Genomic DNA, 180937 nt, shown 5'->3' on the forward strand with positions numbered 1-180937 from the left:
CGACTGCTGGACTGTGTTCAGCAACTGCTTCGATTCTGAAACCGATAATCCGATATCGCTTCGGGCATCACCTGACTTCTGTAATGTCATCAGTTCTTCCGTTCGACTTATGCCTGATTCATCGGTTATAACTATCTGGAGCATCAGCTGCATCGTTGCCTCCTGCGGTGGTGAGTGGTTATCTCCCGGTTACTGGTTATTCATCTGATTTCGAAGTTTATAGTATGTGGATACACCAAGCCCTGCGTGATCACAGGCGACTCTGAGCCTGACGCCTCTGCTCCTGAGTGCGTCAATTTCCTGAATTTTTTTGATATCGGCGCAGGGACGTCCGGTTTTTTCTCCCCGGACTTTTTTCGCCGCAATACCGTCGGCCTGCCTTTCCTTCAGTAAGGCTCGTTCAAACTGACTAAATGCCGACATCATGTGCAACTGCAGTTCCTGCATCGGATTGTTTGTGCCGGCGCAGAACGTCAGCTGCTCCTTCAGAAAAATAAGAGTAACGCCCTGGTTGCGAAGCCGTGTTGTCACAGCGCACATATCTGCCATATTTCTGCAAAGGCGGTCGATGGAATGGACCAGAAGCGTATCACCAGCACGTAATTGCCCAAGGAGCTCCTGTAATCCCGGTCGGTTTGTATCTTTGGCGCTGGCATGTTCAACACAAATTTTATCAGGCTGAAAGCCCGCCTTTGACAATGCCTCTTCCTGTCGGGCTGTGTTTTGATCGGCTGAGCTCACCCTGATGTAGGCATATTGCACGCAATACCTCCGAAAAGTCCTTAAACATCATAGATATTTAAAGAATAATCTATAAACACCTCATTTAGGAGGTTTATAGACATTTTCCAAGGGATCTGTGAGGCATGTTGAAAACGTATACCTTTATAGACATCAGTCAGCGTCGGTGGCCCAACCAGATCACTTCAGGTTCCAGTGCTGGAGACGCCAGCTCGAGTTTGCTCAGCTGCTTATTAATTTTGTTGCGGTTGAACCGAACTGCATCCAGATCATCAATAAAAGCCCGGATATCACCGACCGTTGTTGCATCATCCGCATTAACGATGGCCTCCAGAAACGCCAGCGTCTTATCGGCTTCATCCACAGCCGTCGCTCCAGGCATGCCATGACCACTCATACAAAATGGTGTTCTCAGCGCTGAGTCCTCATGAATAGCCTCTACACGAATGTCATGAAGCCAGTGCTCAAAGAAGTTGTATTCGTAGGTAAAGCGATCGCCGACATCAAAACTAAAATTATCAATCACGATCCGGAACGGGTTATCTGGAAAGCCAATGCCACCGTCGTAAGAGATACCGTAATCTTTGCCGTAAATATGAAACTGATGGAGGTAGTCATCGCCCCAGCCCTGCACGATCTGGAAAATGAAGTGAAGCGCGGCCAGCGACGTATCAGCAGCGATTCTTAGCCGACGCCAGACCATGGGACTGACTCCAAGAACAGCGATTTTGATAACGTAGATCTTCATAGCTGGGGAACGGGTATTGTTATGAAATGGTATTGGTTATTCTAGCCATTGCAGGCGAACTATTCGATGACTGCCCCACACTTTTCCATGCTCTCCTATATGCTATGCATGTACTGCGTACAAAATGGATAACACCAGGGAGAAGTAAATATCTGTGAGCACTGAATCGTTGACGAGAAAATCCGGCCATCTGGCATGGTGTGCCATGGTCGCCCTTCAGCTGGCAAAACGTGACGGCCAGGTCAGCTCTGAATCCCAGGAAAATCTGTTTCTGACTCGCTGGCTGGCCACCGCGCTTAAACAGCACCGATTTCCCCGCGATGTGGCCCCAGATATTGAATGGTTGCTAAAACAGGGGCGGACTCTGGGAGCCAGAGCAAAGATGCTTCACAAACTTGATTACCTATGGCGTTCCTGCACCGGCGAGCTGTTGGAGCAGAATGATTTGTTCCGATTGACGTACGCGCTCGAAACGGCAAAGGAGATGCACTGGATATACCAGCTACTCACTGACAAGGAATGGAGCGGGCGCCATGCGGTGCCAATGAATGTCAGTGTTAACGCAATTTACCTTTCTCGTTCTTCTCTCGATACGGCTTTTGATGATGGTGGAAAACAAATCACACCACTTATGGCCAGAGCTACCGGTAGCGTGGCTAATCTGAATAAACTGCTGGATCGGTGCGGTTGGCAGACCGAAGCATGTTCGAAAAATGCTGAACCTTCCCTTTTTCAGCTCATGGCCTCTGCGCTATTGAAAGGCGGTCAATAATACTTATTGTGTAACACAAGTGAATTACATATGTAGTTCTATGGTGTTTTATTTTACTGTCGGTAAATAAGCATATCACTTGCCTTTCATCTTCCTATTTCCGGTGTGCATCCAGCAAATCTGATCAGCCTGGGGACGATGTATCCGCCAGTAGAACACACAGGTAATCCCCGCTAAGCGCACCCTTGCAATAAAACCATATTTAGACTAAATTTAAACTCCATTCGTAAAATGAGAATATATCATGAGAGTCGAAACTATCAGTTATGTGAAAAAAAACGCTGCAACGCTTGATCTGGCAGAGCCGATCCTGGTTACTCAGAATGGCGTTCCTGCATATGTGATTGAATCATACGATGTTCAGCAGGAGCGTGAAAACGCAATTGCGTTACTTAAGCTGCTCACCCTCTCTGAGAAGGATAAAACTGACGGCAACGTCTACTCAAGGGGCCAGCTGCTGGAAGGGTTGTAATATGAGCTTTGTATTTCAATACACTCATACCGTAAAAATTTGTATCGACGATATAGCCAGCTATTTACGTCGTACAGAAGCGGAACCCAAAGAGGTGATCACCGCCATTATTGAGCAATTCGAAAAACGAGTGAGTGATTTTCCTCTTGGGTGTCAGGTCTGCCCGGAATTGCTGAAAATAGGATGTGCTAAATACCGTGAATGCAATACGGCAGATGGCTATCGTGTCCTGTATTCGGTCGAAGATAAAACCATTACCGCTCATGCGGTTTTGTCGCAAAAGCAGGATATCCAGCAGCTGCTATTTAAGCGACTGATAAGCTTTTAAGTGAAAGTGGAATACAAGCGTATTACATATGTAATTCTTTTGTGTTCTATTTCACTGTCAGCAAGTGCGCATATTGGGTCATGTATTCAATGTGGTTATTAGTATCACATAAGGTAATGCTCACGCTCAATGAACGTACCGATAATACTGTCATGCATTTCTGCCGATTTTGAGTATCCGAGAGTCTTGCGGTTCAGTCGTTTCAACCGATTACGAATATTCAGGTTTTCACGCTCAATCCGCTGCGTGTAAAGCTTGCCACTGATGTGTTTTTCATCCGGCAACATGTCATAAGCACTGAGGTTGTCGGTGCACCAAAAGACGACATTGAAACCTGACAGCAACCCCAATAATTGGCGAAATGTCTTTTTGCTCCGACGACCAAAAACATGAGCAATAATACGTTTGAAGCGAGGCTCCCAGGCAGGCTTTGTCGCATTAGTGACATGAAGTTGGCCAAAGTTGCGTTGTCGGTTATTTAGGCAGCCAGCAAATAGAATTGTTCCGCGAGTGACAATCCCTCACTTTGCGGATGTTGATATTGCCCTTTTCGTATCATGTTGCTCAGTTCGATGCCGGCCAGGATCGTTTGTGCCCGCCGAAACGATTTGAATCCCAGCATCGGTCGACTCCGACGTTTGATATTTCGGTGATCTTGCTCAATCAGGTTGTTCAGGTACTTACTTTGCCTGACGGTAATCGCTTCCTCATCGGGTTTGTCGGCGTTGAGCGTGGCCAAAGCTGCGGTGTTAGCCCCACTTTTATCGATAGTGACAACCTCGGGTTCGCCGTGATGGCGAATAGCCTTGCGAAAGAAGCGTAATGCGGCTGCAGAGTCCCGTTTGGCGGTCAGCAAAAAGTCGATGGTGTGACCTGCTGTATCGACCGCCCGATACAGATACTTCCACTGGCCTTTGATTTTGATGTAGGTTTCATCCATGCGCCACCGCCGACCTACTGTGTGCTTGTGTCGGCGAAAAACCTTATCTAACAACGGTACCAAGCGGATAACCCAACGATGCAGAGTGGAGTGGTCAACAAGAATACCGCGCTCTGCCATCATCTCTTCGAGGTTACGCAGGCTCAGGGCATAAGCGAGATACCAGCGAACACACTGAGCGATAACATCAGTGGGGTAATGCAGGCGACGGAAGGCTTTTCGGATGAGAGACATGGGCAGGCAACATCGTAAAAAAACAGCATGTTACCTGACGACGCCTTAATGCGACAGAACCCTCTTGGACGTATTGCGTCAGTGTGTCGATCCCGCGGCGCATATCGACGGGTTTGACGGCCAGGAACAGGTGTTCAGGCTTGAGCATAGTTGAGGGCCTTGAAGATATCACCCAGTTGAGCGGGTTGGCAGGCCACTCTGCAGCCCCCGGGGAGGTAAAGCATGACCGGGTCGGTCAACGAATCAATCGGTAAAGGTCGTGCTATCTGAACCGGGAGGACGGAGGGCAGTCCGGGAGAGGGATTATATTTATTTTTTGTTTGGGAAGGCCAGTGCTTGAAGGTCCCCTCACTGATCCCCTGAGATTGACAGTACTGACGGCGAGTCAGCCCGCTGGCCCGCCATGCCTCAAGGTGGTGTATTTTACACTCAGGGGTATAGTGTTTAGGCATTTTACTTCTCCGTCTGATGAACATAACGGCATGTTACCTGGACGAAAATTAATTGGAATGTGAGTTCACCGTACTATTACCATTGAGCGTTGCTCAGGGGTTCCAGACCCAGATCGTCCAGGATAAGCACCTGCGTTTTTTTGCAGGTGTTTCAGGTGCTTCAGCCAGCTACCGTCTACCCGGCCCTGCGCCAGCATTTCCAGTAACCTACCGGTACGCCAGTACTGAACGCTGTGTTTCTGGCGACAGGCCTGTTCACCCAGGGCATTGGCGACCCAGCTTTTCCCGCACCCCGTCGGGCCGGTGATCAGGATGTTTTTCCAATGGGTGATGTAATGACCGTTCAGCAGCTCCCGCATCTGTTCGGCTCTCAGCCCCCTCGATACCGGGTAGTGCAGCCCCTCCGGCGCTGCCTGGTATTTCAGGTTCGCACTCTTCCTCAGACGGGCTACCCGACCGTTCTCCCTGTTCAGCAGTTCGTCATCTGCCAGCAGGATCAGCCGTTCCTCGAACGACAACTCGCCGTAGGTCTGCGGGGTTTCTCGCTGGCGGATCAGGCTCCCTGCCATAGCAGGGAGCTTCAGCGGGGTCAGTTTATTTAACAGGTTATCGCTCATGCCGTTTGTTCCTCTGTTTGTCAGTTAGTGGTAGTAGCCTGGACCGCGCAGGTTTTCATGCTCCAGCGAGGCCGGAGAGTGTTGTTCGCTCTGACTCGATAACGGGAGATCTTGGTTCTCGCGATTGTGGCGCAGCAGGTTGTCGATGAAGCGTCTGTCCGGTGTTTTGTAATGCCAGGCGACGCAACTGGCTTTTTCCAGCCTCTCTTTTCCGTATTTTTTCTGCAGTGCGGTCAGTCCGAGCACCGCACGGTAGGCCAGTTCCGGATGGGCTTTGGCTTTCAGCATGGCGTCAACCACTCTGCCGGTGAACGGGCCGATGCGACATCCCATCTCGACCAGACGTTCTGGCGTCCATGTCCCGTGACCCAGGTGCCGAGCCGGCATGTGCAGCGGATTGGTGGAGTGCTTATATTCATGGAGGCTGCGCGGCTCTGGTTGCCGTACCCTTTCATTGGCCGGTTATTCATGTCCGCCAGTAGCTCACGAAGACGGGTATTCAGCGCCCTGAGCGTGTAGAAGGTTTCATTGCGGATGCGGGCAAGCAGCCATCTTTCGACGATGAGAACGCCGTTTTCTGCTTTCGATTTATCTTTCGGCTTATAGGGGCGAGCCGGGATGATAACTGTGCCGTAGTGCTCCGCCAACGCCTGGTAACTGTCATTGATGATGGGTTCATAGCGATCGGCCTTTTTCACCGCGCTTTTGAGGTTATCGGGGACCAGCAGCTTCGGTACACCGCCCAGGAAGGTCAGACAGCGGCTGTTGGCGTTCAGCCAGGACTGAACCGCCCCGGGGATCCTGGAGACTAAACTAGTCGTTAAAAGGAAACTCAAATGTCATCAAATCGTTATTCACCTGAATTACGCGAACGGGCAGTGAGATTGGTTTTGGATCACCGCGGCGAGTATTCGACGGAGCTTGACGCTGTCAGAGCGATTGCCCCGAAAATCGGTTGTCATGCTGACACTTTGCGCGCCTGGATGCGTCAGCATGAACAACATACCCCTTCACCAACAACGGCTCTAACAACCAATGAACGCCTGCGCCTAAAAGAGTTAGAGCGCGAGAACCGTGAACTGCGCCGCAGCAACGATATCTTGCGTCAGGCTTCAGCGTATTTTGCCCAGGCGGAGCTCGTATATGGACGCCTCCTTTTTGCCAAGTGATTTTTTTGTTTTGATGCAGAAGGTGAAGATCGCAGTCGTATATTCGGGCTGTTTGTGCGTTTATTTGACTATACGCTGCCCATAATGGAATCTGCTTGTTGGCTCCCAAACGACCGCTCAGTCTTAATTCAATAAATTCTGACTATCGAGCTCCACGGGTTTTGCCAACACCGGTCTGACCTGTCTACGCCATCACGTCAATAAATCACCTGTAGCAATCAGGAAAGGAACACATCAAATATTTTCTGTCAGCCCGGGAGTAACTGGTTGGTCAGTTGTTCCCGATAATTATTGTCGAAGCTACGACCGCCACTGGAAGAAATAATGCCGTTTCTGGAAAATCTAAGCGATGAACATGGGATCGAGCCGATATGTCATGAACTGGACATAGCCCCGTCAACGTATTACTGGCATCAACAACGTCGGCAACATCCTGAGCATCGCAGTCACCGGGACAAGAGTGATGGTCAGCTTATGCCGGAAATACAGCGTGTTTTTGAAGAAAACTACCGTGTTTACGGGTACCGTAAAGTCTGGCAACAGTTAAAACGCGAAGGGTTCCACGTGGCCAGATGTACAGTGGTGCGCCTGATGAAAAAGCTGAAAATAAAGGGGGTAATACGTGGCAAAGGTGTTAAGACGACGCGCAGCAACAAAGCCACTGAGACCCCACGCGATTTGGTAAACCGTCAATTCGTGGCGGAACGCCCGAACCAGCTGTGGGTAGCAGATTTTACCTACGTCAGCACCTGGCAGGGCTTCGCGTATGTGGCGTTCATTATCGATGTGTTTGCCGGGGTTATCGTAGGTTGGCGAACCTCATCAACGATGGAAACGACCTTCGTGCTGGATGCGCTGGAGCAGGCTCTATGGTTCAGACGGCCTTCGGGCACCATCCATCACAGTGATAAAGGTTCCCAGTATGTGTCGCTGGCGTACACGCAACGGCTGAAAGATGCTGAGTTGTTGGCGTCGACGGGCAGTACGGGTGATTCTTACGACAACGCGCTGGCTGAAAGCGTTAACGGTCTGTACAAGGCTGAAGTGATCCACCGAAAAAGTTGGAAAACGCGTCAGGATGTAGAGCTGGCGACGCTGGAATGGGTGGACTGGTTTAACAATCGCAGACTGTTGGAACGCCTGGGCCATATCCCGCCGATGGAAGCAGAAAAAGGCTACTATGCTTCACATGCTGGCAAAGATCTGGCCGCGTGAACAACGGGTTCAAAAACTCTCCAAGAAAACCGGGGCGGTTCAGTGTGGCCATATACAGAGCTTACGCCTAGCCTACAATCCCTTAAAATCAATTTGTAACAATGTCAAAAAACGGACACGGTACTTTTTCAACGACTACACTAGTAAAAGTTATTTGATCGTGTGTGATCTCTTGATGTTGTGTTGCTTACGAACAGCGTTCTCCCTTCGATCCCACTAACGGACTTTGTATGAAGATTGAAATTCTTAAACAGGCCGTTATGGATTCACGAGACGGCATCACCATCTCTGACAATGTCATAGACGACAATCCTTTGATTTTTGTAAATCCGGCTTTTGAGCGGATGACCGGCTACTCCTTCGAAGAAATTACCAACATCAACTGTCGATACCTACAAAATAACGATCGGGAACAGCCAGAGCTGGAAATTGTGCACAGCGCCATTAAAAAAGGCGAGTACTGCCTTGTAACCTTGCGAAACTACCGCAAGGATGGAACTATGTTTTGGAATGAGTTAAGCATATCGCCAATTCATGATGAGAGTGGGGCTGTAACCAATTTTATCGGGATCCAAAAAGACGTAACACCAAGAATGATAATACAGCAACAGCTTCGCGATGAGCATCGGTCCCTCGAGGAAATGAAAATACATTTCGAGCAACTCTCCATAAAGGATGGACTCACCGGAATTTATAATCGTCGCTTTTTTGATACGCAGTTCGACATTCAATGTAAAATTGCCAACCGTAATAGTGACTCATTGACTATCGTCATGATTGATGTCGATCACTTCAAATCATTCAATGATATTTATGGACATCAGGCTGGCGATGAAGCGCTAATACGTGTCGCTGATTGCTTGAATAAGTCCTTCAAGCGGGGGTCTGATTTTGTATCCAGGTATGGCGGCGAAGAATTTGTCATTCTCTCCAGTGGTATGACGAAAGACCAGGCAACGCTGTATGTACAGACGCTATGCCAACTCGTGCGAGATTTGAGAATACCGCACTCCGCTTCCAGCACAGGATACTTGACTATAAGCATCGGTTTTTCAGTTCATACATTTGGCCTACTGACCCCGTCTAATGTACTACTGACACATGCCGATAACGCTCTCTACGTAGCTAAAGCCCGGGGCAAAGATCAGTTTTTCTGTCTTTAGGTTCAACGATCTGGATAATTGTAAGGGTTGTACGCCGGAATCCCAGAAAATTCTGGGTCATGTATTCAATGTGGTTATTAGTATCACATAAGGTAATGCTCACGCTCAATGAACGTACCGATAATACTGTCATGCATTTCTGCCGATTTTGAGTATCCGAGAGTCTTGCGGTTCAGTCGTTTCAACCGATTACGAATATTCAGGTTTTCACGCTCAATCCGCTGCGTGTAAAGCTTGCCACTGATGTGTTTTTCATCCGGCAACATGTCATAAGCACTGAAGTTGTCGGTACACCAAAAGACGACATTGAAACCTAACAGCAACCCCAATAATTGGCGAAATGTCTTTTTGCTCCGACGACCAAAAACATGAGCAATAATACGTTTGAAGCGAGGCTCCCAGGCATACCAAAGCCAGCGTTGCTGCTTTTTGTTGCCGATAAACGACCACATCTCGTCCACTTCGCAAATGAGTTGAATTTGCAGGTTATCCAGTGGCAGCGTTGTTACATTCCGCGGCGAGAGTTTTTTAAAGTGCGCACAACGGTATTGATGCTGATATGTAACGCCCGTGCAGTGTCACGAATACCGGCATTGTTCATAGCAAGATCGACAATTTGATCTTTCATACCGGGGTGGCATGCACGGTACTCGTATTCTAGTTGAAAGCTCCGGCGGCAGGCCTGACAGCGGTAGCGCTGATGCCCGGAGCGTCCTGGTCCGTGCTTTTTAACAGAGTGCGCCTGCTCACAAAATGGGCATTTCACATCAACCTTAGCCATCAAACCCTCTCAGATAAATGCGAAGATGTTACCTGATGATCTCCGCATTGAATACATGACCGTTAATATTGAGTATGACAGAGAGGAAACGGTTTATATCATCCGGCATTTCACCGAAGATAATAAAGAACTACACAGCGAATGGAATCCATTCAGATTTTATAAAGGTGAATACGGATTAAAACCGCTGTCTGAGGAAATGAATTCTTGAGCTAAAAGCGTTCTACCAAGAATAATACGAAGCACCATAAATAAGGAATTAAACGATGTAAATCAAAGCTGAACAGTTTGTTACCAATGGGGGCAGAAGAGTGCTTACCGATGACGGCCAGCAGGGTATGGGCAGTAAAACAGGGGTAGGCTCCACAACTGAAAGAAAGCAGGGCGCAGTAGCAGCAGCGATTTACGCCAACTGCCCTGCTCTAGACAGCAAACAGCTCGATGAGATCATAGAGGGGTCAGTTTGGATATAGAGAATTATTGTACTATAAGGGCTTCCCCGGCATGTCAACACCGGTTTTTTCGGTTCCTGTCTGCTCGTCATTAAAATTAAAGGGGAGAGACTGCGGTACTATAAACGGTCATGAGGAATCGTAATCGATTCGGACCCTGATGAAAGACGCTCGTGAGATTCTTGTTCGTTTAACGGATACGTATATCCTGTACAATAGTCAGATATATCTCACGGGGTCTAACCCTTTATCATCAACGAGTTGCAGTTAAGATGGTTAATCAGTTTCGTGCTTTAGCTCACTGAGTACAACCTGAAATCATCACCATAATGTAGTGATGCCCAGCACAGTCTTGCATTTTTAGCCGCTATGGCCACAACGGCACGCCAGTATCCTCTGCGCTCAACTAGCGAGCAAACCCAACGACTGAATGAGTCTGTCTTTTTCTCGGCGCCAATCAGAACTGAACGAGCGCCCTGGACCAACAGCGTTCGTAGATACGAATCGCCCGCCTTCGTTATCCTGCCAAGCTTTGATTTTCCGCCGCTACTATATTGCGATGGCGTTAGTCCCAGCCAAGCTGCCAGTTGTCGTCCATTTTTAAAATCGTGTGCATTACCGATACTGGCGACCAGAGCACAGGCTGTTGTGGGGCCAATCCCTTTCAGTTCCATCAGTCGTTGGCTGCGGTGATCCGCTTTTGCCATGCGGGACAGGATCCGGTCATATTCAGTAACGTTATTTTGTAAACGTCGCTGGTACCGCACCTTCCGCTTAACGCGATGAAACATCATGCTTGTCTTTGGAATTCACCGAAGATCAGAGGCAATATGGCAAAGACGAACCATCGCACTCCCGACGAATGGCGTGAACTGCTCGACGCACAACAACGCTCCGGTCTCAACCAAACTCAATTCTGTAAACGCCATCAAATCTCACGCAGCGCTTTTTTCAATGCCAAGGATCGCCTCGTTGCGCAAGCCAAGTCGCCGCCGCCCGCATTTATCGCTGTCTCTCCGCTCAAACAGGGTTCTTTGCCGATAACGCCGCCTGTCGAACCCACTCCCGCTGTTGCCGAACCTGAGCTACCTCCGGTTGAGTGCGATTCTATCAAACTGACGCTCGCACACTGCTCACTGCAATTTCCCCTCAGCCTTTCTCCATTTTGGCTGGCGACCTTACTGCGGGAACTCACGCCATGAAGATGTTTGTCGATGCCACGCAGATTTATCTTCACCGCCTTCCCGTGGACTTTCGCAAAAGCATCAACGGGCTCACGCTACTGGTTGAACAGCACATGGCGTTATCGCCTTTTAGTGGAGCCCTGTTTGTCTTCTGCAATCGACGGCACGACAAAATAAAGGCGCTGTACTGGGACACCACCGGTTTTTGTCTGTGGTATAAACGCCTTGAACAGGCGCACTTCAAATGGCCTTCCCGGTTGAGTGGCGATACGTTGACGTTGGATGAACAACAATGGCACTGGCTGTTAGAGGGGATAGACATCACAAAAATACAGCGGCATCCCCCTCTGCATTACACCTCGTTGAGTTAATAAAAAAGTACAACTACCGGTTAAATAACAATGTATTAAGGGGCAGTAAAGGGTATAATTCATACCATGAAAACACTGCCCGATACCCTGCCAAACTCGCCTAATGAACTCCAGCAAATACTGCAGGAGCGGGAAGCTTTTTGGCAGGCGCAGGTAGCCCAGTGGCAAGCACAAGCAGCCCAATGGCAGGAAAAATCGAGCCTGTGGCAAGCGCAATACCAAAGCATGGTCGAACAGTGGCTGCTGGCCCGTTACAAACTCTATGCGGCCAGTAGCGAAGACTACCCAGGTCAGGGAGCGTTGTTTAACGAAGCTGAGCAGACCGATGACCTTGCCACCCAGACGCCACCTCACGCCGAGGAAGAAGATAACGCTCAGGCTGACCCCGTCACACCCGAACGCAAAAGCCGTCGTCCACGGTTACCGCCTGGCCTTCCCCGGGAGGAGGTGCTTCACGACCTGCCAGACGAAGAAAAGACCTGTGCCTGCTGTGGTCATGCCCTGCATCGCATGGGCGAGGAATGCAGCGAGCAACTGGAGTTTATCCCGGCCAGCATCAAGGTCATGCGCCATGTTCGCCCTAAATACAGTTGCCGCCAATGTGAGCAGCAGGGGACCGAGGTCAACATCCTGATTGTGCCTGTACCTGCAACCTTATTACCCCGCAGCATCGCCACGCCCAGCCTGCTGGCCCAGATAATCAACAGCAAGTTCCAGTTCAGCCTGCCGCTCTATCGCCAGGAGCAATGGTTCGCCCAGTTGGGTATCGAGCTGAGCCGCCAGACCATGAGCAGTTGGATGTTGAAATGTGCAGAACGGCTGGCCCCGCTGGTTGAGTTGCTTCATCAACATTTACTTGAGCGTGAGGTAATCTGGAGCGATGACACCACGCTCAAGGTGGTGGAGGTGAAAAAGGATAAATGTTACATGTGGGTCTACGGCTGCGGCGGTGATAGCCCGGAGCCCGGTCTGCCGCCCGCTATCGTACTGTATGACTATCAGGATGGTCACGGCGCTGCCGGCCCTGTCGGGTTCCTCAACGGATATGAAGGTTACCTGCAGGCCGATGGTTATGCCGGTTACACGAATACCGACGCGACAGTTGTCGGTTGCATGGCGCATGCGCGCCGCAAGTTCATGGAGGCGAAAGTGGCCCAGCCGAAAGGAAAAGTTGGCCGTGCTGACTGGGCGCTGACGCATATCCAGAAACTTTACCGCCTTGAGCGAGAGCTGAAGGGGCAGCCGGCCGATGTCATTGCGGCCCGCCGCCAGCAGGAGGCCATCCCACTGCTGGACGAGTTCAAAGGCTGGCTGGATAAAACAAGGCCGCAGGTTCCGGAGAAACACTTGTTGGGCACGGCCGTGGTCTACAGTCTGAATCAATGGTCAAAGCTGGTGCGTTATGTGGAGCACGGGCAGTTGAGCATAGACAACAACAGGGCTGAGCGGGCCATCAAGCCGTTTGTCATTGGGAGAAAAAATTGGATGCTGTCGAATACGCGCAGCGGTGCGCGGTCGAGCGCCATCCTTTATAGCCTGGTTGAAACGGCGAAAGCCAATGGTCTTGTGCCCTTTGACTACCTGATGCAGGTGTTTACCAAACTGCCCACCCTCACCGCCGACGGTGATCTCGAGTCCCTCCTTCCCTGGAACATCACCCTACCTTAAACAACCACACAGGTCACTGTGTGGTTCTAGCGACGCTTACGTTGGAACACCGTGATGAGTATGACTCTGAGCCGGATGCCATTCGTGCCATCTCGTCAAAAATCGGATGCCATTACGACACCCTGCGAGCCTGGTTGCGTCAGCATAAAAATGATGTCCGTGGGGGTATCAGCCCCGTCAGCACTGATGATGGTGGACTGAGTACCCATGAGCGCCAGCGTTTAAAAGAACTGGAACGTGAGAACCGGGAGCTACGCCGCAGCAATGATATATTGCGCCAGGCCTCAGCTTATTTTGCTCAGGCGGAGCTCGTATATGGACGCCTCCTTTTTGCCAAGTGATTTTTTTGTTTTGATGCAGAAGGTGAAGATCGCAGTCGTATATTCGGGCTGTTTGTGCGTTTATTTGACTATACGCTGCCCATAATGGAATCTGCTTGTTGGCTCCCAAACGACCGCTCAGTCTTAATTCAATAAATTCTGACTATCGAGCTCCACGGGTTTTGCCAACACCGGTCTGACCTGTCTACGCCATCACGTCAATAAATCACCTGTAGCAATCAGGAAAGGAACACATCAAATATTTTCTGTCAGCCCGGGAGTAACTGGTTGGTCAGTTGTTCCCGATAATTATTGTCGAAGCTACGCTCGTGGGCTATGACGGCCCAGGCAATGCGTGCATTTCGGTTTGCCATAGCCACTACGGCACATTCATATGCTTTCTGGTCAGCCAACCCGTAATAGTTTTGTCCTGCTTGCTCGCATCGGGAGAACGGCATACTACAGATACAACTGCTCTGGCTCCATGAACAAACAGCTGGCGCAAATAACTGTTTCCGCGCTTGCTGGTCCCCAACAACACAGATTTCCCTCCTGTTGAATGCTGTCGGGGCACCAACCCCAACCAGGCGGCCAGTTGTCGCCCTGTTCTGAACTGAGTGGCCTTACCAACGTAGGCATCCAGTGCTGAAGCTGTGATTGGGCCAATACCTGGAATTGTTTGCAAGCGGCGTGCAATATCAGACTGGCGGGCATGCATTTCAATCTGATGAGTGACTTCGTTGATATGTTGTTCCAGTTGTCTGAGATGTTCCCATTGTTGACTAATGCAAGTAATGAGAAATGCGGGTGAAATTTTTCGGAGATCTTCAATCATAGCGGGGATCATACTGAATAGCGCCCTACGCCCTGTGGGTGCAGGTAATCCAAACTCGGTGAGTAATCCCCTGAACTGATTGATGGTTGCCGTTCTTTGGCCTATCAGCATTTCACGAACTCTGTGAAGACTCAGTACAGCTTGCTGCTCGACTGTTTTGACGGGAACAAAATTCATATCAGGACGCAGTGCAGCTTCGCAGATTGCCCGTGCGTCATTACGATCATTTTTGTTGGATTTGACAAATGGCTTGACGAACTGCGGAGATATCAGACGAGCCTCATGGCCCAGTGATGTACAAAGCCGTCCCCAGTAGTGGGCACTTGCACAAGCCTCCATTGCGACGATTACCGGTTCACTGCGGTATAAATACTCGGCAAGTTTCAGGCGTGACAGCTTAGTCACTTTCATCTGTTTACCTTTGTCATCAACTGCATGTAGATGAAATACGTTCTTAGCCAGGTCGATACCAATCAGGGTTATATTGCTCATAGCTATCTCCTTCATTTTACGGTTGCCGACTATGCTATATTCCTCCGTTATACGCTGAATCCTCGTTAAGGGGGAGGCGTCCATTCCATTGACCGCCACTGGAAAAAATAATGCCACTGATGCAGCGTCTGAGTGGTACACACGGGGTCGGGCCGGTATGTCGCGAACTGAATATTGCCCCGTCGACCTATTACTGGCATCAGCAACGCCGGCTGCATCCTGAAAAATGTAGCCAACGAGAAAAGTGTGATGCTCAAATCAGCCTGGAGATAAAACGCGTTTACAAAGAAAATTACAGTGTCTATGGTGCACGAAAAGTCTGGCGTCAGTTACTTCGCGAGGGCTTTAGCGTTGCCCGGTGTACTGTTGAACGCCTGATGAAAACAATCGGTCTTCGGGGTGTACTCCGCGGCAAAGTCATCAGGACCACAATCAGTCGCAAAACAGCGGCAGCAGCGGATCTGGTCAACCGCCAGTTCGTCGCTGAACGTCCCAATCAGCTTTGGTGTGCAGATTTTACGTACGTCAGCACCTGGCAGGGCTTCGCCTATGTGGCGTTCATTATTGATGTGTTCGCAGGCACGATCGTTGGCTGGCGGGTCTCATCGTCGATGGAAGCAAGGTTCGTGCTAGATGCTCTGGAACAGGCGCTGTGGGCACGTCGCCCCTCAGGTACAATCCATCACTCGGACAAGGGCTCCCAATACGTGTCACTGGCGTACACCCAACGGCTGCAGGAGGCGGAGCTGTTGGCGTCGACAGGCAGCACTGGCGACTCTTATGATAATGCACTGGCCGAGAGTATCAATGGGCTTTACAAAGCGGGATACACCGTAAGAGCTGGAAAAACCACGCAGAAGTGGAGCTTGCGACACTGGCGTGGGTGGACTGGTTTAACAATCGAAGGTTACTTGAACGGCTAGGACACATACCGCCGATAGAAGCCGAAAAAGCCTATTATGCTTCCAGAACAAATAATGATCTGGCAGCCTGAGCTTCTGGATTTAACTCTCTCCAAGAAAACCGGTGCGGTTCAGTTATTCCAGTACCAGCGATCCTTTCTGGCTTTCCCGCTCAGGTAGCGTTTATGCAGATACTGATCGAACTCATTCAGCATGATGTTCGACAGCAACGGAGATATTACGCCCCCCTGCGGGACGCCTTCACTGGCCGCCCGAAAGAGACCGATATCGATATGTCCCGCCTTGATAGTTTTCCACAGCAGAGCCATGAAACGTGCGTCGCTGATCCTGCTGCGTACGGCCTTCATCAGCAGTCGATGATGTACGGTGTCGAAATAACTGGACAAGTCACCTTCAATTACCCAGCGGCCCCGTGTTTCCCCGCAGTCGGTGAGTTGTAATTTCACCGTGCGGAGCGCGTGGTGGACACTGCGTTCTGGCCGGAAACCATAAGAGAGCGTATGAAAATCACTCTCCCATATCGGCTCCATCGCCATCAGCATTGCCCGCTGAACAATACGATCCCGCAACGCGGGGATCCCCAGCGGTCGCAGTTTGCCGTTGCTTTTAGGGATGTATACCCGTCTGGCTGGCAAAGGTTGATAGTGACCAGAGAGAAGTTCATCCCTGAGTATTTGTAGCTCAGCAGCCAGTCTGGGCTGCAGCGTTGCTTTGTTCACACTATCAACGCCGGGGGTATGTGCCCCCTTTGATGAGAGCGTGATCCGCGCCGCTTCAGCCAGCCATTCTGGTTGTGTTATCAGACGCAGCAGCCGTTCAATTCGTCGGGCCGGATCGGCCGCTGCCCATGTGGCAAGCTTGCGTTGCATTTCGCTGATTATCAAAGGTCTTCACCTCATTAGGTCAGTTAATTTACGTCACAAACACATGTAAACTGCTTCCCTTCGCCATGTGATGGGCTTTCCCCATCGCGGACTACTACGGAAGCTCCGCCAGCCAGCGCGTCATCGGGGCCATGCCCCCTTAACATCCGTCGTTGACCTTCCCCGGTTCACCTGCCTGGACTCAGACATACTGAGGAGGCTGCCCGTCGCACTCTTTATCCTTGCTTGCCGCAAGTTGGCAGAAGTCAGCAACGCGAGCGTGATAGGCGCTGCTGTCCCGGTGTTTCGCCTACATGTCAAAACACCTTTGACCGACACTGCATATCTATCAATGTCGGTTCCTTCTGCACGGCCTGTCAGATCACGTAGGCCGTGGTGACGTTTTCAACCCACAGAGACGGATTAACGGGTTCATGTTCTTCAGCCTTTCAGTACTCAACCTTGAGGATCATCTTGGCTTAGTGATCTCGCCTCAATCCCCGTTGTCAGCGGGTTACATCACCCTGCAGGCATGCCGCAGGTCACTGCCGCTCAGGTTCTCCGCCGTCACACCCGGCGGGATTGTTGGGCTCCTCATCATGAGTTACCGGTTCAATATTCCAGACAGACTCGTGGTTCATTTGAGCATCCATGCCCGCCCTGAACTCCGGGCACACTATAAGTCACATCACCGCACCAGGCCTGATTAGGCTCGGTAACAGCAAACTGGCGATCCCGATAATTAGGGATCTCAATGTGTTCCTTAGACGCCTTCTTATAACGATGGTCAGGTTGCTGACAGCTGATAATATTGAGCGCTTTCATCAGCTTTGTTGCCCGCCAGGCCAACGGCACCGGGGTGAAGACGTTGCTTTACTGGAGAAACGGAATTCGGTGTATGAAGCGGCAAAAATGCGAACTCCTCATCGGTGGTCAGGGCAGACAAGAAACTGGAGTTGGCAGGATGAAGTGTGGCTGAATCCAGAGCGAGAAACCCTCGCTGCGTGATCTAACAGAGGCGACAACTACCTTGACACGCACCGAGTTTGACGCTCAGTGGAACGAAAACTCACGTTAGCGAGAAAGGTCGTCTGGGAATGGGGCTACCTGCAAGGTTACGCAATGTTTTAATTTAAAATAAAGGGGCTGCAACGCCCCTTTATTATGTCAGATGTATTTGACAGATTAAGTGGTGTGACGTATACTTTACTTATTGAAGTATAAGGGGCAAGGAATGATAACTGTATTAAGTACAGAAACATTTGATAACTGGATCGACGCCCTGAAAGATATAAGGGCAAAAACAAAGATACAGGCACGAATTCGCAGACTAAAAAATGGTAACTCTGGCGATATAGAGCCAGTTGGGGAAGGGTTTTCAGAAATGCGGATTCATGAAGGTAAAGGCTACAGAGTTTATCTAAAAAATCACGGAAAAATCATTGTTGTTTTGTTGTGTGGGGGCGATAAAAGTACACAGCAAAAAGATATAGCCAGAGCAAAAGCCATTTACAAAGAGATTGAGGGGGAACTATGAAACTGAAAGAATACGATATTGCAGAACACTTAAACAGTGAAGAAGAGATGCAATTGTATCTTAATGAAATTTTAGAAGATGGTGATCCGGCGCTGGTACTCTCTGCGCTGGGTGATATTGCCAGAGCCAGAAATATGAGCCAGTTATCAAGGGAAGTAGGGATGTCAAGAGAGGGGCTTTATCATGCCTTGTCAGGAGAAGGAAATCCCACATTCAGCTCCATGCTTAAAATCACAAAAGCGTTAGGTTTAAAACTACACTTCACAGGCGCATAATCGCCCCTTTTTTTATGCCCTGCAAAGGGCATGGAGGCGCAACGCGCCGGAAACCCCCGCAGCGAAGCGAGGACTCAGACAGTATTACGGCCTTAGCCGTAATAATTCCCCGCCCTGCCAGACTGTTTTTCCCTTCCCAAAAATTCAACGCCATGTCGTAGCCGGATTGTCGGAGACGAAAGAACGTTACCACGATGATTTGCCCGTTTGCGGAATTCGGCTAGGGGGATTATCGTAAACGTCGCTGGTACCGCACCTTCCGCTTAACGCGATGAAACATCATGCTTGTCTTTGGAATTCACCGAAGATCAGAGGCAATATGGCAAAGACGAACCATCGCACTCCCGACGAATGGCGTGAACTGCTCGACGCACAACAACGCTCCGGTCTCAACCAAACTCAATTCTGTAAACGCCATCAAATCTCACGCAGCGCTTTTTTCAATGCCAAGGATCGCCTCGTTGCGCAAGCCAAGTCGCCGCCGCCCGCATTTATCGCTGTCTCTCCGCTCAAACAGGGTTCTTTGCCGATAACGCCGCCTGTCGAACCCACTCCCGCTGTTGCCGAACCTGAGCTACCTCCGGTTGAGTGCGATTCTATCAAACTGACGCTCGCACACTGCTCACTGCAATTTCCCCTCAGCCTTTCTCCATTTTGGCTGGCGACCTTACTGCGGGAACTCACGCCATGAAGATGTTTGTCGATGCCACGCAGATTTATCTTCACCGCCTTCCCGTGGACTTTCGCAAAAGCATCAACGGGCTCACGCTACTGGTTGAACAGCACATGGCGTTATCGCCTTTTAGTGGAGCCCTGTTTGTCTTCTGCAATCGACGGCACGACAAAATAAAGGCGCTGTACTGGGACACCACCGGTTTTTGTCTGTGGTATAAACGCCTTGAACAGGCGCACTTCAAATGGCCTTCCCGGTTGAGTGGCGATACGTTGACGTTGGATGAACAACAATGGCACTGGCTGTTAGAGGGGATAGACATCACAAAAATACAGCGGCATCCCCCTCTGCATTACACCTCGTTGAGTTAATAAAAAAGTACAACTACCGGTTAAATAACAATGTATTAAGGGGCAGTAAAGGGTATAATTCATACCATGAAAACACTGCCCGATACCCTGCCAAACTCGCCTAATGAACTCCAGCAAATACTGCAGGAGCGGGAAGCTTTTTGGCAGGCGCAGGTAGCCCAGTGGCAAGCACAAGCAGCCCAATGGCAGGAAAAATCGAGCCTGTGGCAAGCGCAATACCAAAGCATGGTCGAACAGTGGCTGCTGGCCCGTTACAAACTCTATGCGGCCAGTAGCGAAGACTACCCAGGTCAGGGAGCGTTGTTTAACGAAGCTGAGCAGACCGATGACCTTGCCACCCAGACGCCACCTCACGCCGAGGAAGAAGATAACGCTCAGGCTGACCCCGTCACACCCGAACGCAAAAGCCGTCGTCCACGGTTACCGCCTGGCCTTCCCCGGGAGGAGGTGCTTCACGACCTGCCAGACGAAGAAAAGACCTGTGCCTGCTGTGGTCATGCCCTGCATCGCATGGGCGAGGAATGCAGCGAGCAACTGGAGTTTATCCCGGCCAGCATCAAGGTCATGCGCCATGTTCGCCCTAAATACAGTTGCCGCCAATGTGAGCAGCAGGGGACCGAGGTCAACATCCTGATTGTGCCTGTACCTGCAACCTTATTACCCCGCAGCATCGCCACGCCCAGCCTGCTGGCCCAGATAATCAACAGCAAGTTCCAGTTCAGCCTGCCGCTCTATCGCCAGGAGCAATGGTTCGCCCAGTTGGGTATCGAGCTGAGCCGCCAGACCATGAGCAGTTGGATGTTGAAATGTGCAGAACGGCTGGCCCCGCTGGTTGAGTTGCTTCATCAACATTTACTTGAGCGTGAGGTAATCTGGAGCGATGACACCACGCTCAAGGTGGTGGAGGTGAAAAAGGATAAATGTTACATGTGGGTCTACGGCTGCGGCGGTGATAGCCCGGAGCCCGGTCTGCCGCCCGCTATCGTACTGTATGACTATCAGGATGGTCACGGCGCTGCCGGCCCTGTCGGGTTCCTCAACGGATATGAAGGTTACCTGCAGGCCGATGGTTATGCCGGTTACACGAATACCGACGCGACAGTTGTCGGTTGCATGGCGCATGCGCGCCGCAAGTTCATGGAGGCGAAAGTGGCCCAGCCGAAAGGAAAAGTTGGCCGTGCTGACTGGGCGCTGACGCATATCCAGAAACTTTACCGCCTTGAGCGAGAGCTGAAGGGGCAGCCGGCCGATGTCATTGCGGCCCGCCGCCAGCAGGAGGCCATCCCACTGCTGGACGAGTTCAAAGGCTGGCTGGATAAAACAAGGCCGCAGGTTCCGGAGAAACACTTGTTGGGCACGGCCGTGGTCTACAGTCTGAATCAATGGTCAAAGCTGGTGCGTTATGTGGAGCACGGGCAGTTGAGCATAGACAACAACAGGGCTGAGCGGGCCATCAAGCCGTTTGTCATTGGGAGAAAAAATTGGATGCTGTCGAATACGCGCAGCGGTGCGCGGTCGAGCGCCATCCTTTATAGCCTGGTTGAAACGGCGAAAGCCAATGGTCTTGTGCCCTTTGACTACCTGATGCAGGTGTTTACCAAACTGCCCACCCTCACCGCCGACGGTGATCTCGAGTCCCTCCTTCCCTGGAACATCACCCTACCTTAAACAACCACACAGGTCACTGTGTGGTTCTAGCGACGCTTACGGATTATCTTCTGCTACTTGTGATTATAGTATCGGTGTCTAGCTGGCTAAGCGTAAGCAACTGTCTTACCACCAGGCAGCTATATAAAAGTGGTGCTGAAGACAGTTGCTTACGCCTACCCTGTATGGCTCACCAGGACAGGGGGGGTATCAGGATCTCTTATGATCCGCACCGGCGTTGCCGGGCTTCAGCGGTTTTACATCGGGGAATATGTTACTACCATGGGGTTTTTGGGTGAGTAGACCCGCCGGTTACCCGGTCGGGCCCCTCCTCAGAACCGGACGTGCGGAACTACCGCATCCGGCTCCCGACAGATCAGTGTCCCCACACATATTCAGCCAGAATGGAACATTGAACGGGTTTTCCATAACGATGGATATCCCAGCATTTTCAGAATCAGACCCAGCTTTTCCCATGTCATGGGATGGTGCCCACCCTTGCGGTTGAACCATCTGTAGATGATCCGCTTGCTCTGGTAGATGAACTGTCCCACTCGCCTTTTATTATCTGAGATGCCGTGATAGTTGATCCATCCGCGAACAACCCGGATAACGACGTTCAGGGTCTGCCTCCTGTTTGCGCTGAGGTTCTTCCAGAGAAAGTCCCTCAACCCTTTCAGTTTGACCGCGAAGCGATCTTTCCGGCTGGTAAATTTCAGCCGCCAGTATCCTTTGCGCGTCTTTCCCCAGTAGGAGAGCATGAAAAACCGTGGGGCACGTTATGATATTGTTCCCTGATAGCATGAGCGAATTATGGTATCGGAAAGGTCAGTGGGTAATTAAATTAAATCATTGACCTCTATGTCCTGACAAACGGCTTCAGCGGGGTGTTTAGAGACATATAACCCGGGTTTAATCCACCCTATTAACAAGAGGAACTCTGTATGGGGTATATCACGACCAAACCAGATGCCATGATAATGGCCAAACATTATTTATCCCTATCCCCGAAACCGCCCCAGGAACTCACCCGGTTGCACGGTGTTGCTGAGGTTTTAAAGTACATTTTTTCATTTGGTCTCATTGATGCCGGTAATGACCGTTATCAGGCGTGCCGGCAGACGCTGTTCGCCGGACTGAGCCGGCTTCCTACAGCACAGGAAGTGAGTGACTTTAATTCACCGTACAATAACAATAATGCCTCACTGAAGATTGAATTTAGTGTCCCAGTCGGCATGGGCGAGTCTGAGACAATTACGGCAACGCTCATACATGATCCTGATAACGTTAATCAGGATATTTTGACAGTGGTCGCTCCCAACAAACGCCCTGTGACGGTAGCACTGCCCGCAACAGGAAAACATATTTCTCAGCACTTGCAGACGCTTGTTGAGGCTCACCTGAAAAACCCCAGACCTGGGGTGTTGTGTAATCTTGAGGGGGTAGACCTCCAGGGGGCAGACCTGCGTAAGACAACACTTCTGATGAATCTGCAGGGCGTCAGTTTTACCGGTGCACAGCTGGATGAATCGGTGGTAAGGCAAATTGCTAACGCCATCAGAGAGGGACAGGCTGACCCGACAGCTCTTCAGGGGGCTAACCTGCGCAGTGTTGATCTGAACAATGTGAACCTGCTCGATGTTATACTTCCGGATAACCTGCAGGGCGTCAGTTTTAAAGGCGCACTGCTGGATGGCACAGCAGTGGCGCATATCGTTCAGGCTCTCAGAGAGGGACAGGCTGACCTGACGGCTCTTCAGGGGGCTAACCTGACGCAGGTAAATTTAGCGGAAGTTAACCTGCAAGGGGCAAACCTGAGTGGAGCAATACTTCCGAGGGACCTACGTGATGTCAGTTTTTCCGGCGCACTGCTGGATGGCCCAGCGGTGGCGCAGATTGCTCAGGCTATCAGAGAGGGACTGGCTGACCCGACGGCACTTAGAGGGGCTAACCTGACGGGGGTAAATTTAGTGGGAGTTAACCTGCAAGGGGTAGACCTGCGCTGGGTAGCACTTCCGGATAACCTTCGCGGTGCCAGTTTTGTCGGCGCAGTTCTGGATGGCACTGAGGTAGCGCATATTGCTCAGGCTATCAGAGAGGAACGGGCTGACCCGACGACACTGGCGGGGACTAACCTGCGTGGTGTTGACCTGAGCGATGTGAACCTGCGCGGTGTTATCCTTCCGAGGGACCTACGTGACGTCAGTTTTACCGGCGCAGTTCTGGATGGCCCTGCGGTGGCGCAGATTGTTCAGGCTATCAGAGAGGGACGGGCTGACCCGACGGCACTTCTGGCTATTAACCTGATGGGGGTAAATTTAGCGGGAGTTAACCTGCAAGGGGTAGACCTGCCTTGGTTAACACTTTTGCATCCCATTACGGGGCAGCCTATCACAAAGAAACAGGATTCACTTTCTGGCGAGCTATCCCATCGAGCAAGGTCATAACTGTTAGTGCCGATGTAAAATGACCCACTTTGGGTAAAAATGGCAGCTTTGGCGCTGCCTATGTTGACATTGGCGTTCCGCGTGGAGATTGCCGTTATTTTACATTTGTTGAACGTTTTTCAAGCATGAACTCAGGTAAGGGTCACGTGGCAGAGGACTTCATAGACAAGTGATGGACATCCATAACTAACACTCAGCTGAAACGACGGATAAACCGAGGTTATTGTATGACGAATATCAGTGTCACCGGGAACAGCCGGGCGGGCGGATTGCCTCCGGGGCTGGATTCCCTTCCGGATGGAACTGCCATTTCCCTGTTGCAGAAAGGGCTTGAACAGGGCATCAATGAGAATAACGAGGCATTACTGCATGCCGCCATAATCGGGTTCCGGGACACTTTCCCGGGTTCTGTCGCATTAAGGCGTCGTCAGGTAACATGCTGTTTTTTTTTACGATGTTGCCTGCCCATGTCTCTCATCCGAAAAGCCTTCCGTCGCCTGCATTACCCCACTGATGTTATCGCTCAGTGTGTTCGCTGGTATCTCGCTTATGCCCTGAGCCTGCGTAACCTCGAAGAGATGATGGCAGAGCGCGGTATTCTTGTTGACCACTCCACTCTGCATCGTTGGGTTATCCGCTTGGTACCGTTGTTAGATAAGGTTTTTCGCCGACACAAGCACACAGTAGGTCGGCGGTGGCGCATGGATGAAACCTACATCAAAATCAAAGGCCAGTGGAAGTATCTGTATCGGGCGGTCGATACAGCAGGTCACACCATCGACTTTTTGCTGACCGCCAAACGGGACTCTGCAGCCGCATTACGCTTCTTTCGCAAGGCTATTCGCCATCACGGCGAACCCGAGGTTGTCACTATCGATAAAAGTGGGGCTAACACCGCAGCTTTGGCCACGCTCAACGCCGACAAACCCGATGAGGAAGCGATTACCGTCAGGCAAAGTAAGTACCTGAACAACCTGATTGAGCAAGATCACCGAAATATCAAACGTCGGAGTCGACCGATGCTGGGATTCAAATCGTTTCGGCGGGCACAAACGATCCTGGCCGGCATCGAACTGAGCAACATGATACGAAAAGGGCAATATCAACATCCGCAAAGTGAGGGATTGTCACTCGCGGAACAATTCTATTTGCTGGCTGCCTAAATAACCGACAACGCAACTTTGGCCAACTTCATGTCACTAATGCGACAAAGCCAGAAATAATCAATACGGCCTTCGGCTGACGTTTACCCGTCAATGGTGATCCGGTGGTATTACCTCTGACGTAAGCCCACAGGGAACATTTACAGGCTTTTTGCATCATCTTTGCACTTTTTTACAATAATTCCTCAGAGTTGGCAGACTTGAGGTGATACCTGCCTTCTTATGTAAAATATGATTAATATATTTATGCGTTCATCATGATCTCGTCATGATGTAGAGGTAGGAAGGGTTCTAGGATGAATTATGTGAAAAGAGAGAAGAAATTGGATACCCATGGACACTAAAGACAATACAACATCTGTTGTGTCAAAAAAGGTTTTAAGGGTGCTCAATGGGTTACTTAATGGGTGTGAGTTTGTCATCGATTCGGAACGCCTCCTGGTGGTAGTTGGAGCCGATTCGGGCCCTAACCCATTAGAACCTTTCACCGAGTTGCCTGATGATACACTCTTCATACCCCAAAATGAAGACGGTATAAATTTTGAAATCATCTTCAGTCTGAATGATGAGCACGCAGTGCAACTGCGGGAGCTTAGGGGAGAAGAGTCAACACTACGTAATATATCCCTTAACTGTCGGGTACAGGTTGGTGATGTCATTTTTGCTCTGTGTCAACAAGGTGATATATGGGAATCTGATGTATTACGGTACCCGATTCAAAATCCAATAAGTGATACTACAAAGACTTTTGAAGAAAAAAAACATAACGTTTTTATTAGTATTATGGTTGTAGCTGTTCTTCTGATGGTGTCATTCGCATTTTATTGGTTCTATGACAATATCGATAACCATATAAGACGACTAAACAAAGTGTTGGTGAATAATAATAATGAACTCCGGCTGACACAAGGCAGTGATAAGATTATGTATGTCTTTGCTGAGGACCAGCGTAAAGCAATATGGGTAAATCAGGCTATTGAGCGTGGTGATCATACAAGCGCAGTTAAGGTTATTTACCCGGAAAAAGAGACTGAGCGTATCTATGTATGGCTGAATGATCACATGCCTAAGCTCAAATATTTTCGTTTACAACTCGATAATGCATTAATCCCAAGACTATTGGTCAGCCAACAGCGCTCGCAATTAGCCGTAGGACAAATAGCTGAAATTCGCACTCAACTCATGAGGCTTATGCCCTACGCAAAAAATGTAGAGGTTGTTGAAATTAATGATAATGATTTGATTAATCAGGCTGAGGAAGAGTTGGGTACAATAGGTCTAAAGTTCAAACGTAACAAAGCAAATGACTATATAAGTTATTCAGTAGGAGGGGAGTTAAATGACAGTGAGTTAATCAGACTACAAAGTTTTGTCGATAATTTTTACCATCAGTGGGGGACGGAGTTTATTCGGTTTAACATTGCATTAGAGGATAATTATCTTAAAGACAAATCATTTAGCTATGGTGATTATAATTACGTTAAATCAGGGCCGGGACAGTGGCTTTTTAAAAATTAAGAAAAAAGGAGTAATTTATGAGTTATATTGGATATATTGATAATGTTAAGGAAAAATTTGATGCGGGTGTTCTGGATCTGAGCACTCAAGTCGATAAAGCGCTTGATGATTTATCAAAAAACCCATCAGACCCAGCGCTTTTGGCTGCATATCAAAGTAAACTTTCGGAATATACTTTGTATCGTAATGCTCAGTCAAATATTGTCAAAGCATACAAAGATTTGGATTCATCAATTGTCCAGAACTTCCGTTAACTGATGCTACTTTAATTAAAAAGGAGGGGAGATGACACCGGTAAACTCAATTCAGTCTGTACAGAAAATTATTGAAAGTTATCAGAATGCCTCAGAACGGGATAATTCAGTCGTTTCGTTAGAAGACCGGATAATTCAGTCTTTTGCGGATAAAGCTGTACAGACTGAAAACACTAAAAATATTACGCAACAGCAAATTACCAACTCATCACCCGAAAAATTAATTGAGTTGCAGGAAGTCGTTGCTAATTACAATATTGAAGTTTCACTCATTAGCACCATTGCCAGAAAATCGGTTGGTGCTGTAGAAACATTACTACGTTCATGAAATATTTTTGGTATTTGTTAATAATCCTGCTGCTAAGCGGTTGTAAGCAGCAGGATTTACTCCATAATCTTGATCAGCAACAAGCTAATGAAGTGCTGGCTGTGCTTCAAAGGCATAACATATATGCTGAGAAGAATGATCTTGGTAAATCAGGCTATACAGTGACAGTTGAGAAAAAAGATTTTCCAGCTGCTGTTGATTGGCTTAAAATTTATCACCTACCAGCTCGTCCAGATATTGAAGTGTCTCAAATGTTTCCTGCTGACTCCCTTGTATCCTCTCCTAGGGCAGAAAAGGCGAGGCTGTATTCAGCAATAGAACAAAGACTGGAACAGTCATTACGAACCATGGAAGGGATCTTGTCCGCCAGAGTACATGTTAGCTATGATATTGAGTCTGGTGAAAGTGGCAGGCCCCTTCAACCTGTTCACCTCTCTGTTCTGGCCGTCTATGATAGAGGTATTAATCCGGAACATAAAGTTAATGATATCAAGCGCTTTTTAGTGAATAGTTTTTCCAATATGGAATATGACCATATATCGGTTGTTTTGTCCAAGCGTAGTGAAATACAGCAGCAGACGCCAAGTGCACAAGTTCAAAAAAATAACATAGGTACGGATAAAGTAGTTATTATTATTTTTTTGGCAGTTTTATCAATTGGTTTAATAGTTTTCTGGTTCATACTCAGACGTAGCAAATTATTTACTGATTTTAAGCAATATCTAATCACTAAAAAAGAGGGTTAAAATAGCAATGGCAGGAAGTCTGAATGAAATCCTCTATGATCCACTTTCATATCTGCATTCACAGAGGTTGAAATTAAATTTCTCATTAATTTCAACACCTCTTTGCCGCTCTATTGTTAATGATATGATTTTTGATATTTTTCATCTTACTGTGCCTAATATTCAAGTTAACACTCAGAGTAGATTCTGGATACACCATTGGTATAATATTCCTCAGATAGCCTATCTAATTGGCTGTCATGCAAGCCGTGAGGAACTCATGTGGCGGGGGCGAATATTAAATATCCCACTATGGGCAAAGGATTATTTGAAAATCGCATCATCATACGCGCCTAAATTTTCATCACCACCAGGCGAACCTTTTACGCACTCCCTTATTCTGAACGCCGGCTATTCTGGCCTGATATCCTATATTGAAGGATTGCCAGAGCCTCTCAGACAGCGGATCCCATTATTATTTCCAGATTGTATTGATGGCGTAAACTCACAATTTACGGTTAATCCATTTATTCTAAGGGTGATTTCCCATTATGTTGAAAAAAATAAAGTTACATTATCCTGTGAAGTCTGTTGAAGGTGTTCTTGTTAAACAAGAACAGATGGATCTGAATAAAGATATTGAAACGATAAAAAAACAAACAGTGCAGAAAGCCAAAAACATAATTCAACATACCAGACAAGATGTAGAGCAACTTGCTCAACAAGGCTATATGGATGGATACCAGAATGGAATGTTAACCGCCATAGCCCAAACAGCATTATATATTGGTAGCTGTAATGAGCTTTTTAACGAGAAACGTAATGAATTGATTGAAGATGTCAGAAATATTTTATCGGCAGCTGTAGCTCAACCTGAAATATTGCTTTCCGTCGTTGATGAGTGGGTAAAATCTTTGCCACTTTCAGATAATATGATACATATATACGTTCCTGAAATAACGATGGGTATAGAACCTCGATTAAAAGAGGCATTAGCCTCTTTGTGGTCTGGGCAGATAAATATAACTTATCATACAGATAAAAAATATGTCATGTCTTGTGGGCAACAAGTGGCTGAATTTTCACCTGATATTTTTGTAGAACAAGTTGCAGAGTCTTTGATGGATAAATTTAATTTAATACCATCTGAGTTTCAGAAAGTATCGGAAGATGCACTTGAATCACTTATCGGATACTGCGGAGAAATGCGTACCGGGCTGGCATTAAAGTAAATCAGATATTGATTGTGTATTATGTGGGCCACAATTAAATTTAACTGCTTTTTTCCTTTTAATAATAACTGGGATCATACAGCAAAATCTGTGATCGCTGAGTCCATTTAACAAGAGTAAGTGTTTTTTTGGTAAAGCCAAAATCAAGAATAAATATTTCCTCGCTGTATTCCTTATTTAATTATCTGGTGTATTGATTAGCTGCATACAATCAAGTCAAAACGTTGCTCCGCTTGGTAATGCCTACAATGAGTAGAATATGTATTTTTCAAAGTCATTTCGGTAATGTGCTCTTTAACGCCGGTTTTTCTGGCCTCATAAGTATAAGTGAGCAGAAATACCCGATGGTATTCACGGTATCGAAAGCGGTCACGACCTTTAGGATTTTGTCTGTAACGGTAAACCAGGGCTGACTGATAAAGGGGGCAATGAACGGCGATAGTGGTCACGGACGTACCTTAAAAATCCGTATTTCCCATGAGCTTTCAACTAATTGGAAGCATTACCGTATCCATATAAGCTATTTAGCATAAAATATAATTTAAATTCTGTTGGTGAAAATTTAAATAAATTAATATTTGTGGGTGGGGTGATGATTATGTTAATGCCAATCGGTTAATGATGGCATATTTTTAATAACAAATTTTATTTATTATGTTTCATCTGATATGTACTTTCGTTAAATAAGAAAACAACTTAATAGTGTCATGACGATATTCATCTAAATATTACTAATATAATTAGTTTCATCATAATTTCATCATTTGATATTTGTATTTTTTTCTTATAATAAAAAGACAAATTCAGTTTTCAGTGTATTTAAAATTTAGTGTTATTTTATTTACTGAATAGGACAGTATCATAATGAGAAAGTTAAAAATAATTGTGGCGGATCAACATCCGTTAATGGTAAAAGGTATCCTTGAGTTTATACAATGCTACCCTGAATTATATATTGAAGCCTACGGTTACACTGACCTGTCACAAGCCGTGACACAGTGCAATGTACAAAATGCCGATATCTTTATTCTTGGTGATTTTTCTAATTTTCTTGGTGGTCCAGAACTCGTGCATTGGGTAAATTCCAAAAAAGTAACAGGGTACATCATTTCATATATTGAAAATATATCTACCATGGATATTGATTCATTCATTTCAGCAGGCGCGAAGGGGGGGGTTTCGAAAAGCAGTCATCCAGCCACTCTTAATCGAGCTATAGATGCAGTAAGTAATAATTTTCTCTACTTTGATAATCCACTTATTGAATACAAGAAATTGGGAAAAAGGTATGTGTCACAGCAACAACTTACTGCCAGAGAAAAGCAAGTCCTGCAACTTATCGCAGATGGTATGACAAACAAAGAAATGGCCAGACAATTAATAATCAGTAACAAAACTATTGAAAGTCACAGACTCAATCTTATGAAAAAATTGAATGTACATAATGGAATAGAGTTGCTAAAAGCAGCCCTACGGATGGGGGTCTGTACTATTTAAGTAACTCAATTTAGACTCCCCCTCCGGACTATGTTCCGGATGGGGGATTATTGCGGATCGCTTCTAACTTGTTTAATTGGTCATAAATGACATGTATTTTCTTGGCATAAATCAGTCTTTTTTGCTGATTGTCTTTGGCAAACCCAGCATTATAGGTACCAAGACAATGCCAGTTCATGCCACATTTTTGGAAATGTTCACTTAAAATCGATGAACCTACTTTTATGTTTAAACAGGGATCTTCCAGAAGTTCCTTTTCGTTTTGAATGACCCCTTTACTGATGAGTGATGGAATATGCATTTGGTTCACCTGCATGATCCCATAATCGCGACTGACTACTTTACCTTCCGAATTTCGGTTGACACCAATAGCCTTGGTATTCAGATTACTTTCAACAATCCCTATAGATCTCAGTAATAGGGGGTCAATACTAAAATAAGAACCGGCTTCAGTGAAGCATAGCTTGTTTGCCAACGCTGTTTTAGACGTGACAAGTGTGATAAAAAGAATTAATGAAAATGACAGTGTTTTTTTTACAATAAAAGTAAAAGACATATTGGTCACTTATGCGGCCTCTTCCTGTTTATTGTGTTCATCAATCAGTGCCTGGAAACCTGAAAGCCTTGGGTCCTGGCTCCAAATGTTAGACCAAACGTTATTCTCAAGACGAAGTTGTTGCCAGTAATTTTCCAGTTCTACTCTCCCATACACTATCAATACCAGTGGTAGCAAACTTCCCCTCATTTTATTGAGGTCTGCTTGCTGCAGGAAACTGACGATTTCTGACTTCACTTCGCTACCGTATAAAATATACTGTGTATAAATATTATTGACGGCAAGATAACCCAGATTTTGTTCTGGTCTGATTTTGCTTAAATAAACCTCTGCCTTATCACGCTCACCTTTAAGGGCCATAAATAAAGCCATCATCCCTTGTAATACTGGATGGCTGACTGTGTTCTGCACCATCAATTGGTGCGCAAGTGTAATAGCATCATCAATAGTCGATGAATAATATGTGATCCATAACATAAGTATTCTTGCACCAATCCGATTTGGATCGAGATCAATACAGTGCTTTATGTATTCCAATGCCTTCTTGGTATTACCCGTTAAAAAATAAAACAATGAATGGTAGTAGTATACGTCCGGAGAGTCCGGCATTAATAAATGTGCCTGTTTAAATAACACACTTGCCACTGAACTTTCTCCTTTCAGACCACTTAACAGCCCTAAGATGGCCAGAGCCTGAGAATTACCCGGGTCAATCTCAATTGCTTTATCTATCGCCTTCATCGCGGTATCGATGGACAGTTGTTGATCGTACAAACCAAGTTGTGCAAGCGAGATATAACACTCAGCTAAACAGCAATAGGGCAAAGCATGTTGCGGCTGTGTACTAACGCACTCCTCAAAGATAGTAAGCGCCGCCTGAAGGCTCACTGGCGTGAAATGATACATTTCACGACGACCACTCAAACAGGAAACTGCCGTGTCAAGAGAACTCATATGATGCAATTCTCCATTTTTTAATTGAAAATTAGGTATCTTTTCAATCAACATGCTCACCATTTTAGTCAGCAAAAGAGAGACATGCATGGTAGGGTCAAATTCCAAGCTTTGATGCTCTACCAGCTTATGATCTTTGGCGTGGACTAATTCAATGAACAGCTTCCAGCCACTTCCGTGTGAAACCACTTTCCCAGTGAAATAATATTCAGGCTGCATCTGATTCATAAGGTTAGTAATCGCATAAAAATCATTGCATTCTTGTGTGGCTGCCGCTGGCAATATATCAAGACCAAAACATGCGTACTTGGATAATCCCTGAATCAAGCCATGGTGTAATAAACTGTCATCCATTAATGGAGCCATTTTAAAAGGGAAAATGGCTATGGTGGTAGATGACTTTGCCTGATCACGTAGGGACTGCACTACGGCTACCTGAGCTTTAAAGCGATAGCCTTTGCCATAAACCGTTCCAATATAACCACATTGCTTCCCTCCGCGCAGGAGTTTCCTCAGTGCATAGATGCAACGTGTTAATGATTCATCACTGGCAATATTTTGGGTCCATACCTTCTCAAATATTTGCTCTTTAGTGACAATCTTACCTCCTGCCTCTAGCAACAGTATAAATACTTCAAGTTCTTTTGGCGGAATATGGATTTCTCTATTATGGTGCAACAGAACGCCATCACTCCGCAGAACGAAATCGTCAAAGATATACTGTCGAAATGCATTTTTTTCACCAAAAGTCGGCATGCTCTTATTCCTCACGATCCGTATAACAACGAAGATGTGCTATTCTGCAGTAACTTTAAAACTACTTCATAATTAGCGTGGAACTATCAAAAATGGCTCATTGCAAAAAAAATACCAGATTTAAATAGTGCGTATTACATTAAATAAATGTTAATAAAGTTGAGTGGTAATTAATAATTGACCTGGATCAATGTCTGCTTATATTCTTTATATGGTAAGAAGCTATCATGTTAATTCCAACATAGTCTATTAGATGTACAAATAATTATTTTTATTTTCATGAAATTTAATAAAGTACACAGGTGGAAACACATCCTTCCTCAAAATCGCATATTATGAGTGAATGTGTTTAAATTTATGTTTTTTATTTTGTTTGAAATGTTATAAATGCAAATGGTTACCATGTAGGGAGCCAATACTAATTGTATATTTTAAAAATCATTGCGTTATCGAATGTCATTAAATTAATTATTTTCTTTAATTAATTTAGAGTAAATATTTATATGGATGTTATCAATATAAATATTTACTCGCATGTCTAGCATGAGCATTACTTTTCATTAAGTCAAAAAAAACGTTAAAAGGTAGCGTTTCACAACACACTTTATATCGAAACAGCTGTAGATCATGATAAAAATGACTCACATAAAATCATTTTACCCCTCTAGTTATCATTTATCCTAACAGGTTTACTTCACCTATTAAGTTTCTAAAGCAGGAAAATATTCAGCATAGGTTTCTCCTTTTTGAGGGGGGCTTACCAGCTCGCTATGAAGTGAAATACTGAATTTGGTCACTTGAATGAAATCCGGGAAATCACTGAACACTGGCTGAATGAATATAACAGTGAGCGGCCCCATGAATCCTTGAGTAACCTGAGGCCGAAAGAGTACCAGTTGATGGCTGAAAGCCCGGAAATGCCAAAAAGTACGCGGAACTAAAACGGGTGTGCTTTACTCTTTCCATAGCGTTTCCATGATGGCGTCCTGGACTTTTGTATATGTCTCTTCTCCACTATCACAAAATATTTTGTAATTACGAAGAGGAATTATACTAGGTGACTTGGATTCTGAATTTTCGGGGGTTGGGGCGTCGATTAATTCTGTACCCTCCTCATCCATATCTTTCTTCACTAACTTTTCAAGATCGTCGCCAAGGAATGTTTCATCATCTAATTTTTGTTTTTCCTGTGTGCGTTGATTTGGACCCATTGAGGTTGGTTGCTCACGAGTCATTTCACTCAAATCAACAGTTGGCTCAACAAGGTTATTCTTAGCGTTAAGTGATTCTGCATTATCACCAAAATGTATTGGGGGGGGGCTTATTATCTCAGGTGATTTTGGTCTTGCTACCTGTATATTTTCTTCTGGAGTCGTGGCATTAGCTTGACTTTCCGATTTCGGAGTCGCTGTTGTCTTTTCGAAAGAATTTGCATGATCAATAAAGGACTGCTCAGAATCAGAATCAGAGTCATATATACGCTCGCGGTCACGTTCAATAGCTGCACGCTCATAAGTAGCCATTACTTTATATTTATCAGCTTCTTTGATAATACGTATCCCTCGGCAATGGTTTTTTTTGAAGGCTTCGTCATTTGGTCGTTCGGTATCGATTGTTTCCCTCATTGAGGTGGTGTTGCTCAATTTTGTCCCGCTCATTTTTGCATCTATTAAGATTGCCCCGTTCATATTAGCGCCTTGCAGATTTGCAGATCGTAAATCGGCCCGGACCATGTTCGCACTAACCAGTTGAGTACCCGGCATTTCTGCATTAAATAAGTTCGCATCATCAAAAGAACTGTCTATAAGAAGTGTGTTGTTCAGTTGGGCATTTGTCAGATTTGCATGGTTGAAACGGGCCCCATTCATGCTTAAATTTCTCATGTCTGCGTTGGTTAAGTTGCTGCCACTGAATGAGGCACCGTTCAGTTTTACATTTCTAAATATGGCCTCCGTCATATTTAGGTTATTTAAACGGTTGTGGGAAAGATCAACGTCAGAAAATGATGAATGACTTAGGTTTACATTAGACAGTGTTGTGCCGATGAAACGGGTCTTATTTGTATAATGGGAATCACTAAGATCCGCATTATTAAAATTCGCCCCCGATAAATTGGTATTAGAAAAAGTGGTACCATAAAATTCTGTTTTTAATGCAGCCGTAGCTTGGACCTTTTTTAATGCAGCCGTAGCTTGGACCTTTTTTAATGCAGCCGTAGCTTGGACCTTTTTTAATGCAGCCATGGCCTGATCTTCTTTTAATGCAATCGTGTCCAGGTCCTCGGGTTGATATGGGTCGCAGGATAAATCTGCACAAGATAAGTCTGAGTTATCCATAGACGTATCATACATACATATTCCTCTCATTTTTGCATTATTCAATATTACTGAGTCCATATCTACCGTGTGGCAATGGGCAGAGGTAAGGGTGGCGCGGGTTAAATCGGTTTTTATTAGTTTAGTCTTTGAGATGTTGGTATTTTGTAAATTCGAGTCCGCCATGTTGACTTTATTAAATCCACAGTGACGTATCACAGTGTAACTAAGGTTGACACGCATCATATGAGTGGAATCGAATTGAGAATTGTCCAAGAAGGCATCGTGTAACTGAGCATCTGAAAAGTCGGCACCCCGAATGTTGTTACAGTTTAAAATCCAGGTATTTCCCATTGTTGCACCCCTGAACGTTACACCGTTCAGATTACAATTTATAAATTCGGAATTTTGCAGGTTGGCGTTAGTAAAATCTATTCCTGTTAGATTTAAGTTTTCGAATCGCATGCTACTAAAGTCTTGATTTGAAAGGTTGAGACCTGTGTAGTCAACATCAGAGGTGCTGCCCTTTTCCAAAGACTCTACTATTGCAGCATGCGATAATTTTGAACCATTAATCTCCTCGTTTTCAAGGGTAAACTCCACCGAAGGGGTTGCTGCAGTTAACACCCCCGCAAAAGGGGTTTCAGTGGCTAACGCCTCAGCAGGAGATACTAAAGAATTAGGTGACCGTTGCTCATCGTACATGACCTTCAATTTGTATTGACCAGACGTTTCTCTTCGCAACTCAGCAATAAATATTTCCCCTGTTATGTCATTGGTAATTTTATACGTTAGTGAGGGAGTTGTTGGTTCTTCTGCCTCAAAACTTTTTATCGTTTTGAGTGAAGGGGACTCATTTATATGATATGAGTCTTGCTGGAGGAGTTGCAGACGTCTTTCGCCATAATCAATACGACCTGCTGTAATAATATAAATAATCATTTCGCCGAATGTACGTAACCTGTTAATTTTACTGGTTAGCGGGGTTAATTTATCTTCGTTTTTTACTACTAATTTACTCGCACATAATAATTTGTCTTGAGGTCTTATATTATAATTATATGTACCCATGATATATACCTCTTTTATTAATTTAAAAAAATCAGATAACGCACCCATTGAAAATCCAATCTACACCGACATTAACTAATATTTTCCCATGCGGGGGAAACAAGACTCAAGCTTGCCGTTGTAACCAGATACTTGAGATGGTGTTCCACTATAGCACCCAGATGTGGGGTCTTTACGGGCGGCCATTTTGACAAATTGTGCATAGTATCTGATCATAATGTCTCTGTTGCTCCGAGCTATCTTTATACTGATTAAATCAATATCACGCACCTGTCTCTGCTAATATCAAATTTCAACTTTCTACGAGGCAGGGGCCGATGGATGAAGTTGAATACTTTATGAGGCTGGTAACGTTGTGCTTGATTGTCCAGTTTGTTCATTCGCCTTGAATGTTTAAAATGGGCAGCATAGGAGAGTGTTAAATTTCAGTTAAAAAATCGTAAGCTGTGCAGTGGCAACAAGAAAACCCATATGGAATAGTTGATGAGAACAGAATGAGTTTGGTAACACCTTCGTAACTGATTAAGTGGTTCTGTCGCATTAAGGCGTCGTCAGGTAACATGCTGTTTTTTTACGATGTTGCCTGCCCATGTCTCTCATCCGAAAAGCCTTCCGTCGCCTGCATTACCCCACTGATGTTATCGCTCAGTGTGTTCGCTGGTATCTCGCTTATGCCCTGAGCCTGCGTAACCTCGAAGAGATGATGGCAGAGCGCGGTATTCTTGTTGACCACTCCACTCTGCATCGTTGGGTTATCCGCTTGGTACCGTTGTTAGATAAGGTTTTTCGCCGACACAAGCACACAGTAGGTCGGCGGTGGCGCATGGATGAAACCTACATCAAAATCAAAGGCCAGTGGAAGTATCTGTATCGGGCGGTCGATACAGCAGGTCACACCATCGACTTTTTGCTGACCGCCAAACGGGACTCTGCAGCCGCATTACGCTTCTTTCGCAAGGCTATTCGCCATCACGGCGAACCCGAGGTTGTCACTATCGATAAAAGTGGGGCTAACACCGCAGCTTTGGCCACGCTCAACGCCGACAAACCCGATGAGGAAGCGATTACCGTCAGGCAAAGTAAGTACCTGAACAACCTGATTGAGCAAGATCACCGAAATATCAAACGTCGGAGTCGACCGATGCTGGGATTCAAATCGTTTCGGCGGGCACAAACGATCCTGGCCGGCATCGAACTGAGCAACATGATACGAAAAGGGCAATATCAACATCCGCAAAGTGAGGGATTGTCACTCGCGGAACAATTCTATTTGCTGGCTGCCTAAATAACCGACAACGCAACTTTGGCCAACTTCATGTCACTAATGCGACAAAGCCCATTCGCCTCCCTCCCGAAGAGCAAATGTGCGACTGCTGCAACCAGCCGATGCACGTGATGAGGGAAGAAGTGCGTGAAGAGCTGGAGCTGATACCCGCGCACGTCCGGGTGACCCGCTATATCCGCGAAAAATACGGTTGCCGCTGCTGCGAACAGCACGGTACGGTGGGTAGCGTGAAAGTGGCGCCGCCGGTGCTGGCGCTGTTCCCAAAAAGTTACGCCACGCCGTCACTGGTCGCACAAATCATCATCAACAAGTTCCAGTTCGCCCTGCCGCTGTACCGGCAGGAGACGCTGTTCGCCGGCCTCGATATCCCGCTGAGCCGGCAGACGCAGAGTCAGTGGCTGCTAAAGTTGGCCGAGCGGCTGAAACCGCTGCGAGCGCTGATGCAGGCCGCACTGCTGTCGCAGGAAGTTATTTTCGCGGATGAAACGCCGTTGAACGTACTGAGTCAGGAAAATGGCCAGAGTTACATGTGGCTGTACGGTACCGGCCGCGATGTACGCAATGCGGAAGATACCACGCCGCACCTGGTGCTCTATGATTATCAGGACTCGCGCAGCGGTCGCTGCGCGGCGGAGTTCCTGAGGGGATACCGCGGCTATCTGCAGGTTGACGGCTACGCGGGCTACCACAGCACGGAGGCGACGCTGGTCGGGTGCATGGCGCATGCTCGTCGCAAGTTCGAAGAAGCGCAGGGGGCCCAGCTGAACGCGAAGGTGGGCAAGGCAGTGTGGGCGCTGTCGCATATCCAGAAGCTGTACCGGATAGAGAAAGCCTGTCAGGGCAAGCCGCCGGAGGAAGTTTACCGACGACGGCAGGGCGAATCGAAGCCGCTGATGGAGGAGTTCGCCCGCTGGCTGGCGAAAACCGAGGTGCTGCCGAAGGGTTATCTGGGCAAGGCGATCGGTTACTGCCAGAAGCAGTGGCCAAAGCTGATGCGCTACCTGGAAGACGGACGTCTGGGCATCGACAATAACCGAGCAGAGCGTGCGGTCAAGCCGTTCGTCATCGGGCGCAAGAACTGGCTCTTTACCCATACGGAAGCGGGCGCGCACGCCAGCGCGCTGCTGTACAGCCTGGTGGAAAGCGCGCGAATCAACGGGTTGAACCCGTATGACTATCTTCATGCTGTGCTGACGGAGCTAAAATCGCCGGAGGAGAAGATCGACTGGGACGCGCTCCTGCCCTGGAAAATCACCCTACCTTAAACCCCGCAGTTGATCACTGTGGGGATTTAACGACGCTTACGATTAACAAAGCCGTCTTCCTTGCTCTGGGCATTAATACAGAAGGCCAGAAAGAACTGCTGGGCATGTGGCTGGCAGAAAATGAAGGGGCGAAGTTCTGGCTCAGTGTGCTGACAGAGCTTAAAAACCGGGGGCTTCAGGATATCCTGATTGCCTGCGTGGACGGACTGAAGGGCTTCCCGGATGCGATAAACAGCGTGTATCCGCAGACTCACATCCAGCTGTGCATCATTCATATGGTGCGCAACAGCCTGAAATACGTCTCGTGGAAGGATTACAAAGCCGTCACCGGCGGGCTGAAAACGGTATATCAGGCTCCGACAGAAGAGGCGGCGCTGATGGCACTGGATAACTTCGCGGTTGCCTGGGACGACAAATACCCGCAAATCAGCAAAAGCTGGCGTGCACACTGGGAAAATCTCAATACGTTCTTCGGCTATCCACCCGATATCCGCAAGGCCATCTACACAACGAATGCCATCGAGTCACTAAACAGCGTGATCCGCGCAGCCATCAAGAAGCGCAAGGTGTTCCCGACAGACGACTCGGTACGAAAAGTTATTTATCTGGCGATCAAGGATGCGTCGAAAAAATGGAGTATGCCGATCCAGAACTGGCGGCTGGCGATGAGCCGTTTTATTATCGAGTTCGGTGACCGCCTGAGCGATCACCTTTAATACGGTGGCAGTTACACAGAATTATTTACAGGGTCTTATTTAAACGACAACTACCAGTCAGCAAATTTCTGGTTTAATAAAATTAAAACCGACACCAGTGAAGACTCTCATAATAAACGCCAAGAAATATTTATTCCTCATACTGAGGCTCAATGGTTTTTTGATTCATGGTATGCAACATCTTCTGCCATAGTTTATAAAGAAAGTCGTGATAAATACTATCTAAATGAAGCCATTCAATTTATGAACAGATCTCTTTCACAAATCACTAATAAAGGTATGACAGGCGCGGATGGAAAACCTTTACCAGCCATGGCTTTACCGGAAAGTATCAATTTCTTGCATTATTCCGGAAAAGTGCAACCCGCTCCGAGCCCTATTATTCCATTGAACTGTTCCAAAGCATCTATGACGCTCATGTTCAATCATCTGGGTACAGTGCTACAGGATAAAGTTAACACATTATAATATAATTACTCCCCCCAACCAGCAAGTCTCAAACCCTCTATGTTGAGGAGGGTTTCGCTTTATCTATGCTTTATATAATTTATTTTTTAACGAGGAATAATATGAGCAGTGCTGTGATTATGATCATAATCTATTTATCAGGGGGGTTAATGACCTCTATTTTTATTTACTTTATCTCACAGGAACAGCGCTACTATAGAATACTGGGCTCTGTATTAACTGGCTTAACATGGTCCTTGAGTCTGATACCTGCACTTTTATTTTCCATACTTTGAACCGTTGTTATTTATCTGATTAGGGTAAGTATTCCGGGTAATGTCTCCAATTGGTTAAACTTGATGTATAATGTTCACTGGTGAGGTTTTCTCATGTCCAGCGTTAATGTTCATTGTCCTCGTTGTCAGTCCACTCAGGTTTACCGCCATGGTCAGACCCTAAAGACCATGACAGATTTCGTTGTCGTGACTGCCATCGCGTATTTCTGCTCACTTACACCTACGAAGCCTGTAAGCCGGGTGTCAAGGAGCAGATCAACGAAATGGCTTTCAACGGTCCCGGAGTTCATGATACCGCAAGGACGCTGAAAATCGGCATTAACACTGTCATTCGCACGTTAAAAAACTCGCCCCACGACGAATAACACCCTCTCAGGTCGCTCATGCTGACGTGACGCTTATCGGCAAACTCGACGAACAATGGAGTTTTGTCGGCAACAAAGCTCATCAGCATTGGTAGTGGTACGCGTACAATACCAAATCAGGTGGAATACTGGCCTATACGTTCGGTCCGCGTACTGATAAAACCTTCCGTAAACTGCTGGTTCTGCTTGTCCCCCTTTAATATCGAGATGATAACCCGCTATGCCAGAGAAATACCGAAGGCTAAACATCCGACTGGAAAAATATTCACTTAGCGTATTGAACGCAATAACCTGACATTAATAACCCGTATTAAACGTCTGGTCCGAAAAACAATCTACTTCGCAAGTTCGATTGAGTTGTATGAAAAAGTCATTGGTGCATTCGTTGAAAAATATATGTTCTACTAATTGGAGTCATTACCGTTTTCCGCCGGTCACCCTGATATCTTTCATTGTAGTTAAATTAACACTCAGCACCTACCACTTTATTATTTATTACTGGACTTAAGAAATCCCACCATTAAAACCTTATGATTTTTTATTAAAATTAATGTATAAATGGTTTATATTAATGTGAAATTTTATATTATGGGAAATGAAACATAAAAAAGCCAAAACAATCAAGGTAATATATATCCTGATAAAAAGTAATATATCAGGTAAATATTTAAAACTCACCCTATCTGTTCTCAAATTTCATCTATACCATTACTAACCCAATGTCAAAATTTTCATTCCGCCCCTACTTACTTATCTCATTAGTAATAATGATAACACGCGACTCTTAAGTTTAAGACTTATCTTAATCAATATTTTACATATGTTGTTGCATTTTTCTATGCTGGATATTGCACCATCTGTTCTTCGAAAACTTTTTTCCTGCACTTGGAAATGGTAAAGTCATGACCATAATTGATCGTATAGATCTGTTGTCGGGGAACTTGCAGTACAAGCCACCGAGTCAGCCCAGTGACACAGGAGATTATTAGCAATGTTTTTGGGAATGTTTCAACTTAATGATAATGATAATGATAATGATAAAGCTAGATTTGACCACTTACTGATGGTTGCAAAAGTTCTACCTAAAAAAGCCCTTCCCGAACTGCTCCGAGCGATTGTACAACCGGAACAAAATGACTTTATTTTGACGGTGAATCAAGAGGATGTGCAAGCTCGTAGAGATGAAAGTTTTTTCTTTTTTGATGGTATCCAGCAGAAAATAGATATCGAACGAATGCAACAGCAAGAAAAAAACAAAAATGATTATCCACTCTCTTTAGCAACAGATATGGTACTTCCTTGGACCTGGAGTCTGAGGCGGTATATTGATAACCAGTCAACATTGAAAAATCAAAAAACTGAATCGTGGACATATGATCACCTAAATCATGATGTAACCCTTTGGTTACCGTGGGAGATTGGTTTTGTTAAAAGCAGAGATAACGCTATAACGGACAACATTGTATCCAAAAAGCGAGTTTTAATACCTGACCGCGTTTATGACATGTCTTTTCTCTTCGAAACTATAAAATCTGATGGTATTTACTGGTATGTCAATGGCAAAAAAGAGGAGAAAGTCAGTTCCTACCGCAGTGCTGCCTTTTTTGAAATTGGACGACTTATAGAACAATCATAAGAGAAGCACGGCTCCTTACGGAATATAAACAGCGTGTTCATGAAGTAAGTAAAAATACATAAAAATCAAGCTCATCAGGATGTTGCTCAATAGTAAGATGGCACTGTTCGATGAGCGCAATTATACCTGCGATGTCACCAGTGGCACGTATCGTTAATGGTTTAATCAGCACACCATTATCATTGAATGAAGAACGGAGTTCAGCTTTTGGGGTATATATCGCGTTGGCAGCTGATGAGGCGTGCCAGTGAGCACTCCATTCACGCTGTGATAGTAAAAAATTCTGCCAACCCATCGTTTTTAGTGTTTCAATAAAATAAGTAAAGCGAAACAACAAACTTTGAGCTGCAAGATCACCCATGCTAGAGCGATAAATGAACTCAATTTTACGGTGTAAATTAGCACTAAAACCGTACTTTTTTCCTTGTGCCAATAGCCAGGTTATATCGGAAACAATCGTTTTTGAAAACAAGTGACGTTTTTGTGCGAAGTGAAGCCATTGCATGATGAAAAGATGTCGCTCTAGGTCGGATAATGCTTTGCCCGGCTTTGTCGCATTAGTGACATGAAGTTGGCCAAAGTTGCGTTGTCGGTTATTTAGGCAGCCAGCAAATAGAATTGTTCCGCGAGTGACAATCCCTCACTTTGCGGATGTTGATATTGCCCTTTTCGTATCATGTTGCTCAGTTCGATGCCGGCCAGGATCGTTTGTGCCCGCCGAAACGATTTGAATCCCAGCATCGGTCGACTCCGACGTTTGATATTTCGGTGATCTTGCTCAATCAGGTTGTTCAGGTACTTACTTTGCCTGACGGTAATCGCTTCCTCATCGGGTTTGTCGGCGTTGAGCGTGGCCAAAGCTGCGGTGTTAGCCCCACTTTTATCGATAGTGACAACCTCGGGTTCGCCGTGATGGCGAATAGCCTTGCGAAAGAAGCGTAATGCGGCTGCAGAGTCCCGTTTGGCGGTCAGCAAAAAGTCGATGGTGTGACCTGCTGTATCGACCGCCCGATACAGATACTTCCACTGGCCTTTGATTTTGATGTAGGTTTCATCCATGCGCCACCGCCGACCTACTGTGTGCTTGTGTCGGCGAAAAACCTTATCTAACAACGGTACCAAGCGGATAACCCAACGATGCAGAGTGGAGTGGTCAACAAGAATACCGCGCTCTGCCATCATCTCTTCGAGGTTACGCAGGCTCAGGGCATAAGCGAGATACCAGCGAACACACTGAGCGATAACATCAGTGGGGTAATGCAGGCGACGGAAGGCTTTTCGGATGAGAGACATGGGCAGGCAACATCGTAAAAAAACAGCATGTTACCTGACGACGCCTTAATGCGACAGAACCATTAAAATTGTGTAATTGCCTGTTTTTGGTATGTTCACTCCAGTAACGGAGACAGGCAAATTATGGACGAAAAGAAACTCAAGGCCTTCGCGGCTGAACTGGCTAAAGGCCTTAAAACCGAAGCCGACCTCAATGCATTTTCCCGCATGCTGACGAAGTTAACCGTCGAAACGGCGCTCAATGCCGAGCTGACTGACCATCTGGGGCATGAGAAAAATGCCCCGAAAGCAGGCTCGAATACCCGCAACGGCTATTCATCCAAAACGTTGTTGTTCGACGACGGTGAAATCGAACTGAACACGCCTCGCGACCGAGAAAACACCTTCAGGTCTTCCGCAACTTGGGTGGTTCAGATCATGCAAGGGAACTCATCACTCGCCGTCTCAGCAGCTCGAACCCGGCACGACCATACATTTGGCGTTTCAACATCTTCAGTCGGTTTACATGCCCCTCAACGACCCCGTTACTCCATCTGCAACAGATAGCTTCAACTATTGCGGCTGCATCAGATTCCATTCCTGCAGCAACCCGTTGGAGGTCAATCAGTCCGCTTTTGCTTACATTGATGAACCACGGGTTTAACAGTGTTTTATTTTTCGTTTTCAGCATTCTGTAGAAGTCGAGTGCCAGCTGCTGTGCCGTTTTCAACTGAGGCTCTTTTTCGCACATCAACCTGATGAACCGTGATGCGTAGTTTTCTTCCCCTTTGATTATTCTCCAGGGCATCAGCCAGCGGCTGACCCTTGAGGCTGAGGGACGACGGACTGAAGCCGAAATCGGATCTGACACACCTTTACGCCATCTGGCAATGGCATCTCTGACCGTTGTCTCACTGCCGGCGAAGCCCATCGCGGCCATTTCACGCCATATTAGGCTGGCGTTATGGTTGCCATTTTCACGTTGTTGTTCGTAAGCGTCGTTGGAACCACACCTATTTTTGGGTTCTGTCGCATTAAGGCGTCGTCAGGTAACATGCTGTTTTTTTACGATGTTGCCTGCCCATGTCTCTCATCCGAAAAGCCTTCCGTCGCCTGCATTACCCCACTGATGTTATCGCTCAGTGTGTTCGCTGGTATCTCGCTTATGCCCTGAGCCTGCGTAACCTCGAAGAGATGATGGCAGAGCGCGGTATTCTTGTTGACCACTCCACTCTGCATCGTTGGGTTATCCGCTTGGTACCGTTGTTAGATAAGGTTTTTCGCCGACACAAGCACACAGTAGGTCGGCGGTGGCGCATGGATGAAACCTACATCAAAATCAAAGGCCAGTGGAAGTATCTGTATCGGGCGGTCGATACAGCAGGTCACACCATCGACTTTTTGCTGACCGCCAAACGGGACTCTGCAGCCGCATTACGCTTCTTTCGCAAGGCTATTCGCCATCACGGCGAACCCGAGGTTGTCACTATCGATAAAAGTGGGGCTAACACCGCAGCTTTGGCCACGCTCAACGCCGACAAACCCGATGAGGAAGCGATTACCGTCAGGCAAAGTAAGTACCTGAACAACCTGATTGAGCAAGATCACCGAAATATCAAACGTCGGAGTCGACCGATGCTGGGATTCAAATCGTTTCGGCGGGCACAAACGATCCTGGCCGGCATCGAACTGAGCAACATGATACGAAAAGGGCAATATCAACATCCGCAAAGTGAGGGATTGTCACTCGCGGAACAATTCTATTTGCTGGCTGCCTAAATAACCGACAACGCAACTTTGGCCAACTTCATGTCACTAATGCGACAAAGCCATTTTAATTACAGTCTCGACAGACTGCTATTTCGGCACACTGATGCCGCATAATTGGGGCGTCAGTGTGCCAATAGATTCAGTCAATCAACTCAACCCGAATAAGCGTGCAATCACTACTTGGAACTTCAATGTCAAAACCATCACTGCCTCTAACCCAAACCATAGCCTCACCATCATCCCCATCTTCACTGGGTTTATTGGTCAATAATTCATACTCTTCATTATCAATCATCACCAATACTTTGGTTTGCAGAGACTGCACACTCTGATTGCTTACCTGTCGGTTAGACGTGATTAGAGATTCCTGAGGCTCAGTCGGCTGGGTGTTGGCCTCATTATGACTACCGTCAATAGCAATTACAGTTTGCTCTATACCAATAATCTGTGGGTTAGCCGTGATGTCGGGCTCCTGAGGCTCCGTCGGCTGAGAATTTGAAGTGGGAATGCCACTCTCTGCCGGTATTTGGCTTGAATTTAGTGCATTGTCATTCAGGGGTTCGGTCAGCTTGATTTTCCCTTTAGCAATATCCAACCATTTCTGGGCTTCAGGACGCCCCAATCCACCTTGATTTTCAGCTTGGGCAATAAGTTGTGCAGCAGATTCGGGACTAATCTTGTACAACTCTGAAAGAATATTGAGAGTCTCAACATAGGTGACAATATTTTTGTTATAAAGCTCAACGACAGATCCAGGCATTTCCAGCAGTTTCAGATGTTTTGAGACAAAGGGCGATTTCTTTCCGATACTCTCGGCAATATCAACAACTTTCATCCCTGCTTGACGCAAATCATCAAATGCTTTAGCCAGTTCCAAGGCAGTTAGGTCGTTTCGGGCCACGTTCTCAACTAACTGACCAATAATACGATCATGGGTAGTCAGGCCCTTAGCTAACGAACGGTCGACAAATGCTCTTACTGGCTCATTATTAAGCTTACATGCTCGCCATCTTCTCTCACCAATATAGATACAGTATCTGCCATCTTCATCAGCAGGGAATAGGGTGATCGCTTGCTTTTGTTTGCCGCCTTTTAGCGTCTTGGCCAGGGCCTCTATCTCTTCAGGGTCAAAATAGGTCCGAACCTGTGGGTTTGAGTAGATTTTGCTGGTATCCATCCAAACGACTTCTTCCACATCTTTCTTGGGGCGAATTAGTGAACCCAGCGCAGGTGTCTTATTGTTATCTGCTCGAGCAGCGGCGGCGAATTTATTCTTGCTCATCATCATTCTCCTGATGTTCAATCCTACTCATAATCTCCTGGGCAAGATCGGTAAATTGCATCGTAGGTTCCGAAGCCGGTGCGTAATCCAAAATAGATTGTGCTAATAACTGTGCCTCACTGATCTTTGGCGAAGTCCCAATAATGGGCTTCATCAGTAAATCGCCATATTGCTCATCCAAAGATGATAAATAAGCATCTTGAATATTCAGCAATTTATGTTTGGTTCTATTCACGAAAGTGGCTTTGTTAATCACTACGCCCAATAATCGCAAATCGTGGTCGAACTGACTGATGGTATTATTGGCAGTGGTAATTTGTAGGCGAATGCCTTTCTTCGCGAAACGAGCGAGTTCTGTTGGGATAACCAACCAATCAGATGACCGGTGTGCTGCTGCCAGCAGATTACCAAAGGAAGGTAAGGTATCGATAATGATGATATCAAAACAATCCTTAACCTCCTGAATTCGTTTATGAAAGATATCAACCACTGATAGATTATCACTTTGAATCTGGGCCAAATCTAAACTGGAACCAATCAAATACAAGTTATTGCTAATGCGCAGAGGTCTGAATGTCTTATCTGGCGTAAACATATTCCAGACATGCGACACCCCTGGTACAAATATCTCCGCATCGATCTCTGGTTCAATTTCCAAAGGAAATGTTTCATCTTCACGGAAAAATTGCTCAGTAAGGTTTGCTTGAGGGTCCATATCGATGGTCAACACCTTATAGCCTTGTTTAGCGTAGGCTGCTGCCACATAAGCCGCTATCGTCGTCTTACCTACCCCCCCCTTCTGGGCACTAATAGCAATGACCTTTTTGCGCGGTTTATAAATACCATCTGGTTCAGAAAAAATTTGACCGGCTTGAATATCAAATTCATTTTCAATCTTGCCAATCAACTCTTCCGGCATAACACGGAAATTAGAGCTTCCTTCTGGTGCAATATAAGATTTCAACGTCCGCAATGGGATACCAAGACGATCTGCAATCGTATCCCAAGTAACTTTACCGGCCTTTAACTTCACTTTTCTAAGCAAAAAAGCTTGTGGGGTCATTCTAGGCGACATTTTTAATCCTTTCATTAAAAGGTCCACACAGAACTGACATTGTGCCGAATGCCAAGCATAGCCATTGACACAACTTTATTAAAAGGCTTCAGTTCGCGCTGTTGGGTCAGTTGATTAATACGGGTTTTGATTTTCTCTTTACTGATCTCACCAAAAAAATACAAAGATCTTTATTTTTCATAGCCGGTACTCGCACATGCTCAATCTTTTTAACTTGGGAATATTGCAGAGCAAGTGCTAGAATACTATTCTGATTCATCGGGCATTCCTTCTCTAGTTATCTCGATGCGAAGTGGAGGCTGTGACTCTTGCCGGGGTAAAGCCTCCCAAGTTACTGTGTTCTTATCGTGTACTTTATTTTTACATAGTACACACAAAGGGCACATATCATCAAGACCTAATCAGCGTAATTCCCCCTTTTTTGAGAATATCATCACAAAATTTGGTCATGTATTCAATGTGGTTATTAGTATCACATAAGGTAATGCTCACGCTCAATGAACGTACCGATAATACTGTCATGCATTTCTGCCGATTTTGAGTATCCGAGAGTCTTGCGGTTCAGTCGTTTCAACCGATTACGAATATTCAGGTTTTCACGCTCAATCCGCTGCGTGTAAAGCTTGCCACTGATGTGTTTTTCATCCGGCAACATGTCATAAGCACTGAAGTTGTCGGTACACCAAAAGACGACATTGAAACCTAACAGCAACCCCAATAATTGGCGAAATGTCTTTTTGCTCCGACGACCAAAAACATGAGCAATAATACGTTTGAAGCGAGGCTCCCAGGCATACCAAAGCCAGCGTTGCTGCTTTTTGTTGCCGATAAACGACCACATCTCGTCCACTTCGCAAATGAGTTGAATTTGCAGGTTATCCAGTGGCAGCGTTGTTACATTCCGCGGCGAGAGTTTTTTAAAGTGCGCACAACGGTATTGATGCTGATATGTAACGCCCGTGCAGTGTCACGAATACCGGCATTGTTCATAGCAAGATCGACAATTTGATCTTTCATACCGGGGTGGCATGCACGGTACTCGTATTCTAGTTGAAAGCTCCGGCGGCAGGCCTGACAGCGGTAGCGCTGATGCCCGGAGCGTCCTGGTCCGTGCTTTTTAACAGAGTGCGCCTGCTCACAAAATGGGCATTTCACATCAACCTTAGCCATCAAACCCTCTCAGATAAATGCGAAGATGTTACCTGATGATCTCCGCATTGAATACATGACCCACTGGCGCCACTGGCTGCATTGATGCGTCTGGAACTGCTGAAAAGAACGGTGTTACATGCCGATGAAACACCCTTGCTGATACTGGATGCGAAGCAGGGGGGCAAAGCGCGTAAAGGTTACTTGTGGGCCTATGTCAGCGGTGAGAAAACCGGGCCTGTCATCGTCTGCTTCGACAGCCAACCCGGTCGGGCAGCGAAATATCCGCAAGCGTACCTGAGCGGCTGGAACGGTAGCCTGGTGAGCGACGGCTACGCCGCCTATCATCCCCTGAACAAGGGTGGCGATGTGGTTAACGTGGCCTGTTGGGCGCATGTGCGGCGGGGCTTTGCGGACCTGTTCAAAGCGAATCAGGATCCGCGTGCAGAAACAGCCTTGAAGATGATTGGCCAGCTTTATAAGTTGGAAAAGAGTATCCGACACCGACCGGTCGATAAAATTCGGCAGTGGCGACAACGGTACTCGAAGCCCAGACTGGAGGTATTGTGGGTCTGGCTGACGTGCCAGGTTAAAGCCTGTGCGCCGGGTTCGGCGTTATATAAAGCTATCCAATATGCGCTGAATCACAAAATTGCACTTTGCCGGTTCGTGGAAGATGGCGAATTACCGCTGGACAACAACCGGTGCGAGCGCGCCATCAGGCCAGTGGTGATGGGGCGGTCGAACGGGCTGTTTGCGGGGTCATTGGCGGCGGGTCAACGCGCAGCAAACATCATGAGCTTGCTGGAGACCGCACGGCTGAACGGTCTTGAGCCGTACGCGTGGTTGAAATCGGTGCTGACGCGTTTACCGGAATGGCCGGAAGAGCACCTGCACGAACTGTTACCCTTCCCCGAAAATACCTTCACGGACTAACCGATTCTGGGTCATGCAGAACCAACCTCTTATGTCAATGTGAGTTCACCGTAGTATTACCACACAAGCGGCGCTTATTCACCAACTCAACCCCGCTGTCCGGGGCTGGGCGAATTATCACCGCCATGCCGTTGCGAAGGCCACCTTTACCAAGGTCGATAGCCAGATTTGGAAAGCACTATGGCAATGGACGGTTCGGCGCTGGATCAAGGAACGATATTTCCATGTTGTCGGTGCGCGGCATTGGGTGTTGGCCAAGCAAAGCGCGGCAGGGGGTTTTCATCCGATTAGAGCCTTAGCCTTTGCTCTGATCTCAGCAAGTTTTTCAGGCGATACAGTGCCTTTTTTTGTTACTTTTCGCGCTCTCCAGTCGACACAGGTAACTTGATCGGCAAGAGCAACACTTTCGCGGCTACTCGATAGTTCTACCTCAAATGGATAGCCTTTAGCTTTAGTGGTACACGGAACGCAAAGCAGCAACCCTACGGGATTATTGTAAGAAAAAGGGCTAAGGACGACCGCAGGGCGATGACCTCCCTGTTCGTGACCTTCTACGGGGTCAAAATCCAGCCAGATCAGATCCCCGGAGTTTGGTACGTAACGTGAAACCATTTAGATCAATTCCTTTCCAACAGGCGAACCAAAATCTATTTTTCCGTGAACGTTATCTGGTGTGATACCTGATAACAGTACATCCAGTGAATACTCTTTAGATTTCAATGGAACTAAAACAATTTGGCCAGCTTCATCAATTTTCAAATCGAGTTTATCTTCAACATTAAGTGCTGCTGCTTGCATTACGCTGGCTGGTATCCTGATCGATGGGCTATTGCCCCATTTTTTTAGCGTTACTGTTGTCATTAACATTTCCTCCCTTACATTTGTAGATACATTGTAGAGGATAAACAATGTATCTACAAGCCCCCTTCCTTGTATGTAATAGCTACGTGATGGTTAGCTACTATCACATGAAGCGGAGTGAGTCAGTCCCCTTCCCAAAGGTCATAACCTTGATTAGTAGCTGATGACCCTCCGCTTCCCTTTCACGCCAGCATTGATCTTGAACGGTTACCAAGAGCACGACTCTGCATGTACAAGGCGAATAGGCGTGATGGTCAGGTGAAAGGAGAACAGCAATGTACCAACTAGGAATCGATGTCAGCAAAGCATCACTGGATATTTGTTTACTTCTTGATGGTGTCCGCGGACGGATAAAAACCAAAAAATTAAAGAATGACTATCGTGCTGTGAATTCAATTATTTCATGGCTTCAACAGCAAAATTGCAAGCCTGAAGATGTACAGACCATCATGGAAGCCACTGGAGTCTACCATGAACTTCTGGCTACAGGATTACACCTAGCCGGGGTACCCCTTCCGCTCTGCATAGCCATGCTGACTTATAGCGGATGATGTTTATGAGTTAAGCCCTTTTAACCCCGTTAGCGCGGCGTAGCCGCGATGTATCGGGGCTTAGTGCTGACAGCTTGCTGGAAGCGCTTAGGGGGCTGTACGTCAAAACTAAAGCGATCTTTTTCTTGACTCAACACGGTAGCTGCTAGACAGAGTTTTTAGCTTACTTTCAACAGTGATGTAGGTAAGGGCGAAAAGCGCCTTTTCGCTGTATTGCGTCCCGTTGACGCCATGCCTCCGGGCAAAGACCGGAGGTGCTACTTAAAGTCTGTTGGGGAGCATAGCGACCATGCCGAACCGGCGCGGCCGTCTGGCCGCTGCAAGAGCGGTCATTATTAGTTTTCCCCGTTATCCACAGATCTTATCCAGCGAATAAATAGATCTTTAATGAAATTAAGTAGGTCGAAGACCTGATTGTTTTGCAGCTAACTATTGGTTGATTGCAGATAATCACATTTACCTATTTGCAGGTAAATGTGCATAAAAGATAACGGTGCGTGTCAAGGTAGTTGTCGCCTCTGTTAGATCACGCAGCGAGGGTTTCTCGCTCCGGATTCAGCCACACTTCATCCTGCCAACTCCAGTTTCTTGTCTGCCCTGACCACCGATGCGGAGTTCGCATTTTTGCCGCTTCATACACCGATTTCCGTTTCTCCAGTAAAGCAACGTCTTCACCCCGGTGCCGTTGGCCTGGCGTTACATACCTGATACCCCTGTGGCGGTGCTCTTCGTTGTACCAACTGACGAACCCTTCCACCCAGGCTCGCGCATCTTCCAGTGTCGCGAACCCTTTCTCCGGCCACGAAGGCACGTATTTCAGCGTTCTGAACAGCGACTCCCCATACGCGTTATCGTTGCTCACCCGCGGCCGGCTGTGCGAGGCCGTTATCTTGTAAGCGTCGTTAAATCCCCACAGTGATCAACTGCGGGGTTTAAGGTAGGGTGATTTTCCAGGGCAGGAGCGCGTCCCAGTCGATCTTCTCCTCCGGCGATTTTAGCTCCGTCAGCACAGCATGAAGATAGTCATACGGGTTCAACCCGTTGATTCGCGCGCTTTCCACCAGGCTGTACAGCAGCGCGCTGGCGTGCGCGCCCGCTTCCGTATGGGTAGCTTCACGTTGGTGGAGTAAAGACGCTGTCTGGCGTTAAAGAATGCACTGCGGGTGATGGCATGCAGGCGGCAGAACGCAGTCTGGTTAAGGCCGGAGCGTCGCTGCTCCTCGATGATGACGCGCCATTCCTCAGTTGTACGGTAAACCCCCATAGAAATTCCTCTTCGTATGATCGAAGTGGAAATGATGGCGGTTCAGAGATCGCAAAAATAGGTGTGGTTCCAACGACGCTTACTCTTAAACAGCATCTCACGAGCTCGCGCACATCTGACAGATGAAACAAGATGGCATTGAACTCCCTGCTTATGTAACCACCATGCGATGTTGCGGTGATAATCAGCTGTAGGTTCAAAGGCCGCGATAATATCATCATGGGGTGAAGCGGTGAGCGCAAGCAGTCGATTGAACCCTTCCAGTGTATTTTCGATACGCAGGTAAGATGTTCGTCCATCCGGGTGCCGGATTTTTGCATCGTGATGTTTTTTAGCGATATCTAGGGCAATCAGAGTCCCCGATACACCGATGTTACTAACAAAAGTGTTCATTGATTTTCTCCACTTGTGACAGACACAGACATTACAAGTTGTAGAAAATAGCTGACTTAAACGCTAGCTGGATGCACTCAATAGGTATCATGGTTCTGAATTTGCAGGGAAAATGCTGGACAAGTGGGTGTATGAAAGAGGGATCAGGATCGACTTCTCACGCCCGGGAACACCGACGGACAACGCTACGGTGGGGGTCCTTTAATGGCAGATTGCGGCAGGAATGTTTGAACGAGAACTGGTTCATGTCTCTGGAGGATGCACGGTGCAAAATCGAGGGCTGGCGGATACACTATAACCAGAGCCGTCCCCATTCTGCCCTGGGCTGGATGACTCCTTCTGAATTTGCCGAGAAATCTGCCGGTTGCCAGAATATGCAGCCAGAATGAAGCCGGTTATTCCTGATTATGAATGGATCACATACGGGGAGCGGGTCACCACAGTCGAACTTAAACCATAAGTATATAGGGAGGGTGTACACTTCCGTGGGTTTATCCGTTTATTGTACTGGATAAGTGGATCTGTTTAACGTACATCTTTCATCATGACCACTTATAGTATCGGAATATTATCTTTGATTAGTTCTCTGGTGTTCTCGTAATTGCTATGACTTTACTTTCTTTGAAGTCTATCATGAGCAATAAGAAGCATCTGATACATACTCAAATCCTCATTCCCTGTTTGTTTCATAATTTGCTGAAATTCAACAAATAATTGAGATTCTAGCTCTTTTGAACTCAAATATTCCGGATGTTCACTAAAAAAGTCTTTTGTTTGCTTTATCGCCAATTGTTCGCTGTTATTATCGTTTGAATTCGTTTGATTAGCGCCTAAGGTGTTGCATCCACAAAGTATGCAAACCATTAGTATACATACAAATTTCTTTATCGGTTTCGTTCCAGTCTTAATCATGGGTAACCTACACATCGTTCAGGAGTACACTGTTTGCTGTTAAATTTTTATTAGCAGCAATGCCAGTATTGTTTCTGCATAAACATGTCTAACGAGTGATAGCCGTTATTGAGACAATAGCATAATATTTCAGATACTGTTTAAATATTCAATATCTAAACGAGCTATTTAGGGGGATCTTTTTTATATAGAGCAGAGTATCATCGTAACTATTATTGAATTTTTACTATAAAAGTACCAAAAATTTACTTTTGTACTCTTATGATATTCGCAAACTTGTGTTTTAAAGCAAAATTTAATATTGCAGTGAGTATAAATTCATGTTCAGTTATGTGATCTCGAGCCGCTCTGGCTTTAGCCTGAACACTGAGGTTTGCTGATAACCAAAATGATTTTTTACTCGGGTTGTTCTTTCTGGGAACGTGAACGTAATCAGAGGCTCCTTGCAGTGTATGATCGATAAATTCTTTCACGGCCTCGTCATACAGTTCACCAATACTTATGGAACGAGAGCGTGCCATAAGCTTGGCTGATTCATGAATTTCAGCAGGGATTGTTGCTCGGCGAAGAATGCGGCCATTACGAATTGATATAAGAGAATGAGTCGTTAAATTTTTCATCAAAATCACCTAGTTGATGGCGATCTAAAGTAATCTAAAAATGATTGTATATTGATGATGGCTTATCTGCAACGTTCCGTGAAGGGTGGAGATAACATGCAATGCAGTGCAGTGTTTTCGCTTAATTTGCTAGAGCGGTAACGACTGATCTTTGAAAAACGGGAGTGTTAGAAATTTTCTGTCACTCCAGTAAAATATCTCAAAAAGGAGTGACTAATGATTCAGCCTTTCGAGTTCGACTCCCATCTGGCTGGATACCCTCCACTATAAAATACGAGAGGATGGAGGTTATGTTACGGCACAAGCGCTCAACCTTGAGGGTAAAAATGTGACTCTGTAATTATATCTAACTGAAAAATAAGGGTACACTTCGAACTGTCGATACTGACTGACCTGCAAAATCATGGCCTGAAATATATCCTGATCGCGTGCGTGGATGGACTGATGCCCTTTTCAACGCCAGTGCTTCTGGTCGTTATATCACTGGCGCTGACATCATAGGGCCATTTGTTGCGCATCGCACGCTGCGCGGTCATTCGGGGTGACATCGACCAGCCGATAACGATCCGCGACCCCAGGTCAATCACCACCGCCAGATACAACTAGCCTTCGTCCGTACGTCCGTAAGTATGTGATATTGCCAACCCACTTCTGGTTCGGGCCACTGGCGTAAAAATCCTGCTTCAATAGGTTATCTGAGACCGGTAGCCCGTGTGGGCGATAGCTGAGCAGACTGAACCTGCTTTTTGCCCGAACTCCTTGGTGGCGCAGGCTAGCCCCGACAGTTTTTAGATTATACGGTACATCCTGTTCACGGATCTCATCAGCCAGACGGGGGCGCCGTAGCGTTGTTTTGCCTAGCTGAAAACATCATAAACAGCCCTGTCGCAGAGCTGGCGGAATTACTGACGTTAATTTATCACCGCACAACAGGTAAGCCACGCATACCAGGGGGTCAGTTTGGATATCGAAAATGACAAATAGAATATCCGCTCGTAATAATAAATAACCCCGATAACCCCGATAACCCCAAAATTATTGTGCGATGGAGTTACTGGGGATATAATAATTAAATCAGGGCGCAACAGGGCAAAAGGATGGATAGCAGAAAATTAATTGCAGAAGTCAAGGCAGACGGTTGGGAACTGGTCAGGGTTAACGGTAGCCATCACCATTTCACGCACCCTACTAAAAAAGGGCTGGTGACGATACCGCATCCCAAAAAGGACTTACCCATAAAAACGGTTAAGAGCATCAGGACACAAGCAGGAATTTAACTCCTGCTTTCTCGAAGAGGCTTAAATTATGTTTTACCCAATTGCGATTGAAGCAGGCGACGAACAGCACGCATACGGCGTAACTGTCCCAGATTTACCGGGCTGTTTCTCAGCAGGAGATACGATGGACGAAGCGATTTTAAACGCTAAAGAAGCCATAACCGGCCACATTGAATTATTGGTAGAAATGGGCGGGGATATCCCCGCAGTTTCACCACTCGGTGTGTTGTCGAAAGATCCAGAGTATGCCGGCTATACGTGGGCGGTTGTTGATATCGACGTGACTCGCTTACTGGGCGGCTCAGAGAAAATTAACGTAACGTTGCCGAAATCGTTGATTGACCGTATTGATCGATGTGTAGCAACTAATCCAGAATTTAAAACCCGGTCAGGGTTTCTCGCTCAGGTAGCGTTAGAGCGTATCGCTAAGCATTAAACCCCACATGAAGCCCGCTTATTGCGCTGAGGAATCCCCAGTAATGGGCGGGTAAAAAAAGACAGGCATAGAGTTTTGTGATCTACTGATTTGTGCAACCAATTCAATGAGATCACCTCTATGCCTGCTCGCCAAGTGTGTCAGAATTTTTCCCTGATGCATTAGCACCCTTTCACAAATACCGACAAAATGCTTTGCTGGATGCCACCATTGCGTTAATCGTAAACGTCGCTGGTACCGCACCTTCCGCTTAACGCGATGAAACATCATGCTTGTCTTTGGAATTCACCGAAGATCAGAGGCAATATGGCAAAGACGAACCATCGCACTCCCGACGAATGGCGTGAACTGCTCGACGCACAACAACGCTCCGGTCTCAACCAAACTCAATTCTGTAAACGCCATCAAATCTCACGCAGCGCTTTTTTCAATGCCAAGGATCGCCTCGTTGCGCAAGCCAAGTCGCCGCCGCCCGCATTTATCGCTGTCTCTCCGCTCAAACAGGGTTCTTTGCCGATAACGCCGCCTGTCGAACCCACTCCCGCTGTTGCCGAACCTGAGCTACCTCCGGTTGAGTGCGATTCTATCAAACTGACGCTCGCACACTGCTCACTGCAATTTCCCCTCAGCCTTTCTCCATTTTGGCTGGCGACCTTACTGCGGGAACTCACGCCATGAAGATGTTTGTCGATGCCACGCAGATTTATCTTCACCGCCTTCCCGTGGACTTTCGCAAAAGCATCAACGGGCTCACGCTACTGGTTGAACAGCACATGGCGTTATCGCCTTTTAGTGGAGCCCTGTTTGTCTTCTGCAATCGACGGCACGACAAAATAAAGGCGCTGTACTGGGACACCACCGGTTTTTGTCTGTGGTATAAACGCCTTGAACAGGCGCACTTCAAATGGCCTTCCCGGTTGAGTGGCGATACGTTGACGTTGGATGAACAACAATGGCACTGGCTGTTAGAGGGGATAGACATCACAAAAATACAGCGGCATCCCCCTCTGCATTACACCTCGTTGAGTTAATAAAAAAGTACAACTACCGGTTAAATAACAATGTATTAAGGGGCAGTAAAGGGTATAATTCATACCATGAAAACACTGCCCGATACCCTGCCAAACGGTTCTGTCGCATTAAGGCGTCGTCAGGTAACATGCTGTTTTTTTACGATGTTGCCTGCCCATGTCTCTCATCCGAAAAGCCTTCCGTCGCCTGCATTACCCCACTGATGTTATCGCTCAGTGTGTTCGCTGGTATCTCGCTTATGCCCTGAGCCTGCGTAACCTCGAAGAGATGATGGCAGAGCGCGGTATTCTTGTTGACCACTCCACTCTGCATCGTTGGGTTATCCGCTTGGTACCGTTGTTAGATAAGGTTTTTCGCCGACACAAGCACACAGTAGGTCGGCGGTGGCGCATGGATGAAACCTACATCAAAATCAAAGGCCAGTGGAAGTATCTGTATCGGGCGGTCGATACAGCAGGTCACACCATCGACTTTTTGCTGACCGCCAAACGGGACTCTGCAGCCGCATTACGCTTCTTTCGCAAGGCTATTCGCCATCACGGCGAACCCGAGGTTGTCACTATCGATAAAAGTGGGGCTAACACCGCAGCTTTGGCCACGCTCAACGCCGACAAACCCGATGAGGAAGCGATTACCGTCAGGCAAAGTAAGTACCTGAACAACCTGATTGAGCAAGATCACCGAAATATCAAACGTCGGAGTCGACCGATGCTGGGATTCAAATCGTTTCGGCGGGCACAAACGATCCTGGCCGGCATCGAACTGAGCAACATGATACGAAAAGGGCAATATCAACATCCGCAAAGTGAGGGATTGTCACTCGCGGAACAATTCTATTTGCTGGCTGCCTAAATAACCGACAACGCAACTTTGGCCAACTTCATGTCACTAATGCGACAAAGCCCGTGTTTTGTATAAGGATTCGACACCCATATCAAAACCGGTAACTCTCAACCTTTCAAGGTCCAGTGTCAGATCAAGTCGCGACTAATACACCTTATCAGATGCCGATCAAGCTCTCCGCAGGAATGCCAAACAGGCGATGCAATTTCCTGATCATGGGCAATGTCAGGCTGCGTTTACCATTCAAGACTTCATAGACGCGATTCACTCGACCAATCGCGGGTTCTAAATCTTTGGCAGTGAGTCCCATCTGCTCCATACGGAATTTTATTGCTTCAACTGCATCTGGCGGCGAAATCGGATAGTGCTGTTGTTCGTAGGCCTCGATCAGCATCACCATCACTTCCATATAGTCGAACTCAGGCGTTCCAATTTCAGGTTGAGAGTCAAAAAGCGGTTCTATCGCCTTTAAGGCATCTTTGTAATCTTGTTCTGTTCGAATTGGTTTAATGTTCATATTTGTTCACTCCGGTTCTATCGTATTAACGTCGATTGCATCATATTGTTTATGTGTTCCGATGAATTTCACATACACCCAACCAGCCGCATAAAAAATAGAAACCACTAACCGGTAATCATTCCCCTTTATATTAAATACCACCCGATTATTCTTCAGTATGCTTGCATTTCGATACTGGGCCTTAATATCAGCTGGAGTTTTCCAGTTGGCTTTTTTAGCCTCGTCGAACCAGGCTTTTAACGGCTGTTCGGCTTTAGGAAACTCCCCCCAAAATTCTTTCAGTGCTGCAATAGAGATTATTTTCATACAAGTATTTTAGTCCCAAAATGGGACATTAGCAATAAAAATCCCACCACGTGTGCAGAGACAATAAAGTTTGTCGGTTCTGTCGCATTAAGGCCTCGTCCGGTAACATGCTCTTTTTTTTACGATATTGCCTGCCCATGTCTCTAATCCGAAAAGCCTTCCGTCGGCTGCATTACCCCACTGATGTTATCGCTCAGTGTGTTCGTTGGTATCTCGCTTATGCCCTCAGCCTACGTAATCTCGAGGAGATGATGGTAGAGCGTGGCGTTATTGTTGACCATTCCACGTTACACCGCTGGGTTATCCGTCTGGTGCCCTTGCTGGACAAGGTATTTCGACGACATAAACACTCAGTAGGTCGTCGGTGGCGCATGGATGAAACCTACATCAAAGTCAAAGGTCAGTGGAAATATCTCTCTTTTAATCTGACTTATATTGACAACATTCACAAACAGGCCATAACAAATACGTAAATAGTTTCTCTCATTATTCTCTATATTTACGAGATTGCGGTTGCTATTGATGTGTTTTATTCAGTTTCCCAAAAGAAGATTAATGATTTGTATAGCCCCTCGACGTGATTAAGACTGTTCTGATAGGTTATCCGTAATGAAAATAACAGGTAAAATAGGGCATGGAAATAACGCACAACCACTAACCCGATTTATTAACATATATTAACATTTATTTAATGTGACTCTCGATATTTATTTTATCTTTTATATCATGAGCTATTTTTGATAGTTACCGGTTCATTACTGTGTAATTTACATAGTAATACCTCATTAGCCGATTTATTTAATTTCCCGCGTTCGACAGGGATAGCCGTCCGCCATTTTTGGCAGACGACGGTATGACATCAGTTTATTACGCCGTGCGGGCGGCAGAAGCCTTTATGGCACAGACAGACCCGCCACGCCGATACCCTGAGGGAACGTTGCGTCAGGCCGGTGACAGGATTCATTCACATTATTGGAACAGACCTTATGACAAAACACACGGCTTTCGCCGGAATAAACTGCACCGCTCCCCGGCGCAAACTCAACCCGGTCTCCCTGATGGTGCTGCTGGCGCTGTCATCCGTCAGTTATTCGGCCCTGGCTGGCACCTGTAACCCCTCACTGGATACGTGCGATGGCACGGATGTGTGGGATTTATCCGTGAATGGGGCACCGACGCAGGTAATGTCCTTCACTGACTACAGTGTTTTTAACGCCGATGTTTCGACACCGTTGACGAATGACATTAGTTTCTATGGCCACAGTACCTTCAATGCCATTGCGCCGATAGTCAATGAAACCTCACTGTACTTCTATGAATATGCTGTTATGAATGCCTTGGTGGCTGATGCAATCAGTGATGATATCAACTACCTTGTTGACAATGGCGCAGGATTTTTTGGTTCGAGTACCCTGAACGCTATGGTCAGCAATGCTATCTCCGGAGGGGTTATTTCTTTCCATGAGACTACCATCCTTAATGCCACAGCCAGCGATGCTATTTCGGGAGGAGAGCAACAGTTCAGTAGAGATAGTGTGTTAAACGCGTCCGCCGACCAGGCTATCTCTGGGGGAACACAAACGTTTAGTGGCGGTTCCGTGTTAAACGCAGAGGCTAGCAATGCCATCGTCGGTGGGATGCAATTATTTGCCGAGGCTTCCCAGGGACACCCTGAAGAAGCCCCTGTCCTTAATGCATCCGCCAGTCGTGCCATCAATGGCGGAACACAGCTTTTTTACGGTAACTATGCTTCCTCAGACTCAGACGAATCAAAGGGTGCCGAGCTTAATGCAACCGCCAGCGAAGCTATCTTCGGCGGGGTTCAAGAGTTTTACAATAACTCCGTCCTTAATGCCACTGTCAGCGGTGCCATTGCGGGTGGGGAGCAAACGTTCAACGGAAACTCTACCCTTGCGGCTGTTAGCGGCGCCATTGCGGGCGGTACACAGAACTTCAATAACAGATACGGCTTTACCGCCAGTGTGGCCAACGCCATCGTCGGCGGGGTGCAGAACTTCACCACGGCAGCGGGTCTCACCGCCAACGTGGCTGACGCGATTGCCGGCGGCACACAAAACTTCACCGGCGAATCCGTCCTTAACGCCACCGTCAGCGGCGCCATCGCCGGCGGCATCCAGAACTTCAATAACTCAGGCGGCTTTACCGCCAGTGTGGCCAACGCCATCGTCGGCGGAGAACAAAACTTTACCTCTGCAGCCGGCCTCACCGCCTCAGTGACTGACGCGATTACCGGTGGCACGCAAAACTTCACCGGCAACGCCGCCCTTAACGCCACTGCCAGTGGCGCCATCGCCGGGGGGACTCAAAATTTCTATGACAATAGCAGTCTTTCCTTGGAAAGCCATGGCATCACCGGAGGTACCCAAACATTTAACGATAATACGTTATTAATAGTCGGCCGTGGCATTAGAGGAGAAATCAACATCAGTGGCGGGACTCAGGTCTTTAACAACAACAGTCAACTGTTCATTCGGACGGATAATGCCCTCGCCGGCTCCCACGTTGTGCTGAATGATGCATCACAGATGGTGATGGATGACCATATTGCCTGGGTCAGCAGTCTGGCCGGCAACGGCGGGCAGGTCGCCGGAGGTCCTGCAGGTGGCGCGCTGACCATCAACGGCACCCACGGGGAAGACACCACCTTCGCGGGTCGGTTACTCAACAATGGCGGCTCCCTGAATCTGGTTAAAGATGGAACGTCACGCCAGACCCTGACCGGCGTCGGCTCCACCGTCAATGAGGTGGATGTGCGTGGCGGCACCCTGGCCTTTGCCCAGAACGGCACCTTTACCACCACCGGCAATTACACCACCCACACCGGGGCCACCACCGCCATCGGCGTGGACAATGCCACCCTGACCGTGGGCGGCGCCTTCACCCAACAGGCCGGCAGTACGCTGGACATCACCGTGGGCGGCGCACCGGACATTACCGCAGACACCGCGTCGCTGAACGGGAACCTGGTCATCAACGGTTTTGCTGACGGCCCGGCACCGGTCAAGGCCAGCGTCGCCACCACCACAACCTATAATCTCATCCATACCGCCAACGGCATTAGCGGGAACTTTGACAACAACCCGCTCACCCCAACCGGGCTGGATTACCTGCTCCACGACGGCTATCTCAGCAACAACGACCACGATTATGATATGCGCTTCCGTCTGGCCTGGACCGACGGTTTGCCGCGTCAGGCCACCGGCAGTTTTACGGTGAATGCCGGCACGGCCTTTGATATTGACTCGGCGCTGACTGACCAGAGCGTACCAACCGGCGGCTTTGCCAGTGGCTGGGATGGCAAGAGCCTGACCAAGGCCGGTGATGGCCTGCTGGTGTTGTCCGCCCTGAACCAGTATACCGGCAGCACCACCGTCAATGGCGGCACCCTGCGCACCGACATGGCTGACAGCCTGCTCAGCAGCAGTGAGGTCACCGTCAATGGCGGGGTCCTGGATTTGAACGGCATTGACCAGCGGGTGCAACAGTTGAACCTGAACAACAGCGGGACGCTGACCTTGGGCAACGTGAACGGCAGTGCCGTGAAGGCGGCGGCGACTGACTTTACCACCCTGACAGTGACCGGGGATTACCAGGGCAACAATGGCCTGCTGAACCTTAACACCCAACTGGGGGACGACAGCTCCCTGAGTGACAAACTGGTGGTGGAAGGCAACACCGCCGGCACCACCCGGGTGCAGGTCAACAACGCTGGCGGCAGCGGCGCCCAGACTCTCAATGGCATTGAAGTGATTCAGGTTAAGGGCCAGTCGGACGGCGTGTTTACCCAGGCCGGGCGTATTGTGGCCGGGGCCTATGATTACTTCCTGGGCCGCGGGGCCGGGACTGAGGCTAATAACTGGGTGCTGAACAGCAGCCTGTCACCGGACCCGGTCGACCCGGTCAACCCTGACGACCCGGTCAATCCGGTGGTACCGATAGAGCGACCGGAAGCCAGCGGCTATATCGCCAACCTGGCGGCGGCCAATACCTTGTTTGCCACCCGCCTGCACGACCGGTTGGGGGAAACCCAGTATATCGATGCCCTGACCGGGGAGCAGAAGGTGACCAGCCTGTGGCTGCGTAACGAAGGCGGGCATAACCGTTTCCGTGACAGCCGTGACCAACTGGGCACCCAGAGCAACCGCTATGTGATGCAACTGGGCGGGGATATCGCGCAGTGGACGACGGACCAGAGCCGCTTTCACCTCGGGGTGATGGGCGGGTACGGCAACAGCCAGAGCAAAACCGATTCGCGGGTGACCGGTTACCGGGCGGATGCGTCGGTGGACGGCTACAGCCTGGGGATGTACGGTACCTGGCAGGCGAATGACGCCGACCAGACGGGCCTGTATGTCGATGGCTGGGCGCAATACAGCTGGTTTGACAACAGCGTGAGCGGTCAGGGTCTGGCGAGTGAGCATTACCAATCCAAAGGGGTGACCGCCTCGGTGGAAAGTGGCTACACCCTGAAGGTGGGTGAGAATGCGGCCAAGAATGCGAAGGTCTTTATCCAGCCACAGGCGCAGGTGACCTGGATGGGCGTGAAAGCCGATGAACATAAAGAAGCCAATGGCACGAATGTGTCGGGCAAAGGCGATGGCAATATCCAGACGCGTCTGGGGGTGAAAGCCTTTATGAACGGGTCCAGTGCCCAGGACAAAGGCAAAGACCGGGTATTCCAGCCGTTTATCGAGGCGAACTGGGTGCACAACACCGAAGACTTCGGCACACAGATGGACGGCGTGACGGTGACGCAGGCCGGTGCGGGCAACATTGCCGAGCTGAAAACCGGGGTTGAAGGTCAGTTGAACAAACGGGTGAACCTGTGGGGCAATGTGAGCCAGCAAATTGGCGACAAAGGCTACAGTGACACGGCGGTGATGTTGGGCGTAAAGGTTAACTTCTGACAAACCGTTATCCCCACCGGTAAGGGACCTTCGGGTCTCTTGCCGGACATAACCCTAATTTGACTATATTGATATAGTGGCTCAGAAACCAAACCTCATATTCACTCAACAGGTCATCGATATGTCAACAATATGTTTTGATAACGGCTAATTAGCTGTTCTACTTAGGGCAATAATACAGTGAAAAAAAATAATCAGTCATCAGTCATTAGATTTGCGGGTGGTTCTGTTTTACATACTGAGATCAGCGATATTGCATTTCCTCTCTCTATTTCAATTCTTAGTAATGATGGTTATCTCACCCGGGGCCTCTCTGAGGTGATAAAAGACTCTCTGGAGAGTTTAAAAACCGCGTTCCGATTTGATACCAAATGGCGCCATAATAATGATAGAAGTATTCTATTTATTGATATCGCACAGGTAGAGAACCTGACTAAGTTAAGCGCAGGAATGATAAGCGTCAATTACACGGATCTGTTTATCATTATTCCCCATAAAGATTATAGCTTTCATCAAGCGTTATTCTCTGATAAAAAAGAAAATAATATCACCTATCTGTTTTTAGATGAGACAATATCAGTCTTTAAAAGAGTAATAATGGATGAGTTAGCGAAAATAATTGTTAATAAAACAAAAAAAAGAGATGTAACTAAAATAACACTGTCCGAACATACTTTGATTACACAGCTTTCAAAACAGGAATCTGTATTTATTCATTACTTTAAACGCGGCATATCAAACAGTAACATTGCTAAAATTCTAAATAAAAGTGAAAAAACCATCAGTGGTCAAAAACACTCTGCGATGAAAAAAATAGGGGCAAGAACCAACGTTGAGCTATTTCGTAAGGTGTGCTGGGGGGCGCGTATTCACCCAGAGTAAAAGATACTGCGGCAAACTAAATGTATCAGAAACTATTTCGTTAGCGCTGACATTGATAAGCCAGGAGGTATTTTAAAAAGCAACGCGACTCGGTACTGACTTTTTTCTGATGGCGACCGAGTAGAAATCTCTTATTTTAATTACGATATTTTCAGTAACAATACCCAGATATTGACCCGATAGTAATCACACATGACTTAATGTATACCCTCTGTGTACGTTAAATAATAAGGAACATAAAGATGAGAATAAAACTAAAGATTGGCCGAAAGATTTTCACCATTAATAATTCAGACGTAATGAAAATTCTAGACCAAAATAGAGAGGATGCAATCAAAGTAGGGCGGAGCGACAAGTTTAAGGATTTATTCAGAGAAGTGAAGAGAAATCAATCCTTGTCCTTTATTTATGATGTACTACGCAAGAACAATGAATTAATTGATAAAAATCCACAAAACATTGAGTTAACCACTTTGATTTTATTCAGACGGTTAAAATCCCTTACCATCAATGGAAAACAAAAGTTATTTAAGGAGGAGTATAGTATTGATAACAAACAACTAAAATTATCAGTTGGTAAAAAAATCATTAAAACGTTGAAGGTAGGAGAACAAAAAGAAAATAAAGAAGAGGAATATAGTGTGTTAACGGTAGATGACATCAATCCGCGCGCTAATATTTGGAGCCGATTATGGTTGAAAGCAAATGAATATGTGCATCACTGGAATGCACAGCGTAGAACCGCCAATGCTCTGGAAAATTTGAATACAGACCAATTAAAGGATATCGGGCTGAATCGAGATGATATCAAACGGGATTATAGCCGCCCATTTTGGCGTTGAATGCCCCCCATAACAATGAAGCTAAAGGAGGGGAAAGTAGAGTGATGGGCGTGGGGGCAGAGACTGGGACAGGGGATAATTTCCCTTACCCACCGTCATTCAGGCGGTTTTCGCGCGCTTGACAATACGTTCAGGATACGCTCAACGCATCGTAGCACAAAGGCACCGCTTTGTAATAGTACGGTGAACTTACATTCCAATTGATTTTCGTCTGGGTAGCATGCTGCTATATTGTAATAGTACGGTCAGGGCAAGATCGCAGTTTTTAATGAACTAAATGCCCCCCGTGGGATCATACCGTTATCTTAATAATCAGAGAGATAATGCCAATGTGTTTCATTGACCACTTTTCAACGCTGGATGACCCTCGTCGCAATATCAACGTGAAATACGATTTCCTCGATATCATATTCCGTAATAGTACGGTGAACTCACATTGACGTAAGGTAATACGTAATACGTAATACGTAATACTACGGTGAACTCACATTGACGTAAGAGGTTGGTTCTGCATGGCACAGAACCGGTTAGTCGGTGAAGGTGTTTTCTGCGAAGGGTAACAGTTCGTGCAGGCGCTCTTCCGGCCATTCCGGTAAACGCGTCAGCACCGATTTCAACCACGCGTACGGCTCAAGACCGTTCAGCCGCGCGGTTTCCAGCAGACTCATGATGTTGGCTGCGCGTTGACCCGCCGCCAATGACCCCGCAAACAGCCCGTTCGACCGCCCCATCACCACTGGCCTGATGGCGCGCTCACACCGGTTGTTGTCCAGCGGTAATTCGCCATCATCCACGAACCGGCAAAGTGCGATTTTGTGATTCAGCGCATATTGGATAGCTTTATATAACGCCGAACCCGGCGCACAAGCTTTAACCGGCTTTGTCGCATTAGTGACATGAAGTTGGCCAAAGTTGCGTTGTCGGTTATTTAGGCAGCCAGCAAATAGAATTGTTCCGCGAGTGACAATCCCTCACTTTGCGGATGTTGATATTGCCCTTTTCGTATCATGTTGCTCAGTTCGATGCCGGCCAGGATCGTTTGTGCCCGCCGAAACGATTTGAATCCCAGCATCGGTCGACTCCGACGTTTGATATTTCGGTGATCTTGCTCAATCAGGTTGTTCAGGTACTTACTTTGCCTGACGGTAATCGCTTCCTCATCGGGTTTGTCGGCGTTGAGCGTGGCCAAAGCTGCGGTGTTAGCCCCACTTTTATCGATAGTGACAACCTCGGGTTCGCCGTGATGGCGAATAGCCTTGCGAAAGAAGCGTAATGCGGCTGCAGAGTCCCGTTTGGCGGTCAGCAAAAAGTCGATGGTGTGACCTGCTGTATCGACCGCCCGATACAGATACTTCCACTGGCCTTTGATTTTGATGTAGGTTTCATCCATGCGCCACCGCCGACCTACTGTGTGCTTGTGTCGGCGAAAAACCTTATCTAACAACGGTACCAAGCGGATAACCCAACGATGCAGAGTGGAGTGGTCAACAAGAATACCGCGCTCTGCCATCATCTCTTCGAGGTTACGCAGGCTCAGGGCATAAGCGAGATACCAGCGAACACACTGAGCGATAACATCAGTGGGGTAATGCAGGCGACGGAAGGCTTTTCGGATGAGAGACATGGGCAGGCAACATCGTAAAAAAACAGCATGTTACCTGACGACGCCTTAATGCGACAGAACCCTATTGGCGTCAGGTCGTCATCACCCTGTTGCGGAAAAGCTACGCCAGGCTCGATTTACCTGCCGCTGGCTATCAACACATTCGGGATTACCGGGAATGGTGTCAGTTTCTTGAGGCGCTATATCAGCCATATCCCGTCACGCCATTTTAAGATGGTCAGGTATTACGGTTTTCTGGCCAACCGCAAACGGGGTGAGTTATTGCCTAAGGTCTATGCTGCCTTGGGGATTGAAATGAAGAAAAAACCGCAGAAACCGGGCTTTGCGTCACTGATGAAACAATTTACCAATGTGGATCCTTACCAGTGCGTGTTGTGTGGTAGTCGGATGGTTTTTAACAGTGCGGAAGCCGGTATCTGGGCAGAAGAGTTGTTGGCACGACGCAGGCAGGAGTTCAAAACAGAGCGATGGTTGCGGCAGGCGGCATAGGGAAGATCTGCCTGAAATTTGGTTCGGGCATCAAAAGAACTACATCTTCTTCGGTAGCGATCATAGTGGTGAGCACGGCACCCTGCTGTACGGTCTGATAGGAACGTGCAAACTCAATGGAATAGACCCGGAGGCTTATCTGCGTCATGTCTTGAGTGTACTGCCGGAGTGGTCTTGTAATAAAGTGGCCGAACTTCTGCCATGGAATGTGGATCTCACCTCTAATTAATCGTCAATACTGCGCTGCCTTTACGCTTACGCTTACGTATTACAGTATTACGCCAGCTTTATAAGTTGGAAAAGAGTATCCGACACCGACCGGTCGATAAAATTCGGCAGTGGCGACAACGGTACTCGAAACCCAGACTGGAGGTATTGTGGGTCTGACTGGCGTGCCAGGTTAAAGCCTGTGCGCCGGGTTCGGCGTTACGCAAGGCTATTAAGTATGCGCTGAATCACAAAATTGCACTTTGCCGGTTCGTGGAAGATGGCGAATTACCGCTGGACAACAACCGATGTGAGAGGGCCATTCGTCCGGTGGTGATGGGGCGTTCGAACGGGCTGTTTGCCGGGTCATTGGCGGCGGGTCAACGTGCAGCAAACATCATGAGCTTGCTGGAGACCGCACGGCTGAACGGTCTTGAGCCGTACGCGTGGTTGAAATCGGTGCTGACGCGTTTACCGGAATGGCCGGAAGAGCACCTGCACGAACTGTTACCCTTCCCCGAAAATACCTTCACGGATTAACCAATTCTGTGTCATGCAGAACCAACCTCTTACGTCAATGTGAGTTCACCGTACTATTACGGTTTAGATGCCATACATTGGACTTTATTTTAGTCAGTCACCGCTGCTCAGATGGGATTCGCTGATGGTCTTTTATCTGGATTACGCGCTAAAGTACTGGTGTAAGGTAAGGAACCGATGAAGGTGTATTACACAATCGTCGCATATAGGATGGGATATTCGCGAAGGAAGAATGTCGGCATCGTCGGGGGGGTAACTACTTTTTGAGAACTATTTGTCCTGCATATGGCCGTCGTGGATTCCGACAGGCTTTTGGGGTCGGATCTCCTCTGTTAAATGCCAGCACAAACATTCTTATCAAGAGGTGAGACTACTTTAAGTAACTCAATACACAGATGATTCATCCTCAATGCTTTTTACCGATATGCCTAATCGCCCCATCCGGGATAGTAATGTGGTACGTTTTAGTCCCAGCTTAATAGCTGCCCCTTTCGGGCCGGCGACTACACCATTGGTTTCTCGTAATACTCGAATAATCCGCGCCCGCTCTGATTCTGAATACTCAGGTTTTTCACTTTCAGCGAATAAGGTTTTAGACATAGCCGACTTGACTACCGGTTTGGCTGCTTCTAATGGCGATAAATGATATTCCAGTTCTTGCAACTGTAAATTCAACGTAGTGCCGCTACTGAGGATCACTGCCCGTTCAATTACATTTTGCAACTCACGAATATTTCCCGGCCAAGGTAATCGACTGAGTAAACGCAAGGTTTCACCCGGGATAGTATCAATGGTGCGGTTCATCCGTTTGGCAATTTTTTGTGTAAAAAATTTGGCCAATAAGGGAATATCGTCAGGCCGTTCACGCAAGGGCGGGATCATAATCGGAAAAACATTCAGCCGATAATAGAGGTCGCTGCGGTATTCGCGACTGGCCATCATTGATTTTAAATCCCGGTTGGTAGCTGCAATCAGCCGCACATCAACCGGGATAATTTTACTGCCACCGAGGCGCTCAATCTCCCGTTCTTGTAATACCCGTAATAATTTAGGTTGCAACTCAAGGGGAATGTCTCCTACCTCATCAAGGAATAATGTGCCTCCATCAGCCATTTCAAAACGGCCAATACGCTGTGACGATGCTCCCGTATAAGCGCCTTTTTCATGACCAAAGAGATCACTTTCCAATAAACCCGCGGGTATAGCAGCGCAGCTCATCTTCACCATGGATTTATTCTTGCGGTGACTCAAGCGATGAATAGCGCGTGCAATCACCTCTTTGCCAGTGCCAGTTTCGCCGAGAATTAAAACGGTGCAATCACTGGATGCCACCATTTTAACCTGTTCCAGTACGGCGTTAATTGCCGGGCTGTGACCAATGATTTCATCAAACTCTTGATGATGTGTGATCAGATCGGTCAGATAGAGATTTTCATTAACCAGTGAATTTTTCAGGCGAGTGATTTCGATATAAGCGAGTGCATTATCAACCGCGATAGAAATTCGGGCTGCTATTTGCTCCAGTAGCTTTAGCTGGCTGTCAGTAAAAATATCACCCTGACACTGTGCCAGTGTTAATACGCCCAGTATTTTATGTCCAGAAATTAACGGCAACAAGTAAACCGCCTGCAAACCATCATCCACGATATTGGCCAGTTGTTTATCATCCGCAGCCAGCAAGGGAATATCGACCAGATCCACCCGTAATAACGTTTTGCTGTGTAAAACCTGCTGAGCCAAGGTACCGGTCATGTCCATCCATACCTGCTGATGCTGCACTGGCTTTCCAGCCTGATAGTGGCTAGAAAAGACATTTAGCTTATGTTTATCCACATGAGTACCACATATGGCTAAGCTGATGTAGTCAATGTGGAAAAAACGGTGTATTTCTTTCGAAACTTGTTCTGCTAAAACGTCCAGCTTCAGTTTAGAAATAACCGTATTAGTGACATCCACTAATATCCGATGGTGATCCCGTTCTAAGCGCAGTTGTTCACACTCAGCAGATATCCTGTTTATTTCAGTCATATTCTCTACCGCGATGGCAACCGCCTGCGCCAGCATGGTTAAAAATATTATCGCCTGCTCATCAAATTCACTGTCATCGGTTTTAATAAACTCAAGACAACCTGACCAACACTCATCGTGGCCCAAAGAAAAATGACAACCAGACTGTAATCCGCGATAAGGCATTAAATCACTGACGGCAGCAAATTCACGCAGCATGCGACTGCGGTCAGTTTGTACAGCACACTTTTGCTGCCAGGCTAAACCGCCGGGGCCGTCAGCCAAATGAATATTTTGCAACCTGATCACAGCATCAGTGACATCGTCATAGGTGTAGAGTGTAATTTGATTATAAAGCGGATTGAGTAGTAATAAATTGACGCGCTGAAAGTGCACCACAGAAAAGGAGAGTTTCCTGAGTTCGTTGACTAACTCAGTGATATTGCGCAGCACAGCTATTTTCTTGGTTACCTGAAACAGCCTATCTTGCCAGATAGGCGCCAGGGTGGCTTGAGGCATTTTTTTCGCACTATCCATACAGATTGCTCTTAAGCCTGACAATGAGAGGAGGGTTCATCGCCCTGGGTATTTTTATTTATCGCGCCTATTCTGCTGATAGTCATGACGATTAAGGCGCCAGCATTGTGCCAAATTCGAACAAGTTTTGATGCAGCTTAAATGCCAGCGCCAGGTTATGGTGCAAATGCCCGCCTCGGGATTTTGCCAGATAATAATGCAAGTAATCACGATACATCGGATGCGCGCAATTATTAATAATTGCGCTGGCGCGCTGCATCGGCGATAGCCCGCGTAAATCAGCCACACCCTGTTCAGTCACGATAACTTTTACGCTGTGCTCACTGTGATCAACATGGGTACACATCGGCACAATCGTGGAGACTTTGCCCCCTTTGACAATAGACGGGGCCATAAAAATGGATAGATAAGCATTGCGTTCAAAATCGGCGCTGCCACCAATGCCGTTAACCAGCTCGGTACCGCAAACGTGCGTCGAGTTGGCATGGCCATAAATATCAAACTCCAGCCCCACATTCAGGGCAATCACCCCTAAGCGCCGAATGATTTCCGGGTGGTTTGAGATCTCTTGCGGTCGCAGGACAATGCGGTTGGTGAAGAAATCCATATTGTCATAGATTCTTTTTAAGGATGCAGGCGACACCGTCAAACCCGAGGCGCTGACCCCCAGAATTTTTTCCTCTTCTAATAGCGGGACAATCGCGTCCTGCAACACCTCTGAATACATCATAAACGGAGGAATGCGAGGGTTTGCTCCCAGGCGCTTCATTACCGCATTATTGATGTTACCAACGCCACTTTGTAGCGGCAGAAATTCCGGCGGAATACGACCCAATTTGAGTTCACTGAGCAGAAAGTTGACCACGTTATCCGCGATTTGCTCACACAAGGGATTTTCACGGTCAAGGCTGTTACCTGCATCCGGTAACTCAGTTTCTACCACCGCAATGATCTTGCGCGGATCGACCTGCACATAGGGTTGACCCACTTTAGCCAGCGAATGATATATTGGTAAGGCACTGCGCCGGGGTGGGGCATCCAGTGTAATGATATCGGCCAGTTCAGCCACCCGTGGGCTGTGATAATGATTGAGCTCAATGATGATTTTCTTGGCTTTATGCAAAAAAGTCGGCGCATTACCAATGCCGCTGGTGAGGTAAACTTTGCCATCTGCAGTAATTGCTGAGGCCTCAATCACCGCAACATCGATGTCACCAAAGAAACCATAGTTGACCATCTGAGCGACTTCACTCAGATGCAAATCAACGAAACTGACTGTCCCCTGATTGATTTTTTCACGCAACACCGGGGCGGTTTGATAAGGTGCACGCCATGAAAGGGCATCGGCACTGGCCAATTCATCATCCGCTATAGCACTGATGGAGGCCCCGGTCAGTAAGCGAATTTGAAATTCTTTTTGTTGCTGATGATGCGCGATGGCTCGCCTGGCGATGGCCGCAGGTAGCGCCTTCGGTGCCCCTGCGGGGGTGAAGCCACTGAAGACCACCATATTCCTATGCTCAATATATTCGGCGGCTTCATCCGCGTTCATTAGACTAAATAACCCTTTCATAGAGAAATCCTTCGATTGAGAGCGGCTAATGCCCGAGAAAATTGGGTTTACGTTTCTCCATGAAAGCGTTTATACCTTCACAATAGTCCTCACTGTCATAGACCGCGCGCCGCATGCCCTGGATACGCTCAAACTCATCAGAATTCATGGTGTGAGCTTCACCTAATACGCGAATTTCTTCTTTGATAACGGCAATGGCCAGCGGGGCTTTTTCGGCAATAGTATGGGCTAGTCTCAGTGTGAACTCCTCCAGTTCATCAGGAGCAACCACATGGTTAAGGATGCCAACCGCCAGTGCACGCTCAGCTGTAATCGGGTTTGCTGTAAAAATCAACTCTTTGACAATGTGGAAACCGGCATCGCGGATCAGATTGTGGATACCCACCAAATTGTAAGGTACCCCTAAATTCACCGGTGTCATTGAAAAGGTGGACGTATTGCAGGCAACAATAATATCTGAACTCATGATCATTTCGAAAGCGCCCCCCCAGACACTCCCCTCGACCATTGAAATAATCGGCTTAGGATATTTTTGTATCGTGCGGGTAACTTGACGTAACGGATCATCGTAGGAAAGCGGATCACGCCGCCCGGTAGGCAGTTCGTGGATATCATGTCCAGCGGAAAATACTTTTGAACCCTCTGGCGCACGCAAAATAATGCAGCGGATATCAGTGTGATTGAGGTCATGCAGCGCTTGCAATAAATCATCAATAAATACCTTGCTTAAGGCATTGAGTTTGCGCGTGTGGTTAAACTCAATAATGCCAACCTGATTGGCAATCAGCACGTTCACATACTGATAAGACATAATCGTTCCCTTTAATTTAAAATTTTTTGTGTCATAAACTCGGTGACACTATTAACCGCAGCCCGTGGCGAGAGTTGGTTTTGGTGCAACAGTTGCTCAATATGCTGATAGTACTGGCACAGATCTTGCCGCGAGAGCACTAGCCTTAACGCATTACTCTCAATCTGATGGTGCACCCAGTCGATATTCTGCTGCTGACGTAAACGGGCCAGTTGCCCACTGTGGCTCATCACTGACCAAAAACGCAGTAGCGTTTGCCAGACTTCGCCAATACCGCGTTTCTCGAGGGCGCTACAGCTGAGAACGCAAGGTTGCCAGTCGGGATATTTACGCCGAATGATATGCAGGGCGCTGTGGTACATATGTCGGGCAATGTCGACATTGGCATGGTTATCGCCGTCATCTTTGTTGATAACAATAAGATCAGCCATCTCCATGATGCCTTTTTTGATACCTTGCAGGTCATCGCCGGCACCGGCAATCTGCAACGAGAGAAAACAGTCCACCATCTGCGCCACTTCGGTTTCGGATTGCCCCACACCGACGGTTTCAACGATAACCACGTCATAACCGGCCGCTTCACACAGTAAAATCAGTTCACGGGTACATTGGCTAATACCACCAAGGTATCCCCCCGAGGGGACCGGACGGATAAACGCCTGCTCAGCGCGCGACAAATTCAGCATGCGGGTTTTATCCCCCAAAATGCTGCCACCGCTGATGGGGCTACTAGGATCTATGGCAATCACCGCCACCTTATGCCCCTGCGCCAATAGCTCCTCCCCCAACGCTTCCAGAAAGGTGCTTTTGCCTGCGCCGGGCGTACCCGTTATTCCCAGCCGTTTAGCCTGACCGGTATAGGGCATAATACTGTCGATCAAGCGAGCGCTAAGCTCTTGATGACGAGGAAGCTGGCTTTCCACCAGGGTCATGGCCTGCGCCAGAACCGTTCGTTCGCCCTGACGCAAGCGGTGGAAGTAATCGTCCAGGTTGCCTGCATTAATCATGCTGATTACTGATCAATTGCAAAACATCACGCACACTGGCTAGCATCGGCGTTCCCGGCCCATAGATAGCGGCCACACCGCGCTCGCGCAAGAAGGCATAGTCTTGTGGCGGGATAACACCACCCGCCACCACACAGATATCCGCACGCCCGTATTGGTGTAAAACATCAACTAACTCAGGAATCAAGGTTTTATGGCCCGCCGCCAGTGATGAGGCACCGATAACATGCACATCATTTTCCACCGCCAGCCGGGCGATTTCCTGCGGGGTACAAAACATCGGGCTAAGATCAACATCAAAACCCAGATCAGAGTAGGCACTGGCAATCACTTTGGCCCCGCGGTCATGGCCATCCTGACCCATTTTGGCAATCAGAATTCTGGGGCGGCGTCCGTTTTCCTCAAGAAAATATTGGGTTTGCGCCAGTATCTGGTCGAACTCCTGCGCGTCTTTTTCACTCTGATGATAACTGCGCGCAATGACACCAGTGACACATTCACTTGGCACCAGATAGCGGTTAAACTCCACTTCCATTGCATCGGAAATTTCGCCGAGCGTCGCCCGCAGTCGGGCAGCCTGCACCGCAGCTTCCAGTAAGTTTTCATGATGACCAGCCGCATGGCGCAGTTGTTCCAATGCCTGCTGTACGGCCTGGTTATCCCGCTCGGCGCGGATACGTTTTAGTTGGGCAATTTGTTCATCGCGCACTTTAACGTTGTCAATTTCCAGCACCTCAGTGTCAGCTTCGGTCGCTAATTTGTATTTGTTTACCCCGACAATCACGCGTTTGCCTTGATCAATAAGGGATTGCTGATCCGCCGATGCTTCTTCAATCATGCGTTTGGGTAGCCCTACCTCAATGGCTTTGGCCATGCCGCCGACATCATCAATCTGTTGGATAATGGTGCGGGCTTGCTTGACCATTTGGTCAGTGAGTGACTCGACAAAATAGGAGCCCGCCAACGGGTCAACAGTTCGGCAAATGGCAGACTCTTCCTGAATGATAATCTGTGTATTTCGCGCAATGCGCGCCGAGAAATCAGTTGGCAGGCCGAGGGCCTCGTCAAAGGCATTGGTATGTAGCGATTGAGTGCCGCCGAGGGTTGCGCCGAGAGCTTCGATAGTAGTGCGGATAATATTATTGTAGGGATCTTGCTCAGTCAGGCTCCAGCCGGAGGTTTGGCAGTGAGTGCGCAGGGCCAGTGATTTGGGATCAGTGGCCCCAAACTGACTTACCGCCTCACTCCACAGATAACGGGCGGCACGCAACATGGCAATGTTCATAAACAAGTCCATGCCAATGCCAAAAAAGAAGGAGAGGCGCGGAGCAAAATCATCGATATTTAAACCGGCACTCAAAGCCGCTTTGATGTATTCAATACCATCCGCGATAGTAAAGGCCACTTGCTGCACACAGTTCGCACCCGCTTCTCCCATATGATAGCCACTAATACTGATGGTGTTAAAACGCGGCATATGTTGCGAACTCCAGGCGATGATGTCTGAAATAATGCGCATAGAGGGCTTGGGCGGGTAAATATAGGTATTGCGGCATAGATATTCTTTCAGAATATCATTCTGAATGGTGCCGGTGAGCAGCGCAGGAGCGACACCTTGCTCTTCAGCGGCAACAATGTAAAACGCCATAATCGGCAATACCGCGCCATTCATGGTCATCGAGACTGACATTTTATCCAGCGGAATTTGGTCGAACAGGACTTTCATATCTTCGACTGTATCAATCGCCACACCCGCTTTCCCTACATCACCGGAAACGCGCGGATTATCCGAGTCATAACCACGATGGGTTGCCAGATCAAAGGCCACAGAAAGCCCTTTTTGTCCCGCGGCCAGGTTTCGACGATAAAAAGTATTTGACTCTTTGGCGGTTGAAAAACCGGCATATTGGCGAATGGTCCAGGGCTGGGCAGCATACATGGTGGCCCGTGGCCCCCTGACGTAAGGTGCGATGCCAGGGAGTGACCCTGTCACTTCCAGTCCATCCAAATCACTGGCGGTATACAGCGGTTTTATCGCAATCCCTTCAGGGGTGCTACTGACGATATCGTCAATATTTTTACCTTGCCGACTGAGTTCTTTATTAGCGAGTTTTTCCCACTCACGGATATTGACCATTTATCTTGCTCCGGTAATTCTCCTTTTAACTACAGGAGATTACAGTAGAATTTTTTTCAGCTCATGCCATGCCGTCTGCGCATTGGCGTTATACTCCCGGCCCATGAACCGGGAGTAAATAAAATAATCAACCTTGCTATAAGATAAGCGAATGAACACCACACAGTAAGCAACGTTATTTTTGCACTTCCTTACTTTCTAATAAAATTAAGGAAAAATTTGATACTACCTTTAGCGGTGTAATCAGCAATTTTTATTTATAAGTGCATATATTAAATGTAATAAAATATAATCTTGAAGATGTTGATATCATTGAAACGTTTTTCAAAATACCGTCAATCATCTTTGATGATAGATATTCCGCCTCCATTATGGTCTCACCATTCGGGTTTATAAGTCACGGAGTAAGGGCACTCTTCTACAGAAGAATACATATCATTCATAAATTGTTGCATCATAAACTGTATTACAGTGCTATCAACAGGAAGGGTGGCAGACGCCTTATCAAGTGGTGACACAGTCAATTCTTCATTCTGAGCTAATTTTATGTAGTTTAATGGGGTAGAAGAAATCTCATTAATTGTCATATCAACCTCCTGAAACATCATTATCAAACTGCTCCCCACCACAGACTATTTTTTCATAAATTAATATTTTCGCCATAAATTACTAACAATTAGCTTACATGCATTGCTCATTTATATATATTAATGGGGATATCATAAAATAAAAAACCATGCATGCTGATATAATTGGTTTAAAACATAAAAAATACAATCAGGTTATTACCTGATATACAGTCTTATACTTACCTTACTCATTCAATCATAAATTAAAAAAAACATGAAGTTAACTACGGAAATAAGTTGAGAATATTCGGTGATTTTAGACCATTGTGTTCCCAGTGTGGGGAAATAGTCGCTGAGCGTTATCTGCAATACGGCTTTAAGAAGCTATTTCAGGTGCTGCGCAGGCAGGGTCATCGCTGGAATCATCAGTGCGTTCACCGGATTTATTGTCTACTGAAATTAAATTTTCGTCGTAAGGGAAAACGACGTCTGCCGGTACGAAATCCGGTACCACTGGCGACGCCTGGGCAGTTGAATCAGAACGCGTCAATCGATTTTATGCATGATACGCTGGCATGATCTAGGACGTTCAATGTTGTGGATGACTTTAACCAAGAAGCTCTAGCCATTGAAATTGATCTGAATATTCCGGCACAAAGGGTCGTACGGGTTTTGGACAGGTTCGTGGCAAATAAGGCACTGTTACATGTAGCGACCTGCGTTTATAAATGGTCGAACCTGCATTTATCGCACTTTTTCAACCCACATTAGTTGCAACCAACAGAAGCACCAAACCCACAATAGCTGCAAATGAGCCTGCATTTATCCGAACCAACCTGCATTCCATTTTTGCCAATCCACATTAGCTGCAAATCAAAAAACTCATCTGCAGTTGTAGGCAACATTGGCAGAGGAAAATCGGTAAAAATTAAATAGGTAACCCCGCCGCCAGCCCCGTGTTTTACGAGTAACGGGCAGATGAATGTGCGGGGGATTGAGCTGGCTAACGTAGGTATGCAGACCTATTTCGATATCGAGTTTTTGGGCCCATTTCAGCATGGGTATTATATTGGTGACACAACCAAAGAATTTATCGGGCAATGTGCTGCCATTCGCAGTTGGACAGAATGTGCTATTGCTCAGCGATCCATGAGAGCCTGTACGAAAAGTGGCGTAGCTGCACTGCAGCCCCGCTCACATCGTCAGTGAAATCTATTGATATAGATGACTCGTTCTAAAAGTTGTATTTAACCCCTAACATCGCCGCAGTATCGCTGTAGCCTTTGTTGCCAATTTGCCCCACAGATTGACTTGTTTATTAATCTGACCTTCGATACCCATCTTCAACTCGGCAATATTGGCTGCGCCTTCTTGTTTCACGGTGATACCGTCCATATTGGTGCCGAAATCCCGGGTGTTATGTATCCAGTTGGCTTCAATAAACGGCTGGAATTCACGGTCTTTACCTTTATCTTGCTCAGCATAACCGCTCATAAAGGCTTTCACGCCCAGGCGGGTCTGGATATTTCCCTCACCGTCGCCAGAAATATTCGTGCCATTGGCTTCAGTATGGTCATCAGCTTTCACCCCCATCCAAGCCACCTGTGCTTTTGGTTGGATAAAGTACTGGGCATTTTTAGCCGTATTTTCACCGATTTTAAAGGTGTAGCCACTTTCTACAGAGGCTGTCACCCCTTGGGATTTGTACTCTTCTGTCACTAAATCCTGACCGTTAACGGTGTTATTAAACCAGCTGTATTGCGCCCAGCTGTCCACATACCAACCCGACTTATCGGCATCATTCGCATACCAAGTCCCATACACGCCGGTACTGTACCCGTCTACAGACGCACGGGCACTGTAACCTGATAAGCGAGATTCGGTTTTACTTTTGCTGTTACCGTAACCGGCCATTATCCCCAGATGAAAACGGTCTATCTCGTTATGACTCCACTGCGCAATGTCGCCACCCAGTTGCAGGACATAACGGTTAGATTGCGTCCCCAGTTGGTCCTGGGAATCACGTGACCGGTTATGGCCACCCTCGTTACGCAACCACAGGCTGGTGACTTTCTTTTCATCGGTCAGTGCATCGATATACTGGGTTTCACCCCAGGGCTTACGCATTAAAATGAACTTGTGTTAAATCAGTATACTCAGAATATAAATTGCTAAATTTAGTTGAGAGTATTTTGATGAAAGGACTAATTCAGTCATTTGCCGATTTCCCTGATCCCCGGCGTCAGGGGCGAATACAGCATCGATTTATCGATGTGTTAATCATCGCTGTCAGTGCCGTTATCGCCGGGGCAGACTCCTGGACGGATATCGCCAGCTATGGACGGTCCAAAGACGACTGGCTACGGACGTTTCTCAGATTAGAGGCCGGTATTCCTTCCCATGATACTTTTCGCCGCGTGTTCACCCTTCTTGACCCGGAAACCTTCGAACAATGCTTCTATGAATGGGTCCGTGGATTCTTTTTGGCTCTGGACCGGGAAGTTATCGCGATTGATGGAAAAACCGTGCGGCGGTCATTTAATAAAGCAATAAAACAAGGCCCTTTACATATTGTCAGCGCTTTTGCTACCGAACAGGGTATCAGCCTCGGGCAGTTGGCTGTGGATGGAAAGTCTAATGAAATCACGGCAATTCCTGAACTTTTGAGCCGATTGTCATTGAAAGGCAATATCGTCACTCTGGATGCAATGGGATGCCAGCGGGGCATAGCACAAAACATCCTCGACCAGCAGGCAGATTATATATTGGCCCTTAAAGGTAACCAGAGCAAAAAGCATAAGGCAGTGGTGGCATTCTGCCACACAGAGTGCCTGAGCTATCCCTCTTCAATTAAACCCACCTATGACGCTTTCGATGACCGCCATGGGCGTACGGTACGGCGTCGTGGCTGGGTTATTCCTGTTACAGACAGATTGAGTGACTTACACGACTGGCCCGGAGTGCAGAATGTTGTGATGGTAGAAACTATCCGCAGTGTTCAATATGTCAAAGGGGTAACGTCTGATTTACGTTATTATTTAAGCAGTTGTGCTGATGCGCCTGAAATACAAATAGCGGCAGTGAGAAAACATTGGGCGATTGAAAATAGCCTGCACTGGGTACTGGATGTGACGTTCAGAGAAGATGATTCACGCATACGCGAGCAGGTGTCGACGCGAATGTTTGCGCAGTTGCGTAAGATGGCGCTGAATATCGTGAAACGGGATAAAAGCAGCAAGATAAGTCTTCGTGCACGTCGTAAAAGTGCAGGATGGGATAATAGCTATATGGAGGCATTATTATTTAATAACCACCCATAAAAAATTGGTTTAATTAACGACAAGTTTAATGCGTAAGCCCTGGCACCTAAAGGGGTTTTAACCCGCAGTACTGTTAATCGCTACCTCTCCGGCTGGCATCTGGATCAACCCCGGTTACATCGCCCACCACCGGCCGTCCGCTTCCAGGCTGAATACAGCAATGACTGCTGGCAGTTTGATATGTCGCCGTCCGATCTGAAGCACATTGATGTACCAGAATGGATCGATCCAGAAAAGGGCGAACCCACCCTGATGCTGTTCAGCGTTGTTGATGACCGCAGTGGCGTCGCCTACCAGGAGTACCACTGTGTCTATGGTGAGGATGCCGGGTCGGCTCTGCGCTTTCTCTATGCCGCAATGGCACCTAAACCTGATCCCGGGCTCCCGCTACAGGGAAGGCCTAAAATGCTTTACCTCGACAACGGCCCGGTGGCCAAAAGCCGGGTTTTCCAGGACGTCATGCTATCGCTGGGCGTGGACTGGTTGACTCATCTGCCCGCAGGGAAAGATGGTGAACGGGTGACGGCTCGCTCGAAAGGTAAGGTGGAGCGTCCTTTTCGAACCGTCAAAGAAGCACACGAAACGTTGTACCATTTCCACAAACCGGAAACCGAACAGCAGGCCAATGAGTGGCTGTTGCGCTATCTGCTTCACTACAATGACCAGCCACACCGTTCACAGCCGCATTCACGTCTGGAAGACTGGCTGACCCGCCTCCCTCCGGAGGGGATCCGTGAAATGTGCAGCTGGGAGCATTTCTGCCGCTTTGCCCGGGAGCCTGAGCGCCGCAAGGTGGGCATTGATGCCAGAATAACGGTGGAGGGAACGGCTTATGAAGTCGATCCTGATCTGGCGGGGGAGAGCGTGCTGTTGCTGTGGGGGTTGTTTGATAACGAACTGCATGTTGACTTTGAAGGCGAACGAACTGGCCCATATTACCCGATATCCGGCCCGATCCCCCTGAACCGATACCGCGCCTTCAGAAAAGGGGCTATCAGCCAGAAGGCTGAGCGGATCAGGAACCTGGCACAACAGCTCAGTCTGCCCATCGCTGCGCTGACGGGCGAGAATATCGCATTAATTTCTCAACCCGTCCCTCACGATATCCCCAGACAGTCATTTCCGGCGGCGGTTGAAGACAGCTATGTCAGCATCATTGCGGCCAAACTGGCGATTGCCGGAGAACTGGCCACACCCCTGGCAAAGCTGCAACTGGCGGACAGGCAGTTTATCGACCAGTTACTGGGGGAAACGCTCATACGTCGGATAGTGCTGGACCGCGTACGGGAGTATTTTCGTAAACAAAAAAAGGAAGGCGATCATGCGAGTTGAGGTCATGCAATATTACGGTCTGACAAATCCACTGGCTCAGGCCGGATACTACGAGACTGAAACCCATAAACAGCTGACGAAAGATATCAGGGCAGCCGTTCTGGAAGGACGACTGATTGCCCTTTGTGGTGTTGTCGGTTGCGGGAAAACAGTGACGCTACGACGACTTCAGCAAATTTTACGGGAAGAAAACCGCGTCACCGTTGCCAAATCGCTGTCGGTGGAGAAAAGCAGCATCAAACTGGCCACGCTGATTTCTGCATTGTTTTACGATCTGGTGCAGGATAAGGCGGTCCAGATCCCGAAACAAGGCGAGCGGCGTGAGCGTGAATTACAGGAACTGGTGAAAAAAGGAAAAAGACCGGTTGCGTTATTTGTGGATGAAGCCCATGACCTCAACGGCCATACGCTTATCGGGCTGAAGCGTCTGATGGAGGTGGTGGAAGACGGCGGTGGCAGGTTATCAGTGATTCTGGCTGGTCATCCGAAACTGCGCAACGATCTGCGCAGGCCAACAATGGAGGAAATCGGTTACCGCACAGAAATTTTTACCCTTGACGGCATTGCCGGCAGTCAGCGGGAATATATTCAGTGGCTGCTTACGGTCTGTTCAGCACAGGAGGAGGGTGACACGCCCATTCTGACGGAAGAAGCCATCGACCTTCTGGCGACAAAACTACGCACGCCATTGCAGGTACAACAACATATTACCCTGGCCCTTGAAGCGGGCTATCTTACCGGAGAACGCCCCATCACTGCCGAGCTTGTTGACAGCATACTGTCACGTAAACTTGATGACCTGGAGCCAACACTCACGCGTCATGGCTATCGTCTGAAAGATATGGTCGAGCAGTTTGATGCCAAACCGGCAGAAATCAGGGCGCTGTTCAATCACCAGTTGGACCCGACGCGTACAGCCGAACTGCGGGATCGTATTCTGGCAGCGGGTTTACCTATTTAATCCTTTATTTTCAGCGTCAGGAGCCTCCTGTTATGGAGGCTGTAGCTCCGTTTTTTCATTTTCAGCTAATGTGGGTCGGAGAAAATGAAATGCAGGTCGGTGCAAATAAATGCAGGTTCATTTGCAGGTATTGTGGGTTTGGGACCCACGCTGGTTGCAGCTAATGTGGGCTGAGAATTAGGGGTAAATGCAGGTTTGTGAATTTATAAACGCAGGTCGCTACAGCTAGTGACCCCTTTGGGGGTACGGATGTTTTCTTGGACTGTTTTATCATCAGACACCGAGTTGTTGTCGGTACATTGCCGGGCTAACTGCACCCAACGACAGTTTAATTCGCCTTTCGTTATACCACCGGATATAAGCATCTACATACCGCATAAAGTTTTCCTGCGTCACACCGGACCACTCCCGACCATAAAACATTTCGATTTTCAGTCGGCCGAAGAACCCTTCACAGGCCGCATTATCCGGTGAGTATCCCTTGCGCGACATTGAGCGGATAAGACCTGCGGCATCCACCCGTGCCAGCGGTAATGACCACCTCTGTCACTGTGGATCACGGGACGTTCATCTCCACTTAACGTGTCGATTGCACCTTCCAGCATCGTATTGGCAAGATCCGCATCCGGACGTGTACCGAGCGACCAGCTCACTATTTTTCCGGCGAAGCAGTCCACCACCGGCGATAGCCAGACCTTACCGGCCGGTAACTGGAACTCCGTGATATCTGTTAGCCATTTTTGATTAGGCTGCGCAACCTTAAAATCTCGGGCAAGAAGATTGTCGGGAGCAGGACCGATTTCCCCACAGTACGAGCTATAGCGACGCCGGCAGGAGCGGATGACTACAAGCTGTTCTTCCACCATCAGTCTGCGCACAACCTTTTCTGATAGTCTCATACCTTCGTGCCTGAGCATGGCATGCAAACGGCGATAGCCATAACAGCGATAGTTGCTGTTAAAGATATCTGTCATTACCGGACGTACTGTTGCGTATTTATCTTCTGTGAGCAATGCGGCACGATGATAAAAATAGTGAACCGCCCCGGTTTTCTTGGAGAGTTTTTGAACCCGTTGTTCACGCGGCCAGATCTTTGCCAGCATGTGAAGCATAGTAGCCTTTTTCTGCTTCCATCGGCGGGATATGGCCCAGGCGTTCCAACAGTCTGCGATTGTTAAACCAGTCCACCCATTCCAGCGTCGCCAGCTCTACATCCTGACGCGTTTTCCAACTTTTTCGGTGGATCACTTCAGCCTTGTACAGACCGTTAACGCTTTCAGCCAGCGCGTTGTCGTAAGAATCACCCGTACTGCCCGTCGACGCCAACAACTCAGCATCTTTCAGCCGTTGCGTGTACGCCAGCGACACATACTGGGAACCTTTATCACTGTGATGGATGGTGCCCGAAGGCCGTCTGAACCATAGAGCCTGCTCCAGCGCATCCAGCACGAAGGTCGTTTCCATCGTTGATGAGGTTCGCCAACCTACGATAACCCCGGCAAACACATCGATAATGAACGCCACATACGCGAAGCCCTGCCAGGTGCTGACGTAGGTAAAATCTGCTACCCACAGCTGGTTCGGGCGTTCCGCCACGAATTGACGGTTTACCAAATCGCGTGGGGTCTCAGTGGCTTTGTTGCTGCGCGTCGTCTTAACACCTATGCCACGTATTACCCCCTTTATTTTCAGCTTTTTCATCAGGCGCACCACTGTACATCTGGCCACGTGGAACCCTTCGCGTTTTAACTGTTGCCAGACTTTACGGTACCCGTAAACACGGTAGTTTTCTTCAAAAACACGCTGTATTTCCGGCATAAGCTGACCATCACTCTTGTCCCGGTGACTGCGATGCTCAGGATGTTGCCGACGTTGTTGATGCCAGTAATACGTTGACGGGGCTATGTCCAGTTCATGACATATCGGCTCGATCCCATGTTCATCGCTTAGATTTTCCAGAAACGGCATTATTTCTTCCAGTGGCGGTCAATGGAATGGACGCCTCCCCCTTAACGAGGATTCAGCGTATAACGGAGGAATATAGCATAGTCGGCAACCGTAAAATGAAGGAGATAGCTATGAGCAATATAACCCTGATTGGTATCGACCTGGCTAAGAACGTATTTCATCTACATGCAGTTGATGACAAAGGTAAACAGATGAAAGTGACTAAGCTGTCACGCCTGAAACTTGCCGAGTATTTATACCGCAGTGAACCGGTAATCGTCGCAATGGAGGCTTGTGCAAGTGCCCACTACTGGGGACGGCTTTGTACATCACTGGGCCATGAGGCTCGTCTGATATCTCCGCAGTTCGTCAAGCCATTTGTCAAATCCAACAAAAATGATCGTAATGACGCACGGGCAATCTGCGAAGCTGCACTGCGTCCTGATATGAATTTTGTTCCCGTCAAAACAGTCGAGCAGCAAGCTGTACTGAGTCTTCACAGAGTTCGTGAAATGCTGATAGGCCAAAGAACGGCAACCATCAATCAGTTCAGGGGATTACTCACCGAGTTTGGATTACCTGCACCCACAGGGCGTAGGGCGCTATTCAGTATGATCCCCGCTATGATTGAAGATCTCCGAAAAATTTCACCCGCATTTCTCATTACTTGCATTAGTCAACAATGGGAACATCTCAGACAACTGGAACAACATATCAACGAAGTCACTCATCAGATTGAAATGCATGCCCGCCAGTCTGATATTGCACGCCGCTTGCAAACAATTCCAGGTATTGGCCCAATCACAGCTTCAGCACTGGATGCCTACGTTGGTAAGGCCACTCAGTTCAGAACAGGGCGACAACTGGCCGCCTGGTTGGGGTTGGTGCCCCGACAGCATTCAACAGGAGGGAAATCTGTGTTGTTGGGGACCAGCAAGCGCGGAAACAGTTATTTGCGCCAGCTGTTTGTTCATGGAGCCAGAGCAGTTGTATCTGTAGTATGCCGTTCTCCCGATGCGAGCAAGCAGGACAAAACTATTACGGGTTGGCTGACCAGAAAGCATATGAATGTAGCCGTAGTGGCTATGGCAAACCGAAATGCACGCATTGCCTGGGCCGTCATAGCCCACGAGCGTAGCTTCGACAATAATTATCGGGAACAACTGACCAACCAGTTACTCCCGGGCTGACAGAAAATATTTGATGTGTTCCTTTCCTGATTGCTACAGGTGATTTATTGACGTGATGGCGTAGACAGGTCAGACCGGTGTTGGCAAAACCCGTGGAGCTCGATAGTCAGAATTTATTGAATTAAGACTGAGCGGTCGTTTGGGAGCCAACAAGCAGATTCCATTATGGGCAGCGTATAGTCAAATAAACGCACAAACAGCCCGAATATACGACTGCGATCTTCACCTTCTGCATCAAAACAAAAAAATCACTTGGCAAAAAGGAGGCGTCCATATACGAGCTCCGCCTGGGCAAAATACGCTGAAGCCTGACGCAAGATATCGTTGCTGCGGCGCAGTTCACGGTTCTCGCGCTCTAACTCTTTTAGGCGCAGGCGTTCATTGGTTGTTAGAGCCGTTGTTGGTGAAGGGGTATGTTGTTCATGCTGACGCATCCAGGCGCGCAAAGTGTCAGCATGACAACCGATTTTCGGGGCAATCGCTCTGACAGCGTCAAGCTCCGTCGAATACTCGCCGCGGTGATCCAAAACCAATCTCACTGCCCGTTCGCGTAATTCAGGTGAATAACGATTTGATGACATTTGAGTCTCCTTTTAACGACTAGTTTAGTCTCCAGGATCCCCGGGGCGGTTCAGTACCTGATGTGCTTCAATTTTGAGATGCTGTTCGTAGATATCTAGACGCTCGGTAGAGATATAATTACGCATTGTCCTTTCCTTATGCCATGCAACGACATCAGCCTTTAATTGAGTTGACGAGTCGGTCAGTTTATGGCGTAATAAGCCACATCAAGGCGGAGCCGCCTCTTACAGAGGTCTCACGCGACAATAGTTGTTTGGAAAAGCCATCCCTCGGGGTGGCTTTTCTCGTTTCAGAACGTCAACACTCCCCTCGCTCCACGGGCGGCAGACGCCTGGCTGCACGAATTTCATCAATAGCATCCAGAAAGTCCTCCACCCTCTGTAAAAAAAACAGTTCGCGGTGAACGGCAAGCATCACCGGTAACTCGCGTGTAGCGACCTCGGCGAAGAGTGCGAACAGCAGCGATGTGCCGTGAGAAATATGCGTGAGCTCGCTGAGCTGCTTTGCGCGTATTTCAAGGAGTGGGACGCCGTCACGCATGATCCGCTGCAGATCGTCTTCACTGCGGATGCACAACAGACGGCACCATGCACGGTTTTCTGCCAGCGTCTGTGCGCCGTCAAACCAGTAGTCGGCAAGTCCGGCGTTCATCATGTGCGCCAGGTCTCTGTCCATCAGCGCAACCAGGCCGCTGCTCTGCATAAAGTTGCGGATCAAATCGCCAAAAGAGGCGGTCAGAAATTCCCTGACAAAATCGCTTTTTGACTTTCCTGCGGTTTTCGCTTGCTCGGTAAGCTCTATATCGATGTCAATCGGCACATTTCGTACAGTTAGCGTCCTTGTGACGCCTTTTTCCTCATTTTCATTTCTACTGCTCAATTCTGCATCCCCTGACGAATTTATGATGTTATAAATAACAATGCATTCATAATATGCATTCGTAATGCACATGGCAATATATTTTATTTATATTTTAATGTGGTGCTAAATTGATAATTTTTGACCACGTTGTTATTTCCCGGACGGGAAGATCCGATAAGTGGCAGAAGCGGATCTTACCTCCGTGACGGGTTATTTTTTGCGCAGCATCTATATACAGTGTCTATCCATGTCATATATTTACTATATATGGTGTTTATTGACCGTGGGGGGCTATCCGATAGCGGCGCTTTGGGGGCTGTTGACGGCGCGGTGGGTGTGATAAGGTTCCGAAAAAGGAAAATAGGGAAAAAGTCGGAACAGAGAAAACGGCGGGTTAGGTAATTGCTAGTAGTGACTGTTCTTAGGGTGATTTTTTATGTAGTGATAATTAAATAAGTTATTTTAATAAAATTTATTATTATTTTGCCATTTATTAAATATGAAATAATCAATCACACTGACTGTCCAGTGTATTCACTGACGTTAATGACCCATGGAGAAAAAGATGTTTGCGTCTATTACGGGTAAAGAGGGATTTGGGTATCAGTTTGAAAAGATCCGCACCCCCGGGAAGACCATCTCATCGCTTACGCATACTCATTGTGTACCTCCGGTTCAGATAGCACGGTCGGTAGCGCTTGAGGCGTTGACTAACCCTCTCAGCTTGGTAATGTACAATAATTTCCGATCTCCAAGCTGCCTCCTATCAGCATCTGCGCTATGCGCTAAGATAAACTATAAAATTGTAAAAATTTACGTTGTAAAACTGTTAATCATGTTTCAGATACCATCAAATATCCACGGCCACGCAGGGTCTTAAACCACGGTAGATTATCTTTGCGGTCTGGTAACTTACGCCGTAGATTTGAAATGTGCATATCAATGGCGCGGTCAAATGGTGTCAGCCGTTTCCCCAGCACTTCCTGACTAAGATGCTCGCGCGATACCATCTGACCAAGATGTTGGGCTAACAGGTAGAGTAAAGTGAATTCAGTTCCTGTCAGTTCCAAAGACTGCCCTTCAAAGCTGGCCTCCTGCCGCCCCGGATTCAATTGTAGGCAATCAACTTTCAGTGTTGGCGCTCCCTGATCGACATTTTGTTGTTCACTCCAGTTGGAGCGACGTAAGATGGCACGGATACGGGCAACCAGCTCACGGTCATTAAACGGTTTTGCCAGATAATCATCAGCACCCAACTCCAGGCCCAGTACCCTGTCCAGCTCACTGCCACGGGCAGTCAGCATAATGACGGGAGTTAGATAGTTTTGACGCAACTCTTTCAGAGTTTCGATTCCGTTTTTACTCGGCATCATAATATCAAGTAATAACAAATCGATAGAACCGTCCAACAAGTTTAATGCTTGTTCTCCATTATAAGCAGTAACAACATTAAAACCTTCTATTTCCAGCAACTCTTTCAACAGTGACGTCAATTCGCGGTCATCATCAACTAATAGGATTTTATGCATAGCTATTTCTCCTCTTAATACAAAATACGTTATCAATTGCTGGTTGCTGGTATTCCATGACCTTAGGAAACCGCGTGAAACGTTATTCGTATTTATGTTGCTATACATACTGTAGGTGTAGTCATACTACGTGTCTACTTGTAGTGACGCGCAATAAATGCTCCTGTTCAAACCCATCATCATGCAACAATAAAATTGCAGGAAGAGAACTTGGAAGCTCTCGAAGTATTAAATTGTAAAATGGCGCCTGAATCGATCACGGTAGCGCAAATGAATATAAATTCACCAATCCGCTAGCCAACGCGCGTTGAGCAGGCGTGCCGACAGTTGGCTGAACCTGAAACAGCTGCAGAAAACGCAGGTGCTTATCCTGGACGATATGGGTCTGGAACCGCTGACTAACGCACAATGTAACGATCTGCTGGAAATAGTACGGACAAAGCAACACCATCGCGGTGAACCAGTTCCCGGTAGATAAGAGACAAAGGCTGATGGGACCCCGACAACGGCAGACGCCATCCTGGACAGGCTGATGCATAACGGCCACAGACTGGTACTGCAGGGTGAATTGATGAGGTTTATTTAAACCCAGAGAAAGAGGTCGCCTAAATTCAAAATGTAAGCGACAACTACCTTGATACTTACCGAGAAACACTGTTCGAACTTCGATGCCAATCCGTGATCGCTCAGAGTGAAATACGCATTTAAGCGGGATACTTACAGCATTGGTCTGATTTACATCAATAAATACCACAAAAGGCTGAATTTTATCGCCGAGTAAACCGGGAACGGAAGCAAATTGCCAGGAGAAAGCAGGGTGATATCTATTTCCTGCGGGGTTATTACCTAATAACCCCGCAGGAATCTATAAGGATAAGATAAATAAAAAAACAGCCTAAAATACGGTATTCACCTGATTGTCGGAGGTAAATCATTATTGCAATATATGTCTTGAGTATCGGCTCTTGCTGGGACGATATACTGCTTATGATGCTGTGAGTTGTAACTTTCTGACATTTTCCTATAAATATCTGTCAGGTTTTCTCGGTCAGCCACAACAGAGGGCTGACCGGGATTTTTTTATTCGAAACACAATTTGACTTGTTGTGTGTTCATAGACGATTATGAAATGGTGGCCTATGAATAGACTGTAACCCAGGCTTATCAACAGTGTTGTTGTTCCTGAAATCTGTTTGAGGAGGCAGGGAATGAGTATTTCTGCTAAAAGTGTGAAATTCGATAAATACAATATGTGGGTTACGCTGAGCGATGCCCGCACATTGGGCGTACCACTAACATGGTTCCCCAAACTTATGCATGCAAGCCCTGAAGCTCGCACTCACTTTAAGCTTAGCGCCCGAGGCATTCATTGGGACGAACTGAATGAAGATATTTCAGTGGAAAGTCTTTTGGCCGGTAGTAGGATGGTAACTTCCCCCCCCACCTTCGCTCACTGTTAACTAATGAGCGAAATTTTATATAACGTTTTTATTTTTCCCGTAAATTCAATTGTGGAATATTGAAAATCCGTAGTCTGGATGAAAAATTAACTCTTTTATTAGAGTGATAAATACATATTAACACATGGCAGAACTTGCATAACCTGCCTATCGAGGTGTCTCTATGTCACACATTGATTTAAGCCTCCCTCATCTGGCTCGCAGAATTGATAATAAATACCAATCAACTCAAAATGGGCCTATCAACAGTAGTCAAACTCAAAAAACCGTTGAAGCATTTCTGGCAAACCCAACAAGTGCCACAGCAAGTATAGGCAACAGCCTGGGGGAACAAATTATATCAAAAATGGCCAAAAATCCAAACCTGATAGACACAACGCCGTCTACATTCACTCTTAGGTTGAACGGGGTAAAATATCGTATTTACAACCTCACCGACGAGTCGCAAATGAAACGCTTTCAATCCGGGGAGTCTATAGATTTTATCAACTCTAAAGGGGAGAATAAATCATTTAAATTTGAATCTCGGGATAACGCATCACAAGATGCGATATTTACCTGCCCTGCAACCTTATTCACACCTAATTTTCTCCATTTTCTTTCAGAAACTGCCCACAAATATGTATCCCAAAGTTCTTCTCCCCAAGGCCAAGAGCTCGGCCGTTTTGACAAATTATTATTGTCTGAAGGGTGGGATTATAAGAATGAAACACTTGTGGGTAACTTTAAAGAATTACTTTCAAATTTTAAACAGATTTGTTCAAATCTAACTCCCCCTTCCGTTGATTCTGTACAATCAAATTCAGCTACTACCCAACACAGCAGTTCCACTCACGATATACACGGTAAGTAAGTAAGCCTAAGTAAACTGCCACACATCATACAGTGTGGTTCTCTATCTGTTGAAGTTAAAAACAGCTAACGCCATTGCAAACGGAATGTGTTTATATCAACGCTATAACTCAGATTATTAATGAGAATGCAATAAACATCTGTTCAGTTCGCGACAACTTCTTCGATTTTCGTCACTCGGTCAGTGAGCTACAGGAGATAGAAACGCAGGCTCGTTATATCGAAGATAACCTGATACTGTTGAACTGTCGGCATATCTCTGGCTGGATAGCGAAAAATTTCTGCTAAATTATCGTCATCCAAAAATGTTACAATAGAATGACTAGCGCGATAAACGGCTTTCTCGCATTAATGAAAATGAAGAGAAGACGAAAAACAGAAGGTCCCAGTTTCTTCGGCGGCCAACAAATAAAATTGTTGTGCTGGTGACAATCCATCACCAGCACGGCGATGAAGTTGTCCTTTGCGTATCATCTAGACCAGTTCGATATCTGCCACCACGGTCTGTGCCCTCCGAAAGAATTTGAATCCCAGTATCCGTCGTATCTGACGTTTGATATTTTGGTTATCTGCCCCATTCCCAGTCGAAAGGCAACAAAGTGACCCACTGGCCAGACCCGGATAAAATCACCGTTCTGGCCCTACTGGAGCTCCCGTTGCATGCAGCGAAAACATCTGACTCAGAAAGAACGGTTCTACATCGAAAAACGACGGGGGGGGGACGGGGTGGTTCTGTCGCATTAAGGCGTCGTCAGGTAACATGCTGTTTTTTTACGATGTTGCCTGCCCATGTCTCTCATCCGAAAAGCCTTCCGTCGCCTGCATTACCCCACTGATGTTATCGCTCAGTGTGTTCGCTGGTATCTCGCTTATGCCCTGAGCCTGCGTAACCTCGAAGAGATGATGGCAGAGCGCGGTATTCTTGTTGACCACTCCACTCTGCATCGTTGGGTTATCCGCTTGGTACCGTTGTTAGATAAGGTTTTTCGCCGACACAAGCACACAGTAGGTCGGCGGTGGCGCATGGATGAAACCTACATCAAAATCAAAGGCCAGTGGAAGTATCTGTATCGGGCGGTCGATACAGCAGGTCACACCATCGACTTTTTGCTGACCGCCAAACGGGACTCTGCAGCCGCATTACGCTTCTTTCGCAAGGCTATTCGCCATCACGGCGAACCCGAGGTTGTCACTATCGATAAAAGTGGGGCTAACACCGCAGCTTTGGCCACGCTCAACGCCGACAAACCCGATGAGGAAGCGATTACCGTCAGGCAAAGTAAGTACCTGAACAACCTGATTGAGCAAGATCACCGAAATATCAAACGTCGGAGTCGACCGATGCTGGGATTCAAATCGTTTCGGCGGGCACAAACGATCCTGGCCGGCATCGAACTGAGCAACATGATACGAAAAGGGCAATATCAACATCCGCAAAGTGAGGGATTGTCACTCGCGGAACAATTCTATTTGCTGGCTGCCTAAATAACCGACAACGCAACTTTGGCCAACTTCATGTCACTAATGCGACAAAGCCGCCAGGATGCGTTGAGGGTCTCTTGGACGTATTGCGTCAGTGTGTCGATCCCGCGGCGCATATCGACGGGTTTGACGGCCAGGAACAGGTGTTCAGGCTTGAGCATAGTTGAGGGCCTTGAAGATATCACCCAGTTGAGCGGGTTGGCAGGCCACTCTGCAGCCCCCGGGGAGGTAAAGCATGACCGGGTCGGTCAACGAATCAATCGGTAAAGGTCGTGCTATCTGAACCGGGAGGACGGAGGGCAGTCCGGGAGAGGGATTATATTTATTTTTTGTTTGGGAAGGCCAGTGCTTGAAGGTCCCCTCACTGATCCCCTGAGATTGACAGTACTGACGGCGAGTCAGCCCGCTGGCCCGCCATGCCTCAAGGTGGTGTATTTTACACTCAGGGGTATAGTGTTTAGGCATTTTACTTCTCCGTCTGATGAACATAACGGCATGTTACCTGGACGAAAATTAATTGGAATGTGAGTTCACCGTAGTATTACTGCGCTGGAAGACCAGCTCGCCCTGGTTTTGCAAGGCCTCTGCTGTGTCACCATAAAATTGAATGTCACCGGTACCATTCACCACCGTCTGACCGGTCAATAGACCGCTTACGCCGTTCACCAATAAAACCCCGTCATCATTAACGGTGGTGTTGTTGACGGTACCGCCGCGGACCTCCATCAGTCCACCACTATTGATGGTGGTGCCGTTGGCAACACTACGACTACCAACGACATCCATCTGTCCACCACTATTGATGATGGTGTCGTTTTCGTCTCCGAAATCTTTGATATCTTTCCATCCTGCGGCTCCTGATACGACAGCGCAAACCGTCAGGAATATGATATCGAGGAAATCGTATTTCACGTTGATATTGCGACGAGGGTCATCCAGCGTTGAAAAGTGGTCAATGAAACACATTGGCATTATCTCTCTGATTATTAAGATAATGGTATGATCCCACGGGGGGCATTTAGTTCATTAAAAACTGCGATCTTGTCCTGACCGTACTATTACCATCGACCAGTTGAACTCACAGGTGAAATCTGACGGGTGTAATCATGCAGTGAGTTCTACAGATTTCACGTAGCGTCACCGGTCAAAAATGAGGGAAGGGGCTTTAATTTGTAGTTTTTGCTATTTGTAGTTAAAATATGGATCATAGGGAACTAGACTCAGCATAATGGATTACGGGCGGGATTTATTTTAACCCTTAGCGCGTATTGTTTTTATGAATAATTTTCATTTAACATAATCATGATTATGCGCACCAAGGTTGTAAGTCCCATTTGATAATGTCACTTTTTAGCTAGTTTATAATGTCACCCAGATACGGCGCATTTTCCACCTTTCTGGGAGATCTCTTCTGATGCTGGTAACCATGTCCAATAAAGAACTTCACCGCTTGCCGGTGATCCAGGCCGTTGTTGAAAAGCGCCTGCGTCGCCGTGATGCCGCCTCTCAGTTGGATCTCACAGAACGTCAGGTACAACGTCTGATGAACCGCTTCAGGGAATCCGGTGCTGCCGGGCTGACGAACAGCCGTCGCGGTTTGCCCGGAACTCATCGCATTGATATTGCACTGCGCCATCGGATACTGACGCTGCTACGTGAAAATTACGTCGGTTTCGGGCCCACACTTGCCGCAGAAAAGCTTCAGGAGCGCCATGGGATTTCCGTTTCTGTCGAGACGTTGCGCTGCTGGATGACTGCCGACGGTCTCTGGGTGCCGCATGCCCATCGGCGACCGCGAGTTTATCAGCCCCGTTATCGACGCGACTGTTTGGGTGAACTCATTCAAATCGACGGTTCACACCACGACTGGTTTGAAGGACGTGCCTCCAAGTGCTGCCTGTTGGTTTACATCGATGATGCCACCGGTCGCCTGATGCATCTGCGATTTTGTCAGAGCGAATCAGCCTTCGACTACATGCTGGCAACGCGCGAGTACGTGGATAAACACGGCAAGCCGGTGGCGTTTTATAGCGACAAGCATGCTGTGTTCAGAGTCAGCCAGGCTGAGACTCGTCGGACCGGCATGACTCAGTTCGGACGTGCGTTGCATGATCTCAATATTGAACTGATATGTGCTAACAGCAGCCAGGCTAAGGGGCGCGTCGAGCGTGCCAACCTGACGCTGCAGGATCGGCTGATTAAGGAGATGCGGCTGGAAAACATCAGTGGCATTGACGCGGCCAATGCGTGGCTGGACGTTTTTATTCGCGACTTTAATCGTCGATTCGCCAGACCCGCAACCTACCCGAAAGACCTCCATCGACCTGTCAGCGAGAACCGCTCAGAGCTGGATGATATTTTTGCCTGGCAGACGCTGCGTACGCTCTCAAAATCGTTGACCTTTCAATATGATAAGATGCTTTATCTTGTTGAACCCTCGGGGGAAAATGCGCATATTGCGGGTGAGAAAATCCTGGCTTTTGACTATCCGGACGGCACGCTGGCGTTCCGCTATGGCAACAGAACGCTGAAGTATCAGGTATTCGACAAGCTGGCCTGTATCGATCAGGGCCGCATTGTGGACAACAAGCGACTGGGGGCAGTTCTGAAATTAGCGCAGGAAAAGCAGGACGAACTCGAGACAGCGGGGAAAAGAAATCGCAGCCAACATATGCCTAAAAGGCGTGCTCAGGTTCAGGAACAACTGAGGGCAATGAACCCGGTACTTGCCGACCCGCCCCTGTTCAAACCCAGTCTGAAAAGATGACCTGACTGCCCTTTTCTCTTCAGAATTTGGATAAAAAGTGACATTCAAAAATGGGAAATCAGGGTGACATTTTAAACTGGGATAGACAAAGGTTGTAGTAGCTCAATAGTAGTGTCCGCCTGTAGCTCAATTCACGTGACCGCGATATGGTGAGTCTCACGGAGTCGTTTTTCATCAGTAAAAACTACCGGAGATTGCCATGTGCGCAGAAAGCTCAGGAATGTTTACCTTGAAAGAGATCAACCGCGTCAAAATTATCCAGGATGTCATCGAGCGCCGGATGACCACGCACCGCGCAGCTGAACACCTTGGGATCAGCGACAGACAATGCCGCCGGCTTCTGGTGCGTTACCGTGAAGAAGGTCCGCTCGGTATGGCCAACCGGCGACGTGGCATGCGGGGTAACCGGCAACTTATGCCCGGGCTTGCCGATCAGGCTCTGGAACTTATCAGAACGCGCTATGCCGATTTCGGTCCGACACTCGCGCAGGAAAAACTCGCAGAGCTCCACGGTCTGATCCTCGGTAAAGAGACCGTGAGGCGCATTATGACGCGTGCGGGTCTCTGGGTTCCCCGTAAACAACGGGCAGCCAGGATCCATCAACCCCGTTACCGGCGCCCGTGTACTGGTGAGCTGATACAAATAGATGGCTGCGATCATGAGTGGTTCGAAGATCGTGGCCCGGCCTGTACCGCTCTGGTCTATGTTGATGATGCAACCAGCAAAATTATGGAGCTTCTGTTCGTCCAATCAGAGTCCACGTTCTCTTATTTTGAAGCCACGCGACGCTACATCGACAAACACGGTATGAACCGCCCCGGGGATCCTGGAGACTAAACTAGTCGTTAAAAGGAAACTCAAATGTCATCAAATCGTTATTCACCTGAATTACGCGAACGGGCAGTGAGATTGGTTTTGGATCACCGCGGCGAGTATTCGACGGAGCTTGACGCTGTCAGAGCGATTGCCCCGAAAATCGGTTGTCATGCTGACACTTTGCGCGCCTGGATGCGTCAGCATGAACAACATACCCCTTCACCAACAACGGCTCTAACAACCAATGAACGCCTGCGCCTAAAAGAGTTAGAGCGCGAGAACCGTGAACTGCGCCGCAGCAACGATATCTTGCGTCAGGCTTCAGCGTATTTTGCCCAGGCGGAGCTCGTATATGGACGCCTCCTTTTTGCCAAGTGATTTTTTTGTTTTGATGCAGAAGGTGAAGATCGCAGTCGTATATTCGGGCTGTTTGTGCGTTTATTTGACTATACGCTGCCCATAATGGAATCTGCTTGTTGGCTCCCAAACGACCGCTCAGTCTTAATTCAATAAATTCTGACTATCGAGCTCCACGGGTTTTGCCAACACCGGTCTGACCTGTCTACGCCATCACGTCAATAAATCACCTGTAGCAATCAGGAAAGGAACACATCAAATATTTTCTGTCAGCCCGGGAGTAACTGGTTGGTCAGTTGTTCCCGATAATTATTGTCGAAGCTACGCTCGTGGGCTATGACGGCCCAGGCAATGCGTGCATTTCGGTTTGCCATAGCCACTACGGCTACATTCATATGCTTTCTGGTCAGCCAACCCGTAATAGTTTTGTCCTGCTTGCTCGCATCGGGAGAACGGCATACTACAGATACAACTGCTCTGGCTCCATGAACAAACAGCTGGCGCAAATAACTGTTTCCGCGCTTGCTGGTCCCCAACAACACAGATTTCCCTCCTGTTGAATGCTGTCGGGGCACCAACCCCAACCAGGCGGCCAGTTGTCGCCCTGTTCTGAACTGAGTGGCCTTACCAACGTAGGCATCCAGTGCTGAAGCTGTGATTGGGCCAATACCTGGAATTGTTTGCAAGCGGCGTGCAATATCAGACTGGCGGGCATGCATTTCAATCTGATGAGTGACTTCGTTGATATGTTGTTCCAGTTGTCTGAGATGTTCCCATTGTTGACTAATGCAAGTAATGAGAAATGCGGGTGAAATTTTTCGGAGATCTTCAATCATAGCGGGGATCATACTGAATAGCGCCCTACGCCCTGTGGGTGCAGGTAATCCAAACTCGGTGAGTAATCCCCTGAACTGATTGATGGTTGCCGTTCTTTGGCCTATCAGCATTTCACGAACTCTGTGAAGACTCAGTACAGCTTGCTGCTCGACTGTTTTGACGGGAACAAAATTCATATCAGGACGCAGTGCAGCTTCGCAGATTGCCCGTGCGTCATTACGATCATTTTTGTTGGATTTGACAAATGGCTTGACGAACTGCGGAGATATCAGACGAGCCTCATGGCCCAGTGATGTACAAAGCCGTCCCCAGTAGTGGGCACTTGCACAAGCCTCCATTGCGACGATTACCGGTTCACTGCGGTATAAATACTCGGCAAGTTTCAGGCGTGACAGCTTAGTCACTTTCATCTGTTTACCTTTGTCATCAACTGCATGTAGATGAAATACGTTCTTAGCCAGGTCGATACCAATCAGGGTTATATTGCTCATAGCTATCTCCTTCATTTTACGGTTGCCGACTATGCTATATTCCTCCGTTATACGCTGAATCCTCGTTAAGGGGGAGGCGTCCATTCCATTGACCGCCACTGGAAGAAATAATGCCGTTTCTGGAAAATCTAAGCGATGAACATGGGATCGAGCCGATATGTCATGAACTGGACATAGCCCCGTCAACGTATTACTGGCATCAACAACGTCGGCAACATCCTGAGCATCGCAGTCACCGGGACAAGAGTGATGGTCAGCTTATGCCGGAAATACAGCGTGTTTTTGAAGAAAACTACCGTGTTTACGGGTACCGTAAAGTCTGGCAACAGTTAAAACGCGAAGGGTTCCACGTGGCCAGATGTACAGTGGTGCGCCTGATGAAAAAGCTGAAAATAAAGGGGGTAATACGTGGCATAGGTGTTAAGACGACGCGCAGCAACAAAGCCACTGAGACCCCACGCGATTTGGTAAACCGTCAATTCGTGGCGGAACGCCCGAACCAGCTGTGGGTAGCAGATTTTACCTACGTCAGCACCTGGCAGGGCTTCGCGTATGTGGCGTTCATTATCGATGTGTTTGCCGGGGTTATCGTAGGTTGGCGAACCTCATCAACGATGGAAACGACCTTCGTGCTGGATGCGCTGGAGCAGGCTCTATGGTTCAGACGGCCTTCGGGCACCATCCATCACAGTGATAAAGGTTCCCAGTATGTGTCGCTGGCGTACACGCAACGGCTGAAAGATGCTGAGTTGTTGGCGTCGACGGGCAGTACGGGTGATTCTTACGACAACGCGCTGGCTGAAAGCGTTAACGGTCTGTACAAGGCTGAAGTGATCCACCGAAAAAGTTGGAAAACGCGTCAGGATGTAGAGCTGGCGACGCTGGAATGGGTGGACTGGTTTAACAATCGCAGACTGTTGGAACGCCTGGGCCATATCCCGCCGATGGAAGCAGAAAAAGGCTACTATGCTTCACATGCTGGCAAAGATCTGGCCGCGTGAACAACGGGTTCAAAAACTCTCCAAGAAAACCGGGGCGGTTCAGAGACCAAGAACCAGATACAATGGACGTGCAATATAAAAGGACTTAATGAAGGCGGATTTTAGCCTGACATTCTTGCAAAATATGTGGCTGTTAGATTCAATTGATCGCTGCAACACCCATGTTAAACGGAGGATTATTGAATGAAACGTACAAGACTATTTGGTAAATGAAAAAAATTTCGATTTCTCAATCCTTCCTCACTATCCTCACTTAGTTTGAAAGTTCATGTGCTGAACTCCCCCTTCTGGTAACATTAGGACTCATTGAGTACCGATTAAGATCCTTTTGGTTTTTGCGTTAAAGCCCCAAATTATCCAAGATTAGATAGTGACAAAGATATGCGCTATAATTATGCGCATAATCTTTGGCTGGAGTCGGTGATGAGAACGAGTACTGTTGGTAAAAAACGTAATACAAACGTGTATTTAAACGCTGATTTAATTGAGCAGGCCAAAGCGCTTGACCTGAATTTGTCGGCAACGTTGAATCAGGCACTTGAGTTGGCTGTTAAGGAACATCAACGGGACCGCTGGCTGGCTGACAATCGTGCGGGTCTTGAGGCACTAAATGGTTTTGTGGACGAAAATGGGTTGTTCTCTGACGACAATGAATTTGGGGTATTGTAATGGCGCAATTTTTTGTCTACAAAAACACGGCCAGAAATAATCAAACATATCCCTACTTTATTGATATTCAATCTGATTTTCTAAACTATCTCAGTACCCGACTGGTCATTCCTTTGGCCCGTAAGCAACGAACAAACTCACAAGTGAAGGTGTTGTCACCTGTATTGACAGTAGATCAGGCAGACTATGTGGTCATGACAAGTTTACTGACCACGACAGATGCTAAAAACCTCAGTTCAGATTCTCTGATTATAGATGCACACCATTTACGTGACGAACTGGTGGCAGCGATTGATTTCTTGATCCTAGGGATTTAAGGTCACCTTCACATTAATTCCTGTCTTTCTGTTCCTTTGGGATCCTTTTCGGTTTTTGAGGTAAAGCCCCGAATCCTCCCCAAGTTATCCACCGTTTCTGTGGATAAGGCTATATCTTGTGTTTTTAACATATAATTAATACACTATAGTGTGCCAAAGGCACAGGGTCACGGCATGATGGGCGTCTGTTGTGACCCTTTTTTTGTTTTCTTTACTCGGTATTTAATCCATTATAGAAAAATAACCGAATGATCCCAGATCCGATCAGGGAATTATTGCGCTCGGCTGCTCGTGACTTTTACGGCACAATGGTGATGACACCTGGCAATATCGAGGGCACGTTGTCACATGACGGGTCATCAACCCGACGATCGCGGAGATTGAAAACGTGAGCCTTTATACCCCTTGATACGGAAAACTTTTCGCGTAGCGCGATCGGCAACTATTTTGACTGGCAGGGCGAGGCCGAACTGCGCAACATGGCGCTCCGGGCCAATCTTGGCACGCCGGCATACCTGTTAGCCCCAGAAGTGGCGGTGCTGCTCGGGTATTTTGCCGACCTGCATCAGCGGTTATTGATGGAGACGCTGTGGAATACTGGGGCCCGTATTAATGAAGCCCTGTCCATCACCCCAGCTGACATTGAACTGGAGGGTGGCCGTCCTTTTATTGTGCTGCGAACACTCAAGCAGCGCCGGCGTAAACCGGGCCGGCCCACAAAAGTGGAGCAAGTTCAGGGATTTGATCGGGCTATTCCGTTATCGGACCAGACCTATACGCTGCGCTTGCGGGAATACCTGGCCACCTTCAAACCCAAACGGCATGAACCGTTGTGGCCGATCACCGATGACACGGCACGTAACTGGCTCACCCGCGCGGTGGATAATGCCCAACGTGACAGGATTGAACCGCCCCGGTTTTCTTGGAGAGTTTTTGAACCCGTTGTTCACGCGGCCAGATCTTTGCCAGCATGTGAAGCATAGTAGCCTTTTTCTGCTTCCATCGGCGGGATATGGCCCAGGCGTTCCAACAGTCTGCGATTGTTAAACCAGTCCACCCATTCCAGCGTCGCCAGCTCTACATCCTGACGCGTTTTCCAACTTTTTCGGTGGATCACTTCAGCCTTGTACAGACCGTTAACGCTTTCAGCCAGCGCGTTGTCGTAAGAATCACCCGTACTGCCCGTCGACGCCAACAACTCAGCATCTTTCAGCCGTTGCGTGTACGCCAGCGACACATACTGGGAACCTTTATCACTGTGATGGATGGTGCCCGAAGGCCGTCTGAACCATAGAGCCTGCTCCAGCGCATCCAGCACGAAGGTCGTTTCCATCGTTGATGAGGTTCGCCAACCTACGATAACCCCGGCAAACACATCGATAATGAACGCCACATACGCGAAGCCCTGCCAGGTGCTGACGTAGGTAAAATCTGCTACCCACAGCTGGTTCGGGCGTTCCGCCACGAATTGACGGTTTACCAAATCGCGTGGGGTCTCAGTGGCTTTGTTGCTGCGCGTCGTCTTAACACCTATGCCACGTATTACCCCCTTTATTTTCAGCTTTTTCATCAGGCGCACCACTGTACATCTGGCCACGTGGAACCCTTCGCGTTTTAACTGTTGCCAGACTTTACGGTACCCGTAAACACGGTAGTTTTCTTCAAAAACACGCTGTATTTCCGGCATAAGCTGACCATCACTCTTGTCCCGGTGACTGCGATGCTCAGGATGTTGCCGACGTTGTTGATGCCAGTAATACGTTGACGGGGCTATGTCCAGTTCATGACATATCGGCTCGATCCCATGTTCATCGCTTAGATTTTCCAGAAACGGCATTATTTCTTCCAGTGGCGGTCAATGGAATGGACGCCTCCCCCTTAACGAGGATTCAGCGTATAACGGAGGAATATAGCATAGTCGGCAACCGTAAAATGAAGGAGATAGCTATGAGCAATATAACCCTGATTGGTATCGACCTGGCTAAGAACGTATTTCATCTACATGCAGTTGATGACAAAGGTAAACAGATGAAAGTGACTAAGCTGTCACGCCTGAAACTTGCCGAGTATTTATACCGCAGTGAACCGGTAATCGTCGCAATGGAGGCTTGTGCAAGTGCCCACTACTGGGGACGGCTTTGTACATCACTGGGCCATGAGGCTCGTCTGATATCTCCGCAGTTCGTCAAGCCATTTGTCAAATCCAACAAAAATGATCGTAATGACGCACGGGCAATCTGCGAAGCTGCACTGCGTCCTGATATGAATTTTGTTCCCGTCAAAACAGTCGAGCAGCAAGCTGTACTGAGTCTTCACAGAGTTCGTGAAATGCTGATAGGCCAAAGAACGGCAACCATCAATCAGTTCAGGGGATTACTCACCGAGTTTGGATTACCTGCACCCACAGGGCGTAGGGCGCTATTCAGTATGATCCCCGCGGCTTTGTCGCATTAGTGACATGAAGTTGGCCAAAGTTGCGTTGTCGGTTATTTAGGCAGCCAGCAAATAGAATTGTTCCGCGAGTGACAATCCCTCACTTTGCGGATGTTGATATTGCCCTTTTCGTATCATGTTGCTCAGTTCGATGCCGGCCAGGATCGTTTGTGCCCGCCGAAACGATTTGAATCCCAGCATCGGTCGACTCCGACGTTTGATATTTCGGTGATCTTGCTCAATCAGGTTGTTCAGGTACTTACTTTGCCTGACGGTAATCGCTTCCTCATCGGGTTTGTCGGCGTTGAGCGTGGCCAAAGCTGCGGTGTTAGCCCCACTTTTATCGATAGTGACAACCTCGGGTTCGCCGTGATGGCGAATAGCCTTGCGAAAGAAGCGTAATGCGGCTGCAGAGTCCCGTTTGGCGGTCAGCAAAAAGTCGATGGTGTGACCTGCTGTATCGACCGCCCGATACAGATACTTCCACTGGCCTTTGATTTTGATGTAGGTTTCATCCATGCGCCACCGCCGACCTACTGTGTGCTTGTGTCGGCGAAAAACCTTATCTAACAACGGTACCAAGCGGATAACCCAACGATGCAGAGTGGAGTGGTCAACAAGAATACCGCGCTCTGCCATCATCTCTTCGAGGTTACGCAGGCTCAGGGCATAAGCGAGATACCAGCGAACACACTGAGCGATAACATCAGTGGGGTAATGCAGGCGACGGAAGGCTTTTCGGATGAGAGACATGGGCAGGCAACATCGTAAAAAAACAGCATGTTACCTGACGACGCCTTAATGCGACAGAACCATCCTGGCACGAAGGGGCCGCCTTCGTCTTTGCCAACAAACCGAAAACGCGCATCAAGGTGCTGCGCTGGGATAAGCACGGGGTCTGGCTCTGTGCCCGGCGCCTGCACCAGGGGCACTTCATCTGGCCCCGAGCAAACGACATCGCGTGGTCTTTGACCCCAGACCAGTTTGAATGGCTGATCACGGGGATTGACTGGCAAAAAATGCACGGTCACGACCTGTCTCGCTGGGTGCCCCCGCCAGAAAATAAATCGGGCTCGTCTCAGTAAAATAAAACACCTTACCCACTGATAATAAATGGATATCCATGCTGTTGCGGGTATAATGGACAGCATGGATATCTCCGCTCTCTCGACCACAAATGACATCGACCAACTTCGCACTCTGGCTTTTACCATGGTGCAGTCACTCATGGCTCGAGATGCACTTATCCAGGAAAAAGAGCACCGTATCCGGTTGCTTGAAGAAGCATTGATGTTGGCGCGTCAACAGCGCTTCGGACGAAAAGGTGAAGCCCTCTCTGGGCTACAGCGTTCACTCTTTGAAGAAGACACTGACGCCGATATTGCCGCCGCTCAAACCCAGTTGGACGCTCTATTACCCAAAGACCGGTCAGATGAGGCTGAAAAGCGTTCAACGCCCGTCCGCAAACCGCTGGCAGAACACCTCCCTCGTGTTGAGCAAGTGATGGCTCCCACATCAGACCACTGCCCTGATTGTGGGCATACGCTGCGCTTCATGCGTGATGAAATCAGCGAGCGGTTAGATTATATTCCGGCCCGCTTTGTCGTTAATCGTTATATCCGTCCCCAATACAGTTGCGATGGCTGCCAAACCGTGGTCTCTGCTTCCCTGCCTGCGACTCTCATCCCCAAAGGGCTGCCTGAGGTCGGATTGGTCACACAGGTTGTGGTCAGCAAATACCGGGATTACCAACCGCTCTATCGTCAACACCCCATCTTTACCCGCAGTGGTGTGGACATCCCTGTCAGTACGCTGGCCGGTTGGGTCGGTACTGCGGGTGTTGCACTGGAGCCACTGGTTGCATTGATGCGTCTGGAATTGCTGAAAAGAACGGTGTTACATGCCGATGAAACTCCGCTGCTGATACTGGATGCCAAACAGGGGGGCAAAGCCCGCAAAGGTTATCTGTGGGCCTACGTCAGTGGGGAAAAGACGGGACCCGCCATCGTCTGCTTCGACAGCCAACCCGGGCGAGCAGCGAAATATCCACAAGCGTACCTGAGCGGCTGGCGTGGTAATCTGGTGAGCGACGGCTACGCCGCCTATCATCCCCTGAACAATGGGGGTGAAGTCGTCAACGTGGCCTGCTGGGCGCATGTGCGGCGGGGCTTTGCGGACCTGTTCAAAGCGAATCAGGATCCGCGTGCAGAAACAGCCTTGAAGATGATTGGCCAGCTTTATAAGTTGGAAAAGAGTATCCGACACCGACCGGTCGATAAAATTCGGCAGTGGCGACAACGGTACTCGAAGCCCAGGCTGGAGGCCTTGTGGGTCTGGCTGGCGTGCCAGGTTAAAGCTTGTGCGCCGGGTTCGGCGTTATATAAAGCTATCCAATATGCGCTGAATCACAAAATCGCACTTTGCCGGTTCGTGGATGATGGCGAATTACCGCTGGACAACAACCGGTGTGAGCGCGCCATCAGGCCAGTGGTGATGGGGCGGTCGAACGGGCTGTTTGCGGGGTCATTGGCGGCGGGTCAACGCGCAGCCAACATCATGAGTCTGCTGGAAACCGCGCGGCTGAACGGTCTTGAGCCGTACGCGTGGTTGAAATCGGTGCTGACGCGTTTACCGGAATGGCCGGAAGAGCGCCTGCACGAACTGTTACCCTTCGCAGAAAACACCTTCACCGACTAACCGGTTCTGTGCCATGCAGAACCAACCTCTTACGTCAATGTGAGTTCACCGTACTATTACGATTCAGTGAGTTAACGTTAAAGTCTATTTCCGTCATCACAGCTCAAGTTCGGCAATCAGCGTATCGAGATCTATCGTCTTCCCGTCGCCCTGAAATCGGTAATGTCCGTTTAGCAGGATGTGCTGCCAGGCAACCGATGATATCCGGGTGAGCAGTTCCACTGCTTTGGTGTTGCCACTGGCTTCGTGCTTTGTCAGCAATCGGTAAGCGTCGTTAAATCCCCACAGTGATCAACTGCGGGGTTTAAGGTAGGGTGATTTTCCAGGGCAGGAGCGCGTCCCAGTCGAGCTTCTCCTCCGGCGATTTTAGCTCCGTCAGCACAGCATGAAGATAGTCATACGGGTTCAACCCGTTGATTCGCGCGCTTTCCACCAGGCTGTACAGCAGCGCGCTGGCGTGCGCGCCCGCTTCCGTATGGGTAAAGAGCCAGTTCTTGCGCCCGATGACGAACGGCTTGACCGCACGCTCTGCTCGGTTATTGTCGATGCCCAGACGTCCGTCTTCCAGGTAGCGCATCAGCTTTGGCCACTGCTTCTGGCAGTAACCGATCGCCTTGCCCAGATAACCCTTCGGCAGCACCTCGGTTTTCGCCAGCCAGCGGGCGAACTCCTCCATCAGCGGCTTCGATTCGCCCTGCCGTCGTCGGTAAACTTCCTCCGGCGGCTTGCCCTGACAGGCTTTCTCTATCCGGTACAGCTTCTGGATATGCGACAGCGCCCACACTGCCTTGCCCACCTTCGCGTTCGGCTGGGCCCCCTGCGCTTCTTCGAACTTGCGACGAGCATGCGCCATGCACCCGACCAGCGTCGCCTCCGTGCTGTGGTAGCCCGCGTAGCCGTCAACCTGCAGATAGCCGCGGTATCCCCTCAGGAACTCCGCCGCGCAGCGACCGCTGCGCGAGTCCTGATAATCATAGTTTTGAGCGCTATATCTCGCTTCGCTTTAGCATTCATCATATCCAGACCTCCGGCTATAGTTAGGGAGGGGCGGTTCAATGTTCCTGACGCATTGAGAGACGTCGTGTTTTCTTCCATTCCCGGTAACAGCGGCAGAAGTGGGATCACCACGGGTGACATTTAGTTCATTGAAAACTGCGATCTTGCCCCGCCCTACATACGGCACTAAGTTGAAGTTTGTATATGAAAGTCTATAATAGAGAGCCCCTGCGGCCTATCCAGCGATACGCCCGTAAAATCGATACCCTCCAGATCGTTCGAAAATCTGCTCCCGTCAAGAGCCGTTACTTCAGCATGATGGTTTCGGATGGCGTGTGCAATGAAGTCCACCTGCTGCCTATCCAGGAATACCCCCGTGAAATCGATGCCCTTCAGGTCTTCCGGCAGTCTGGCCCCGTAAAGAGCCATTGCTCCAACCTGACCGTTTCGGATGGCGCGTGTAATGGAGTCCACCTGCTGCCTATCCAGCAATACGCCCGTAAAATCGATGCCCTTCAGGTCTTCCGGCAGTCTGGCCCCGTCAAGAGCCGTTACTTCAGCATCACTGTTTCGGATGGCGTGTGCAATGAAGTCCACCTGCTGCCTATCCAGCGATACGCCCGTAAAATCGATGCCCTTCAGGTCTTCCGGCAGTCTGGCCCCGTAAAGAGCTGTTGCTCCAACCTGACCGTTTCGGATGGCGAGTGTAATGGCGAGCACCTGCTGCCTATCCAGCAATACGCCCGTAAAATCGATGTCCTTCAGGTCTTCCGGCAGTCTGACCCCGTAAAGAGCCGTTACTTCAGCATCACTGTTTCGGATGGCGTGTGTAATGGAGTCCACCTGCTGCCTATCCAGCGATACGCCCGTAAAATCGATGCCCTTCAGGTCTTCCGGCAGTCTGGCCCCGTAAAGAGCCGTTACTTCAGCATGATGGTTTCGGATGGCGTGTGCAATGAAGTCCACCTGCTGCCTATCCAGCAATACGAACTCAAAATCGATGTCCTTCAGGTCTTCCGGCAATCTGGCCCCGTAAAGAGCCATTGCTCTAACCTGACCGTTTCGAATGGCGAGTGTAATGGCGAGCACCTGCTGCGTATCCAGCAATACGCCCGTGAAATCGATGCCCGCCAGGTTTTCCGGCAGTCTGGCCCCGTCAAGAGCCGTTACTTCAGCATGATGGTTTCGGATGGCGTGTGCAATGAAGTCCACCTGCGGCCTATCCAGGAATACCCCCGTGAAATCGATGCCCTTCAGGTCTTCCGGAAGTCTGGCCCCGTAAAGAGCCATTGCTCCAACCTGACCGTTTCGGATGGCGCGTGTAATGGAGTCCACCTGCTGCCTATCCAGCAATACGCCCGTAAAATCGATGTCCTTCAGGTCTTCCGGCAGTCTGGCCCCGTCAAGAGCCGTTACTTCAGCATCACTGTTTCGGATGGCGTGTGTAATGGAGTCCACCTGCTGCCTATCCAGCGATACGCCCGTAAAATCGATGCCCTTCAGGTCTTCCGGCAGTCTGGCCCCGTAAAGAGCTGTTGCTCCAACCTGACCGTTTCGGATGGCGAGTGTAATGGCGAGCACCTGCTGCCTATCCAGGAATACCCCCGTAAAATTGATGTCCGCCAGGTTTGGCGGCAGTCTGGCCCCGTAAAAAAGAGCCATTGCTCCAACCTGACCGTCTCGGATGGCGCATGTAATGGATCGCACCTGTTCCGTATCCAGCGTGGCTTGTTGTTCCGGTGTCAACCAAGGCTCTGACCACCCTTTCAGAACAGACAGGGACTCTGAAGTCTCCTGTACATCCGGATAACACAGCTCACCATCCCGAGAGAACAGCACCGGGTGGGAATCCTCAGACAGTTTAAACTGCTGCCGGGTCTCCTGTGGCAGGTTTTCGTACAGGATTTTCAGCGTTGTGCCGCCCTCCTCTCCCCCCATCAGTTCTGCCACCCCATCTTGGGGGCAGGCTGCCATCACCACAAACGGCAGCGACAGATGGCGCAGTAATTCCGGCGTATTCGCGGCATTCAGGAACTCCACCCTCCCAGTCAAAAAAACGTCGCTGGTATCCGGACAAATCGCCATTTCTTCCCCGGTCAGGATGATAAGCCCCTCAGGAACGGTGTTTCGCGCCAGCAGACGGGCCAGGGTGTCCGCTGTCAGGGTTTCCAGTTCAGTATAACCACACTCAGGAGCCAGTCCGGTATCTTGCAGTATCCGGGCAAGCGTCAGGGCTGCGCAGTCGTATGCCTTAGCGTTCAGCCTGACGTTACTACGGGAAAACACACTAATGACACCCAGGGCAGCCGCATCCCGTCGGTTATCTGCAGTATCGCTCAGGCCAAAAAAATCCTTGAAGCGCTCCCAGAGGGATAACGTCGGGAAAGTGTCCCGGAACCCGATTATGGCGGCATGCAGTAATGCCTCATTATTCTTATTGATGCCCTGTTCAAGCCCTTTCTGCAACAGGGAAATGGCAGTTCCATCCGGAAGGGAATCCAGCCCCGGAGGCAATCCGCCCGCCCGGCTGTTCCCGGTGACACTGATATTCGTCATACAATAACCTCGGTTTATCCGTCGTTTCAGCTGAGTGTTAGTTATAGATGTCCATCACCTGTCTATGAAGTCCTCAGCCACGTCAAAGCAGCATCACTGCCACGTGACCCTTACCTGAGTCCAGGCTTGAAAAACGTGAACGTCTTTAACATTCCACTTAGGCATATTGAGGAATAACTATTTGGGAAATGGTTTGTGGTGGTTCCGTGACCATCCCCAGTAATTTTCCCACAGAGACAGGCTCAGCACCTGTCCGGGCGACCATTGTTTCATTGAGGATAGGATGTGATTCTTTGAATAAATCGTCACCCAAAACCAATCTCAGCCCCATACGGTGTGGCGCCACAATGTATTTCATATCAGTATCCGCTTCTGCTGTACCATAGCCATGAAGAAACAACTCATGAAGGTTATTGTAGGGATACTGCTTAAAAGCCTGCTGGGCCACCTCACCCCTAAATTCTGTACTCCCCTTACGATTGCTCAGGCGTAAAGGGAGTTCTTGACCATCACAATGGAATATTGCATCAAACAAACGTGGTTTGTCGGGTACCGGCCGAATTTCGGTGAAGTTCTCCTTACAGAAACGCGGATCGTACAAGTGCATCTGTAAATACACTCGAGAAGTTCCTTCTTCCTCCAGTGATCCTACTGGGGATTCAATATCAGAAATACACTGTATTTGCCCCTGCACATAACCTTCAGTCCCGATGCTAAGGGCATTAAATTTCGCCATATCTTGCTTAACTCCCCATACCGCCTGAGCCAGTAAGAAGGGTTTATGCTTTTCAGCGGATTCAGTTATAGGGCCAGACTCAAAAATCGGAGCATTCCCAATCAGCAGAGAATACTCCCAGCAGCCCGCCTTCTCTGGTGATTGGGACACTGTTGCACCGAATTCATTGGCATGCTCGGCATTAGCAAACGAAGACAGTCTTTGAAATCGTTCCAGTTGATACAGAGGATCGGTTCCAGATTGAGCATTAGTTATCGACTCGAACAGTGACTTGATAGCTTTACGGTCATTACCCAGACAAAAGAAGTCGCAGAATTTTGCCCATAACCCGCCTCCTTGAGTAGCATACGCTTCCCTGGCGGAATTCGCCTTCAGTACCTGATTAAGACGATTTTCATCCATATTAACGGATCTTGTACCAACATTGAGTTGCATGTTGACTGTTGCCATAACGACCTCCTAAGCGAAACCTACACTATTGTTAATCTATACATTAACGCATACATCAAAGTTATTTCTTTCAAAAATAGCTTATAGGGGACCAGGGTGAGTAGACGGCTCTGTCGCATTAGCGTAGAGAAGTTAGCAAAAGTGGCGCTGCCGGTTATTTAGGCAGCCAACAGATAAAATTGTTCCGCAGGTGACAATCCCTCACTTTGCGGATGTTGATATTGCCCTTTACGTATCATGTGGATCAATTCGATGCCAGCTAGGGGCGTCTGTGCCCGCCGGAACAATTTGAATCCCAGCATCAGGTGTATCCGACGTTTAATATTTCGGTGATCCTGCTCAATCCATCAAAATCAGCAAACCGTTATCCAGTCGAGCTGCGTGAACGCGCTATAAGAATGCTTCTGGAGCAGCGCAGTGAATACAAATCTGAACACGCAGCTTTCAATTCCATTGCCCCTAAAATTGGGTGTAACCCCGACACGTTAAGGGCCTGGGTGCGTCAACATGAGCGTGGTTCTGGTGCCAGTGCCGGTGAGAACAGTCTTACGACCAGTGAGCGTCAGCGTTTAAAAGAGCTGGAGCGTGAGGTTCGTGAACTCCGTCGCAGCAACGATATTCTGCGTCAGACGTCAGGCCAACGGCACCGGGGTGAAGACGTTGCTTTACTGGAGAAACGGAAATCGGTGTATGAAGCGGCAAAAATGCGAACTCCGCATCGCTGGTCAGGGCAGACAAGAAACTGGAGTTGGCAGGATGAAGTGTGGCTGAATCCGGAGCGAGAAACCCTCGCTGCATGATCTAATAGAGGCGACAACTACTTTGACACGCACCGATCTCAGGTAACTCTTTGGGGATGATAGACGTAGGCAGGGGGCAGAGACGACAGTCTGACAGCCATCGCAAAGCTCTTGTGCGAAAGATGGGTACCGAAGCCCAGAGTTGTCCACCCTTATCCTTTACAACGCTTCTACGCCAAACTCCCGAGGTAAGAGCCGGATGCGTTAGCTGCGCACGTCCGGATCTATACGGGGGGCGGAGGGTAACCTCCGTCCTACCGCGACCGAAAAAATGGGGTGGTAACCTGATTGATCAACTGGATAAGGCTCGGTTAATTTGAGTATTTAAGGAGATAAAATGTCACTCAATGTGGGAAATGGATATTTCTCTGCACATATTAGTGCCGAAAGATTGTCCGCCATACGGAATAATACCCTCCCTCCGGAAATGAGCTTATGGGAGAAAATCAAAGATTTCTTCTTTTCCACGCATCAGAAAGAGGCTCTGGCATGCATCTATAAACTTTACCATTATCGAGATAGAGGGCAGGAGATAACGCCAAATGAAGTTCGGGATACTTTTAACAAACTCAAGGAGTTGGCCTCCCCAGGATGGAAAGGTAATTTCAGTCTCAGCAGTAATGGTAGCTATGATATATGTAATATCAAAGGAAAAAATGGCGAAGCAGTTCTGTCGTTAATAATAACACCTGATGCAATAATAGACTATGAAACAATATGGTCAGTGTGGGAAAATGACCTCCTCCCAGTAGGGGAGGAACGCCGTAATATTGCGGTGAAAAGAATGCGTAAATGTTTGATAAATAACACATATAATCTTAATTTGAGCTGGTTAAGGCTCACTTCCTTACCGGAGTTTTTGCCAAGGAATATTACGACACTGAATGTCGACCATAATCGACTGACCTACTTGCCGGCGCTGCCGCAAATGCTGATGGATCTGCAGGCTTGCGATAACCAGTTGACCTATCTACCAGCACTGCCGGCAACTATGATTTACCTTCATGCCAGCAATAACCAATTGACCTACCTGCCAGCACTACCGAGAGCGATGACTTTTCTGAATGTCGACAATAACCGACTGACCTACTTGCCGGCACTGCCGCAAATGCTGACGGATCTGCATGCTTGCCATAACCAGTTGACCTATCTACCAGCACCGCCAGAAACGATGATTTACCTTCATGCCAGCAATAACCAACTGACCTGCCTGCCACCATTGTCGGGTGTGATTACTTTTCTGAATGTCGACAATAACCGACTGACCAGTCTACCAGAGCTGACAGTGACTCTGAATTTTTTGGGGGCCAACCATAACCAACTGACCTGCCTGCCAGCACTACCGAGAGCGATGACTTTCCTGAGTGTTCACAATAACCGGCTAACTCATTTGCCAGCACTGCCGGAACCGATGATTTTTCTTGATGCCAGCAATAACCTCCTGACCCATCTGCCGCAGTCTGATTTGGCTTTGGCAGAAACAGTAAATATTCATATTGAAGGCAATCCTCTTCCACAATATATCCTCCAGCGTTTTAATGATCTCAATTACAGCCATAATAGTATGAATGAGCAGGAGTCTAACGACTCGCAGACCCCAATCCCAGATGTTCAAGAAACAGTGCCTTTGCATAAGTCTGTCCCAGACTGGCTGACACTGACTGCGGAACAAAAAAACAGCATGACAGAAAAATGGACTGCGTTGGCAACGGAAGATAACGCCGACGCTTTCAGTCAGTTTCTGAGCCGTCTTGGAGATGCTCAAAGCGCCGCAACTCGCCCGGAATTTAAGGCATCTGTGGCTGCCTGGTTGACCAGGCTGGCGGATGACGACAGCCTGAGGGAAAAAACATTTTCCGTGGCGATGGGCGCAACGACCAGCTGTGACGACAGGATCACGCTTACATATAATCAGATGCAGAATGTGGCACTGTTACATGATGTTGAAAATGGGCACTTTGACACAAAACTGCCAGAACTGATTTCTGCGGGCCGCGAAATGTTTCGTCTGGAGCAACTTGAGCAGATTGCCCAGAACAAAGTAAAAACACTCGCTATGGATGGCAAAAACGTTGATGAGGTTGAGGTTTATCTGGCATTCCAGAATCAACTGCACAAGCCTCTCGAGTTGTCGACCACGACGGAAAACATGCTCTTTTTAGGCATTTCAGGCGTAACGAACAATGATATCCAGGCCGCTGAAATGACAGTAAAAAGAGCAGAAAATAGCCAGTTCAAGGATTGGTTGGCACAATGGAAACCGTGGCATAAAGTGCTGGAGCGTATAGAGCGAGACACTTGGGAGGATGCCATGAATGAGCGATTACAGGCTTATGAAAATAAGTACGCAGAGCGGGTTAGTGCTGAGCTGGCAGGCCTTAACATGAGCTACGACCCCGATGCAGAACGCATAATTGGGTTGAAGATTATGAATGATATGGACAAGAGTTTTTATAATTCTGTGACCGATAAAGTCCTGACTGACAGGGCGCTCGCGAGTATTCTGAACGAAAAGTGGGAAATTGAGCCTATATAGGAGATTGTGGTGCGACACGAGTCTGTTCCTGTGATTGTTTCAGCCAATATGTGCAGTAATCAGTGCGGAGAAACCTGCTGTCTCACCAGCAGTTTCCTACCCGACTCTGCGCTGTGATAAGGCGTGATCTTTCAGTGGGTAAAAATCTCCCCGGCAACTGTCGTTTCAGCCGGTAGCAGTCAAAGCAAACAAAGCGGCTTTGTCGCATTAGTGACATGAAGTTGGCCAAAGTTGCGTTGTCGGTTATTTAGGCAGCCAGCAAATAGAATTGTTCCGCGAGTGACAATCCCTCACTTTGCGGATGTTGATATTGCCCTTTTCGTATCATGTTGCTCAGTTCGATGCCGGCCAGGATCGTTTGTGCCCGCCGAAACGATTTGAATCCCAGCATCGGTCGACTCCGACGTTTGATATTTCGGTGATCTTGCTCAATCAGGTTGTTCAGGTACTTACTTTGCCTGACGGTAATCGCTTCCTCATCGGGTTTGTCGGCGTTGAGCGTGGCCAAAGCTGCGGTGTTAGCCCCACTTTTATCGATAGTGACAACCTCGGGTTCGCCGTGATGGCGAATAGCCTTGCGAAAGAAGCGTAATGCGGCTGCAGAGTCCCGTTTGGCGGTCAGCAAAAAGTCGATGGTGTGACCTGCTGTATCGACCGCCCGATACAGATACTTCCACTGGCCTTTGATTTTGATGTAGGTTTCATCCATGCGCCACCGCCGACCTACTGTGTGCTTGTGTCGGCGAAAAACCTTATCTAACAACGGTACCAAGCGGATAACCCAACGATGCAGAGTGGAGTGGTCAACAAGAATACCGCGCTCTGCCATCATCTCTTCGAGGTTACGCAGGCTCAGGGCATAAGCGAGATACCAGCGAACACACTGAGCGATAACATCAGTGGGGTAATGCAGGCGACGGAAGGCTTTTCGGATGAGAGACATGGGCAGGCAACATCGTAAAAAAACAGCATGTTACCTGACGACGCCTTAATGCGACAGAACCCTATAGTGACGCCGGATAGATTTAAGCCAGCCCATCATAAATCAAAATCAGTGTTGCAAAAATGGTCGGGACCATAGATTCAGGCGCAGCTATCATGAATAACGTGGCATTCATCGGTATTGGTGAATGGGGAACAGGGCGTTTTAGCTTACTCTCCCCCTATTTTTGCCACAGCACCCTATATTTCCCGTTAATCCCGCGAGATTATTCAAATTAACAACATGACCACTTTAAATTAGCTATTTCACCTCACGGTATTTTCTATTCCATTACACCCTCATCAAAACACACGTATATATTCAGTGCCTCATCATAATTCCATCAGGAACAATAAGCCGCCGCACGGCATTCTGAGGCCAATACAGTTATTGCTGGCAAAAATCCCCTCAACACGCGTCAAAACAGGATAGCCACGACGCCCCGGACGATGCACGCAAACTCTCTGTTTTGCCTTCGGGGCGCGATGCGTGAGCAGCCGAGCCCTCTATTGTTGATCCCCGGTGTTATTCAGACTTCACCGCCTCTGACAGGTTTTTATTATGACCCCACATGCTTCCCCGCGCGCTGCGCGCTTTCGCATCAATCCCATGGCCTGGCTGACCATTGTCACGCAGGTTGCTTTCCCGCTGGCGGTGGTCTTTACACCGTCAATGGTCATTGCCGGCAGTGAGAAGCCGGTTCAGGCGCCGGATATGCCGCACACCGCTTCGGTGTTTTCTGCCGACCAGGCTCCCGCCGCTTCGGACTCGGCACTGGCGCGCTACGCCCAGACCGGTGCCGCCGCGCTGGCCAGTGGGGATGTCGCCAAATCCGGTGAACGCCTGCTGCGCTCAGCCGCCAACAACGAATTTAACAGCGCAGCCCAGCAGTGGCTGAGTCAGTTCGGTACTGCCCGCGTTCAGTTGAACGTCAATGATGACTTCCACCTTGATGGCAGTGCCCTTGATGTGCTGGTGCCCCTTTATGACAATCAGACCTCCCTGTTGTTTACCCAGTTGGGTGCCCGAAATAAAGACAGCCGCAATACCGTCAACATCGGGGCGGGGGTGCGCACCTTCCACAATAACTGGATGTATGGGGTCAATACCTTCTTTGACAACGACCTGACCGGCAAGAACCGCCGGGTGGGGGTCGGGGCCGAAGCCTGGACCGATTACCTGAAGGTCTCGGCCAATAGCTATTTTGGCACCACCGACTGGCATCAGTCGCGGGATTTTGCCGATTACAATGAACGCCCGGCCGATGGCTACGATATTCGGGCGGAGGCCTATCTGCCTGCGTATCCGCAGCTGGGCGGCAAGCTGATGTATGAACAATACCGCGGCGAAGAAGTGGCGCTGTTTGGCAAAGACGAACGGCAGAAGAACCCGTCAGCGGTGACGGCTGGTCTCAGTTACACCCCGGTTCCGCTGCTGACCGTGGGGGCAGAACACCGTGCCGGTAATGGCGGTCACCATGACAGCCGTATCAACCTGCAGTTGACCTACCGTCCGGGCGTCTCCTGGCAGTCCCATCTTGACCCGTCAGCGGTGGCCGGTAGCCGTACCCTGGCCGGCAGTCGTCATGACCTGGTGGAGCGTAACAACCATATTGTGCTGGATTATCAGAAGCAGGAACTGGTGCGGGTGACCCTGCCGGGGCAGGTCAGTGCCGAGGCAGGCTCAACGGCGACGGTCACCGCACAGGTGAGCAGTAAATATGGGCTGTCGCGAATTGAGTGGGACAGTGCGAGTCTGGTGGCGGCGGGTGGGGCGCTGACGACGGTGTCGCCACAGGCAGTGGCCATCACGCTGCCGGCCTATGCACCTGCCAACAGCAATACCAACAGCAGCAATATTCACACCGTAGGGGCTATCGCGTATGACCGTCAGGGCAATGTGTCGTCACGGGCGACGATGCAGGTGACCGTGATACCGGGCACGGTCATTGCACCGCAGTTGACGGTGACCACGGACAACGCGCCGGCCAACGGCATCTCCACCAATGGGGTGCAGGCGACCGTAACGGATGCGAACGGGAGTCCGGTGGCCGGTGAGGCCGTGACGTTCAGTGCGGGCAACGGGGCCACCATTACCACCGTGATTGGCACCACCGGCGCAGACGGTAAAGCCACGGCGACATTGACCAACACCACAGCAGGCACCGCCACCGTGACGTCCAGCCTGAGCAACGGGGGCAGCGCAACAGTGAACACCACCTTTGTGGCGGTGCCGACATTACCGTTTACGGATATCGCCGTCAACGGAGCGACATTCACGGTTGATGCGGGGTTCCCGAGTACCGGCTTTACCGGGGCAGAATTTACGTTAAATGCTACCGGACAGGCGAGTGACTACACCTGGAGCAGCGACAGTAGCTGGGCCACGGTGGACAGCACCGGTAAGGTGAGCTTTACGCAAAAAGGCACTGCTACCCCCGTGACCATCACCGCCACACCGAAGTCAGGCGGCGACCCGCTGAGTTATACCTTCAGGGTAACTGACTGGTTTATCAACAATGGCGACACAGGAATGACCTGGAGTGACTCTGCCGCCTGGTGTACGGCACAGGGGGCAACGCAGCCAGCAGTGGCCGGGTTAACGCTGGGTTATGACACCCGCGGTGTCAGCTCATTGTGGTCGGAATGGGGCGACATGGATAACTACGGTGGTTCCGGTTTCAGCAGCTACGGCTATTGGACGTCTGAGGCCAATGGTGATGGCTACCACTACGTCGTCGACCTGGACGATGGCCTCGTCGACAGACTCAACGACCGCTTCAGCACCTATGTTGCGTGTCGGCAGGGTCTTTAGCTTTTAGTTTTTAGGCTTTAACCTTGGGGTTGTTGGTGTTAATTGTGTTTTTATGGGCATTCAAGATGGACAGTATTGTCAAGCTGCCCATCAAGGGCGCAGAGACTGGGGTAGCGGCTATCAGATAAATTGTCGCCAATACTTTCTGCGATTTTAAAACCCTGACCGCCGACAACGGCTCTGAATTCGCCCACCGCAACCAGTGCGACAGATACTGTGCCACCCGGACCTGTCGCTGTGACGCGCTCAGGTGGCGGGTCTGCTCATAAAGCCGGCGCAGTTTCTGCAGCATGTTGTTCACGGCACGGGGGGCGGGGTCACCGCCCTCCTTGTCATTCAGCCAGAACCCCATCCAGTCCGTTCCCCTGGCGATACGCCCGATGAACGTTTTTCCCGGATGCTTTATGAACCCGTGGCACGTGAGGAACTGGTTTAACACTTTTACGGCCCGACGCAGGTGATGCCGCATAATTGGGGGCGTCAGTGTACCAATAGATTCAGTCAATCAACTCAACCCGAATAAGTGTGCAATCACTACTTGGAACTTCAATGTCAAAACCATCACTGCCTCTAACCCAAACCATAGCCTCACCATCATCCCCATCTTCACTGGGTTTATTGGTCAATAATTCATACTCTTCATTATCAATCATCACCAATACTTTGGTTTGCAGAGGCTGCACATTCTGATTGCTTACCAGTCGGTTAGACGTGATTAGAGATTCCTGAGGCTCAGTCGGCTGGGTGTTGGCTTCATTATGACTACCGTCAATAGCAATTACAGTTTGCTCTATACCAATAATCTGTGGGGTAGCCGTGATGACGGGCTCCTGAGGCTCCGTCGGCTGAGAATTTGAAGTGGGAATGCCACTCTCTGTCGGTATTTGGCTCTGGTTTTCAGGTGACTTTAGTGCATTGTCATTCAGGGGTTCGGTCAGCTTGATTTTCCCTTTAGCAATATCCAACCATTTCTGGGCTTCAGGACGCCCCAATCCACCTTGATCTTCAGCTTGGGCAATAAGTTGTTCAGCAGATTCGGGACTAATCTTGTACAATTCTGAAAGAATATTGAGAGTCTCAACATAGGTGACAATATTTTTGTTATAAAGCTCAACGACAGCTTCAGGCATTTCCAGCAGTTTCAGATGTTTTGAGACAAAGGGCGATTTTTTTCCGATACTCTCGGCAATATCAACAACTTTCATACCTGCTTGACGCAAATCATCAAATGCTTTAGCCAGTTCCAAGGCAGTTAGATCGTTTCGGGCCACGTTCTCAACTAACTGACCAATAATACGATCATGGGTAGTCAAGCCCTTAGCTAACGAACGGTCGACAAATGCTCTTACTGGCTCATTATTAAGCTTACATGCTCGCCATCTTCTCTCACCAATATAGATACAATATCTGCCATCTTCATCAGCAGGGAATACGGTGATCGCTTGCTTTTGTTTGCCGCCTTTTAGCGTCTTGGCCAGGGCCTCTATCTCTTCAGGGTCAAAATAGGTCCGAACCTGTGGATTTGAGTAGATTTTGCTGGTATCCATCCAAACGACTTCTTCCACATCTTTCTTGGGGCGAATCAGTGAACCCAGCGCAGGGGTCTTATTGTTATCTGCTCGAGCAGCGGCGGCGAATTTATTCTTGCTCATCATCATTCTCCTGATGTTCAATCCTGGTCATAATCTCTTGGGCAAGATCGGTAAATTGCATCGCAGGTTCCGAAGCCGGTGCGTAATCCAAAATAGATTGTGCTAATAACTGTGCCTCACTGATCTTTGGTGAAGTCCCAATAATGGGCTTCATCAGTAAATCGCCATATTGCTCATCCAAAGATGATAAATAAGCATCTTGAATATTCAGCAATTTATGTTTGGTTCTATTCACGAAAGTGGCCTTGTTAATCACTACCCCCAATAATCGTAAGTCGTGGTCGAACTGACTGATGGTATTATTGGCAGTGGTAATTTGTAGGCGAATGCCTTTCTTAGCGAAACGAGCGAGTTCTGTTGGGATAACCAACCAATCAGATGACCGGTGTGCTGCTGCCAACAGATTACCAAAGGAAGGTAAGGTATCGATAATGATGATATCAAAACAATCCTTAACCTCCTGAATTCGTTTATGAAATATATCGACCACTGATAGATTATCACTTTGAGTCTGGGCCAAATCTAAACTGGAACCAATCAAATACAAGTTATTGCTAATGCGCAGAGGTCTGAATGTCTTATCTGGCGTAAACATATTCCAGACATGCGATACCCCTGGTACAAATATCTCCGCATCGATCTCTGGTTCAATTTCCAAAGGAAACGTTTCATCTTCACGGAAAAATTGCTCAGTAAGGTTTGCCTGAGGGTCCATATCGATGGCCAATACCTTATAGCCTTGTTTAGCGTAGGCAGCTGCTACATAAGCCGCTATAGTGGTCTTACCTACCCCACCTTTCTGGGCAGAAATTGCAATGACCTTTTTACGCGGTTTATAAGTATCATCTGGCTCAGCAAAAATTTGACCGACTTGAATATCAAATTCATTTTCAATCTTGGCAATCAACTCTTCCGGCATAACACGGAAATTAGAGCTTCCTTCAGGCGCAATATAAGATTTCAAAGTCCTCAGCGGAATACCAAGACGATCTGCAATCGTATCCCAAGTAACTTTACCGGCCTTTAACTTCACTTTTCTAAGTAAAAATGCTTGTGGGGTCATTCTAGGCGACATTTTTAATCCTTTCATTAAAAGGCCCTCACAGAACTGCCATTGTGCCGAATGCCAAGCATGGCCATAGACACAGATTTATTAAAAGGCTTCAGTTCGCGCTGTTGGGTCAGCTGATTAATACGGGCTTTGATTTTCTCTTTATTGATCTCGCCAAAAAAAACACAAAGATCTTTATTTTTCATGGCAGGTACTCGTACATGCTCACTTTTTTTAACTTGGGAATATCGCAGAGCAAGTGCTAGAATACTGTTCTGGTTCATCGGGCATTCCTTCTCTCGTTATCTCGATGCGAAGTGGAGGCTGTGACTCTTGCCGGGGTACAGCCTCCAAACCGCTGTGTTCTTTTCGTGTGCTTGATTCACGCATAGTACACGCAAAGGACACGCACCATCAAGACCTAATCAAAATAATTCCCTCTTTTTTGAGAAATTCATCACAAAAATGCCTAGCACGTTACTAACCTTAATCCAATGAAATCAGGTGTTCACCTAATTGCAATGATATATCAATACTGAAATAGTTAGTAAAACATGCATTTTACGTTGAGAAAGAGAGGAAAGTTAATCATGTGTCTTTCGAGTGTTAATGTACAAGATCTCGGTGCTGCTTTGGCAGCATCAAAGAAAGTAATAATTTATTGAATCCAAAGACATTTCTACAAAAATTGGTTAACTTGATAACATTTGGTGGTGTTACGAGGGCTAATATAGAGGAGTTCACTAGCTTCAGAACTGCTATTTTAAATGCAATTAAACTCGTATCAGGCGATAAGCAACAACAATTAAGTTGCCTGGAGCGAATAGATTTTGAATGGGGGGGGATATAGTATTTGTATTACTCCAGGAGTTTTAGATACCACCGAATGCAGTATTACTAGTAATAAGGAAGAGTTACCGTTAATCCCGTTAAAGTCTGAAGCGCAGGTAAATTTTAAGGCTTTTTTGGCTTACATTTGTACTCCGGCCCACGATATTCCCACTAAGTCTTTGGAGAAAGGAACGGATTCTACAATCCGTAAGCTACAGGATGATTGTATCAATGCGTTGGGAATAAATCCGATCTATATACCCGAATCTGAACGAACACCTTTTGACAACAACGAATTATCGTCTGCTGACGTAGTTCTTTTGAATGAACCAACAGAACCCGTAACGGAGGCTTATAGTCAATGCTACTTTTCAGAAAATAATGAGGTTCTGTTTGGATCTCATTGTTCGTTATCATTTGAATCATTTGGAAAAGCCTGTAACGAATGGCAAGAAGAGGCTAATAGGAAAAATAAAACCATCATCACTCCAATCGGGTTACTGCATAGACCTGGTATCTTAAGTGAAGATCATGAAGTCCTTTTGGTATGCCGTCCAAACCAAAGACCACGAATTTATGACAGTAATCATTCTGGCTCATACAAAAACGTGGAGGTAATATTTACCGGAAGACAGGGGCGTTTGGATATCAAAAACTGCTGGAGGTACGTACTTCAGGAAGCAACGTATATGATAAGTCAGCTAAATATAGGTGTTCCGCCGGAAAAACTTCGAAGCTACACAGAGTAATGGGATAAATATTTTTGTATTTATTTAGACGTTTATATGATTACCTAAAATCGTGTGATTAATAAATCAGTATTCATGACTCTGGGTATTAATATCTAAGGGTAGAAAGAGCTTATGGGTATGTGAATAGACGCAACTAAAGTGCAAAGTTTTGACTTAATTTTCTAGTTCAAAACCGCCCCGGTTCAATAATATTGCTGGAATTATTGTGCATCAAGTTTCGCTTACTGATCTGGGGTATTATACTGGAAAAATTGGTAGGAGTACCCTCCTCTGACCGTATTTTTGCTAACATCAAACACTAGATGCGGTATAAAAATGGGCATTGAAACGCAAAATGCATACTTATCCACAGATATGGTGGATAAGTTCGGTATAAATATGTGAATTACACTTTCCTACATAAGGATAATTGTAGTGGTCAATAAAAATTGGCCCCGACTTTAGAGTTTTTCCAGAACAATCGTTCTGATTCATTCGGCGTCAAACCACCATTATATTGATGAGGTCTGAGCTAGCTGCAATATCCCATTATGTAATTCGTTATCGCTGTGCTGGCTTCGCTAAAATTAGCGTATCCATTATCCGGCACCCACTCCGTTTTCAGACTTCTAAAAAAATGTTCCATCGGGCTGTTGACGCTCCTATGTCAAGAGCTGACGATTTGCATGCGCGAAGTCTGATATCTCCACAGTAACTGTCTGAAACTTCTGCTGATATAGTGGCCGCCTTGGTCCGAGTGATACAGTAAATTAGCAGGCTTTCCTCGTGCTTCCCAGGCCATGGACGGCGCTTTCGCGGTCAGGGCCGAATCCGGGGAAAACGATATCGCCCAGCCAATCAAGCCTTTTTTAGGCTTTGTCGCATTAGTGACATGAAGTTGGCCAAAGTTGCGTTGTCGGTTATTTAGGCAGCCAGCAAATAGAATTGTTCCGCGAGTGACAATCCCTCACTTTGCGGATGTTGATATTGCCCTTTTCGTATCATGTTGCTCAGTTCGATGCCGGCCAGGATCGTTTGTGCCCGCCGAAACGATTTGAATCCCAGCATCGGTCGACTCCGACGTTTGATATTTCGGTGATCTTGCTCAATCAGGTTGTTCAGGTACTTACTTTGCCTGACGGTAATCGCTTCCTCATCGGGTTTGTCGGCGTTGAGCGTGGCCAAAGCTGCGGTGTTAGCCCCACTTTTATCGATAGTGACAACCTCGGGTTCGCCGTGATGGCGAATAGCCTTGCGAAAGAAGCGTAATGCGGCTGCAGAGTCCCGTTTGGCGGTCAGCAAAAAGTCGATGGTGTGACCTGCTGTATCGACCGCCCGATACAGATACTTCCACTGGCCTTTGATTTTGATGTAGGTTTCATCCATGCGCCACCGCCGACCTACTGTGTGCTTGTGTCGGCGAAAAACCTTATCTAACAACGGTACCAAGCGGATAACCCAACGATGCAGAGTGGAGTGGTCAACAAGAATACCGCGCTCTGCCATCATCTCTTCGAGGTTACGCAGGCTCAGGGCATAAGCGAGATACCAGCGAACACACTGAGCGATAACATCAGTGGGGTAATGCAGGCGACGGAAGGCTTTTCGGATGAGAGACATGGGCAGGCAACATCGTAAAAAAACAGCATGTTACCTGACGACGCCTTAATGCGACAGAACCCAATATCATGGTACGTCCCACAGATTTTCATGTTCTCCGGAATGAGCGGATATTGATATCTTCAGATCACGATATGCTATATTTATGTGTTTTCTTCTTAAAAAAAAGCTTTAGATTATCATGCCAATCACTAATGGAAACGAGGCACTTCGTACCTTTCAAAAGGTCTCTGCCTCTGCAGAACTACTCACACAAGTAACGTCTGATACCTCGGCAAAAAAGAAATGGAGCCAGATGGATGGTGGGGAAAAATTATTGCATGTTATTACATTAGGTTTTTACTCTCCAAAGTTCAACACCGAGCAAATACAAGAGGCAAGGTCTCTAATGGATCCGCTCAAGCAGATAACGGAAACATCGTGGCAAGCTGTTTACAATGACGGTTCGGCAATATATCTATCAAAAAAGGATGATGAGTCGGTGTCAGCAACGACGTGGAACCTTACTCAAAATAAACCTTTTAGTAATCAGAATGCTATTTTTTCTGGGGAAGACGCCCGTACGATCCTGGCTAGTCTTCAAAGCAAGGAACCATCGGTTAAATTAGATAAAGCATGGGTATCGGAACAGGGTCATACCTGTTATATGCCTTCGTGTGACACACTACCCTGTTATCTCTCTCTGTCAGTTGCAGCGGGAAGGTGTAAGGGGAATAATCGAATAATGTTTGATCAGATTACCCATAATGCTATGCGTTTACAACAACGTCTCGGGGCAAGTATTCAAGATGAATTCATGCTTGTAGCTGAAAAAGCGCTGGTATTACCAACAACTCCTTACACGAGCCCAAATATTCAGCGTTCACATCCTGTTGAGAGTTTTTGGTGCGATATCCCCAGAAATCTTATTGCTGGTGAGGGTATTATTGATCAAGTGGTTATTGAGGGGGTTCAATTGAAACCGGACGCTCGACGAGTATTGAATGATGCAATTTGTGACAACCAAGATCACATGCCAACGGAGAAACAACGTGAAGAAATAATGTGTATACAGGGAGATATATCTGACGGATTCCGTGCTGCATTATGTTCAAGTACAGCAATAACTACGCTGTCTGCAGCACTCGCACAAAGTCTGATGCTGGACGCTCGTGCTCTCATGCCTGGCATGAATACGATACAAGATGATCTGGCTCACTGTATGGAGTTGGGTGGTAAAAGAACAAAAGGCCGACGGGTTGAAGTATCCACACAAGATATAGCCGCTGGAAGCTATAAAGGGACAACGACTTATACTGAACCTGCAATTAAATTTAATGCTGATATACGAGATAATCCTAAAGATTTTGGAGTGGCTGTAACCCGGGCGGAAATCGTGATAGATAGTGATGTCATCCTCCCTGAAAAAGATGGACTGGATTATATTGACTGTCCCGTGACATACAGCGGAGACGTTTATTGGTTCAATCATAATAGCTAGGGGTAAGGATTCGTGTTAAATATTGTGCAAAAGTAGACCAAGGGATCGGGGAATTATGGTGTAAAAGTGCACCACCCTGATTATTGATAGACTCTCCGTTTTTACGGAGATTTCCTTGATGGTTAGGAAACTCAATCGCATCTTTCAAGAACGCCTGACCATGGATCGTGGCGATTTAGATCCCCGAATGACGTGGGCCTAAGCTATTTAATGTGTAAAAATGGCAGTTTCGCCGGATTTTTAATCTAAAACTCAAATTTCAGGCACACTGATCCAAAGATGGCGTCCGAAGCCATCGTTTCTGCTCCATTTTATGCAGCCTCTCCGACAGTAATTCTGTTGTGTGAAACCCCGTCTGCGCGCCGGCAAAACGCAGACGGTCACCGCACAGGATACATTGGTACGGATCCGTGCCCAGGAAACCCTTCATCAGTACCGCGAATCCCGGCTTCTCTGGTTTTTTACGCGCCTCCATCTTCAGGGCCTCATACACTTTTGGCAGCAGCAGGCCCCGCTTGCGGTTGGATAAAAAACCGTAGTAGCGCACCATTTTAAAATGACGCGCCGGAATGTGGCTGATATAGCGCCCGATCATCTCTTCCTGCGTCAGCGTTTGGCGTTTGTATTGCTGCGTACGATGATCGTGGTAATGATGGACCACAGCACCGCCGCTGTAGTGTCGCAGCTGAGAGGCGGCTACCGGCGGACGCTTCAGATAACGCCCCAGGTATTTGACGCTGTGCCAGGCCCCCCGGGTTTTCTTCGCGAAGTGGACTTTCCAGTAACGCCCGTACTGGGCCTTCAGATAGCGTCGCCACTGAGTTTCATCGCGAATGTGGCCCAGCCCCGGCAGGCTGCCGGGTTTGATACGGTCGTAGCTTTCGCGCAGCAGACCAATAACCGCCCCGCGCCAGATTTTCTCCACTTCCTTCTTCTTAAAAAACAGGGCGCGCCATACGTCATTTTTGACATCGAGGCCACCCCGGGTCACGGAGACATGGATGTGGGGATGCTGATTGAGCTGGCGGCCATAGGTGTGCAGGGCGCAGAAAATGCCGACCTCGATACCCTGTTTGCGGGCCCAGCGGAGCATGGCGCGGGTGGCACAGCTAAACAGGTCATTGAGCAGGGGCCAGCTATTGTTGAAAAAAGGCCAGAGCAGGTGGGGCATAGTAAAAGTGATGTGTTGCCAGACGCAGTCGGGCAGGATGTGTTGCTGCTCGGCAATCCACTGCTCGGTTGCTTTCATTCCGCATGAACTGCAGGCTTTAGACTTGCAGCTCTGACAGAAAAAACGTGAGTGGGTGCAGTCCGGCGAGGCACAGCAGTAGCGTCGAACGCCCATGGCACAGGTGCCGCAGGCGAGCATGCGCTCGACGGAGAGTTGGGTCCAATCAGTGAGAGTGTCACCGTGTTTGTCGAGAAAGCGGTTCCAGCCCTCGTCGTGTTGGAAGAGCAGTTTCGCCGGACGGGGAATATACATGCGGCGGTAATTTACCCTGTGATATTGCGGGTGAAATAAAAGAGAGGACACTCACACTGCCCGCAGTCGCAGTCGCAGTCGCAGTCGTGTTCGTCCGGTCTGTCAGCCCAGTTGGCCCAGTGGGAGCGAAGCTACAAAATGCGACATCTGACTTTTTTGAGCTGGATCTGAGTAAAAATCACTTACCTGTGAAATGGTTGCTGTAGCGATTACCCACTGATGATTCAGGGAGTTAGAATTTTGTCACAGGATCAACCATTTGATGAAAGGGATATTTGGAGTTTGCTTGCTGACGAGCTTTCTTTACTCCCTGGCATGACCGATGCCGGTCGCTTAGGGTTTGCCATTCAATTGAAATTCCGACAAACATATGGCCATTACCCTGAATCAATAAGCGAACTCCCCTCAGGTATTGTGCGCGTTATTGCTGAACAGATTGGATGTACTTCTGTACCCTTCGAAAATTACCCTCTTCAGGGACGACAGGCCCAGCGTCACCGACAAAATATTCGTCGCTATTTGGGTGTCAGACTCCCCAATAAAAACGATATAGCGCAGCTTACTGCCTGGTTAACCGAATTTATCCTTCCATTAAACCCGCAAGCTCTACATGGCAGTGAGCTTGTTTCTGACTGGTGTCAGGAGCAGAAGATTGAACGTCCCGCAGCCGATCACCTGGATCGGGTTATTCGTTCAGCTGTGCACCAGTTCGAAACAGAACAGCAAAACATCATATTCACCCGACTTTCACTCGACAGTAAGGTTGCCATCAACCATTTACTGTCGGCCGAAGAACCCGGTACCGACAGAGTAACTGAAGTCACGTTCAGTAGACTCAAAGCCGACCCGGGAAGAGCCAGTCTGGAGAATGTCCTTTCCGTCATCGCCCAGCTAAAATGCCTTGATAGCATTGCGCTACAGCCGGGTATTTTTCAGGGAATATCTCCTAAATTCATCGTGCAGTTTCAACAACGGTGTGCCAGTGAATCGATCAGGGAGCTTCGTCGCCACCCTTCGGCGATCCGTTACAGTATGGTGGCCATGTTTTGCTGGCGTCGCCGCCAACAGTTGACCGATGCATTGATTGAAATGTTGATGATACTGATCCATAACCTCGGTACCCGGGCTGAAAAAAAAGTCGATAAAAAGCAGTTCGCAGCGTTTAAAAAAGTCAGGGGTAAGGCGCGTCTGCTGTTTTGCATGGCCGAAGCCACTGTTGACCAGCCGGACGGTGTCATAAAAGAGGTTGTCTATCCTGTCGTTTCTCAGAAAATGCTGCAAAATCTGGTCGATGAATTCAAAACACTGGGGGTAAATACCGAACAGGAAGTCCATGAATCCATGCGTTCTTCTTACGGTAGCCACTATCGACGCATGTTGATGCCGGTGCTGGACAGGCTTGAATTTCAGTCTGGTAATGCGCTGTATCGACCCGTTATTGATGCCATTCAGATCATTAAAGAAAACAGAGCCAGCAATCAGTATTTCTACGCTGTGGGCGATGTACCCGTTGACGGTATTATTCAGAAAAAATGGCGGGATATTGTCATCGAACAGAGCAAATCAGGCGAAGAACGAATCAATCGCATCAACTATGAAATTTGCGTTTTACGGGCTTTACGTAAGAGTCTGCGTAACAAAGAAATTTGGGTAACAGGCGCGGACCGTTATCGTGATCCAGCAGAGGATCTCCCCGAGGACTTTGCCACTAACCGGGCCTATTATTATTCCTTGTTGCAGGCTCCTGCCGATGCGACAACCTTTATTACTCAAATCAAAGACAGGATGCGCCATTGGCTCGGCACCCTAAATAATGGCCTGCCAGATAACCCCAAACTTCGCATCAGGGGGCAGGGAAAAAATCGTATCCACCTGACGCCACTGGACAAACAGAGTGAGCCCCCCAACACAGCTGCGCTGAAGCAGGAGATTGGCCATCGGTGGGCCGATCTGGAGTTAATAGACATACTCAAGGAAGTCGATTTACGGGAACATTTCTCGTCGTTATTTCGCACATGGCTAGGGGTAAGGATTCGTGCGTAAATGTGTAAGAACGCTCTACAGGCCACGCCTGTTCTGGCTTTGCATGTTTATATAAATTTTAAACTAAACTATGATGTTGGTTTTGCTGTCCCAATTAAACCCTTCAATAAAAACACTCCTGATAGCCCAGTAAACAAGGGGTTGAAGCTAATAAATACTGGTCAATTTAAAGAGTACTTTAAATGGTACAACCACCGTTAGCTGCCTAAATATTTGTCTTGTTACCTGTTTACGCACGAATCCTTACCCCTAGCCAATTACGGGTTATGCGACAAGGTGGCGCGGAACACCTTCATAGATGGAACGCCACACGCTTACCAGTAGGCAATGTTACATCAATGCTTAATTCTCCTCCCAAGGCAGCCACATAGCGCTTCAGCGTCGAGAGTCGTGGATCATGGTCGGCATTCTCAATACGTGCAATAGAGGGCTGTTGAACCCCCATAACAGTCGCCAGTTCTGTCTGTGACATATCCAACTCATCCCGTAGCTGACTGAGAGCCAGTTTAATGCTTGCACGTTCAACCCGTTCTTCAACCCGAGCCTGCATTTCAGGACTTTCCTTTGCTAACAATTCTCTGTAAGTACCCATGATTATTTCTCCAAATTGTCCAGGTGGTGGCGATACTCGATATCAGCCAGCCGGATCATGTCTTTATAAAAGCGTTTCTCATTAACCCCAGTTTTGTCACCAGCACATAAAACGATTGCACGGCGCTTTGGGTCGAATGCAAAAAAGGCTCTAATTGGGTCGCCTGCATGTTGAATCCGCAGCTCCTTCATATTGGGGAAATCTGACCCGTATAGCGTATCGACGTAGGGCCTGCCAAGATTGGGACCAAATTTCTCTAATACGCCCATTGCCTCATAAACCGATTCCCTGAGTGCTTCATCTTGAACGAGAAACCAACCGTCGAAACACTCTGTCGTAATGACTTCCCACATACTGGCCTCATAGCTAATTCGTTATAATTAATAATATAACTTATTCGTTATATTATCAACTTTTACTGTAACCATACTCGATGGTTAGGAATCTATGGTCACTCCCGTTTTTGCAATACCGATCCTGAAGATATTGTTGGCTTGCCTGAATCTATCCGGCGTCTGAATGGGTTTTATGCCCGCGCCCTGATGAGTTACGCGCCTGATGAACCTTATAAATTGAGCGACATGCTAGCTGTCATTCCTAACCACAGGTTTTTCATCAGGCCGATAGACCGTTCATATCATCAATGGTCAATATTCGCAAAACCAGATAAGTCACTGTTCAAACATGTAAATACAGCTGATAATTACGCTTCAAAAGACTGCTGTCGGGCCGTCAGCGCCCATGAAATTCTGGCCAGTTTATTTGCCAGAGCGCAGGTCACAATGAAATTATTTTTCCGTAGCAATAATTCTCTGACCCAGTCGGCAAGCTTGCCCGACCGATGTTCCAGTGTTCGCAGGAATACTCTGGCGCACTGTACCAGCAATGCCCGTAGCTTTTTATTACCCCGTTTGCTGATACCCAGCAGGGTGGTTCGTCCCCCGGTACTGTACTGACGTGGCACCAGACCCGTTGAAGCTGCAAAATCCCGGCTGCTACCGTATTGTTTTCCGTCGCCCAGTTGAGTGGAAAGTAGACTTGCGGTCAGAGGGCCGACACAGGGAATGGTCAGTAAGCGCTGGCCTGTACTATCTGCGTCAAGAGATACCTTCAGTTGAGTTTCCAGATCTTTAATTTGTTCAAGGAGATAACCATAATGCTCACGCAGCTTCTGCAGTAATCTTGCAAGGTAGGGCGGAAATTTGTTTGTCTCCAGAATTTCTGCAAAATTTGTTATCAACGCAGGGCCTTTTGGGGCGCTGACACCAAACTCCCGTAAAAAAGCATGCATCTGATTGGAGGTTTTCACCTTATCCCTAACAAGCGATTCTCTTACCCGATGCAAGGCGTGCATTGCCTGCTGAGACTCCGTTCTGGGTTGAACAAACCGCATTGATGGCCGGGATGCTGCTTCACAGATAGCCTCCGCATCAACGAAGTCATTTTTATTCGTTTTGACGAACGGACGAACAAATTGGGGTGATATGAGCTTTGGTGTATGCCCCAGTTCAGATAGTTTGCGGACCATGAAATGGGCACCACCACAGGCTTCCATCACGATGGTCGTTGCAGGGCATGTTGCCAGAAATTCAAACATTTTTTGTCTGGTAAACTTTTTACGGAAAACAGCTTTTCCGTGGCGATCCTGACAGTGGATGTGGAAAGAGTTTTTACCCAGGTCGATACCAATGAGCGTAATATTTTCCATGACGGTTCTCCGGATGAATACCTGTTCTCAGCATAGTGCTTGAAAGGAGGGAGTGACCATCTCATTAGTTGGATCCCTTCTTTTCCCTTAGGTCAGAGGCAAAAGAGGGTGATAGGGCATGAGTTTCGTCAGCTCAGGCAGCGCGACGTTGACGATTGGTTAAAATAACCCCCATTTTGATGCCCAATCCAAATTTCAGGCAGATCTTCCCTATGCCGCCTGCCGCAACCATCGCTCTGTTTTGAACTCCTGCCTACGTCGTGCCAACAACTCTTCTGCCCGGATAGTCCGTGAAGGTGTTTTTGAACCGCCCCGGTTTTCTTGGAGAGTTTTTGAACCCGTTGTTCACGCGGCCAGATCTTTGCCAGCATGTGAAGCATAGTAGCCTTTTTCTGCTTCCATCGGCGGGATATGGCCCAGGCGTTCCAACAGTCTGCGATTGTTAAACCAGTCCACCCATTCCAGCGTCGCCAGCTCTACATCCTGACGCGTTTTCCAACTTTTTCGGTGGATCACTTCAGCCTTGTACAGACCGTTAACGCTTTCAGCCAGCGCGTTGTCGTAAGAATCACCCGTACTGCCCGTCGACGCCAACAACTCAGCATCTTTCAGCCGTTGCGTGTACGCCAGCGACACATACTGGGAACCTTTATCACTGTGATGGATGGTGCCCGAAGGCCGTCTGAACCATAGAGCCTGCTCCAGCGCATCCAGCACGAAGGTCGTTTCCATCGTTGATGAGGTTCGCCAACCTACGATAACCCCGGCAAACACATCGATAATGAACGCCACATACGCGAAGCCCTGCCAGGTGCTGACGTAGGTAAAATCTGCTACCCACAGCTGGTTCGGGCGTTCCGCCACGAATTGACGGTTTACCAAATCGCGTGGGGTCTCAGTGGCTTTGTTGCTGCGCGTCGTCTTAACACCTTTGCCACGTATTACCCCCCTTTATTTTCAGCTTTTTCATCAGGCGCACCACTGTACATCTGGCCACGTGGAACCCTTCGCGTTTTAACTGTTGCCAGACTTTACGGTACCCGTAAACACGGTAGTTTTCTTCAAAAACACGCTGTATTTCCGGCATAAGCTGACCATCACTCTTGTCCCGGTGACTGCGATGCTCAGGATGTTGCCGACGTTGTTTATTCTTATCGCCTGTGTTGACGGGCTGAAGGGCTTTCCGGATGCCATTAATGCGGTCTATCCGGACGCACAAATCCAGTTGTGCATCGTGCATATGGTGCGCAACAGCCTGCGGTTCGTCGCCTGGAAAGACTATAAGGCGGTCACGCGCGATCTGAAGCTGGTTTATCGGGCGGCGACAGAAGAGGCCGCGCTGCGGGCGCTGGATGGTAATAGTACGGTGAACTCACATTGACGTAAGAGGTTGGTTCTGCATGACACAGAATCGGTTAGTCCGTGAAGGTGTTTTCTGCGAAGGGTAACAGTTCGTACAGCCGTTCTTCCGGCCATTCCGGTAAACGCGTCAGCACCGATTTCAACCACGCGTACGGCTCCAGACCGTTCAGCCGCGCGGTTTCCAGCAGACTCATGATGTTGGCTGCGCGTTGACCCGCCGCCAATGACCCCGCAAACAGCCCGTTCGACCGCCCCATCACCACTGGCCTGATGGCGCGCTCACACCGGTTGTTGTCCAGCGGTAATTCGCCATCATCCACGAACCGGCAAAGTGCGATTTTGTGATTCAGCGCATATTGGATAGCTTTATATAACGCCGAACCCGGCGCACAAGCTTTAACCTGGCACGCCAGCCAGACCCACAAGGCCTCCAGCCTGGGCTTCGAGTACCGTTGTCGCCACTGCCGAATTTTATCGACCGGTCGGTGTCGGATACTCTTTTCCAACTTATAAAGCTGGCCAATCATCTTCAAGGCTGTTTCTGCACGCGGATCCTGATTCGCTTTGAACAGGTCCGCAAAGCCCCGCCGCACATGCGCCCAGCAGGCCACGTTGACGACTTCACCCCCATTGTTCAGGGGATGATAGGCGGCGTAGCCGTCGCTCACCAGATTACCACGCCAGCCGCTCAGGTACGCTTGTGGATATTTCGCTGCTCGCCCGGGTTGGCTGTCGAAGCAGACGATGGCGGGTCCCGTCTTTTCCCCACTGACGTAGGCCCACAGATAACCTTTGCGGGCTTTGCCCCCCTGTTTGGCATCCAGTATCAGCAGCGGAGTTTCATCGGCATGTAACACCGTTCTTTTCAGCAATTCCAGACGCATCAATGCAACCAGTGGCTCCAGTGCAACACCCGCAGTACCGACCCAACCGGCCAGCGTACTGACAGGGATGTCCACACCACTGCGGGTAAAGATGGGGTGTTGACGATAGAGCGGTTGGTAATCCCGGTATTTGCTGACCACAACCTGTGTGACCAATCCGACCTCAGGTAGCCCTTTGGGGATGAGAGTCGCAGGCAGGGAAGCAGAGACCACAGTCTGACAACCATCACAGCTGTATTGGGGGCGGATATAACGATTAACGACAAAGCGGGCCGGAATATAATCTAACCGCTCGCTGATTTCATCACGCATGAAGCGCAGCGTATGCCCACAATCAGGGCAGTGGTCTGATGTGGGAGCCATCACTTTCTCAACATGAGGGAGGTGTTCTGCCAGCGGTTTGCGGACGGGCGTTGAACGCTTTTCAGCCTCATCTGACCGGTCTTTGGGTAATAGAGCGTCCAACTGGGTTTGAGCGGCGGCAATATCGGCGTCAGTGTCTTCTTCAAAGAGTGAACGCTGTAGCCCAGAGAGGGCTTCACCTTTTCGTCCGAAGCGCTGTTGACGCGCCAACATCAATGCTTCTTCAAGCAACCGGATACGGTGCTCTTTTTCCTGGATAAGTGCATCTCGAGCCATGAGTGACTGCACCATGGTAAAAGCCAGAGTGCGAAGTTGGTCGATGTCATTTGTGGTCGAGAGAGCGGAGATATCCATGCTGTCCATTATACCCGCAACAGCATGGATATCCATTTATTATCAGTGGGTAAGGTGTTTTATTTTACTGAGACGAGCCCGATTTATTTTCTGGCGGGTGCACCCAGCGAGACAGGTCGTGACCGTGCATTTTTTGCCAGTCAATCCCCGTGATCAGCCATTCAAACTGGTCTGGGGTCAAAGACCACGCGATGTCGTTTGCTCGGGGCCAGATGAAGTGCCCCTGGTGCAGGCGCCGGGCACAGAGCCAGACCCCGTGCTTATCCCAGCGGAGCACCTTGATGCGCGTTTTCGGTTTGTTGGCAAAGACGAAGGCGGCCCCCTCGTGCCAGGATGCGTTGAGGGTCTCTTGGACGTATTGCGTCAGTGTGTCGATCCCGCGGCGCATATCGACGGGTTTGACGGCCAGGAACAGGTGTTCAGGCTTGAGCATAGTTGAGGGCCTTGAAGACATCACCCAGTTGAGCGGGTTGGCAGGCCACTCTGCAGCCCCCGGGGAGGTAAAGCATGACCGGGTCGGTCAACGAATCAATCGGTAAAGGTCGTGCTATCTGAACCGGGAGGACGGAGGGCAGTCCGGGAGAGGGATTATATTTATTTTTTGTTTGGGAAGGCCAGTGCTTGAAGGTCCCCTCACTGATCCCCTGAGATTGACAGTACTGACGGCGAGTCAGCCCGCTGGCCCGCCATGCCTCAAGGTGGTGTATTTTACACTCAGGGGTATAGTGTTTAGGCATTTTACTTCTCCGTCTGATGAACATAACGGCATGTTACCTGGACGAAAATTAATTGGAATGTGAGTTCACCGTACTATTACGCTGGATGCGTTTGGAGAAGCATGGGATCAGCGTTATCCGCAGATAAGCCGCAGCTGGCAGGCCAACTGGCATAACCTGGCGACCTTCTTCGCGTATCCGGTGGAGATCCGTAAAGCGATCTACACCACCAACGCCATCGAGTCGCTGAACAGCGTGATCAGGCATGCCATCAAGAAGCGAAAAGTGTTCCCGACCGATGAGTCGGTGAAAAAGGTGGTGTGGCTGGCCATCCAGTCAGCGTCACAAAAATGGACGATGCCACTGCAGGACTGGCGAATGGCCATGAGCCGTTTTATTATCGAGTTCGGTGATCGACTTGACGGTCACTTCTGAGAAAAGGCGTTTACACAGAATCGTAAACAGGCTCCATTGAATACATGACCGGCAAGAGACCCGAAGGTCCCTTGCCGGGGGGGACGGTTCGTCAGAAGTTAACCTTCACGCCCAACATCACCGCCGTGTCACTGTAGCCTTTGTCGCCAATTTGCTGGCTCACATTGCCCCACAGGTTCACCCGTTTGTTCAACTGACCTTCAACCCCGGTTTTCAGCTCGGCAATGTTGCCCGCACCGGCCTGCGTCACCGTCACGCCGTCCATCTGTGTGCCGAAGTCTTCGGTGTTGTGCACCCAGTTCGCCTCGATAAACGGCTGGAATACCCGGTCTTTGCCTTTGTCCTGGGCACTGGACCCGTTCATAAAGGCTTTCACCCCCAGACGCGTCTGGATATTGCCATCGCCTTTGCCCGACACCTGCGTGCCATTGGCTTCTTTATGTTCATCGGCTTTCACGCCCATCCAGGTCACCTGCGCCTGTGGCTGGATAAAGACCTTCGCATTCTTGGCCGCATTCTCACCCACCTTCAGGGTGTAGCCACTTTCCACCGAGGCGGTCACCCCTTTAGATTGGTAATGCTCACTCGCCAGACCCTGACCGCTCACGCTGTTGTCAAACCAGCTGTATTGCGCCCAGCCATCGACATACAGGCCCGTCTGGTCGGCGTCATTCGCCTGCCAGGTACCGTACATCCCCAGGCTGTAGCCGTCCACCGACGCATCCGCCCGGTAACCGGTCACCCGCGAATCGGTTTTGCTCTGGCTGTTGCCGTACCCGCCCATCACCCCGAGGTGAAAGCGGCTCTGGTCCGTCGTCCACTGCGCGATATCCCCGCCCAGTTGCATCACATAGCGGTTGCTCTGGGTGCCCAGTTGGTCACGGCTGTCACGGAAACGGTTATGCCCGCCTTCGTTACGCAGCCACAGGCTGGTGACCTTCTGCTCCCCGGTCAGGGCATCAATGTATTGGGTTTCCCCCAACCGGTCGTGCAGGCGGGTGGCAAACAGGGTATTGGCCGCCGCCAGGTTGGCGATATAGCCGCTGGCTTCCGGCCGCTCTATCGGCACCACCGGATTGACCGGGTCGTCAGGGTTGACGGGGTCTACCGGGTCTACCGGGTCTACCGGGTCGGGTGGTGTCGGGTCTACCGGGTCCGGTGACAGGCTGCTACTCAGCACCCAGTTATTGGTCTGAGCACCGGCACCGCGACCGAGGAAGTAATCATAGGCCCCAGCCACAATACGCCCAACTTGGGTAAATACCCCCTCAGAAGTACCCGCCACTGTGATTAACTCAATACCGTTAAGGGTCTGACCGCCACCACCCAGCGTGTTGTTCACCTGAACACGGGTGGTCCCGGAAGTGTTCCCCTCAACAACCAACTGGTCGGTCACGGAGTTATCCTCCCCCAGGACGGTATTCATCTGGAGGAGTCCGTTGTTGCCAATGTAATCACCAGTGAGGGTCAGGATATTGCCACCGCTGCCGCCGAAGTTAACCACCCCGGCATGATTGAGTGACGCGAGGGTTTGACGGTAACCATCAAGGTCCAGTGTTCCCCCCGCCTCAGTGAGGTAATGCGAGGCGGTGCTGAATACCTGGTCGCCCCCCGCTTTGAGGGTCCCGCCCTTAACGGTGGTGTCGCCGGTGTAGCTATAGGTGCGGTCGGCAGACAACAGCAGGGTATGCGGGCTGTTTTGCGTCAGGCTGCCAGTCCCCCCCAGATTGAAATCCAGGGTATAATCGGCACTGCGCTGGAAGACCAGCTCACTCTGGTTTTGCAAGGCCTCTGTTGTGTCACCATGAAAATGAATGTCACCGGTACCATTCACCACCGTCTGGCCGGTCAATACGCCGCCTATTTCAACCATTAAAACGCCACCACTATTAATAGTGGTGTTGTTGGCAATCCCGCCATTATCGACAGTCTGGCTCCCACCATAAATGGTGGTGCCGTTGGCGGTGCCACCGGAACGGACCTTCTGCCATCCCATAGTAAGGGTGGTGCTGTTGGCGATGCCTCCATTATTGACATGCTGAGTTCCATTCTGAAAAAACGCGCGGTTGGCGGTACCACCACTATTGACAATCTGCTCTCCTTCATAGACGTAGGTGCCGTTGGCGGTACCGCCATCATTGACATTCTGAGTCCCACCATCACTAATGGTGGTGCCGTTGGCGGTACCGCCATCATTGACAATCTGCTCTCCACCACTGATGGTGGTGCCGTTGGTGGTTCCTCCAGCCTCGACAGTCTGCCCCCCATAATTAATGATAGTGTCGTTGGCCGTGCCGCCAGTATGAACCCGCTGATTTTCGCCCTCATTCAAGACTTCTCCCTCCACCACGACCCCCTCTCCGGAAACATCCTCTGTGTATGCAAATACCGACGGGGCAACGGAAAAGCTGCAGGCAAGAACGATGAGGGCCGACAGTGGGGTGCGGGAAAATAGCGGGTGGTCGCCATCAGGGCGGCGCTTATACCGCTCGGGTGTAGAAATTGTCATACATCATTCTCCAGTAAAAAATAATCTATGCCGTAGTCAGGCGTGTCTCCTGTGGAAACGGGCATAATGGGGCTGTTCGAACCATAAAGACGGTTGCCGTCATCACGGTATAAAAGGGCAGGACGCAAAGCGGCTGATGGAGGCATCTGCTCACCGGTAAAATCAGGGGCAACCGTCTCTTTCCTGCCTGATAGTGAAGGTGTTCTTCGCTCTGCGGATAAATAAAGGAAATCGTTTATGTTGAGTATTAATATATAAAAATACGCAGTAACGAACCCGGAACTATCAAAAATAGCTCATGGCATAAAAGATAAAATAAACATCGGCAGGTGTATTAAATAAATGTTAATAAATTGAGACGGTGGCCGTGTATTATTTTTACACGCTATTTCACTGAGTCTTTTAATGACGAATAACCTATCAGAACCTTCTCAATCACGTCGAGGGGGTATACAAATCATTAATCTTCTTTTGGGAAACTGAATAAAGTGTATCAATAGCAACAGTAATCTCATTAATATAACGAATAATGAAAAAAACTATTTACGTATTTGTTATTACCTGTCTGTATATGTTGTCAATATAACTATATTGAAAGAGAGAAATACGGGTCATGTATTCAATGTGGTTATTAGTATCACATAAGGTAATGCTCACGCTCAATGAACGTACCGATAATACTGTCATGCATTTCTGCCGATTTTGAGTATCCGAGAGTCTTGCGGTTCAGTCGTTTCAACCGATTACGAATATTCAGGTTTTCACGCTCAATCCGCTGCGTGTAAAGCTTGCCACTGATGTGTTTTTCATCCGGCAACATGTCATAAGCACTGAAGTTGTCGGTGCACCAAAAGACGACATTGAAACCTAACAGCAACCCCAATAATTGGCGAAATGTCTTTTTGCTCCGACGACCAAAAACATGAGCAATAATACGTTTGAAGCGAGGCTCCCAGGCATACCAAAGCCAGCGTTGCTGCTTTTTGTTGCCGATAAACGACCACATCTCGTCCACTTCGCAAATGAGTTGAATTTGCAGGTTATCCAGTGGCAGCGTTGTTACATTCCGCGGCGAGAGTTTTTTAAAGTGCGCACAACGGTATTGATGCTGATATGTAACGTAAACGTCGCTGGTACCGCACCTTCCGCTTAACGCGATGAAACATCATGCTTGTCTTTGGAATTCACCGAAGATCAGAGGCAATATGGCAAAGACGAACCATCGCACTCCCGACGAATGGCGTGAACTGCTCGACGCACAACAACGCTCCGGTCTCAACCAAACTCAATTCTGTAAACGCCATCAAATCTCACGCAGCGCTTTTTTCAATGCCAAGGATCGCCTCGTTGCGCAAGCCAAGTCGCCGCCGCCCGCATTTATCGCTGTCTCTCCGCTCAAACAGGGTTCTTTGCCGATAACGCCGCCTGTCGAACCCACTCCCGCTGTTGCCGAACCTGAGCTACCTCCGGTTGAGTGCGATTCTATCAAACTGACGCTCGCACACTGCTCACTGCAATTTCCCCTCAGCCTTTCTCCATTTTGGCTGGCGACCTTACTGCGGGAACTCACGCCATGAAGATGTTTGTCGATGCCACGCAGATTTATCTTCACCGCCTTCCCGTGGACTTTCGCAAAAGCATCAACGGGCTCACGCTACTGGTTGAACAGCACATGGCGTTATCGCCTTTTAGTGGAGCCCTGTTTGTCTTCTGCAATCGACGGCACGACAAAATAAAGGCGCTGTACTGGGACACCACCGGTTTTTGTCTGTGGTATAAACGCCTTGAACAGGCGCACTTCAAATGGCCTTCCCGGTTGAGTGGCGATACGTTGACGTTGGATGAACAACAATGGCACTGGCTGTTAGAGGGGATAGACATCACAAAAATACAGCGGCATCCCCCTCTGCATTACACCTCGTTGAGTTAATAAAAAAGTACAACTACCGGTTAAATAACAATGTATTAAGGGGCAGTAAAGGGTATAATTCATACCATGAAAACACTGCCCGATACCCTGCCAAACTCGCCTAATGAACTCCAGCAAATACTGCAGGAGCGGGAAGCTTTTTGGCAGGCGCAGGTAGCCCAGTGGCAAGCACAAGCAGCCCAATGGCAGGAAAAATCGAGCCTGTGGCAAGCGCAATACCAAAGCATGGTCGAACAGTGGCTGCTGGCCCGTTACAAACTCTATGCGGCCAGTAGCGAAGACTACCCAGGTCAGGGAGCGTTGTTTAACGAAGCTGAGCAGACCGATGACCTTGCCACCCAGACGCCACCTCACGCCGAGGAAGAAGATAACGCTCAGGCTGACCCCGTCACACCCGAACGCAAAAGCCGTCGTCCACGGTTACCGCCTGGCCTTCCCCGGGAGGAGGTGCTTCACGACCTGCCAGACGAAGAAAAGACCTGTGCCTGCTGTGGTCATGCCCTGCATCGCATGGGCGAGGAATGCAGCGAGCAACTGGAGTTTATCCCGGCCAGCATCAAGGTCATGCGCCATGTTCGCCCTAAATACAGTTGCCGCCAATGTGAGCAGCAGGGGACCGAGGTCAACATCCTGATTGTGCCTGTACCTGCAACCTTATTACCCCGCAGCATCGCCACGCCCAGCCTGCTGGCCCAGATAATCAACAGCAAGTTCCAGTTCAGCCTGCCGCTCTATCGCCAGGAGCAATGGTTCGCCCAGTTGGGTATCGAGCTGAGCCGCCAGACCATGAGCAGTTGGATGTTGAAATGTGCAGAACGGCTGGCCCCGCTGGTTGAGTTGCTTCATCAACATTTACTTGAGCGTGAGGTAATCTGGAGCGATGACACCACGCTCAAGGTGGTGGAGGTGAAAAAGGATAAATGTTACATGTGGGTCTACGGCTGCGGCGGTGATAGCCCGGAGCCCGGTCTGCCGCCCGCTATCGTACTGTATGACTATCAGGATGGTCACGGCGCTGCCGGCCCTGTCGGGTTCCTCAACGGATATGAAGGTTACCTGCAGGCCGATGGTTATGCCGGTTACACGAATACCGACGCGACAGTTGTCGGTTGCATGGCGCATGCGCGCCGCAAGTTCATGGAGGCGAAAGTGGCCCAGCCGAAAGGAAAAGTTGGCCGTGCTGACTGGGCGCTGACGCATATCCAGAAACTTTACCGCCTTGAGCGAGAGCTGAAGGGGCAGCCGGCCGATGTCATTGCGGCCCGCCGCCAGCAGGAGGCCATCCCACTGCTGGACGAGTTCAAAGGCTGGCTGGATAAAACAAGGCCGCAGGTTCCGGAGAAACACTTGTTGGGCACGGCCGTGGTCTACAGTCTGAATCAATGGTCAAAGCTGGTGCGTTATGTGGAGCACGGGCAGTTGAGCATAGACAACAACAGGGCTGAGCGGGCCATCAAGCCGTTTGTCATTGGGAGAAAAAATTGGATGCTGTCGAATACGCGCAGCGGTGCGCGGTCGAGCGCCATCCTTTATAGCCTGGTTGAAACGGCGAAAGCCAATGGTCTTGTGCCCTTTGACTACCTGATGCAGGTGTTTACCAAACTGCCCACCCTCACCGCCGACGGTGATCTCGAGTCCCTCCTTCCCTGGAACATCACCCTACCTTAAACAACCACACAGGTCACTGTGTGGTTCTAGCGACGCTTACTATGTAACGCCCGTGCAGTGTCACGAATACCGGCATTGTTCATAGCAAGATCGACAATTTGATCTTTCATACCGGGGTGGCATGCACGGTACTCGTATTCTAGTTGAAAGCTCCGGCGGCAGGCCTGACAGCGGTAGCGCTGATGCCCGGAGCGTCCTGGTCCGTGCTTTTTAACAGAGTGCGCCTGCTCACAAAATGGGCATTTCACATCAACCTTAGCCATCAAACCCTCTCAGATAAATGCGAAGATGTTACCTGATGATCTCCGCATTGAATACATGACCTAATTTTGACGCGGTTGATCTCTTTCAAGGTAAACATTCCTGAGCTTTCTGCGCACATGGCAATCTCCGGTAGTTTTTACTGATGAAAAACGACTCCGTGAGACTCACCATATCGCGGTCACGTGAATTGAGCTACAGGCGGACACTACTATTGAGCTACTACACGCTATATGCCGTTTTCCGTGCAATATGTTAAATAGACCCCGATTTCTCACAATATAGCTGCTCTCTCTGCCCTTTCTCTCTCTGTCAATTCTCTTAATTAGAAGTCATATAAATCATATCGTTGAAACTACGTTCCACAAAACCTAAGATGCATATGCCCCTAAAAAGGTAAGTGGCTTACGGGTAAGCACGTAGGCCAATCAATTCCCTATATCCCAGTAATGGTGAATGTATGGCTCAAATAATTTTTGAAAGAAACAGAGGTGTTCCGTGGCAACAGAAAAGAGAACGAATGGAGATTTCATCCATGAGCAGTTAAACCAGTTAGAAATGCAGGGGCGTGTTCCGAGTGACATTCGTGAGACAGGCACTCAACAAATGCGCTGGCAATGGGACGAATATGCTTCAGGTGTGCATTATGGCGCACCGATGGACCCAGAACCGTTAGGTCGTTACAACGACCCTACAGGCCGCACAGGTATCTGCTACGCCGCAGATAACGCCGCCGCTGCAATAGCTGAATCGTTGGGAAGAGTCTACCAACGTGACCAAGATAATTTTACTCTCGGTTTGAGTGATTTACACAAGGCTCAGATGTATACGCTAGAGACGACTCGTGATACGAGAACCATCAATATGACGAAGTTGCAGGGTATGTTGCATATTACTGCTGATCAGACGATGGGCAATCGACAGGACATTACACAAGCCATTACCGATTGGGCTGCGAACACACCAGGGCTACAGTATGACGGTGTTTCGTACAGTTCCAGGCATTACGGTGTGGGGATATGTACTGCCTTCTGGGAACGCGAGGGGGAGACAGGCCCCTTAGCTGATGTTACGCATAGTTCCGTTTATTCACATGTTGATTCGAACCCAGATAATTTCCCTCAAAACTGGCAGGATAAAGACATTGAAGGATTTGAAATTGTGGTGGAAACGCTACAGTTTGATGTGAGTGCCGATGACTCGTAAATAAAAGGCCCTAAGGGGCCTTTTTTAGTGGGATGCCTGATGACCGAAGAGAGCGGCTTGTTTGCGGATCTCTTTCATGTGTTCACCTGCCGTGCCGTATTTTTTCAGTGCATCGATGACATTTAAATTTTCTTCATTATCGAAAAAATACATAGCAGTCAAGAACGAGGTTTTAGTGACTGGGCTAAATTCTCCCAGCAACAATAAAACTTCTTCCAGCCCATCAACAATGCGGTTTCCGTCAAACTGGAATGTCGGGAATTTGCTCTCGCCCCCTACCTGCACTGCCAGCAATTTTTTTGCTTTCAGTCGATTGTTAATTGTCTGTCTTTTTACTCCGAGGATGTCAGCTGCTTTACTTGCCCGGCATGTTCCGCCGAGTCTCTTCAAACGGTCTGCAAATTTGACCGCGCTTTCATTTAGATGATCCATTTTGCGTTTTTCACGCGGTGACATCTCAGAAGACCGGTCTAGTTGAGTTTCAAAAAATAGTTTAGCCAGCTCGTTATCTGTCATGTTGCGAGCGGTGGTTAGCTGTTTTTTTTCAGCTAATTTTGCCACTAACTCGACTGCCAAATTTGATAAGCGGTCAAACACGGCCATTTGCTCAGCGGACCGTGGTTTGCGGCATTCTTTTTGAATTGTGCTAGTCATATTTACCTCTCTTTGACACTTAGAATAGTCACGTAAGGGTAAAGTGTCAAATTAAAACGACGTGAAAATATACAGATTGAACAGGTGGTGTTGTCGCAATAGGGTGAACTCCCATGCTATACGGTGTTTTCAGGGCGTTTTGCCCTATCGGATAACCTAAAAGCGATACCACAAAGGCGATAACTTAAATGCGATAATACGTAACAGCGACGGTATTTATTCGTCAGCAGGTGATTTTCCATGCGCTATAAGCCACTCGCGGCGTTTTACCAGCCACTGTTGAAACTCATGGGTATTCTCGACTCGCTGCACTTCCTTCTGCGTCCACGCCATTATAGGGCCTGCTTTTTGAGGCTTTCCAAGGAACTGAGATATTGCTTTATCAGTCCAGTACCGAGCTTTCAGTCTACTTTTGCTGATCCAGTTATCGTGCCATTCAGCGCTTGCTCTGGCGCGTGAATCGGCAGCATTGTAATAAAGCCTTACCGTCATTACTCACTCCTATAATCTAAATAGGGTTCCGTGTAATTTTCTTCGAAAAGTGCAGCTATATGATAGATTTTTTATTTTTTATCATATCGTTACCATTTTAAAGTGTCGCGTTTAATTGGTCAAACAATGAACTAAACGAATGGAAGGGACTTCCCCTGGATATGCGCCTGATTAACTCTTATGCAATCATGGGGTAAACATAGCCCCGGAGGGATTCGTTATGACCATCACTACTGTCGGTATCGATCTTGCTAAAAATGTGTTTGCTGTTCACTGCGTTGACCAACACGGTAAAACTGTTCTGGTTAAACCCAAAGTACCGCGTGCTGCGCTTCCTGAGCTGATTGCCAGTTTACCTCCCTGTGTTATCGGGATGGAGGCATGCTCTGGGGCTCACTACTGGGCAAGGTTGTTTCGGCAGTATGGTCATGAACCGCGCCTGATGGCAGCTAAATTTGTATCGCCTTACCGTATGGCAGGTAAATCAGGGAAAAATGATGCTGCTGATGCTCAGGCTATCTGTGAAGCTGTTCGTCGTCCGCATATGCGGTTCGTACCAGTGAAAGACGAAAGCCAGCAGGCCATGCAGTGTTTACATCGTACCCGGCAAGGTTTTATCGAAGAGAAAACAGCAACATATAATCGCCTGCGAGGGTTGATCTCTGAATTCGGCGTCATCGCTCCACAAAGTACAGATGCCCTGCGCCACATGGTATCTGAACAGAAGAAATCTTTGCCGCTTCAGGTTCAGCAATGTGTTGATGACCTGCTGAAACACATTGATCGCATTGAAAATAACGTAAGCGTCGCTAGAACCACACAGTGACCTGTGTGGTTGTTTAAGGTAGGGTGATGTTCCAGGGAAGGAGGGACTCGAGATCACCGTCGGCGGTGAGGGTGGGCAGTTTGGTAAACACCTGCATCAGGTAGTCAAAGGGCACAAGACCATTGGCTTTCGCCGTTTCAACCAGGCTATAAAGGATGGCGCTCGACCGCGCACCGCTGCGCGTATTCGACAGCATCCAATTTTTTCTCCCAATGACAAACGGCTTGATGGCCCGCTCAGCCCTGTTGTTGTCTATGCTCAACTGCCCGTGCTCCACATAACGCACCAGCTTTGACCATTGATTCAGACTGTAGACCACGGCCGTGCCCAACAAGTGTTTCTCCGGAACCTGCGGCCTTGTTTTATCCAGCCAGCCTTTGAACTCGTCCAGCAGTGGGATGGCCTCCTGCTGGCGGCGGGCCGCAATGACATCGGCCGGCTGCCCCTTCAGCTCTCGCTCAAGGCGGTAAAGTTTCTGGATATGCGTCAGCGCCCAGTCAGCACGGCCAACTTTTCCTTTCGGCTGGGCCACTTTCGCCTCCATGAACTTGCGGCGCGCATGCGCCATGCAACCGACAACTGTCGCGTCGGTATTCGTGTAACCGGCATAACCATCGGCCTGCAGGTAACCTTCATATCCGTTGAGGAACCCGACAGGGCCGGCAGCGCCGTGACCATCCTGATAGTCATACAGTACGATAGCGGGCGGCAGACCGGGCTCCGGGCTATCACCGCCGCAGCCGTAGACCCACATGTAACATTTATCCTTTTTCACCTCCACCACCTTGAGCGTGGTGTCATCGCTCCAGATTACCTCACGCTCAAGTAAATGTTGATGAAGCAACTCAACCAGCGGGGCCAGCCGTTCTGCACATTTCAACATCCAACTGCTCATGGTCTGGCGGCTCAGCTCGATACCCAACTGGGCGAACCATTGCTCCTGGCGATAGAGCGGCAGGCTGAACTGGAACTTGCTGTTGATTATCTGGGCCAGCAGGCTGGGCGTGGCGATGCTGCGGGGTAATAAGGTTGCAGGTACAGGCACAATCAGGATGTTGACCTCGGTCCCCTGCTGCTCACATTGGCGGCAACTGTATTTAGGGCGAACATGGCGCATGACCTTGATGCTGGCCGGGATAAACTCCAGTTGCTCGCTGCATTCCTCGCCCATGCGATGCAGGGCATGACCACAGCAGGCACAGGTCTTTTCTTCGTCTGGCAGGTCGTGAAGCACCTCCTCCCGGGGAAGGCCAGGCGGTAACCGTGGACGACGGCTTTTGCGTTCGGGTGTGACGGGGTCAGCCTGAGCGTTATCTTCTTCCTCGGCGTGAGGTGGCGTCTGGGTGGCAAGGTCATCGGTCTGCTCAGCTTCGTTAAACAACGCTCCCTGACCTGGGTAGTCTTCGCTACTGGCCGCATAGAGTTTGTAACGGGCCAGCAGCCACTGTTCGACCATGCTTTGGTATTGCGCTTGCCACAGGCTCGATTTTTCCTGCCATTGGGCTGCTTGTGCTTGCCACTGGGCTACCTGCGCCTGCCAAAAAGCTTCCCGCTCCTGCAGTATTTGCTGGAGTTCATTAGGCGAGTTTGGCAGGGTATCGGGCAGTGTTTTCATGGTATGAATTATACCCTTTACTGCCCCTTAATACATTGTTATTTAACCGGTAGTTGTACTTTTTTATTAACTCAACGAGGTGTAATGCAGAGGGGGATGCCGCTGTATTTTTGTGATGTCTATCCCCTCTAACAGCCAGTGCCATTGTTGTTCATCCAACGTCAACGTATCGCCACTCAACCGGGAAGGCCATTTGAAGTGCGCCTGTTCAAGGCGTTTATACCACAGACAAAAACCGGTGGTGTCCCAGTACAGCGCCTTTATTTTGTCGTGCCGTCGATTGCAGAAGACAAACAGGGCTCCACTAAAAGGCGATAACGCCATGTGCTGTTCAACCAGTAGCGTGAGCCCGTTGATGCTTTTGCGAAAGTCCACGGGAAGGCGGTGAAGATAAATCTGCGTGGCATCGACAAACATCTTCATGGCGTGAGTTCCCGCAGTAAGGTCGCCAGCCAAAATGGAGAAAGGCTGAGGGGAAATTGCAGTGAGCAGTGTGCGAGCGTCAGTTTGATAGAATCGCACTCAACCGGAGGTAGCTCAGGTTCGGCAACAGCGGGAGTGGGTTCGACAGGCGGCGTTATCGGCAAAGAACCCTGTTTGAGCGGAGAGACAGCGATAAATGCGGGCGGCGGCGACTTGGCTTGCGCAACGAGGCGATCCTTGGCATTGAAAAAAGCGCTGCGTGAGATTTGATGGCGTTTACAGAATTGAGTTTGGTTGAGACCGGAGCGTTGTTGTGCGTCGAGCAGTTCACGCCATTCGTCGGGAGTGCGATGGTTCGTCTTTGCCATATTGCCTCTGATCTTCGGTGAATTCCAAAGACAAGCATGATGTTTCATCGCGTTAAGCGGAAGGTGCGGTACCAGCGACGTTTACGTTCCAACAACATTCTGACTGCGCGCTCACGCAGTTCAGGGGGATAGCGTTTGGCGGATTGTGATTTCATTTTGGGTCTCCTTTCACTAAGAGTTTAGTCTCCAAGAAACCCGGTACAGTTCAGTCACTATACCAGCAGGAATTTCAGACAGTTACTGTGGAGATATCAGATAAAGCAAAGCCTGAGTCGCCGGGGAAATTGCTGGGATACTCAGTCTACAGCCCAATGGAACGGTTCTTCAGAAGCCTGAAAACAGAGTGGGTGCCGGATAATGGGTACGTAAATTGTGGAGAAGCCAGCATGGCGATAACAAATTACATCACGGGATATTACAGCCAGCTCAGACCTCATCAATATAATGGAGGTCTGACGCCGAATGAATCAGAACGATTGTTCTGGAAAAACTCTAAAGCCGTGGCCAGTTTTTGTTGACCACTACAATTCCTGTATCAATAGCATCAGTGATTACTTTAAAGTGAAAACCCACATGTTGTCATGTGTATTATGTGATCTAGGCAACTGAATTAGCGCTTTTTTGAAACGTCAATCCGTAGTTGAACTGATAGACGTACATATAAAAGAGTAGAAAATAACAGGTAATATATTTTTCAAATTCAGTTATGGAAGGTTATCTATGATACTTAAACGTTTACTCTTAAAAAATACAAATCTGCTGAGCGTAATGTTTCTCTTATCAGGGATCGCTCAGGCAAGTCCGAGTGATGAACTTTTCTTAAAACTTCAAAACAGCCAACAAGCATACGTGGAAAATTTACTATCTGCTTTTCCTGCGGACTATCCGGCATATCAGATTTTTGTACTGTCGCCTGAAATAAAAAATTTGATACAAAATCGCTACAATACAGACCAGATTAACACCATTGTTCAGAAAACTGTAGAAACTAGAAAACTGCAGCTAACAGAGAAACCATGGGGGACATTCCTTCAGGCCGCTTCATTTGAAGATAGTATTAAGTCTGAAACTAATTATGATGCAATCTGGCTGAGAGACAGTTTGTGGGGATATTTGGCGCTCAATTCTCAGAAGGAAGACCAGGAAAGTGCGAAAAAGATATTATTAACATTATGGGACTATATGTCCACACCAGCACAGTTAGAACGGATGAACAATATTATAAATAACCCTTCGTTACTGGATGACGAAAACGGGCAAATGAATGCTATACATATCCGTTTTGACAGTAACTCGCCAGACTTCAGTGATGTGTTAGAAAATGGTAAACCGCAGCAATGGAATCACAAACAAAATGATGCATTGGGTTTGTATCTTGATAATATCATTCAGGCAGTTGAATCCGGTAAAATTTCACGATCAGACTGGGAAAAAGGTGACAGACTTAATTCATTGGTAAAACTTGTCGCCTATCTTGAAAAAGTGCGCTTTTATGATATGCCTGACTCGGGATCATGGGAAGAAGATGCGAGACTTAATACATCATCCATAGCACTAGTGACTTCAGGGCTAGAACGCCTTACTAATCTGTTAAATGAAAAGAGTAATATATCTGCAATTAAATTTAGGAATGATCTGCTAGAACAAGCAAAGAATTTGCAATTAGATCAGCACCTAAAAACAACTCAACTGGAAAAAATGGTTAATAAAGGTTACGAAAGAATTAGATATCAATTGAGTCTAGGTGGTGAATCTCCCAATTATAGACATGATGACCCCCATTATCGTACAGCAGATGCTGCGTTACTTAACCTGATTTACCCTGCAAAGTTATCGCGACTGACTATTGAACAGAAAAAAATGATACTTTCAAAAGTGAGGACACTCGCGGGTAACTACGGTATCAAACGTTATTTAAACGACAACTACCAATCAGCAAATTTCTGGTTTAATAAAATTAAAACCGACACCAGTGAAGACTCTCATAATAAACGCCAAGAAATATTTATTCCTCATACTGAGGCTCAATGGTTTTTTGATTCATGGTATGCAACATCTTCTGCCATAGTTTATAAAGAAAGTCGTGATAAATACTATCTAAATGAAGCCATTCAATTTATGAACAGATCTCTTTCACAAATCACTAATAAAGGTATGACAGGCGCGGATGGAAAACCTTTACCAGCCATGGCTTTACCGGAAAGTATCAATTTCTTGCATTATTCCGGAAAAGTGCAACCCGCTCCGAGCCCTATTATTCCATTGAACTGGTCCAAAGCATCTATGACGCTCATGTTCAATCATCTGGGTACAGTGCTACAGGATAAAGTTAACACATTATAATATAATTACTCCCCCCAACCAGCAAGTCTCAAACCCTCTATGTTGAGGAGGGTTTCGCTTTATCTATGCTTTATATAATTTATTTTTTAACGAGGAATAATATGAGCGGTGCTGTGATTATGATCATAATCTATTTATCAGGGGGGTTAATGACCTCTATTTTTATTTACTTTATCTCACAGGAACAGCGCTACTATAGAATACTGGGCTCTGTATTAACTGGCTTAACATGGCCCTTGAGTCTGATACCTGCACTTTTATTTTCCATACTTTGAACCGTTGTTATTTATCTGATTAGGGTAAGTATTCCGGGTAATGTCTCCAATTGGTTAAACTTGATGTATAATGTTCACTGGTGAGGTTTTCTCATGTCCAGCGTTAATGTTCATTGTCCTCGTTGTCAGTCCACTCAGGTTTACCGCCATGGTCAGACCCTAAAGACCATGACAGATTTCGTTGTCGTGACTGCCATCGCGTATTTCTGCTCACTTACACCTACGAAGCCTGTAAGCCGGGTGTCAAGGAGCAGATCAACGAAATGGCTTTCAACGATCCCTGAGTTCGTGATACCCCCCCATGTCAGGGTAGTTGTCGCCTCCTTCTGAAAAATAGTCAGGGGGCTGGAGATGTTGTATGGCCGTTTATTCAACAGAACGTAAAGCTGCGGTGATCGCCAAAATGTTACCTCCACATAATTAGTCTATTAATCAAATAGCACGGCAGGAAGGTATTCCTCCCAAAACCCTTTACCACTGGCATTCGTCGGCGGGCATTGCCGAGCCAGCGCTGTCTAACAGGGAAAACTCACCCCATGAGTGGTCGCAGGAGGAGCAGTTTGCCGTTCTCGTTGAAACCGCACCGCTTTCTGCTCATGCTGTTGCTGTTGCTGAATATTGTCGCCGTAAAGACCTCTACCCCGAGCAACTCCAGCAGTGGAAGGACGGTTTTATGCAGCCCAGCCCGCGTGAAGAAAAAGCAGAGATAAAACGATTAAAAAAGGAAAACCAACAACTTAACCGTGAAATAGTCCGTAAGGACAAGGCGCTAGCCGAAGCCGCAGCGCTGTTGATATTGGAAAAAAAGTTCAAGGCGTTGTTCGGCGAAGAAAACGAGGACGAATGACGCGCAGTGCCGACCGCCAGCAGTTGATGCTACTGGTTCAGGAAGCAGTCGACAGTGGAGCCTCGTTAACAAAGACTTGCCAGCGCGTCGGCCTGAGTCAGCGGACTTTACAGCGTTGGCGCACGGTGTCAGACGATCGCCGGGCCACGTCACCTCGTCCGGTGCCGAAAAACAAGCTCAGCGCCGAAGACGTGCAGCAGGTGCTTGCGGTCTGCCATGAACCGCGGTTCGCCAGCACAAATTGTGTCTCAGTTAACGCGACAGAGCCTCAAAATCAGGCAAATACACAAATTTCTAAACAGGCCCAGATAAGACCCTGTAAATAATTCTGTGTAACTGCCACCGTATTAAAGGTGATCGCTCAGGCGGTCACCGAACTCGATAATAAAACGGCTCATCGCCAGCCGCCAGTTCTGGATCGGCATACTCCATTTTTTCGACGCATCCTTGATCGCCAGATAAATAACTTTTCGTACCGAGTCGTCTGTCGGGAACACCTTGCGCTTCTTGATGGCTGCGCGGATCACGCTGTTTAGTGACTCGATGGCATTCGTTGTGTAGATGGCCTTGCGGATATCGGGTGGATAGCCGAAGAACGTATTGAGATTTTCCCAGTGTGCACGCCAGCTTTTGCTGATTTGCGGGTATTTGTCGTCCCAGGCAACCGCGAAGTTATCCAGTGCCATCAGCGCCGCCTCTTCTGTCGGAGCCTGATATACCGTTTTCAGCCCGCCGGTGACGGCTTTGTAATCCTTCCACGAGACATATTTCAGGCTGTTGCGCACCATATGAATGATGCACAGCTGGATGTGAGTCTGCGGATACACGCTGTTTATCGCATCCGGGAAGCCCTTCAGTCCGTCCACGCAGGCAATCAGGATATCCTGAAGCCCCCGGTTTTTAAGCTCTGTCAGCACACTGAGCCAGAACTTCCCCCCTTCATTTTCTGCCAGCCACATGCCCAGCAGTTCTTTCTGGCCTTCTGTATTAATGCCCAGAGCAAGGAAGACGGCTTTGTTAATCACGCAGCCACCCTGGCGAACCTTCACCACAATACAGTCAAGATAAACAATGGGATACAGTGCATCCAGAGGTCTATTTTGCCACTCTGTCACCTGTTCTTTAACTGCATCGGTGACTTTAGATATCAGCGTGGGCGACACATCAGCATCGTACATCTCTTTGAAGGTGGCGACGATTTCACGGGTGGTCATGCCTTTGGCGTACAGGGATAAAATCTGACTGTCCATCTGCGTGATACGCGTCTGATTTTTCTTTATCAGTTGAGGCTCGAAGGTGTTTTCTCGGTCGCGAGGCGTGTTCAGTTCGATTTCACCGTCGTCGCACAACAACGTTTTGGATGAATAGCCGTTGCGGGTATTCGAGCCTGCTTTCGGGGCATTTTTCTCATGCCCCAGATGGTCAGTCAGCTCGGCATTGAGCGCCGTTTCGACGGTTAACTTCGTCAGCATGCGGGAAAATGCATTGAGGTCGGCTTCGGTTTTAAGGCCTTTAGCCAGTTCAGCCGCGAGGGCCTTGAGTTTCTTTTCGTCCATAATTTGCCTGTCTCCGTTACTGGAGTGAACATACCAAAAACAGGCAATTACACAATTTTAATTACAGTCTCACTTGCGGGCCCCAATATGGTTTAACGAGCGGTTCCCAGCGCTGGAAGATGCATTTGCAGCTAAAGTGACAGAAGAGTACCCATTCACGCTGCAACCAACCCATTCTTCCCATTTAGGCATTAAACCCAAAAAGCTAATAGATTGGATTGATGAACTAGATGTTGAATTTGGGGAAAGCACACACTTCAGTACCAAGCCCCATTCCCAGTCGAAATGCAACAAAATGGTAGGGCATTATGCCGCCTGTAAGTGCGTTAAAAAGGCACTGTTGCAAATAGCCCGTTAGGGTCAACGTTCCCTTAGGCTAAAAAACCTTAGAGGCTGAAAACGTAGCTCACCAGACGCACTTCGCCCTGAGGATGACCATAATACCAAGGTTCAGCCTGACCTTTACGCAACGCGCGCATCACCTCTATACCCTTGATCGCGGCATAAGCCGTTTTCATGGATTTGAAGCCTAACATCGGATTGATTATCCGCTTCAATTTACCGTGATCACATTCAATCACGTTGTTGAGGTATTTCACCTGACGGTGCACCACGTCTGGCGGGCATTTGCCTTCCCGTTTCAATAACGCGAGCGCTCTGCCATAGGTGGGGGCTTTATCTGTAATAATCCGTCGTGGCTGTTCCCAATTTCGTAAGTTACCTAATATCTTCTTCAAAAATCGATAAGCCGCTTGGGTATTACGGCGAGACGAAAGATAAAAATCAATCGTTCTACCGTGGCTGTCGACGGCCCGGTACAGGTAAGCCCATTTGCCGCCGATTTTGACGTAGGTTTCATCCAGATGCCAGGGAAGCAGGTCGGTCGGATGACGCCAGTACCATCGCAGGCGCTTTTCCATTTCAGGTGCGTAGCGCTGTACCCAACGATAAATCGTGGTGTGGTCAACATTGACGCCCCGTTCAGCGAGCATTTCCTGGAGTTCGCGGTAGCTGATGCCGTATTTACAATACCAGCGAACAGCCCAGAGGATGATTTCACTCTGAAAATGCCGACCATTTGAATGGGGTCATACGCTACTCCTTCAGCCGAAATGGTGCTTTAGCTTATCATCACAAGATTTTTGCAACAGTGCCTTCTTGATAACCTACCTTTAAAATAATTTATTTTTTTATTCCTTGTTTTTCAATATTTATTTTTTGTAGCATTAATCTCTGATTGATTTCATTAAGCCCTTCTAATTGACACTTGGCTAATTTATTCAACTTCGTATCAAGAGCATTTTCAGAATTCATTTCTTCTTCGTTAATAGCAAGTTCTTTTATGCATCTAAGCGTCAGAGATCGGCTAACTTCTAAACTAATGTCATGATTTGTTTTTGCTTCAAATGAAACTCTCGATTCATCATATTTGGTCACAGCTATCGTAATAATATAAATGCAACATATCGCTATAAACATCCTCCATATTACTTTTTGTTCTTTTAATTTTTTATCATTTGATACTAGCCAAGATACAACCATAATAATCACTACAGAACTAATCAAATACAGCTTTAGCGCATCAGTGCTGTAGTATAGTGATAAATCACTCATTTATTATCCTTATGTTAATTTTGTTTGTTACTGTGACTGACAAGTAATTTAAAAGGACAAATAAAATGAATTCGAAATATAAAGCAGTAATTATACTTTACAATATTATCAAATAAAATTAAATGTATTTATGCTTTATATATAAGACAAATAAAGTATCACTCTGATAATGTGAATTCTTTTATTAAAAATACCTCTAGTGATGCATAACAGGATACATCATTACCCTGCCTTAAAATTCTGCAAAAAAAAGTGGCTTCATGTGAGCCACTTTTACATTTGTAATTTAATTATTTTATCGACTGAAATCTGTCATAAAGTCAGATTCATAATCATTCTCTGGGAAAGACAGATTTAGCGCTGAAATGATTTTATCCGTGTTCTCTTCAGAGATATGCAACAGCCCCATACAGCGGTCAAAATGAAGTTTATTGCCGTTCATCATGTCAATAACAGCATTATATTCTTTATCAATCGACTGGCCATATGCGGCTCTAGCTTTATCCCATGATACTTGCGGAATATCGCCCCACGCGCTGATCATCATCGCGATATCAATCATGTCTTTAAACTGGGTAGATCTGTCTCTGCCTCTATCAGCATTAGCCAATAGCTTTGTGGCAAAGAAATCCTCTTGAGATAGCGTAGGAATATTATGAATGCGGCCACCAAATGCCAGATCTAAGCGCCCTTCGCTCACGAACTCCATTCTGATGCGAGTATCGTCGGCCAGCACAACAGACCTGATACCATACTGATTCGTTCTAACGTCACTGCCATAGTTGACCGGCTGTTTGAATACCTGCCCAAAGCTATCATTCGTGACAGTGCTACGGAGCTTACTGTAACCTTCTCGTGATGAGCATAAGAAGTCAATATCAACAGATTCTCGGTATTCATCAAGCAACATAACAATTGCTGTGCCGCCTGCAAAATAGCATTCGGCATCTTCGATAAAATCAGCATCAATAGAGTCAAGAATACCGGCTATTTTGTTGTGATGCTCCAGCCGGTATTTATACATTTAGAATACCGCCACCGTATTCTTTAACTAACTTATCAATCAACGCTTTTTCATGTGGCTCCAGCGCCTCTGGCTCTACATATTTCCAGTTGCGCTCATATAGAGCTAATGCTTCCCGTTCATCTAATTCAGCATCATCTTTTAGATACCATGCGATCTGTTTCATCTGAGGATAATCAGCTATGTGCAACATAATTTCCTCCTTTAGGTTCTAATGTGCATATGTCACTAGTATAGCGCTTTTTATCGCCAACATCCAACACTGGTTAAATGCATAATTAACTGATATTAAACACAATAAACGGCATTGCAAAAAGCACCTAGGGTTTACAATATCCATGTATGATGTAACTAAAGTGAACCGCCCCGGTTTTCTTGGAGAGTTTTTGAACCCGTTGTTCACGCGGCCAGATCTTTGCCAGCATGTGAAGCATAGTAGCCTTTTTCTGCTTCCATCGGCGGGATATGGCCCAGGCGTTCCAACAGTCTGCGATTGTTAAACCAGTCCACCCATTCCAGCGTCGCCAGCTCTACATCCTGACGCGTTTTCCAACTTTTTCGGTGGATCACTTCAGCCTTGTACAGACCGTTAACGCTTTCAGCCAGCGCGTTGTCGTAAGAATCACCCGTACTGCCCGTCGACGCCAACAACTCAGCATCTTTCAGCCGTTGCGTGTACGCCAGCGACACATACTGGGAACCTTTATCACTGTGATGGATGGTGCCCGAAGGCCGTCTGAACCATAGAGCCTGCTCCAGCGCATCCAGCACGAAGGTCGTTTCCATCGTTGATGAGGTTCGCCAACCTACGATAACCCCGGCAAACACATCGATAATGAACGCCACATACGCGAAGCCCTGCCAGGTGCTGACGTAGGTAAAATCTGCTACCCACAGCTGGTTCGGGCGTTCCGCCACGAATTGACGGTTTACCAAATCGCGTGGGGTCTCAGTGGCTTTGTTGCTGCGCGTCGTCTTAACACCTATGCCACGTATTACCCCCTTTATTTTCAGCTTTTTCATCAGGCGCACCACTGTACATCTGGCCACGTGGAACCCTTCGCGTTTTAACTGTTGCCAGACTTTACGGTACCCGTAAACACGGTAGTTTTCTTCAAAAACACGCTGTATTTCCGGCATAAGCTGACCATCACTCTTGTCCCGGTGACTGCGATGCTCAGGATGTTGCCGACGTTGTTGATGCCAGTAATACGTTGACGGGGCTATGTCCAGTTCATGACATATCGGCTCGATCCCATGTTCATCGCTTAGATTTTCCAGAAACGGCATTATTTCTTCCAGTGGCGGTCAATGGAATGGACGCCTCCCCCTTAACGAGGATTCAGCGTATAACGGAGGAATATAGCATAGTCGGCAACCGTAAAATGAAGGAGATAGCTATGAGCAATATAACCCTGATTGGTATCGACCTGGCTAAGAACGTATTTCATCTACATGCAGTTGATGACAAAGGTAAACAGATGAAAGTGACTAAGCTGTCACGCCTGAAACTTGCCGAGTATTTATACCGCAGTGAACCGGTAATCGTCGCAATGGAGGCTTGTGCAAGTGCCCACTACTGGGGACGGCTTTGTACATCACTGGGCCATGAGGCTCGTCTGATATCTCCGCAGTTCGTCAAGCCATTTGTCAAATCCAACAAAAATGATCGTAATGACGCACGGGCAATCTGCGAAGCTGCACTGCGTCCTGATATGAATTTTGTTCCCGTCAAAACAGTCGAGCAGCAAGCTGTACTGAGTCTTCACAGAGTTCGTGAAATGCTGATAGGCCAAAGAACGGCAACCATCAATCAGTTCAGGGGATTACTCACCGAGTTTGGATTACCTGCACCCACAGGGCGTAGGGCGCTATTCAGTATGATCCCCGCTATGATTGAAGATCTCCGAAAAATTTCACCCGCATTTCTCATTACTTGCATTAGTCAACAATGGGAACATCTCAGACAACTGGAACAACATATCAACGAAGTCACTCATCAGATTGAAATGCATGCCCGCCAGTCTGATATTGCACGCCGCTTGCAAACAATTCCAGGTATTGGCCCAATCACAGCTTCAGCACTGGATGCCTACGTTGGTAAGGCCACTCAGTTCAGAACAGGGCGACAACTGGCCGCCTGGTTGGGGTTGGTGCCCCGACAGCATTCAACAGGAGGGAAATCTGTGTTGTTGGGGACCAGCAAGCGCGGAAACAGTTATTTGCGCCAGCTGTTTGTTCATGGAGCCAGAGCAGTTGTATCTGTAGTATGCCGTTCTCCCGATGCGAGCAAGCAGGACAAAACTATTACGGGTTGGCTGACCAGAAAGCATATGAATGTAGCCGTAGTGGCTATGGCAAACCGAAATGCACGCATTGCCTGGGCCGTCATAGCCCACGAGCGTAGCTTCGACAATAATTATCGGGAACAACTGACCAACCAGTTACTCCCGGGCTGACAGAAAATATTTGATGTGTTCCTTTCCTGATTGCTACAGGTGATTTATTGACGTGATGGCGTAGACAGGTCAGACCGGTGTTGGCAAAACCCGTGGAGCTCGATAGTCAGAATTTATTGAATTAAGACTGAGCGGTCGTTTGGGAGCCAACAAGCAGATTCCATTATGGGCAGCGTATAGTCAAATAAACGCACAAACAGCCCGAATATACGACTGCGATCTTCACCTTCTGCATCAAAACAAAAAAATCACTTGGCAAAAAGGAGGCGTCCATATACGAGCTCCGCCTGGGCAAAATACGCTGAAGCCTGACGCAAGATATCGTTGCTGCGGCGCAGTTCACGGTTCTCGCGCTCTAACTCTTTTAGGCGCAGGCGTTCATTGGTTGTTAGAGCCGTTGTTGGTGAAGGGGTATGTTGTTCATGCTGACGCATCCAGGCGCGCAAAGTGTCAGCATGACAACCGATTTTCGGGGCAATCGCTCTGACAGCGTCAAGCTCCGTCGAATACTCGCCGCGGTGATCCAAAACCAATCTCACTGCCCGTTCGCGTAATTCAGGTGAATAACGATTTGATGACATTTGAGTCTCCTTTTAACGACTAGTTTAGTCTCCAGGATCCCCGGGGCGGTTCAGTTTTCGACTTACACACTCGATCTTCTCACCGGCTGTTTGCCATGCACGGATCCAGCGTCTCAGATGGCGGACTGTCGGATATCCCAACTCACGGATCACCACAGCAGCCTTCCTGCCATATTTGAAGTAAAGCTCAATAGCTCGGAGTCGATCTTCAAACGAATACATAAATAATCTCCTGAGAGTCCAGGAAATCGTCCGCACCCCCATTCAGGTCTTATAACATTGGTGCCGACACAGCTAATATGTCTGGGGTGAGCTGTGGGAATACATGCCAGCCAGTCACCCCTCTCATTTACCCCATAGCACTATGCAATCGACTGAATTAGCTTAGCTACATATCTAATTCATCTATGGATGCAGACATCATACTCATGGGAACAAATACCCATTGTTGAGCGACTGAGCCGTTAAATTCAAATAACTGAATATGAGTACCTGCTGACTGCCCACGATTTGAATCGTCGATCAAATAATTCCTATTGGCTTGGCTAAGAATAAAACCAGATTTACTAACAAAATCCCATTTTTGAGTTGGATCATTTGCATTTTTTTCTTGTAAAACGATATTTGTTCTACTGCTAATAGCTTTATTTTGAATTGATAACGCCAGTGTATTATTGCTTTCTACAAGTGTAATTGTTCCTGTCCTATTGTCTATATTCCAAAGGATTCTATCGAGAGTTGAACTCGCTGGAAGGAGAATTACTTGAGCGTTAGTTTGTTGATCTGAAATACCTATAACCATTGAGGGGTTTGCTGCGTATTTGAGAAATCCGATCATAAAAAGTTCCTTATAAATAATTGTTGTGTTTGGGTGTTTAATTAGCTTGGGAATTGATAGTAAAAACCATTTATCAATCCAGTTTATTGATCTAAGTCATATTATAATTTTTAATTAAATATTTTTACATGGTTTGTTAATATCATTATATAATCGTTTGTGACACTACCCATTATACAGATTTTATATTATAATAATTGGATATCATATAATATAAATTGGTAATAATCTCACTATGTTTAGTGTATTTTAGGACCCAATCGGAGCTTGGCTTTATTGAAAGTAAACGATTTGTAGGATGCGATAGATTGAGAGCATTGACTATGTACCTCCTGTTATGGCAGAGAAAGCGTATTATGTTTCTCTGGTGGGCAGTCTGAGTTCCCGGACTAAAAACTCTCCAAGAAAACCGGAGCTGTTCAGTACTGACGGCGAGTCAGCCCACTGGCCTGCCATGCTTCAAGGTGGTGTATTTTACACTCAGGGGTGTAATGCTTAGGCATTTTACTTCTCCGTCTGATGAACATAACGGCATGTTACCTGGACGAAAATTAATTGGAATGTGAGTTCACCGTAGTATTACTCTAAACCGATATTTTGTCGTACATCCCTAACTCCCTGTTTAAAACTGTGCCAGTCAATCCACCTAGCTTAATAGGGAAGGTTTCAACAATACTCATTCAGATATGAGCGATTTTTGAAAGATATATTACTAATAGTCATGCTTTCTATTACCAGAGCCTAAGGCCGTTCTCAGAGCGGACATCATCTTCTGTTATCGTATCTGGCGACATAAGCTAAGGGATAGTAAAAGATAAAGAGGGGAGAGCCATAATGCCATCACCAATTAATTCAGCGCTCGAACATATCAATCACGCGACAGGAAAATCAGTAAGATCACAGGTTAATCAGGTATGTGACTTTAGTACTAAATATATTAAGGAACAGATTAAAACCAGCCGACCTAACTTAATTACCCGATTGATTGACTGGCTTTTCGGTGATGGGACTAAAGCGGAGGCGATGATGAGCTTTACTGCCCTTTATCTTGCAGGGAATATAAGTAAGATCGAAAATATGGGACAGCGTGCCGATGCTACTCACTCGTTTGTGACTGCGATTAAGGAGCTGACGTATAACGGCGTGACAACAATGGGCCTAACTCTACCGGATGCAATGGATTGCGAAAACCCAGAGATTCTGGCCGGTAATATACTCGGGAGCCTTTTCGAATTGCTCCCAATCTCTAGATATAAAGATTTTTTTTCCCAGTTATCCGTCTTTTCTCCCTCTTATACTTTATGCACTCAGGACGCTGACTCACAATTGTCCTTCCACGGGGTACTCCGTCTGACTTCTGACGGAATATCGTCTGAGGAATCAAGTTTTCAGGTCCCATTTAGTATTCCGTCTATCTTCGACAATGATTTTGCCATCAATTGGATGAACCTGTATGGCGCAGAGGGTTCGTTATCTCTGTCAGAAAAATATCAGGAAGCCAAGGCAGCTTGTGTTGCCAGCAAGGCGGATTTAGAACAAGCCAAAAACGCACAAAACGCTTTAGACCTTATATTTCACTCCTCAAGATGTGCTACCGATATAGTCGCTGCTGAAATCGCAATGGCTTTTAAAGAGTATGCGGGCCTTACTCTTGATGTTCCAGGGGGATATACCAAATCCGCGGATACGAATAGGGGGATAATAAGAGAGAAAATAAACCAATATGTACTGCAATGCGAATCACTGCAGCGTCATTGCCGCCGTGCACTGGAAGGTGCAAATTCACTTAGGGTGGTAGCACAGAGACATGTCGATGATACCGATGCCTTAGTGGCCGCTGGTAGAGTTTTGTTTGAACAAGCCCATGGTATAAAGCGATTGGCCATCACGCTAAAGAAGGGGAAGGCTTCAAGCCAACTTATTGCCGATTTGCAAAGAGATACTGGATTGGACTTCGGCCACCATCATGCTGATTTGATTATAGAGCGGGACTGTAACAACGCTGTCATCGACAGAGGACAAGCTACATTAGACATTTTGAATGCCAATGCTGAGATAAGAGATTGCAGTAGCAAAATCAATACACTCAAACAATTACCCGATTATTGTGCCCATGCAAGAGCATTAGAAGAGGCATTGATTCGCCAGATTGAAGCTCAGGATGTTGCTGATAAGGACATGAAAGAGGCGATGAAATTACTGGACCAGTCAGCCATAATACAAAAAACTATGGGCACGGCAGTTCAATTTGGTTGCATTGCTGATAAGGCTATTCACTCAATAATCGCCTCTTTACGTAAGCCCACATTATTATTTTCCGCTCTGATACAGGCTACCGACGCCATTACGCAGGCCGCTATACAGTATCTGGTTAAGTTATCTGAATTTAAGAAAGCGGCCCAATCTATCTACGATTTAACGGAGTTGGTCGATAACATTACTTCCGGGAAGACACAGGCTTATCTTAGCGACTGCGACAAACAACTTTTGCAAGCGATTCTGGTTATTCAGGCCGATGCACCAATATTAACTTCTAACCAACATCATCTCCGTACTCTCAATGAACTGGAATCAATGTGGTTAACGGATGACAACGTGGTGCGAGTTGATGTTTTAAATAAATTTGCCGTCCAAAGCCGCCAACAGGTTAGAGACAGTTTTGAATCGGTGTGTCAGGACTTGTCAGATATACTGAAGCGTTCACTGTTTAACAAAATTATTACTGGTGATGGGTCATCGTCAAATGAACGAGCTAATGATCTCCTTGCCAGAGGTTTACCGGATATCGCCGATCTAGAGGCGCCCTCTCAAAATTTAAAGCCTACGTTGATGTTTACAGATAAAGGAACAGTTAATCCCACTTTTTATGGTGCCGACAATGATACCATTGAGTTTCTGAATGTGCAGGTAGCATCGTTCCTACAAAAAGAATTAAGCAAACCTTCTGCTATTATAACCATCAGGCCGACTAATACAGTTTCGGAGAGCCATGCCGTTCAATGGGATATAGATGTAGCGCCCCCCCCAATATATTTAAACGCCCAGTGGAATAAAGATATAAATAGGAATATCAAGCTAAAAGATACCGCTAGTTGACATGATGTCAGGGTTGTTTCAGAACACTGAATTTGTAAGGTTCAACTGAGGGCATTGGGCGAGTATGAAGCGCGTAATGACGCTGGATAGATTCAGGTCAACCAACAATGTCTTCAGTATTGCAACGTGACCATAGATTCTTACCTATTAAATTGATGCCCCAAAATAAGTTAAGAATGGGTGATTTTTGAAAGATATTAAATGGCTATCAGCATTAATCTAATTCGAAGCTTACTCATCTTCACTTATTGTGCAGAGTCAGATGAAAAGTCATATCAATACAAGTTTTTTATATGTTGCGTGAAAACTAATTAATTATATGAAATATGATCATGTCAACAAGATAAATCAAATATTAGAGGGTGATCGATATGGACATAATTTTGAATACTAACACTATAGAAACAGTATGCAGGTCTGCGGCTCCCACAGGTAAACAGGCCCGTCAGGAACCTTTCGACAATCTCGTAACATGTATGAAGTGTCACCAACGGTGCAAAAGTGGGTCTTCCGCAACTTGGGTGGTTCAGATCATGCAAGGGAACTCATCACTCGCCGTCTCAGCAGCTCGAACCCGGCACGACCATACATTTGGCGTTTCAACATCTTCAGTCGGTTTACATGCCCCTCAACGACCCCGTTACTCCATCTGCAACAGATAGCTTCAACTATTGCGGCTGCATCAGATTCCATTCCTGCAGCAACCCGTTGGAGGTCAATCAGTCCGCTTTTGCTTACATTGATGAACCACGGGTTTAACAGTGTTTTATTTTTCGTTTTCAGCATTCTGTAGAAGTCGAGTGCCAGCTGCTGTGCCGTTTTCAACTGAGGCTCTTTTTCGCACATCAACCTGATGAACCGTGATGCGTAGTTTTCTTCCCCTTTGATTATTCTCCAGGGCATCAGCCAGCGGCTGACCCTTGAGGCTGAGGGACGACGGACTGAAGCCGAAATCGGATCTGACACACCTTTACGCCATCTGGCAATGGCATCTCTGACCGTTGTCTCACTGCCGGCGAAGCCCATCGCGGCCATTTCACGCCATATTAGGCTGGCGTTATGGTTGCCATTTTCACGTTGTTGTTCTAACCAGCCACGCCATGGATCAAGAAGACAGGGTTTTGGTGGTCGGGTTGACATCTCTGGGAACGTCACCGACTGTATCCATCGGCGAACAGTTACCCGTGATAATCCGGTGATGCGAGATATTTCTCTGATCCCTCGCCCATTTTTATGGAGCGTGCTGACTTCCGTCCAGCGTTGATGCCGCTTTTCTCGCCTTTGCTGTTTGATCCGTTCTGGAAGGAGAAGTACCGGTGATGTTGTTGGCTGACCATCTGGGGCATTCTTTTTTGGCAATAGTTCATTGGCAACCTGCTGTATCAGCGGCATATGCCTGTACATCAGACGCTCTAATGCATCACCAATATTCTTCAGAAGATGCCAACGGTCGGCGACCTGTCTGGCCTGCGGTGCACCCTCACGTGCGGCCATCGCATAGATGCCACCGCGATCCCGTGAGACAACCTGTATTTCCAACCAGGCCGCCACGATGCCATGCCCACTCATCGATCCCAACATGCGGAGTTACGGCCTGTACTGGTTCGGACGCCTGAACTACTGCGCTGGTTTGGATACCGGTGGCTGTTGCAGCCCACTTCCCTGCCTCGCCACCGGCGATTAGCCCAAGTTGATGCTGTAAATTCTGCAGAGCCTCTGAGGATTGCTGCCTCGAACCCGCGAAAGGGACCAGGGATTCAGCGAAGATTTTACGCGCGCATGGCGGGTTACGGCAGTACCAGTGGCGGACAGCAAAGGTCAGATAAAGTGTTTGCCCTGAACACGGGAGATGCTGTATACGCCGCCGCCGGCAACTATGTACGGAGCCACTGCGTTTCAGGCATTCAGGGCAATTGGCTGATTTTCGAGTGGCGCGAAGATTGATGTTCACCCCGTGCGGACTAGTAATTTGTTGGAGTACCTGCCATCCGCGCGGCAACCGCAACAGAGTCTGAAGTGAAGTCATTGAGTTGTCCCTAACTTAAAACAACTTAGATCCTTGTTAACTAATAAGTTTCATTTGTTTTCCACCACCCAAGTTGCGGAAGACCCGCAAAAGTAGACCAAGGGATCGGGGAATTATGGTGTAAAAGTGCACCACCCTGATTATTGATAAACTCTCCGTTTTTACGGAGATTTCCTTGGATGCTGTGCATGGAAACCATACTTAAAGTCAGAAGGCTTTCTCTTAAACAGGGGCTCTCTCAGAGAGCCATAGCCAAACAGCTACAAATATCTCGTCATATCGTCAGTAAATACCTCGCAATCGAGACTAAAGAGCCACCAACTTATAAGCGGACGCAGACTCACTATCCCAAACTGGGTGAATTCATTTCAGTATTAACACAACGGTTAACTGATGAGGCCAAACTCCCTGCCAAACAACGATTAACGGCCAGACGTCACTTTGAAAAACTCAGAACGGAGGGGTACCTGAGGTGGCCAGTTTTTGTTGACCACTACAGTCGGAATATCGAGGTTTTATCCAGTACTATCTGATGGGACTCAATGCCCATCGGCTCTGGAATGTTCACCGGGTTATGCGGCAATCACTGTTGGGAACTCTGGCGAATAAACATAAAAACACGGTAGCAAAGGTGGCCCACCGCCTGAAAACTGAGGTATCTGTGGGTGGGAAGACCATCAAAGCCTTACAGGTAGTCCGACACCAGACACAGGAAAAAAGACCTCTGGTGGCCACATTTGGTGGTTTGTCACTGGCATGGCAAAAAGATGCAATCATCACGGATAATCCCAAGCAGGTATTCAATGGATTATGCAGTGAAATTGTGTCGAGGTAATAGTACGGTGAACTCACATTCCAATTAATTTTCGTCTGGGTAACATGCCGTTATGTTCATCAGACGGAGAAGTAAAATGCCTAAACACTATACCCCTGAGTGTAAAATACACCACCTTGAGGCATGGCGGGCCAGCGGGCTGACTCGCCGTCAGTACTGTCAATCTCAGGGGATCAGTGAGGGGACCTTCAAGCACTGGCCTTCCCAAACAAAAAATAAATATAATCCCTCTCCCGGACTGCCCTCCGTCCTCCCGGTTCAGATAGCACGACCTTTACCGATTGATTCGTTGACCGACCCGGTCATGCTTTACCTCCCCGGGGGCTGCAGAGTGGCCTGCCAACCCGCTCAACTGGGTGATGTCTTCAAGGCCCTCAACTATGCTCAAGCCTGAACACCTGTTCCTGGCCGTCAAACCCGTCGATATGCGCCGCGGGATCGACACACTGACGCAATACGTCCAAGAGACCCTCAACGCATCCTGGCACGAGGGGGCCGCCTTCGTCTTTGCCAACAAACCGAAAACGCGCATCAAGGTGCTCCGCTGGGATAAGCACGGGGTCTGGCTCTGTGCCCGGCGCCTGCACCAGGGGCACTTCATCTGGCCCCGAGCAAACGACATCGCGTGGTCTTTGACCCCAGACCAGTTTGAATGGCTGATCACGGGGATTGACTGGCAAAAAATGCACGGTCACGACCTGTCTCGCTGGGTGCACCCGCCAGAAAATAAATCGGGCTCGTCTCAGTAAAATAAAACACCTTACCCACTGATAATAAATGGATATCCATGCTGTTGCAGGTATAATAGACAGCATGGATATCTCCGTTCTCTCGACCACAAATGACATCGACCAACTTCGCACTCTGGCTTTTACCATGGTGCAGTCACTCATGGCTCGAGATGCACTTATCCAGGAAAAAGAGCACCGTATCCGGTTGCTTGAAGAAGCATTGATGTTGGCTCGTCAACAGCGCTTCGGACGAAAAGGTGAAGCCCTCTCTGGGCTACAGCGTTCGCTCTTTGAAGAAGACACTGACGCCGATATTGCCGCCGCTCAAACCCAGTTGGACGCTCTGTTACCCAAAGACCGGTCAGATGAGACTAAAACCATCGTTTAACGCCCGTCCGCAAACCGCTGGCAGAACACCTCCCTCGTGTTGAGAAAGTGATGGCTCCCACATCAGACCACTGCCCTGATTGTGGGCATACGCTGCGCTTCATGCGTGATGAAATCAGCGAGCGGTTAGATTATATTCCGGCCCGCTTTGTCGTTAATCGTTATATCCGTCCCCAATACAGTTGCGATGGCTGCCAAACCGTGGTCTCTGCTTCCCTGCCTGCGACTCTCATCCCCAAAGGGCTGCCTGAGGTCGGATTGGTCACACAGGTTGTGGTCAGCAAATACCGGGATTACCAACCGCTCTATCGTCAACACCCCATCTTTACCCGCAGTGGTGTGGACATCCCTGTCAGTACGCTGGCCGGTTGGGTCGGTACTGCGGGTGTTGCACTGGAGCCACTGGTTGCATTGATGCGTCTGGAATTGCTGAAAAGAACGGTGTTACATGCCGATGAAACTCCGCTGCTGATACTGGATGCCAAACAGGGGGGCAAAGCCCGCAAAGGTTATCTGTGGGCCTACGTCAGTGGGGAAAAGACGGGACCCGCCATCGTCTGCTTCGACAGCCAACCCGGGCGAGCAGCGAAATATCCACAAGCGTACCTGAGCGGCTGGCGTGGTAATCTGGTGAGCGACGGCTACGCCGCCTATCATCCCCTGAACAATGGGGGTGAAGTCGTCAACGTGGCCTGCTGGGCGCATGTGCGGCGGGGCTTTGCGGACCTGTTCAAAGCCAATCAGGACCCGCGTGCAGAAACAGCCTTGAAGATGATTGGCCAGCTTTATAAGTTGGAAAAGAGTATCCGACACCGACCGGTCGATAAAATTCGGCAGTGGCGACAACGGTACTCGAAGCCCAGGCTGGAGGCCTTGTGGGTCTGGCTGGCGTGCCAGGTTAAAGCTTGTGCGCCGGGTTCGGCGTTATATAAAGCTATCCAATATGCGCTGAATCACAAAATCGCACTTTGCCGGTTCGTGGATGATGGCGAATTACCGCTGGACAACAACCGGTGTGAGCGCGCCATCAGGCCAGTGGTGATGGGGCGGTCGAACGGGCTGTTTGCGGGGTCATTGGCGGCGGGTCAACGCGCAGCCAACATCATGAGTCTGCTGGAAACCGCGCGGCTGAACGGTCTTGAGCCGTACGCGTGGTTGAAATCGGTGCTGACGCGTTTACCGGAATGGCCGGAAGAGCGCCTGCACGAACTGTTACCCTTCGCAGAAAACACCTTCACCGACTAACCGGTTCTGTGTCATGCAGAACCAACCTCTTACGTCAATGTGAGTTCACCGTACTATTACGTGTCGAGACTACTGGCACAGACTTGTGAACTCTGCGGAGACACAGATGGACCATTTGAAGTTCATCACATTCGCAGATTAAGCGATCTAAACCAGCCAGGGCGCCAGAATAAACCCATATGGGTCAAAATCATGGCATCAAGGCGACGCAAAACAATCGTCGTCTGTGTCAGATACCATGAAGACATTCACAGGGTACGTACAGCCAAAGATCAGGAGAGATGATACTGGAAAGCCGGATGAGATCGAAAGACTCATGTCCGGTTTGGAGAGAGGGTGACTGGAAAAGTACCGGGGACCCTGTAAATAATTCTGTGTAACTGCCACCGTATTAAAGGTGATCGCTCAGGCGGTCACCGAACTCGATAATAAAACGGCTCATCGCCAGCCGCCAGTTCTGGATCGGCATACTCCATTTTTTCGACGCATCCTTGATCGCCAGATAAATAACTTTTCGTACCGAGTCGTCTGTCGGGAACACCTTGCGCTTCTTGATGGCTGCGCGGATCACGCTGTTTAGTGACTCGATGGCATTCGTTGTGTAGATGGCCTTGCGGATATCGGGTGGATAGCCGAAGAACGTATTGAGATTTTCCCAGTGTGCACGCCAGCTTTTGCTGATTTGCGGGTATTTGTCGTCCCAGGCAACCGCGAAGTTATCCAGTGCCATCAGCGCCGCCTCTTCTGTCGGAGCCTGATATACCGTTTTCAGCCCGCCGGTGACGGCTTTGTAATCCTTCCACGAGACGTATTTCAGGCTGTTGCGCACCATATGAATGATGCACAGCTGGATGTGAGTCTGCGGATACACGCTGTTTATCGCATCCGGGAAGCCCTTCAGTCCGTCCACGCAGGCAATCAGGATATCCTGAAGCCCCCGGTTTTTAAGCTCTGTCAGCACACTGAGCCAGAACTTCCCCCCTTCATTTTCTGCCAGCCACATGCCCAGCAGTTCTTTCTGGCCTTCTGTATTAATGCCCAGAGCAAGGAAGACGGCTTTGTTAATCACGCAGCCACCCTGGCGAACCTTCACCACAATACAGTCAAGATAAACAATGGGATACAGTGCATCCAGAGGTCTATTTTGCCACTCTGTCACCTGTTCTTTAACTGCATCGGTGACTTTAGATATCAGCGTGGGCGACACATCAGCATCGTACATCTCTTTGAAGGTGGCGACGATTTCACGGGTGGTCATGCCTTTGGCGTACAGGGATAAAATCTGACTGTCCATCTGCGTGATACGCGTCTGATTTTTCTTTATCAGTTGAGGCTCGAAGGTGTTTTCTCGGTCGCGAGGCGTGTTCAGTTCGATTTCACCGTCGTCGCACAACAACGTTTTGGATGAATAGCCGTTGCGGGTATTCGAGCCTGCTTTCGGGGCATTTTTCTCATGCCCCAGATGGTCAGTCAGCTCGGCATTGAGCGCCGTTTCGACGGTTAACTTCGTCAGCATGCGGGAAAATGCATTGAGGTCGGCTTCGGTTTTAAGGCCTTTAGCCAGTTCAGCCGCGAAGGCCTTGAGTTTCTTTTCGTCCATAATTTGCCTGTCTCCGTTACTGGAGTGAACATACCAAAAACAGGCAATTACACAATTTTAATTACAGTCTCGGTGTTGGGTTATATTACAGCAAAAAATGTTGGCCGACTCACCTGAACTGTATTAGATACCTCTTTTTGTCGCGGGTCCTATTCAAGATAAATTTCAATTGAATTAATCATCCTCAGTTAATAATAGTGCTATCACAACCGTCCCCCTCAGTGCAGGGAAAACAATATTAAAACTTCAGATATTCTTTTGCTGATTCCGTCATGGTGGTGATTGTCGACGTCAACAACTTAATAAGGGAATCGTAAAGAGAGTTGGCCGAACTGTACTTCGTCGTCACCGTCTGACAAGTTGTTTTAATATTTTCCGCTTGTGCATTAAATCCGGTTAGCCAGGCTTGGTATTTTGCTGGGTTCATCGTAATCGTGCTTTGTGTAGTCAGGTTAAACAAATCACTTACCATTTGTTGTACAGGGCTAAGATCCACTGTAACAACATATCCACTGCTCCCATCTTCAAATTCAACCAGTACAACACAATCATCATTAAGGCCTAATGCGGCGGCCCATTTTTTGGCCTCTTCTTCTGTGACCGTTGTGCTAACAATAGACTCGGATTGTTCAGGGTAGATGACAAACTCAGAATTACACTTTATCGATCGAGTTTGTTGGATAGTAGACAACGTCTCCAATAACTCTATCAATTTAGTGACTTCAAGCTTGATATTATCACCGGATGCTGACGTAAACTCAGCAAGTTTGGCCTGAATTGCAGTAAATTCCCGCCAGTACTGCGTCTGTTTTTCCACTGCATTTTCAAAATTACTTAAATACTCTTCGTTTACGGTATCCATGAGATCTCGGATCTTGTCGCAAATATCCCTATCGGCAATCGAATGAGTTCCGCTGGTAGAGCTACTAAGAGTGGCCATGAGTAAACTGTCTGTTGATGCTGTTGACATCAGCGCTCCTTCAGTCAGTTCGAGCGCAGCTAAACCTTTCTCATTGAGTTCAAGTATTTTCACGCTCTGAAATTCATTAAGAAAACGATTGAATAACAACTTTCGTGAAGAAAAATTATCTAAAGAAGGATGGTTGCATCCCTGACTGAGGGTATCACGCATTTTTTGTAGCGTTGTCCCTAGCCCTCCTAAACTCTCATTATGGACATTTATCCTTTCAGGTTTGGTGGCTGAGTTAGCAGCCGTTGTCGCAAGGTTAACATCGTGTTTATTTCTGGATTCATTTACAAAAACCGGACTATCAGAAATAACTTTAGTGACTACCATATTTTTAGCCTTTTATAGAAAGCCCTGCATTTTACATAATGACAGGGCTATATTATAAATAATGCATAAATTAGATCTTGCAACCCATGATTGCAGCATCACGCGCCTGCTTAATATCATCAACCATGACCTGGATCAGTCTAAGCATAAACTCTTTCAACTCTTTGACTTTTTCCGTCTCCTGTCCGGTATTTTCTTTGATAGACTGTGCGATACTACTACTTTGTTCTGCTATTTTTTGTTCTGCGGCCGCTATGTGAGTGTAATTACCGGAAACGCCTTGTGCCATATTGTTTAATGACTGCCCGGTAGATTGGAGCATCTGACCGGCGCTTATACTTTGCTGGGCGGTGCCAGGTCCTTTAAAGGACACAAAGCTACCAATAGACCCTGCGGTAAATGAGGTTGCCCCACCAACAATAGCCCCAGTCATCTGGGTCACACCTTGTTCCCTAATACTATCAGCGACACTGCTGACCAACGCCCGAGAGATGAGCGTAAAATCTGAACTAAATTTAGCTAATGCGATATTACCATCCTTAACAGCATTCATGATGATCAATAGCATTTCCAAAACATCGGGGGAAAGATTTTCCAGATTATCGAGAATACTCGACAAGTCTGCTTTCAATTTGACAGTCTCTTCTACAGACAGTCCATGTGTGGGTGAACGGAGTGGAACCCCTGCAGCCAATCCATTAGTTGCACTCTTTAGCGGAAGATTACTCCCTGCAGTAGCCTCACACAGAGGTAGTGAGGTGATATTTTTTTTCCCTCGAATATTTTCACTATTTGTAAGACCTTGAGTAGAGCCATTTGTGGCATTTGTGGCGTTTGTATTATTTGTTGCATTTGTATTGTTAATTAACATATAACCCCCTTTAAACAGTACCTAATCGTTCAATGTTATGAAAGCCAACTTGTAAAGCCTGGGCTCGCTCAGTAAGCACTGAACACATTGCTTGATTTAATTCTCGCGAATACTCACTTGCTGCCTGAGACTGTTTTGCCAGATCTTTACGAATATTACTCAGATGCTTGATATCACCTTCATCTATTCCCAAGTCAGCTAACGCATCTGCAGCTTCTTTTTCATTAACACCCGCAAGAATATTTAACGTTGGTGATACAACTGTATTCAGCGCTGCGGTAATCGCCTGAACGAGTTGCGCGAGGTGGATAATTTTACTCATTGTGGTGGCAGCTTTACTTGCGGACTCGACAGTTGCTTGAACGACCTGAGTCGTTGCTTTTACTGCGGCTGTTGTTGCAGCATTCACGGAAGTCTGTGCGACCTGAGCGGCAGCGCTTGCCGCCCTAGACGCCGCCTGCGACATCCCGACACCAACAACAATTGAAGGGAGGATAAGAATAACTGTCGTCAAAATGGCCGAGGTAATTAAAGTACAATATTCTTCGGCTTTTTTTATATCCTCCTCACTGGCTCCTGATTCTTCTGCGATATATGCAACTAGAGCAGCAAGCGTGTATTTAACAATATAACTGATGCCTTTATTAATTTGATCTGACAACCAACTCATTGGGGAAAAATCAATGGTAAACTGTAAAGCGATATCTGTGGCCACAAATGCCGCAGAAGTTATTGCCAAAGCAAGCCCTATCCCTCCGGCAAGACTCATACCGCCCGATGGAATAGCCGCTATAACACTGACAATGGCGAGAATAGCACCGGCAATCGCTGCAAAAATAGAGAGCCCTTTACGGAGCTTTGCGGCTGCCAGCTGTTTTTCTTCTATTTCGTTGGAGGTTTCCTTCAACTCATTTAATCTGGCATCATTGACCGCTTTCATGAGTTTAGATTGTGACTTTATAGACTCAGCATTATTCTCACCGACAGTTTGCAACATCGCAGCAATCAGTTCGATAAAACGCCCAAGGATGTTTTTCTTGGCTTCCGGCGAAGCAATAAACTGTGATGGGTAGTTTTTTTCAGTTTCTTTTACATCGTTATATGCCTTATTGGCATTATCCGATGCTGTAGCACATGTCGATAGCGCTAACTTATAAGTATCTTCAGCCTGTGTAAGTTTCCCTGATGTTTTCTTTTCATTTACTTCAGCTTGTCGTTTTAGTAACAACGTCTCCTGATATTCACTATCCTCAGGAGTCAATTGACTCAGTTTATCTGTGAGTTCTTGGAGTAATTTTTCAGCGGTTTGGTGCTGTTCCTTTGCCTCAGCAAGTTTATCGGATGCCGTATCGAGTTTTTCAACAGCATCGGCTAAATCATCAATAGCAGCCTCAAGCGCATCCGACAGACCCGTATAGGTCGCTTTCATTGCAGTGTAACTGACGATCAACGCCGCCAAATTATTCTTAGCATCAACTTCCGACACATCTGAAGCAACCTGCGTCATTTGCCCTAAAAGCAATGTCAATTTAGCCTGACTGGTTAATTGTTCTTTTCCAGCCGTTGAGGGCTTGGCCAATGTCGGTTGGCCTTCAGTAAGGCTTCTAATAACCTCACTGCCTTTTAGCAGCATCTCGACATCAGCCTGGATGGCATGAGGACTATCTGTTGCATTAATACTGTTAGGCAACAGTGCAGCGTTGACATTGGTATTTACGTACAAATTAGCTTTGGCCGGTGAAATAAAGTCTCCACTCATGGCGGTTTCTCCTGTGCGGAAAATCGGTTATCACTTCAGTGATCAGGAATCCTTAATTCCCGAACCAGAAGCAGTTACAGTCATTTCCCCCAGTTCTCCAATCAGCAAATCTACCGCCGCGGAGCCAGACAATTGCTGCGTTATACTAGAGGAAATTTTGCGTAATAGTGGCTGAGTGCCTGATAGAGCGGAGGTGGACGTCCTTCCTTTCAGCAATACGTCAGCGTCTGCTCTGACAATGTCAGATGAATGTTTTGTCTCAACTGTTTTTTGTAAAATAACATCCATTTGTTGAACCTTTACTCCGGAAATAGTGGTATCATTCATGATATGTCCTCCCCTACGGTTGAAGAGGGTTTACTTAATAAAGCTAAATAGGTTGTGGCTTTATTGATAAGTTCATCATCTTTACTGTTTAATATCACTGACTCGAAACAGTCTTTTGCTATCTCAATATTTTGCAAACAAAGTTGGCATTGCCCCATCAAATAGACAGGGGAATAATCAAATTTCGGATCAACGGTAAAACTTAGACCATACAAGTCATATGCCCGCTGATATTGTTTTTTAAGGTGACAAACCGCTGCATATCCTTTTAAATAATCGGGATTTTGGAAATCATAAATACAGAGAAACTTGAAAAACAACTCAGCATCATCAAGTCGCCCCTTTTCATAAAAATCATAAGCATATGCGTAAATACCTTCCAGGGTATTTTTGGAAACACCTTGAATTTCTGCCATGCTCGCCCCAAGCGATAAAGCAGATTGCATCTGTTCGGCTAATTCATTGGTGTTCTCGATCGTAGTATCTACTGAACTCATCAGCTACCTCCTGGTACACTGGTTGAAAGTGACCCGCTTAAAGCATCCACTCATAATCGAATATTACCCTTTCAATATGTGTACAGTTAAAAGCAAGTACATAAAAAAAACTATCAAGTATCGCTCATAAAAAAAGATGGCCATTTCACTCATTATTCTGAGTGTGAGGACGATGCCTCATGGGATTCACCACCTTCTTCTGATGTGTTGAAATCATCATGATTTTCAGTACTCCCGGCTCGGTCAACATCTTCAAGCCACATTAATAAACGCAGAACCGCATCAATCTCCTCAAGACAGACATAATCATACCGACGGTGTGTGCTGTATATGCGCCGGGCTAGTTTGATATCCCTTATCACAGGTACACCAATTTCTTCAGCATAAGCTCTGACCGCAAGTGCTACCTGATTATTTTCTCTTACCGCTATTAATGGAATAGGAGATAAATTAGGTTTGAAGAATATCCCTATCGCGATATGTGTAGGATTGGCAATAATAAGCCGTGAATTACTAATGTCAGATTTTAGTTGCTCAGACAAAATTTCTCTGTGCAATTCTTTCCTACGAAATTTAAGCTCAGGATCACCCTCCTGTTCTTTAAATTCTCTTTTCACTTCTTCTTTATCCATTTTCATATCCTTCATAAAAAGAAAATACTCAGCAATGTAATCAAAGATAAGAACGATGATTAGACTTCCCAAACAATACAAAACAAGCAATAACAGCAATTGCCCCCAAGTTTGTAGCAACAAAGAAATATCCCCGTCCAAGCCAATAAAAAATAATTTTTTATTACCATTCCAAAACACATAACTGGCAGCGGTAAAAAAAGCCAAATAAAGAAGTGTTTTAACAAAGTCTTTTAACGTACGCAGACTGAATATTTTTTTGAAGCCATTAACAGGATTAAGAGCATCAAAATTAATTTTGATGGCTTTAGATGCAAATTCCAATTGACTCTGCATCCATGAAACAAAAGCAGTAGCAATCACACATAGCAGAATAAAAGGTATCAATGACATAAACCCGGCAATGACGATACTTTTCACATACACTTCTGTTCTAATTTTAAATTGATGATTAAAAACATCTTTCAGTAAATCAATGAGCTGATTAACGTCAAAGAAATAAACCAGATAACAGACCCCACATAGCATGACACAGGTGACCACTATGTCACGACTCTTCATAATCTGCCCTTTTTCGGCAGAATCTTTTAGACGTTTATGTGTCGGTTTTTCAGTTTTACTCCCCATACGTTAATTTACTCCGTAAAATAGCTTTGCAATAAGTTTATGGGTATTGTAAATGACATTACTTTTTCAGATAATACTGGTGAAAAGTAGATCAAAAGGATCAAAAATGCCAAACCACTTTTAATAGTTAGAGAGATAGAAAAAGCATTAAGTTGAGAAGCAAACCTGGACAACAATCCGAGTAATACCTCCGCACCAAGCATCACAGCAATAACAGGGCTGGCAAGAATAATTCCCTGAGTCATCATAAAACTTAAAAAACCGGTCATTTGATATAATTTCGGGCTAATATCACTAAAGGGTTCGCATAATTGATAACTACGATAAACGGCCTCTAGCATCAGTTTCATTCCGCCATTACTCAAATAAACAACGGCTGCAAATAAACTAAAGAATTTCGCTAACTCTGAAGTATCAACACCGGTTGCCGGATCAAGTGTGCTACTCAAAGTCGCGCCGCGTTGGTTATCGATAAAACTGCCTATGATATGAAATATCCAGAATGGCGATGCCAATAGACAGCCAAGCAGTACACCAATAAGAACTTCCCGCGAGACTATAAATAATAATTGATGCGTTGCAACGAGACTGAAATCCATAGAATAAAAGGGTGAAAGTCCTATAGCAACAAGCGCAATCACAGGCATCCTTACGACTCCCGGAATATTTCCGCCACTGAGAAATGGCACAAGGAAAAATATCGGTGCTATTCGGCAATACCCTAGCGATGCAGAAGCAACAATATTATGAATAAAATAGAATAATTCATTTTCCATTTTAGCCCTTAGCCATCGCTAAACGTACCACTTCATAACCAAATGCCAGTATTTTCTCGCCATACCAACCACTCATCAAAAATAAACACAAACTGACGGAAATAAGTTTTATGCCAAATGGCAGGGTCTGTTCCTGAAGTTGTGTTACGGTCTGAAAAAGTCCAACAAGTAAACCTATAATTGTCGCAACAGCAATGGGTCCTGCTGAAAGAACAAGAACCAGATAAAGGGCTTTATTACCCACAAAAACGACATCGTTCATAACTCCTCCCGAGACTATCCGCCGGTAGTAAGCTCAACATATTGTAAAATTAACCCTTTAGACAATAAGGTCCAACCATCCATTGCAACAAATAAAATCAGTTTAATCGGCGTTGATATTGTAATCGGGCTCATCATCATCATACCCAGAGTCAGTAAAATACTTGATATCACCAGATCCACAACGACAAATGGCATATAGATATAAAATCCTATTTTAAATGCGCTCTTGATTTCACTGAGTGCATATGCCGGTAACAGCGAAAGTATAGAAATATCACTGTTGTCACCTTTGTAACTTTCAGAATACTCACTAATAGATCTATTTTTTTGTATGTTTTCAAAAAAATCTGTTAGCTCAGGATCAGCATATTTTATTAAGTAATTTCGATACCCATCCAGGCCAGTATTTACAAAATTCACAATGGATGAAACGTCAGTAAATGAGACATGATCCTCCTGACTTTGTGTATAGATATCCTGAGCTACTGGCATCATAACAAACAGTGACAGTAATAGTGCCACGCCATTGAGTGTCACGTTAGAGGGTACTTGCTGTAAGCCCAGAGCATTTCGTACAATAACAAATACAATAGAAAACTTCACAAAACAGGTACCTGCCGCAATAATAAACGGTAGTAAGGTAAAGAAAGACAGTACCGCAATTAATGAAATGCTATTTGTCATGTTGGCTCTCCTGTAGCCAGGTCGTTATTTCCACACCTAGCCGTCCATCAAATTGCAGTAGCTCCCCGCGACCGATTAATACACCATTAACCCGTATTTCAATCTCGTGTTCGATATCTTGTGGTAAAGGATAAATTTTATTTTTTGACAACTCCTGAATATCATTCAATTTTAAGATACGGCGATATATGACGAATTCCAGTTGAACAGGAAGCTGGTTCATGTCATAAATTGGCTCAACATCTGTCTCAACCTCAATTTCTACCTCAGTTTCAGTTTCGGTCTCGAGTTGTTCTGGTTGTTCTGGTTGTTCTGTCATAGTAAATTCATCACTCCATTCATAATGGAAAAGGTTACGATTAAAGCAACGGACTTGAGTACTGATATTCTTGATAATTAAAATATCGCCACATTCAATACGTTTAAAAAGATGAAAACGTATTTTTGTACTGCCCAGTATAAATTGTACCGGCCATCCGATATCCTGGAAACAGGAAAAATCAATGTGATCTGTTTCAGGCTGAAAATTTAACTCATCCAGCCAGACAGATACCTCTCTTGTTCTAACCTGTAGCATGAGTTTATTATTCAAAGTGCTATTTTGTATGACTTCACTTATTACCAACTTTTCGAAACTGATCTCAGGGATAGCGATGGAAAAAGGGCGTTCAGTCAAGGACAACCAATTTAATATCAGCCGCTCTGTCTTTTCCGTCAGCGCCATTCCTGCTAGTTTTGGTGACGCAAGCGCGATCAGTTCGTAAAGACGTATCCAGCCACTCCATTTTTTTTCACTATCAGTAACCTTTACCCATTTTCCTTTGAAATCCGGGTAACCAAGCGAGACAACCTCCTCGCTCTTTTTCCACTGTTTAGCTGCGAGGGTCAGGTTATGTTCGCGCATATCAACTACCTTTAAGCGCAACATTATTAATCATCCTCTTCATCATTTGTTTCATGCCGAGAATGGTTTCTGCCTTGTGAATTTTGATCTAACTGCCATTTACTTGCATCATTATTATCTTGAAGTGCATGGGTTAACCGATCCTCCACAAGTTCATCAGAGGGTTTCAGCGTCATAGCACCTTCTGAATGTTCACTAATAATGACTGAATGGTTTTCACCCCATTGTTGAAAGCGATAGATCAACGTCCCTGGATTCCCGTCTTGACCATCAGTTATATTGCCAGTATTTATATGCTGTTGATTTTCCGGCAATGTCGCACTTGTATCTACTGAGTTCCTTAATCCTAATAGCTGTTCTGGTGTTTGTTTGATTAAGGGGATTATAGATTGCAAAATATTTTGAACTTCAGACTCTATATCCTCACCTAACGCAGTAGTATCACTACCAACTTCAAACTTTGTGTCTTTAGCTAACGCAGTAATATCGCTACCAACTTCAGATCCAATGTCCTTACCTAACGCAGCAATATCGTTAGCGGCTTCAAACACAATTTCCTTGTTTAACGGCGCAATATTATTACTGATATTGAACGCATCACCTTTTATACTTTGGGAAAGGATTTTATCCTGTGCCTGACGATTATCTACTGCACTACTTGTGATTTTTGTATCTGCTCTCGCCGTTGCCCAGGATCTTTGCGCTTCTTGCGTCATCACATGAAGACTATTTTCAGCACGCAGACTCTGCTGATTGATTTTCGTATTTATTTCACTACCGAGATAATTTCTGTACCCAATTGTTCCCGTTGTGGATGGCACTTCCACAGTTTGTAGAGGCAGCATTATTTGCTGTGCAGTCAGTTCAATTTGTTCAATATTGCGAGTCTTTTTTTTCTTATTTTTCAGCAGCTTTTCTTCAATTATTGATGAGATTGAACGGGTGCTGTCAGTCGCAATATTTTGTTGACCGATCTTAATATCTGCAATTTTGTCCATTGTATTTTTCCTCCTGCTCAACTTCTTCTTGCTGTAGCTCCACCTTATTCTTTTGGTGCAACAGCTTGGATTTTAGGCGCTCATATTTTTCTTCTTTAAGCCACCAAATTTTACGTTTTTCAAGCTGATACTTACGTTCGATGTCCAGTGCTGCTCTTTTGTCATCTAATTCTGAATACTCTAAATCGACAATGTTCATTTGTTGTTGAATAACAGATATTTTTCTGAGTAATTCATAAATTTTGCTCCGGGTAATAATGGCACCGTTCAGCGCTTTCATATTAAGAAGTTCTTCAAGAACCTTGAGCTTTTTCTGTAACTCTTCCTGCTTTTGTCTAAGTTCTTCATCTTCTTTATTTATCTTCATCAATTCAGCTTCACACGCCGTTTTAATAAGAGTGGTTCGGTGAATGAGTCGTTTAACATTAGTTAACAATATTCATCATTCCTTGCAGCGTTTCTGGGAATGTTGAAGTAGAGTCAACAGATTGACATAACCATTTCATCAATTGAGAACGTACGTTCATGGCACGATCGTTCTCCTTATTTTGTCCTGCTTTATACTCACCAAGGTCAATGAATAACTGGAGCTCATTTAGAGTCGTTAATATTTTCCTAATATCTGTCGCCATGTTTCGGTGGTTTTTTTCTGTAACTTGCCCGAAGACGCGGCTAACACTTTTAAGCACTTCAATCGCGGGATAGTGTCCCTGCCCGGCCAGTTTTCTACTGAGATAGATATGCCCATCCAGAATTGAGCGAATTTCATCACCTAGAGGATCAGATTCATCTTCTCCTTCCAGCAGCACAGTATAAAATGCAGTGATGCTGCCGTTGACCGTCACCCCTGGACGCTCTAATAGTCGGGGAAGACTGTCAAACACCGAAGCCGGATAACCTCGCCTGGCGGGAGGTTCGCCTGCAGCAAGTTTCATGTCACGCAACGCACGGGCATATCGTGTTGCTGAATCGATATATAGAACAACGCGTTTCCCTTGATCACGGAAGAATTCTGCCACGGTCGTCGCCAGTAATGCCGCATTGCAGCGGTCAACTGCCGAAAAATCTGAGGTTGCATATATAAGGACACAATGTCCGGCTTTAGACGATTTTCTGAGTGACTCAGCGCATTCAGTGACTTCACGGCCACGCTCACCAATCAAACCAATAACAAAAACATCTGCACTGGTGTGCTCTATCAGCATGTGCATCAACACGGTTTTACCGCATCCTGCAGAGGAGAAAATTCCAATTCGTTGTCCAATACCACATGTCAACATGCCATCAATAACACGAATACCCGTCACCAGTGGTTCACTGATCACCGCTCGCTGTAAATAAGACGGAGGCGGTGTGTCTATCAGTCGGTCCTGTTCTGAAACATTATTCGGTTCAGATGTTAATCGTTCAATAACCTGGCCTGATGCATCAAGAACAGCACCAAGGAAAGAATTTTTGACTTTTAACGTCAGCAGGCGCCCTGTCGGTTTAATAATGGCTTTACTGCTTAACCCAATAGAACTGCCAATCAAGTTGAGCAACACATAGCTGCCGCGAAATCCAACGACCTGCGCCCTGGCCACTGGCTCAGAGTCGTGCCAGCTCTCAAATACTTCACATACTTCCCCGATTGAGACACCGGCGAGTGCGGTCTCAATTAAATGACCAGTGATGCTATTTGGATAGCCAAAGCTCTTTATTAAACGAAGCTGATTCATATGCCCTCGCTAATATCAATTTGACTAAAAGTCATATTGTTTTAAGTACGTTAAGGGAGACCGTTTCTGTGAGCTCACCATAGGAAAGCACTTCGAGATCACGGAAACTTGTCTCAAGAAATTTTTTAATAAAACGTCGTATATCAACAGATGTCAGCAACACTATTTCTTTTATCGGCATATTTAACCCATCGAGAGCGACTTTAAAGAGATCTATAATCGACTCAGCCTCCGCCGGTTCGAGGTTCAGGAATGTACCTGCCGCGGTCGGTCTTATACCATTTCGGATTTTTTCTTCTAATATCGGAGAAACAACGACAGCACGTATTTCTCCTGCATGGGCGAATTTGTGACAAATATATCTCGCCAGCGCTCCTCGAACGTGTTCAACCAAGATAATGATATCCTTTTCGCGCGGTGCCCATAATGCAAGGGATTCCATAACAAGCCGCATGTTACGTACAGATATTCGTTCCTGAATAAGACGTTGTAATACTTCCGCTATCCTTTGGATGGTAATATATCTCAGCACTTCCTTAAGAAGGTCAGGGTATTTCATTTCCATTTGGTCAAGGATATATTTCGTTTCTTGAATGCCAAAATATTCACTAATATTATGAGCCAGATACACCGATAGACATTTATATAGTTCGTCGTGGGCACTTCTTGTTTCATATCCTACCGATGATAATTTTGTAGCATCTTCTGGCGTTACCCAATAATATTGTTCATCATTCTTTGCAGTAATAATTGGTTTGATATCAAGAGATGATAACATATCTTCAGAATAATTAATTATTCGCATGAGATCAAAGTGTATAGTGAACTGATCAGCACGCACTTCGTTAAGCAAAAGAACAATGTCATTATCTTTAAGGTCTTCACCTTCACGAATGATTACTCCTGGTAATCGAATACCATACTCAACAAAAAACTGGCTTCGTATTCTTTCTGATAATTGTGAATGTGACAATTTTACAACTTGACTATGAGATACCAGCAATACCAAAGGGATAGTTTCAGTCATAACCGAGTCAAGTTTGTTAATGATTCCTAGTGCGTTACTGTCCTCGGCATAATCAAATTCATCAGCTATATTAGAACTAGTTGAATCAGCAATTCCCTTTTTCTGATTTTTCCGCCAAAAATTGAAGTAAAAATAAGCCAATAACCCGCAGGCTAACAAAGCAAATACAATAAAAGGAAAGCCCGGTAAAAATCCTAACCCCAGCGCTAATACCGCGGTCACGACGATGGCAAATGAATTCCTCAGTAGCTGTGATATTATGCTTTTACCCATATTATCACTGTCACCATTCACACGGGTCACAATGAAACCGGCACTAATCGCGATCAACAATGCAGGTATTTGTGATACCAAGCCATCACCGACAGTCAGTATGGTGTAAACCGATAATGCTGTTGAAAAATCCATGCCATGCTGGCCAACGCCAACCGATAACCCTCCAATGATGTTGACAAAGATGATGATAATATTAGCAATAGCATCACCTTTAATAAATTTCATTGCCCCATCAAAAGATCCGTAGAGTTGGCTTTCTCGTTCAAGAACACTACGCTTATCTTTGGCCATTTCCGCATCAATCATTCCGGCACGAAGATCGGCATCGATACTCATTTGTTTACCGGGCATACCATCCAGAGAGAAGCGTGCCGCCACTTCGGCAACTCGCTCCGCACCCTTAGTAATCACGATAAACTGAACAATGGTCACGATAGAAAAAACGACGAAACCGACAGCAAGACTATCCCCTATAACAAACTGACCGAAACTGGTAATAATTTCACCCGCATCGGCTTCAAGTAAAATTAACCGGCTAGTACTTATTGATAATGCAACACGAAATAGGGTCGTTATCAATAGAATGGACGGAAATGATGAAAAGCTCAGTATGCGATCAATATAAAAAGATCCCATAAATACCAATATGGCCAGCACCATATTAAGTCCGATCAAAAAATCAACCAGATATGTAGGCAGTGGAATGACTAGCATTGAGATAATCATCACCATCAAAAGCAAAATGATTAGCTCGGGATGATTACGCGCATTTTTTAGTATTTGATTTAGCACTTTTGATCACCATAGATTGGGGCTTCATTCACTTTACCCATATTTTTAATACAGTTTAAAGTTCTCATTTATATAACTTTTACCAAGAACGACACGCAGATACTCAAGGATATCTTGTAACGCCTGTTCTTCGGAAAAAAGTGTCATCGGCAGTTTTTGAAACCCTCGATAAAGAGTCAGAAGCAGCGTCGATGTTTCTTTTCTGGTCGCTTGTTTTAATGTCTTTTGTAGAATATCGGCAAGTTCTATATCAATCGACTCTGGTTTTTTTAAAATTGATA

At 47.6% G+C, this 180937-nt stretch carries 154 protein-coding genes and 59 pseudogenes (1 of these 213 running past the window's edge); 102 read left to right on the top strand and 111 right to left on the bottom strand.

Annotated elements, in window-relative coordinates; translation table 11 throughout:
- From A6J66_000250 to A6J66_000260, 3 genes are all read right to left on the bottom strand, one after another.
- On the bottom strand, positions 1-153 hold the 5' portion of the coding sequence (locus A6J66_000250) for an ISKra4 family transposase (protein PNM27178.1). Its footprint begins 1251 nt before the window's first position; only the first 153 of its 1404 coding nucleotides appear in the window; its start codon is at positions 151-153; the stop codon falls past the left edge of the window.
- Positions 154-189: 36 nt separating this feature from the next.
- Positions 190-762 (bottom strand): recombinase family protein, encoded by a 573-nt coding sequence (locus tag A6J66_000255; protein ID PNM27179.1) that lies wholly within the window; start codon positions 760-762, stop codon positions 190-192.
- Between the two features lie 136 nt (positions 763-898).
- Positions 899-1489: a plasmid pRiA4b ORF-3 family protein gene (locus A6J66_000260; GenBank protein ID PNM27180.1), complete on the bottom strand. Its 591-nt coding sequence runs from the start codon at positions 1487-1489 to the stop codon at positions 899-901.
- A 154-nt stretch (positions 1490-1643) separates the two neighbouring features.
- On the opposite strand from A6J66_000260, the gene A6J66_000265 reads away from it, so the two are divergent.
- From A6J66_000265 to A6J66_000275, 3 genes are all read left to right on the top strand, one after another.
- Positions 1644-2261 carry a hypothetical protein gene (locus A6J66_000265; GenBank protein ID PNM27181.1) on the top strand — a complete coding sequence of 206 codons (618 nt, stop codon included), beginning with the start codon at positions 1644-1646 and terminating at the stop codon, positions 2259-2261.
- Positions 2262-2505: 244 nt separating this feature from the next.
- Positions 2506-2733 (top strand): type II toxin-antitoxin system Phd/YefM family antitoxin, encoded by a 228-nt coding sequence (locus A6J66_000270; protein ID PNM27182.1) that lies wholly within the window; start codon positions 2506-2508, stop codon positions 2731-2733.
- 1 nt (position 2734) lies between these two features.
- A complete protein-coding gene (locus A6J66_000275) occupies positions 2735-3061 on the top strand; it encodes a type II toxin-antitoxin system RelE/ParE family toxin (GenBank protein ID PNM27183.1) in 327 nt (108 codons plus the stop codon).
- 104 nt (positions 3062-3165) lie between these two features.
- Here A6J66_000275 and A6J66_000280 read toward each other — a convergent pair.
- The 6 genes and pseudogenes from A6J66_000280 to A6J66_000305 form a co-directional block, all read right to left on the bottom strand.
- Positions 3166-3486: pseudogene (locus A6J66_000280) on the bottom strand (IS1 family transposase).
- A gap of 53 nt (positions 3487-3539) precedes the next feature.
- The gene (locus A6J66_000285) at positions 3540-4235 is read right to left on the bottom strand and encodes a DDE domain-containing protein (protein ID PNM27184.1); all 696 of its coding nucleotides are present in this window, start codon (positions 4233-4235) and stop codon (positions 3540-3542) included.
- Between the two features lie 61 nt (positions 4236-4296).
- A pseudogene (locus tag A6J66_000290) lies at positions 4297-4383 on the bottom strand (IS66 family insertion sequence hypothetical protein).
- On the bottom strand, positions 4370-4687 hold the full coding sequence (locus A6J66_000295) for an IS66 family insertion sequence hypothetical protein (GenBank protein ID PNM27185.1): 318 nt from the start codon (positions 4685-4687) through the stop codon (positions 4370-4372). Before A6J66_000295 ends, A6J66_000290 begins: the two are co-directional and overlap by 14 nt.
- 82 nt (positions 4688-4769) lie before the next feature.
- Positions 4770-5304: pseudogene (locus A6J66_000300) on the bottom strand (AAA family ATPase).
- Positions 5305-5328: 24 nt separating this feature from the next.
- Positions 5329-6086: pseudogene (locus A6J66_000305) on the bottom strand (IS21 family transposase).
- A gap of 54 nt (positions 6087-6140) precedes the next feature.
- On the opposite strand from A6J66_000305, the gene A6J66_000310 reads away from it, so the two are divergent.
- The 3 genes and pseudogenes from A6J66_000310 to A6J66_000320 all read left to right on the top strand — a co-directional run bounded on the left by A6J66_000310 (position 6141) and on the right by A6J66_000320 (position 8851).
- Positions 6141-6473, top strand: coding sequence for a hypothetical protein (locus tag A6J66_000310; protein ID PNM27186.1), 333 nt, complete (start codon positions 6141-6143; stop codon positions 6471-6473).
- 318 nt (positions 6474-6791) lie between these two features.
- A pseudogene (locus tag A6J66_000315) lies at positions 6792-7688 on the top strand (IS3 family transposase).
- A 230-nt stretch (positions 7689-7918) separates the two neighbouring features.
- A complete protein-coding gene (locus tag A6J66_000320) occupies positions 7919-8851 on the top strand; it encodes a PAS domain-containing protein (protein PNM27187.1) in 933 nt (310 codons plus the stop codon).
- Between the two features lie 83 nt (positions 8852-8934).
- Here A6J66_000320 and A6J66_000325 read toward each other — a convergent pair.
- Positions 8935-9632 (bottom strand): IS1 family transposase gene (locus A6J66_000325; GenBank protein ID PNM27188.1). Its coding sequence is split into 2 segments (ribosomal slippage): positions 8935-9383 and positions 9383-9632, totalling 699 coding nucleotides; the frame shifts between segments, so codons are not numbered across the junction.
- Positions 9633-9657: 25 nt separating this feature from the next.
- On the opposite strand from A6J66_000325, the gene A6J66_000330 reads away from it, so the two are divergent.
- Both A6J66_000330 and A6J66_000335 read left to right on the top strand, forming a co-directional pair.
- On the top strand, positions 9658-9843 hold the full coding sequence (locus tag A6J66_000330) for a hypothetical protein (protein ID PNM27189.1): 186 nt from the start codon (positions 9658-9660) through the stop codon (positions 9841-9843).
- 55 nt (positions 9844-9898) lie between these two features.
- Positions 9899-10105: pseudogene (locus tag A6J66_000335) on the top strand (hypothetical protein).
- Positions 10106-10377: 272 nt separating this feature from the next.
- Here the strand turns inward: A6J66_000335 and A6J66_000340 are convergent.
- A pseudogene (locus tag A6J66_000340) lies at positions 10378-10836 on the bottom strand (IS110 family transposase).
- A 78-nt stretch (positions 10837-10914) separates the two neighbouring features.
- Between A6J66_000340 and A6J66_000345 the strand changes: the two are divergent.
- The 4 genes and pseudogenes from A6J66_000345 (at position 10915) to A6J66_000360 (ending at position 13619) form a co-directional block, all read left to right on the top strand.
- Positions 10915-11286: a hypothetical protein gene (locus A6J66_000345; GenBank protein ID PNM27190.1), complete on the top strand. Its 372-nt coding sequence runs from the start codon at positions 10915-10917 to the stop codon at positions 11284-11286.
- Positions 11283-11639, top strand: coding sequence for an IS66 family insertion sequence hypothetical protein (locus tag A6J66_000350; protein PNM27191.1), 357 nt, complete (start codon positions 11283-11285; stop codon positions 11637-11639). The genes A6J66_000345 and A6J66_000350 overlap by 4 nt, the downstream gene beginning before the upstream one ends.
- Positions 11640-11705: 66 nt before the next feature.
- A complete protein-coding gene (locus A6J66_000355; GenBank protein PNM27192.1) occupies positions 11706-13307 on the top strand; it encodes an IS66 family transposase in 1602 nt (533 codons plus the stop codon).
- Positions 13308-13327: 20 nt separating this feature from the next.
- Positions 13328-13619, top strand: a pseudogene (locus A6J66_000360) (hypothetical protein).
- 277 nt (positions 13620-13896) lie between these two features.
- On the opposite strand, the pseudogene A6J66_000365 reads toward A6J66_000360, so the two are convergent.
- Positions 13897-14954, bottom strand: a pseudogene (locus A6J66_000365) (IS110 family transposase).
- A gap of 101 nt (positions 14955-15055) precedes the next feature.
- Here A6J66_000365 and A6J66_000370 point away from each other — a divergent pair.
- Positions 15056-15948 (top strand): annotated as a pseudogene (locus A6J66_000370) (IS3 family transposase).
- 42 nt (positions 15949-15990) lie between these two features.
- On the opposite strand, the pseudogene A6J66_000375 reads toward A6J66_000370, so the two are convergent.
- Positions 15991-16761, bottom strand: a pseudogene (locus A6J66_000375) (group II intron reverse transcriptase/maturase).
- 293 nt (positions 16762-17054) lie between these two features.
- Here A6J66_000375 and A6J66_000380 point away from each other — a divergent pair.
- Positions 17055-17450, top strand: a pseudogene (locus tag A6J66_000380) (hypothetical protein).
- Here the strand turns inward: A6J66_000380 and A6J66_000385 are convergent.
- Positions 17419-17583, bottom strand: a pseudogene (locus A6J66_000385) (IS3 family transposase). The pseudogenes A6J66_000380 and A6J66_000385 sit on opposite strands and share 32 nt — an antisense overlap.
- Positions 17584-17974: 391 nt before the next feature.
- Between A6J66_000385 and A6J66_000390 the strand changes: the two are divergent.
- From A6J66_000390 to A6J66_000410, 5 genes are all read left to right on the top strand, one after another.
- Positions 17975-18277, top strand: coding sequence for a type II toxin-antitoxin system RelE/ParE family toxin (locus tag A6J66_000390; protein ID PNM27193.1), 303 nt, complete (start codon positions 17975-17977; stop codon positions 18275-18277).
- Entirely contained in the window at positions 18274-18552 is a 279-nt protein-coding gene (locus tag A6J66_000395; GenBank protein PNM27194.1) for a putative addiction module antidote protein, read from the top strand. Before A6J66_000390 ends, A6J66_000395 begins: the two co-directional genes overlap by 4 nt.
- A 319-nt stretch (positions 18553-18871) precedes the next feature.
- Positions 18872-19243 (top strand): hypothetical protein, encoded by a 372-nt coding sequence (locus tag A6J66_000400; protein ID PNM27195.1) that lies wholly within the window; start codon positions 18872-18874, stop codon positions 19241-19243.
- Positions 19240-19596, top strand: a complete 357-nt coding sequence (locus A6J66_000405) for an IS66 family insertion sequence hypothetical protein (GenBank protein PNM27196.1) — start codon at positions 19240-19242, stop codon at positions 19594-19596. Before A6J66_000400 ends, A6J66_000405 begins: the two co-directional genes overlap by 4 nt.
- Positions 19597-19662: 66 nt before the next feature.
- Positions 19663-21264: an IS66 family transposase gene (locus A6J66_000410; protein PNM27197.1), complete on the top strand. Its 1602-nt coding sequence runs from the start codon at positions 19663-19665 to the stop codon at positions 21262-21264.
- Between the two features lie 374 nt (positions 21265-21638).
- Here the strand turns inward: A6J66_000410 and A6J66_000415 are convergent.
- Positions 21639-21995 (bottom strand): annotated as a pseudogene (locus tag A6J66_000415) (group II intron reverse transcriptase/maturase).
- 192 nt (positions 21996-22187) lie between these two features.
- Here A6J66_000415 and A6J66_000420 point away from each other — a divergent pair.
- The 8 genes from A6J66_000420 to A6J66_000455 all read left to right on the top strand — a co-directional run bounded on the left by A6J66_000420 (position 22188) and on the right by A6J66_000455 (position 28910).
- Positions 22188-23690, top strand: a complete 1503-nt coding sequence (locus A6J66_000420; GenBank protein PNM27198.1) for a hypothetical protein — start codon at positions 22188-22190, stop codon at positions 23688-23690.
- Between the two features lie 467 nt (positions 23691-24157).
- Positions 24158-24853 (top strand): DDE domain-containing protein, encoded by a 696-nt coding sequence (locus A6J66_000425; protein PNM27323.1) that lies wholly within the window; start codon positions 24158-24160, stop codon positions 24851-24853.
- Between the two features lie 333 nt (positions 24854-25186).
- The gene (locus tag A6J66_000430; GenBank protein ID PNM27199.1) at positions 25187-26371 is read left to right on the top strand and encodes a PrgH/EprH family type III secretion apparatus protein; all 1185 of its coding nucleotides are present in this window, start codon (positions 25187-25189) and stop codon (positions 26369-26371) included.
- A 17-nt stretch (positions 26372-26388) separates the two neighbouring features.
- Positions 26389-26625 carry a type III secretion system needle complex protein gene (locus tag A6J66_000435; GenBank protein ID PNM27200.1) on the top strand — a complete coding sequence of 79 codons (237 nt, stop codon included), beginning with the start codon at positions 26389-26391 and terminating at the stop codon, positions 26623-26625.
- Between the two features lie 31 nt (positions 26626-26656).
- The gene (locus tag A6J66_000440) at positions 26657-26953 is read left to right on the top strand and encodes a type III secretion system protein PrgJ (protein PNM27201.1); all 297 of its coding nucleotides are present in this window, start codon (positions 26657-26659) and stop codon (positions 26951-26953) included.
- A complete protein-coding gene (locus A6J66_000445; protein ID PNM27202.1) occupies positions 26950-27699 on the top strand; it encodes an EscJ/YscJ/HrcJ family type III secretion inner membrane ring protein in 750 nt (249 codons plus the stop codon). The genes A6J66_000440 and A6J66_000445 overlap by 4 nt, the downstream gene beginning before the upstream one ends.
- Positions 27700-27706: 7 nt before the next feature.
- The gene (locus tag A6J66_000450; protein PNM27203.1) at positions 27707-28273 is read left to right on the top strand and encodes a type III secretion apparatus protein OrgA/MxiK; all 567 of its coding nucleotides are present in this window, start codon (positions 27707-27709) and stop codon (positions 28271-28273) included.
- A complete protein-coding gene (locus A6J66_000455) occupies positions 28230-28910 on the top strand; it encodes a hypothetical protein (GenBank protein ID PNM27204.1) in 681 nt (226 codons plus the stop codon). The genes A6J66_000450 and A6J66_000455 overlap by 44 nt, the downstream gene beginning before the upstream one ends.
- Before the next feature lie 197 nt (positions 28911-29107).
- Here the strand turns inward: A6J66_000455 and A6J66_000460 are convergent, their stop codons facing one another.
- Complete coding sequence (locus tag A6J66_000460; GenBank protein ID PNM27205.1) at positions 29108-29359, bottom strand: hypothetical protein; 252 nt, start codon at positions 29357-29359, stop codon at positions 29108-29110.
- 415 nt (positions 29360-29774) lie between these two features.
- On the opposite strand from A6J66_000460, the gene A6J66_000465 reads away from it, so the two are divergent.
- Complete coding sequence (locus A6J66_000465) at positions 29775-30407, top strand: DNA-binding response regulator (GenBank protein ID PNM27206.1); 633 nt, start codon at positions 29775-29777, stop codon at positions 30405-30407.
- A 28-nt stretch (positions 30408-30435) separates the two neighbouring features.
- On the opposite strand, the gene A6J66_000470 is transcribed toward A6J66_000465, so the two are convergent.
- Both A6J66_000470 and A6J66_000475 read right to left on the bottom strand, forming a co-directional pair.
- A complete protein-coding gene (locus A6J66_000470; protein PNM27324.1) occupies positions 30436-30963 on the bottom strand; it encodes a lytic transglycosylase in 528 nt (175 codons plus the stop codon).
- A 9-nt stretch (positions 30964-30972) separates the two neighbouring features.
- A complete protein-coding gene (locus tag A6J66_000475; GenBank protein PNM27207.1) occupies positions 30973-32673 on the bottom strand; it encodes a transcriptional regulator HilA in 1701 nt (566 codons plus the stop codon).
- A 797-nt stretch (positions 32674-33470) separates the two neighbouring features.
- On the opposite strand from A6J66_000475, the pseudogene A6J66_000480 reads away from it, so the two are divergent.
- A pseudogene (locus tag A6J66_000480) lies at positions 33471-33614 on the top strand (IS3 family transposase).
- 12 nt (positions 33615-33626) lie between these two features.
- On the opposite strand, the gene A6J66_000485 reads toward A6J66_000480, so the two are convergent.
- Entirely contained in the window at positions 33627-36107 is a 2481-nt protein-coding gene (locus A6J66_000485; protein PNM27208.1) for a hypothetical protein, read from the bottom strand.
- 541 nt (positions 36108-36648) lie between these two features.
- Between A6J66_000485 and A6J66_000490 the strand changes: the two genes are divergently transcribed.
- The 7 genes and pseudogenes from A6J66_000490 (at position 36649) to A6J66_000520 (ending at position 42069) form a co-directional block, all read left to right on the top strand.
- A complete protein-coding gene (locus A6J66_000490) occupies positions 36649-37344 on the top strand; it encodes a DDE domain-containing protein (GenBank protein PNM27209.1) in 696 nt (231 codons plus the stop codon).
- A 77-nt stretch (positions 37345-37421) separates the two neighbouring features.
- A complete protein-coding gene (locus tag A6J66_000495) occupies positions 37422-38609 on the top strand; it encodes an IS66 family transposase (protein PNM27210.1) in 1188 nt (395 codons plus the stop codon).
- 41 nt (positions 38610-38650) lie between these two features.
- Positions 38651-39325 (top strand): annotated as a pseudogene (locus A6J66_000500) (IS256 family transposase).
- A gap of 45 nt (positions 39326-39370) precedes the next feature.
- Positions 39371-39793, top strand: a pseudogene (locus tag A6J66_000505) (hypothetical protein).
- 65 nt (positions 39794-39858) lie between these two features.
- Positions 39859-40068 (top strand): GhoT/OrtT family toxin, encoded by a 210-nt coding sequence (locus A6J66_000510; protein PNM27211.1) that lies wholly within the window; start codon positions 39859-39861, stop codon positions 40066-40068.
- Positions 40069-40161: 93 nt separating this feature from the next.
- Positions 40162-40841: pseudogene (locus A6J66_000515) on the top strand (IS1 family transposase).
- 583 nt (positions 40842-41424) lie between these two features.
- Positions 41425-42069, top strand: coding sequence for a hypothetical protein (locus tag A6J66_000520; GenBank protein PNM27212.1), 645 nt, complete (start codon positions 41425-41427; stop codon positions 42067-42069).
- A 37-nt stretch (positions 42070-42106) separates the two neighbouring features.
- Here the strand turns inward: A6J66_000520 and A6J66_000525 are convergent, their stop codons facing one another.
- Entirely contained in the window at positions 42107-42706 is a 600-nt protein-coding gene (locus A6J66_000525) for a DUF2913 domain-containing protein (protein PNM27213.1), read from the bottom strand.
- The gene (locus A6J66_000530) at positions 42667-43362 is read right to left on the bottom strand and encodes a DDE domain-containing protein (GenBank protein PNM27214.1); all 696 of its coding nucleotides are present in this window, start codon (positions 43360-43362) and stop codon (positions 42667-42669) included. Before A6J66_000530 ends, A6J66_000525 begins: the two co-directional genes overlap by 40 nt.
- Before the next feature lie 123 nt (positions 43363-43485).
- Between A6J66_000530 and A6J66_000535 the strand changes: the two are divergent.
- Positions 43486-43749: pseudogene (locus A6J66_000535) on the top strand (IS256 family transposase).
- Between the two features lie 28 nt (positions 43750-43777).
- Here A6J66_000535 and A6J66_000540 read toward each other — a convergent pair.
- Positions 43778-44332, bottom strand: a pseudogene (locus A6J66_000540) (ISL3 family transposase).
- A gap of 92 nt (positions 44333-44424) precedes the next feature.
- Between A6J66_000540 and A6J66_000545 the strand changes: the two are divergent.
- Positions 44425-45120 (top strand): DDE domain-containing protein, encoded by a 696-nt coding sequence (locus tag A6J66_000545; protein PNM27215.1) that lies wholly within the window; start codon positions 44425-44427, stop codon positions 45118-45120.
- A gap of 130 nt (positions 45121-45250) precedes the next feature.
- On the opposite strand, the gene A6J66_000550 is transcribed toward A6J66_000545, so the two are convergent.
- The 3 genes from A6J66_000550 to A6J66_000560 form a co-directional block, all read right to left on the bottom strand.
- Positions 45251-46399 (bottom strand): hypothetical protein, encoded by a 1149-nt coding sequence (locus tag A6J66_000550; GenBank protein ID PNM27216.1) that lies wholly within the window; start codon positions 46397-46399, stop codon positions 45251-45253.
- The gene (locus tag A6J66_000555; protein PNM27217.1) at positions 46380-47483 is read right to left on the bottom strand and encodes a hypothetical protein; all 1104 of its coding nucleotides are present in this window, start codon (positions 47481-47483) and stop codon (positions 46380-46382) included. Before A6J66_000555 ends, A6J66_000550 begins: the two co-directional genes overlap by 20 nt.
- Before the next feature lie 457 nt (positions 47484-47940).
- A protein-coding gene (locus A6J66_000560) for an IS1 family transposase (protein ID PNM27218.1) occupies positions 47941-48638 on the bottom strand; the annotation gives its coding sequence in 2 pieces (ribosomal slippage) (positions 47941-48389 and positions 48389-48638; 699 coding nt in all).
- A gap of 63 nt (positions 48639-48701) precedes the next feature.
- On the opposite strand from A6J66_000560, the pseudogene A6J66_000565 reads away from it, so the two are divergent.
- Both A6J66_000565 and A6J66_000570 read left to right on the top strand, forming a co-directional pair.
- Positions 48702-49553 (top strand): annotated as a pseudogene (locus tag A6J66_000565) (IS66 family transposase).
- A 55-nt stretch (positions 49554-49608) separates the two neighbouring features.
- A pseudogene (locus A6J66_000570) lies at positions 49609-49815 on the top strand (group II intron reverse transcriptase/maturase).
- Between the two features lie 17 nt (positions 49816-49832).
- Here the strand turns inward: A6J66_000570 and A6J66_000575 are convergent.
- Positions 49833-50165 carry a toxin MazF gene (locus A6J66_000575; GenBank protein ID PNM27219.1) on the bottom strand — a complete coding sequence of 111 codons (333 nt, stop codon included), beginning with the start codon at positions 50163-50165 and terminating at the stop codon, positions 49833-49835.
- Entirely contained in the window at positions 50166-50414 is a 249-nt protein-coding gene (locus tag A6J66_000580; GenBank protein ID PNM27220.1) for an AbrB/MazE/SpoVT family DNA-binding domain-containing protein, read from the bottom strand.
- Positions 50415-50689: 275 nt separating this feature from the next.
- Here A6J66_000580 and A6J66_000585 point away from each other — a divergent pair, with 275 nt between their 5' ends.
- Complete coding sequence (locus A6J66_000585; protein PNM27221.1) at positions 50690-50965, top strand: hypothetical protein; 276 nt, start codon at positions 50690-50692, stop codon at positions 50963-50965.
- A 526-nt stretch (positions 50966-51491) separates the two neighbouring features.
- On the opposite strand, the gene A6J66_000590 is transcribed toward A6J66_000585, so the two are convergent.
- The 3 genes and pseudogenes from A6J66_000590 to A6J66_000600 form a co-directional block, all read right to left on the bottom strand.
- Entirely contained in the window at positions 51492-51881 is a 390-nt protein-coding gene (locus A6J66_000590) for a hypothetical protein (GenBank protein PNM27222.1), read from the bottom strand.
- A gap of 79 nt (positions 51882-51960) precedes the next feature.
- Positions 51961-52071, bottom strand: a pseudogene (locus A6J66_000595) (hypothetical protein).
- A gap of 239 nt (positions 52072-52310) precedes the next feature.
- Positions 52311-52622 (bottom strand): annotated as a pseudogene (locus A6J66_000600) (IS110 family transposase).
- A 91-nt stretch (positions 52623-52713) separates the two neighbouring features.
- Between A6J66_000600 and A6J66_000605 the strand changes: the two are divergent.
- Positions 52714-53011 (top strand): annotated as a pseudogene (locus A6J66_000605) (IS3 family transposase).
- A gap of 223 nt (positions 53012-53234) precedes the next feature.
- Here A6J66_000605 and A6J66_000610 read toward each other — a convergent pair.
- The 3 genes and pseudogenes from A6J66_000610 to A6J66_000620 all read right to left on the bottom strand — a co-directional run bounded on the left by A6J66_000610 (position 53235) and on the right by A6J66_000620 (position 55074).
- Positions 53235-53534: an invasion protein gene (locus A6J66_000610; protein ID PNM27223.1), complete on the bottom strand. Its 300-nt coding sequence runs from the start codon at positions 53532-53534 to the stop codon at positions 53235-53237.
- Between the two features lie 245 nt (positions 53535-53779).
- Positions 53780-54154, bottom strand: coding sequence for a hypothetical protein (locus A6J66_000615; GenBank protein PNM27224.1), 375 nt, complete (start codon positions 54152-54154; stop codon positions 53780-53782).
- Between the two features lie 498 nt (positions 54155-54652).
- Positions 54653-55074: pseudogene (locus A6J66_000620) on the bottom strand (IS3 family transposase).
- Positions 55075-55251: 177 nt separating this feature from the next.
- On the opposite strand from A6J66_000620, the gene A6J66_000625 reads away from it, so the two are divergent.
- The 5 genes from A6J66_000625 to A6J66_000645 all read left to right on the top strand — a co-directional run bounded on the left by A6J66_000625 (position 55252) and on the right by A6J66_000645 (position 57751).
- Positions 55252-55431 carry a type II toxin-antitoxin system HicA family toxin gene (locus tag A6J66_000625; GenBank protein PNM27225.1) on the top strand — a complete coding sequence of 60 codons (180 nt, stop codon included), beginning with the start codon at positions 55252-55254 and terminating at the stop codon, positions 55429-55431.
- A 28-nt stretch (positions 55432-55459) separates the two neighbouring features.
- Positions 55460-55867 carry a type II toxin-antitoxin system HicB family antitoxin gene (locus A6J66_000630; GenBank protein PNM27226.1) on the top strand — a complete coding sequence of 136 codons (408 nt, stop codon included), beginning with the start codon at positions 55460-55462 and terminating at the stop codon, positions 55865-55867.
- A gap of 306 nt (positions 55868-56173) precedes the next feature.
- Positions 56174-56545 carry a hypothetical protein gene (locus A6J66_000635; protein ID PNM27227.1) on the top strand — a complete coding sequence of 124 codons (372 nt, stop codon included), beginning with the start codon at positions 56174-56176 and terminating at the stop codon, positions 56543-56545.
- Complete coding sequence (locus tag A6J66_000640) at positions 56542-56898, top strand: IS66 family insertion sequence hypothetical protein (GenBank protein ID PNM27228.1); 357 nt, start codon at positions 56542-56544, stop codon at positions 56896-56898. The genes A6J66_000635 and A6J66_000640 overlap by 4 nt, the downstream gene beginning before the upstream one ends.
- Positions 56899-57055: 157 nt before the next feature.
- Positions 57056-57751 carry a DDE domain-containing protein gene (locus A6J66_000645; protein PNM27229.1) on the top strand — a complete coding sequence of 232 codons (696 nt, stop codon included), beginning with the start codon at positions 57056-57058 and terminating at the stop codon, positions 57749-57751.
- Between the two features lie 148 nt (positions 57752-57899).
- On the opposite strand, the gene A6J66_000650 is transcribed toward A6J66_000645, so the two are convergent.
- Complete coding sequence (locus A6J66_000650) at positions 57900-58259, bottom strand: helix-turn-helix domain-containing protein (protein PNM27230.1); 360 nt, start codon at positions 58257-58259, stop codon at positions 57900-57902.
- Positions 58260-58265: 6 nt separating this feature from the next.
- On the bottom strand, positions 58266-58568 hold the full coding sequence (locus tag A6J66_000655) for a type II toxin-antitoxin system HigB family toxin (protein PNM27231.1): 303 nt from the start codon (positions 58566-58568) through the stop codon (positions 58266-58268).
- Positions 58569-58705: 137 nt separating this feature from the next.
- Here A6J66_000655 and A6J66_000660 point away from each other — a divergent pair.
- The 4 genes and pseudogenes from A6J66_000660 to A6J66_000675 all read left to right on the top strand — a co-directional run bounded on the left by A6J66_000660 (position 58706) and on the right by A6J66_000675 (position 65220).
- Positions 58706-58984 (top strand): annotated as a pseudogene (locus A6J66_000660) (IS6 family transposase).
- A 2757-nt stretch (positions 58985-61741) separates the two neighbouring features.
- Positions 61742-63496 (top strand): hypothetical protein, encoded by a 1755-nt coding sequence (locus A6J66_000665; GenBank protein PNM27325.1) that lies wholly within the window; start codon positions 61742-61744, stop codon positions 63494-63496.
- A 180-nt stretch (positions 63497-63676) separates the two neighbouring features.
- A complete protein-coding gene (locus A6J66_000670; protein ID PNM27232.1) occupies positions 63677-64378 on the top strand; it encodes a DNA-binding response regulator in 702 nt (233 codons plus the stop codon).
- 242 nt (positions 64379-64620) lie between these two features.
- Positions 64621-65220, top strand: coding sequence for a DUF1127 domain-containing protein (locus tag A6J66_000675; GenBank protein PNM27233.1), 600 nt, complete (start codon positions 64621-64623; stop codon positions 65218-65220).
- Positions 65221-65747: 527 nt separating this feature from the next.
- On the opposite strand, the pseudogene A6J66_000680 reads toward A6J66_000675, so the two are convergent.
- A pseudogene (locus A6J66_000680) lies at positions 65748-66068 on the bottom strand (IS66 family transposase).
- An 80-nt stretch (positions 66069-66148) separates the two neighbouring features.
- The gene (locus tag A6J66_000685; GenBank protein ID PNM27234.1) at positions 66149-66844 is read right to left on the bottom strand and encodes a DDE domain-containing protein; all 696 of its coding nucleotides are present in this window, start codon (positions 66842-66844) and stop codon (positions 66149-66151) included.
- Positions 66845-66871: 27 nt separating this feature from the next.
- Here A6J66_000685 and A6J66_000690 point away from each other — a divergent pair, with 27 nt between their 5' ends.
- The 3 genes and pseudogenes from A6J66_000690 (at position 66872) to A6J66_000700 (ending at position 68080) form a co-directional block, all read left to right on the top strand.
- Complete coding sequence (locus A6J66_000690; protein PNM27235.1) at positions 66872-67333, top strand: hypothetical protein; 462 nt, start codon at positions 66872-66874, stop codon at positions 67331-67333.
- Positions 67334-67364: 31 nt separating this feature from the next.
- Positions 67365-67562, top strand: a pseudogene (locus A6J66_000695) (IS66 family transposase).
- Positions 67563-67618: 56 nt separating this feature from the next.
- A pseudogene (locus tag A6J66_000700) lies at positions 67619-68080 on the top strand (IS66 family transposase).
- Positions 68081-68464: 384 nt separating this feature from the next.
- Here A6J66_000700 and A6J66_000705 read toward each other — a convergent pair.
- The 6 genes from A6J66_000705 to A6J66_000730 all read right to left on the bottom strand — a co-directional run bounded on the left by A6J66_000705 (position 68465) and on the right by A6J66_000730 (position 76739).
- A complete protein-coding gene (locus tag A6J66_000705; protein ID PNM27236.1) occupies positions 68465-70624 on the bottom strand; it encodes a hydrogenase in 2160 nt (719 codons plus the stop codon).
- Positions 70625-70715: 91 nt separating this feature from the next.
- Positions 70716-72197 carry an acetyl-CoA hydrolase gene (locus A6J66_000710; protein PNM27237.1) on the bottom strand — a complete coding sequence of 494 codons (1482 nt, stop codon included), beginning with the start codon at positions 72195-72197 and terminating at the stop codon, positions 70716-70718.
- Between the two features lie 25 nt (positions 72198-72222).
- Entirely contained in the window at positions 72223-73008 is a 786-nt protein-coding gene (locus A6J66_000715) for a methylmalonyl-CoA decarboxylase (GenBank protein ID PNM27238.1), read from the bottom strand.
- 11 nt (positions 73009-73019) lie between these two features.
- Entirely contained in the window at positions 73020-74015 is a 996-nt protein-coding gene (locus tag A6J66_000720) for a methylmalonyl Co-A mutase-associated GTPase MeaB (protein PNM27239.1), read from the bottom strand.
- Positions 74008-76152, bottom strand: coding sequence for a methylmalonyl-CoA mutase (locus A6J66_000725; GenBank protein PNM27240.1), 2145 nt, complete (start codon positions 76150-76152; stop codon positions 74008-74010). The genes A6J66_000720 and A6J66_000725 overlap by 8 nt, the downstream gene beginning before the upstream one ends.
- A 377-nt stretch (positions 76153-76529) precedes the next feature.
- Positions 76530-76739: a hypothetical protein gene (locus A6J66_000730; GenBank protein ID PNM27241.1), complete on the bottom strand. Its 210-nt coding sequence runs from the start codon at positions 76737-76739 to the stop codon at positions 76530-76532.
- Positions 76740-77072: 333 nt separating this feature from the next.
- On the opposite strand from A6J66_000730, the pseudogene A6J66_000735 reads away from it, so the two are divergent.
- Positions 77073-77417, top strand: a pseudogene (locus A6J66_000735) (IS3 family transposase).
- A 282-nt stretch (positions 77418-77699) separates the two neighbouring features.
- On the top strand, positions 77700-77930 hold the full coding sequence (locus A6J66_000740) for a hypothetical protein (GenBank protein PNM27242.1): 231 nt from the start codon (positions 77700-77702) through the stop codon (positions 77928-77930).
- A 25-nt stretch (positions 77931-77955) separates the two neighbouring features.
- Here A6J66_000740 and A6J66_000745 read toward each other — a convergent pair.
- A pseudogene (locus tag A6J66_000745) lies at positions 77956-78848 on the bottom strand (hypothetical protein).
- Between the two features lie 68 nt (positions 78849-78916).
- Between A6J66_000745 and A6J66_000750 the strand changes: the two are divergent.
- From A6J66_000750 to A6J66_000760, 3 genes and pseudogenes are all read left to right on the top strand, one after another.
- Complete coding sequence (locus tag A6J66_000750; protein ID PNM27243.1) at positions 78917-80041, top strand: ISAs1 family transposase; 1125 nt, start codon at positions 78917-78919, stop codon at positions 80039-80041.
- 42 nt (positions 80042-80083) lie between these two features.
- Positions 80084-81373, top strand: a pseudogene (locus A6J66_000755) (IS481 family transposase).
- Positions 81363-82334, top strand: coding sequence for an AAA family ATPase (locus A6J66_000760; protein ID PNM27244.1), 972 nt, complete (start codon positions 81363-81365; stop codon positions 82332-82334). The pseudogene A6J66_000755 and the gene A6J66_000760 overlap by 11 nt, the downstream one beginning before the upstream one ends.
- Positions 82335-82607: 273 nt before the next feature.
- On the opposite strand, the pseudogene A6J66_000765 reads toward A6J66_000760, so the two are convergent.
- Positions 82608-83368: pseudogene (locus A6J66_000765) on the bottom strand (IS3 family transposase).
- A gap of 43 nt (positions 83369-83411) precedes the next feature.
- A pseudogene (locus A6J66_000770) lies at positions 83412-84305 on the bottom strand (IS3 family transposase).
- 107 nt (positions 84306-84412) lie between these two features.
- Between A6J66_000770 and A6J66_000775 the strand changes: the two are divergent.
- A complete protein-coding gene (locus A6J66_000775; protein PNM27245.1) occupies positions 84413-85471 on the top strand; it encodes an IS110 family transposase in 1059 nt (352 codons plus the stop codon).
- Positions 85472-85719: 248 nt separating this feature from the next.
- Here A6J66_000775 and A6J66_000780 read toward each other — a convergent pair whose 3' ends face one another.
- The 3 genes from A6J66_000780 to A6J66_000790 form a co-directional block, all read right to left on the bottom strand.
- Positions 85720-86052 carry a hypothetical protein gene (locus A6J66_000780; protein ID PNM27246.1) on the bottom strand — a complete coding sequence of 111 codons (333 nt, stop codon included), beginning with the start codon at positions 86050-86052 and terminating at the stop codon, positions 85720-85722.
- Positions 86053-86350: 298 nt separating this feature from the next.
- Positions 86351-86932, bottom strand: coding sequence for a hypothetical protein (locus tag A6J66_000785; GenBank protein PNM27247.1), 582 nt, complete (start codon positions 86930-86932; stop codon positions 86351-86353).
- 815 nt (positions 86933-87747) lie between these two features.
- Positions 87748-88443, bottom strand: coding sequence for a DNA-binding response regulator (locus tag A6J66_000790; GenBank protein PNM27248.1), 696 nt, complete (start codon positions 88441-88443; stop codon positions 87748-87750).
- Between the two features lie 325 nt (positions 88444-88768).
- Between A6J66_000790 and A6J66_000795 the strand changes: the two are divergent.
- From A6J66_000795 to A6J66_000805, 3 genes and pseudogenes are all read left to right on the top strand, one after another.
- Positions 88769-89029, top strand: a pseudogene (locus tag A6J66_000795) (AAA family ATPase).
- Positions 89030-89651: 622 nt separating this feature from the next.
- The gene (locus tag A6J66_000800) at positions 89652-89903 is read left to right on the top strand and encodes a DUF2442 domain-containing protein (protein ID PNM27249.1); all 252 of its coding nucleotides are present in this window, start codon (positions 89652-89654) and stop codon (positions 89901-89903) included.
- Positions 89904-90066: 163 nt separating this feature from the next.
- Positions 90067-90756, top strand: a complete 690-nt coding sequence (locus A6J66_000805; GenBank protein ID PNM27250.1) for a hypothetical protein — start codon at positions 90067-90069, stop codon at positions 90754-90756.
- 347 nt (positions 90757-91103) lie between these two features.
- Here A6J66_000805 and A6J66_000810 read toward each other — a convergent pair.
- Positions 91104-91322: pseudogene (locus tag A6J66_000810) on the bottom strand (hypothetical protein).
- Positions 91323-91544: 222 nt separating this feature from the next.
- On the opposite strand from A6J66_000810, the gene A6J66_000815 reads away from it, so the two are divergent.
- The gene (locus A6J66_000815) at positions 91545-92240 is read left to right on the top strand and encodes a DDE domain-containing protein (protein PNM27251.1); all 696 of its coding nucleotides are present in this window, start codon (positions 91545-91547) and stop codon (positions 92238-92240) included.
- A gap of 53 nt (positions 92241-92293) precedes the next feature.
- Here the strand turns inward: A6J66_000815 and A6J66_000820 are convergent.
- The 3 genes and pseudogenes from A6J66_000820 to A6J66_000830 all read right to left on the bottom strand — a co-directional run bounded on the left by A6J66_000820 (position 92294) and on the right by A6J66_000830 (position 93209).
- Positions 92294-92398 (bottom strand): annotated as a pseudogene (locus A6J66_000820) (IS66 family insertion sequence hypothetical protein).
- Positions 92385-92702: an IS66 family insertion sequence hypothetical protein gene (locus A6J66_000825; GenBank protein PNM27252.1), complete on the bottom strand. Its 318-nt coding sequence runs from the start codon at positions 92700-92702 to the stop codon at positions 92385-92387. Before A6J66_000825 ends, A6J66_000820 begins: the two are co-directional and overlap by 14 nt.
- A gap of 48 nt (positions 92703-92750) precedes the next feature.
- Complete coding sequence (locus A6J66_000830) at positions 92751-93209, bottom strand: hypothetical protein (protein ID PNM27253.1); 459 nt, start codon at positions 93207-93209, stop codon at positions 92751-92753.
- Between the two features lie 454 nt (positions 93210-93663).
- Between A6J66_000830 and A6J66_000835 the strand changes: the two genes are divergently transcribed.
- From A6J66_000835 to A6J66_000845, 3 genes and pseudogenes are all read left to right on the top strand, one after another.
- Complete coding sequence (locus A6J66_000835) at positions 93664-95004, top strand: ISNCY family transposase (GenBank protein ID PNM27326.1); 1341 nt, start codon at positions 93664-93666, stop codon at positions 95002-95004.
- Positions 95005-95203: 199 nt separating this feature from the next.
- Positions 95204-95812, top strand: a pseudogene (locus A6J66_000840) (ISNCY family transposase).
- Positions 95813-95866: 54 nt separating this feature from the next.
- On the top strand, positions 95867-96199 hold the full coding sequence (locus A6J66_000845) for a hypothetical protein (GenBank protein PNM27254.1): 333 nt from the start codon (positions 95867-95869) through the stop codon (positions 96197-96199).
- Between the two features lie 248 nt (positions 96200-96447).
- Here the strand turns inward: A6J66_000845 and A6J66_000850 are convergent, their stop codons facing one another.
- On the bottom strand, positions 96448-97506 hold the full coding sequence (locus tag A6J66_000850) for an IS110 family transposase (GenBank protein ID PNM27255.1): 1059 nt from the start codon (positions 97504-97506) through the stop codon (positions 96448-96450).
- Between the two features lie 107 nt (positions 97507-97613).
- On the opposite strand from A6J66_000850, the pseudogene A6J66_000855 reads away from it, so the two are divergent.
- The 4 genes and pseudogenes from A6J66_000855 (at position 97614) to A6J66_000870 (ending at position 100476) form a co-directional block, all read left to right on the top strand.
- A pseudogene (locus A6J66_000855) lies at positions 97614-98507 on the top strand (IS3 family transposase).
- Between the two features lie 423 nt (positions 98508-98930).
- Positions 98931-99176, top strand: coding sequence for an acetoacetyl-CoA synthase (locus A6J66_000860; protein PNM27327.1), 246 nt, complete (start codon positions 98931-98933; stop codon positions 99174-99176).
- Positions 99176-99493, top strand: a complete 318-nt coding sequence (locus A6J66_000865; GenBank protein PNM27256.1) for a plasmid maintenance protein CcdB — start codon at positions 99176-99178, stop codon at positions 99491-99493. Before A6J66_000860 ends, A6J66_000865 begins: the two co-directional genes overlap by 1 nt.
- Before the next feature lie 479 nt (positions 99494-99972).
- Complete coding sequence (locus tag A6J66_000870; protein PNM27257.1) at positions 99973-100476, top strand: hypothetical protein; 504 nt, start codon at positions 99973-99975, stop codon at positions 100474-100476.
- On the opposite strand, the pseudogene A6J66_000875 reads toward A6J66_000870, so the two are convergent.
- A pseudogene (locus A6J66_000875) lies at positions 100440-101333 on the bottom strand (IS3 family transposase). The gene A6J66_000870 and the pseudogene A6J66_000875 sit on opposite strands and share 37 nt — an antisense overlap.
- Positions 101334-101440: 107 nt before the next feature.
- Between A6J66_000875 and A6J66_000880 the strand changes: the two are divergent.
- Positions 101441-101929 (top strand): annotated as a pseudogene (locus A6J66_000880) (IS110 family transposase).
- Between the two features lie 54 nt (positions 101930-101983).
- Here the strand turns inward: A6J66_000880 and A6J66_000885 are convergent.
- Positions 101984-102679 carry a DDE domain-containing protein gene (locus A6J66_000885; GenBank protein ID PNM27258.1) on the bottom strand — a complete coding sequence of 232 codons (696 nt, stop codon included), beginning with the start codon at positions 102677-102679 and terminating at the stop codon, positions 101984-101986.
- A gap of 62 nt (positions 102680-102741) precedes the next feature.
- On the opposite strand from A6J66_000885, the pseudogene A6J66_000890 reads away from it, so the two are divergent.
- Together A6J66_000890 and A6J66_000895 are read left to right on the top strand one after the other, a co-directional pair.
- Positions 102742-103011, top strand: a pseudogene (locus A6J66_000890) (IS66 family insertion sequence hypothetical protein).
- A 28-nt stretch (positions 103012-103039) separates the two neighbouring features.
- Positions 103040-104623 carry an IS66 family transposase gene (locus A6J66_000895; GenBank protein PNM27259.1) on the top strand — a complete coding sequence of 528 codons (1584 nt, stop codon included), beginning with the start codon at positions 103040-103042 and terminating at the stop codon, positions 104621-104623.
- 304 nt (positions 104624-104927) lie between these two features.
- On the opposite strand, the gene A6J66_000900 is transcribed toward A6J66_000895, so the two are convergent.
- The 5 genes and pseudogenes from A6J66_000900 to A6J66_000920 form a co-directional block, all read right to left on the bottom strand.
- Positions 104928-105476 carry a hypothetical protein gene (locus A6J66_000900; GenBank protein PNM27260.1) on the bottom strand — a complete coding sequence of 183 codons (549 nt, stop codon included), beginning with the start codon at positions 105474-105476 and terminating at the stop codon, positions 104928-104930.
- A gap of 74 nt (positions 105477-105550) precedes the next feature.
- Positions 105551-105760: a hypothetical protein gene (locus tag A6J66_000905; protein ID PNM27261.1), complete on the bottom strand. Its 210-nt coding sequence runs from the start codon at positions 105758-105760 to the stop codon at positions 105551-105553.
- Between the two features lie 45 nt (positions 105761-105805).
- Positions 105806-108175: a hypothetical protein gene (locus A6J66_000910; GenBank protein ID PNM27262.1), complete on the bottom strand. Its 2370-nt coding sequence runs from the start codon at positions 108173-108175 to the stop codon at positions 105806-105808.
- Positions 108176-108332: 157 nt separating this feature from the next.
- Positions 108333-109361: a hypothetical protein gene (locus A6J66_000915; GenBank protein ID PNM27263.1), complete on the bottom strand. Its 1029-nt coding sequence runs from the start codon at positions 109359-109361 to the stop codon at positions 108333-108335.
- Between the two features lie 158 nt (positions 109362-109519).
- Positions 109520-109705, bottom strand: a pseudogene (locus A6J66_000920) (IS6 family transposase).
- Positions 109706-109759: 54 nt separating this feature from the next.
- On the opposite strand from A6J66_000920, the pseudogene A6J66_000925 reads away from it, so the two are divergent.
- Together A6J66_000925 and A6J66_000930 are read left to right on the top strand one after the other, a co-directional pair.
- A pseudogene (locus A6J66_000925) lies at positions 109760-109996 on the top strand (IS3 family transposase).
- A gap of 502 nt (positions 109997-110498) precedes the next feature.
- Positions 110499-112697, top strand: a complete 2199-nt coding sequence (locus A6J66_000930; GenBank protein PNM27264.1) for a hypothetical protein — start codon at positions 110499-110501, stop codon at positions 112695-112697.
- Positions 112698-112944: 247 nt separating this feature from the next.
- Here the strand turns inward: A6J66_000930 and A6J66_000935 are convergent, their stop codons facing one another.
- Complete coding sequence (locus A6J66_000935) at positions 112945-113640, bottom strand: DDE domain-containing protein (GenBank protein ID PNM27265.1); 696 nt, start codon at positions 113638-113640, stop codon at positions 112945-112947.
- A gap of 648 nt (positions 113641-114288) precedes the next feature.
- Between A6J66_000935 and A6J66_000940 the strand changes: the two genes are divergently transcribed.
- Positions 114289-116493 (top strand): hypothetical protein, encoded by a 2205-nt coding sequence (locus tag A6J66_000940; protein PNM27328.1) that lies wholly within the window; start codon positions 114289-114291, stop codon positions 116491-116493.
- Positions 116494-116503: 10 nt separating this feature from the next.
- On the opposite strand, the gene A6J66_000945 is transcribed toward A6J66_000940, so the two are convergent.
- The 4 genes from A6J66_000945 to A6J66_000960 all read right to left on the bottom strand — a co-directional run bounded on the left by A6J66_000945 (position 116504) and on the right by A6J66_000960 (position 119480).
- Complete coding sequence (locus A6J66_000945; GenBank protein ID PNM27266.1) at positions 116504-116845, bottom strand: hypothetical protein; 342 nt, start codon at positions 116843-116845, stop codon at positions 116504-116506.
- 145 nt (positions 116846-116990) lie between these two features.
- A complete protein-coding gene (locus A6J66_000950) occupies positions 116991-118151 on the bottom strand; it encodes a hypothetical protein (protein PNM27267.1) in 1161 nt (386 codons plus the stop codon).
- A complete protein-coding gene (locus A6J66_000955) occupies positions 118132-119235 on the bottom strand; it encodes a hypothetical protein (protein PNM27268.1) in 1104 nt (367 codons plus the stop codon). The genes A6J66_000950 and A6J66_000955 overlap by 20 nt, the downstream gene beginning before the upstream one ends.
- Entirely contained in the window at positions 119235-119480 is a 246-nt protein-coding gene (locus A6J66_000960) for a hypothetical protein (GenBank protein ID PNM27269.1), read from the bottom strand. The genes A6J66_000955 and A6J66_000960 overlap by 1 nt, the downstream gene beginning before the upstream one ends.
- Positions 119481-120026: 546 nt before the next feature.
- Here A6J66_000960 and A6J66_000965 point away from each other — a divergent pair.
- Together A6J66_000965 and A6J66_000970 are read left to right on the top strand one after the other, a co-directional pair.
- Positions 120027-120776, top strand: coding sequence for a hypothetical protein (locus A6J66_000965; protein ID PNM27270.1), 750 nt, complete (start codon positions 120027-120029; stop codon positions 120774-120776).
- Positions 120777-121189: 413 nt separating this feature from the next.
- Positions 121190-121279: pseudogene (locus A6J66_000970) on the top strand (mobilization protein).
- A 403-nt stretch (positions 121280-121682) separates the two neighbouring features.
- On the opposite strand, the gene A6J66_000975 reads toward A6J66_000970, so the two are convergent.
- The gene (locus A6J66_000975; protein PNM27271.1) at positions 121683-122378 is read right to left on the bottom strand and encodes a DDE domain-containing protein; all 696 of its coding nucleotides are present in this window, start codon (positions 122376-122378) and stop codon (positions 121683-121685) included.
- A 181-nt stretch (positions 122379-122559) separates the two neighbouring features.
- Here A6J66_000975 and A6J66_000980 point away from each other — a divergent pair, with 181 nt between their 5' ends.
- Positions 122560-123858: a hypothetical protein gene (locus A6J66_000980; protein PNM27272.1), complete on the top strand. Its 1299-nt coding sequence runs from the start codon at positions 122560-122562 to the stop codon at positions 123856-123858.
- Here the strand turns inward: A6J66_000980 and A6J66_000985 are convergent.
- The gene (locus tag A6J66_000985) at positions 123842-123994 is read right to left on the bottom strand and encodes a helicase (protein ID PNM27329.1); all 153 of its coding nucleotides are present in this window, start codon (positions 123992-123994) and stop codon (positions 123842-123844) included. The genes A6J66_000980 and A6J66_000985 overlap by 17 nt on opposite strands.
- A 123-nt stretch (positions 123995-124117) precedes the next feature.
- Positions 124118-125341, bottom strand: coding sequence for an IS91 family transposase (locus A6J66_000990; GenBank protein ID PNM27273.1), 1224 nt, complete (start codon positions 125339-125341; stop codon positions 124118-124120).
- A gap of 219 nt (positions 125342-125560) precedes the next feature.
- Here A6J66_000990 and A6J66_000995 point away from each other — a divergent pair.
- Together A6J66_000995 and A6J66_001000 are read left to right on the top strand one after the other, a co-directional pair.
- A pseudogene (locus A6J66_000995) lies at positions 125561-127357 on the top strand (Tn3 family transposase).
- 27 nt (positions 127358-127384) lie between these two features.
- On the top strand, positions 127385-127585 hold the full coding sequence (locus tag A6J66_001000) for a hypothetical protein (protein ID PNM27274.1): 201 nt from the start codon (positions 127385-127387) through the stop codon (positions 127583-127585).
- A gap of 91 nt (positions 127586-127676) precedes the next feature.
- Here the strand turns inward: A6J66_001000 and A6J66_001005 are convergent, their stop codons facing one another.
- The 4 genes and pseudogenes from A6J66_001005 to A6J66_001020 all read right to left on the bottom strand — a co-directional run bounded on the left by A6J66_001005 (position 127677) and on the right by A6J66_001020 (position 130849).
- Entirely contained in the window at positions 127677-127976 is a 300-nt protein-coding gene (locus tag A6J66_001005) for a helix-turn-helix domain-containing protein (protein PNM27275.1), read from the bottom strand.
- A gap of 2 nt (positions 127977-127978) precedes the next feature.
- Complete coding sequence (locus A6J66_001010) at positions 127979-128329, bottom strand: addiction module toxin RelE (protein ID PNM27276.1); 351 nt, start codon at positions 128327-128329, stop codon at positions 127979-127981.
- Positions 128330-128679: 350 nt separating this feature from the next.
- Positions 128680-129684 carry an IS110 family transposase gene (locus A6J66_001015; GenBank protein ID PNM27277.1) on the bottom strand — a complete coding sequence of 335 codons (1005 nt, stop codon included), beginning with the start codon at positions 129682-129684 and terminating at the stop codon, positions 128680-128682.
- 345 nt (positions 129685-130029) lie between these two features.
- Positions 130030-130849, bottom strand: a pseudogene (locus tag A6J66_001020) (IS3 family transposase).
- Here A6J66_001020 and A6J66_001025 point away from each other — a divergent pair.
- Positions 130832-131038, top strand: a pseudogene (locus A6J66_001025) (IS256 family transposase). The pseudogenes A6J66_001020 and A6J66_001025 overlap by 18 nt on opposite strands.
- Before the next feature lie 61 nt (positions 131039-131099).
- On the opposite strand, the gene A6J66_001030 reads toward A6J66_001025, so the two are convergent.
- Genes A6J66_001030 through A6J66_001040 form a run of 3 tightly spaced genes read right to left on the bottom strand, consistent with a single transcriptional unit; the run spans position 131100 to position 133384 of the window.
- A complete protein-coding gene (locus tag A6J66_001030; GenBank protein PNM27278.1) occupies positions 131100-132683 on the bottom strand; it encodes an IS66 family transposase in 1584 nt (527 codons plus the stop codon).
- 28 nt (positions 132684-132711) lie between these two features.
- Complete coding sequence (locus tag A6J66_001035; protein ID PNM27279.1) at positions 132712-133080, bottom strand: IS66 family insertion sequence hypothetical protein; 369 nt, start codon at positions 133078-133080, stop codon at positions 132712-132714.
- Positions 133067-133384: an IS66 family insertion sequence hypothetical protein gene (locus tag A6J66_001040; protein ID PNM27280.1), complete on the bottom strand. Its 318-nt coding sequence runs from the start codon at positions 133382-133384 to the stop codon at positions 133067-133069. The genes A6J66_001035 and A6J66_001040 overlap by 14 nt, the downstream gene beginning before the upstream one ends.
- Positions 133385-133465: 81 nt before the next feature.
- On the opposite strand from A6J66_001040, the pseudogene A6J66_001045 reads away from it, so the two are divergent.
- Positions 133466-133798: pseudogene (locus tag A6J66_001045) on the top strand (IS256 family transposase).
- A gap of 91 nt (positions 133799-133889) precedes the next feature.
- Here A6J66_001045 and A6J66_001050 read toward each other — a convergent pair.
- Positions 133890-136148 (bottom strand): autotransporter outer membrane beta-barrel domain-containing protein, encoded by a 2259-nt coding sequence (locus A6J66_001050; GenBank protein ID PNM27330.1) that lies wholly within the window; start codon positions 136146-136148, stop codon positions 133890-133892.
- A 796-nt stretch (positions 136149-136944) separates the two neighbouring features.
- A pseudogene (locus tag A6J66_001055) lies at positions 136945-137426 on the bottom strand (IS1 family transposase).
- An 86-nt stretch (positions 137427-137512) separates the two neighbouring features.
- Here A6J66_001055 and A6J66_001060 point away from each other — a divergent pair.
- From A6J66_001060 to A6J66_001070, 3 genes are all read left to right on the top strand, one after another.
- Positions 137513-137884: a hypothetical protein gene (locus A6J66_001060; GenBank protein ID PNM27281.1), complete on the top strand. Its 372-nt coding sequence runs from the start codon at positions 137513-137515 to the stop codon at positions 137882-137884.
- Positions 137881-138237, top strand: coding sequence for an IS66 family insertion sequence hypothetical protein (locus A6J66_001065; GenBank protein PNM27282.1), 357 nt, complete (start codon positions 137881-137883; stop codon positions 138235-138237). The genes A6J66_001060 and A6J66_001065 overlap by 4 nt, the downstream gene beginning before the upstream one ends.
- Positions 138238-138303: 66 nt before the next feature.
- Positions 138304-139905, top strand: coding sequence for an IS66 family transposase (locus A6J66_001070; protein PNM27283.1), 1602 nt, complete (start codon positions 138304-138306; stop codon positions 139903-139905).
- 41 nt (positions 139906-139946) lie between these two features.
- On the opposite strand, the pseudogene A6J66_001075 reads toward A6J66_001070, so the two are convergent.
- Positions 139947-140168: pseudogene (locus A6J66_001075) on the bottom strand (IS1 family transposase).
- A 556-nt stretch (positions 140169-140724) separates the two neighbouring features.
- Between A6J66_001075 and A6J66_001080 the strand changes: the two are divergent.
- Positions 140725-141372: a hypothetical protein gene (locus tag A6J66_001080; protein ID PNM27331.1), complete on the top strand. Its 648-nt coding sequence runs from the start codon at positions 140725-140727 to the stop codon at positions 141370-141372.
- A gap of 24 nt (positions 141373-141396) precedes the next feature.
- On the opposite strand, the gene A6J66_001085 is transcribed toward A6J66_001080, so the two are convergent.
- Positions 141397-142026 (bottom strand): DNA-binding protein, encoded by a 630-nt coding sequence (locus tag A6J66_001085; protein PNM27284.1) that lies wholly within the window; start codon positions 142024-142026, stop codon positions 141397-141399.
- A 216-nt stretch (positions 142027-142242) separates the two neighbouring features.
- Positions 142243-142518, bottom strand: a complete 276-nt coding sequence (locus tag A6J66_001090; GenBank protein PNM27285.1) for a hypothetical protein — start codon at positions 142516-142518, stop codon at positions 142243-142245.
- Between the two features lie 220 nt (positions 142519-142738).
- Between A6J66_001090 and A6J66_001095 the strand changes: the two are divergent.
- Positions 142739-143323, top strand: a pseudogene (locus A6J66_001095) (IS110 family transposase).
- Between the two features lie 34 nt (positions 143324-143357).
- Here the strand turns inward: A6J66_001095 and A6J66_001100 are convergent.
- The 3 genes from A6J66_001100 to A6J66_001110 all read right to left on the bottom strand — a co-directional run bounded on the left by A6J66_001100 (position 143358) and on the right by A6J66_001110 (position 145750).
- A complete protein-coding gene (locus tag A6J66_001100; protein PNM27286.1) occupies positions 143358-144959 on the bottom strand; it encodes an IS66 family transposase in 1602 nt (533 codons plus the stop codon).
- Positions 144960-145025: 66 nt separating this feature from the next.
- Positions 145026-145382, bottom strand: a complete 357-nt coding sequence (locus A6J66_001105) for an IS66 family insertion sequence hypothetical protein (protein PNM27287.1) — start codon at positions 145380-145382, stop codon at positions 145026-145028.
- Positions 145379-145750 carry a hypothetical protein gene (locus A6J66_001110; protein ID PNM27288.1) on the bottom strand — a complete coding sequence of 124 codons (372 nt, stop codon included), beginning with the start codon at positions 145748-145750 and terminating at the stop codon, positions 145379-145381. The genes A6J66_001105 and A6J66_001110 overlap by 4 nt, the downstream gene beginning before the upstream one ends.
- Before the next feature lie 201 nt (positions 145751-145951).
- Here A6J66_001110 and A6J66_001115 point away from each other — a divergent pair.
- The 5 genes and pseudogenes from A6J66_001115 to A6J66_001135 all read left to right on the top strand — a co-directional run bounded on the left by A6J66_001115 (position 145952) and on the right by A6J66_001135 (position 149541).
- A pseudogene (locus A6J66_001115) lies at positions 145952-146268 on the top strand (IS110 family transposase).
- Between the two features lie 202 nt (positions 146269-146470).
- Complete coding sequence (locus A6J66_001120) at positions 146471-148093, top strand: hypothetical protein (GenBank protein ID PNM27289.1); 1623 nt, start codon at positions 146471-146473, stop codon at positions 148091-148093.
- Positions 148094-148158: 65 nt separating this feature from the next.
- Complete coding sequence (locus A6J66_001125) at positions 148159-148368, top strand: GhoT/OrtT family toxin (GenBank protein PNM27290.1); 210 nt, start codon at positions 148159-148161, stop codon at positions 148366-148368.
- A gap of 93 nt (positions 148369-148461) precedes the next feature.
- A pseudogene (locus A6J66_001130) lies at positions 148462-148649 on the top strand (IS1 family transposase).
- A 562-nt stretch (positions 148650-149211) separates the two neighbouring features.
- Entirely contained in the window at positions 149212-149541 is a 330-nt protein-coding gene (locus tag A6J66_001135; GenBank protein ID PNM27291.1) for a hypothetical protein, read from the top strand.
- Positions 149542-149562: 21 nt separating this feature from the next.
- On the opposite strand, the gene A6J66_001140 is transcribed toward A6J66_001135, so the two are convergent.
- The 6 genes and pseudogenes from A6J66_001140 to A6J66_001165 all read right to left on the bottom strand — a co-directional run bounded on the left by A6J66_001140 (position 149563) and on the right by A6J66_001165 (position 154702).
- Entirely contained in the window at positions 149563-150771 is a 1209-nt protein-coding gene (locus A6J66_001140) for an IS256 family transposase (GenBank protein ID PNM27292.1), read from the bottom strand.
- A gap of 386 nt (positions 150772-151157) precedes the next feature.
- The gene (locus tag A6J66_001145; GenBank protein PNM27293.1) at positions 151158-151826 is read right to left on the bottom strand and encodes a DDE domain-containing protein; all 669 of its coding nucleotides are present in this window, start codon (positions 151824-151826) and stop codon (positions 151158-151160) included.
- A 127-nt stretch (positions 151827-151953) separates the two neighbouring features.
- Positions 151954-152385 (bottom strand): hypothetical protein, encoded by a 432-nt coding sequence (locus A6J66_001150; GenBank protein ID PNM27294.1) that lies wholly within the window; start codon positions 152383-152385, stop codon positions 151954-151956.
- Positions 152386-152680: 295 nt separating this feature from the next.
- Entirely contained in the window at positions 152681-153409 is a 729-nt protein-coding gene (locus A6J66_001155; protein PNM27295.1) for a nucleotidyl transferase AbiEii/AbiGii toxin family protein, read from the bottom strand.
- Positions 153402-153602, bottom strand: coding sequence for a hypothetical protein (locus A6J66_001160; protein ID PNM27296.1), 201 nt, complete (start codon positions 153600-153602; stop codon positions 153402-153404). The genes A6J66_001155 and A6J66_001160 overlap by 8 nt, the downstream gene beginning before the upstream one ends.
- A 206-nt stretch (positions 153603-153808) precedes the next feature.
- Positions 153809-154702: pseudogene (locus A6J66_001165) on the bottom strand (IS3 family transposase).
- A gap of 107 nt (positions 154703-154809) precedes the next feature.
- Between A6J66_001165 and A6J66_001170 the strand changes: the two are divergent.
- Complete coding sequence (locus A6J66_001170) at positions 154810-155868, top strand: IS110 family transposase (protein ID PNM27297.1); 1059 nt, start codon at positions 154810-154812, stop codon at positions 155866-155868.
- A 248-nt stretch (positions 155869-156116) separates the two neighbouring features.
- On the opposite strand, the gene A6J66_001175 is transcribed toward A6J66_001170, so the two are convergent.
- The 3 genes from A6J66_001175 to A6J66_001185 form a co-directional block, all read right to left on the bottom strand.
- Positions 156117-156449 (bottom strand): hypothetical protein, encoded by a 333-nt coding sequence (locus A6J66_001175; protein ID PNM27298.1) that lies wholly within the window; start codon positions 156447-156449, stop codon positions 156117-156119.
- A 24-nt stretch (positions 156450-156473) separates the two neighbouring features.
- Positions 156474-156713, bottom strand: coding sequence for a hypothetical protein (locus A6J66_001180; protein PNM27299.1), 240 nt, complete (start codon positions 156711-156713; stop codon positions 156474-156476).
- Positions 156714-156837: 124 nt separating this feature from the next.
- Positions 156838-157287, bottom strand: a complete 450-nt coding sequence (locus tag A6J66_001185; GenBank protein ID PNM27300.1) for a hypothetical protein — start codon at positions 157285-157287, stop codon at positions 156838-156840.
- A gap of 834 nt (positions 157288-158121) precedes the next feature.
- Here A6J66_001185 and A6J66_001190 point away from each other — a divergent pair.
- Positions 158122-160383, top strand: a complete 2262-nt coding sequence (locus A6J66_001190) for a hypothetical protein (protein ID PNM27301.1) — start codon at positions 158122-158124, stop codon at positions 160381-160383.
- Between the two features lie 531 nt (positions 160384-160914).
- Here the strand turns inward: A6J66_001190 and A6J66_001195 are convergent.
- Positions 160915-162409: pseudogene (locus A6J66_001195) on the bottom strand (ISL3 family transposase).
- A gap of 40 nt (positions 162410-162449) precedes the next feature.
- Positions 162450-162599, bottom strand: coding sequence for a helicase (locus tag A6J66_001200; protein PNM27302.1), 150 nt, complete (start codon positions 162597-162599; stop codon positions 162450-162452).
- Between A6J66_001200 and A6J66_001205 the strand changes: the two are divergent.
- From A6J66_001205 to A6J66_001230, 6 genes and pseudogenes are all read left to right on the top strand, one after another.
- Positions 162589-162876, top strand: a pseudogene (locus A6J66_001205) (IS21 family transposase). The gene A6J66_001200 and the pseudogene A6J66_001205 overlap by 11 nt on opposite strands.
- Positions 162877-162941: 65 nt before the next feature.
- A complete protein-coding gene (locus tag A6J66_001210) occupies positions 162942-163244 on the top strand; it encodes a hypothetical protein (protein PNM27303.1) in 303 nt (100 codons plus the stop codon).
- Positions 163245-163320: 76 nt separating this feature from the next.
- The gene (locus A6J66_001215) at positions 163321-163638 is read left to right on the top strand and encodes an IS66 family insertion sequence hypothetical protein (protein ID PNM27304.1); all 318 of its coding nucleotides are present in this window, start codon (positions 163321-163323) and stop codon (positions 163636-163638) included.
- A complete protein-coding gene (locus A6J66_001220) occupies positions 163625-163993 on the top strand; it encodes an IS66 family insertion sequence hypothetical protein (protein ID PNM27305.1) in 369 nt (122 codons plus the stop codon). Before A6J66_001215 ends, A6J66_001220 begins: the two co-directional genes overlap by 14 nt.
- A gap of 28 nt (positions 163994-164021) precedes the next feature.
- Positions 164022-165607: pseudogene (locus tag A6J66_001225) on the top strand (IS66 family transposase).
- A gap of 39 nt (positions 165608-165646) precedes the next feature.
- Positions 165647-165892 carry an RNA-directed DNA polymerase gene (locus A6J66_001230; GenBank protein PNM27306.1) on the top strand — a complete coding sequence of 82 codons (246 nt, stop codon included), beginning with the start codon at positions 165647-165649 and terminating at the stop codon, positions 165890-165892.
- A gap of 106 nt (positions 165893-165998) precedes the next feature.
- Here the strand turns inward: A6J66_001230 and A6J66_001235 are convergent, their stop codons facing one another.
- From A6J66_001235 to A6J66_001310, 16 genes are all read right to left on the bottom strand, one after another.
- Complete coding sequence (locus A6J66_001235) at positions 165999-167207, bottom strand: IS256 family transposase (protein ID PNM27307.1); 1209 nt, start codon at positions 167205-167207, stop codon at positions 165999-166001.
- A gap of 238 nt (positions 167208-167445) precedes the next feature.
- A complete protein-coding gene (locus tag A6J66_001240) occupies positions 167446-168504 on the bottom strand; it encodes an IpaD/SipD/SspD family type III secretion system needle tip protein (protein ID PNM27308.1) in 1059 nt (352 codons plus the stop codon).
- Between the two features lie 70 nt (positions 168505-168574).
- Positions 168575-169375, bottom strand: a complete 801-nt coding sequence (locus tag A6J66_001245) for a hypothetical protein (protein PNM27309.1) — start codon at positions 169373-169375, stop codon at positions 168575-168577.
- A 10-nt stretch (positions 169376-169385) separates the two neighbouring features.
- Positions 169386-171134 carry a hypothetical protein gene (locus tag A6J66_001250; protein ID PNM27310.1) on the bottom strand — a complete coding sequence of 583 codons (1749 nt, stop codon included), beginning with the start codon at positions 171132-171134 and terminating at the stop codon, positions 169386-169388.
- Positions 171135-171176: 42 nt separating this feature from the next.
- Positions 171177-171461 carry a hypothetical protein gene (locus A6J66_001255; protein ID PNM27311.1) on the bottom strand — a complete coding sequence of 95 codons (285 nt, stop codon included), beginning with the start codon at positions 171459-171461 and terminating at the stop codon, positions 171177-171179.
- Entirely contained in the window at positions 171458-171958 is a 501-nt protein-coding gene (locus A6J66_001260) for a CesD/SycD/LcrH family type III secretion system chaperone (GenBank protein PNM27312.1), read from the bottom strand. The genes A6J66_001255 and A6J66_001260 overlap by 4 nt, the downstream gene beginning before the upstream one ends.
- Positions 171959-172110: 152 nt before the next feature.
- Positions 172111-173217, bottom strand: a complete 1107-nt coding sequence (locus A6J66_001265; protein ID PNM27313.1) for an EscU/YscU/HrcU family type III secretion system export apparatus switch protein — start codon at positions 173215-173217, stop codon at positions 172111-172113.
- Between the two features lie 8 nt (positions 173218-173225).
- A complete protein-coding gene (locus A6J66_001270) occupies positions 173226-173993 on the bottom strand; it encodes a SpaR/YscT/HrcT type III secretion system export apparatus protein (protein ID PNM27314.1) in 768 nt (255 codons plus the stop codon).
- Position 173994: 1 nt separating this feature from the next.
- The gene (locus A6J66_001275; GenBank protein ID PNM27315.1) at positions 173995-174255 is read right to left on the bottom strand and encodes an EscS/YscS/HrcS family type III secretion system export apparatus protein; all 261 of its coding nucleotides are present in this window, start codon (positions 174253-174255) and stop codon (positions 173995-173997) included.
- A gap of 14 nt (positions 174256-174269) precedes the next feature.
- Positions 174270-174941, bottom strand: a complete 672-nt coding sequence (locus A6J66_001280; GenBank protein ID PNM27316.1) for an EscR/YscR/HrcR family type III secretion system export apparatus protein — start codon at positions 174939-174941, stop codon at positions 174270-174272.
- Positions 174931-175869, bottom strand: coding sequence for a YscQ/HrcQ family type III secretion apparatus protein (locus A6J66_001285; protein ID PNM27317.1), 939 nt, complete (start codon positions 175867-175869; stop codon positions 174931-174933). Before A6J66_001285 ends, A6J66_001280 begins: the two co-directional genes overlap by 11 nt.
- A gap of 2 nt (positions 175870-175871) precedes the next feature.
- Entirely contained in the window at positions 175872-176561 is a 690-nt protein-coding gene (locus tag A6J66_001290; GenBank protein ID PNM27332.1) for a hypothetical protein, read from the bottom strand.
- A gap of 259 nt (positions 176562-176820) precedes the next feature.
- A complete protein-coding gene (locus A6J66_001295; GenBank protein PNM27318.1) occupies positions 176821-177282 on the bottom strand; it encodes a type III secretion protein in 462 nt (153 codons plus the stop codon).
- Entirely contained in the window at positions 177269-178561 is a 1293-nt protein-coding gene (locus A6J66_001300; GenBank protein ID PNM27319.1) for a FliI/YscN family ATPase, read from the bottom strand. Before A6J66_001300 ends, A6J66_001295 begins: the two co-directional genes overlap by 14 nt.
- A 31-nt stretch (positions 178562-178592) precedes the next feature.
- Positions 178593-180656 (bottom strand): EscV/YscV/HrcV family type III secretion system export apparatus protein, encoded by a 2064-nt coding sequence (locus A6J66_001305; GenBank protein PNM27320.1) that lies wholly within the window; start codon positions 180654-180656, stop codon positions 178593-178595.
- A 45-nt stretch (positions 180657-180701) separates the two neighbouring features.
- Positions 180702-180937: hypothetical protein (locus A6J66_001310; GenBank protein ID PNM27321.1), on the bottom strand; the 236-nt coding region annotated here is incomplete at its 5' end.

The sequence above is a fragment of the Yersinia enterocolitica genome, from assembly GCA_002082245.2.
In the GTDB taxonomy this organism is placed as follows: Bacteria; Pseudomonadota; Gammaproteobacteria; order Enterobacterales; family Enterobacteriaceae; genus Yersinia; species Yersinia enterocolitica_E.

Coding starts and splice junctions, on each gene's coding strand:
- A6J66_000260 (PNM27180.1), bottom strand. CDS start 1,489: ATGAAGATCTACGTTATCAAAATCGCTGTTCTTGGAGTCAGTCCCATG.
- A6J66_000270 (PNM27182.1), top strand. CDS start 2,506: ATGAGAGTCGAAACTATCAGTTATGTGAAAAAAAACGCTGCAACGCTT.
- A6J66_000275 (PNM27183.1), top strand. CDS start 2,735: ATGAGCTTTGTATTTCAATACACTCATACCGTAAAAATTTGTATCGAC.
- A6J66_000285 (PNM27184.1), bottom strand. CDS start 4,235: ATGTCTCTCATCCGAAAAGCCTTCCGTCGCCTGCATTACCCCACTGAT.
- A6J66_000295 (PNM27185.1), bottom strand. CDS start 4,687: ATGCCTAAACACTATACCCCTGAGTGTAAAATACACCACCTTGAGGCA.
- A6J66_000310 (PNM27186.1), top strand. CDS start 6,141: ATGTCATCAAATCGTTATTCACCTGAATTACGCGAACGGGCAGTGAGA.
- A6J66_000320 (PNM27187.1), top strand. CDS start 7,919: ATGAAGATTGAAATTCTTAAACAGGCCGTTATGGATTCACGAGACGGC.
- A6J66_000330 (PNM27189.1), top strand. CDS start 9,658: ATGTTACCTGATGATCTCCGCATTGAATACATGACCGTTAATATTGAG.
- A6J66_000345 (PNM27190.1), top strand. CDS start 10,915: ATGGCAAAGACGAACCATCGCACTCCCGACGAATGGCGTGAACTGCTC.
- A6J66_000350 (PNM27191.1), top strand. CDS start 11,283: ATGAAGATGTTTGTCGATGCCACGCAGATTTATCTTCACCGCCTTCCC.
- A6J66_000355 (PNM27192.1), top strand. CDS start 11,706: ATGAAAACACTGCCCGATACCCTGCCAAACTCGCCTAATGAACTCCAG.
- A6J66_000390 (PNM27193.1), top strand. CDS start 17,975: ATGATAACTGTATTAAGTACAGAAACATTTGATAACTGGATCGACGCC.
- A6J66_000395 (PNM27194.1), top strand. CDS start 18,274: ATGAAACTGAAAGAATACGATATTGCAGAACACTTAAACAGTGAAGAA.
- A6J66_000400 (PNM27195.1), top strand. CDS start 18,872: ATGGCAAAGACGAACCATCGCACTCCCGACGAATGGCGTGAACTGCTC.
- A6J66_000405 (PNM27196.1), top strand. CDS start 19,240: ATGAAGATGTTTGTCGATGCCACGCAGATTTATCTTCACCGCCTTCCC.
- A6J66_000410 (PNM27197.1), top strand. CDS start 19,663: ATGAAAACACTGCCCGATACCCTGCCAAACTCGCCTAATGAACTCCAG.
- A6J66_000420 (PNM27198.1), top strand. CDS start 22,188: ATGGGGTATATCACGACCAAACCAGATGCCATGATAATGGCCAAACAT.
- A6J66_000425 (PNM27323.1), top strand. CDS start 24,158: ATGTCTCTCATCCGAAAAGCCTTCCGTCGCCTGCATTACCCCACTGAT.
- A6J66_000430 (PNM27199.1), top strand. CDS start 25,187: ATGGACACTAAAGACAATACAACATCTGTTGTGTCAAAAAAGGTTTTA.
- A6J66_000435 (PNM27200.1), top strand. CDS start 26,389: ATGAGTTATATTGGATATATTGATAATGTTAAGGAAAAATTTGATGCG.
- A6J66_000440 (PNM27201.1), top strand. CDS start 26,657: ATGACACCGGTAAACTCAATTCAGTCTGTACAGAAAATTATTGAAAGT.
- A6J66_000445 (PNM27202.1), top strand. CDS start 26,950: ATGAAATATTTTTGGTATTTGTTAATAATCCTGCTGCTAAGCGGTTGT.
- A6J66_000450 (PNM27203.1), top strand. CDS start 27,707: ATGGCAGGAAGTCTGAATGAAATCCTCTATGATCCACTTTCATATCTG.
- A6J66_000455 (PNM27204.1), top strand. CDS start 28,230: ATGTTGAAAAAAATAAAGTTACATTATCCTGTGAAGTCTGTTGAAGGT.
- A6J66_000465 (PNM27206.1), top strand. CDS start 29,775: ATGAGAAAGTTAAAAATAATTGTGGCGGATCAACATCCGTTAATGGTA.
- A6J66_000470 (PNM27324.1), bottom strand. CDS start 30,963: ATGTCTTTTACTTTTATTGTAAAAAAAACACTGTCATTTTCATTAATT.
- A6J66_000475 (PNM27207.1), bottom strand. CDS start 32,673: ATGCCGACTTTTGGTGAAAAAAATGCATTTCGACAGTATATCTTTGAC.
- A6J66_000485 (PNM27208.1), bottom strand. CDS start 36,107: ATGGGTGCGTTATCTGATTTTTTTAAATTAATAAAAGAGGTATATATC.
- A6J66_000490 (PNM27209.1), top strand. CDS start 36,649: ATGTCTCTCATCCGAAAAGCCTTCCGTCGCCTGCATTACCCCACTGAT.
- A6J66_000495 (PNM27210.1), top strand. CDS start 37,422: ATGTGCGACTGCTGCAACCAGCCGATGCACGTGATGAGGGAAGAAGTG.
- A6J66_000510 (PNM27211.1), top strand. CDS start 39,859: ATGCTTTATATAATTTATTTTTTAACGAGGAATAATATGAGCAGTGCT.
- A6J66_000520 (PNM27212.1), top strand. CDS start 41,425: ATGTTTTTGGGAATGTTTCAACTTAATGATAATGATAATGATAATGAT.
- A6J66_000530 (PNM27214.1), bottom strand. CDS start 43,362: ATGTCTCTCATCCGAAAAGCCTTCCGTCGCCTGCATTACCCCACTGAT.
- A6J66_000545 (PNM27215.1), top strand. CDS start 44,425: ATGTCTCTCATCCGAAAAGCCTTCCGTCGCCTGCATTACCCCACTGAT.
- A6J66_000550 (PNM27216.1), bottom strand. CDS start 46,399: ATGATGATGAGCAAGAATAAATTCGCCGCCGCTGCTCGAGCAGATAAC.
- A6J66_000555 (PNM27217.1), bottom strand. CDS start 47,483: ATGAAAGGATTAAAAATGTCGCCTAGAATGACCCCACAAGCTTTTTTG.
- A6J66_000575 (PNM27219.1), bottom strand. CDS start 50,165: ATGGTTTCACGTTACGTACCAAACTCCGGGGATCTGATCTGGCTGGAT.
- A6J66_000580 (PNM27220.1), bottom strand. CDS start 50,414: ATGACAACAGTAACGCTAAAAAAATGGGGCAATAGCCCATCGATCAGG.
- A6J66_000585 (PNM27221.1), top strand. CDS start 50,690: ATGTACCAACTAGGAATCGATGTCAGCAAAGCATCACTGGATATTTGT.
- A6J66_000610 (PNM27223.1), bottom strand. CDS start 53,534: ATGATTAAGACTGGAACGAAACCGATAAAGAAATTTGTATGTATACTA.
- A6J66_000615 (PNM27224.1), bottom strand. CDS start 54,154: ATGAAAAATTTAACGACTCATTCTCTTATATCAATTCGTAATGGCCGC.
- A6J66_000625 (PNM27225.1), top strand. CDS start 55,252: ATGGATAGCAGAAAATTAATTGCAGAAGTCAAGGCAGACGGTTGGGAA.
- A6J66_000630 (PNM27226.1), top strand. CDS start 55,460: ATGTTTTACCCAATTGCGATTGAAGCAGGCGACGAACAGCACGCATAC.
- A6J66_000635 (PNM27227.1), top strand. CDS start 56,174: ATGGCAAAGACGAACCATCGCACTCCCGACGAATGGCGTGAACTGCTC.
- A6J66_000640 (PNM27228.1), top strand. CDS start 56,542: ATGAAGATGTTTGTCGATGCCACGCAGATTTATCTTCACCGCCTTCCC.
- A6J66_000645 (PNM27229.1), top strand. CDS start 57,056: ATGTCTCTCATCCGAAAAGCCTTCCGTCGCCTGCATTACCCCACTGAT.
- A6J66_000650 (PNM27230.1), bottom strand. CDS start 58,259: ATGAACATTAAACCAATTCGAACAGAACAAGATTACAAAGATGCCTTA.
- A6J66_000655 (PNM27231.1), bottom strand. CDS start 58,568: ATGAAAATAATCTCTATTGCAGCACTGAAAGAATTTTGGGGGGAGTTT.
- A6J66_000665 (PNM27325.1), top strand. CDS start 61,742: ATGCGCTTCCGTCTGGCCTGGACCGACGGTTTGCCGCGTCAGGCCACC.
- A6J66_000675 (PNM27233.1), top strand. CDS start 64,621: ATGAGAATAAAACTAAAGATTGGCCGAAAGATTTTCACCATTAATAAT.
- A6J66_000685 (PNM27234.1), bottom strand. CDS start 66,844: ATGTCTCTCATCCGAAAAGCCTTCCGTCGCCTGCATTACCCCACTGAT.
- A6J66_000690 (PNM27235.1), top strand. CDS start 66,872: ATGTTACCTGACGACGCCTTAATGCGACAGAACCCTATTGGCGTCAGG.
- A6J66_000705 (PNM27236.1), bottom strand. CDS start 70,624: ATGGATAGTGCGAAAAAAATGCCTCAAGCCACCCTGGCGCCTATCTGG.
- A6J66_000710 (PNM27237.1), bottom strand. CDS start 72,197: ATGAAAGGGTTATTTAGTCTAATGAACGCGGATGAAGCCGCCGAATAT.
- A6J66_000715 (PNM27238.1), bottom strand. CDS start 73,008: ATGTCTTATCAGTATGTGAACGTGCTGATTGCCAATCAGGTTGGCATT.
- A6J66_000720 (PNM27239.1), bottom strand. CDS start 74,015: ATGATTAATGCAGGCAACCTGGACGATTACTTCCACCGCTTGCGTCAG.
- A6J66_000725 (PNM27240.1), bottom strand. CDS start 76,152: ATGGTCAATATCCGTGAGTGGGAAAAACTCGCTAATAAAGAACTCAGT.
- A6J66_000730 (PNM27241.1), bottom strand. CDS start 76,739: ATGACAATTAATGAGATTTCTTCTACCCCATTAAACTACATAAAATTA.
- A6J66_000740 (PNM27242.1), top strand. CDS start 77,700: ATGAATGTGCGGGGGATTGAGCTGGCTAACGTAGGTATGCAGACCTAT.
- A6J66_000750 (PNM27243.1), top strand. CDS start 78,917: ATGAAAGGACTAATTCAGTCATTTGCCGATTTCCCTGATCCCCGGCGT.
- A6J66_000760 (PNM27244.1), top strand. CDS start 81,363: ATGCGAGTTGAGGTCATGCAATATTACGGTCTGACAAATCCACTGGCT.
- A6J66_000775 (PNM27245.1), top strand. CDS start 84,413: ATGAGCAATATAACCCTGATTGGTATCGACCTGGCTAAGAACGTATTT.
- A6J66_000780 (PNM27246.1), bottom strand. CDS start 86,052: ATGTCATCAAATCGTTATTCACCTGAATTACGCGAACGGGCAGTGAGA.
- A6J66_000790 (PNM27248.1), bottom strand. CDS start 88,443: ATGCATAAAATCCTATTAGTTGATGATGACCGCGAATTGACGTCACTG.
- A6J66_000800 (PNM27249.1), top strand. CDS start 89,652: ATGAGTATTTCTGCTAAAAGTGTGAAATTCGATAAATACAATATGTGG.
- A6J66_000805 (PNM27250.1), top strand. CDS start 90,067: ATGTCACACATTGATTTAAGCCTCCCTCATCTGGCTCGCAGAATTGAT.
- A6J66_000815 (PNM27251.1), top strand. CDS start 91,545: ATGTCTCTCATCCGAAAAGCCTTCCGTCGCCTGCATTACCCCACTGAT.
- A6J66_000825 (PNM27252.1), bottom strand. CDS start 92,702: ATGCCTAAACACTATACCCCTGAGTGTAAAATACACCACCTTGAGGCA.
- A6J66_000830 (PNM27253.1), bottom strand. CDS start 93,209: ATGCCAATGTGTTTCATTGACCACTTTTCAACGCTGGATGACCCTCGT.
- A6J66_000835 (PNM27326.1), top strand. CDS start 93,664: ATGTCCAATAAAGAACTTCACCGCTTGCCGGTGATCCAGGCCGTTGTT.
- A6J66_000845 (PNM27254.1), top strand. CDS start 95,867: ATGTCATCAAATCGTTATTCACCTGAATTACGCGAACGGGCAGTGAGA.
- A6J66_000850 (PNM27255.1), bottom strand. CDS start 97,506: ATGAGCAATATAACCCTGATTGGTATCGACCTGGCTAAGAACGTATTT.
- A6J66_000860 (PNM27327.1), top strand. CDS start 98,931: ATGAGAACGAGTACTGTTGGTAAAAAACGTAATACAAACGTGTATTTA.
- A6J66_000865 (PNM27256.1), top strand. CDS start 99,176: ATGGCGCAATTTTTTGTCTACAAAAACACGGCCAGAAATAATCAAACA.
- A6J66_000870 (PNM27257.1), top strand. CDS start 99,973: ATGGCGCTCCGGGCCAATCTTGGCACGCCGGCATACCTGTTAGCCCCA.
- A6J66_000885 (PNM27258.1), bottom strand. CDS start 102,679: ATGTCTCTCATCCGAAAAGCCTTCCGTCGCCTGCATTACCCCACTGAT.
- A6J66_000895 (PNM27259.1), top strand. CDS start 103,040: ATGGATATCCATGCTGTTGCGGGTATAATGGACAGCATGGATATCTCC.
- A6J66_000900 (PNM27260.1), bottom strand. CDS start 105,476: ATGGCGCATGCTCGTCGCAAGTTCGAAGAAGCGCAGGGGGCCCAGCCG.
- A6J66_000905 (PNM27261.1), bottom strand. CDS start 105,760: ATGTCACCCGTGGTGATCCCACTTCTGCCGCTGTTACCGGGAATGGAA.
- A6J66_000910 (PNM27262.1), bottom strand. CDS start 108,175: ATGACGAATATCAGTGTCACCGGGAACAGCCGGGCGGGCGGATTGCCT.
- A6J66_000915 (PNM27263.1), bottom strand. CDS start 109,361: ATGGCAACAGTCAACATGCAACTCAATGTTGGTACAAGATCCGTTAAT.
- A6J66_000930 (PNM27264.1), top strand. CDS start 110,499: ATGTCACTCAATGTGGGAAATGGATATTTCTCTGCACATATTAGTGCC.
- A6J66_000935 (PNM27265.1), bottom strand. CDS start 113,640: ATGTCTCTCATCCGAAAAGCCTTCCGTCGCCTGCATTACCCCACTGAT.
- A6J66_000940 (PNM27328.1), top strand. CDS start 114,289: ATGGCCTGGCTGACCATTGTCACGCAGGTTGCTTTCCCGCTGGCGGTG.
- A6J66_000945 (PNM27266.1), bottom strand. CDS start 116,845: ATGGGGTTCTGGCTGAATGACAAGGAGGGCGGTGACCCCGCCCCCCGT.
- A6J66_000950 (PNM27267.1), bottom strand. CDS start 118,151: ATGATGATGAGCAAGAATAAATTCGCCGCCGCTGCTCGAGCAGATAAC.
- A6J66_000955 (PNM27268.1), bottom strand. CDS start 119,235: ATGAAAGGATTAAAAATGTCGCCTAGAATGACCCCACAAGCATTTTTA.
- A6J66_000960 (PNM27269.1), bottom strand. CDS start 119,480: ATGAACCAGAACAGTATTCTAGCACTTGCTCTGCGATATTCCCAAGTT.
- A6J66_000975 (PNM27271.1), bottom strand. CDS start 122,378: ATGTCTCTCATCCGAAAAGCCTTCCGTCGCCTGCATTACCCCACTGAT.
- A6J66_000980 (PNM27272.1), top strand. CDS start 122,560: ATGCCAATCACTAATGGAAACGAGGCACTTCGTACCTTTCAAAAGGTC.
- A6J66_000990 (PNM27273.1), bottom strand. CDS start 125,341: ATGTATATTCCCCGTCCGGCGAAACTGCTCTTCCAACACGACGAGGGC.
- A6J66_001000 (PNM27274.1), top strand. CDS start 127,385: ATGTGTAAGAACGCTCTACAGGCCACGCCTGTTCTGGCTTTGCATGTT.
- A6J66_001005 (PNM27275.1), bottom strand. CDS start 127,976: ATGGGTACTTACAGAGAATTGTTAGCAAAGGAAAGTCCTGAAATGCAG.
- A6J66_001010 (PNM27276.1), bottom strand. CDS start 128,329: ATGTGGGAAGTCATTACGACAGAGTGTTTCGACGGTTGGTTTCTCGTT.
- A6J66_001015 (PNM27277.1), bottom strand. CDS start 129,684: ATGGAAAATATTACGCTCATTGGTATCGACCTGGGTAAAAACTCTTTC.
- A6J66_001030 (PNM27278.1), bottom strand. CDS start 132,683: ATGGATATCCATGCTGTTGCGGGTATAATGGACAGCATGGATATCTCC.
- A6J66_001035 (PNM27279.1), bottom strand. CDS start 133,080: ATGCTCAAGCCTGAACACCTGTTCCTGGCCGTCAAACCCGTCGATATG.
- A6J66_001040 (PNM27280.1), bottom strand. CDS start 133,384: ATGCCTAAACACTATACCCCTGAGTGTAAAATACACCACCTTGAGGCA.
- A6J66_001060 (PNM27281.1), top strand. CDS start 137,513: ATGGCAAAGACGAACCATCGCACTCCCGACGAATGGCGTGAACTGCTC.
- A6J66_001065 (PNM27282.1), top strand. CDS start 137,881: ATGAAGATGTTTGTCGATGCCACGCAGATTTATCTTCACCGCCTTCCC.
- A6J66_001070 (PNM27283.1), top strand. CDS start 138,304: ATGAAAACACTGCCCGATACCCTGCCAAACTCGCCTAATGAACTCCAG.
- A6J66_001080 (PNM27331.1), top strand. CDS start 140,725: ATGCAGGGGCGTGTTCCGAGTGACATTCGTGAGACAGGCACTCAACAA.
- A6J66_001085 (PNM27284.1), bottom strand. CDS start 142,026: ATGACTAGCACAATTCAAAAAGAATGCCGCAAACCACGGTCCGCTGAG.
- A6J66_001090 (PNM27285.1), bottom strand. CDS start 142,518: ATGACGGTAAGGCTTTATTACAATGCTGCCGATTCACGCGCCAGAGCA.
- A6J66_001100 (PNM27286.1), bottom strand. CDS start 144,959: ATGAAAACACTGCCCGATACCCTGCCAAACTCGCCTAATGAACTCCAG.
- A6J66_001105 (PNM27287.1), bottom strand. CDS start 145,382: ATGAAGATGTTTGTCGATGCCACGCAGATTTATCTTCACCGCCTTCCC.
- A6J66_001110 (PNM27288.1), bottom strand. CDS start 145,750: ATGGCAAAGACGAACCATCGCACTCCCGACGAATGGCGTGAACTGCTC.
- A6J66_001120 (PNM27289.1), top strand. CDS start 146,471: ATGATACTTAAACGTTTACTCTTAAAAAATACAAATCTGCTGAGCGTA.
- A6J66_001125 (PNM27290.1), top strand. CDS start 148,159: ATGCTTTATATAATTTATTTTTTAACGAGGAATAATATGAGCGGTGCT.
- A6J66_001135 (PNM27291.1), top strand. CDS start 149,212: ATGACGCGCAGTGCCGACCGCCAGCAGTTGATGCTACTGGTTCAGGAA.
- A6J66_001140 (PNM27292.1), bottom strand. CDS start 150,771: ATGGACGAAAAGAAACTCAAGGCCCTCGCGGCTGAACTGGCTAAAGGC.
- A6J66_001150 (PNM27294.1), bottom strand. CDS start 152,385: ATGAGTGATTTATCACTATACTACAGCACTGATGCGCTAAAGCTGTAT.
- A6J66_001155 (PNM27295.1), bottom strand. CDS start 153,409: ATGTATAAATACCGGCTGGAGCATCACAACAAAATAGCCGGTATTCTT.
- A6J66_001160 (PNM27296.1), bottom strand. CDS start 153,602: ATGTTGCACATAGCTGATTATCCTCAGATGAAACAGATCGCATGGTAT.
- A6J66_001170 (PNM27297.1), top strand. CDS start 154,810: ATGAGCAATATAACCCTGATTGGTATCGACCTGGCTAAGAACGTATTT.
- A6J66_001175 (PNM27298.1), bottom strand. CDS start 156,449: ATGTCATCAAATCGTTATTCACCTGAATTACGCGAACGGGCAGTGAGA.
- A6J66_001180 (PNM27299.1), bottom strand. CDS start 156,713: ATGGGGGTGCGGACGATTTCCTGGACTCTCAGGAGATTATTTATGTAT.
- A6J66_001185 (PNM27300.1), bottom strand. CDS start 157,287: ATGATCGGATTTCTCAAATACGCAGCAAACCCCTCAATGGTTATAGGT.
- A6J66_001190 (PNM27301.1), top strand. CDS start 158,122: ATGCCATCACCAATTAATTCAGCGCTCGAACATATCAATCACGCGACA.
- A6J66_001200 (PNM27302.1), bottom strand. CDS start 162,599: ATGCACAGCATCCAAGGAAATCTCCGTAAAAACGGAGAGTTTATCAAT.
- A6J66_001210 (PNM27303.1), top strand. CDS start 162,942: ATGGGACTCAATGCCCATCGGCTCTGGAATGTTCACCGGGTTATGCGG.
- A6J66_001215 (PNM27304.1), top strand. CDS start 163,321: ATGCCTAAACACTATACCCCTGAGTGTAAAATACACCACCTTGAGGCA.
- A6J66_001220 (PNM27305.1), top strand. CDS start 163,625: ATGCTCAAGCCTGAACACCTGTTCCTGGCCGTCAAACCCGTCGATATG.
- A6J66_001235 (PNM27307.1), bottom strand. CDS start 167,207: ATGGACGAAAAGAAACTCAAGGCCTTCGCGGCTGAACTGGCTAAAGGC.
- A6J66_001240 (PNM27308.1), bottom strand. CDS start 168,504: ATGGTAGTCACTAAAGTTATTTCTGATAGTCCGGTTTTTGTAAATGAA.
- A6J66_001245 (PNM27309.1), bottom strand. CDS start 169,375: ATGTTAATTAACAATACAAATGCAACAAATAATACAAACGCCACAAAT.
- A6J66_001250 (PNM27310.1), bottom strand. CDS start 171,134: ATGAGTGGAGACTTTATTTCACCGGCCAAAGCTAATTTGTACGTAAAT.
- A6J66_001255 (PNM27311.1), bottom strand. CDS start 171,461: ATGAATGATACCACTATTTCCGGAGTAAAGGTTCAACAAATGGATGTT.
- A6J66_001260 (PNM27312.1), bottom strand. CDS start 171,958: ATGAGTTCAGTAGATACTACGATCGAGAACACCAATGAATTAGCCGAA.
- A6J66_001265 (PNM27313.1), bottom strand. CDS start 173,217: ATGGGGAGTAAAACTGAAAAACCGACACATAAACGTCTAAAAGATTCT.
- A6J66_001270 (PNM27314.1), bottom strand. CDS start 173,993: ATGGAAAATGAATTATTCTATTTTATTCATAATATTGTTGCTTCTGCA.
- A6J66_001275 (PNM27315.1), bottom strand. CDS start 174,255: ATGAACGATGTCGTTTTTGTGGGTAATAAAGCCCTTTATCTGGTTCTT.
- A6J66_001280 (PNM27316.1), bottom strand. CDS start 174,941: ATGACAAATAGCATTTCATTAATTGCGGTACTGTCTTTCTTTACCTTA.
- A6J66_001285 (PNM27317.1), bottom strand. CDS start 175,869: ATGTTGCGCTTAAAGGTAGTTGATATGCGCGAACATAACCTGACCCTC.
- A6J66_001290 (PNM27332.1), bottom strand. CDS start 176,561: ATGACGCAAGAAGCGCAAAGATCCTGGGCAACGGCGAGAGCAGATACA.
- A6J66_001300 (PNM27319.1), bottom strand. CDS start 178,561: ATGAATCAGCTTCGTTTAATAAAGAGCTTTGGCTATCCAAATAGCATC.